Annotated in this window: 184 protein-coding genes, 5 tRNA genes and 3 pseudogenes (1 of these 192 cut by a window edge); 109 read left to right on the top strand and 83 right to left on the bottom strand. The window is 71.3% G+C overall.

Features of this window, described 5'->3' with window-relative positions:
* The first annotated feature begins 52 nt into the window (after positions 1-52).
* The 4 genes from OHS59_RS29650 (at position 53) to OHS59_RS29665 (ending at position 1,091) form a co-directional block, all read left to right on the top strand.
* Positions 53-125 (top strand) — tRNA-Ala (locus OHS59_RS29650).
* 267 nt (positions 126-392) lie between these two features.
* Positions 393-566: a hypothetical protein gene (locus tag OHS59_RS29655; protein WP_328496403.1), complete on the top strand. Its 174-nt coding sequence runs from the start codon at positions 393-395 to the stop codon at positions 564-566.
* A 3-nt stretch (positions 567-569) separates the two neighbouring features.
* Positions 570-803 carry a hypothetical protein gene (locus OHS59_RS29660; RefSeq protein WP_010986886.1) on the top strand — a complete coding sequence of 78 codons (234 nt, stop codon included), beginning with the start codon at positions 570-572 and terminating at the stop codon, positions 801-803.
* Positions 804-1,018: 215 nt separating this feature from the next.
* Positions 1,019-1,091 (top strand) — tRNA-Ala (locus tag OHS59_RS29665).
* Positions 1,092-1,227: 136 nt separating this feature from the next.
* Here OHS59_RS29665 and OHS59_RS29670 read toward each other — a convergent pair.
* Complete coding sequence (locus OHS59_RS29670; protein ID WP_328496404.1) at positions 1,228-2,850, bottom strand: NADH-ubiquinone oxidoreductase-F iron-sulfur binding region domain-containing protein; 1,623 nt, start codon at positions 2,848-2,850, stop codon at positions 1,228-1,230.
* Positions 2,850-4,139 (bottom strand): cytochrome b/b6 domain-containing protein, encoded by a 1,290-nt coding sequence (locus OHS59_RS29675; RefSeq protein ID WP_328496405.1) that lies wholly within the window; start codon positions 4,137-4,139, stop codon positions 2,850-2,852. Before OHS59_RS29675 ends, OHS59_RS29670 begins: the two co-directional genes overlap by 1 nt.
* 416 nt (positions 4,140-4,555) lie before the next feature.
* Between OHS59_RS29675 and leuS the strand changes: the two genes are divergently transcribed.
* From leuS to holA, 9 genes are all read left to right on the top strand, one after another.
* Positions 4,556-7,438: a leucine--tRNA ligase gene (gene leuS, locus OHS59_RS29680; protein WP_328496406.1), complete on the top strand. Its 2,883-nt coding sequence runs from the start codon at positions 4,556-4,558 to the stop codon at positions 7,436-7,438.
* Positions 7,439-7,760: 322 nt separating this feature from the next.
* Positions 7,761-8,573, top strand: a complete 813-nt coding sequence (locus OHS59_RS29685; RefSeq protein ID WP_328496407.1) for a hypothetical protein — start codon at positions 7,761-7,763, stop codon at positions 8,571-8,573.
* Positions 8,574-8,645: 72 nt separating this feature from the next.
* Complete coding sequence (locus tag OHS59_RS29690; RefSeq protein ID WP_328496408.1) at positions 8,646-9,491, top strand: DegV family protein; 846 nt, start codon at positions 8,646-8,648, stop codon at positions 9,489-9,491.
* A gap of 131 nt (positions 9,492-9,622) precedes the next feature.
* Positions 9,623-10,897: a ComEA family DNA-binding protein gene (locus OHS59_RS29695; RefSeq protein WP_328496409.1), complete on the top strand. Its 1,275-nt coding sequence runs from the start codon at positions 9,623-9,625 to the stop codon at positions 10,895-10,897.
* Between the two features lie 110 nt (positions 10,898-11,007).
* Positions 11,008-13,797, top strand: coding sequence for a ComEC/Rec2 family competence protein (locus tag OHS59_RS29700; RefSeq protein WP_443061523.1), 2,790 nt, complete (start codon positions 11,008-11,010; stop codon positions 13,795-13,797).
* Positions 13,798-13,801: 4 nt separating this feature from the next.
* A complete protein-coding gene (locus tag OHS59_RS29705) occupies positions 13,802-14,629 on the top strand; it encodes an arylamine N-acetyltransferase family protein (protein WP_328496410.1) in 828 nt (275 codons plus the stop codon).
* Positions 14,630-14,801: 172 nt separating this feature from the next.
* The gene (locus OHS59_RS29710; protein WP_328496411.1) at positions 14,802-15,683 is read left to right on the top strand and encodes a YceI family protein; all 882 of its coding nucleotides are present in this window, start codon (positions 14,802-14,804) and stop codon (positions 15,681-15,683) included.
* 65 nt (positions 15,684-15,748) lie between these two features.
* The gene (locus OHS59_RS29715; RefSeq protein ID WP_328496412.1) at positions 15,749-15,994 is read left to right on the top strand and encodes a hypothetical protein; all 246 of its coding nucleotides are present in this window, start codon (positions 15,749-15,751) and stop codon (positions 15,992-15,994) included.
* Between the two features lie 88 nt (positions 15,995-16,082).
* Positions 16,083-17,069: a DNA polymerase III subunit delta gene (holA, locus tag OHS59_RS29720; RefSeq protein WP_328496413.1), complete on the top strand. Its 987-nt coding sequence runs from the start codon at positions 16,083-16,085 to the stop codon at positions 17,067-17,069.
* Between the two features lie 528 nt (positions 17,070-17,597).
* On the opposite strand, the gene rpsT is transcribed toward holA, so the two are convergent.
* Positions 17,598-17,864 (bottom strand): 30S ribosomal protein S20, encoded by a 267-nt coding sequence (rpsT, locus tag OHS59_RS29725; protein WP_328496414.1) that lies wholly within the window; start codon positions 17,862-17,864, stop codon positions 17,598-17,600.
* Positions 17,865-18,119: 255 nt separating this feature from the next.
* Between rpsT and lepA the strand changes: the two genes are divergently transcribed.
* Positions 18,120-19,988: a translation elongation factor 4 gene (gene lepA / locus OHS59_RS29730; RefSeq protein ID WP_328496415.1), complete on the top strand. Its 1,869-nt coding sequence runs from the start codon at positions 18,120-18,122 to the stop codon at positions 19,986-19,988.
* 252 nt (positions 19,989-20,240) lie between these two features.
* Positions 20,241-22,124 (top strand): AMP-dependent synthetase/ligase, encoded by a 1,884-nt coding sequence (locus OHS59_RS29735; RefSeq protein ID WP_328496416.1) that lies wholly within the window; start codon positions 20,241-20,243, stop codon positions 22,122-22,124.
* 54 nt (positions 22,125-22,178) lie between these two features.
* Here OHS59_RS29735 and OHS59_RS29740 read toward each other — a convergent pair whose 3' ends face one another.
* Positions 22,179-22,763 (bottom strand): response regulator, encoded by a 585-nt coding sequence (locus OHS59_RS29740; RefSeq protein WP_328496417.1) that lies wholly within the window; start codon positions 22,761-22,763, stop codon positions 22,179-22,181.
* 18 nt (positions 22,764-22,781) lie between these two features.
* Positions 22,782-26,948 (bottom strand): HAMP domain-containing protein, encoded by a 4,167-nt coding sequence (locus OHS59_RS29745; protein ID WP_328496418.1) that lies wholly within the window; start codon positions 26,946-26,948, stop codon positions 22,782-22,784.
* Positions 26,949-27,051: 103 nt separating this feature from the next.
* Here OHS59_RS29745 and OHS59_RS29750 point away from each other — a divergent pair, with 103 nt between their 5' ends.
* Positions 27,052-29,049 carry an ATP-binding SpoIIE family protein phosphatase gene (locus OHS59_RS29750; RefSeq protein WP_328496419.1) on the top strand — a complete coding sequence of 666 codons (1,998 nt, stop codon included), beginning with the start codon at positions 27,052-27,054 and terminating at the stop codon, positions 29,047-29,049.
* A gap of 55 nt (positions 29,050-29,104) precedes the next feature.
* Positions 29,105-30,337, top strand: a complete 1,233-nt coding sequence (gene hemW, locus OHS59_RS29755; RefSeq protein ID WP_328496420.1) for a radical SAM family heme chaperone HemW — start codon at positions 29,105-29,107, stop codon at positions 30,335-30,337.
* 252 nt (positions 30,338-30,589) lie between these two features.
* On the opposite strand, the gene OHS59_RS29760 is transcribed toward hemW, so the two are convergent.
* Positions 30,590-31,393, bottom strand: coding sequence for a DUF3097 domain-containing protein (locus tag OHS59_RS29760; protein ID WP_328496421.1), 804 nt, complete (start codon positions 31,391-31,393; stop codon positions 30,590-30,592).
* Positions 31,394-31,452: 59 nt separating this feature from the next.
* The gene (locus OHS59_RS29765; RefSeq protein WP_328496422.1) at positions 31,453-32,223 is read right to left on the bottom strand and encodes an MBL fold metallo-hydrolase; all 771 of its coding nucleotides are present in this window, start codon (positions 32,221-32,223) and stop codon (positions 31,453-31,455) included.
* A gap of 247 nt (positions 32,224-32,470) precedes the next feature.
* Here OHS59_RS29765 and hrcA point away from each other — a divergent pair, with 247 nt between their 5' ends.
* The 9 genes from hrcA (at position 32,471) to OHS59_RS29810 (ending at position 43,213) form a co-directional block, all read left to right on the top strand.
* Entirely contained in the window at positions 32,471-33,487 is a 1,017-nt protein-coding gene (gene hrcA / locus OHS59_RS29770) for a heat-inducible transcriptional repressor HrcA (protein ID WP_210882709.1), read from the top strand.
* Positions 33,488-34,627, top strand: coding sequence for a molecular chaperone DnaJ (gene dnaJ, locus OHS59_RS29775; RefSeq protein WP_107016318.1), 1,140 nt, complete (start codon positions 33,488-33,490; stop codon positions 34,625-34,627).
* A 109-nt stretch (positions 34,628-34,736) separates the two neighbouring features.
* Complete coding sequence (locus tag OHS59_RS29780; protein WP_328496423.1) at positions 34,737-35,822, top strand: nitronate monooxygenase; 1,086 nt, start codon at positions 34,737-34,739, stop codon at positions 35,820-35,822.
* Positions 35,819-36,562 carry a 16S rRNA (uracil(1498)-N(3))-methyltransferase gene (locus OHS59_RS29785; protein WP_328496424.1) on the top strand — a complete coding sequence of 248 codons (744 nt, stop codon included), beginning with the start codon at positions 35,819-35,821 and terminating at the stop codon, positions 36,560-36,562. Before OHS59_RS29780 ends, OHS59_RS29785 begins: the two co-directional genes overlap by 4 nt.
* A 291-nt stretch (positions 36,563-36,853) precedes the next feature.
* A complete protein-coding gene (locus OHS59_RS29790) occupies positions 36,854-37,381 on the top strand; it encodes a hypothetical protein (RefSeq protein WP_328496425.1) in 528 nt (175 codons plus the stop codon).
* A gap of 79 nt (positions 37,382-37,460) precedes the next feature.
* Complete coding sequence (locus tag OHS59_RS29795; RefSeq protein WP_328496426.1) at positions 37,461-40,706, top strand: S41 family peptidase; 3,246 nt, start codon at positions 37,461-37,463, stop codon at positions 40,704-40,706.
* Positions 40,707-40,907: 201 nt separating this feature from the next.
* A complete protein-coding gene (locus OHS59_RS29800; RefSeq protein ID WP_328496427.1) occupies positions 40,908-41,261 on the top strand; it encodes a histidine triad nucleotide-binding protein in 354 nt (117 codons plus the stop codon).
* Positions 41,262-41,282: 21 nt separating this feature from the next.
* Positions 41,283-42,188, top strand: coding sequence for a ribonuclease Z (locus OHS59_RS29805; protein WP_328496428.1), 906 nt, complete (start codon positions 41,283-41,285; stop codon positions 42,186-42,188).
* A 20-nt stretch (positions 42,189-42,208) separates the two neighbouring features.
* On the top strand, positions 42,209-43,213 hold the full coding sequence (locus OHS59_RS29810) for an adenosine deaminase (protein ID WP_328496429.1): 1,005 nt from the start codon (positions 42,209-42,211) through the stop codon (positions 43,211-43,213).
* A gap of 10 nt (positions 43,214-43,223) precedes the next feature.
* Here OHS59_RS29810 and OHS59_RS29815 read toward each other — a convergent pair whose 3' ends face one another.
* The gene (locus tag OHS59_RS29815; RefSeq protein WP_328496430.1) at positions 43,224-44,558 is read right to left on the bottom strand and encodes an MFS transporter; all 1,335 of its coding nucleotides are present in this window, start codon (positions 44,556-44,558) and stop codon (positions 43,224-43,226) included.
* Between the two features lie 317 nt (positions 44,559-44,875).
* Between OHS59_RS29815 and OHS59_RS29820 the strand changes: the two genes are divergently transcribed.
* From OHS59_RS29820 to OHS59_RS29860, 9 genes and pseudogenes are all read left to right on the top strand, one after another.
* The gene (locus OHS59_RS29820) at positions 44,876-45,985 is read left to right on the top strand and encodes a carbohydrate kinase family protein (protein ID WP_328496431.1); all 1,110 of its coding nucleotides are present in this window, start codon (positions 44,876-44,878) and stop codon (positions 45,983-45,985) included.
* Positions 45,986-46,112: 127 nt separating this feature from the next.
* Positions 46,113-47,171 carry a PhoH family protein gene (locus OHS59_RS29825; RefSeq protein ID WP_328496432.1) on the top strand — a complete coding sequence of 353 codons (1,059 nt, stop codon included), beginning with the start codon at positions 46,113-46,115 and terminating at the stop codon, positions 47,169-47,171.
* A 12-nt stretch (positions 47,172-47,183) separates the two neighbouring features.
* Positions 47,184-47,681, top strand: coding sequence for an rRNA maturation RNase YbeY (gene ybeY / locus OHS59_RS29830; protein ID WP_328496433.1), 498 nt, complete (start codon positions 47,184-47,186; stop codon positions 47,679-47,681).
* Positions 47,678-48,985, top strand: coding sequence for a hemolysin family protein (locus OHS59_RS29835; protein ID WP_328496434.1), 1,308 nt, complete (start codon positions 47,678-47,680; stop codon positions 48,983-48,985). The genes ybeY and OHS59_RS29835 overlap by 4 nt, the downstream gene beginning before the upstream one ends.
* A complete protein-coding gene (locus tag OHS59_RS29840; RefSeq protein WP_328496435.1) occupies positions 48,982-49,359 on the top strand; it encodes an MmcQ/YjbR family DNA-binding protein in 378 nt (125 codons plus the stop codon). The genes OHS59_RS29835 and OHS59_RS29840 overlap by 4 nt, the downstream gene beginning before the upstream one ends.
* Positions 49,360-49,379: 20 nt before the next feature.
* Complete coding sequence (locus tag OHS59_RS29845; protein ID WP_328496436.1) at positions 49,380-49,733, top strand: cytidine deaminase; 354 nt, start codon at positions 49,380-49,382, stop codon at positions 49,731-49,733.
* 423 nt (positions 49,734-50,156) lie between these two features.
* Entirely contained in the window at positions 50,157-50,630 is a 474-nt protein-coding gene (locus OHS59_RS29850) for a hypothetical protein (protein ID WP_328496437.1), read from the top strand.
* Positions 50,631-50,875: 245 nt separating this feature from the next.
* Positions 50,876-52,201, top strand: a complete 1,326-nt coding sequence (locus OHS59_RS29855) for a beta-xylosidase (RefSeq protein WP_328496438.1) — start codon at positions 50,876-50,878, stop codon at positions 52,199-52,201.
* A 72-nt stretch (positions 52,202-52,273) separates the two neighbouring features.
* Positions 52,274-53,314, top strand: a pseudogene (locus OHS59_RS29860) (WxL protein peptidoglycan domain-containing protein); the annotation flags it as partial.
* On the opposite strand, the gene OHS59_RS29865 reads toward OHS59_RS29860, so the two are convergent.
* Entirely contained in the window at positions 53,211-53,549 is a 339-nt protein-coding gene (locus tag OHS59_RS29865; RefSeq protein WP_328496439.1) for a P-II family nitrogen regulator, read from the bottom strand. The pseudogene OHS59_RS29860 and the gene OHS59_RS29865 overlap by 104 nt on opposite strands.
* Positions 53,546-54,889: an ammonium transporter gene (locus OHS59_RS29870; protein WP_328496440.1), complete on the bottom strand. Its 1,344-nt coding sequence runs from the start codon at positions 54,887-54,889 to the stop codon at positions 53,546-53,548. Before OHS59_RS29870 ends, OHS59_RS29865 begins: the two co-directional genes overlap by 4 nt.
* A gap of 196 nt (positions 54,890-55,085) precedes the next feature.
* On the opposite strand from OHS59_RS29870, the gene era reads away from it, so the two are divergent.
* A complete protein-coding gene (gene era, locus OHS59_RS29875) occupies positions 55,086-56,054 on the top strand; it encodes a GTPase Era (protein WP_328496441.1) in 969 nt (322 codons plus the stop codon).
* A 219-nt stretch (positions 56,055-56,273) separates the two neighbouring features.
* Here era and OHS59_RS29880 read toward each other — a convergent pair whose 3' ends face one another.
* From OHS59_RS29880 to OHS59_RS29895, 4 genes are all read right to left on the bottom strand, one after another.
* On the bottom strand, positions 56,274-57,539 hold the full coding sequence (locus OHS59_RS29880) for an MFS transporter (RefSeq protein WP_328496442.1): 1,266 nt from the start codon (positions 57,537-57,539) through the stop codon (positions 56,274-56,276).
* Positions 57,536-58,909 (bottom strand): GH1 family beta-glucosidase, encoded by a 1,374-nt coding sequence (locus OHS59_RS29885; RefSeq protein WP_328496443.1) that lies wholly within the window; start codon positions 58,907-58,909, stop codon positions 57,536-57,538. Before OHS59_RS29885 ends, OHS59_RS29880 begins: the two co-directional genes overlap by 4 nt.
* Before the next feature lie 78 nt (positions 58,910-58,987).
* Positions 58,988-59,254 carry a protealysin inhibitor emfourin gene (locus OHS59_RS29890; protein ID WP_328496444.1) on the bottom strand — a complete coding sequence of 89 codons (267 nt, stop codon included), beginning with the start codon at positions 59,252-59,254 and terminating at the stop codon, positions 58,988-58,990.
* A 38-nt stretch (positions 59,255-59,292) separates the two neighbouring features.
* Complete coding sequence (locus OHS59_RS29895) at positions 59,293-60,363, bottom strand: M4 family metallopeptidase (RefSeq protein ID WP_328496445.1); 1,071 nt, start codon at positions 60,361-60,363, stop codon at positions 59,293-59,295.
* A gap of 788 nt (positions 60,364-61,151) precedes the next feature.
* On the opposite strand from OHS59_RS29895, the gene leuA reads away from it, so the two are divergent.
* From leuA to OHS59_RS29925, 6 genes are all read left to right on the top strand, one after another.
* Positions 61,152-62,873: a 2-isopropylmalate synthase gene (leuA, locus tag OHS59_RS29900; protein WP_328496446.1), complete on the top strand. Its 1,722-nt coding sequence runs from the start codon at positions 61,152-61,154 to the stop codon at positions 62,871-62,873.
* 173 nt (positions 62,874-63,046) lie between these two features.
* The gene (locus tag OHS59_RS29905; protein ID WP_328496447.1) at positions 63,047-63,757 is read left to right on the top strand and encodes a TerB family tellurite resistance protein; all 711 of its coding nucleotides are present in this window, start codon (positions 63,047-63,049) and stop codon (positions 63,755-63,757) included.
* A 405-nt stretch (positions 63,758-64,162) separates the two neighbouring features.
* Positions 64,163-66,292, top strand: coding sequence for an MMPL family transporter (locus OHS59_RS29910; RefSeq protein WP_328496448.1), 2,130 nt, complete (start codon positions 64,163-64,165; stop codon positions 66,290-66,292).
* A 204-nt stretch (positions 66,293-66,496) separates the two neighbouring features.
* Positions 66,497-67,741, top strand: a complete 1,245-nt coding sequence (locus OHS59_RS29915; protein ID WP_328499414.1) for a sensor histidine kinase — start codon at positions 66,497-66,499, stop codon at positions 67,739-67,741.
* The gene (locus OHS59_RS29920) at positions 67,738-68,406 is read left to right on the top strand and encodes a response regulator transcription factor (protein WP_328496449.1); all 669 of its coding nucleotides are present in this window, start codon (positions 67,738-67,740) and stop codon (positions 68,404-68,406) included. Before OHS59_RS29915 ends, OHS59_RS29920 begins: the two co-directional genes overlap by 4 nt.
* A gap of 287 nt (positions 68,407-68,693) precedes the next feature.
* A complete protein-coding gene (locus OHS59_RS29925; RefSeq protein ID WP_443061524.1) occupies positions 68,694-69,791 on the top strand; it encodes a sialidase family protein in 1,098 nt (365 codons plus the stop codon).
* Positions 69,792-69,830: 39 nt separating this feature from the next.
* On the opposite strand, the gene OHS59_RS29930 is transcribed toward OHS59_RS29925, so the two are convergent.
* From OHS59_RS29930 to OHS59_RS29955, 6 genes are all read right to left on the bottom strand, one after another.
* Entirely contained in the window at positions 69,831-70,829 is a 999-nt protein-coding gene (locus OHS59_RS29930; RefSeq protein ID WP_328496450.1) for an RNA polymerase subunit sigma-70, read from the bottom strand.
* A 109-nt stretch (positions 70,830-70,938) separates the two neighbouring features.
* On the bottom strand, positions 70,939-71,874 hold the full coding sequence (locus OHS59_RS29935) for a dihydrodipicolinate synthase family protein (RefSeq protein ID WP_328496451.1): 936 nt from the start codon (positions 71,872-71,874) through the stop codon (positions 70,939-70,941).
* A complete protein-coding gene (locus OHS59_RS29940) occupies positions 71,874-72,974 on the bottom strand; it encodes an ABC transporter ATP-binding protein (protein WP_328496452.1) in 1,101 nt (366 codons plus the stop codon). The genes OHS59_RS29935 and OHS59_RS29940 overlap by 1 nt, the downstream gene beginning before the upstream one ends.
* A 1-nt stretch (position 72,975) precedes the next feature.
* Complete coding sequence (locus OHS59_RS29945; RefSeq protein ID WP_328499415.1) at positions 72,976-74,994, bottom strand: dipeptide/oligopeptide/nickel ABC transporter permease/ATP-binding protein; 2,019 nt, start codon at positions 74,992-74,994, stop codon at positions 72,976-72,978.
* Positions 74,994-75,956, bottom strand: coding sequence for an ABC transporter permease (locus OHS59_RS29950; RefSeq protein WP_328496453.1), 963 nt, complete (start codon positions 75,954-75,956; stop codon positions 74,994-74,996). The genes OHS59_RS29945 and OHS59_RS29950 overlap by 1 nt, the downstream gene beginning before the upstream one ends.
* Positions 75,957-76,091: 135 nt before the next feature.
* Positions 76,092-77,729, bottom strand: coding sequence for an ABC transporter substrate-binding protein (locus OHS59_RS29955; RefSeq protein ID WP_328496454.1), 1,638 nt, complete (start codon positions 77,727-77,729; stop codon positions 76,092-76,094).
* A gap of 221 nt (positions 77,730-77,950) precedes the next feature.
* On the opposite strand from OHS59_RS29955, the gene OHS59_RS29960 reads away from it, so the two are divergent.
* Complete coding sequence (locus OHS59_RS29960; RefSeq protein ID WP_328499416.1) at positions 77,951-78,682, top strand: FadR/GntR family transcriptional regulator; 732 nt, start codon at positions 77,951-77,953, stop codon at positions 78,680-78,682.
* A gap of 27 nt (positions 78,683-78,709) precedes the next feature.
* Complete coding sequence (locus OHS59_RS29965; RefSeq protein ID WP_328496455.1) at positions 78,710-79,162, top strand: protein-tyrosine phosphatase family protein; 453 nt, start codon at positions 78,710-78,712, stop codon at positions 79,160-79,162.
* A 121-nt stretch (positions 79,163-79,283) separates the two neighbouring features.
* On the opposite strand, the gene OHS59_RS29970 is transcribed toward OHS59_RS29965, so the two are convergent.
* Positions 79,284-80,933, bottom strand: a complete 1,650-nt coding sequence (locus tag OHS59_RS29970; protein WP_328496456.1) for a subtype B tannase — start codon at positions 80,931-80,933, stop codon at positions 79,284-79,286.
* Between the two features lie 251 nt (positions 80,934-81,184).
* Between OHS59_RS29970 and OHS59_RS29975 the strand changes: the two genes are divergently transcribed.
* Complete coding sequence (locus OHS59_RS29975) at positions 81,185-82,354, top strand: abortive phage infection protein (protein ID WP_328496457.1); 1,170 nt, start codon at positions 81,185-81,187, stop codon at positions 82,352-82,354.
* A 437-nt stretch (positions 82,355-82,791) separates the two neighbouring features.
* Positions 82,792-83,628 carry a DUF2637 domain-containing protein gene (locus OHS59_RS29980; RefSeq protein WP_328496458.1) on the top strand — a complete coding sequence of 279 codons (837 nt, stop codon included), beginning with the start codon at positions 82,792-82,794 and terminating at the stop codon, positions 83,626-83,628.
* A gap of 15 nt (positions 83,629-83,643) precedes the next feature.
* Here OHS59_RS29980 and OHS59_RS29985 read toward each other — a convergent pair whose 3' ends face one another.
* Both OHS59_RS29985 and OHS59_RS29990 read right to left on the bottom strand, forming a co-directional pair.
* A complete protein-coding gene (locus OHS59_RS29985) occupies positions 83,644-83,919 on the bottom strand; it encodes a DUF397 domain-containing protein (RefSeq protein WP_328496459.1) in 276 nt (91 codons plus the stop codon).
* The gene (locus OHS59_RS29990; RefSeq protein ID WP_328499417.1) at positions 83,901-84,734 is read right to left on the bottom strand and encodes a helix-turn-helix domain-containing protein; all 834 of its coding nucleotides are present in this window, start codon (positions 84,732-84,734) and stop codon (positions 83,901-83,903) included. Before OHS59_RS29990 ends, OHS59_RS29985 begins: the two co-directional genes overlap by 19 nt.
* Positions 84,735-84,853: 119 nt before the next feature.
* Between OHS59_RS29990 and OHS59_RS29995 the strand changes: the two genes are divergently transcribed.
* From OHS59_RS29995 to OHS59_RS30010, 4 genes are read left to right on the top strand one after another with little or no spacing between them, the layout of a single operon-like run.
* Positions 84,854-85,081, top strand: a complete 228-nt coding sequence (locus tag OHS59_RS29995) for a hypothetical protein (RefSeq protein ID WP_328496460.1) — start codon at positions 84,854-84,856, stop codon at positions 85,079-85,081.
* Positions 85,078-85,293 carry a hypothetical protein gene (locus OHS59_RS30000; RefSeq protein ID WP_328496461.1) on the top strand — a complete coding sequence of 72 codons (216 nt, stop codon included), beginning with the start codon at positions 85,078-85,080 and terminating at the stop codon, positions 85,291-85,293. The genes OHS59_RS29995 and OHS59_RS30000 overlap by 4 nt, the downstream gene beginning before the upstream one ends.
* Before the next feature lie 46 nt (positions 85,294-85,339).
* Positions 85,340-86,092 (top strand): DNA repair protein RecO, encoded by a 753-nt coding sequence (gene recO / locus OHS59_RS30005; protein WP_328496462.1) that lies wholly within the window; start codon positions 85,340-85,342, stop codon positions 86,090-86,092.
* A gap of 51 nt (positions 86,093-86,143) precedes the next feature.
* Positions 86,144-86,995 (top strand): isoprenyl transferase, encoded by an 852-nt coding sequence (locus OHS59_RS30010; protein ID WP_189775883.1) that lies wholly within the window; start codon positions 86,144-86,146, stop codon positions 86,993-86,995.
* A 104-nt stretch (positions 86,996-87,099) separates the two neighbouring features.
* On the opposite strand, the gene OHS59_RS30015 is transcribed toward OHS59_RS30010, so the two are convergent.
* Genes OHS59_RS30015 through OHS59_RS30030 form a run of 4 tightly spaced genes read right to left on the bottom strand, consistent with a single transcriptional unit; the run spans position 87,100 to position 90,321 of the window.
* Entirely contained in the window at positions 87,100-87,519 is a 420-nt protein-coding gene (locus tag OHS59_RS30015; protein WP_328496463.1) for a Fur family transcriptional regulator, read from the bottom strand.
* Positions 87,520-87,578: 59 nt separating this feature from the next.
* Positions 87,579-88,493 (bottom strand): metal ABC transporter permease, encoded by a 915-nt coding sequence (locus OHS59_RS30020; protein WP_328496464.1) that lies wholly within the window; start codon positions 88,491-88,493, stop codon positions 87,579-87,581.
* 5 nt (positions 88,494-88,498) lie between these two features.
* Positions 88,499-89,299, bottom strand: a complete 801-nt coding sequence (locus OHS59_RS30025; protein ID WP_328496465.1) for a metal ABC transporter ATP-binding protein — start codon at positions 89,297-89,299, stop codon at positions 88,499-88,501.
* Between the two features lie 53 nt (positions 89,300-89,352).
* Positions 89,353-90,321, bottom strand: a complete 969-nt coding sequence (locus tag OHS59_RS30030) for a metal ABC transporter solute-binding protein, Zn/Mn family (protein WP_328496466.1) — start codon at positions 90,319-90,321, stop codon at positions 89,353-89,355.
* A gap of 231 nt (positions 90,322-90,552) precedes the next feature.
* On the opposite strand from OHS59_RS30030, the gene OHS59_RS30035 reads away from it, so the two are divergent.
* Entirely contained in the window at positions 90,553-91,935 is a 1,383-nt protein-coding gene (locus tag OHS59_RS30035; protein WP_189775878.1) for a glycine--tRNA ligase, read from the top strand.
* 94 nt (positions 91,936-92,029) lie between these two features.
* Here OHS59_RS30035 and OHS59_RS30040 read toward each other — a convergent pair whose 3' ends face one another.
* Positions 92,030-92,230, bottom strand: coding sequence for a hypothetical protein (locus tag OHS59_RS30040; RefSeq protein WP_328496467.1), 201 nt, complete (start codon positions 92,228-92,230; stop codon positions 92,030-92,032).
* A 380-nt stretch (positions 92,231-92,610) separates the two neighbouring features.
* Between OHS59_RS30040 and OHS59_RS30045 the strand changes: the two genes are divergently transcribed.
* Positions 92,611-93,381, top strand: coding sequence for an SDR family NAD(P)-dependent oxidoreductase (locus tag OHS59_RS30045; RefSeq protein ID WP_328496468.1), 771 nt, complete (start codon positions 92,611-92,613; stop codon positions 93,379-93,381).
* 21 nt (positions 93,382-93,402) lie between these two features.
* Here the strand turns inward: OHS59_RS30045 and OHS59_RS30050 are convergent, their stop codons facing one another.
* Positions 93,403-94,833 carry an MFS transporter gene (locus OHS59_RS30050; protein ID WP_328496469.1) on the bottom strand — a complete coding sequence of 477 codons (1,431 nt, stop codon included), beginning with the start codon at positions 94,831-94,833 and terminating at the stop codon, positions 93,403-93,405.
* 113 nt (positions 94,834-94,946) lie between these two features.
* On the opposite strand from OHS59_RS30050, the gene OHS59_RS30055 reads away from it, so the two are divergent.
* Complete coding sequence (locus OHS59_RS30055; protein WP_328496470.1) at positions 94,947-95,903, top strand: helix-turn-helix transcriptional regulator; 957 nt, start codon at positions 94,947-94,949, stop codon at positions 95,901-95,903.
* A gap of 346 nt (positions 95,904-96,249) precedes the next feature.
* Here the strand turns inward: OHS59_RS30055 and OHS59_RS30060 are convergent, their stop codons facing one another.
* The gene (locus OHS59_RS30060) at positions 96,250-97,692 is read right to left on the bottom strand and encodes an MFS transporter (RefSeq protein ID WP_328496471.1); all 1,443 of its coding nucleotides are present in this window, start codon (positions 97,690-97,692) and stop codon (positions 96,250-96,252) included.
* Positions 97,693-97,772: 80 nt separating this feature from the next.
* Here OHS59_RS30060 and dusB point away from each other — a divergent pair, with 80 nt between their 5' ends.
* The 9 genes from dusB (at position 97,773) to OHS59_RS30105 (ending at position 107,406) form a co-directional block, all read left to right on the top strand.
* A complete protein-coding gene (dusB, locus tag OHS59_RS30065) occupies positions 97,773-98,927 on the top strand; it encodes a tRNA dihydrouridine synthase DusB (RefSeq protein WP_328496472.1) in 1,155 nt (384 codons plus the stop codon).
* Between the two features lie 319 nt (positions 98,928-99,246).
* Positions 99,247-99,435: a ferredoxin gene (locus OHS59_RS30070; protein WP_328496473.1), complete on the top strand. Its 189-nt coding sequence runs from the start codon at positions 99,247-99,249 to the stop codon at positions 99,433-99,435.
* 66 nt (positions 99,436-99,501) lie between these two features.
* The gene (locus OHS59_RS30075; RefSeq protein ID WP_443061655.1) at positions 99,502-100,752 is read left to right on the top strand and encodes an NAD(P)/FAD-dependent oxidoreductase; all 1,251 of its coding nucleotides are present in this window, start codon (positions 99,502-99,504) and stop codon (positions 100,750-100,752) included.
* Positions 100,749-101,555 (top strand): acetoacetate decarboxylase family protein, encoded by an 807-nt coding sequence (locus tag OHS59_RS30080; protein ID WP_328496475.1) that lies wholly within the window; start codon positions 100,749-100,751, stop codon positions 101,553-101,555. Before OHS59_RS30075 ends, OHS59_RS30080 begins: the two co-directional genes overlap by 4 nt.
* Before the next feature lie 110 nt (positions 101,556-101,665).
* Positions 101,666-103,198 (top strand): aldehyde dehydrogenase, encoded by a 1,533-nt coding sequence (locus OHS59_RS30085; protein WP_328496476.1) that lies wholly within the window; start codon positions 101,666-101,668, stop codon positions 103,196-103,198.
* A complete protein-coding gene (locus OHS59_RS30090) occupies positions 103,191-104,129 on the top strand; it encodes a 3,4-dihydroxyphenylacetate 2,3-dioxygenase (protein WP_328496477.1) in 939 nt (312 codons plus the stop codon). The genes OHS59_RS30085 and OHS59_RS30090 overlap by 8 nt, the downstream gene beginning before the upstream one ends.
* 76 nt (positions 104,130-104,205) lie before the next feature.
* Positions 104,206-105,051, top strand: a complete 846-nt coding sequence (locus OHS59_RS30095) for a fumarylacetoacetate hydrolase family protein (RefSeq protein ID WP_328496478.1) — start codon at positions 104,206-104,208, stop codon at positions 105,049-105,051.
* A 121-nt stretch (positions 105,052-105,172) separates the two neighbouring features.
* The gene (locus OHS59_RS30100) at positions 105,173-106,684 is read left to right on the top strand and encodes an aldehyde dehydrogenase (protein WP_328496479.1); all 1,512 of its coding nucleotides are present in this window, start codon (positions 105,173-105,175) and stop codon (positions 106,682-106,684) included.
* Complete coding sequence (locus tag OHS59_RS30105) at positions 106,681-107,406, top strand: gamma-glutamyl-gamma-aminobutyrate hydrolase family protein (protein WP_328496480.1); 726 nt, start codon at positions 106,681-106,683, stop codon at positions 107,404-107,406. The genes OHS59_RS30100 and OHS59_RS30105 overlap by 4 nt, the downstream gene beginning before the upstream one ends.
* A 26-nt stretch (positions 107,407-107,432) precedes the next feature.
* Here the strand turns inward: OHS59_RS30105 and OHS59_RS30110 are convergent, their stop codons facing one another.
* The 3 genes from OHS59_RS30110 to OHS59_RS30120 form a co-directional block, all read right to left on the bottom strand.
* On the bottom strand, positions 107,433-108,005 hold the full coding sequence (locus tag OHS59_RS30110) for a MarR family winged helix-turn-helix transcriptional regulator (protein WP_328496481.1): 573 nt from the start codon (positions 108,003-108,005) through the stop codon (positions 107,433-107,435).
* A gap of 103 nt (positions 108,006-108,108) precedes the next feature.
* Positions 108,109-109,383: a cytochrome P450 gene (locus tag OHS59_RS30115; protein ID WP_328496482.1), complete on the bottom strand. Its 1,275-nt coding sequence runs from the start codon at positions 109,381-109,383 to the stop codon at positions 108,109-108,111.
* Between the two features lie 43 nt (positions 109,384-109,426).
* A complete protein-coding gene (locus OHS59_RS30120; protein ID WP_328496483.1) occupies positions 109,427-110,800 on the bottom strand; it encodes a glutamine synthetase family protein in 1,374 nt (457 codons plus the stop codon).
* Between the two features lie 589 nt (positions 110,801-111,389).
* On the opposite strand from OHS59_RS30120, the gene OHS59_RS30125 reads away from it, so the two are divergent.
* From OHS59_RS30125 to OHS59_RS30165, 9 genes are all read left to right on the top strand, one after another.
* Complete coding sequence (locus tag OHS59_RS30125) at positions 111,390-112,931, top strand: APC family permease (protein WP_328496484.1); 1,542 nt, start codon at positions 111,390-111,392, stop codon at positions 112,929-112,931.
* A gap of 40 nt (positions 112,932-112,971) precedes the next feature.
* Positions 112,972-113,709 (top strand): gamma-glutamyl-gamma-aminobutyrate hydrolase family protein, encoded by a 738-nt coding sequence (locus OHS59_RS30130; protein WP_328496485.1) that lies wholly within the window; start codon positions 112,972-112,974, stop codon positions 113,707-113,709.
* Positions 113,710-113,782: 73 nt separating this feature from the next.
* A complete protein-coding gene (locus tag OHS59_RS30135; protein ID WP_328496486.1) occupies positions 113,783-114,403 on the top strand; it encodes a cysteine hydrolase family protein in 621 nt (206 codons plus the stop codon).
* A gap of 568 nt (positions 114,404-114,971) precedes the next feature.
* A complete protein-coding gene (locus tag OHS59_RS30140) occupies positions 114,972-116,420 on the top strand; it encodes a pyridoxal phosphate-dependent decarboxylase family protein (protein WP_328496487.1) in 1,449 nt (482 codons plus the stop codon).
* Positions 116,417-117,967 (top strand): hypothetical protein, encoded by a 1,551-nt coding sequence (locus OHS59_RS30145; RefSeq protein ID WP_328496488.1) that lies wholly within the window; start codon positions 116,417-116,419, stop codon positions 117,965-117,967. The genes OHS59_RS30140 and OHS59_RS30145 overlap by 4 nt, the downstream gene beginning before the upstream one ends.
* 93 nt (positions 117,968-118,060) lie before the next feature.
* Positions 118,061-118,495, top strand: a complete 435-nt coding sequence (locus tag OHS59_RS30150; protein WP_328496489.1) for a hypothetical protein — start codon at positions 118,061-118,063, stop codon at positions 118,493-118,495.
* A 55-nt stretch (positions 118,496-118,550) separates the two neighbouring features.
* A complete protein-coding gene (locus OHS59_RS30155) occupies positions 118,551-119,402 on the top strand; it encodes a hypothetical protein (protein ID WP_328496490.1) in 852 nt (283 codons plus the stop codon).
* Positions 119,403-119,828: a hypothetical protein gene (locus OHS59_RS30160; protein WP_328496491.1), complete on the top strand. Its 426-nt coding sequence runs from the start codon at positions 119,403-119,405 to the stop codon at positions 119,826-119,828. It begins immediately after the preceding gene.
* Between the two features lie 14 nt (positions 119,829-119,842).
* Positions 119,843-120,418 (top strand): hypothetical protein, encoded by a 576-nt coding sequence (locus tag OHS59_RS30165; RefSeq protein ID WP_328496492.1) that lies wholly within the window; start codon positions 119,843-119,845, stop codon positions 120,416-120,418.
* 185 nt (positions 120,419-120,603) lie between these two features.
* Here OHS59_RS30165 and OHS59_RS30170 read toward each other — a convergent pair whose 3' ends face one another.
* Both OHS59_RS30170 and OHS59_RS30175 read right to left on the bottom strand, forming a co-directional pair.
* Positions 120,604-122,550, bottom strand: coding sequence for an amylo-alpha-1,6-glucosidase (locus OHS59_RS30170; protein ID WP_328496493.1), 1,947 nt, complete (start codon positions 122,548-122,550; stop codon positions 120,604-120,606).
* Complete coding sequence (locus OHS59_RS30175; RefSeq protein ID WP_328496494.1) at positions 122,547-124,112, bottom strand: amylo-alpha-1,6-glucosidase; 1,566 nt, start codon at positions 124,110-124,112, stop codon at positions 122,547-122,549. The genes OHS59_RS30170 and OHS59_RS30175 overlap by 4 nt, the downstream gene beginning before the upstream one ends.
* Positions 124,113-124,257: 145 nt before the next feature.
* Here OHS59_RS30175 and OHS59_RS30180 point away from each other — a divergent pair, with 145 nt between their 5' ends.
* Entirely contained in the window at positions 124,258-125,475 is a 1,218-nt protein-coding gene (locus OHS59_RS30180) for an ROK family protein (RefSeq protein ID WP_328496495.1), read from the top strand.
* A 436-nt stretch (positions 125,476-125,911) separates the two neighbouring features.
* Positions 125,912-128,662, top strand: coding sequence for a pyruvate, phosphate dikinase (gene ppdK, locus OHS59_RS30185; RefSeq protein WP_328496496.1), 2,751 nt, complete (start codon positions 125,912-125,914; stop codon positions 128,660-128,662).
* Positions 128,663-128,818: 156 nt separating this feature from the next.
* On the opposite strand, the gene OHS59_RS30190 is transcribed toward ppdK, so the two are convergent.
* Positions 128,819-129,577 (bottom strand): SDR family oxidoreductase, encoded by a 759-nt coding sequence (locus OHS59_RS30190; protein WP_328496497.1) that lies wholly within the window; start codon positions 129,575-129,577, stop codon positions 128,819-128,821.
* Between the two features lie 151 nt (positions 129,578-129,728).
* On the opposite strand from OHS59_RS30190, the gene OHS59_RS30195 reads away from it, so the two are divergent.
* Positions 129,729-130,637: a LysR family transcriptional regulator gene (locus tag OHS59_RS30195; RefSeq protein ID WP_328496498.1), complete on the top strand. Its 909-nt coding sequence runs from the start codon at positions 129,729-129,731 to the stop codon at positions 130,635-130,637.
* Here the strand turns inward: OHS59_RS30195 and OHS59_RS30200 are convergent.
* The 4 genes from OHS59_RS30200 to OHS59_RS30215 all read right to left on the bottom strand — a co-directional run bounded on the left by OHS59_RS30200 (position 130,606) and on the right by OHS59_RS30215 (position 135,076).
* Positions 130,606-131,034, bottom strand: coding sequence for an LAETG motif-containing sortase-dependent surface protein (locus tag OHS59_RS30200; RefSeq protein ID WP_328496499.1), 429 nt, complete (start codon positions 131,032-131,034; stop codon positions 130,606-130,608). The two genes, OHS59_RS30195 and OHS59_RS30200, sit on opposite strands and share 32 nt — an antisense overlap.
* Before the next feature lie 192 nt (positions 131,035-131,226).
* Complete coding sequence (locus tag OHS59_RS30205; RefSeq protein WP_328496500.1) at positions 131,227-132,393, bottom strand: alkaline phosphatase PhoX; 1,167 nt, start codon at positions 132,391-132,393, stop codon at positions 131,227-131,229.
* Between the two features lie 326 nt (positions 132,394-132,719).
* Entirely contained in the window at positions 132,720-134,474 is a 1,755-nt protein-coding gene (locus OHS59_RS30210) for a SulP family inorganic anion transporter (RefSeq protein WP_328496501.1), read from the bottom strand.
* Positions 134,471-135,076 carry a carbonic anhydrase gene (locus OHS59_RS30215; RefSeq protein ID WP_328496502.1) on the bottom strand — a complete coding sequence of 202 codons (606 nt, stop codon included), beginning with the start codon at positions 135,074-135,076 and terminating at the stop codon, positions 134,471-134,473. Before OHS59_RS30215 ends, OHS59_RS30210 begins: the two co-directional genes overlap by 4 nt.
* Before the next feature lie 262 nt (positions 135,077-135,338).
* On the opposite strand from OHS59_RS30215, the gene OHS59_RS30220 reads away from it, so the two are divergent.
* Both OHS59_RS30220 and OHS59_RS30225 read left to right on the top strand, forming a co-directional pair.
* The gene (locus OHS59_RS30220; RefSeq protein WP_328496503.1) at positions 135,339-136,367 is read left to right on the top strand and encodes a response regulator transcription factor; all 1,029 of its coding nucleotides are present in this window, start codon (positions 135,339-135,341) and stop codon (positions 136,365-136,367) included.
* Complete coding sequence (locus tag OHS59_RS30225; RefSeq protein ID WP_328496504.1) at positions 136,364-137,842, top strand: HAMP domain-containing sensor histidine kinase; 1,479 nt, start codon at positions 136,364-136,366, stop codon at positions 137,840-137,842. The genes OHS59_RS30220 and OHS59_RS30225 overlap by 4 nt, the downstream gene beginning before the upstream one ends.
* Before the next feature lie 147 nt (positions 137,843-137,989).
* Here OHS59_RS30225 and nirD read toward each other — a convergent pair whose 3' ends face one another.
* The 3 genes from nirD to OHS59_RS30240 are packed head-to-tail and all read right to left on the bottom strand — an operon-like array spanning position 137,990 to position 142,250.
* Positions 137,990-138,349, bottom strand: a complete 360-nt coding sequence (nirD, locus tag OHS59_RS30230) for a nitrite reductase small subunit NirD (protein ID WP_328496505.1) — start codon at positions 138,347-138,349, stop codon at positions 137,990-137,992.
* Positions 138,346-141,009 (bottom strand): nitrite reductase large subunit NirB, encoded by a 2,664-nt coding sequence (nirB, locus tag OHS59_RS30235; RefSeq protein WP_328496506.1) that lies wholly within the window; start codon positions 141,007-141,009, stop codon positions 138,346-138,348. Before nirB ends, nirD begins: the two co-directional genes overlap by 4 nt.
* Positions 141,009-142,250 (bottom strand): NAD(P)/FAD-dependent oxidoreductase, encoded by a 1,242-nt coding sequence (locus tag OHS59_RS30240; RefSeq protein ID WP_328496507.1) that lies wholly within the window; start codon positions 142,248-142,250, stop codon positions 141,009-141,011. Before OHS59_RS30240 ends, nirB begins: the two co-directional genes overlap by 1 nt.
* A 270-nt stretch (positions 142,251-142,520) precedes the next feature.
* On the opposite strand from OHS59_RS30240, the gene OHS59_RS30245 reads away from it, so the two are divergent.
* The 4 genes from OHS59_RS30245 (at position 142,521) to OHS59_RS30260 (ending at position 146,065) form a co-directional block, all read left to right on the top strand.
* A complete protein-coding gene (locus OHS59_RS30245; RefSeq protein WP_328496508.1) occupies positions 142,521-143,042 on the top strand; it encodes a hypothetical protein in 522 nt (173 codons plus the stop codon).
* 9 nt (positions 143,043-143,051) lie between these two features.
* Positions 143,052-144,431 (top strand): sensor histidine kinase, encoded by a 1,380-nt coding sequence (locus tag OHS59_RS30250; RefSeq protein ID WP_328496509.1) that lies wholly within the window; start codon positions 143,052-143,054, stop codon positions 144,429-144,431.
* A 44-nt stretch (positions 144,432-144,475) separates the two neighbouring features.
* Complete coding sequence (locus OHS59_RS30255; RefSeq protein WP_328496510.1) at positions 144,476-145,126, top strand: response regulator transcription factor; 651 nt, start codon at positions 144,476-144,478, stop codon at positions 145,124-145,126.
* Between the two features lie 156 nt (positions 145,127-145,282).
* Positions 145,283-146,065: a sulfite exporter TauE/SafE family protein gene (locus OHS59_RS30260; RefSeq protein ID WP_328496511.1), complete on the top strand. Its 783-nt coding sequence runs from the start codon at positions 145,283-145,285 to the stop codon at positions 146,063-146,065.
* A 67-nt stretch (positions 146,066-146,132) separates the two neighbouring features.
* Here the strand turns inward: OHS59_RS30260 and OHS59_RS30265 are convergent, their stop codons facing one another.
* Positions 146,133-146,780, bottom strand: a complete 648-nt coding sequence (locus tag OHS59_RS30265) for a class F sortase (RefSeq protein ID WP_328496512.1) — start codon at positions 146,778-146,780, stop codon at positions 146,133-146,135.
* A 182-nt stretch (positions 146,781-146,962) separates the two neighbouring features.
* Positions 146,963-147,493, bottom strand: coding sequence for a hypothetical protein (locus OHS59_RS30270; protein ID WP_328496513.1), 531 nt, complete (start codon positions 147,491-147,493; stop codon positions 146,963-146,965).
* Positions 147,494-147,844: 351 nt separating this feature from the next.
* Here OHS59_RS30270 and OHS59_RS30275 point away from each other — a divergent pair, with 351 nt between their 5' ends.
* Positions 147,845-148,468 (top strand): NADPH-dependent FMN reductase, encoded by a 624-nt coding sequence (locus tag OHS59_RS30275; RefSeq protein ID WP_328496514.1) that lies wholly within the window; start codon positions 147,845-147,847, stop codon positions 148,466-148,468.
* A 13-nt stretch (positions 148,469-148,481) separates the two neighbouring features.
* Here OHS59_RS30275 and OHS59_RS30280 read toward each other — a convergent pair whose 3' ends face one another.
* Positions 148,482-149,387, bottom strand: coding sequence for an aminoglycoside phosphotransferase family protein (locus tag OHS59_RS30280; protein WP_328496515.1), 906 nt, complete (start codon positions 149,385-149,387; stop codon positions 148,482-148,484).
* A gap of 111 nt (positions 149,388-149,498) precedes the next feature.
* Positions 149,499-151,151: a M4 family metallopeptidase gene (locus OHS59_RS30285; protein ID WP_328496516.1), complete on the bottom strand. Its 1,653-nt coding sequence runs from the start codon at positions 151,149-151,151 to the stop codon at positions 149,499-149,501.
* Between the two features lie 163 nt (positions 151,152-151,314).
* Between OHS59_RS30285 and OHS59_RS30290 the strand changes: the two genes are divergently transcribed.
* On the top strand, positions 151,315-151,734 hold the full coding sequence (locus OHS59_RS30290; RefSeq protein WP_328496517.1) for a gamma-glutamylcyclotransferase family protein: 420 nt from the start codon (positions 151,315-151,317) through the stop codon (positions 151,732-151,734).
* A 136-nt stretch (positions 151,735-151,870) separates the two neighbouring features.
* Here OHS59_RS30290 and OHS59_RS30295 read toward each other — a convergent pair whose 3' ends face one another.
* From OHS59_RS30295 to OHS59_RS30305, 3 genes are all read right to left on the bottom strand, one after another.
* The gene (locus OHS59_RS30295; RefSeq protein ID WP_328496518.1) at positions 151,871-154,003 is read right to left on the bottom strand and encodes a molybdopterin oxidoreductase family protein; all 2,133 of its coding nucleotides are present in this window, start codon (positions 154,001-154,003) and stop codon (positions 151,871-151,873) included.
* Positions 154,004-154,259: 256 nt separating this feature from the next.
* Positions 154,260-154,562: a hypothetical protein gene (locus OHS59_RS30300; RefSeq protein ID WP_328496519.1), complete on the bottom strand. Its 303-nt coding sequence runs from the start codon at positions 154,560-154,562 to the stop codon at positions 154,260-154,262.
* 153 nt (positions 154,563-154,715) lie between these two features.
* On the bottom strand, positions 154,716-155,432 hold the full coding sequence (locus tag OHS59_RS30305; RefSeq protein ID WP_328496520.1) for a SanA/YdcF family protein: 717 nt from the start codon (positions 155,430-155,432) through the stop codon (positions 154,716-154,718).
* A gap of 190 nt (positions 155,433-155,622) precedes the next feature.
* Between OHS59_RS30305 and OHS59_RS30310 the strand changes: the two genes are divergently transcribed.
* From OHS59_RS30310 to OHS59_RS30330, 5 genes are all read left to right on the top strand, one after another.
* On the top strand, positions 155,623-156,414 hold the full coding sequence (locus OHS59_RS30310; protein WP_328496521.1) for a sirohydrochlorin chelatase: 792 nt from the start codon (positions 155,623-155,625) through the stop codon (positions 156,412-156,414).
* Positions 156,415-156,642: 228 nt separating this feature from the next.
* A complete protein-coding gene (locus OHS59_RS30315) occupies positions 156,643-158,031 on the top strand; it encodes a deoxyguanosinetriphosphate triphosphohydrolase (RefSeq protein WP_328496522.1) in 1,389 nt (462 codons plus the stop codon).
* A gap of 115 nt (positions 158,032-158,146) precedes the next feature.
* On the top strand, positions 158,147-159,412 hold the full coding sequence (locus tag OHS59_RS30320) for an NAD(P)/FAD-dependent oxidoreductase (protein ID WP_328496523.1): 1,266 nt from the start codon (positions 158,147-158,149) through the stop codon (positions 159,410-159,412).
* Positions 159,413-159,468: 56 nt separating this feature from the next.
* The gene (dnaG, locus tag OHS59_RS30325; protein WP_328496524.1) at positions 159,469-161,376 is read left to right on the top strand and encodes a DNA primase; all 1,908 of its coding nucleotides are present in this window, start codon (positions 159,469-159,471) and stop codon (positions 161,374-161,376) included.
* Between the two features lie 178 nt (positions 161,377-161,554).
* Entirely contained in the window at positions 161,555-162,850 is a 1,296-nt protein-coding gene (locus tag OHS59_RS30330) for an RNA polymerase sigma factor (RefSeq protein ID WP_328496525.1), read from the top strand.
* A 180-nt stretch (positions 162,851-163,030) separates the two neighbouring features.
* On the opposite strand, the gene OHS59_RS30335 is transcribed toward OHS59_RS30330, so the two are convergent.
* From OHS59_RS30335 to OHS59_RS30350, 4 genes are all read right to left on the bottom strand, one after another.
* Positions 163,031-164,959, bottom strand: a complete 1,929-nt coding sequence (locus OHS59_RS30335; RefSeq protein WP_328496526.1) for an ABC transporter ATP-binding protein — start codon at positions 164,957-164,959, stop codon at positions 163,031-163,033.
* Positions 164,959-166,692, bottom strand: a complete 1,734-nt coding sequence (locus OHS59_RS30340) for an ABC transporter ATP-binding protein (protein ID WP_328496527.1) — start codon at positions 166,690-166,692, stop codon at positions 164,959-164,961. Before OHS59_RS30340 ends, OHS59_RS30335 begins: the two co-directional genes overlap by 1 nt.
* Positions 166,693-166,845: 153 nt before the next feature.
* On the bottom strand, positions 166,846-168,300 hold the full coding sequence (locus OHS59_RS30345; RefSeq protein ID WP_328496528.1) for an FGGY family carbohydrate kinase: 1,455 nt from the start codon (positions 168,298-168,300) through the stop codon (positions 166,846-166,848).
* A gap of 174 nt (positions 168,301-168,474) precedes the next feature.
* A complete protein-coding gene (locus OHS59_RS30350) occupies positions 168,475-168,783 on the bottom strand; it encodes a YtxH domain-containing protein (protein ID WP_328496529.1) in 309 nt (102 codons plus the stop codon).
* A 165-nt stretch (positions 168,784-168,948) separates the two neighbouring features.
* On the opposite strand from OHS59_RS30350, the gene OHS59_RS30355 reads away from it, so the two are divergent.
* The 3 genes from OHS59_RS30355 (at position 168,949) to OHS59_RS30365 (ending at position 169,354) form a co-directional block, all read left to right on the top strand.
* Positions 168,949-169,021, top strand: a tRNA-Asn gene (locus OHS59_RS30355).
* Between the two features lie 6 nt (positions 169,022-169,027).
* Positions 169,028-169,100, top strand: a tRNA-Asn gene (locus OHS59_RS30360).
* 177 nt (positions 169,101-169,277) lie between these two features.
* Positions 169,278-169,354: transfer RNA gene (locus OHS59_RS30365), tRNA-Ile, on the top strand.
* Positions 169,355-169,743: 389 nt separating this feature from the next.
* Here the strand turns inward: OHS59_RS30365 and OHS59_RS30370 are convergent.
* The 6 genes from OHS59_RS30370 to OHS59_RS30395 form a co-directional block, all read right to left on the bottom strand.
* Complete coding sequence (locus OHS59_RS30370) at positions 169,744-171,441, bottom strand: GAF domain-containing sensor histidine kinase (protein ID WP_328496530.1); 1,698 nt, start codon at positions 171,439-171,441, stop codon at positions 169,744-169,746.
* 49 nt (positions 171,442-171,490) lie between these two features.
* Positions 171,491-172,528, bottom strand: a complete 1,038-nt coding sequence (locus OHS59_RS30375) for a rod shape-determining protein (RefSeq protein ID WP_328496531.1) — start codon at positions 172,526-172,528, stop codon at positions 171,491-171,493.
* Between the two features lie 210 nt (positions 172,529-172,738).
* Positions 172,739-177,625: an SAV_2336 N-terminal domain-related protein gene (locus OHS59_RS30380; RefSeq protein WP_328496532.1), complete on the bottom strand. Its 4,887-nt coding sequence runs from the start codon at positions 177,623-177,625 to the stop codon at positions 172,739-172,741.
* Positions 177,615-178,655, bottom strand: coding sequence for an AAA family ATPase (locus OHS59_RS30385; protein ID WP_328496533.1), 1,041 nt, complete (start codon positions 178,653-178,655; stop codon positions 177,615-177,617). The genes OHS59_RS30380 and OHS59_RS30385 overlap by 11 nt, the downstream gene beginning before the upstream one ends.
* Before the next feature lie 57 nt (positions 178,656-178,712).
* A complete protein-coding gene (locus tag OHS59_RS30390; RefSeq protein ID WP_328496534.1) occupies positions 178,713-180,470 on the bottom strand; it encodes a VMAP-C domain-containing protein in 1,758 nt (585 codons plus the stop codon).
* On the bottom strand, positions 180,467-180,859 hold the full coding sequence (locus OHS59_RS30395) for a CU044_2847 family protein (RefSeq protein ID WP_328496535.1): 393 nt from the start codon (positions 180,857-180,859) through the stop codon (positions 180,467-180,469). The genes OHS59_RS30390 and OHS59_RS30395 overlap by 4 nt, the downstream gene beginning before the upstream one ends.
* A 289-nt stretch (positions 180,860-181,148) precedes the next feature.
* On the opposite strand from OHS59_RS30395, the gene OHS59_RS30400 reads away from it, so the two are divergent.
* The gene (locus OHS59_RS30400) at positions 181,149-184,901 is read left to right on the top strand and encodes a S8 family serine peptidase (protein WP_328496536.1); all 3,753 of its coding nucleotides are present in this window, start codon (positions 181,149-181,151) and stop codon (positions 184,899-184,901) included.
* Between the two features lie 8 nt (positions 184,902-184,909).
* Here the strand turns inward: OHS59_RS30400 and OHS59_RS30405 are convergent, their stop codons facing one another.
* The 3 genes from OHS59_RS30405 to OHS59_RS30415 form a co-directional block, all read right to left on the bottom strand.
* Positions 184,910-186,343: a carboxyl transferase domain-containing protein gene (locus tag OHS59_RS30405; RefSeq protein ID WP_328496537.1), complete on the bottom strand. Its 1,434-nt coding sequence runs from the start codon at positions 186,341-186,343 to the stop codon at positions 184,910-184,912.
* Complete coding sequence (locus OHS59_RS30410; protein WP_328496538.1) at positions 186,336-187,838, bottom strand: acyl-CoA synthetase; 1,503 nt, start codon at positions 187,836-187,838, stop codon at positions 186,336-186,338. The genes OHS59_RS30405 and OHS59_RS30410 overlap by 8 nt, the downstream gene beginning before the upstream one ends.
* A gap of 66 nt (positions 187,839-187,904) precedes the next feature.
* Complete coding sequence (locus tag OHS59_RS30415) at positions 187,905-189,203, bottom strand: SLC13 family permease (RefSeq protein ID WP_328496539.1); 1,299 nt, start codon at positions 189,201-189,203, stop codon at positions 187,905-187,907.
* A 188-nt stretch (positions 189,204-189,391) separates the two neighbouring features.
* Here OHS59_RS30415 and OHS59_RS30420 point away from each other — a divergent pair, with 188 nt between their 5' ends.
* On the top strand, positions 189,392-190,114 hold the full coding sequence (locus OHS59_RS30420; protein WP_328496540.1) for a FadR/GntR family transcriptional regulator: 723 nt from the start codon (positions 189,392-189,394) through the stop codon (positions 190,112-190,114).
* A pseudogene (locus OHS59_RS30425) lies at positions 190,108-190,668 on the top strand (Type 1 glutamine amidotransferase-like domain-containing protein); the annotation flags it as partial. The gene OHS59_RS30420 and the pseudogene OHS59_RS30425, both read left to right, overlap by 7 nt.
* A gap of 181 nt (positions 190,669-190,849) precedes the next feature.
* On the opposite strand, the gene OHS59_RS30430 reads toward OHS59_RS30425, so the two are convergent.
* The 3 genes from OHS59_RS30430 to OHS59_RS30440 form a co-directional block, all read right to left on the bottom strand.
* A complete protein-coding gene (locus tag OHS59_RS30430) occupies positions 190,850-191,143 on the bottom strand; it encodes a hypothetical protein (protein ID WP_328496541.1) in 294 nt (97 codons plus the stop codon).
* Between the two features lie 323 nt (positions 191,144-191,466).
* Positions 191,467-192,405 carry a bacteriocin fulvocin C-related protein gene (locus OHS59_RS30435; protein ID WP_328496542.1) on the bottom strand — a complete coding sequence of 313 codons (939 nt, stop codon included), beginning with the start codon at positions 192,403-192,405 and terminating at the stop codon, positions 191,467-191,469.
* A 216-nt stretch (positions 192,406-192,621) separates the two neighbouring features.
* On the bottom strand, positions 192,622-193,752 hold the full coding sequence (locus OHS59_RS30440; RefSeq protein WP_328496543.1) for a MerR family transcriptional regulator: 1,131 nt from the start codon (positions 193,750-193,752) through the stop codon (positions 192,622-192,624).
* A gap of 146 nt (positions 193,753-193,898) precedes the next feature.
* Between OHS59_RS30440 and OHS59_RS30445 the strand changes: the two genes are divergently transcribed.
* Complete coding sequence (locus OHS59_RS30445; protein ID WP_328496544.1) at positions 193,899-194,783, top strand: ATP-grasp domain-containing protein; 885 nt, start codon at positions 193,899-193,901, stop codon at positions 194,781-194,783.
* A 9-nt stretch (positions 194,784-194,792) separates the two neighbouring features.
* On the opposite strand, the gene OHS59_RS30450 is transcribed toward OHS59_RS30445, so the two are convergent.
* From OHS59_RS30450 to OHS59_RS30495, 10 genes are all read right to left on the bottom strand, one after another.
* The gene (locus OHS59_RS30450; protein WP_328496545.1) at positions 194,793-195,452 is read right to left on the bottom strand and encodes a hypothetical protein; all 660 of its coding nucleotides are present in this window, start codon (positions 195,450-195,452) and stop codon (positions 194,793-194,795) included.
* Positions 195,430-196,278 (bottom strand): FkbM family methyltransferase, encoded by an 849-nt coding sequence (locus OHS59_RS30455; RefSeq protein ID WP_328496546.1) that lies wholly within the window; start codon positions 196,276-196,278, stop codon positions 195,430-195,432. The genes OHS59_RS30450 and OHS59_RS30455 overlap by 23 nt, the downstream gene beginning before the upstream one ends.
* Positions 196,275-196,580 (bottom strand): Trm112 family protein, encoded by a 306-nt coding sequence (locus OHS59_RS30460; RefSeq protein WP_328496547.1) that lies wholly within the window; start codon positions 196,578-196,580, stop codon positions 196,275-196,277. Before OHS59_RS30460 ends, OHS59_RS30455 begins: the two co-directional genes overlap by 4 nt.
* Complete coding sequence (locus tag OHS59_RS30465; protein ID WP_328496548.1) at positions 196,471-197,499, bottom strand: hypothetical protein; 1,029 nt, start codon at positions 197,497-197,499, stop codon at positions 196,471-196,473. Before OHS59_RS30465 ends, OHS59_RS30460 begins: the two co-directional genes overlap by 110 nt.
* Before the next feature lie 3 nt (positions 197,500-197,502).
* On the bottom strand, positions 197,503-198,243 hold the full coding sequence (locus OHS59_RS30470; RefSeq protein WP_328496549.1) for a class I SAM-dependent methyltransferase: 741 nt from the start codon (positions 198,241-198,243) through the stop codon (positions 197,503-197,505).
* Entirely contained in the window at positions 198,240-199,592 is a 1,353-nt protein-coding gene (locus OHS59_RS30475) for a condensation protein (RefSeq protein ID WP_328496550.1), read from the bottom strand. Before OHS59_RS30475 ends, OHS59_RS30470 begins: the two co-directional genes overlap by 4 nt.
* Positions 199,589-204,082, bottom strand: coding sequence for an alpha-(1->3)-arabinofuranosyltransferase (locus OHS59_RS30480; RefSeq protein ID WP_328499418.1), 4,494 nt, complete (start codon positions 204,080-204,082; stop codon positions 199,589-199,591). The genes OHS59_RS30475 and OHS59_RS30480 overlap by 4 nt, the downstream gene beginning before the upstream one ends.
* Positions 204,079-204,876 carry a class I SAM-dependent methyltransferase gene (locus tag OHS59_RS30485; RefSeq protein WP_443061525.1) on the bottom strand — a complete coding sequence of 266 codons (798 nt, stop codon included), beginning with the start codon at positions 204,874-204,876 and terminating at the stop codon, positions 204,079-204,081. Before OHS59_RS30485 ends, OHS59_RS30480 begins: the two co-directional genes overlap by 4 nt.
* Positions 204,873-206,024, bottom strand: a complete 1,152-nt coding sequence (locus OHS59_RS30490; RefSeq protein WP_328496551.1) for a glycosyltransferase family 4 protein — start codon at positions 206,022-206,024, stop codon at positions 204,873-204,875. Before OHS59_RS30490 ends, OHS59_RS30485 begins: the two co-directional genes overlap by 4 nt.
* Positions 206,025-206,390: 366 nt before the next feature.
* On the bottom strand, positions 206,391-207,368 hold the full coding sequence (locus OHS59_RS30495) for a DUF3068 domain-containing protein (protein ID WP_328496552.1): 978 nt from the start codon (positions 207,366-207,368) through the stop codon (positions 206,391-206,393).
* Positions 207,369-207,687: 319 nt separating this feature from the next.
* Between OHS59_RS30495 and OHS59_RS30500 the strand changes: the two genes are divergently transcribed.
* The 4 genes from OHS59_RS30500 (at position 207,688) to OHS59_RS30515 (ending at position 210,951) form a co-directional block, all read left to right on the top strand.
* Positions 207,688-207,840: a hypothetical protein gene (locus OHS59_RS30500; protein WP_328496553.1), complete on the top strand. Its 153-nt coding sequence runs from the start codon at positions 207,688-207,690 to the stop codon at positions 207,838-207,840.
* Between the two features lie 2 nt (positions 207,841-207,842).
* Positions 207,843-209,084, top strand: a complete 1,242-nt coding sequence (locus OHS59_RS30505; protein ID WP_328496554.1) for a PucR family transcriptional regulator — start codon at positions 207,843-207,845, stop codon at positions 209,082-209,084.
* Positions 209,085-209,263: 179 nt separating this feature from the next.
* The gene (locus OHS59_RS30510) at positions 209,264-210,037 is read left to right on the top strand and encodes an IclR family transcriptional regulator (protein WP_189777139.1); all 774 of its coding nucleotides are present in this window, start codon (positions 209,264-209,266) and stop codon (positions 210,035-210,037) included.
* Positions 210,034-210,951 carry an SMP-30/gluconolactonase/LRE family protein gene (locus OHS59_RS30515; RefSeq protein ID WP_328496555.1) on the top strand — a complete coding sequence of 306 codons (918 nt, stop codon included), beginning with the start codon at positions 210,034-210,036 and terminating at the stop codon, positions 210,949-210,951. The genes OHS59_RS30510 and OHS59_RS30515 overlap by 4 nt, the downstream gene beginning before the upstream one ends.
* Before the next feature lie 184 nt (positions 210,952-211,135).
* On the opposite strand, the gene OHS59_RS30520 is transcribed toward OHS59_RS30515, so the two are convergent.
* Positions 211,136-211,828, bottom strand: a complete 693-nt coding sequence (locus OHS59_RS30520; protein WP_328496556.1) for a GntR family transcriptional regulator — start codon at positions 211,826-211,828, stop codon at positions 211,136-211,138.
* Positions 211,829-211,936: 108 nt separating this feature from the next.
* On the opposite strand from OHS59_RS30520, the gene OHS59_RS30525 reads away from it, so the two are divergent.
* The 8 genes from OHS59_RS30525 (at position 211,937) to OHS59_RS30560 (ending at position 220,604) form a co-directional block, all read left to right on the top strand.
* A complete protein-coding gene (locus tag OHS59_RS30525) occupies positions 211,937-212,530 on the top strand; it encodes a YbhB/YbcL family Raf kinase inhibitor-like protein (RefSeq protein ID WP_328496557.1) in 594 nt (197 codons plus the stop codon).
* 33 nt (positions 212,531-212,563) lie between these two features.
* Positions 212,564-213,466 carry an SCO6745 family protein gene (locus tag OHS59_RS30530; protein WP_328499420.1) on the top strand — a complete coding sequence of 301 codons (903 nt, stop codon included), beginning with the start codon at positions 212,564-212,566 and terminating at the stop codon, positions 213,464-213,466.
* 129 nt (positions 213,467-213,595) lie between these two features.
* The gene (locus OHS59_RS30535) at positions 213,596-214,954 is read left to right on the top strand and encodes an extracellular solute-binding protein (protein ID WP_328496558.1); all 1,359 of its coding nucleotides are present in this window, start codon (positions 213,596-213,598) and stop codon (positions 214,952-214,954) included.
* Entirely contained in the window at positions 214,951-215,892 is a 942-nt protein-coding gene (locus OHS59_RS30540; protein WP_328496559.1) for a carbohydrate ABC transporter permease, read from the top strand. Before OHS59_RS30535 ends, OHS59_RS30540 begins: the two co-directional genes overlap by 4 nt.
* Complete coding sequence (locus tag OHS59_RS30545; RefSeq protein ID WP_328496560.1) at positions 215,889-216,809, top strand: carbohydrate ABC transporter permease; 921 nt, start codon at positions 215,889-215,891, stop codon at positions 216,807-216,809. Before OHS59_RS30540 ends, OHS59_RS30545 begins: the two co-directional genes overlap by 4 nt.
* Positions 216,810-216,855: 46 nt before the next feature.
* On the top strand, positions 216,856-217,821 hold the full coding sequence (locus OHS59_RS30550; protein ID WP_328496561.1) for an arabinan endo-1,5-alpha-L-arabinosidase: 966 nt from the start codon (positions 216,856-216,858) through the stop codon (positions 217,819-217,821).
* 125 nt (positions 217,822-217,946) lie between these two features.
* Positions 217,947-219,461 (top strand): arabinosylfuranosidase ArfA, encoded by a 1,515-nt coding sequence (arfA, locus tag OHS59_RS30555; protein ID WP_328496562.1) that lies wholly within the window; start codon positions 217,947-217,949, stop codon positions 219,459-219,461.
* Positions 219,462-219,698: 237 nt separating this feature from the next.
* Complete coding sequence (locus OHS59_RS30560; RefSeq protein ID WP_328496563.1) at positions 219,699-220,604, top strand: sulfite exporter TauE/SafE family protein; 906 nt, start codon at positions 219,699-219,701, stop codon at positions 220,602-220,604.
* A gap of 165 nt (positions 220,605-220,769) precedes the next feature.
* Here the strand turns inward: OHS59_RS30560 and OHS59_RS30565 are convergent, their stop codons facing one another.
* Both OHS59_RS30565 and OHS59_RS30570 read right to left on the bottom strand, forming a co-directional pair.
* Positions 220,770-222,314 carry a helix-turn-helix domain-containing protein gene (locus tag OHS59_RS30565; protein ID WP_328496564.1) on the bottom strand — a complete coding sequence of 515 codons (1,545 nt, stop codon included), beginning with the start codon at positions 222,312-222,314 and terminating at the stop codon, positions 220,770-220,772.
* A gap of 66 nt (positions 222,315-222,380) precedes the next feature.
* Positions 222,381-223,286 (bottom strand): LysR family transcriptional regulator, encoded by a 906-nt coding sequence (locus OHS59_RS30570; RefSeq protein ID WP_328496565.1) that lies wholly within the window; start codon positions 223,284-223,286, stop codon positions 222,381-222,383.
* 157 nt (positions 223,287-223,443) lie between these two features.
* Here OHS59_RS30570 and OHS59_RS30575 point away from each other — a divergent pair, with 157 nt between their 5' ends.
* Positions 223,444-223,656 carry a hypothetical protein gene (locus tag OHS59_RS30575; protein WP_328496566.1) on the top strand — a complete coding sequence of 71 codons (213 nt, stop codon included), beginning with the start codon at positions 223,444-223,446 and terminating at the stop codon, positions 223,654-223,656.
* 142 nt (positions 223,657-223,798) lie between these two features.
* On the opposite strand, the gene OHS59_RS30580 is transcribed toward OHS59_RS30575, so the two are convergent.
* Complete coding sequence (locus OHS59_RS30580; protein WP_328496567.1) at positions 223,799-224,560, bottom strand: intradiol ring-cleavage dioxygenase; 762 nt, start codon at positions 224,558-224,560, stop codon at positions 223,799-223,801.
* A gap of 293 nt (positions 224,561-224,853) precedes the next feature.
* Here OHS59_RS30580 and OHS59_RS30585 point away from each other — a divergent pair, with 293 nt between their 5' ends.
* Positions 224,854-225,858, top strand: coding sequence for an arabinan endo-1,5-alpha-L-arabinosidase (locus OHS59_RS30585; RefSeq protein ID WP_328496568.1), 1,005 nt, complete (start codon positions 224,854-224,856; stop codon positions 225,856-225,858).
* Complete coding sequence (locus OHS59_RS30590; protein ID WP_328496569.1) at positions 225,840-227,273, top strand: family 43 glycosylhydrolase; 1,434 nt, start codon at positions 225,840-225,842, stop codon at positions 227,271-227,273. Before OHS59_RS30585 ends, OHS59_RS30590 begins: the two co-directional genes overlap by 19 nt.
* Before the next feature lie 341 nt (positions 227,274-227,614).
* On the opposite strand, the gene OHS59_RS30595 is transcribed toward OHS59_RS30590, so the two are convergent.
* The 3 genes and pseudogenes from OHS59_RS30595 to mmsB form a co-directional block, all read right to left on the bottom strand.
* Positions 227,615-229,195 (bottom strand): pyridoxal phosphate-dependent aminotransferase, encoded by a 1,581-nt coding sequence (locus tag OHS59_RS30595; RefSeq protein ID WP_328496570.1) that lies wholly within the window; start codon positions 229,193-229,195, stop codon positions 227,615-227,617.
* 152 nt (positions 229,196-229,347) lie between these two features.
* Positions 229,348-230,458 (bottom strand): annotated as a pseudogene (locus tag OHS59_RS30600) (aldose epimerase family protein).
* Positions 230,459-230,520: 62 nt separating this feature from the next.
* Positions 230,521-230,686, bottom strand: partial view of a multiple monosaccharide ABC transporter permease gene (gene mmsB, locus OHS59_RS30605; protein WP_328496571.1) — the end only. It continues 1,082 nt past the right edge of the window; 166 of the gene's 1,248 nt are visible here — the last part of the coding sequence; the start codon falls outside the window, past its right edge; the stop codon is at positions 230,521-230,523.

A 230,686-nucleotide genomic window follows, 5' to 3' on the forward strand; every position in this document is an offset into this window, starting at 1 on the left:
AGGCTAAAGTTCTTCTTGTTCCGCCGCCGGGAAAGCGGGTGGGACAGCACAAGGGGCTATAGCTCAGTTGGTAGAGCGCCTGCATGGCATGCAGGAGGTCAGGAGTTCAATTCTCCTTAGCTCCACAGTTCAGCTCCACACGTCGAAGATCCCGTCCCCGTCAGGGGGCGGGATCTTTCGTTGTCCTCTCTTCGCGGCATGTTGAGTCACTTGGGCCTCTTCAGGCGTATACCTCTTCGGACGCACTGCTGGTCTGCACGTTTGCGCCGGCCGCGACCACCTCGGCAAGTGCTGTGTCCGGACTGGTACGAAGGCGTCGCTGACCGTATTGCTCCGGCCGTGGCAGAATCAAACGGCCGGAAGGGGGCGCGGCCCGACGGGAGGGAGTGGCGATGCCTGCGAGCATCCTCGGGGAGGTCGACGACCTTCCCGGATCCGAGGTGACACGCGACAGGATCACGCGCCTCGACTGCCCTCCCCGCGGTTCGGCCCACGTCGCTCAGGTCCCCGGCGACAACGGAGGAGTTTCCTACGTGTGCACGGCCTGCGGCCGCAGCTGGAGCTGATCGATGGGTGCACACAGGCGAAAGTGCGATTGGTGCGGCAGTGGTACGCCGATCGTCCGCGACATGGAACCCGTCAACCACGACTATCAGTACTGGTGCGAGGAATGCGCACGGGCGCTGATCATAAAAGGCGACCCCATCGAGACGTACCGCGAGCTGGAGGGGGAGCCGATCTACGGCCGGCTCCTCGATGAGCACTGCACGCTCAAGCGTTTTTATTCGTTCGCCACGGCCTGACCCGGCCGGGGTTCCGCCCCCAGGGCATCCCCGGCTGCGGCTGCGACCGCAGAGGCGACTCCTTTGCGCAGGGCCCCGGTTGAGGGCGTGCACCGCCTGCCCCGGCCGTCACTTCTGCCGAGGTTGTCCATGGGCACCGGAAACGATTTGGTGGTGCGCCGGGAGGACCGGTAATGTTGGCGTCGCCGCCGGGGAAACCCGGTGGAACACCGCAAGGGGCTATAGCTCAGTTGGTAGAGCGCCTGCATGGCATGCAGGAGGTCAGGAGTTCAATTCTCCTTAGCTCCACAGCAGATGAAAGCGGGCCATCCGATCAGGATGGCCCGCTTTTTCGTGTGGCGACGTCCTGGAGCCGCGGTGTCTCGCAGCACCGGCGTACCGGGGCGTGCGGTTCGGCGGCCCGGACCGCCGGGCCGCCGGTGGGTCAGCGGCCTCGGCCCAGCGCGCGACGGCCGCCTCCGCCGCCCTCGCGCACGGCGGGCAGGTTCTGCCGGGGGGCCGCTCCGCGGGTGTCCTCCTCCAGGCGCAGGGCGAGCGCCGGGCAGCGTCGTACGGCCCGCAGCGCCTTCGCCTCCGCGTACCGGGGGACCTGCGCCTGGGCGACCGTCGGGAAGCCGTCGGCGCCCAGCTGGAAGACCTCCGGGAGGATGTCCGCGCACAGACCGTGCCCGCGGCAGAGCGTCCAGTCGACGTAGATCTTCTGGCGGCTGGGACCCTGCTCCTCCTCGGGCTGGCCGCCCGGGATGCCGGTGGGCTGCTGACCGCCCTCGAAGAGCGGCAGAACGCCCTCCACGGGCCGTCCGCAGCCGTTGCCGAGGACATGGGCGGCCAGGTCGTCCGTGAAGGCCTTGATGGTCGACTCCAGGAACATCGCGGAGCCGTCCGGGTGCGAGCACGCGCCGCGCCGCTTCACGGCGTTGGCGACCTGCTTGAGCGCCTCAAGGGCGGCCGGACCGCCGCCGTTGAGGATGTCCTCCATGCCGCGGGCCGCGGCCGGAAGGCCGAGGTAGCAGGGGCCGCACTGGCCGGCGCTCTCCTCGGCCAGCCACTGGGCCACGCGCAGCGACTCGCCGAGCGGGCAGGTGTTCATGCTGATCGGGAGGATCGCGCCGGCGCCGAGGGCGCCGCCCACCGCGTCCAGGGAGTTGCGCGAGACGATCGCCTCGTTGACCGTCGCGGAGTCCAGCCACTTGCCGTGGTACCCGCCGGTCAGCACGCCCTGCGGCACCGGCGGAGCACCGGCCAGCTGCAGGATGTAGCGCAGCGGGACGCCGGTCGGGGCCTCGATCACCATCGGCCGGGCGACCGCCCCGGAGACGGTGAGCATGACGGTGCCGGGCTCGTCGTACAGGCCGGTGTTCCCGTAGCGCTCGGCGCCTATGCGGGCGCCGATCGCCAGCTGGGCGAACGTCTCGGCGTTCGACAGCAGCGTGGGTGCGCCGCCGACGCCGTTCTGCGAGGCGCTGGTCTTGCGGCCCGGCGGGATCGCGGGGCCGCCGTCGATGGAGCGGACCAGCGAGGCCGCCGCCCCGGTCACCATCCGCACCGGGTTGCGCTGCACCCGGGCGCGGATGGTCGCACCGCGCCGGTTGGTCAGCCCGCGCTCGGAGAGCGCCGCCTCCATCGACCGCTGGGTGGACTCACGGGTCACGCCGATGACCAGGGTGCGGGCACCCAGGGCCTCCGCGACCAGCAGGGCGCCGTCCAGGATCAGATGCGGGGCACGGTTGATCATCACCGTGTCCTTGCGGCAGGCGGGCTCGTCCTCGCTTCCGTTGACGACGACCACGGGCCGTACGCCCCGGCGGATCGCCGCCTCGGCGACCGACCGGAGCTTCTTGTGGAACGGAAAGCCCGCGCCGCCGCGGCCCTTCAGGTTGATCCGTTCGGAGAGCTGCGCGAGCTGCTCCCCGCCCATGGGCTCGAGCGGCCCGTGCACCTTCAGGTGCATGGGCAGGTCGAGTCTCTCGACGAGATCGAAACCGGAGGTGAGCTGGGGAAGGCCCACCACTCGGACTTCGGGGACGTCGGGAAGGGCCTCGTTCACTAATAGCCTCCGGAAGGCGCGTTCCAGGGTTCGCCGTTGCTTGGTGCCTCGAAGGAACCGGGCAGCGTCTCAGTGGCGGGACCGCTGTTGTACGTGTCGTTCGGGTTGTACGTACCGAGGGGGTCGTTCGTCTCACCGGTGTTGTACAAGTCACTCCCGCCGTACGAGGCGCCCGGCGGAGGAGTGTCATAGGAAACGGCACTGAATGCGCCCGTGTCGTAGTTCGGCCCGTCGGTGCGCGGCGGGGCCTCGTACAGCGGCGGCGACGGGGCCGGCCAGCGGGTGCCGGTGTTGCCGTCGGTGCGCGGCATCGCCTCGGTGGGCTGCATGTCGATCGGCATCTGCATGGGCCGGGTCGCCTCGGGGATCATCGGCTCCTGGCCGCGCGGCGTGCTGGAGACGGCCCGGTAGGCGGCCGCGAAGCCGCCGGTGTCGGTGAGCGAGCCGGTGTCCGTGAACGACCCGGCGGCCGGGAAGGCCCCGGTGTCCCGTGCGCCGGAACGCTGCTGGGGGATCGGCTGGTCGGGGAAGCCGGGCCGGCCGCCCTTCGGGGCCTCGGCGGCACGGCGTGCCGGGGGCTCCTCGCGGAAGGACCTGTTGTTGCCGTTGTCGAGCAGGGCCAGGACGCGCTTGGCGACCTTCCGCTTGAACGGCAGGGGGGCCGCACGCAGGGCGAGTGCTCCCATGACGGCGGCCAGGGCGAGGCTGTAGAGGATCACGAAGACCGGCTTCGCCTCGCGTCCGGCGAAGAGGCCGTGGACCAGGGCAGCGCACCAGGCGGGGTAGGCCAGCATGTGCACCGCGCGCCAGCGGGCGGCGACCTCCGCGGGGGACGCAAACCTGCTGCGCAGTGCGCCGGTGAGAGCGGTGAGGATCATCAGGAGGCCGGCCAGGGTGCCGAATCCGATGAGCTGGCCCGTGCCGGTGACACCCAGGCCGAAGGGGACGAAGACCGCGATCGCGGAGACGTGGTCGAGGAAGAGCTTGACCGTGACGTGCAGCACCAGGAAGCCGACCGAGCTCACCGCGGTCGTGCGGTGCACGGCCTGGGCTATCAGGCGCTGGCGGGTGTTGAGGAAGACCCGGTCGGTGGCGACCAGTCCCCAGAGGACCGAGCAGGTCAGGGCGACGAGGGACAGCACGCCCGCGCCGAAGTTGATGAAGTCACGGAATGCGTCACCTCCGACGATGACGCTGACGGGTATGAGCAGCAGAACGGCAGCCATCACTCCGCCCTGGACCGAGCGACTCGGCCGGGAGAGCGTGCTGTTGTTGCGGCGAGAGTTCATGGGGCAACTCCGAACAGTTCGGGAAAGCGGTCCCGCTGCCGCACTCTAGGTCGAGCCATACCGAGGAGTACGAGGTTTGAGTTATATCGCTGTTATCAAAGGGCGGCGAGGGAGTTGTGATGTCCCTTAGCGGCCCTTACGCGAAGTAACCTTTGACCTTTGTCCAGCGTTTGCCGACGCGGCGCGGGGAGCGACACTCAGTGCCGGAGCGTAGCCGAAAGCGCGTCGCGGCCCGCTCGGCCGCTGCGGTACCCTGACGCCATGCGTGCCGTACGCCTTCTGCTTAGTGAGCCGCGCTGATCAATCCCGGTCGTCGGAGAACCGCGACCGGCATCGGCGCGGCGCCCCCTCCTGTGCGAGGGGTTTTTTCATTTCCTGAGCCGCTGGCAGAGACGATCGATGGAGCTTTGAGGATCATGAGCGAGACGAACACCGCTGCCTCCGAGGCGGCAGCGCCGCACCGCTACACGGCTGCCATGGCCGAGCAGATCGAGGCACGCTGGCAGGACGTATGGGACGCCGAGAACACCTACGCGGCACCCAACCCGAAGGGTGACCTGGCAGGTGACCCCGGGCTGGTCGCCAAGCCCAAGAAGTTCATCATGGACATGTTCCCGTACCCCTCCGGTACGGGCCTGCACGTCGGTCACCCGCTGGGCTACATCGCCACCGATGTGTACGCCCGGTACCAGCGCATGACCGGCCACAACGTCCTGCACACGCTGGGCTTCGACGCCTTCGGCCTGCCCGCCGAGCAGCACGCCGTGTCCACGGGCGAGCACCCCCGGATCACCACCGAGGCGGCCATCGGCAACATGAAGTCCCAGCTGCGCCGTCTGGGCCTGGGCCACGACAAGCGCCGGTCCTTCGCGACGATCGACCCGGACTACTACAAGTGGACCCAGTGGATCTTCCTGCAGATCTTCAACTCCTGGTACGACGCCGAGGCCGACAGGGCCCGCCCGATCGCCGAACTGGTCGCACAGTTCGAGAGCGGTGAACGCGCGCTGCCCGGCGGACGTATCTGGAGTGAGCTGACTCACGCCGAGCGCGCCGACGTCCTGTCCGACCACCGTCTGGCGTACGCCTCCGACGCGCCCGTCAACTGGTGTCCCGGCCTGGGCACCGTCCTGGCGAACGAGGAGGTCACCGCCGACGGCCGCTCCGAGCGCGGCAACTTCCCCGTCTTCAAGGCCAAGCTGCGCCAGTGGAACATGCGCATCACCGCCTACGCCGACCGACTGCTGAACGACCTGGACGCACTGGACTGGCCCGAGGCCATCAAGCTGCAGCAGCGCAACTGGATCGGCCGTTCCGAGGGCGCCCGCGTCGACTTCCCCATCGACAGCGACGCCATCCCGGTCTTCACCACGCGCCCGGACACGCTGTTCGGCGCGACCTACATGGTGCTGGCCCCCGAGCACCCGCTGGTCGAGAAGTTCACCCCGGCCGCCTGGCCCGAGGGCACCCACGACGTCTGGACGGGGGGCCACGCCACCCCGACCGAGGCCGTCGCCGCCTACCGCGCGCAGGCCGCCTCGAAGTCGGACGTCGAGCGGCAGGCCGAGGCCAAGGACAAGACGGGCGTCTTCATCGGCGCGTACGCGACCAACCCGGTCAACGGCGAGCAGGTCCCCGTCTTCATCGCCGACTACGTCCTGATGGGCTACGGCACCGGCGCGATCATGGCGGTTCCGGCGGGCGACCAGCGCGACTTCGAGTTCGCGCGGGCCTTCGAGCTGCCGATCCGCTGTGTGGTCGAGCCCACCGACGGCCGGGGCACCGACACGTCGACGTGGGAGGACGCCTTCGGATCGTACGACGCGAAGATCATCAACTCCTCGAACGGCGACGTCTCGCTGGACGGTCTGGGCGTCACCGAGGCCAAGGCGCGCATCACCGAATGGCTGGAGGGCAAGGACGTCGGCCGCGGCACCGTCAACTTCCGGCTGCGCGACTGGCTGTTCAGCCGGCAGCGCTACTGGGGCGAGCCCTTCCCGATCGTCTACGACGAGGACGGCATCGCCCACCCGCTGCCCGAGTCGATGCTGCCCCTGGAGCTGCCGGAGGTCGAGGACTACTCGCCGCGCACCTTCGACCCGGACGACGCGAACACGTCCCCGGAGACCCCGCTGTCCCGCAACGAGGACTGGGTCAACGTCGAGCTGGACCTGGGCGACGGCCGCGGCACGCGCGCGTACCGCCGCGAGACCAACACCATGCCCAACTGGGCCGGTTCCTGCTGGTACGAGCTGCGCTACCTGGATCCCCACAACTCAGAGAAGCTGGTCGACCCGGAGATCGAGCAGTACTGGATGGGCCCGCGCGAGGGTCAGCCGCACGGCGGTGTCGACCTGTACGTCGGCGGCGCCGAACACGCCGTGCTGCACCTGCTGTACGCGCGCTTCTGGTCCAAGGTGCTGTTCGACCTGGGGCACGTCTCCTCGGCGGAGCCGTTCCACAAGCTGTACAACCAGGGCATGATCCAGGCCTTCGTGTACCGCGACAGCCGTGGCATCGCCGTACCGGCCGCCGAGGTGGAGGAGCGCGACGGCGCCCACTACTACCAGGGCGAGAAGGTCTCCCGGCTGCTGGGCAAGATGGGCAAGTCCCTGAAGAACGCGGTCACTCCGGACGAGATCTGCGCCGAGTACGGGGCGGACACCCTGCGCCTGTACGAGATGGCGATGGGCCCCCTGGACGTGTCGCGGCCGTGGGACACGCGCGCGGTGGTGGGCCAGTACAGGCTGCTGCAGCGGCTGTGGCGCAACGTGATCGACGAGACCACGGGTGACGTCACCGTCGTCGAGACCGCGGACGCCGACATCGACCCCGACACACTGCGCGCCCTGCACAAGGCGATCGACGGCGTACGCCAGGACCTGGAGGGCCTGCGCTTCAACACCGCCATCGCCAAGGTCACCGAGCTGAACAACCACCTGACGAAGGCGGGCGGCGCCATCCCGCGCAGCGTGGCCGAGTCGCTGGTGCTGCTGGTCGCGCCGCTGGCCCCGCACATCGCGGAGGAGCTGTGGCGCAGGCTGGGCCACGCCGACTCCGTCGTCCACCGGGACTTCCCGGTCGCCGACCCGGCGTACGCCGTGGACGAGAGCGTGACCTGCGTCGTCCAGATCAAGGGCAAGGTCAAGGCGCGCCTGGAGGTCTCCCCGTCGATCTCGGACGAGGAGCTGGAGAAGGTGGCGCTGGCCGACGACAAGGTGATCGCGGCGCTGGACGGAGCGGGCATCCGCAAGGTGATCGTGCGGGCGCCGAAGCTGGTGAACATCGTTCCGGCGTAGGTGACGGAACGGCGGCGACAGCGTTCCGGCGCAGTCGGCAGGAGAGCGGCCACACCGTTCCGGCTCAGTTGACGGAACAGCGGCGTGGCCGCCGGCGCAGGTGACGGAACGCCGTTCCGGGGTATTCCGGGTAGGAGACGACCGGGCGGCGGCCGGTGCGGCGCGGCTCGGGGTCTTCCCCTACGGGCAGGTTGGGGGTTCTGCTGGAACCCTCGGCCTGCCTTTTCCGTTTACGGTGAAAGGGCCCACAAGTGCGTGAAAGAGCCCGCAAGCACTGGACGCAGCACCGGCAAGCACCGGACGCAGCACCGAGAGGACCGTCATGGAAGCCGTGGTCGCCATCATGGCGCTGATCTTCGTGCTGTTCGTGGCACTGGGCGTGTACGCCACGGTGAAGGCGGTCGGCGCCGCCAAGCGGGGCGTGGACCGCACCGTCGCGCAGGCCCGCCGCACCGTGGAGGACCACACCCTCCGAGCCAAAACCTTCGCCCAGCCGGGAGCCCAGGGCCAGCTCGCCCAACTGCGCCTCTCCCTGCGCACCTCGATGCGGGCGACCCAGGACGCGCTGCAGGCGGGCGTGAGCGAGGACGAGTCGCTGAAGGAGTCCCTGGCGCTCTTCAACCGGCTCAGCGCGCACGGCCACGAGCTGGACGGCGAGTTGAAGCGGCTGGAGCGCGAACCGGACAGGGCGCGCCTCGCCGAGCGGCTGCCCGCGCTGCGGGAGCGCACCGAGCAGATAACGAAATCGGCCGACGCACTGCGCTGGGCGGCGCGTGACCGTGCCCAGCGCTTCGGGACCGACGACCTGGACTCGCTGAGCACGCAGATCGGCATGGAGGCGGGGGCGCTGCGGCACTGGACGACGGAGCCGTCCTCCGCGCCGCCGACCGGTTCGGTTCCCGGACCGGCGACGGAGCCCCCGTCCGCCCCGTCCGCGGGGACGACAGAGTCGGCCGCCGCTCCGACCCCGCCGCCGTGGCCGGAGGCCCCGGCCGCCGCCGCGGACCAGCAGACCTGGCCGGAGAACCCCGAATCGCGCCGGGCCGAGGAGCCCACCCGGGCCGCGATCGACGCGCCCAGGCAGCGGCCCGCCTACCCTTGGGAGAAGAAGCCCCGCCCGGAGAGCACGACTTGATACCGCCGGTCCGGCAGCGGGCGGCAGAGCCCGGGCTGCCTTCCACGCCCACTGACAGGTAATCTCCAGCTCATGTCCCGCCATGTCGCGATCGTCACCGATTCAACGGCCTACCTGCCGCCGCGGACGATGGAGCGCCACGGCATCACCGCGGTGCCCCTGACCGTGGTCCTCGGCGACCAGGCTCTCGAAGAGGGCACCGAGATCTCGGCCCGCTCGCTGGCCCTGGCCCTGCAGAAGCGGCGGTCCGTCACGACCTCCCGGCCCAGCCCCGAGGTCTTCGCCGAGACCTACCGCCGCGTCGCCGGGTCCGGCGCCACCGGCATCGTCTCGCTGCACCTGTCCTCCGAGTTCTCGGGCACCTACGACGCTGCCGTCCTCGCCGCACGTGAGGCTCCCGTGCCCGTGCGCGTGGTGGACACAGGGATGGTCGCGATGGCCCTCGGCTTCTGCGCACTGGCGGCCGCCGAGTCCGCGGAGGCGGGCGGCACGGTCGACGACGCGGTCACGGCGGCGGAGAAACGGGCCGCGGGCACGTACGCGTACTTCTACGTCGACACCCTCGACTATCTGCGCAGGGGCGGCCGGATCGGGGCGGCACAGGCGTTGTTCGGGTCCGCGCTGGCCGTCAAGCCACTGCTGCAACTGGACGGCGGGCGCATCGAACTCATGGAGAAGGTGCGCACCGCCTCCAAGGCGATCGCCCGCCTCGAAGAGATCGTGGCCGACCGGGCCGGGAGCGCCCAGGTCGACATCGCCGTCCACCATCTCGCCGCGCCCGACCGCGCCTCGGCCCTCGCGGAGCGGCTGAGGGTACGGCTCCCGGGGCTGGCCGACCTGCATGTGAGCGAGGTCGGAGCGGTGATCGGGGCGCACACGGGGCCCGGTCTGCTGGGGGCGGTCGTCTCCCCTCGGTGAGAGGGCGGATCGACGGCCCGGAGTGGCCGCACCGACTCCGGCGGGTGACGGAGTTATCCACAACCGGGCGGTAATCCCCAGGAATCGACCAAGATCATCGAGGATCGTGCTTCGTGCCCGATTCTCGTCGCATGGGACTTCGATCACCTTCACGGACCACGACAGCCACCAGCGGACCGGGCCGCGGCCCGGTCTCGGACAGCCGGATGCGCTCCGACAGTCGTACGCGTCCCGGCAGCCGTAGCCGCTCCGACAGCCGTACGCGACATCGGCGTCGGCTGCATCGTGGAGCGGCCCGGCGCCGAGAGGCCTCGGCGGAGGCGCTGCGTCTGCGCGCGGAGAGGCTCTTCGCGCCGGAGCCTCAACGGACCAGGGTGCGCGGGCGGTTGCGGCACGGGCCGCCGGCGGAGTGGGGTGACGGGGGCGGTGACGGCGCCCTCCAGGGGCGCGAGGAACTGCGCGACCGGCCCTCACCGGCCCGCAGCCGACCACGCACCTCATCGGTTTCGGGATGGAGCCCCGGGGCGGGGGCTGGAGCCGGAGCGCTCGGGGATGCGGACGGGGCCGCGGACGAGGGTGCCGGCGAGGGCGCGGACCGGGGTGCGGAGGAGGTCGTGGTCGCGGAGGACGTCGAGGGCGCGGTCGGGGTCGTGGAGGAGGTCCGGCGCGCTTCCTCGTGGCGGGCGCGGGCCGGGCTCGCCGTCCGGGAGCGGATGCCCTTGTGGGTTCAGTCCAGGTGCGGGCTGGAGCGCAGGAGCGTGGCCGCACTGTCGGTGGTGCTGGTCGTCGCGGCGGTTCTGGCCGCGCAGCATTTCTGGTCGGGACGGACCCAGCCGGTGCGGGCTCCGGAGGTCGTGAGGGCCGCGGTTCCGTACGGGGAGGAGGGCCAGGGCGGGCAGAAGACCGCCGCCGGGACCACTGCCGTCGCACGGGCCCCGGTGGGAGCGGGGACCGGCCCGCCGATCGTGGTGGACATCAGCGGCAAGGTGCGCGAACCGGGTATCCATCGGCTGCCGGCCGGTTCCCGGGTCGCCGACGCGCTCAAGGCCGCGGGCGGGGTGCGTCCCGGCACGGACACCGAAGGCCTCAACCGCGCACGGTTCCTGGTGGACGGTGAGCAGGTGGTGGTCGGGGCGCCGCCGACGGCGGCCGGGCCCGGTGCGGCTGGGGTCGCGGGTGGTACGGGTCCCGGTGGGGCCGTCCCCGACGCGACCGCGCCGGTCGCCCTCAACACGGCCACCCTGGAACAGCTGGACACGCTGCCGGGCGTCGGCCCCGTACTGGCGCAGCACATCATCGACTACCGCACCCGGCAGGGAGGTTTCCGCTCGGTCGACGAGCTCCGAGAGGTCAACGGAATCGGGGACCGCCGCTTCGCCGACCTGCAGAATCGCGTACGGCCATGACGGGGCCGGGACCGGGACCAAGGCCGGGACCGGGACCAGGGCCGGGGCAGGGGCCGGAGACGGGGGCGGGACCGGAGCTGAGGCCGGGGCTGCGGAGCCGTCGGCCCGCTGTGCACGCGGGCTCCGGCAGCCCGCTCGGGGCCGCGCATCCTCGCCAAGAGGGTCCGGCGGATCTGCGGCTGGTCCCACCGGCACTGGCGGCATGGGCGACGGCGGCGGCGACGCTGGACGCACCGCCGGGGTGGGTCGTGGGGGTGGTGGGCGTCTGCCTGGCCGTGGCGGGATGGCTCTTGCTCGCGGGGCGGGGGCCTGTGCGGGGTGCGCTGCCCGCTCGGGGGTGGGCGGGGGCGCGGGGACGGGAGCCGGTGCGGGAGCCGCACCCGCAGTTGATGTCGACGCCGATGCGGATGCCGACGCCGACGCCGACGCCTGTGCCGGAGCAGGGGCCAGTGCTGCAGTCGAAGCCGGAGTGGGAGCCGCAGCGGCTGCGGCAGCGGCAACCGGAGCCGGAGCCCGAGCCGAGGTCGGATGCCCCGGATCTGTGGGTGCGCCGGAGCGAGGGCGGCGACCGGCGAGCCGGTTCGTGGCTGAGCGGATGGCGTTCCTGGTCGAAGGCATCCGTCGCGGCCGTGCTGCTCTGCGCCGCGGCTGCCGCCGCCTCCGGCGGGCTGCACGGTGCGGACCTGCGCAGGGGCCCGATCCCGGAGTCGGCGCGCCAGTACGCCCGGGTGACCGCCGAGGTGGAGGTCACCTCCGACCCACGGCTCACCCGTCCCCGGATCAAGGGCAACCACGCGGCCCCGACCGCGATCCTGCTCGACGCCGAGGTCCGGCGCGTCGAGAACGCGGACGGGACGGTGACGCGGACCCGTACGCCGGTGCTGTTGATCGTGGACGCGGGGCGGGGGAGAGAGCGAGGGGAGGGGGCGGAATCGGGTTCGGGGGTGGCCGGTGAGCGGCGGGCGGGCTCGCTCTGGCTCTCCCTCCTGCCCTCCACCCGGGTGCGGGTGACGGCACAGGTCGCGCCCGCGCTCGGGGGCGGGGACCGGATCGCGGCGGTGCTCCGCGTGCGGGGCGCCGGGCCACCGAGGGTGGTCGGGCAGCCGTCCGGCACGCAGCGGTTCGCCGGGAAGCTGCGGGACAGACTGCGAGCGGCGACCGACGGACTGGATCCGGACGCGCGGGCGCTGCTGCCGGGGCTGGTGGTCGGGGACACCTCACGGCTCACACCGGAGCTGGACGAGGCGTTCCGGGCGACCGATCTCACTCACCTCCTCGCCGTGAGCGGAGCCAACTTCACGATCGTGCTTGCCCTGCTCATCGGGCCGCCGGGCCGGGCCCAGCAGATCGAGCGCCGCGGACTCGCGCCCCGGCTCGGTCTCCCGCTGCGGGCGACCGCCCTGTGCGGAGGCGCCCTCACGCTCGGCTTCGTGATCGTGTGCCGGCCGGACCCGAGTGTGCTGAGGGCCGCGGCCTGCGGATCGATCGCCCTGCTGGCCATCGCCACCGGCCGCCGCAGATCACTGATCCCGGCGCTGGCCACGGCGGTGCTCGTGCTGGTCCTGTACGACCCGTGGCTGGCCCGGAGTTATGGCTTCCTGCTCTCGGTGTTCGCCACCGGTGCGCTGCTCACACTGGCCCCGCGGTGGAGTGCCGCACTCCGCAGGCGGGGGGTGCCACCGAGATGGGCCGAGGCGTTGGCGGCCGCGGGGGCCGCGCAGGCGGTGTGCGCGCCGGTCGTCGCCGTTCTCTCGGCGCGGGTCAGTCTGGTGGCGGTGCCGTGCAATCTGCTCGTGGAGTTCGCGGTCGCGCCGGCCACGGTGCTGGGCTTCGCGACACTGGCCACGGCTCCCTGGGCGATGCCGGTCGCGAAAGTGCTGGCCTGGTGCGCGGGTTGGCCCGCCGGATGGATCGCGGACATCGCCCGGGTGGGTGCGGCCCTGCCGGGCGGAGGCGTGGACTGGCCGGGAAACTGGACGGGGGCGCTGCTGCTCGCCGGTGCGATCGGCGCCGTCGTGCTCGTCGGGCGCAGGCTGCTGCGGCATCCCTGGCTGAGCGCCGCCTGCGGGGTGCTGCTTCTACTCGTGCTGGTGCAGCCGCCCCCTCTCACCCGGGTGATCACAGGCTGGCCTCCGCCGGATTGGCGGTTCGCGATGTGCGATGTCGGTCAGGGCGACGCGACGGTGCTCGCGGCGGGCGACGGCAGCGCCGTGGTGGTGGACGCGGGACCTGACCCGGTGCTCGTCGACCGGTGTCTGCGTGCGCTCGGCGTCACCCGGGTCCCGCTGGTCGTGCTGACGCACTTCCACGCGGACCATGTGGCGGGGCTGCCGGGTGTGCTGCGCGGGCGGTCGGTGGGCGCGATCGAGACGACGGGGTTCGAGGAGCCGCTGGAGCAGGCCGAGTTCGTCCACCGGCAGGCCGCGGTCCGGCGCATCCCGGTGACGCGGGCGGTGGCGGGGGAGCGGCGTCGTACGGGTGGGCTCGACTGGCAGGTGCTGTGGCCGCCACCGAGTCCGGCACCGGTGCCGGAGGGCCCGAACGACGCGAGCGTCACCCTGCTCGTCCGGTCGGCAGGGCTGACGATGCTGATGCTCGGAGACCTCGAACCCCCCGCGCAGCAGGCGTTGTTGCGATCACCGGCCGGGGTCGGCCTGACGGCCGTGGACGTCCTCAAAGTCGCCCATCACGGGTCGGCCCACCAGGACCCGGACCTCATGCGCAGGGCGGCGCCACGCCTCGCGCTCGTCTCCTGCGGCGCCGGCAATCCCTACGGGCACCCGGCTCCGAGCACGATGGCGGCACTGGAAGCAGGGGGCGCGCAGGTGCTGCGCACGGATGTGGACGGGGCGGTAACCGTGGGAGGAGGAGACGATCACCTGCTGATCACGCGAGACTGAGGGAATGAAACCCGCACAGGTCGATTCCTACCTCCGCCGGATCGGCGTCACCCACCCCGCCTGGCCCACCGCCGACGTACTCCGTGAACTGCAGCTGCGACACCTGCTGACCGTGCCCTTCGAGAACCTGTCGATCCACCTCGGCGAGAAGATCGTGCTGGCGGAGAAACCGCTCCTGGAGAAGGTGGTGGGCGCCCGCAGAGGCGGCTTCTGCTACGAACTGAACGGGGCGTTCGGCGGGCTGCTCAAGGCCCTGGGCTTCGACGTGACGCTGCTCGCGGGGCGGGTCTACGGGGAGGAGGATCGGCTCGGGATTCCGTACGACCATCTGGCACTGCGGGTCCGGACGGTGGACGGGGGCGACTGGCTGGCCGACGTCGGGTTCGGGGCGCACAGTCACTACCCGCTGGCCTTCGGGGAGCGGGGCGAGCAGACGGATCCGGCCGGCACGTTCCGGGTGATCGTGGCCGGGGCGGATCCGGCCGGGGTGCGCGGGAGCGCCGGGGAGTTCGGGGATCTGGAAGTGGTGCGGGACGGCAAGTCCCAGTACCGGCTGGAGACACGGCCGCGGGTGCTCGGGGACTTCGTGGCCGGGGCCTGGTGGCACAGCACCTCGCCGGCGTCGCATTTCACACAGTCGCTGGTCTGCTCGCGGGTCACCAAGGACGGCGGGCGGATCACGCTCAGCGGGCGCACCCTCACGGTCACGGACCCCGACGGCGGGAGGACGCCGGTGGACCTGGGCACGGACGAGGAGGTGCTGAAGGCGTATCGGGAGCGGTTCGGGATGGTGCTGGACCGCGTCCCGGTTGTCCGGAAGAGCGGAGACTGAGGGAAGAACATAAACGGAACGCTCAATTCGGGCTACTCGTGCGTAGTACCAGCACATGCGCTGGTTTCCTGCGATGTAGTCGCCTGTTGCCTCTAAAGTCGCATCGGTGGTCGAATACCTCCCCAACAGCGAGTGTTTTCACAGCGTGTGTTGACGCGAGGGTGGGTCGCAGATGGTCGGCAGCTGGCTGGGGAACCGTTCGAACCGGGGGCAGGCGGCGGGCAATCTCGCCGCGGTGCCGATGCCGGAGGGCGCCGGAGTGCTCGGCTGTCGGGTGCTGGATCCGGACGGCCGGCCGGTGCCGGAAGCGGAGTTCCTGGTCACGGACGCCGCGGGGCGCAGGGTGGTCGGCGGGGAGCTGGATCCGTTCGGGTCGTTCCTGGTGACGGTTCCCGCCGGTGAGTACCGCCTCGCGGTGTCGGCCGACGGGCACGCCCCGTACCGGGCGAACGTCACGGTGCCGGATAACGAGGTGGCCGCGCTCGGTGACGTCATCGTGAATCTCGCGCAACCGCCCGCGTTACCGGAGCCGGGGGACTGGGAGATAGAGCCGACCCACTCCTCGATCGGCTTCACGGCACGGCACATCGGGATGGCGCGGGTACGGGGGCGGTTCAACACCTTCGCGGGGATCGTGCGGGTGGCCGAGAACGTGGAGCAGTCGGCCATGCATGTGGTGATCGACGCGGCGTCGATCGACACCAACGTCAGGACGCGCGACGGGCATCTCAAGTCAGCGGACTTCCTGGACGTGGACCGGTTTCCGACGGTGGAGTTCTACAGCGACCGGTTCACGCACCGGGGCGGCAGCAGGTGGGGGATCGCCGGGGCGCTGTCCTTGCACGGGGTGACGCGGACCGTCACGCTCGACACGGAGTATCTGGGGGTCGGCAACGGCGCGGAGGGCGAGGTGCGGGCGGCCTGCCGGGCCACCACCGAGTTGCGCCGCGACGACTTCACGATGAGCTGGCAGTCGATGCTCGCGCGGGGCATCGCCATGGTGGGGACGAGCATCACGATCGACCTGGACATACAGATCGTCCCCAAGGGCTGACCCGGGCGTCCGGTCGCAGGGTGCCCCCGGTACGGCGCGTTGTCACGGTGCCGGAAAATGGCCGGGTGAGCGACGTGAGACATGTACTGGTGCTGCCCGACCGCGATGCCGCCGAGGAGGCGGCGGAGGCGCTCGGGGAGCGGTTCGCACTCGACGAGGAGCCCCAGCTGGTGCGGGACGCCCTGGCCGGCGAGGACGACGCCGAGGACGCGCAGTGGCTGCTCGTGCTGCACGACGAGAACGGGCGGCTCGACGCGCTGGAGCTGGACGAGTTCGTGCGGGAGTGGGACGGCTGGCGCGAGGAGCCGTAGCCGCGGGTTCGTGGCGGGTGGTGCGCGCAGGCCCGGAGGCAGGGTGCGTGCGGGCCCGTTGTCGGTGGTGCGTGGGATGCTTGGCGCGATGGCCAGGAACTCTGCACACGACAATCCGCTCGCTCCCGTCACGATCGCCGTGGGGCAGGAGGACCTCCTGCTCGACCGTGCCGTGCAGGAGGTGGTGGCCGCCGCGCGAGCCGCCGACGCGGACACGGACGTACGGGATCTCACGTCGGACCAGTTGCAGCCCGGCACGCTCGCCGAGCTGACGAGCCCGTCGCTCTTCGCCGAGCGCAAGGTCGTTGTGGTGCGCAACGCGCAGGACCTGTCGGCGGACACGATCAAGGACGTGAAGGCTTACCTCGGCGCCCCGGCCGAGGAGATCACGCTGGTGCTGCTGCACGCGGGGGGTGCCAAGGGCAAGGGGCTGCTCGACGCCGCGCGCAAGGTGGGGGCGCGGGAGATCGCCTGCCCCAAGATGACGAAGCCGGCGGACCGGCTGTCCTTCGTACGGAGCGAGTTCCGGACGCTGGGGCGGTCGGCGACGCCTGAGGCGTGCCAGGCGCTCGTCGACTCGATCGGGAGCGACCTGCGGGAGCTGGCCTCCGCGACGACCCAGCTGGCCGCGGACGTCGAGGGGACGATCGACGAGGCTGTCGTCGGGCGGTACTACACCGGCCGCGCGGAGGCCTCCAGCTTCACGGTGGCGGACCGGGCGGTCGAGGGGCGGGCGGCCGAGGCGCTGGAGGCGCTGCGGTGGTCCCTGTCGACCGGGGTCGCCCCCGTGCTGATCACCAGCGCGCTGGCGCAGGGGGTGCGGGCCATCGGGAAGCTCTCCTCGGCGCGGGGTGGCCGGCCGGCCGACCTGGCGCGGGAGCTGGGGATGCCGCCCTGGAAGATCGACCGGGTTCGGCAGCAGATGCGGGGGTGGACGCCGGACGGGGTCGCTGTCGCGTTGCGGGCGGTGGCGGACGCGGACGCGGGGGTGAAGGGGGGTGGGGATGATCCCGAGTACGCCTTGGAGAAGGCGGTTGTCACGGTCGCCCAGGCGGCTCGGATGCGGCGGGGGTAGTTCCCGTCCCTGTTCCGGGGGCTGCGCCCCCAGCCCCCCATCGGCCTGAAGGCCTCGTCCTCAAACGCCGGACGGGCTGAAAAGGCATGGTCGGCCCCGGCCCTTGGGTGAGCACGAGCGAAGGCCAAGGGCCCAGCCCCTGCCGCTCACGGGCCGAAAGCCAAAGGCCGGCCCCGGCCTCCACGAGTGAGCACGAGCCAAAGCCAAGAGGCCAGCCCTGCCACCCCCGGGCCGAAAGCCAAAGGCCGGCCCCGGCCTCCACGAGTGAGCACGAGCGAAAGCCAAGAGGCCAGCCCTGCCACCCACGGGCTGAAAGGCAAAGACGAACCCCGGTCCCCGCCCCTTGCGGGGCGAGGGCCGGGGCCCGGTTTGTGCTGGGGACTCGTACCCGCGTGGCGAACGCAGGTCGCGTACGAGTCGGGGTGCCGGTCGGGAGCGGATGAGAGAGGGCCCGCTCAGATCCTTCCGGCGTTCGAATCACTTCGAATCAAGTGAGTGCGGGGCCGTGGCCCAGTACTCGGCAGAGGTTCAGCCCTGGAGGGAGGCGACCTTGGAAGCAAGCGCCGACTTCTTGTTGGCGGCCTGGTTCTTGTGGATGACGCCCTTGGAGACGGCCTTGTCCAGCTTGCGCGAGGCTTCGCGCTGCGCGGCCGTGGCCTTCTCGACGTCACCCGCGGCAGCAGCCTCACGGGCCTTGCGGATCGCGGTCTTCAGCGAGGACTTGACGGCCTTGTTGCGCAGCCGAGCCTTCTCGTTGGTCTTGATCCGCTTGATCTGGGACTTGATGTTCGCCACGAATGAGCCTTCTCAGGTTCAGGAGCACGAGACGGTACGTCTCACGACGGGACGTCTCGGGCGCCGGTGATTTCTCTTCTTAGGTCCTGCGTTTCCTGCGTGTCGCCTGCAGAGAGGGCAGGAGACACAGCTGCCCAGATTAGCAGTCGCCCCGCTGACGGCCCAAACCGGTCGCACGTCGCCGCCCGTGGGACCATGGAGCCTACGTATCGATCCGACCCGAGGCGACAGGCGCCTCAAGAGACAGGACCCTGCGTGCCCGCGATCCCTAACAATGTGCCCGAGCCGAGCCGTACCGCCCCGGCTCAGATCCGCAACTTCTGCATCATCGCGCACATCGACCACGGCAAGTCCACGCTCGCCGACCGGATGCTCCAGCTGACCGGGGTGGTCGACCAGCGGCAGATGCGCGCCCAGTACCTCGACCGCATGGACATCGAGCGCGAGCGCGGCATCACCATCAAGTCCCAGGCGGTCCGGCTGCCCTGGGCCCCGACCGAGGATCCGGGCAACACCCACATCCTCAACATGATCGACACCCCCGGGCACGTCGACTTCACGTACGAGGTCTCGCGGTCGCTCGCCGCCTGCGAGGGCACCGTGCTTCTCGTTGACGCGGCCCAGGGCATCGAGGCCCAGACCCTCGCGAACCTCTACCTGGCGATGGAGAACGAGCTCACCATCGTCCCGGTGCTGAACAAGATCGACCTGCCCGCCGCCCAGCCCGAGAAGTTCTCCGAGGAACTGGCCAATCTCATCGGCTGCCAGCCGGAGGACGTGCTCAAGGTCTCGGCGAAGACCGGCGTCGGCGTGGACGCGCTGCTGGACCGGGTCGTCAGGGACGTTCCGGCTCCCGTCGGTGTCGCGGACGCTCCCGCCCGCGCGATGATCTTCGACTCCGTATATGACTCCTACCGTGGCGTGGTCACCTACGTCCGTGTCATCGACGGCCAGCTCAACAAGCGCGAGCGCATCAAGATGATGTCGACCGGTGCCACGCACGAGCTGCTGGAGATCGGTGTCTCGTCGCCCGAGATGACCCCGGCCGACGGCATCGGCGTCGGCGAGGTGGGCTACATCATCACCGGCGTGAAGGACGTCCGTCAGTCCAAAGTCGGTGACACGATCACCAGCAAGGACAAGGGTGCGACCGAAGCCCTCGGCGGGTACAAGGATCCGAAGCCGATGGTCTTCTCCGGGCTGTATCCGCTGGACGGTTCCGACTACCCGGACCTGCGCGAAGCGCTGGACAAGCTCCAGCTCAACGACGCGGCCCTGGTCTACGAGCCCGAGACCTCCGCGGCCCTCGGCTTCGGCTTCCGTGTGGGCTTCCTCGGGCTGCTGCACCTCGACGTCATCCGTGAGCGCCTGGAGCGCGAGTTCAACCTCGAACTCATCGCCACCGCGCCCAACGTGGTCTACCGCGTGATCATGGAGGACGGGAAGGAGCACACGGTCACCAACCCGAGCGAGTTCCCCGAGGGCAAGATCGACAAGGTCTTCGAGCCGGTCGTCCGGGCCACGATCCTCGCCCCCAGCGAGTTCATCGGTTCGATCATGGAGCTGTGCCAGACCCGTCGCGGCACCCTCCTCGGCATGGACTACCTCTCCGAGGACCGCGTCGAGATCCGCTACACGCTGCCCCTCGCGGAGATCGTCTTCGACTTCTTCGACAACCTGAAGTCCAAGACCCGCGGGTACGCCTCCCTGGACTACGAGCCCACCGGCGAGCAGGACGCCTCGCTGGTGAAGGTCGACATCCTGCTCCACGGCGACCGCGTCGACGCCTTCTCGGCCGTCACGCACAAGGACGCGGCGTACGCGTACGGGGTGCGGCTCGTCGCCAAGCTGCGCGAGCTGATCCCGCGCCAGGCCTTCGAGATCCCCATCCAGGCGGCCATCGGCTCCCGGGTCATCGCCCGCGAGACCATCCGCGCCATCCGCAAGGACGTCCTCGCCAAGTGCTACGGCGGTGACATCTCCCGTAAGCGGAAGCTCCTTGAGAAGCAGAAGGAGGGCAAGAAGCGGATGAAGATGGTGGGCTCTGTGGAGGTTCCGCAAGAGGCCTTCATCGCCGTGCTGTCCAGCGACGAGAACGCCGGCAGTGGCAAGGGGAAGAAGTAGCCCTCAGCAACCGTCGGGTCAGGCCCGAAAACGTGGGCCCGTCGTGCTTTCGCGCGGCGGGCCCGCGTCGTCCCCGGACCGCCCCGTTCCGCCCGCGCTCTGTAGGAAGTGACAGGCCGCCGCCTCTTACGCACCGGGCGGACGGGCTTTACTCTGATCACCACTCGACGTTACTCGCGAGTTAAACAACGACCGCTACTGAGCTAACCGCAACCAGCCAGTCACGCACTGTCGCGGGCCCCGGAGGATGTCGTGAGCGACACACAGACCCTGATCGAGAACCGTCCGCCGTCCGTGGCGGCCCTCTTCCTGGAGCGCGTGGCGGCCACGCCGGACGCCGAGGCGTACCGCTATCCGGTGCCCGCCGCGGGCGAGGGGCCGGACGAGTGGAGGTCGCTGAGCTGGGCACAGGCGGCCGACCGGGTCTACGCGATCGCGGCCGGCCTGATCGAACTGGGCGTGCGGCCGGAGCAGCGCGTCGCGCTCGCCTCCTCCACCCGCGTCGAGTGGATCCTCGTCGACCTCGGCATCATGTGTGCCGGCGCGGCGACGACGACCGTGTATCCGTCGACCAAGTCCGACGAGTCGGCCTTCATCCTCTCCGACTCGGAGAGCAAGGTGCTGGTCGCGGAGGACGCGGAGCAGCTCGCCAAGGCGCGCGAGAAGCGTGCCGAGCTGCCCGAGCTCACCCACGTCGTGGTGATCGACTCCGCCGGTGTCGAGTCCGCCGAGGACGAGGGCGACTGGGTGATCGGCCTCGCCGAGCTGGAGCAGCGGGGTGCCGCGTACCTGGAGAAGAACCCCGACCTGATCAAAGAGAAGGTCGCGGCGATCACCAAGGACCAGCTCGCCACCCTCATCTACACCTCCGGCACCACCGGCCGCCCCAAGGGTGTCCGGCTGCCGCACGACAACTGGTCGTACATGGCGAAGGCCATCGCCGCGACCGGCCTGGTCGGCAAGGACGACGTCCAGTACCTGTGGCTGCCGCTCGCCCACGTCTTCGGCAAGGTGCTCACGTCCGGTCAGATCGAGGTCGGGCACGTCACCGCCGTCGACGGCCGCGTGGACAAGATCATCGAGAATCTGCCGGTCGTGCAGCCGACGTACATGGCCGCCGTGCCGCGGATCTTCGAGAAGGTCTACAACGGGGTCGCGGCCAAGGCGCGGGCCGGCGGCGGCGCCAAGTACAAGATCTTCCAGTGGGCGGCCGAGGTCTCCCGCGAGTACGCGAAGGTCACCCAGGACAACTTCCGCCGCACCGGTGTCGCCTCCGCGCCCTTCGGCCTCTCCGCCAAGCACAAGGTCGCGGACACGCTCGTCTTCGCCAAGATCCGTGAGGCCTTCGGCGGCAACCTGCGCGCCTGCGTCTCCGGCAGCGCGGCCCTCGCGCCCGACATCGGCTACTTCTTCGCGGGTGCCGGCATCCACATCCTGGAGGGTTACGGACTCACGGAGTCGTCCGCGGCCTCCTTCGTGAACCCCGGCGAGGCGTACCGCACGGGCACGGTCGGCAAGCCGCTGCCCGGCACCGAGGTGCGGATCGCGGACGACGGCGAGATCCTGCTGCGCGGCCCCGGCATCATGGAGGGCTACCAGGGGCTGCCCGAGAAGACCGCCGAGGTCCTGGAGTCCGACGGCTGGTTCCACACCGGTGACATCGGCGAGCTGTCCCCGGACGGCTACCTGCGCATCACCGACCGCAAGAAGGACCTCATCAAGACGTCGGGCGGCAAGTACATCGCGCCCGCCGAGGTCGAGGGCCAGTTCAAGGCGGTCTGCCCGTACGTCTCCAACATCCTCGTGCACGGCGCCGACCGGAACTTCTGCACCGCGCTCATCGCCCTCGACGAGCCGTCCATCCTGACCTGGGCCGAGGACAACGGCCTGGGCGGCAAGTCGTACGCCGAGGTCGTCGCCGCGCCCGCGACGGTCAAGCTGATCGACGAGCACGTCAGGACGCTCAACGAGGGTCTTCAGCGCTGGCAGACCATCAAGAAGTTCAAGCTCCTGCCGCGCGACCTCGACATCGAGCACGGCGAACTGACCCCGAGCCTCAAGCTGAAGCGGCCGGTGGTGGAGCGTGAGTACAAGTACCTGATCGACGAGATGTACGCGGGGACGCGCGAGGCGTAGTCGTGGTGCGGGCCGCCGCGGTGCTGTTCCGCGGCGGCCGGACAGGGGGCGTGGTCACAGACCGCGCCCCCTGCGCATCTCACGCAGCAGGTCCTCCATGTGGCGTACCTGGTGGCGCAGTTCGGCCACGTCGGTGCTGTCACCGGCCGACATGGTGGTCTCGATGGCGTGCAGCCGCTCCGCGAGCTCGTCGAACTGGGCCTGCTCGCGGGCGAGCATCCGCTCCAGCTGCTGGTTCTTGCGGTGCAGGTCGAGGAAGACGGTGACCTTGGCGCGCAGCACCCAGGGGTCGAACGGCTTGGTGAGATAGTCGGCGGCTCCGGTGGCGTACCCGCGGAACGCGTAGCCCGCGTCGGAGTCCGTGCCGGTCAGGAAGATGATCGGGACGTCCTTGGTCTGGTCGAGCCGCTTGATGTTCGCGGCGGTCTCGAACCCGTCCATGCCCGGCATCCGGATGTCGAGCAGGACGACCGCGAACCGCTGCCGCAGCAGAGCCTTCATCGCCTCCTCGCCCGAACGGGCGCGTACGAGCGGCTCGTTGAGGGACCCCAGGACGGCCTCCAGCGCGATCAGGTTGTCCTCCATGTCGTCCACGAGGAGGATGCTGGCGCGCTCGTCGGTCGATGCCTCAGTGCTCATGGTGATTGATTGCCTGCCTCATTCGGTCGTCGGCGGGACGGCGGGTTCCTCCGATGTGCCGGCTCCGGTGGTGACGGTTCCGGCGGAGCCCTCCTGCTCGTCGGTGTCCTGCCCCTCGTTGTCCGCGCCCTCAGGGTCCAGGAGCGCGCAGACGACGGTCAGCAGTTGGTCGACGTCCACCGGCTTGGGTACGTAGTCGTTCGCACCGCGTGCGATGGACTTCTCGCGGTCGCTCGGCATCGCCTTGGCGGTGAGGGCGACGATGGGAAGTCCGGCCCAGCGCGGGGTGCGGCGGATGACGGAGATGGTCTCGTAACCGTCCATCTCCGGCATCATGATGTCCATCAGGACCAGCGCGACATCGGGGTTGCGGTCCAGGGCCTCGATGCCCTCGCGGCCGTTCTCCGCGTACAGGACGGGCATTCCGACCCTGCCCAGCACGTGGGTGAGCGCGAAGACGTTGCGGATGTCGTCGTCCACGATCAGCACCCGCCGCCCCGGCAGGACCTGGCCCGCGCGGCCCGTCTTCCACGCCTCCAGTTTGGTGGGCGCGGGCCAGCTGTCGTCCTGGTCGTGGACGGTGAAGGGCTCGGTGGACAACTGCTCGGGCAGGATCAGGGTCCGGTCCTCGGCGTCGGCCCCGGCCGGCGGGTGCCCGGGGCTGACGACCGGCACGTACAGGGTGAAGGTGGAACCCCTGCCGGGCGTGCTCTCGGCGATGATGCGGCCGCCCAGCAGGCCCGCGATCTCCCGGCTGATGGACAGCCCGAGGCCCGTGCCGCCGTACTTGCGGTTCGTCGTGCCGTCGGCCTGCTGGAACGCCTCGAAGATCACCGGGAGTTTCTCCGGGGCGATGCCGATGCCGGTGTCGGAGACCGCGAACGCGACGACGTTGTCGCTGCCCTCCCGGGTGAAGTGCGGCTCGGGATGCTCGACGCGGCTGACGCGCAGTTCGACCCGGCCCGACGCGGTGAACTTGATCGCGTTGGAGAGGAGGTTGCGCAGGATCTGCTGGAGCCGCTGCTCGTCCGAGAACATCTCGCGCGGCACGTCCTCGCCGACCTCGACCTCGAAGGTGAGGCCACGGTCGAGGGTGAGCGGGCGGAAGGTGGCGTGCACGTAGTCGAGGAGTTTGATCAGCGGCAGCTTCTTGGGGCGTACGTCCATCCGGCCGGCCTCGATCTTCGAGAGGTCGAGGATGTCGTTGATGAGCTGGAGGAGGTCCGAGCCCGAGCGGTGGATCGTCGCCGCGAACTGCACCTCCTGGTCGGAGAGATGACCGTCCGGGTTGTCGGAGAGCAGCCGGGCGAGGATCAGCAGTGAATTGAGCGGCGTGCGCAGCTCGTGCGACATGTTCGCCAGGAACTCCGACTTGTACTGCGACGAGGTCGCCAGCAGCGCCGCCTTCTCCTCCAGTTCGGCGTTGGAGCGGCGCAGCTCCGCCTGCTGCGACTGGAGTTCGTCGGAGCGGTCCTGCAGCTGGATCGCGAGGCGCTGGGACTCGCCGAGCAGGGACTCCGTACGGGAGTTGGCGATGATGGTGTTGATCGCTACGCCGATGGTGTTCACGAACTGGTCGAAGAACGCCAGGTGGACGTCGGAGAAGCGGGAGAACGAGGCCAGCTCGATGACACCGAGCAGCTTGTCCTCGAAGAGGATCGGGATGATGACGACGCTCGCGGGCGCCGCCTCGCCGAGACCGCTGTTGATCTTGATGTAGTCCGCCGGGGCCTCCTCCATCAGGATCCGCTTCTTCTCGCGCGCGGCCTGCCGCACGAGCCCGTGCACCGGCATGCTGACCGTGTCGACCGTCGCGCTCTGCGCCGAACCGTACCCGGCGATGAAGGCGAGCCCCTTGATGGGCAGGGCCGTCTGCAGGGTCGCCTTGTCCTCCTCCGGGTCGGCCAGGAAGAAGGCGCCGAACTGCGCGTTCACCAGCGGCGTCAGCTCGCGCAGGATCAGGTCCGCGACCTCCATCAGGTCCCGGTGGCCCTGCATGAGGGCGGCGAGGCGGGCCAGGTTCGACTCCAGCCAGTCCTTGGCGCGGGTCGTCTCGCGGAGGTTGGCCACCATCAGGTTGATGTTGTCCTTGAGCTCGTCGACCTCGCCCTGGGTCTCCACCGTGATGGAGCGGGACATGTCGCCCTGGGCCACCGCGGACGCCACCTCGGCGATCGCGCGGACCTGGGTGGTGAGGTTGGACGCCAGCTCGTTCACGTTCGTCGTCAGACGCTTCCAGGTGCCGTACACGCCCTCCACCCGGGCCTGACCGCCGAGCTGCCCCTCCGAACCCACCTCGCGGGCCACCCGGGTGACCTCGGAGGAGAACGACGACAGCGTGTCCACCATCGTGTTGATGGTGGACTTCAGTTCCAGGATCTCGCCGCGCGCGTCGACGTCGATCTTCTTCGACAGGTCGCCCTGGGCCACCGCGGTGGCGACCTGCGCGATGTTGCGGACCTGCGAGGTCAGGTTGTCCGCCATGTAGTTGACGTTGTCGGTGAGGTCCCGCCACACCCCGGAGACGCCCAGTACCTGCGCCCGGCCGCCGAGGCGGCCGTCGGTGCCGACCTCGCGGGCCACCCTCGTCACCTCGTCGGCGAAGGCGCGCAACTGCTCCACCATCGTGTTGACGGTGTCCTTCAGCTCCAGGATCTCGCCGCGCGCGTCGACGGTGATCTTCTTGGAGAGGTCGCCGTTGGCCACCGCCGTGGTCACCTGGGCGATGTTGCGGACCTGCGAGGTGAGGTTCAGGGCCATGAAGTTGACGTTGTCGGTGAGGTCCTTCCAGACGCCGGAGACGCCGCGCACCTGGGCCTGGCCGCCGAGGTTTCCCTCGGTGCCGACCTCGCGGGCGACGCGGGTGACCTCGTCGGCGAAGGCGGAGAGCTGGTCGACCATGGTGTTGATCGTCGATTTCAGCTCCAGGATCTCGCCCTTCGCCTCGACGGTGATCTTCTTGCCGAGGTCGCCCTGGGCCACCGCCGTGGACACCAGCGCGATGTTGCGGACCTGCGAAGTGAGGTTGTCCGCCATGAAGTTGACGTTGTCGGTGAGGTCCTTCCAGACGCCGGAGACGCCGCGCACCTGGGCCCGGCCGCCGAGGTTTCCCTCGGTGCCGACCTCGCGGGCGACGCGGGTGACCTCGTCGGCGAAGGCGGAGAGCTGGTCGACCATGGTGTTGATCGTCGACTTCAGCTCCAGGATCTCGCCCTGGGCGCCGACGGTGATCTTCTGGCTCAGGTCGCCGTTGGCCACCGCCGTGGTCACCTGGGCGATGTTGCGGACCTGTGAGGTCAGGTTCGAGGCCATGAAGTTGACGTTGTCGGTGAGGTCCTTCCAGACGCCGGAGACGCCGCGCACCTGGGCCCGGCCGCCCAGCTCGCCCATCGTGCCGACCTCGCGGGCCACCCTCGTCACCTCGTCGGCGAAGGCGGACAGCTGGTCGACCATCGTGTTCACGGTCAGCTTCAGTTCGAGCAGCTCACCGGTCGCCTCGACCGTCACCGTGCGGGTCAGGTCGCCCCGCGCCACCGCCGTGGTCACCAGGGCGATGTCCCGGACCTGGGCGGTCAGCCGGGACGCCATCGTGTTGACCGCCTCGGTCACGTCCCGCCAACTGCCCGACAGGCCGGTCACCTTGGCGCGTCCGCCGAGGCGGCCCTCGGTGCCGACCTCGCGCGCCACCTGGGTGACCTCTCCCGTGAAGAGGGACAGCTGATCGACCATCTTGTTGACGGCCCGCCCCAGCCGCCGCAGATCGCCCCGCAGCTGCCGGTTGCCGTCGTGCAGATCGACGCGCTGCGTCAGATCGCCGCCCGCCACCGCGTCCAGGACGCGCGTCGCGTTGGCGGCCGGCGCCACCAGGGCGTCGAGCAGCTGGTTCACGTCGTTGATCCGGGTCGTCCAGTGGCCCTGACCGGGGCTCGCCGCGAGCCGTTCGTCCAGCCGGCCGTGGCGCACGATCTCACGGCGGACCCGCTGGGCCTCCGTGTTGAAATGCACGCTCCGGTCCACGATCTGGTTGAACACCATCCCCAGCTCGGCCGCGATGCCGTGGCCCGTCTCCGGCACCTTGCTGAAGTCGCCGTCCCGCGCGGAGGTCATGGCGGCCAGGAGGGGACGCAGGTCCGATGCCCGGATCTGACCGTCTCCGAGCAGGTGCATAGCACTGTTCTCACTCATGGTGGCCCACTTCGGTAACTCGGTGCTTATGGGCGTAGCCAGTCTGTCACTCTGTCTGCATTGCTTGGGGTGTATTCGTCCGAACTGCTCAGGGAGCCGCACAGTGGGGGCCATTCCGACGCAACGGGAGTCCGCGTCCCGTGCTGCTGGGGCCTCGGCGCGCCCGCACACAGTGGCCCGCACGTCCCTGCCGGGCAACTCGCTCGCGCCGGGCGCGGCCCGCAGATTCGTTCGTACGACGCTCGCCGAGTGGTCCGAACTCGCCCTGCCGGGAACGGAGTTGGTCACCGACCGGCTCGTGGGCGACGCGATGGTGGTCGTCAGTGAACTGGTGACGAACGCCGTGGTGCACGCGGGCACCGACGTGGAACTGCTGTGCCGGCTCGACAACTGCACGGAGGACTGCTCCGTGGCGGTCCCGGGCAGCACGGACACCGCGCAGGGGACCGCCGGGAAGGCCGCCGAGGGGGCCCGGAAAGCGGCCCCGGAAGCGCCCGGCGGGAGCGCCTTCGTCATAGAGGTCTCCGACCACCATCCCGAGCGGGTCGTCCGCGACGACGGCGCCGCGCGGCCGTACGACGCCGTCGAGTACGGCCGCGGTCTGCGGCTCGTCTCCGCGCTCTCCGAAGCCTGGGGCATCACCTACCGCACCGGCGTCAAGACCGTGTGGGCGCGGCTGCCCGCCGAGGCGATCCCGACCGCCGAGGCCGCGGAGGCCTACGAGGGCGAACACGCCCTGCGACGCGGCCGGCGGGCCGCCGAGATCCTCGCCCCCGCGCCCCGGCACACCGTGCAGGACCAGGACTGGCTCAACCGCGGCGCCCTCTCCTTCCTCGCCGAGGCCTCCGACCTGCTCGGCGGACAGCTCGACGAGGACCTGGTCGCCGCGCTCACCGGCCAGCTGCTCGTGCCGCGGCTCGCCGACTGGTGCGCGGTGTGGCTGGAGGACGAGGCGCCGGGCCGCTCCGACGGCGGCCTCGTCGGCGGACCGCGGCTCGCCCGCGTCTGGCACGGCAGCGAGAACCGGATGGAGGAGCTGCGCCGTTTCCTGGAGAAGGACCCGCCCGAGCTGCCCGAGTCCGCGCGCTCCGGGCCCGTACCGATGCCCTGGCCGGCCGAGGCGCTGGGGGCGAAGGCGGAGCGCGGATCGGCCCTCGCGTTCCGGCTGATCGCCGGCGGCAGACCGCTCGGCGCCCTCGTCATCGGACGGGCCGGACAGGACCACTTCCCCGACGAGATCACCGGGCTCGTCGAGGACCTCAGCCGCCGGGTCGCCCTCGCGATCGGAGCGGCCCGGCAGTACGCGCGCCAGGCCACCATCAGCCGCGTACTGCAGCGCGGCCTGCTGCCCGGGGCCGTCGCCGAGATCCCCGGGGTGCGCAGCGCGCTCGTCTACGAGCCGTGCGACAAGGGCGGACCGAGCGGCGACTTCTACGACCTCTTCCCCGCCGGGGACGGACGCTGGTGCTTCGCCCTCGGCGACGTCCAGGGCAAGGGGCCCGAGGCGGCCGTCGTCATCGGCCTCGCCCGGCCCTGGCTGCGACTGCTGGCCCGCGAGGGCTACGCGGTGCCCGACGTCCTCGACCGGCTCAACCAGCTGCTCCTCGACGACGCCACCGAGACCGCGGACGCGGCGGCCCGCGCCCTGGTCGCGGACGGCGGCCGGGTACTCGCCGACGAGGGCCCGCAGAACCGGTTTCTCTCCCTCCTCTACGGCGAGCTGGTGCCCGTCGAGGGCGGGGTGCGCTGCACCGTGGCCTCCGCCGGACACCCGCTGCCGCTGCTCCTGAAGCCCTCGGGGGAGGTCCGCGAGGTGGCCCAGCCGCAGACCCTCCTCGGCGTCTTCGAGGACGCCGGCTACCACTGCGGGACCTTCGAGCTGCGGCCCGGCGACAGCGTCCTGTGCGTCACGGACGGCGTGACGGAGCGGCGCAACGGACACCGGCAGTTCGACGACGAGGACGGCCTCGCCGCCGCACTCACCGGCTGCGCGGGGCTGGACGCCGAGCTGATCGCCGAGCGGATCCGGCACCTTGTGCACCAGTTCGGCGGAAAACCGCCGGAGGACGACCTGGCGCTGCTGGTGCTGCAGGCGGAGTGAGGGTCCCCCCCCGGGGCGGAGTGGGGACTTCCGTGCGTACGGGACAATGGAAGACATGCCTTCCGCACTTCCCGACGGCGAGCCCGTCCCCGACGACGGGGCGCTGCCCGCGCACGCCCTGGCCGGCGCGGCCGACCGCCCGCTCGGGTTCTACCTCCACGTCCCGTACTGCGCGACCCGCTGCGGCTACTGCGACTTCAACACGTACACGGCGACGGAGCTGCGCGGCTCGGGGGGCGTGCTGGCCTCCCGCGACAACTACGCCGAGACCCTCGTCGACGAGGTCCGCCTCGCCCGCAAGGTCCTCGGCGACGATCCGCGGCCCGTCCGCACGGTCTTCGTCGGCGGCGGTACGCCCACCCTGCTGGCCGCCGACGATCTCGTACGGATGCTGGCGGCCGTCCGGGACGAGTTCGGGCTCGCGGACGACGCGGAGATCACCACGGAGGCGAACCCGGAGTCCGTGGACCCCGCCTACCTGGCCACGCTCAGGGCCGGCGGCTTCAACCGGATCTCCTTCGGGATGCAGAGCGCCCGCAAGCACGTGCTGCGGATCCTCGACCGCACCCACACCCCCGGCCGGCCCGAGGCGTGCGTCGCCGAGGCCCGCGCGGCCGGCTTCGACCATGTGAACCTCGACCTCATCTACGGCACGCCGGGGGAGAGCGACGACGACTGGCGGGCCTCGCTCGACGCGGCGATCGGCGCCGGTCCCGACCATGTGTCCGCGTACGCGCTGATCGTCGAGGAGGGGACCCAGCTCGCGCGGCGCATCCGGCGCGGGGAGGTCCCGATGACCGACGACGACGTCCACGCGGACCGCTATCTGATGGCCGAGGATCGCCTGTCGCAGGCGGGCTTCTCCTGGTACGAGGTCTCCAACTGGGCCACCTCCGAGGCCGGCCGTTGCCTCCACAACGAGCTGTACTGGCGCGGGGCCGACTGGTGGGGTGCCGGGCCCGGCGCCCACAGCCATGTCGGCGGGGTGCGGTGGTGGAACGTCAAGCATCCCGGGGCGTACGCGGGGGCGCTGGCGGCGGGGCGGTCGCCCGGGGCGGGCCGTGAGCTGCTCTCGGACGAGGACCGGCGGGTGGAGCGGATCCTGTTGGAGCTGCGGCTCCTGGAGGGGTGTCCGTTGTCGCTGCTGCGGGCCGACGGGCTTGCGGCGGCTGCGCGGGGGGTGGCCGATGGACTGCTTCAGGCCGGGCCGTACGAGGAGGGGCGGGCTGTGCTCACCCTGCGGGGGCGGTTGCTGGCGGACGGGGTTGTGCGGGACCTGGTGGACTGACCTTTTTTCGCCCCCGCCGCCCCTACCCGTTCCCGTCACGCATGGGGGCTGCGCCCCCTCGCCCCCGGTATCGCGCTGACGCGCTCGTCCTCAAACGCCGGACGGGCTAAAAGATTCGCGGACGGACTGAGGGATGTCCGCCGGTCCGGCGACATCCTTCAGCCCGTCCGGCGTTTGAGGACCGGGGGTTCGGGGGGCGGCGCCCCCGAGTACGTGACGTGACGGGTAGGGGCGGCGGGGGCGGAAAGAAGGTCATTCCGGGGTTGTGACGAAGTCGATCAGTTCTTCCACCCGGCCCAGGAGTTCCGGCTCCAGGTCCCGGTAGGAGCGGACCGAGTCGAGGATCCGCTGCCACGCCGCGCCCGTGTTTTCCGGCCAGCCGAGAGAACGGCAGACGCCCGTCTTCCAGTCCTGCCCCCGCGGCACCCGGGGCCAGGAAGGGATACCCACGGACGCCGGCTTCACGGCCTCCCAGACGTCGATGTACGGGTGGCCCACGACCAGCGCGTACTCACTCGTCACGGCCTCCGCGATACGCGACTCCTTCGTGCCGGGGACCAGGTGGTCCACGAGCACCCCCAGCCGCGCGTCCGGCCCCGGACCGAACTCGTCGACGATGGCGGGCAGGTCGTCGATGCCCTCCAGGTACTCGACGACGACCCCCTCGATGCGGAGGTCGTCGCCCCACACCCGTTCCACCAGTTCGGCGTCGTGGCGGCCCTCGACGTAGATGCGCCCGGCCCGGGCCACGCGGGCCCGCGCCCCGGGCACGGCGACCGACCCCGACGCCGTGCGCGTGGGGCGTACCGGAGCGGAAGACGGGCGTACGAGGGTCACCACGCGCCCCTCCAGCAGGAAGCCGCGCGGTTCCAGCGGGAACACCCGGTGCTTGCCGAAGCGGTCCTCCAGCGTGACCGTCCCCGCCTCGCAGCGGATCACGGCACCGCAGAACCCGGTGCCGGGCTCCTCGACCACGAGCCCCGGGTCCGCCGCGACCTCGGGCACGGGCTTGGGCTTCTTCCACGGAGGGGTGAGATCCGCTGAGTACTGGCGCATTCGGATGACGATAGGAGAAAGCGGTCCGGGTCAGGTACACCGACACCCCGGAGCGGCGGTCACGGTACGTCGAAACGCCGGGCCAACGCGTCCCGTTGGGCCCGCACGAACGCCGCGTCCACCACCGCCCCGTGCCCGGGCACGTACAGCGCGTCCTCGCCCCCGAGAGCCAGCAGACGGTCCAGCGCGGCGGGCCAATGGGAGGGCACGGCGTCGGGCCCGGCCTGGGGCTCGCCGGACTCCTCGACCAGGTCGCCGCAGAAGACGATCTCCGGGGAGCCGGAGCCGGAACCGCTGACCAGGACCGCGAGGTCGTGACCGGTGTGGCCGGGGCCCACGTTCGCCAGCAGGACCCGCCGGCCGCCGCCCAGGTCGAGCGTCCGCTCGCCGGTGACCAGGTGCCGGGGCCGGACCAGCAGGTCCGCCGCCTCGGCCGCCTCCTCCGGATCGGCGCCGTTGCGCACGGCGTCCGCGAACAGTTCCTCCCGTTCGTCGGCGAGCACCCGCTCGGCGCCCGCCGCGCCGAACACCTCGACCCCCGCGAACGCCGCCGCCCCGAAGACATGGTCGAAGTGCGGATGCGTGAGCGCGAGGTGGGTGACCCGCCCGCCGCCGAGCGACCGTCCGCCCCCGAGCGCCCGGCGCGCCCGCGTGCGCAGCCACGCGCCCTCCCGCACGCTCGATCCGGCGTCGATCATGAGCGCCGCGTCCTCGCCCGCCACCAGCCCGGCCGTGCAGTCCCAGACCGGAAGCCGGCACCGCCCCGCGTACGGGGACAGCTCCTCCCAGCCGGACTCGCCGAGCCCGGCCTCTTCCCAAGTCACCTTCATGAGCCGACGCTAGCGGCGTACGGCGGCTGCATGTTCCCGACAGAGCGGGACACCCTCGTACAGGTTGCCGTGTTCGATGTGCTCCGCGTCACGACATCGCAGGCCCGCCCTTGCCCGGCCCGTACCTACCGGCCGTACACTTGGCGCGGGGATGCTGGCACTCGCGCGCGCTGAGTGCCAGGCGAGGCCACCGAAGACGACTGATGACGACCGATGACCGCGCGGAAGACCACGGGAGGTGTGCGCGATGCTCAGTGAACGCAGGCTCGAAGTGCTGCGCGCCATCGTCCAGGACTACGTGGGCACGGAGGAGCCGGTCGGCTCGAAGGCGCTCACGGAGCGCCATCGGCTGGGTGTGTCACCGGCGACCGTCCGTAACGACATGGCGGTTCTCGAGGACGAGGGGTACATCGCGCAGCCGCACACCAGCGCCGGCCGCATCCCCACGGACAAGGGCTACCGCCTGTTCGTCGACAAGCTCGCGGGCGTCAAGCCGATGACCGCGCCCGAGCGGCGGGCCATCCACCACTTCCTGGACGGCGCCGTCGACCTCGACGACGTCGTGGGGCGGACCGTGCGGCTCCTCGCACAGCTCACCCGGCAGGTGGCAGTCGTCCAGTACCCGTCGCTGACCCGCTCGACCGTGCGTCATGTGGAGCTCCTGGCGCTGGCTCCGGCCCGCGTCATGCTCGTACTGATCACGGACACGGGACGCGTCGAACAGCGCATGGTGGACTGTCCGGCCCCCTTCGGGGAGGTCTCCGTGGCAGATCTACGCGCGCGGCTCAACAGCCGGATCACGGGGCGCCGTTTCGCGGATGTCCCGCAACTGGTGCAGGATCTCCCCGACGCCTTCGAGTCGGAGGACCGGGGGACGGTCGCGACCGTGCTCTCCACCCTCCTGGAGACTCTTGTCGAGGAGACCGAGGAGCGGCTGATGATCGGCGGCACCGCCAATCTGACGCGCTTCGGACATGATTTTCCCCTCACCATCCGTCCGGTGCTCGAAGCGTTGGAGGAGCAGGTCGTGCTCCTCAAACTCCTCGGTGAGGTCAACGATTCGGGCATGGCCGTACGGATCGGTCACGAGAACGCCCATGAGGGACTCAACTCCACTTCTGTGGTCTCGGTCGGCTACGGTTCGGGCGGCGAAGCAGTCGCCAAACTCGGCGTGGTCGGACCGACGCGCATGGATTACCCCGGAACGATGGGAGCGGTACGAGCGGTGGCACGGTACGTAGGACAGATCCTGGCGGAGTCGTAAGTGGCCACGGACTACTACGCCGTACTCGGCGTGCGCCGCGACGCGTCCCAGGACGAGATCAAGAAGGCATTCCGGAGGCTCGCCCGCGAGCTGCACCCGGACGTCAATCCCGATCCGAAGACGCAAGAGCGCTTCAAGGAGATCAACGCCGCGTACGAGGTGTTGTCGGACCCGCAGAAGAAGCAGGTCTACGACCTCGGCGGTGACCCGCTGTCGCAGGCGGGCGGCGGTGGCGCGGGCGGCTTCGGAGCCGGCGGCTTCGGGAACTTCTCGGACATCATGGACGCGTTCTTCGGGACGGCGTCGCAGCGTGGCCCGCGGTCGCGCACGCGGCGCGGCCAGGACGCGATGATCCGGCTGGAGATAGAGCTCGACGAGGCGGCCTTCGGCACCACGAAGGACATCCAGGTCGACACGGCCGTCGTCTGCACCACGTGCAGCGGTGAGGGCGCGGCGCCCGGCACCTCCGCGCAGACCTGTGACATGTGTCGCGGTCGCGGTGAGGTGTCGCAGGTCACGCGGTCCTTCCTGGGCCAGGTCATGACCTCCCGGCCGTGTCCGCAGTGCCAGGGCTTCGGGACGGTCGTCCCGACACCGTGCCCCGAGTGCGCGGGCGACGGACGGGTGCGCTCGCGCCGGACCCTGACGGTGAAGATCCCCGCCGGTGTCGACAACGGCACGCGGATCCAGCTCGCGGGCGAGGGCGAGGTCGGCCCCGGTGGCGGCCCCGCCGGTGACCTGTACGTGGAGATCCACGAGCTGCCGCACAACATGTTCCAGCGGCGCGGCGACGATCTGCACTGCACGGTCACCATCCCGATGACCGCGGCGGCACTGGGCACCAAGGTCCCGCTGGAGACGCTCGACGGGCTCGAAGAGGTCGACATCCGTCCGGGGACGCAGTCCGGGCAGTCGATTCCCAAGCACGGGCGCGGCATCACGCATCTGCGGGGCGGTGGACGCGGCGACCTCATCGTGCACGTCGAGGTCATGACGCCGACGAAACTCGACCCCGAGATGGAGCGGGTCCTGCGGGAGCTGGCCCAGATGCGGGGCGAGGAGCGGCCCACCGGGCAGTTCCAGCCCGGTCAGCAGGGATTGTTCTCCCGGCTGAAGGACGCGTTCAACGGCCGTACCTGAGCCGCGCGCGAGCGGTGACCGCCGGGCTCGGCGCAGGATGATTCCTGTGGCTTATGCCCGGCGGACGGCCGGATTCGGACTTGTACGGAGGACGTGACAACATGCCGTCATGTCCTCCGCGCTGACCGATCTTTTCCCCCTCCCGATCGTGCAGGCCCCGATGGCCGGCGGCGTCTCGGTGCCGCAGCTCGCCGCGGCCGTGTCCGAGGCCGGGGGGCTCGGCTTCCTCGCCGCCGGGTACAAGACAACAGACGGCATGTACCAGGACATCAAGCAGCTGCGCGGGGCCACCGGCAGGCCGTTCGGCGTGAACCTGTTCATGCCGCAGCCCGAGTACGCCGACCGGTCGGCCGTCGAGGTGTACGCCCACCAGCTCGCCGGTGAGTCCTCCTGGTACGAGACCGAGCTGGGCGACCCCGACAGCGGACGCGACGACAGCTACGAGAACAAACTCGCCGTCCTCCTCGACAACCCGGTGCCGGTCGTCTCCTTCCACTTCGGCTGCCCCTCGCGCGAGGTCCTCGACTCGCTGAGCCGGGCCGGCACGCTGACCCTGGTCACGGCGACCACCGCCGAGGAGGCGCAGGCCGTGCAGTGGGCGGGCGCCGACGCGGTGATCGTGCAGGGCGTCGAGGCCGGCGGCCACCAGGGCACCCACCGCGACAACCCGGAGACCGACGGCTCGGGCATCGGACTGCTCTCACTCATCGCGCAGGTCCGCGAGACCGTGCAGATCCCCATCGTCGCGGCCGGCGGCATCATGCGCGGGAGCCAGATCGCCGCCGCCCTCGCCGCCGGCGCGAGCGCCGCCCAGCTGGGCACGGCCTTCCTCGCCACCCCCGAGTCCGGCGCCAACGCCCTGCACAAGCAGGCACTGACCAACCCCCTCTTCGTCCGTACGCAGCTGACGCGGGCGTTCTCCGGGCGGCCCGCGCGAGGGCTGATGAACCGCTTCATGCGCGAACACGGCCCGTACGCGCCCGCCGCCTATCCCGAGGTCCACCACCTCACCTCCGGACTGCGCAAGGCCGCCGCCAAGGCGGGGGACGCGCAGGGCATGGCGCTGTGGGCGGGACAGGGCCACCGGCTCGCTCGCGAGCTGCCCGCGGGACAGCTCGTGGAGGTGCTGGCCGCCGAACTCGCCGCCGCCAGGACAGCGTTGTCTTCCCAGCAGGGCGGGGGCACCGGCCGATGACCGCTCCGGTGTTCGTGGTGGACGCGGTGCCCGGCGGGCCCGAGTTCGTGCTCGACGGACCCGAGGGGCGGCACGCGGTGTCCGTGAAGCGGCTGCGGTCCGGTGAGGACGTCGTCCTCACCGACGGGCTCGGGCGCTGGGCCGAGGGCGTCGTCAAGGCGGCCGAGGGCAAGGACCGGCTCGTCGTCACGGACCTCCAGGTCCACGAGGAGTCCGCGCCCCTGCCCCGTATCACCGTCGTACAGGCGCTGCCCAAGGGGGACCGGGGTGAACTCGCCGTCGAGACCATGTCGGAGACCGGTGTCGACGGGATCGTGCCCTGGGCGGCGTCCCGCTGCGTCACGCAGTGGAAGGGCGAGCGCGGTCTGAAGGCGCTCGGGAAATGGCGTTCCACCGCCCGTGAGGCCGGCAAGCAGTCGCGGCGCGTGCGGTTCGCGGAGGTCGCGGACGCGATGACGACCAAGCAGGTTGCCGCGTTTCTCGCCAAAGCGGAGTTCGCGGCGGTGCTGCATGAGGACCGGCTGTACCCGGGGTTGCCGCTCGCCACGGTCGAACTCCCTTCCGAGGGGGAGATCGTGCTGGTCGTCGGGCCCGAGGGCGGCGTCTCGCCCGAGGAGTTGTCGATGTTCACCGAGGCGGGGGCGAAGGTGTGCCGGCTGGGGCGGAGTGTGTTGCGTACGTCCACCGCGGGGACGGCGGCGGTTGCGCTGCTGCTGGGGCGGACGGGGCGCTGGTCCTAGCGTTTCTCGCCCCCGCCGCCCTTACCCTCCCCCAGTCTCGGCTTCGCTCGACCGGGGGGACCCCCATCGTCACTGCATGGGGGCTGCGCCCCCTCGCCCCCATATCGCGCTGCGCGCTCGTCCTCAAACGCCGGACGGGCTGAATACGTCGCGGACGGGCGGACATCTCTTAGCCCGTCCGGCGTTTGAGGACAAAGGGGGTTCGGGGGCGGAGCCCCCGGAGGGGGAGCGTGGCCGCATGGGGTCTACCGCGCGCGGGCGACCGGTGGCACGCTGCCGTGCATGGGGGCAATGAGGCGTATTCGACACCGAGGCCCGGCGATCGGCCTGACCGCCGTCGCGGCCGTGTTCGCGTTGGTCGCGTGTGAGCCGGGCGACGGCCTGAACACCGCCGCCGTGGCGATCACCACCGACCAGAAGGGCACGAGCGAGCTGGAGAAGCGGGGCGTCGACGTGCAGTGGCTCACCTGCACCGCCTCGTACGGCGACAACGGCACACCCTCCGGCACCTCGCCGAGCGTGCACAGCGTGGCGTCCGTCGACTGCACGGGCGAGACCAAGGACGGGCAGGACATCAGCATCAAGGGCAAGGTGACGCAGGAGGTGGACGGCACCTGCGTGCGGGGCGACCTCACCGCCACCGTCGGCGGCAGGGAAGTGTTCCGCCTGAACGTCCTCGGCAACTGCCAGGCCGCCGGTACGCCACCCGTCAACAACCCGACGACTCAGCCGCCCGGTCAGCCCGGGGCGACCGTCACCGTCACCCGGACGCAGACCGTGTATCCGAATCCGAGTTGCTCCTGCATCTCGGGAAAGTGATCAATGCGACGAAGCGGCCCGCCCTGTGAAGTGATCGAAAGCTCTGGTCGCGGATGGGACGGCTGCATAGGGTGATCGGGTGACACAGCCTGCATCCGCCGCATCCGCATCCGCCGCGACTTCCGCGTATCTCCGGTATCCGCACCTGCACGGCGAGTTGATCGCCTTCACCGCCGAGGACGACGTCTGGGTCGCGCCGCTCGACGGCGGCCGCGCCTGGCGGGTCAGCGCCGACAACGTCCCGGTGAACCATCCACGGATCTCCCCGGACGGCACGACCGTCGCCTGGACCTCGACCCGCGACGGCGCCCCCGAGGTGCACATCGCCCCCGTCGACGGAGGCCCCGCCAAACGCCTGACGTACTGGGGCAGTTGGAAGACCCAGGTACGCGGCTGGACCCCGGAGGGGGAGGTGCTCGCGCTCAGCACGCAGGGGCAGGCGAGCCTGCGCCGCAGCTGGGCAAGGGCCGTCCCGCTCGACGGCGGACCCGCGACCACCCTTCCGTACGGACCGGTCGGCGATGTCGCGTACGGGCCCGGCACCGTCCTGCTGTCCGCGCCCATGGGCCGTGAGGCCGCCTGGTGGAAGCGCTACCGGGGCGGCACCGCGGGCAAGTTGTGGATCGACCGCGAGGGGGAGGCCGGGGAGTTCGTGCGGCTCCATGCCGACCTGGACGGGAACCTGGAGTACCCGTCGTGGGTGAGGGAGCGGGTCGTCTTTCTCTCCGACCACGAGGACGTGGGAGCCGTGTACTCCTCCCTCGCCGACGGATCGGACCTGCGGCGGCACACCGGGATCGAGGGCTTCTACGCCCGGCACGCCTCCACCGACGGCACCCGCGTCGTGTACGCGTCCGCCGGTGAGCTGTGGATCCTCGACGACCTCGACGGGGCCGAGCCGCGCCGGCTCGACATCCGGCTCGGCGGACAGCGCGTCGACCTGCAGCCGCATCCGGTGAACGCGTCCCGCTGGTTCGGCGCCGCCGCCCCCGACCACACCGGACGCGGCAGCGCGGTCGCCGTGCGCGGAGCCGTCCACTGGGTCACCCACCGCTCCGGGCCCGCCCGCGCGCTCGCCGCCGAACAGGGCGTACGGGCCAGGCTGCCCCGCACCTTCCGCGCCGACGGCGAGGAGCACGTGGTGTGGGCGACCGACGCGGAGGGCGACGACGCGCTGGAGTTCGCCCCGGCGACCGGCGTGGCACCCGGCGCCACCCCGCGCAGGCTCGCCGCCGGACAGCTCGGCCGCGTCCTCGGACTCGCGATGGCCCCCGACGGCAGCCGGGCCGCCGTCGCCTCGCACGACGGACGCGTGCTGCTCGTCGAGCGCGAGACCGGCGAGGTCCGCGAGGTCGACCGCAGCGAGGACGGCGAGGTCACCGGGCTCGTCTTCTCACCCGACTCGGCCTGGCTGGCCTGGTCGCATCCCGGCCCGCGCCCGCTGCGCCAGCTCAAGCTGGCCAACACCGCCGACCTGTCGGTGACCGAGGCGACACCCCTGCGATTCCGCGACTACGCGCCCGCGTTCACCCTCGACGGGAAACACCTGGCCTTCCTGTCCGCGCGCTCCTTCGACCCCGTCTACGACGAGCACGTCTTCGACCTCGCCTTCGTCGGCGGTTCGCGGCCGCATCTCATCACCCTCGCCGCCACCACCCCCTCGCCCTTCGGGCCGCAGCGGCACGGGCGGCCCTTCGAGGCGCCCGACAAGGACGAGACCCCCGACAGCGAGGGCTCCCCGGCGACCCGCATCGACCTCGACGGGCTGGGCGACCGCATCGTCCCGTTCCCCGTGGAGGCCGCCCGCTACACCGGGCTGCGGGCCGCCAAGGACGGGCTGCTGTGGCTGCGGCACCCGGTACGGGGTGTGCTCGGCGCCTCCCGCGCCACCCCGGACGACCCGGACCCCAAGACCGACCTGGAGCGCTACGACCTCGCCCAGCAGCGCATCGAACACCTCGCCTCGGACGCCGACAGCTTCATGGTCACCGGCGACGGCAAGCGGATCCTGCTGTGGACCGACGGCAAACTGAAGGTCGTACCGAGCGACCGGCGCGCCTCGAACGACGACGAGAGCGACACCAACATCACCGTCGACCTGTCGCGCATCCGCCAGAGCGTCGACCCGGCCGCCGAGTGGCGCCAGATGTACGACGAGACCGGCCGCCTCATGCGGGACAACTTCTGGCGGCCCGACCTGGGCGGCGTCGACTGGGACGGCGTACTGGACCGGTACCGGCCCGTCCTCGGACGGGTCTGCACCCACGACGACCTGGTCGACCTCCTCTGGGAGGTGCAGGGCGAACTCGGCACCTCGCACGCGTACGTCATGCCGCGCGGCGGGTACGGGCACGGGGAGCGGCAGGGGCTGCTCGGCGCCGACGTCTCCCGCCACGAGGACGGTCCGCAGGGGGCGCCGCTGTGGCGTATCGACCGCATCCTGCCGTCCGAGACCTCCGACCCCGACGCGCAGTCGCCGCTCGCCGCACCCGGTGTCGCGGTGCGCGCCGGGGACGCGATCGTGGCCGTCTCCGGGCGGCCCGTCGACCCGGTGGCCGGACCCGGACCGCTGCTCGTCGGCACGGCGGGCAAGCCGGTGGAACTGACCGTCTCACCGGCGGGCGGCGGCGATCCGCGGCACGCGGTGGTCGTGCCGATGTCCGACGAGGAGCCGCTGCGGTATCACGCGTGGGTCGCCGACCGGCGTGCCTATGTGCACGAGAAGTCCGGCGGACGGCTCGGGTATCTGCACGTGCCCGACATGCAGGCGCCCGGCTGGGCGCAGATCCACCGCGATCTGCGGATCGAGGTGGCGCGGGAGGGCCTCGTCGTGGACGTCCGTGAGAACCGTGGCGGGCACACCTCGCAGCTGGTCATCGAGAAGCTCGCCCGGCGGATCGTCGGGTGGGACCTCGCGCGGGGGATGCGGCCGACGAGTTATCCGGAGGACGCGCCTCGTGGGCCTGTTGTGGCCGTCGCCAACGAGTTCTCGGGGTCCGACGGGGACATCGTGAACGCGGCGATCAAGGCGCTTGGGATCGGGCCTGTCGTCGGTACACGTACGTGGGGCGGCGTTGTCGGGATCGACAGCCGGTATCGGCTGGTCGACGGGACGCTCGTGACTCAGCCCAAGTACGCGTTCTGGCTTGAGGGGTACGAGTGGGGGGTGGAGAACCACGGCGTCGACCCTGACGTCGAGGTTGTCCAGACGCCTCACGATTACGCCGCCGGGCGGGACGTGCAGCTCGACGAGGCTGTTCGTATTGCGCTGGAGGCGCTTGAGGAGGGTCCGGCGAAGGCTGCGCCTGTCTTGCCGGGGGCGTAGGGGGCGTTCTTCGGGTGCGGGTGCGGGGAGCTGTTCGCGCCGTTCCCCGCGCCCCTGAAAGGCAAAGGATTGCGCCGTTCCCCGCGCCCCTGAAAGGCAAAAGACTGCGCCGTTCCCCGCGCCCCTTGCGGGGCAGGTGACCCTCTTGGGGGTCTCGGTACCATTCCGGGGCATCGATCAATCAGTGCGAGGAGGCCGCGCATGGCAGGGGAACCGCAGGACGACTGTCTGTTCTGCAAGATCGTCGCGGGAAAGATTCCGGCGACCGTCGTCCGTGAGACCGACACGACTCTCGCCTTCCGGGACATCAACCCGCAGGCACCCACCCATGTCCTGGTGATCCCCAAGGTCCACCACCCGGACGCCGCCTCCCTCGCCGCCGCCGAACCGGCGATCCTCGCCGATGTCGTGCGCGAGGCCGGCGAGGTCGCCGCCGAGGAGAAGCTCGACAGCTACCGCACCGTCTTCAACACCGGGAGCGGAGCGGGGCAGACCGTCTTCCACGCGCACGCCCATGTGCTGGGCGGCCGCGGTCTGCAGTGGCCGCCCGGATAGGAAGAGACCGGATAACCCGACGTGTCCGTACGTGAATTGGTGGTCCTCGGTACCGCCAGCCAGGTCCCCACCCGGCACCGCAACCACAACGGCTACCTGCTGCGCTGGGACGGCGAGGGCATCCTCTTCGATCCCGGCGAGGGCACGCAGCGGCAGATGCTGCGTGCCGGGGTGGCCGCGCACGACCTGAACCGCATCTGTGTCACGCACTTCCACGGCGACCACTCGCTGGGCCTGGCCGGGGTGATCCAGCGGATCAACCTCGACCGGGTGCCGCACGGGATCAGCGCGCACTACCCGCGCTCCGGGCAGAAGTTCTTCGACCGGCTGCGGTACGCGACCGCCTACCGCGAGACGGTCGCGCTCACCGAGGCCCCGGTGGACTCCGACGGGGTGCTCGCCACCTCGGCGGCGTACACGCTGGAGGCGCGGAAGCTCTCCCATCCCGTCGAGTCGTACGGCTACCGGATCGTCGAGCCCGACGGGCGGCGGATGCTGAGCGACCGGCTCGCCGCGCACGGGATCAAGGGCGCGGACGTGGGGCGGATCCAGCGGGAGGGGGTCCTCGGGGACGTCCTGCTCGACGACGTCAGCGAGGTGCGGCGCGGGCAGCGGTTCGCGTTCGTCATGGACACCCGGCTGTGCGACGGGGTGTACGCGCTCGCCGAGGGCTGCGACATGCTCGTCATCGAGTCGACGTTCCTGGACGAGGACGTGCGGCTCGCCGTGGATCACGGGCACCTCACCGCGGGGCAGGCGGCGGCCGTGGCGCGGGACGCGGGCGTACGGCATCTGGTGCTCACGCACTTCAGCCAGCGGTACTCCGAGCCCGAGGAGTTCGAGCGGCAGGCCCGGGCCGCCGGGTTCGAGGGGGAGCTGACCGTGGCGCACGATCTGCTGAGGGTGCCGGTTCCGAAGCGTCGGTGAAACACCCGTACCATGCTTCGATGCCCCTCCCCAAAGCTGAACTGCACCTGCATATCGAAGGCACGCTGGAGCCCGAGCTGGCTTTCGCCCTGGCCGCCCGCAACGGGGTCGCGCTGCCGTACGCGGATACGGAGGAGCTTCGCAAGGCCTACGAGTTCGCCGACCTGCAGTCGTTCCTGAACCTGTACTACGGGCTCATGGCCGTGCTGCGGACCGAGGACGACTTCGCGGATCTCGCCGACGCGTACCTCGCGCGCGCCGCCGCCCAGGGCGTGCGGCACGCGGAGATCTTCTTCGACCCGCAGGCGCACATCGCACGAGGCGTCGGGATCGGCACCGTGGTGGAGGGGCTCGGGCGGGCGCTCGACCGGAGCGAGGCCGTGCATGGCATCTCCACCCAGCTGATCATGTGTTTTCTGCGGGACGAGTCCGCCGGGTCCGCGATGGAGACCCTGGAGGCCGCGAAGCCGTACCTGGCACCGCGCGGCCCGATCGTCGGCGTCGGGCTCGACTCCGCCGAGGTCGGCCACCCGCCGGCCAAGTTCCGCGAGGTGTACGAGGCCGCCGCCGCGCTCGGCCTGCGACGGGTCGCGCACGCGGGCGAGGAGGGGCCGCCCGCGTACATCACCGAGGCCCTCGACGTGCTCGGGGCCGAGCGGATCGACCACGGGCTGCGCTGCATGGAGGACCCGGAGCTGGTGGCCCGGCTGGTGCGGGACCGGGTGCCGCTGACGCTGTGCCCGCTGTCCAACGTGCGGCTGAGGGCCGTCGACGTGCTGGCGGAGCACCCGTTGCCCGCGATGCTCGACGCGGGACTGCTGTGCACGGTCAACTCCGACGACCCCGCCTACTTCGGCGGGTACGCCGGGGACAACTTCCGGGCGGTGCGGGAGGCCCTGGGGCTCTCCCCGGAGCGGCTGCGCGAACTGGCCCGGAACTCGTTCACCGCGTCGTTCCTCGAACACGACGAGGAGCGGCGGGCCCGGTACATCGCCGAGGTGGAGGCGTACGAGTTCGGGGCCTGAGGGCCGCCGTTCAGGGCGCGGGAGCCGCCGGCGACGTGCCCGAGTGCGGAGGGCCCGCCGTGTCGAAGTCCCCCTGCGCGGGCCGGGACCGGTCCACGGCGATCTCCACCACCGGCTGTTCCGCGGGCTGCTCCACGGGGCCGCCGCGCAGGACCGGTTCCGGGCCCCGGACGACGGGACCGCCCGTGGTGCGCAGGGCCACGGCGGCCAGCGGCACGGCCAGCAGGACCAGGGCCGTCGCGAGGACCCAGCCCATCGCGGGATAGCCCGCCGCGGCCGAGAGCAGGCTGCCCGCCAGGGGGCCGCACGCCGTGCCGAGGGAGGACGCCGAGCCCGCCAGGACGGCCCAGCGGCCGTGCGGGTCGAGCGACGCGGCCAGGCTGATCAGGTACGACAGGACCACGGGGTAGAGGGCGTTCCAGGCGATCTCGCCCACCGCGAAGCTCGTCAGGCCGTCCGCGTTCGCGCTGACCACGATGCAGACCGCGATGAGGGCGGTACCCGCTCCGACGGGCAGCGCCCGGCCGATACGGGGTCCGAGCGCACCCGCGCCCAGCACGCCGAGCAGGCCCGCGCCGAGCGCCGCCGCGAAGACCACCCCGACCGTCGCCTCGCCCAGCCCCGCCTGCCGGGTCCCGATGTGGCTGCTGACGCCCCACAGGGAGTTCTGGGCCAGGGACCAGCAGAGCATGGCCGCGGCGAGCACCAGGCCCGGGCGGCGGTGCGGGAGCGGGGGTGTCGGGCCCGGCGCCGGCCGGTGCGCGGCGACGGACGGGGGAGCGGGGCGGCGGCCGGTCGCGGGTCCCTGGCCGGCGGGCAGACGGGCGGTGGCCGGCCAGACGAGTGCCGCGGTGAGCGCGACCGCCGCCAGGGGGAGGCCGTGGCCCGGACCCAGGTGGGGGACCGTCAGATAGACGGCCGCCGCGAGGGCGGAGACGCTCAGCAGGCCGAGCGTCGTGGTGCGGTGGGGGTCCGGCCGGGCGGCCGTTCCGGCCGCGGCGACGGTGGTGGCCGCACCGGAGCCGAGACCGCCGACGAGAGCGCCGGCGATGACGGTGGGCACGCTGGTCGACAGGGCGGCCGTGCCGTAGCCGGCCACGGCGAGGAGCAGACCCACGCGGGCCAGGCGCCGGGCGCCCAGCCGGTGGATGCGGGAAGCGAGGGCGAAACCCGCCGCGGCCGAGCTGAGGAGCAGCAGGCTGCCGACGGCACCGGCCTGCGTGGCGGAGAGGGGGAGGGCCGCGTCGAGCCTGCCGACGGTGGTGGGCAGCAGGTACGGGGCCAGGTAGCCCGCCGTGAAAAGGGCGACGAGGGGCCAGGACGGAGCGGTGGTGCGGGCGGACACGGGCGTTCCCAGGGCATGCGGACGGAAAGGGGGGCCAAGCGAAGGGGAGTTGGTGCGGCCGTCGACGGACAGGAACGCGCGGGCAATTTGTATCAAGCGGAAGGGTGCATTCGACAAGGCGGGGGGTGTGATCTGGAGCACTTGTTGTTTGGGAGATGAAGACCCGGGTAGAAGAGCGCGATTTCGGCCCGTCCGCAGCCCGTCCGCAGCTTGAAGGCCAGCGGCCGACGGGAAGCGGGGGCCCGGCGTGACCCTCCCCGCCCTGAAGAGCGTTTGGTGCACACTGGCCTAAATCCGCACCACTCAGGGAGCGCACCGTGATCGCGTCCACCGGGAAGGGACCGTACCGACAGGCCCAGTTCGATCCACTCGCCGAACTGCGCCGCTCCGACGACCCGCCCTGGGACGTCTATCTCACCGGCACCGTCTTTCTCGACATCATCTTCACCGGCCTCGACTCCGCCCCGGTCCGCGGCACCGAGTCCTGGGCCCGCGGCATGGGCTCGAGCCCCGGCGGCGTCGCGAACATGGCGACCGCGCTGGCCAGGCTGGGCCTGAAGACCTCCCTCGCGGCGGCCTTCGGGGACGACCACTACGGGGAGTACTGCTGGGACGCCCTGGAGCAGGGCGAGCACATCGACCTCTCCGCGTCCCGCACCGCGCCCGGCTGGCACTCCCCGGTGACCGTCTCGATGGCCTACGAGGGCGAGCGGACCATGGTCAGCCACGGCCACGAGCCGCCTCCGGAGGAGCCCGCCCCCGACTGCTCGCCCCGCGCGCGGGCGGCCGTCGCCTCGCTGACACCCGGCACGCGCGCGCACTGGATCGCCGGGGCCGCGGAGCGGGGCACCCGGATCTTCGCCGACGTCGGCTGGGACGACACGGGACGCTGGGACCTCGCCGGACTCCCCGACCTGCGGCACTGCGAGGCGTTCCTGCCGAACGCCGAGGAGGCCATGCGGTACACGGGCGCCTCGTGTCCCCGCGCCGCCGCGCACGCCCTCACCGAACACGTACCGCTCGCCGTCGTCACCCTGGGCGCCGAGGGCGCGTACGCCGTGGACCGCCGGACCGGCGAGACCGCGGAGGTTCCGGCCATCGAGGTCGAGGCGATGGATCCGACCGGCGCGGGGGACGTCTTCGTCGCCGGGTTCGTGACGGGCACGCTGGCCGGCTGGCCGCTCGCCGACCGCCTCGCCTTCGCGGGCCTCACCGCGGCGCTGTCGGTCCAGGAGTTCGGGGGATCGCTGTCCGCCCCCGGCTGGTCGGAGATCGCCGCCTGGTGGCGCCGCGTGCAGTCCTACGACCACCAGGATCCCGCGGCGCTCGGCCGGTACGCCTTCCTGGAACCGCTGCTTCCGGAGAGCACCCGGGCGTGGCCCCTGAGACGGGCCGTACCGACGATCGGATTCCGCAGATCCGCCTGAGGCCACAGGTGCGGCGGAAAAGTCCTACGGCGTTGTCGGTGCCCCGACGTACTCTTGGAGACACCAGGCTGCCGTACCGGCAAGCGTGTCTCACCGAGGAGGATGAGCAGGCCTACAGAGCCGGCCCATGACTCAGACACCCACAGCTCACACCCCTGCGCAGGGGCAGTCCCGAGCACAGTTCACCGTTCCCGCCACGCACCCCATGGTGACCGTGCTGGGATCGGGCGACGCCCTCCTGCGCGTGATCGAGAAGGCCTTCCCGGCGGCCGACATCCACGTCCGGGGCAATGAGATCAGCGCCGTCGGCGACGCCCGTGAAGTGGCCCTCGTCCAGCGGCTGTTCGACGAGATGATGCTGGTGCTCCGCACCGGACAGCCGATGACGGAGGACGCGGTGGAACGCTCGATCGCCATGCTGCGGGCGAGTGAGAACGGGGAGGGTGACGGCCCGGAGACCCCGGCCGAGGTCCTCACACAGAACATCCTGTCCTCGCGCGGCCGCACCATCCGCCCCAAGACGCTCAACCAGAAGCGGTACGTCGACGCCATCGACAAGCACACCATCGTCTTCGGCATCGGCCCGGCCGGTACGGGCAAGACCTACCTCGCCATGGCCAAGGCCGTGCAGGCGCTCCAGTCCAAGCAGGTCAGCCGCATCATCCTGACCCGCCCGGCGGTGGAGGCGGGCGAGCGGCTGGGATTCCTCCCGGGCACGCTCTACGACAAGATCGACCCGTACCTGCGCCCGCTGTACGACGCGCTGCACGACATGCTCGACCCGGACTCGATCCCGCGCCTGATGGCGGCGGGCACGATCGAGGTCGCTCCGCTGGCTTATATGCGGGGCAGAACCCTGAATGACGCCTTCATCATTCTGGACGAGGCGCAGAACACCAGCGCCGAACAGATGAAGATGTTCCTCACCCGGCTCGGTTTCGACTCGAAGATCGTGGTCACCGGTGATGTGACCCAGGTCGACCTGCCGAGCGGCACGAAGTCCGGTCTGCGTCAGGTCCAGGACATCCTGGAGGGCCTCGACGACGTCCACTTCTCGCGGCTCACGTCCCAGGACGTCGTCCGGCACAAGCTCGTCGGCCGTATCGTCGACGCGTACGAGCAGTACGACAGCCAGAACGGCACGGAGAACGGCACCCACAAGGGCGCCCGTACCAAACGGAAGTAGACCAGCGCGACCATGTCGATCGACGTCAACAACGAGTCCGGAACCGAGGTCGACGAGCAGGCGATCCTCGACATCGCCCGCTACGCCCTCGCGCGGATGCGCATCCACCCGCTCTCCGAGCTCTCGGTGATCGTCGTGGACACCGACGCCATGGAGCAGCTGCACATCCAGTGGATGGACCTGCCGGGCCCCACCGATGTCATGTCGTTCCCGATGGACGAGCTGCGGCCGCCCACGAAGGACGACGAGGAGCCGCCGCAGGGGCTGCTCGGTGACATCGTGCTGTGCCCGGAGGTCGCCGAGCAGCAGGGCAAGGACGCCGAGACGCAGCACTCCATGGACGAGGAGCTCCAGCTCCTGACCGTCCACGGAGTGCTGCACCTGCTCGGGTACGACCACGAGGAGCCCGACGAGAAGGCCGAGATGTTCGGTCTGCAGGCCGCCATCGTGGACGGCTGGCGTGCGGAGAAGGGCCTGACCGGTCCGTCCCCGGCTCCGACCGTCTCATGAGCCCGCAACTGGTCCTCGGCGCCATCGCCCTCGTCGTGGTCGCCTGGCTCGCCGCCTGCGCGGAGGCCGGCCTCGCCCGCGTCTCCAGCTTCCGCGCCGAGGAGGCGGTCCGGTCCGGGCGCCGCGGCAGCGCCAAGCTCGCCCAGGTCGCCGCCGACCCGACCCGCTATCTGAACGTGGCGCTGCTGGTGCGCGTGGCCTGCGAGATGGCCGCCGCCGCCCTGGTCACGTACGCCTGCCTGAAGGAGTTCGACGAGACCTGGGAGTCACTGGCCGTCGCCATCGGCGTCATGGTCCTCGTCTCGTACGTCGCCGTCGGTGTCTCGCCGCGCACCATCGGCCGCCAGCACCCCCTGAACACGGCGACGGCGTCCGCGTACGTGCTGGTGCCGCTGGCCAGGATCATGGGGCCGATCCCGCCCCTGCTCATCCTCATCGGCAACGCGCTCACGCCCGGCAAGGGCTTCCGGCGCGGCCCCTTCGCCTCCGAGGCCGAGCTGCGCGCGATGGTCGACCTCGCCGAGAAGGAGTCGCTCATCGAGGACGAGGAGCGCCGGATGGTGCACTCCGTCTTCGAGCTGGGCGACACGCTGGTCCGGGAGGTCATGGTCCCGCGCACCGACCTGGTGGTCATCGAGCGGTACAAGACCATCCGGCAGGCGCTGACCCTCGCCCTGCGGTCCGGCTTCTCGCGCGTCCCCGTCACCGGGGAGAGCGAGGACGACATCGTCGGGATCGTGTACCTGAAGGACCTGGCCCGCAAGACGCACATCAGCCGGGACGCGGAGAGCGAGCTGGTCTCCACGGCCATGCGGCCCGCGGCCTTCGTCCCGGACACGAAGAACGCCGGTGACCTGCTGCGCGAGATGCAGCAGGACCGCAACCACGTCGCCGTCGTCATCGACGAGTACGGCGGCACGGCCGGCATCGTCACCATCGAGGACATCCTTGAGGAGATCGTCGGCGAGATCACCGACGAGTACGACCGTGAGCTGCCGCCCGTGGAGGACCTCGGCGAGGACCGCTACCGGGTGACCGCACGGCTCGACATCGGCGACCTCGGCGAGCTGTACGGCTTCGAGGCGTACGACGACGAGGACGTCGAGACGGTCGGCGGACTTCTCGCGAAGGCCCTCGGCCGCGTGCCCATCGCCGGCGCCTCCTCGGTGGTCGAACTGCCCGACGGCCGGGAACTGCGGTTGACGGCCGAGTCCTCGGCGGGGCGCCGGAACAAGATCGTCACGGTGCTGGTCGAGCCCATCGGGCCGGTCGACGCCGACGCCCCGGAGGAGAAGCCTGAGTGACCCCGCAGGAGCTGCGCACGCTCTGCCTGTCCTTCAACGCCGTGGTCGAGGACTTCCCCTTCAACCCGGAGACCTCGGTCTTCAAGGTGCTGGGGAAGATGTTCGCGCTCAGCGCCCTGGGGGCCAGTCCCCTCACGGTCAACCTGAAGTGCGACCCCGAGGACGCGGTGCGCCTGCGCGGCGAGCACGAGGGGCTGATCATCCCCGGCTGGCACATGAACAAACGCCACTGGAACACGGTGACGGTCGTCGGGGCCGCCGGAGTCGCGGGCGGACTCCCGGACCGGCTGGTGCGGGAGCTCGTCGAGGACTCGTACGACCTGGTGGTGGCCGGTCTGCCGCGGGCCGAGCGGCTGCGGCTCGACCGGGCCTGAGCCGTACGTATGCTCATGCCATGACCGACAGCACCGCGCTCGATCCCGAGGACCGCAAGATCGTCACCCTGGCCCGTGCGGCCCGGGCCCGCAACGGCGTGCCCGAGGGGGCGGCCGTACGCGACGACAACGGCCGTACGTATGTGGCGGGCACCGTCGCCCTGCCCTCGCTGCGGCTCAGCGCGCTGCGGACCGCGGTGGCCATGGCCGTGGCCTCCGGGGCGAAGTCGCTGGAGGCGGCGGCGGTGGTGGGCGAGTCGTTGTCCTTGGCGGATGGCGATCTTGCCGCGGTACGGGATCTTGGTGGCGTGGGGACGCCGGTGTTCCTCGCGGGGGTGGACGGGGAGGTGCGGTCCGTGGTGACCGCGGGCTGACGCCGGCGCCGGCGTCAGCGGGGTTCGCCCGGGGGTGCGGGCCCGGTCGGTGCCGGCCGCGCAGTTCCCCGCGCCCCTGAAAAGCGGGGCTGCGCCCCAGCTTTCACCCGCTGGCGCGCGTGGAACGGCGCGGTCTTTCAGGGGCGCGGGGAACTGCGCAACGGGGGTGTGGGGGCGGAGCCCCCGCGTCGGTTGCCGGTGGGCGAGAACGCGCCTACCGGAAGAATCACCACCGCTTCTCTTGCAATCGCAAGCCACTCGCGTCTCAATGGACGACAGCTCTTCCGACGGACCGTCAGATCCATCTGCCGCACAGCGTGCCGCACCCCGCTCGCGACAGGTCGGTGACCCCCGCATGGCGCGCCGACAGGCGTCCGTCGACCGTCCCCACATGGCAATTCCCGTACAAGGGAAGGGAATCCAATGATCTGTACGCGACTCGGAATCGGTGCGGCGTTAGCCGCCGGCACCCTCGCCGCCGGCCTCGCGCTCGCCCCGGGCGCCGCGGCCGTCGTCCCCCAGACCGCCACGATCGTCGCCGACTGCGGCCTCTACGGCGGTGGCGAGGCCACCCTCACGGCCACCCAGAGCGGCACCGCCGCCACCGTCACCGTCAGCTCCTCCGAGATCACCGCCCCGCTCGCCCTCGCCGAGGACTCGATCACCTCGACCCTCACCCTGGTGAAGGCCGGCGGCGGCACGACCGCCTTCACGGGCACCGAGAACCCCGCGATGGCCGCGGGCGACGGCGTCACGGTCGGCCCGCTGACCGGCACCGTCGCGGCCGGCGACAGCCTGGAGGCCTTCGGCGGCTCCCTGCAGATGGTGCTCTTCGGCATCACCGTGACGTGCACCGCGGACGGGCCGCAGTCGCCGGGTCCGTTCGTGTTCGAGTGATCACCGGAACCTAGTCCCACCACGGGCACGGACAGTGCCCGGTACGGGCCGGTGCCGCCCGCGCGCAGCGGCACCGGCCCGTCAGCTGTCGAGGCAACTCCCTTGTTCCTGAGGCAAGTTGACAGGAACTGATGGGCCATCAGTTGATGCTTCGAGGTTCCATTGACTTTTCACACAACCCGCACATCAATGACCTCCTGTCGGCGCGGAAGAGCCGCTGCGCCACATCCTCAGGAGGGGCACCCATGGGTTCAGGAACCCGAAGACGCCGCCGCTGGGCGGCATTTCTCGGAACGGCCGCACTCGCGGTCACCGCGGGAGGCGCGTTCGCCTGCCCCGCGAACGCGGAGCCGCAGCAGGTCGACTTCGCCACGCACTGCGTCCCGCCGCCCATCGCGGGCATTCCGCCGATCGACGGCACCACCACCGCCAGGATCACCGTCGACAACGCCGCACCCGAGGTGGGCGACACGGTCACCGTCACGTACACGGTGGTCAAACCCGCCGCGAGCAACCCCGTCGACATCGCCCTGCCCGCCGACATCATGACGCCCACCGGCAAGGTGACCCTGGGCGGCGCGCAGACCGGTGACCTCACGGTCGCGGGCCCGAAGAAGAACGACCCGGTCCCGGGCAAGGGCGCCTTCCCGTCGTTCTCGATGACCGGCACCTTCACGGTCACCGCGCCCGGGTCGATCACCCTGTCGCCCGGCGACTACAACATCCACACCAGCTACCTCCTGGAGCTGGACACCCCGTGCACGGTCATCACCCCGCCCGCCCCCGTCTCCGAGACGATCACCGCGACCGGTGGCGGACAGACCAACAACCGTGCCATCAGCCTCGGTACGGCCTCAGGAAAGCCCGGTGACAGCGTGACCGTCACGGGCTCGAACTTCGCGCCGGGCGCGGCGGTCACCCTCGCCGGGCGGGCCGGCGCAGCGGAGACCGCGGACAAGGCGACCGTCACCGCGAACGCGCAGGGCTCGTTCAGCGGCAGCCTCGCCGTCAGCGACAAGGCGACCACCGGGGTCGTGGCGTACGAGGGAAGTGCCTGGAGCGACGACAAGGGCGCGGGTCCCGCCGCCTACGTCGTCATCGACGACACGCCCCTTCCCGCGGGCAGCCAGAAGGTCAACTCCTCCGTCAAGGCCGGGACGTTGTCCATGACCCAGGCCGGGGACACCGTCGAACTCGCGGCGGTCGACTACGGCAAGGGCGGCTTCTCCCGCGGCTCCCTGCGGACGGTGACCGTCAAGGACTTCCGCGGTGGGCCCGCGGGCTGGTCCCTGACCGGCAAGGTCACCGACTTCACCGGACCCGGCGGGGCGAAGATCGACGCCGCCAAGCTGGGCTGGACCCCGGTCTGCCTCACCAAGGCCGGCAGTCCGAGCACCTGCCAGGCTGGTTCGCCCGGCTCGGTCGGCAGTGCGGGGGCGACCCTGGCGTCCACCCCCAACGGCACGCTCACCGGCGGCGAGTTCACCGCCGACGCCCGGCTGTCGCTGAACGTTCCGGCGTTCACCCCGCCCGGCTCGTACTCCGGCGTGCTGACGCTCACGCTCACCTGAGCCCTCTCGTGGGCCGGGCGCGCACCCGCCCGGCCTCCTCCTCCGTCCCACCCGCCCCGGGGGTCCGCACCCATGCGCAAGTCGTTCCGCTCGACGCTGTTGCTGTTCCTCGCCATGGCCGTGACCGGGGCCATGGCGGTGACCGGGACTCCCGCGCACGCCGCCGACAACGGCAGCTGGTCCGTCTTCCCCGTCGCGTCGGAACTCGCCTCGCGGCCGTACTTCCACCTCTCCGCCGACCCGGGCACGACCATCGAGGACGAGGTCGCCGTCACCAACAAGACCGGGCAGCCACTGACGTTCCGGCTCTACGCGGCCGACGCGTACAACACCGCGCGGGACGGCGGTTTCGCCGTGCGCACCTGGAAGGAGAAGCAGCGGGGTGTGGGCGCCTGGGCGAAGCCCGCCAGGGACCGGGTGACCGTGCCCGCGCACGGCAGGGTCACCGTGCCGTTCACGCTGCGGGTGCCCGGGACGGCCGAACCCGGCGACCACCCGGGTGCGCTGGTCGCCCTGGACGAGCGGATCGACGCGGGACAGGGCGCGGTCGAGGTCGGGGTGCAGAGGGCCGTCGGCGCCCGGATCTACCTGCGGGTGGGCGGGCCGACCGTACCGGCCGTCGCCGTGGAGAAGGTCCGCATCAGCCACCACCAGCCTCTGGTCCCGGGCGCCGGCGACAGCACGGCCACCGTCTCGTACACCCTCCACAACACCGGCAACGTCACCCTGGACCCCAAGGTGCGGCTGACCGCGGAAGGACTCTTCGGCCGTACGCTGCTCTCCCGCGACCTGACAGGGATCCCCTCCGAGCTGCTGCCCGGCCAACGCGTGCGGCTCAGCGAGCCCTGGCGCGGCGCGCCTCAGCTCGACTGGGGCGACGTGACGTTGACGGCCAGCGCGCACGACACCCGCGAGTCGGCGAGCACGTCGTTCTTCGCCCTGCCGTGGCTGGTGGCGGTCGTGCTGGGAGCGGGACTCGTGGCGGCGGCGGTGGTGATCAGGGTCAGGGTCAGAGGGCGTCGGGGCCGCGCTCACCCGTCCGTACCCGAACCACCGTCTCCACCGGTACCGCCCACACCTTTCCGTCGCCGATCTTCCCCGTCCGCGAGGCCGACACGATCGCCTCGATGACGGGCTCGGCGTCCGCGTCCCCGACGACGACCTCGATACGGACCTTCGGTACGAGGTCGACGCGGTACTCGGCGCCCCGGTACACCTCGGTGTGGCCGCGCTGGCGCCCGTACCCGCTGGCCTCCGTGACGGTCAGCCCGTGCACACCGATCTCCTGCAGGGCGGTCTTGACCTCGTCGAGGCGGTGCGGCTTGATGATCGCGGTGATGAGCTTCATGCCTGGGGCCTGGCCTTCTGCACGGTGGGGAGGACGGAGGAGGAGACCGGGGCGCCATGGCCCAGGACCCCGTGATCGTAAGCGGTCTCGGCGTGCACCGTAAGGTCCAGACCCTCCTGCTCGTGCTCCTCGTCCGCCCGCAGTCCGACGACCCTGTCGATCAGCCTGGCGACGGCGTACGTGACGGTGAAGGCGTACGCGCCGACGGTCACGATCGCGACCAGCTGCCTGCCGAGCTGCCCGAACCCGCCGCCGTACAGCAGGCCCTCGGGTCCGCCGGTCATGGTCTGGGTGGCGAAGACCCCGATGAGCAGGGTGCCGATGACACCGCCGACCAGGTGCACGCCGACGACGTCCAGCGAGTCGTCGTAGTCGAACCGGAACTTCCACCCCACGGCGTACGAGCAGACGACACCGGCGGCGAGACCGACGACCAGCGCGCCGAGCAGCGAGACCGAACCGCAGGACGGGGTGATGGCGACCAGGCCCGCGACCGCGCCGGACGCCGAGCCCAGGGTGGTGGGGTGGCCGTCGCGCCGCTGCTCCACGAAGAGCCAGCCGAGCAGACCGGTGCAGCCGGCGGCCAGGGTGTTGAGGAAGGCGGCGGCCGCGAGACCGTTCGCGCCGAGCGCCGAACCCGCGTTGAAGCCGAACCAGCCGAACCACAGCAGGCCCGCGCCCAGCATCACCATCGGCAGGTTGTGCGGGCGCATCGCGTCCTTCTTGAAACCGAGCCGCGGGCCCAGGACCAGGCACAACGCCAGTCCGGACGCACCCGAGACGATCTCGACCGGCAGCCCGCCCGCGAAGTCCAGGGCGCCCAGGTCCTCCAGGATCCAGCCGCCGGGACCCCACACCCAGTGGGCGACAGGAACGTATACGAGCAGCGCCCACAGCGGGACGAAGACCAGCCACGCCCCGAACTTCGCACGGTCCGCGACCGCGCCGCTGATCAGCGCCGCCGTGATGATCGCGAAGGTGAGCTGGAAGGTGGCGAAGAGGAGGGTCGGGACCGTGCCCTGGACGCTGTCCGGGCCGAGGCCCGCCATCCCCGCGTGCTCCAGGTCGCCGATGAGTCCGCCCAGGCCGGAGCCGGCGTTGTCGTCGCCGAACACGAGCGAGTAGCCGACGGCCAGCCACACCACCGTGACCAGCGCGATCGACACGAAGCTCATCATCAGCATGTTCAGGACGCTCTTCGTGCGGACCATGCCGCCGTAGAACAGGGCCAGGCCCGGAGTCATGAGCAGGACGAGCGCGGTGGCGGCGAGCAGCCAGGCGGTGTCACCGGTGTCGATGGACGCGGCGGCTGACGCGGCGTGCGGGGCGGCCAGAGTCACGGGGTCTCCAACAGGTGGGGCTGGTGGGGGCTCGTCAGAGGGTCACCGCTGTGCGTTTCCGGTCGCGTACAGGTGTGTTTCGGTGACGTTTCGTGTTGCGTGGGGGTTTCCGGAACCTCACCGGGGAGGGGTCCGGCCGCCGATCGGCGCCGAGGGCCGGAATCCTGGTACGGCGGGGCCCCGACGATCAGGGACAATGGGCGCCATGAGCGTTCGTACCCAGTCATCCGAGCCGCCGGAATCCTCGGGGGCACCCCACCGCGCCGGCTTCGCCTGCTTCGTGGGCCGCCCCAACGCGGGCAAGTCCACCCTCACGAATGCTCTGGTCGGCCAGAAGGTGGCGATCACCGCGAACCAGCCGCAGACCACGCGGCACACGGTACGCGGCATCGTGCACCGGGCCGACGCCCAGTTGATCCTGGTGGACACTCCGGGGCTGCACAAACCGCGCACCCTGCTGGGCGAGCGGCTCAACGACATCGTGCGCACGACGTGGGCCGAGGTCGACGTGATCGGCTTCTGCCTGCCCGCGAACGAGAAGCTCGGTCCCGGTGACCGCTTCATCGCGAAGGAACTGGCGTTCATCAAGAAGACGCCGAAGATCGCGATCGTCACGAAGACCGACCTCGTGGACAGCAAGACGCTCGCCGAGCAGCTCATCGCCATCGACCAGCTCGGCAAGGAGCTCGGCTTCGAGTGGGCCGAGATCGTGCCCGTGTCGGCGGTCGCCGACGAGCAGGTGGACCTCCTGGCGGACCTGCTCGTACCGCTGCTGCCCGAAGGCCCGGCCCTGTACCCCGAGGGCGACCTCACGGACGAGCCCGAGCAGGTCATGGTGGCCGAGCTGATCCGCGAGGCCGCCCTGGAAGGCGTACGGGACGAGCTGCCGCACTCCATCGCCGTCGTCGTCGAGGAGATGCTCCCGCGCGAGGACCGGCCCGCGGACAAGCCGCTCCTCGACATCCACGCGTTCGTCTACATCGAGCGGCCCAGCCAGAAGGGCATCATCATCGGGCCCAAGGGCAAGCGGCTGAAGGAAGTCGGGATCAAGTCGCGCAAGCAGATCGAGGCGTTGCTGGGTACGCCGGTGTTCCTGGACCTTCATGTGAAGGTGGCGAAGGACTGGCAGCGGGACCCTCGCCAGCTCCGCAAGCTCGGTTTCTGAGGGCGCCCCTGGGGGCTGCGCCCCCAGACCCCCCTGTCGCGCTTGCGCGCTCGTCCTCAAACGCCGGACGGGCTGAAGGTGTCGCCGGACGGGCTGAAGATTTCGCGGCTCGGCCGCGGATCTTTCAGCCCGTCCGGCGTTTGAGGACCGGGGGTTCGGGGGCGGAGCCCCGAGTACGTGACGGGAACGGGTAGGGGCGGCGGGGGGCGAGAAAGGCCCTCAGTCCACCCCCCTGATCCGGTTCACGAGGACCGCCCCCGCGAGCCCGATCACCGCCGCCACCGCGTACAGCACCCGGTAGCCGCCCAGATAGGTCACGATCGGCGCGGCCAGCGCAGGCGCGGCGACCTGCGGAACGGCGTTGGCCGCGTTGATCACGCCGAGGTCCTTGCCGCGGTCCAGCGCTTTCGGGAGGACGTCGGTCATCAGGGCGAAGTCCACCGACGCGAAGACGCCGAAGCCCAGGCCCAGGAGTACGGACGCGACGACCGTGCCGGTCCACGTCGGCCACGCCGCGATCACCCCGGCCGCGACCGCCATGACCAGGCCCGAGCAGGTCACGAACGGTTTGCGGCGCCCCACCCGGTCCGACCAGATGCCCGCGACGACGACCGTGGCGAGCAGCATCGACGCGTTCAGCGCCGTCAGGATCAGTACGCCCTGTTCGGGATCGGGGTGGTCCAGGCGGTCCCGCAGGAAGTAGAGCAGGTACATGACGCCGAGACTGTTGCTCAGGTTCACGAGGAACCGTGTCAGCCAGGCCCAGCCGAAGTCCGGGTAGCGGCGCGGGCTCAGCCAGAAGGAGCCCAGGAAGCCGCGCCAGGACCAGGGCGGCCGGGCCGCGCGGGGCAGCCGCAGGTCCCGGTGGCGCAGCACGTACGGCAGGACGCCCAGCAGGGTGAAGGCGGCGCAGGCCGCGTAGCCCGCCGTGACGCCCCCGGCCAGCGTCGCCAGGCCCGTCCCGCCGACCACGCCCAGGATCTGCGCGGCGCCCAGCCAGCCGCCCACCGAACCCCGCTGGCGGCGCGGCACCCGGTCCGGCACCGCGGCCGTCACGGCGGCCCAGGCCGCGTTCAGGGTCAGCTGTGCCAGACACCAGCCGAGCACCATGGCCCACGGTCCGCCCGCCGCCCCGAGGAGCAGCAGCGACAGCGCGCCCCCGGCCGTGCCCGCCACGATCCACGGCGTACGGCGGCCCCAGCGGGACGTCGTACGGTCCGACAGGGCGCCGAAGACCGGGTTCGCGAGCAGCGACACCGCCGCGCCGGCGCCGGTCACCCAGGCCAGGAGGGCCTCCTTCGACATGCCGGTGCCGGGTGCGAAGTCCTCCGCCTGGGAGGCGAGGAGGATCTGCAGCGGGCCGAACCAGCCCACCCAGATCGCCCCGTTGGCGAGCGAGAGCGATGCCGTCCAGCCCCGGCCCACCCGCTCGACGGGCTCGGCGAGCGCCAGGTCGGGGACCGGCCCGTGCGCGGACGCCGTCACCTCTCGGCCGGCGTCTTCGCCGTCGTCCGCTGGGCGCGCAGCACGTTCCGCAGCCAGCCGTACGAGGCTTTCGGGGTCCGTTCCAGGGTCTCGAAGTCGACGTGCACCAGGCCGAAGCGGCGTGCGTACCCCTCGGCCCACTCGAAGTTGTCGAGGAGCGACCACACGAAGTACCCGCGGACGTCCACGCCCTGCTCGGACGCCCGGTGCAGGGCCCGCAGATGACCGTCCAGGTAGCTGATCCGCGCCTGGTCGTCGAGTCCCTCGTACGAGCAGCCGTTCTCCGTGATGACGACGGGCGGGAGCCGGTCGCCGTACCGGCCGCGGAAGTCCACCAGCAGCTCCGTGAGCGCCTCCGGCACCACCGGCCAGCCGAAGTCCGTGACCGGGTAGCCCTCGATCTCCCTCACCGAGAAGGGGAGTTCGGCGGGCATGGTCAGTCCGCCGAACTCGATCTCCGAGCCCTGGGGCGCGCCCACCCGCGTCGGCGCGTAGAAGTTGATCCCGTACCAGTCGAGCGGCTGTCCGATGATCTTCAGGTCCGCCGCGAGGTCCTCGGCGTCGCCGGGCATCAGCTCGCCGATGCCCTCCGGGTACTGCCCGAGCAGCACCGGGTCGGCGAACAGCCGGTTGAGGAGCAGGTCGTAGAAACCGGCCGCCTCCAGGTCCGCGGGCTCCTGGGAGGCGGGCCAGGTCGGGCCGTGCGAGTTGGCGATGCCGATGTCCGTGACGCCGGCCGCCCGCAGGGCCTGTACGGCGAGACCGTGGGCCAGCAACTGGTGATGGGCGGCGGGCAGCGCGTCGAAGAGGAGCCGCTCGCCCGGCGCGTGCGCACCCAGGGCGTGGCCCAGCAGGGTGTGCTCGGCGGGCTCGTTGAGAGTGATCCACTTGCTGATCCGGTCGCCGAGGCGGGCGGCCACCAGCGCCGCGTACTCGGCGAACCGCGCGGCCGTGTCCCGCTCCAGCCAGCCACCCGCCTCCGCCTCCGACACGGGCAGATCCCAGTGGAAGAGGGTCGGGACCGGACGTACGCCCGCCTCGCACAACTCGTCGACCAGCCGGTCGTAGAAGTCCAGACCGCCGGGGGAGTTCACCCGCGGCCAGGAGACGGAGAAGCGGTAGGCGTCCACGCCGAGGCCGCGCAGGAGCGCCACGTCCTCGGGATAGCGGTGGTAGTGGTCGCAGGCCACCGCGGCCGTCGAACCGTCCTTCACCTGGCCCGGCCGGGCCGTGAAGGCGTCCCACACGGAAGGGGCGCGGAGGTCCGCCGCGCCCTCGATCTGATGGGCCGAGGTGGAGACCCCCCAGAGGAATCCGGCCGGGAACTGGGGTATCGGGTTCGTCGCCGCGTCAGTCATGCGCGCGATCATCCGCAGCGGCGGTGAGCGAAGTCAACGGCGTTGCGTGAACTGGCCGTTACTGGTCCCGTACCGGCCCCACCGGGGTGCCTACGCGCCCTCCTTCAGGACCCTTGAGATCAGTTTTCGCTGCTCGTCCGTCAGACGCGGGTCCGAACAGTAGACCGTCTTCCCGTCCACCGTGATCTGGTAGTTGAAGCCGTCCGGGACGCCTATGGGCGGCGTGCCCCGGCCGGCGGCGACCGCCTCCTCGGCCAGGGCGTGCCACTCCTGGGCATCGGCGCGCCCCGAGGTGTCCACCTCGGCGTGCCGCTCGATGCCCGCGAATCCTCCTGTGCGCCTCACCTGAATACGCATGGGTCCTGTCTAGTACGAAACGCGGGCCCCGGCCACGCTCACTGGGCCGGTACGCCGACCTGTTCCCACGCCTTCGTGACGGCCTGCAGTTCCTCGCCCTCGCCGTACGAGGCGCGTGCCGTCGCCAGGGTCAGCTTCGCGAAGTCCGTGAAGCTCGCCTTGGAGTCCAGCTCGCCGCCGGTCAGCACGTCGTACCAGATCCGTCCGGCGCGTTCCCAGGCGTTCCCGCCGAGGGCCGTCGCGGCCAGGTAGAAGGCGTGGTTGGGGATGCCGGAGTTGATGTGCACCCCGCCGTTGTCGCGGCCGGTGCGGACGAAGTCGTCCATCGTCGCGGGCTGCGGGTCCTTGCCGAGCACGTCGTCGTCGTACGCCGTGCCCGGGGCCTTCATCGAACGCAGGGCCGTGCCCGTGACCCGCGGGGCGAGCAGGCCCGCGCCGATCAGCCAGTCGGCCTCGGCGGCGCTCTGGCCGAGCGTGTACTGCTTGATGAGCGAGCCGAAGACGTCCGAGAAGCTCTCGTTGAGCGCGCCCGGCTGGCCGAAGTACGTGAGGTTCGCCGTGTACTGGGTGACGCCGTGCGCGAGCTCGTGGCCGATGACGTCGACCGGGATGGTGAAGTCGAGGAAGATCTCGCCGTCGCCGTCGCCGAACACCATCTGCTCGCCGTTCCAGAAGGCGTTGTTGTACTCCTCGTCGAAGTGCACGGTCGCGTTCAGCGGCAGGCCCTCGGCGTTGATCGAGTTCCGCCCGTACGCCTTCAGGAAGAGTTCGAAGGTGGCGCCCAGACCGGCGTAGGCGCGGTTGACGGTGGCGTCCTTGCCGGGCTTGTCGCCCTCGCCGCGCACCTTCTTGCCGGGCAGGTCCTGCTTGTGTTTCGCGTCGTGGATCGTACGGTTCGGCTTGTCCTCGGCGGCGCCGCTCGGCGGGGCGAGGGCGGGCGCGCCGAGCACGGTGGTCAGTCGGCGGTGGGTGCGCTCGAAGGCGTCCCGCTCCAGGGTTCGGCGGGCCTTGCCGGCGAGCGTGCGGTCCTCTGCCTGGGACAGGGTGTCGAGGACGTGGGGCGGGATGATGGTGCAGAAGACGGGCTCGAAGCCCCCGTTTGTCGTCATGTCCGGCACCATTGCACTGTGTGACTTGACTGTCACTAGGGGCAACCATGATTGGTGAAATGGGGGGATAAGGGGGGCGACGGGGTCCGGTTTCCTGTACGGACCGGGCCCCACGGCGACCGATCACGCCGCTCCCCACGCCCCCGAAAACCAGCCCCGCGCCGGGTCCTCCCCCCCGAAGACCAACAGACTGCGCCGTTCCCCGCGCCCCCAAAATCAAAAGACTGCGCCGTTCCCCGCGCCCCCAGGAACCCAAGCCTGCGCCGCTCGCCCGCTCGCCCGCTCGCCTCAAGACAAAAGATTGCGCCGTTCCCCGCGCCCCTGGTGGGGGTGCCGCTCGTCGGCCGGCTGGGGCACGTCTTCAGGGGCGCGGGGAACGGCGCAATCTTTGAGGCGCGGGGACGGCGGGCGGCCCGTTCCGATCAGGGGCGCGGGGAACTGCGCGATCTTTGAGTTGTGGGGGCGGCGGGCGGCGGGCGGCGGGCGGCGCGTTCCGGTCGGGGGCGCGGGGAACGGCGCAGTCTTTGAGGTGTGGGGGCGGCGGGCGGCGCGATGTGGTGTCCCGCATGGTGATACGCCGCCTCACCCCGCGTGGGACTCCGATAGCATGCGGAGCATCATGCGTATCGGGCTGCTTCTTCTTAGCTGCCGCGGCGAGGGCCTGTAGTCGAGGCCGACTCCCTCCCCGCGGAGTTCTGGCGTTGCGCCGTCGGCCGTCCCTCGTATCGATCCCGATCGAATCCCGATCGACTTCGAGGATCAAGCGGACCAAGAGGAGCCCTCGCATCATGGCGAACCGCCAGCAGCCCACTTCCATGCCGATCCACAAGTACCGCCCGTACGACCAGGTCGACATCCCCGACCGTACGTGGCCGGACAACCGGATCACCACCGCTCCCCGCTGGCTCTCCACCGACCTGCGTGACGGCAACCAGGCCCTGATCGACCCCATGTCGCCCGCGCGCAAGCGTGAGATGTTCGACCTGCTGGTGTCGATGGGCTACAAGGAGATCGAGGTCGGTTTCCCGGCCTCCGGTCAGACCGACTTCGACTTCGTGCGCTCGATCATCGAGGAAGAGGGCGCGATCCCCGACGACGTCACGATCTCCGTACTGACCCAGGCCCGCGAGGACCTGATCGAGCGGACCGTGGAGTCGCTGAAGGGCGCCAGGCGCGCCAACGTCCACCTCTACAACGCCACCGCGCCGGTCTTCCGCCGGGTCGTCTTCCGCGGCTCCAAGGACGACATCAAGCAGATCGCCGTCGACGGCACCCGTCTGGTGGTCGAGTACGCGGAGAAGCTGCTGGGCCCCGAGACGACCTTCGGGTACCAGTACAGCCCCGAGATCTTCACCGACACCGAGCTGGACTTCGCCCTGGAGGTCTGCGAGGCCGTCATGGACGTCTGGCAGCCGGGACCGGACCGCGAGATCATTCTCAACCTGCCCGCCACCGTGGAGCGTTCGACCCCCTCCACGCACGCGGACCGCTTCGAGTGGATGTCGCGCAACCTGTCCCGCCGCGAGTACGTCTGCCTGTCGGTCCACCCGCACAACGACCGCGGCACGGCGGTCGCGGCCGCCGAGCTGGCGCTGATGGCCGGTGCCGACCGCATCGAGGGCTGCCTGTTCGGCCAGGGCGAGCGCACCGGCAACGTCGACCTGGTCACCCTGGGCATGAACCTGTTCGGACAGGGCGTCGACCCGCAGATCGACTTCTCGAACATCGACGAGGTCCGGCGCACCGCCGAGTACTGCAACCAGATGGAGGTCCACGCCCGCCACCCGTACGTCGGCGACCTCGTCTACACCTCCTTCTCCGGCTCCCACCAGGACGCCATCAAGAAGGGCTTCGACGCGATGGAGGCCGACGCCGCCGCCAAGGGCGTCACGGTCGACGACATCGAGTGGGCCGTCCCGTACCTGCCGATCGACCCCAAGGACGTCGGCCGCTCGTACGAGGCCGTCATCCGGGTCAACTCGCAGTCCGGCAAGGGCGGTATCGCGTACGTCCTGAAGAACGACCACAAGCTGGACCTGCCGCGCCGGATGCAGATCGAGTTCTCGAAGATCATCCAGGCGAAGACGGACGCCGAGGGCGGCGAGGTCACCCCGAAGGACATCTGGGCGGCCTTCCGGGACGAGTACCTGCCGAACCCCGACAACCCGTGGGGCCGCGTCCAGGTCAGCAACGGCCAGTCCACGACGGACAAGGACGGTGTGGACACGCTCACCGTCGAGGCCGAGGTGGACGGCACCGAGACCACCCTGGTCGGTACCGGCAACGGCCCGATCTCCGCGTTCTTCCACGCGCTGCAGGGCATCGGGGTCGACGCCCGGCTGCTGGACTACCAGGAGCACACGATGAGCGAGGGCGCCTCCGCGGTGGCCGCCTCGTACATCGAGGTCGCGATCGGCGACAAGGTCCTGTGGGGGATCGGCATCGACGCGAATACGACACGCGCCTCACTGAAGGCTGTCGTCTCCGCAGTCAACCGCGCCACACGATAGGGCCGTTCACCTGCGTTTCTGTGGTCCCGTCCGCCTCACAGGCGGGCGGGACCGCTGCGTTTATCCGGCCATGTCGATGAGTGGCCTCTCCCGGGGTACTGACTCCGCATCAACAATGTGGCTAACATCACGCCAACGCGGCGATGTTGCCGTGGGGTTACGGAGGTGCGAACGTGCTGCCAGGATGGGGACGAAACGGCCGGTTTGTCCGCGCCGGCACCATGGGCGTTTCTCGCATCCTCGGAACCAGGACGGCGTGGACCACGGTCGGCGACGGCGAGTTCTTCTGCCCGGGCTGCGGAGGTGACCGCAACTACCAGCGGCTCACCGGCCGCCGCCGTTTCACGTGCCTCGGCGTCCCGGTCATGCCGCGCGGTGAGACGGGGCCCGTGGTGGAGTGCGCGGCCTGTGGACATCACTACAGCGCGGACGTCCTCGACCATCCGACCACGACCCGCTTCTCGGCGATGCTCCGGGACGCCGTCCACACGGTCGCTCTCGCCGTGCTCGCCGCCGGGGGGACGTGTGCGCGTACGGCGCTGGAGACCGCCGCGGGTGCCGTTCGCTCCGCCGGGTTCGACGACTGCACCGAGGAGCAGCTCGCCGCGCTCGTGGAGGCGCTCGCGGCCGACACCGGACGGATCTTCGGCGAGCCGTGCGGGCCGGGGCTGTCGATAGAGCTTCATGAGGCGCTGGATCCGCTGGCGCCGCATCTCGCGCCCGCCGGGCGGGAGGCGATCCTTCTCCAGGGTGCGCGGATCGCCCTCGCGGACGGGCCGTACACGCCTGCGGAGCGGGAGGCGCTCACGACCGTGGGTGCGGCGCTGACGATCTGCGCGGACGATGTGACGCGGCTGCTCACGGCGGCCCGCACGCCGTCCTGACCTCGCGGCTCCGTCGTGGCCGACCGCAAAGGATTGCGCCGTTCCCCGCGCCCCCAAGGGCAGAAGCCACAGCTGATCGAGCGCCTGCACCCGCGGGAGCGTCGGGGCCGGCCTCGCAGTTCCCCGCGCCCCTGAAGGCGAAAGACAAAAGATTGCGCCGTTCCCCGCGCCCCCAAGGGCAAAGGCTGGGGCGCAGCCCCGCCTTTGAGGGGCGCGGGGAACGGCGCGGGCAACCTCCACCGGGCCGCACCCGGTCACGAACCCGCCCCCTACTCCCGCGGGAGTAATCCGGGCCTCCCGCCGCCCCCGGCAGTAGCCGCCCGCTCAGTCTCCCGTCCGACGCGACCCGCTTCCCCTGCCGCAAGGCTGAGGAGGAAGCGGAAGTCGTCGGAAGGGAGAGCGTTCATGGGGGTCGGGAAGGCAAGCAGGACGGGCGCCGCGCGCAGGCGAGCCGTCCCCTGGGCGGTGCTCGGCCTGTGGGTGGCCGTGCTCGCCCTGGTGGGACCGTTCGCGGCGAAGCTCGCCGACGTGCAGCACGACCGGGTCACCGACTACCTGCCGGCGAGCGCCGACTCGACCCAGGTGGCGAAGATCCAGGAGCGGCTGCCCGGCGGCGAGAGCACCGAGCTGGTGCTCGTCTACCACCGGGACGGCGGGCTCGGCGCCGCCGACCGGGAGACCGCGGCCCGGCAGGTCGAGGAGATCGCCGGGAAGCACGAACTGAGCGGCGGGGACCGCGTACCCGAGGGGATCCCGTCCGACGACGGGACGACCCTCATGTACCCGGTCGTCAGCAACGAACCCGGCACCGACGAGAAGCTGCGGGACGCCCTCGTCGAGGACGTCCGGAACACCGTCCGCGGCCAGGACGGCCTGAACGTGGAGGTCGGCGGCACCGGCGCCCTGGCCACCGACGCCGGAAAGGTCTACGACTCGCTCGACGGCCCTCTCCTCTACACCACCGTCGCCGTCGTCGCCCTGCTGCTGATCCTCATCTACCGCAGCCCGGTGCTGTGGCTCGTACCGCTCGCCGTCGCCGGGATCGCCGACTATCTGTCGATGGGCGTCGCGTACGGGCTCAACCAGGCCTTCGGGACCACCGTCTCGGGCCAGAGCTCGGGCGTGATGACGATCCTCGTGTTCGGCGCGGGCACCGACTACGCGCTGCTGCTCGTCTCGCGCTACCGGGAGGAACTGCGGCGCATCGAGCGCCCGTACGAGGCCATGGCCGCCGCCCTGCGCGGCTGCGGGCCCGCCGTGATCGCCTCCTCCGGCACCGTCGCCGTCGGTCTGCTGTGCCTGCTCGCCGCCGACCTCAACAGCAGCCGGGGCATGGGCCCGCTCGGCACGGTCGGGGTGCTCTGCGCGCTCATCGCGATGCTGACCCTGCTCCCCGCGATCCTCGTACTGCTGGGACGGCGCGTGTTCTGGCCGCTCGTGCCCGCCTTCGGCAGCGAACCCGAACAGCGGCGGAGCCTCTTCGCCGCGATGGGCAGCTCCGCCGGACGCAGGCCGCTGACCGTGCTCGCCACCGGAGCCGTCCTGCTCGGCGCGCTCGCCCTCGGCACGCTCAACCTCCCCGGGCCGGTCAAGCAGGAGGACTCCTTCGTCGACAAGCCGGAGGCCGTCTCCGCCATGGAGACACTCGCCAGGGCCTACCCGAAGCGCGGCACCCAGCCCATCGACGTGATCGCTCCGCAGGACCGTGCCGACCGGGCGCTAGCCGCGATCCGGGACGCGCGGGGCGTCGAGAGCGCCGAGAAGGGCCGTAGCGGGGACGGCTGGACCGAGATCACCGTCATCGCGAAGGACCCGCCCCAGTCGGCGGGGGAGACCGCCACCATCAAAGCCCTGCGCGGCGGACCGGACGGCGAACTGAAGGACTCGTACGTCGGCGGGGCCAGCGCCCAGCAGATCGACCTGGAGGACACCAGCAGCCGGGACACGAAGATCGTCGTACCGCTCGTCCTCGTCTCCGTGCTGCTCATCCTGATGGGACTGCTGCGCAGCCTCGTCGCGCCGCTGCTCCTGGTGGCCGCCGTGGTCGCGGTCTGGGGCGCGGCCCTCGGTATCGGCGGGCTGGTCTTCGGGCCGGTCCTCGGTTTCGAGGGGACCGATCCGGGGCTCGGGCTGCTGTCCTTCGTGTTCCTCGTCGCCCTCGGTGTCGACTACGGCATCTTCCTCATGCACCGGATGCGGGAGGAGTCCCTGGCCGGCGCCGAACCGGTGACCGCCGCGCTCACCGCCCTGCGGACCACCGGCGGTGTCATCGCCTCGGCCGGCCTGGTCCTCGCCGCGACCTTCGCCGTGCTGACGAACATGGGGCTCGTACAGCTCGTCGAACTCGGCTTCGTGATCGCCGTCGGCGTGCTCCTCGACACCTTCCTCGTACGGACGTACCTGGTGACCAGCGCCAGTGTCGCCCTGCGGCGGAAGGTGTGGTGGCCGGGCGCGCTCTCCCGCGAACCCGGACCGGCCGGGCCCGGCCAACCGACCGATCCGCCGCGGCAGCCGGAACGGGTCGGCGCGCGCTGAGCGGCCCGACCCTGATCGCCGGATCGTCGTGCTCGACCGGGCGCCTCTCCCGCTTCCTGCCGGAGGGGCGCCCCCGTACCGGAAGATGGAGCCGTGCAGGAACGGGGAGCGACCACAGCCGTACCAGGTGAACCCGTGCGCGGTGAAGCCGTGCGCGGTGAAGCCGTGCGCGGTGACGCGCGGCCCCGCCGTGTCGACCGGGTCATGGCGGTCGTCAACCGCGACCCGCTCACCGCACCCCACCGCACCCGCAACGACGCGTGCATCGCCGCCGGTGTCGCCGCGGTCGCCGTCGTCCTCGCGCTGTTCGTCGTCGACGGACGCCCGCTCGACCCGCTCGGCTGGGCTTTGATGCTCGGCGCCCATGTGCCGCTCGTGTGGCGGCGCGGCCGTCCGATGCTCGTGCTGCTCGCGGTGGCGGCCTGCGCGAGCCCGTACCACGCCCTCGACTACAACCACACCGTGCCGATCCCCGCGACCCTGGTGGCGCTCTACACGGTCGCGGCGACCGGCACGGTACGCCGCACGCTGCTCACCGCCGTCGCCGTCCTCGGCCCCACCCTGCTCATCAACAGCTTCACCAACCCGGAAGGGGCCCTGGAGTTCCTGCGGATCTCCGGCTGGATCATCGCGGTCCTGTTCTTCGGCGTCGACGCCCGCTTCTACCGCCAGTACGTCGCCTCCATCGTCGAGCGGGCCGAACGCGCCGAGCGGACCCGCGAGGAGGAGGCCCGGCGCCGCGTCGCCGAGGAGCGGCTGCGGATCGCACGTGACCTGCACGACCTGCTCGCGCACAGCATCACCCTGATCGGCGTGCAGACCTCCGTCGCGGCCCACGTCCTCACCGTCGACCCCGAGCGGCTCGACCGCGAGGCCGTCGCCCAGGCACTGGACGGCATCGCGGAGACCTGCCGGACGGCCAGGGGAGAGCTGCGTACGACGCTGGAGGTGCTGCGGGAGAACGAGACGAGCGTGAGTGTCGGCGGCGGGGAGCCGGTGGCCGGGACCGGCTCCGGATTCGGTCCCGCGGACGGACGCGGGCCGCTGCCCGGGGTCGACGGGCTGGCCGCGCTCGCGGAGGCGGCCAGGACGGCCGGGGCCGAGGTCGAACTCGACGTCCACGCGGACGGCGTACCGCCCTCCGTGGGCGCCGCCGCCTACCGGATCGTGCAGGAGGCCCTCACCAACGCCGTACGCCACGGCGGACGTGACGACGTCACCGTCCGGGTGGGCCTGCGGACGGCGGAGGGGGCCCTGCGGGTGACCGTCACGGACGACGGGGCGGGCTGCGCGCCGGGGGCGGCCGACGGCACGCCGGGGTTCGGGCTCGTCGGAATGCGCGAACGGGCCCGTAGCGTGGGCGGCACACTGGACGCCGGACCGGGCCCCTCGGTGGGCTTCGAGGTGACCGCCGCGCTGCCGCTGCCCCGGGAGGACGAGGCTCGATGACGATCCGCGTACTGCTCGCAGACGACCAGAATCTCGTACGGGCCTCGTTCGCGATGCTCGTCTCGTCGGCCGGGGACATGGAGGTCGTCGCCGAGGCGGGCACCGGGCGGGAGGCCGTGGAGCTGGCCCGTTCCGCGCGCGCCGACCTCGTCGTGATGGACATCCGCATGCCCGACCTGGACGGCATCGAGGCGACCCGGCTCATCGCCGCCGACGAGGATCTCGCGGGGGTGAAGGTGCTCGTCCTGACGACGTACGACACCGACGAGCACATCGTCGACGCGCTGCGGGCCGGGGCGTCCGGCTTCCTCGTGAAGGACATCCGCCCGGCCGAACTCCTCGACGCCATCCGGATCGTGGCCGCAGGGGAGTCCCTGCTCTCCCCGGGCCCCACCGCACGGCTCATCGCCCGTTTCCTGCGGGCACCCGACGCGGTGACGTCCGCGGTGGGCGGTCCCGACGGGCTGTCCGAGCGGGAGCGGCAGGTGCTCGCCCTGGTCGCGCGCGGGCTCAACAACACCGAGATCGCCGAGACGCTCGGGCTCAGCCCGCTGACGGCGAAGACCCATGTCAGCCGGATCATGGGCAAGTTGGGGGTGCGCGACCGCGCGCAGCTGGTGATCGTGGCGTACGAGTCGGGGCTCGTGATACCCGGGGCGGTCTGAGGCCGTCCACCGGCCACCGGTGGTCGCGGGGGCATTGCCCTGTCCATCGGTGCGCAGTAGTTTCACCGCCGACATCCCACGTCCTATGTCTGCCGGTCCCTGTGCTGTCAGGAGAAGACATGAGCCTCGCGAGTCGCCCACGTCCACGCTCACATTCACGCTCACATTCACATTCACGTGCACGTTCGTTTCGGCCGGTCGCCCTCGCGTCCGTCGTCGCCGGGCTCACCGCCGCCCTCGCGTCCACCGGGAGCGCGAGCGCCGCGGAGCGTCCGGCCAGGGGGTGCGTGTCCTCCGTGCCCTTCGCGGCCGGGGAGAGCGGCTACGACACGTACCGCATCCCCGCCACCGTCACGACCAGGACCGGCGCGCTGCTCGCCTTCGCGGAGGGCAGACACAACGGCGCCGGGGACACCGGCGACATCGACGTCGTCCTCAGACGGTCCGGCGACGGCGGCTGCACATGGGGGCCGCTCTCCGTCGTCGCGGCCGGTGACGGTGACACCCGGGGCAACCCCGCGCCCGTCGTGGACCCCCGGACCGGGAAGGTCGTCCTCCTCACGTCCTACAACAGCGGTGCTGTGACCGAGGCGCAGATAATGCGGGGCGAGGTGACGGCCGCGCAGAGCCGGCGGGTCTTCGTGCAGACGAGCCGGGACGACGGGCGCCGCTTCGGGGCGCCCCGGGAGATCACCGCCGCCGTGAAGCTGCCGGGATGGCGGTGGTACGCCACCGGGCCCGGGCACGCGGTGGCGCTGACCCGGGGTCCGCACGCCGGGCGGCTCGTCGTGGCCGCCAACCACTCGGCCGCGCCACCGGACGGCTCCGCCGACACCGGGCAGGAGGCCAGGTACTACGGGGCGCACGCCGTCTACAGCGACGACGGCGGGACGACGTGGCGGATCGGGTTCGTGGACGACTCCTACGACGGGGTCGACAACGCGAACGAGAGTGCCGTGGCACAATTGCCCGACGGGCGGCTGTACTTCAGCTCGCGGGACCAGAACGGGAGCAGTCCGGGGAACCGGCTCGACAGCTATTCCGGTGACGGGGGTGTCACCCTCGACCGGCCCTTCCGGGTTCAGCCGACGCTCTCCGACGTGCCCGTCGTGCAGGGGAGTGTGCTGCAGGTCCAGGGGCCTGCCGATGCCCCGTTGCTGTTCTCCGGGCCGTCCGTGCCGACGGTTCGGCAGGCGATGGCCGTGTGGCGCAGTGGGGACGGCGGGGGGAGCTTCACGAAGGCTCTGACGCTGTCCGGGCGGCGGGCGGCGTATTCGGACCTTGTGCAGCTCGGTGCGGGGAGAGTGGGGGTGCTGTACGAGACGGGTGCGGCGGGGCCGTACGAGACGATCGAGTTCCGGCGGGTGGGGTTGGGGGAGTTGTAGGCGTTTCCTCGCCCCCGCCATCGCGCTTCGCGCTCGTCCTCAAGCGCCGGACGGGCTGATCAGGCGCTCCGGCAGTCCGAGTTGCGGGAAGCGGTCGTCGTGGAACGTGATGATCTCGGTGATGGCGCCGCCGGTGACACGCAGGACGTCGATCGTCAGCGGCAGGTACGCGGCCTCCTGCTCCCGCCAGTGGTAGAAGGCGACGGCGGGCTGCCGGTTCACGGAGGTGAGGACGGCGCGCAGGCCCGTCATGCCCTCGAAGCCGTTCTCGACCCAGTCGTTCACCACCGCGTCGCGCCCGACGTACAGGCCCGGCGTGGGCGGCATCGAGCAGCGGACGTCGTCCCGCAGCAGCGCGGTGAGGCCGTCGATGTCCGTGGCCACGCTGGCGTCGGTGTAGCGGCGCACCAGCTCGCGCGTCCTGGCGTCCTGTTCGCCGCCGGTCCAGTCCTGCCGCTCGGCGGGCAGGTGCTCCCGCAGGCCGGCGCGGGCCCGCTGCAGCGCGCTGTTCACGGAGTTGACGGAGTCTCCGAGGAGCTCCGCGACCTCCTTCGCCGGCCGGCCGAGGACATCCCGCAGGATCAGCACGGCCCGCGGGCGCGGCGCGAGGTGCTGGACCGCGACCAGATACGCCAGCTCGATCGTCTCCCGGGCGACGGCGACGGCCTCCGGCTCGTCCGCGCCACCCCCGGGCAGCTCGTCGAGCAGCCGGTCCGGATAGGGCTGCAGCCACAGCACCTCGCCGCCGGTCGCGGGCTCAGGGCGGCTCTTGGCGAGCAGGTCCAGGCAGGCGTTGGTGGCGATCCGGTACAGCCAGGCCCGGAACGTCGACCGGCCCTCGAAGGTCTCCCGCCGCCGCCAGGCACGGAGGAACGTCTCCTGCACGGTGTCCTCGGCGTCCTCGAACGACCCGAGCATCCGGTAGCAGTGCACGTGCAGCTCCCGCCGGTGCCGCTCCGCCAGCCCCGAGAACGCCGGCTCGTCGACCTCGCCCAGACCGCTCACACCCAGCTCCTCCACCCACGTGTCCGCACTCATCACGTCACCCTTCCGCATCGTCGTGCTTCTGTCGTACGTGTGACGGGTGCGGGTGCGAAAACTCATCACTCGGGTCGGCCGGCCCGGCCGGCCCGGCCGAGGAAGGGCCCTACAGCAGCCCCGCCCCCGCCAGGAACTTCCCCACCCCCGCGATCTCCTCCGCCGACAGCGGCACCTGCGGCTCCGCCGTCGCCGGGCACGCGATGACGCCCCGCAGGTGCAGCGCCGCCTTGAACGCCCCGAGCGCCGACGAAGAACCCCCCATCCGCCCCCCGTCTCCCACCCGCACCATCCCGAACAACGAGCACAACCGCTCCTGCTCGGCCCGCGCCAACGACCACTCCCCCTCACGGCACAGCCGGTACAGCCGCACGTACCCGGCGGGGTCGACGTTCGCCAGCCCCGGCACCGCCCCGTCCGCCCCCATCGCCAGCGCCGAGTCGACGACCAGCTCGGAGCCGGTCAGCACGCTGAAACCGGAGACGCCGGGGTGCGCCCGGGCCCCGGTCACGACCGCCCGGAAGCCGCCCTCGTCGCCGCTGGAGTCCTTGAGCCCGGCCAGCGTCCCCTCGGCGGCCAGCTCCAGCACCAGCTCGGCGCCCAGCTTGGAGTGGACGGCGACCGGCAGGTCGTACGCGAGGACCGGCACCGGTGAGCGGGCGGCGACGAGGCGGTAGTGGCGGGCGATCTCCGCCGGATGCGTGCGCGTGTAGAAGGGAGCGGTCACGACCACGGCGTCGGCGCCCGCCTCCGTGACGTACCGGACGTGGTCGAGGACGCGCGGGGTGGTCATGTCGATGGCGCCGGCGAGGACGGGCACCGCGCCCGCCACGTGGCCGACCACCGTCTCGACGACCAGCCGCCGTTGCCGGTCCGTCAGGAAGGCGGCCTCGGAGGACGTTCCGAGGACGAACAGGCCGTCCACCCCGCCCTCCAGCAGGTGGTCGACCAGTCCGGTCAACGAGGGGACGTCCACCTCGCGGTCCGGTGTCAGGGGCGTGCAGACGGGCGGTACGACACCGGTCAGCGGGGCGGGAAGGGTCATCAAGGCTCCTTCGGGATGTCGGCTGTGACGTCGGCCGGGGTACGGCCCGGGACGTCGGCCAGGGCGGTGGCCTCCGGTACGGCGGTGACGGCCTGTGCGACCAGGTCGCGGGTCGACAGGCCGTCCTCGACAGGATGGTGGCAGCGGAAGCGGTGCCCGGGGGCCGACGCGGCCGCGAAGCCGGGCATCGTCTCGGCGCACGCCCCGTCCGCCCGCCAGCAGCGCGTCCGGAAGGGGCAGCCGCTCGGCGGACGGGTGGCCGACGGGACGGGGCCGACGAGCGGGATCGGGTCGATGGGGTCGAGCAGGCCGGGCGTCGCCGAGAAGAGGGCGCGGGTGTACGGGTGCCGGGACCGGTCGGTCACCTCGTCGGCCGGGGACTCCTCGACGATCCGGCCGAGGTACATCGTGACGACGCGGTCGCTCATCCTCCGTACGGTCTGGATGTCGTGCGAGACGAAGACCAGGGCCAGGCCGAGCCGTTCCTTCAGGTCGAGGAGGAGGTTGAGGATCTGGGCGCGGACCGAGACGTCCAGCGCGCTCGTCGGTTCGTCGGCGACAACGAGGTCCGGGTCGAGTGCCAGCGCCCGCGCGATGGCGACCCGCTGCCGCTGTCCGCCCGACAGCTGGCCGGGGAGGCCGTCCGCCAGCGCCCTGGGGAGTCCGACCAGGGACATCAACTCGCGTACCCGGTCGTCGCGTTGCGCGGCCGTACCCCGCCGGTGCACGTCCAGGGGGTCGCGCAGGATCTGCCGTACCGTCAGCCGGCGGTTCAGGGCCGTCGACGGGTCCTGGAAGATCATGCCGGTACCGGCGCCCACCGTCGTCCGGCGCTCGGCCGGAGCCATCGTCCACAGGTCGCCGCCGCGCAGGGACACCGTCCCGGAGGTCGGCCGCTGCACCCCCACCAGGACCTTGGCGAGCGTCGACTTGCCGCAGCCGGACTCGCCGACGACGCCAACCGTCTCGCCGGGCGCGATGGTGAGATCGGCGCCGGTCAGGGCGTACACGCGGTCGCGGGAGAACACGCCGCCGGTGCGCGCCTTGTGCACGACGTGCACGTCGTCCAGCTCCACGAGGGGGCCGCCCGATCCGGTCATGTCACGGCCTCGCTTCCGTCGGTCCGGTCGGTGTCGTAGTCGTGGGCATGGCCGTCGCCAAGGGGATCGCCGGATGGTGGCAGGCGACCTCGTGGCGGCCGGGCGGGCCCGCCAGCCGGGGTGCGTCCGTCCGGCACACCTCCGTCGCCATCGGGCAGCGGTCGGCGAAGCGGCAGCCCGCCGGGAAGTCGGCCGGGGAGGGCACGACCCCCTTGATCTGTGTCATCCGTTCTGCCGCCGACTCCAGCGACAGGACACTGCCGAGGAGGCCGCGCGTGTAGTGGTGCGACGGCGACTCCACCAGGTCCGCCGTCACGCCCGACTCCACGATCTGGCCGCCGTACATCACGACCACCCGGTCGGTGACGTCCGCGACGAGCGCCAGGTCGTGCGAGACGAGGACGAGCGCGAAGTCCAGCTCGGTACGCAGCCTCAGCAGCAGCTCCATGATCTGCGCCTGCACGGTGACGTCCAGGGCGGTCGTCGGCTCGTCGGCGACGATCAGCCCGGGGTCGCGGGAGAGCGCCATCGCGATCAGTACGCGCTGGCGCTGGCCGCCGGACAGCTCGTGCGGGTAGCTGCGCAGGGTGCGCTCCGGGTCCAGGCCGACCAGTTCGAGGAGTTCGGTGCCCGTGCGGGTGCCGCCCCTTCTGACCACCTGCCCCAGCTGGGCGCGGACCGTCATCGCCGGGTTCAGCGACGACAGGGCGTCCTGGTAGATCATCGCCATCTCGTGGCCGAGGAGCTTGCGCCGTACGCTCATCGGCTCGCCGACCAACTGCCGCTGGTTGAACCGCACCTGGCCGCGGACCCGCGCGCCCTTCGGTTCCAGGCCCATCACCGCGAGGGCCGTCAGGGACTTGCCGCAGCCGGACTCGCCCACCAGGCCCAGGACTTCACCGGGCTGTACGTCGAAACTGATGCCGTCGACGATGTCCACACCGCCGTGGCGGTTGTCGAAACCGATGGCCAGGTTCTCGACGCTCAGCACCGGTCGCTGTCCCTGGGGCAGGGGGCGGGCCCGGCCGCGCAGCCGCAGGGCCGCCTCGGTCAGGCCCGGCAGCTCCAGGACCTTCCCGCTGCCGGGTTCGGGCGTCTCCAGCCGGTCCTCGGCCTCCCGGGTGGGCACGTCGCGGGCCGCGGGCGCCGCCCACGCGTCCGAGACGCCCTCGGAGAGGATGTTCAGGGACAGCACGGTGACCAGCATCAGCAGTCCGGGGAACACGGTCGCCCACCAGCCGCCGGTCAGCACCATGTTCTTGCCGTCCGCGATGACACTGCCCCAGGACGGGTCCGGCGGCCGGACGCCCGCGCCGATGAAGGACAGCGACGCCTCGAAGACGATCGCCTCGGCGACCTGCACCGTGCAGAAGACCAGGACCGGGGCGGCGCAGTTGATGGCCACGTGCCGCCACACGATGTGCGGGGTGCGCGCTCCGATGACCCGCTCGGCGGTCACGTAGTCCTCGCCGTACTGGTCCATGACGTTGGCCCGTACGACCCGTGCCATCGGCGGCATGTAGAGGAACGCGATCGCGCCGATGAGGATCGGGATGCCGCCGCCGAACACCGCGACGAAGACGGCCGCGAGCGCGATGCCCGGGAAGGCCATGACGATGTCCAGGCAGCGCATCAGCGTCTCGTCGACCGCCTTGCGGGAGGTCGCCGCGATCGCGCCGATGAGCGCGCCCACGACCAGCGCGAGCGAGGTCGCGCCGAGGCCGATGGCGAGGGACCAGCGGGCCCCGTACATCAGCCGGCTGAGGATGTCCCGGCCCAGGCTGTCCTGTCCCATCCAGTGCTCGCCTGAGGGGGCGCCCTCGCCGTTCCCGTGATCGACCAGCGGGAACTGTTCGAGCGGGTCGTGCGGGGCGATGAGCGGGGCCAGCAGGGCCGTGAGGACGACGACCGCGATGACGACGACGGCGATCCGGGAGATCAGGGGCAGCCGGGTGAACCCCTTGAGGCGGACACCGGGCAGGGAAAGGGCGTCGGTGAGCCGTTTCCGGTACATCAGCATCATGCCTCGGCACTCCTCAGACGCGGGTTGACCAGCAGATAGAGGATGTCGATGACCAGGTTCACGATGACGAAGCCGAAGGCGATCGTGAGGACGCCGCCCTGCACGACGGCCGGATCACCGTTCTTCACGGCGTCGATCATGAGCTTCCCCATACCCGGCAGATTGAAGATCGTCTCGATGACGACCGCCCCGCCGAGCAGGTAGCCGACGCGCAGACCGAGCACGGTCAGCGGGTTCATCAGGGCGTTGCGCAGCACGTTCCGCCCGACCACGACCACCGGCGGCAGGCCGCTGCCGATCGCGGTCCGTACGTAGTCCCGGTCCAGCTCCTCCACCACGGCCGTGCGGACGATCCGGGTGAGCTGGGCGGCGACCGGCAGCGACAGGGCCAGCGCGGGCAGCGTCATGGTCTTCAGCCAGCCGGTGAACGAGTCGGCCGGGTTCACGTATCCGCTGGTCGGGAACCAGCCCAGGTCCACGGCGAGGTACTGGATCATCAGCAGCGCCAGCCAGAAGCCGGGCGCCGCGACACCGGTGAGCGAGACGACCCGGATCAGCTGGTCGGGGAAGCGGTCGCGGTAGATCGCGGCGGTGACCCCGCCGAGCAGCGACAGCACCACCGCGATGCCCAGGCCCAGGAAGGTCAGCTGCATGGTGAGCGGCAGCGCGGTGGTGACCTGGTCGACGACCGGCGCCCGCGTCAGCGCGCTCACGCCCATGTCGCCCCGGACCAGGTCCCCGACGAAGTCGAAGTACCGCACGGGGAACGGGTCCAGCAGTCCGTTGCGCTCCCTGAAGTCGTGCAGCTGCTGCTCGGTCGGGTTCGCGCCCTGGAAGTACGCGGACGCCGGATCACTGTCCGAGAACCGCATCACGACGAACACGAACAAGATGATCCCGAGCATCAGCGGAACGAGCAGAACGATCCGCCGGACCAGAATTCTGACGACCGCGACCACGAGTAAGCCTCTCCTCGCTCATACCGCCTGACCCTCTGAATCCGGCTGAGACACAAGCGGGCCTGCTTTTCGGTTTTCAGGGGCGCGGGGAACCGCGCGGCCGGCCACAGCGAGCCCGCACCCTCCCCGCAACCCTCAGGCCCACTTGGCCTGGAGAACGTTTATCCCCGGATAAGGCTGCGCCCGGATCCCCGAAAGCTCCCTGGAATCCCACGCGGTGATCAGTTCGTTGTGCACCACCGGATAGATCACCGCATTCTCGGCGACGACATCGATGTACTCCTGAGTCATCGTTTTCTTCCGCTCGGGATCCGGCTCCCGAGTAGCCGCATCCATCCGCTTGAAGAGATCCTTCGCCACGGAATTCCCCTCCCACCGCGCATACCGCATCCAGGTGTTCCCGGGCCCGTAGTTGTAGTGCATGATCAGATCGGCATCGAGCCCGAACTGATTCGGATTGGACGCGGCGGCGACGACCTGGAAGTCCTTCTTCTGGTCGAGCTTCGTGAAGAGCGCGGCGGTCTCCTGCGGTTCAAGCGTCGTCTCCACCCCGATCGCGTCCCAGGACGCCTTGATCGTCGGCAGGCAGTCCACGATCCAGCTCACGTTGACCGCCATCAGCGTGACCTTCAGCCCGCTGACCCCGGCGGCCTTCAGAAGCGCCTTGGCCTCGGCCGGGTCGTGGTCGTAGACGGGTTTCGCCCTGCGGTACGTCGGATTGCCCTCGTTGAGGAAAGACGAAGCGGCCTTTCCGTGCCCGCGCAGCGCGGCCTGGATCATCTTCTCCTTGTCGATCGCGTAGTGCAGCGCCTGCCGCACCCGTACGTCGTCGAACGGTTTGTGGGCGGTGTTGAAGAGGAGGAACAGATGGTTCATTCCCGCCCCGCCCTCGACCTTCAGTCCGCCCTTCTCCAGCTGGGAGATATTGGCGTACGGGATGTTGTCGGAGATCTGCGCGCCCGCGCTCGAACCGGAGATCTTCGCGACGCGCGGTGCGGCGTCCACTATCGTCAGCCAGTTCATCTTCTTGAACGCGGCCTTTCGCGGCCCGTTGTAGTCGGCGAACGCGGCGAAGGTGGTGTTGGACTTCGGATGGTGGGCGGTCTGCCGGTACGGGCCCGAGCCGACCGCCTTTCCCGTCGTCGCCTCGTCCAGCGCACCCGCCTTTCCGAACACGTGCTTCGGCATGATCTTCGCGAGCGTGAGCCGCTGGACCCCCTCGGGGAACGGGAACTTGAGAATCAGCTCCACCGTCCTGTCGTCGGCCTTCTTCACCTCCTTCAGCCAGGACGCGAAGAAGTTCCTGGCGAGGGTCGTCGTCTTCGAGTCCAATACGCGTCCATAGGTGAAGACCACGTCGTCGGCGGTGACGGGCTGCCCGTCGTGCCACTTCGCGCCCTCCCGCAGCGTGAACCTCCAGGTGGTCGCCCGCAGATCCGCCGGAACCTCGGTCCCCAGGGCCGCGTACGGCTCACGGCTGATCGGGTCGGTGTCGAGCAGCCCCTCGTAGATGTGGTGGTTGCCCGCCATCGCGAAGGCCGACGCCGTCATCAGCGGGTCCCAGCTCTGGTCGTTGCCGTAGCCGATCACCGCGGTGAGCGTCCGGTCGGCGCCCTCGCCCCCCTCGCCCCCGTCGCCCGTCTCGTTCGTGGACTCCGGCCCCGAGGAGCAGGCGGAGAGTGTGGAGGTGATCGTGGCAGCGGCACCGAGCGCGCCGGAGTACTTCAGGAACGACCGACGGTGCAGCGCCGGTGCGGGGGTCGCGTCGCGCACGGTTCCTCCAGCAAGGAGTGGGAGATACGACGTCCTACGTCATAGGTGCAGCGTGACGATAAGAGGGGGCGCGGGGGCGGTCAAGGGAACACGCACGAATGCCGCTTCCGCCAGAGGTGCGACCAATGACGCCCGCGGCAAGGACAGTTGACGCGTGGTCAACCCGAAGCTGACGCGGATCCTGTCCGGAGGTGGGACGTGGGATGTCCCTGCCGCGTACGATGCGGCGCATGTCCGATCGGCGCGTGAGTACCCGGATCCAGCGCGAGGTCACCCGGCTGATCCTCGACCGCCGGCTCCGGGCCGGTGCGCCCCTGCCCACCGAGACCGAGCTGATGGAGTCCCTCGGCGTCAGCCGCAACTCCGTGCGCGAGGCCCTGAAAGCGCTCCAGGCCCTCGACATCGTGGAGATCAGGCACGGCTACGGCACCTATGTCGGCCAGGCCTCACTGACCCCGTTCGTCGACGGCCTCACCTTCCGCGCGCTGGCCAGGCAGGGAGACGGCGCGAACGGCACGGGCGGCACGGGCGCGTTGGCCGAGATGCTCCAGGTCCGGGAGGTCTTGGAGGAGGGGCTCATGCGGCGGGTCGCGGGGGCCCTGTCGGACGGGGACCTCGCCCGTCTTGAGGACGTGGTGGACCGGATGGAGGAGGCGGGCCTGGCGGGGCGGCCGTTTCCCGAACTCGACCGCCGGTTCCACGAGTTGCTGTACGCGCCCCTCGGGAACGCCCTGGTGCCGCAACTGCTGGGCGCCTTCTGGACGGTGTTCCGGCGGGTCTCCGGCGTGCGGGGCTGGACGGACGACCCGGCGCCCGAGGTCACGGTCCGCCGCCACCGTGACATAGTCGTCGCCCTGCGGGCGCACGACGCGGAGGGGGCGCGGAAGGCGATGGCGGATCATTTCCGGGGCATCGAGGCGAGAGCCGCCCAGGAGTCACGGGGGGTCGGATGACCGTGGGACGCGTGAAACGGACGTGAAATGGACGTGACTTGGAGTGAGGGGACGGCCGGGTTGCTCCGGCTGCCGTCCGGGCGGCTGGTGCGGGGGCGAGGGCTGCGCAACGACCTCGATCCCGCGGTGGTCCATCCGACGTACGGCGTCTACCTCCTCGGCAAGGAGCCACCCCTGCTTTCCGAACTCCCTTGGGAAACAAGGTGGTTGAGGTGGCCGGACTTCCGGCTGCCCGCGGACCGGGCGCAGGCCCACCAGGTCCTGACGGACGTCTGGGAGCGGGCAGCGGATCCCGCCGAACGCGTCGAGGTCGCCTGCGGGGGCGGCCGTGGTCGGACGGGCACGGCTCTGGCCTGCCTCGCCGTCCTGGACGGCGTGCCGCCCGAGGAGGCCGTGGAGTTCGTGCGGCGGAACTACGACCGCCATGCCGTGGAGACACCGTGGCAGCGAAGGTACGTACGCGCCTTCGGGGGAGCGTGAGCCGGGGTGTGAACACCGCGACGCCGAGCCCGCTGCCCAGGGGATGAGCTCAGGTGTCGGCGTCGCGGTGGGCGGTGTCGTCTCATGACGGGAACGAACACCGCGTCCGTGGGGGCGGCGGCTACTTCGTGCCGCGTACCTTGTAGCCCGTCACCTCGGCGATCCAGGTCATGAATTCGGCCGGGTCCTCGTTGGGGCCGTGTCCGGCGTCCCAGTACATGAACGCGTCGACGTCGTCCCCGAGGTTCTCCAGGCTCAGGGCGAGGTTGCCGACGACGGTCAGCGAGGTGTCGCTGTCCTTGGTGCCGACCCGGATCCACCAGTGCTTCGACCGGCCCGGGTTGCGCTTCTCGATGAAGTGCATCGGGTTCATCAGGTCGATCTTCGCGGGCACGTCGCTGTCCAGCCGCGCGCCGGTGCCGCCCTCGTGCCGCAGGCTGTACGGGGTGAAGTGCCGGGCCTTGGTGGTCCCCTTGCCGAACAGGTTGTTCTCGCCGGAGGACAGGTCGAAGGCGTCGAAGGCGGGCGCGTCCTTCTTCCGGGCGCCCACGTGGGTGAGGAAGTCGGCCCAGGAGAAGGTCGCCCTGCCGCCGGACCCTCCGCCGGACCAGGTGATGAACGTGTTCGCGGCGAGGTAGGTCGCGCGGGCGGAGTCGGAGAGGGCGGCGAGGTACTTGGTCGCGGACGGCTCCAGGTACGTACGCACGAGGTACTCGTCGAGATTGCGGGCGGTGACCGTGCCGAAGCCCTTGGCGCGCAGTTTCAGCGAGGCCTGGTAGTCGGCGAACGCGGTGGTCAGCTCCTTGGAGACCGTCCGGTCGACGAGCGAGCCGGAACCGAGCTTGTTGGCGCCCCAGTTCCACTCGTACGCCATGTCGGCGTGCTCCAGGTCGGTGATGGGGCACCAGTCGCCGCTCGCGAAGACGGCGTCGCTCGCGTCGGCGGCGCCGATCTCCTTGAGGTACGCGTCGTAGAGCGGGCTGTCGCCCGAGGCGCCGAGGAGGGCGGACAGGGCGCCGCCCGCGCTGGTCCCGGAGGAGACGATCCGGTCGGTGTTCCCCGGGACGCGGCCCTTGTTGGCGCGCAGGTACCGCACGGCGGCCTTCAGGTCCACGATGGCGGCCGGTGCCGTGCCGTAGTAGGTGCCGGAGGAGTCGACGAGGGTGCGGCCCCGGGCGCCCGGCTCCACGACGACGTACCCGGTGGCCAGGGCCAGCTTGCCGAGGTTGACCATCTCGCCCCGGCCGTCGAGCATCGCGTTGCCGCCGGACTGCACCCCGCCGGAGGCGGACGCGGACGCCGAGGCGCTGGGCGCGGCAGAGGCACCGGCGCTCGCGCCGCCGGGGGCGCCGGTCATGCCGGCCCCGCCCACACCGGTGGCGTCGGCGACGGACGACGGCATGTAACCGCCGACCGCGTTGGCGAGGAGGATGGGCGCGCCGGTGGCGTCCACCGCCGTGCCGTCGATCTCGACCGGAACGCTGACGTTCAGGCTCTGGTACCTCTCGTCCACCGGCTCGGTGACGTAGGTGATGGCCTTGTAGAAGTGGTACTTCACCTCGTGGTCGTCACCGGCGGCGTCCGTGATGGTCGTCGTCAGTTCCGTGTAGGCGTCCTTGTCGAAGACCAGGCCACCGGACGCGCTCGACGCTTTCGTGCCGGACTCGCCCGACGCCTGCGCGCTCAGGGCGAAACCGCCGGCCGCCGCGACTCCCGCGGTCGCGCCGATCCCGATGACGACACTCCTGCGCTTCACTGCCCGGTGCTTCACGATGATTTCTCTCCCAGGTTCACAGTCGGCGGTCACGGACGCCTGTCTCTGGCCGCTGATCTCTTCTGCGAACGTAATTCGCCTCCGGGAAAAGTGTCAACAATTCTGTTGAAGTCATTGTCGGCACCTGGTCCGTTCATATCCGGCGCACAGCTTTCGGCGACTTCCGGCGGCCGGGCTCATCCCTTGGTCCGGGAGCCGTAGACCATCGGCCGACAGCGGGGGAGGCCCCGGCTCAACAGACTGACGGCATGGCTGACAACGCGGGGAACACGGCGAACGCGAGGATGAGCAGGGCACGGTTCATGGCCGGGGCGGCGGCCGCGGGGGTCGGTGCGGCGGTGGGCCTGCCGGTCCCGGCGGTGGCCGCCGGCGAGGCGGGCGCCCGCCGGGAGCGCGAGGGGCGCGGGCTCACCCACCGCGGTGTCGTCTACACCGTCGGGGCGGGGGAGACCCCGGGAACGGCGTGGAGCGAGCGCCGGATGCGCGGCGACATCCGAGCCATCGCGCACGACCTGCACGCCGACACGGTCGAAGTGACAGGCGACGGCGTCGAGCGGCTCACCGCCACGGCGGACGAGGTCGCCGGGCGCGGGCTCCACGTCTGGCTCCAGCCGACGCTGGGCGACGTGCCGGAGAAGGAGATCCTCGAACACCTCGCGGAGGCGGGCCGGCACGGGGAGCGGCTGCGGCGGCAGGGGGCGCGGGTCACGCTCGCCGTGGGGTGCGAGTTCTGGCTGTTCGTGCCGGGGATCGTGCCGGGTGCCGACGTCTTCGAGCGGATCGGGAACCTGCGGAAGGAGGACTTCGACGTGGCGGGGATGCAGCGGCGGCTGGCCGCGTTCACCGCGAAGGCGGCGGGGGTCGGGCGGTCGGTCTTCCGCGGAAAGCTCAGTTACGCCGCCGCGCAGGACTCCACGTTCGAGAACGTCGACTGGAACCTCTTCGACATCGTGGGAATCGACTACTACTCGTACTTCCCGCAACGGGCGCGGTACGTGCGTGAGTTGCGGAAGTTCCGGCGCCGGGGCAAGCCGCTGGCCATCACCGAGTTCGGCACCTGCACGTTCGTCGGTGCGCCGGAGCAGGGCGGGATGGGCTGGGACGCCGTCGACCACACCAGGACACCGCCGGAGATCAAAGGGAACCTGGTGCGCAGCGAGCGCGTGCAGGCCGCGTATCTCACCGGGCTGCTCGACGTCTTCGAATCGATGAACCTGTACGCGGCGATGGCGTTCGAGTTCGTGACGGCCGACGCCCCGCACCGCCCCGACAACCCGCGCTACGACCTGGACATGGCGTCCTACGCGGTCGTCAAGCCCCTCAAGAACCACCCCGACGACCCGAACTCCGACTGGCACTGGGAACCGAAGCAGGCATTCCACGCGCTGGCGCGGCAGTACGGGCGGCGCCGTGTATAAAAGTCCCCGGTAGCAAAACCTTTTCGTCGGGCAGCGCCGAGTCTGACTTATGAATGCTGTGTCTATGCTTTTGGTGGCTTTATGCTCACTCATTCGCCGCGCACCCGAGTAATGGTTGCCGCGTTAGCGACGTATGAAAAAACCAGAGCCCGTCCACACACCCCCGCACGTCCACACGGTGCCGAAAAGCACCACCGGAACCCCTGCGGTGGTGATGGGGCGGTACATCTTCACGCCTGCCGTGGCCTATTCGGCGCCGGGTTCCCGTGGCACTCTGCACGGGGACGGAAAACCGGTCGAGCTGTATGTTACCGAGCCACTACTGGGTGAATTGCTGGAATGCCTGGGTACGGCGCAGAAGGATCTGAACCGGCGATGGGGTACCCAGGCGCAGTCCGGCGGGAATGTGACCTGTGTCTGAGGGGGGCAGGCATTCCATGGACGACTACGCCGACCTCTTCGTTCCGGGTGACTATCCCGGTGCCAGGCAGGCCGGGGCCGGCGGCGGGCGGCACCGCGGCCGGGTCGACACGCGGCACGCGGGATCCTCCGCGGATCCTCTCGACTCGGCCTGGGACCCGGTCGAGGAGATGACCTACCTCCTGCAGGACGTGGTGTCGCCGGACCCGTCCTTCACCGTGCCAAGGCCCCGCAACGAGGGGCCGGCCCGTGTCGACCTCACCGGCGACCCGATGGACAACCTGGCCACCATCACCGCCGAACTGGCGCCCATCAGGCCCCATCCTTCGGGGCATCGGAAAGTGCGTGTCCGCAAGGTGCGGTTCACCTGGTTACAGACCGTCAGCTTCTTGATCGCCGCGTTGGCGGCGGCCGTCGTGTCCATGGTGAGCGTCTTCGGCGGGATCGTGTCCTACATCCCCCTGCGCCACGTCGCGTTCCTCACGCAGAGCGGCACGGCCGTCTGGTGGCCCCTGCTGGTCTACGGCCCGTGGATCGTGGCCTCGCTCTCCATTCTGCGGGCCGCGCTGCACCAGCGCCGGGCCGCGCATTCCTGGGTGGTCGTCCTGCTGTTCTCCTCCGTCGCGATGGCGCTCTGCGCGGCACAGGCCGACCGGACCTTCACCGGCATCGCCGCGGCGGTGCTGCCCGCCATGGCGGCCCTCTCCTGTTTCCAGCAACTCGTCCGCCAGATCACGATGACCCGGCCGGCCCGCCAGAGCCTGCCGCGGCACCGGCTGTTCACGAGCACCGCGCCGCGGACCGTTCTGCCCGAGGTCGGTCCGTCGGCGCCGGACGTCACCGGCGCGCGGTGAAAGGGGGCCGGAGCGTTACGTCGCCACGGTGCCGATGAACTCCGCCCAGGCGCGGGGCCCGATGAGGAGGACGGGTCCCGCGACGACCTTGCTGTCCCGCACGGGGATGATGCCGGGGACTCCGTCGGCTACCTCGACGCAGTCCTCGCCGCCGTCGCCGCCGCTGTGGGTGCTCTTGCGCCAGCGGGCGTCGCCTACGAAGTCGTATGCGACCTCGACGCAGTCGCCGCCGTTGTCGTCGCTGTAGCTGCTCTTGCGCCAGTGAGCGTGGGTCAGGTCGAACTCGCGCATCGTCTGTAGTCCTCAGCCACCGATGTGATGAAGGCCAGGGACGCCTCCGGCGGCAGCGCGGCGGCCCTGAGCAGATCGTATGTCCCTTGTACGCGCTTCACCAGGGCCGGGTCGTCCAGCAGGCTGCCCGAATACACGGCCTCTGTATAGGCGGTTGGCGGTGCGTCCTCGAACTCGAAGAGCCGGACCATCCGGCCCATCAACGGGTATGCCCCGACTGCGGTGGGCAGCACCTGCATCAGCACCTTGCGTTGTTCCGCGAGCCCCGAGATGTGTTCCAACTGGGCGGCCATCTCGGCGCTGCCGCCGACCGGGATGCGCAGCACGTGCTCGTGCAGAATCACCCAATACTCGGGCTGTGGAGTCGCGGCCAGAATCTGCGCGCGCTCGACGCGGGCGGCGACCTTGTCGTCGATGTGGGCGTCGGTGGCGAACGGATTACCGGCCAGTGTCACCGCGCGCGTGTACGCGGCCGTCTGGAGCAACCCCGGCACTAGCGTCGGCGCGAACTCGCAGATCTTCGTCGCCGTGCGCTCCAGCTCGACCACGTCGGCGAAATAGTCGGCGTACCGCCGGTCATCGATCAGCTTTCGCCATGTTCGCTCGAAAAAGCCGGCGGTTTGTAGGACCTCGTCGATTCGGGACGCCACATCCAACTGTGGCTTCCGAATTGCCTGTTCGAATTGCCCAATGTAGCCGCCCGACACAAAAACGCGATAACCCAGCTCCGCCTGGGTTAAGCCCGCATCCTCCCGGCGTCTCTTCAGCTCTGTTCCGAAGAACTCCCAAGCCGCCTGCCGCGAACCGTTGGCCATGGCCAAACCCCCCCTGTAGTGCACCGACGTTGCTGAGCCTAGAGGTCTTCCAAAGTCTAAGCGGCAAGCGTCACCGTGGAGATGGAAAGAGTAGAACCCGAAAGGGAAGGGGAACACCCGTGAGGTCTGCCCGCCACGGACACGACGCACGGCACTCGACTGCCTGCGTCGAACAAGCGGAGGAAACGGTGAAAGAATTGCGCGAAGCACTCGCAGCCGCAGGAATTAAGCTGCCGACACTCCGGATCGACCCGGCAACTTTGGCGCGAGAGGCACCATGTCCGCTCGTGGAACTCGGCCGGTGTTCCGTCGAGACGGCGGCCCGGCTCGCGGCGGTGCTCCGATGAAGCCGAACGTCGGGACGTACGTCGTCGACACGAGGACCGGGCGGGTGGGCATGGTGATGGGCCACGAGGGTCCGTACGTACAGCTCAGGCCGTACGGCGGCGGCAAGGAGTGGGACTGCGCACCGGACACCGTCCGGGGAGCCACCGTGTCGGAGCGGCTGAGCGCGGCGACCGCGTACGCCAACGCACGAAGCCGCGGCGAGGTCCCTTGACCGGACCCCGGCCACAGCCGCCGGCCCCGTACGCGAGAATGGAGCCATGAGCCTGTTCCGCGACGACGGCATCGTGCTGCGCACCCAGAAGCTGGGTGAGGCGGACCGGATCATCACGTTGCTCACTCGCGGTCACGGGCGCGTACGGGCCGTGGCCCGGGGGGTGCGCCGGACCAAGTCCAAGTTCGGGGCGCGGCTCGAACCGTTCTCGCACGTCGACGTGCAGTTCTTCGCACGGGGCAGCGAGCTGATCGGGCGCGGGCTGCCCCTGTGCACGCAGAGCGAGACGATCTCCCCGTACGGCGGCGGGATCGTCACCGACTACGCCCGCTACACCGCCGGGACGGCCATGCTGGAGACGGCCGAGCGGTTCACGGATCACGAGGGCGAGCCCGCCGTCCAGCAGTACCTGCTGCTCGTGGGCGGGCTGCGCACCCTCGCCCAGGGCGAGCACGAGCCGCACCTCATCCTCGACGCCTTCCTGCTGCGCTCACTCGCCGTGAACGGGTACGCGCCCAGCTTCGACGACTGCGCGAAATGCGGGATGCCCGGACCGAATCGCTTCTTCTCGGTCGCCGCGGGAGGTTCCGTCTGCGTCGACTGCCGGGTGCCCGGCAGCGTCGTACCCTCGGCGGGGGCCCTCGAACTGCTCAGCGCGCTGCTGACGGGGGACTGGGCGCTCGCGGACGCGTGCGAGCCGCGGTACGTCAGGGAGGGCAGCGGCCTGGTGTCGGCCTACCTGCACTGGCACCTGGAGCGCGGCCTGCGCTCCCTGCGGTACGTCGAGAAAAGCACCTGAGCCGACAACCTGCCCTACTTGCTGTACGAGACCTGAGGAGACGAGAAGCAGATGGTGGTACGCGGGATCCTGGGGCGCCAGCGCCGCGAGTACAAGACGCCGGAACCGCACCCGTCCGGTGCCCGCGCGCCCAAGCTCCCCGGCGAGCTGATCCCGAACCACGTGGCGTGCGTGATGGACGGGAACGGGCGCTGGGCCAAGGAGCGCGGGCTGCCGCGCACCGAGGGGCACCGGGTCGGTGAGGGCGTCGTCATGGACGTCCTGAAGGGCTGCCTGGAGCTGGGCGTCAAGAACCTCTCCCTGTACGCCTTCTCCACGGAGAACTGGAAGCGGTCGCCCGAGGAGGTCCGCTTCCTGATGAACTTCAACAAGGACGTCATCCGGCGCCGGCGCGACGAGATGAACGACCTCGGCATCCGGATCCGGTGGGTCGGGCGGATGCCCAAGCTGTGGAAGTCCGTCGTGCAGGAGCTCCAGGTCGCGCAGGAGCAGACGCAGGACAACGACGCGATGACCTTGTACTTCTGCGTGAATTACGGCGGGCGGGCGGAGCTCGCCGACGCGGCGAAAGCGCTGGCCGCTGATGTTGCCGCCGGGAAGCTTGACCCCGACAAGGTCAATGAGAAGACGATCCAGAAGTACTTGTACTACCCGGACATGCCTGATGTGGACCTGTTCCTTCGCCCCAGCGGCGAGCAGCGGACGTCCAATTACCTGATCTGGCAGTCCAGTTACGCGGAGATGGTCTTCCAGGATGTCCTGTGGCCGGACTTCGATCGGCGTGATCTTTGGCGGGCATGTGTGGAGTACGCGTCGCGGGACCGTCGCTTCGGCGGCGCGGTCCCCAACGAGGACCTCCTCGCCATGGAAGCGGACATGAGGGGCCGCCCGGACCCCAGCTGACGCCCAGCCTGCGCCGTTCCCCGCGCCCCTTTTCAGGGGCGCGGGGAACGGCGCAATCTTTTGGGCGCGCCACCACTGGGCCGCAGGTGGTGGGCCGGTGCTTTCTACGGCTGGTTGTGGGACGCGCAGTCCGCGCAGGTGCCGAAGATCTCCACCGTGTGGGCGACGTTCACGTAGCCGTGCTCCGCGGCGATGGCCTCGGCCCACTTCTCCACGGCCGGTCCCTCCACCTCCACGGCCTTGCCGCACACCCGGCACACCAGGTGATGGTGATGGTCCCCGCTCGCACAGCGGCGGTACACCGACTCACCGTCGGACGTGCGCAGCACATCCACCTCACCCGCGTCCGCGAGCGACTGCAGCGTGCGGTACACCGTGGTGAGCCCGACGGAATCGCCCTTGTGCTTGAGCATGTCGTGCAGGTCCTGCGCACTACGGAACTCGTCCACCTCGTCGAGCGCCGCCGCCACGGCGGCACGCTGCCGGGTGGAACGGCCCCGAACGGGCGGTCCAGCGGTCGTCACCGTTGCCTCCAAACGTCTGCGGCTTGCCGGGCCATTGTGCCAGCCCGAGCTGGGCGCGGTCAGACGCCGACCTTGCCGGTCGGTGTGCGCGTGCCGGGAATGGCACACTCCGCCGGGTCCCCGGCCTCCCGCGCCGCGACCAGCGCGGCGGCCCGCGCCCTGCGCCTGGCCAGCGGTGTCGCCGCCACCGTGAGCAGCATGAACGCGCCGATCGTGAGCAGCACGATCGTCGCGCCGGGCGGTACGTCCTGGTAGTACGAGGTCACCGTGCCGCCGATCGTCACGCTGACGCCGATCGCCACCGAGATCGCGAACGTGGCGGCGAAACTGCGGCTGAGCTGCTGCGCGGCGGCCACCGGGACGACCATCAGGGCGGAGACCAGCAGCAGGCCGACGACCCGCATGGCGACCGTGACGGTGACGGCGGCCGTGATCGCCGTGAGCAGGTTGAGGGCGCGTACGGGCAGCCCCGTCACCCGCGCGAACTCCTCGTCCTGGCTGACCGCGAACAACTGCCTGCGCAGCCCGACCGTCACCAGGACGACGAAGGCCGCCAGGAGACAGATCGCCGTCACGTCCGACTCGGAGACCGTGGAGAGCGAGCCGAAGAGGTACGAGGTCAGGTTGGCGTTGGAGCCGCCGGGCGCGAGGTTGATGAACATCACACCGCCCGCCATGCCCCCGTAGAAGAGCATCGCGAGCGCGATGTCGCCGCGCGTCCTCCCGTACCAGCGGATCAGTTCCATCAGGACCGCGCCGACCACGGAGACGGCCGTCGCCATCCACACCGGAGACCAGGAGAGGAGAAAACCGAGGCCGACGCCCGTCATCGCCACGTGGCCGATGCCGTCGCCCAGCAGGGCCTGGCGGCGCTGGACGAGGTAGATGCCGACGGCGGGCGCGGTGATGCCGACGAGGACGGCCGCGAGCAGGGCCCGCTGCATGAAGGCGTAATCGAGGATTTCGAGGTTCATGGCGATCAGCTCAGCAGTCCCGTCCGGATCGGTTCGGCGTCGTGAGCCGCGTGGGGGTGTACGTGGTCGTGGCCGGGCAGCGCGTGCTGGCCGAGCGCGCGCGGGGGCGGGCCGTCGTGCAGGACGCAGCCGTCGCGCAGCACGACCGCGCGGTCGATCAAAGGCTCCAGCGGGCCCAGCTCGTGCAGGACGAGAAGGACGGAGGTGCCCGCCGCGACCTGCTCCCGCAAGGTCGCCGCGAGCACTTCCTGGCTCGCCAGGTCCACGCCCGCCATCGGCTCGTCCATGATCAGCAGTTCGGGTACGGAGGCCAGCGCGCGGGCGATGAGGACGCGCTGGTGCTGGCCGCCGGAGAGGGCGTCCACGGAGTCCCTGGCGCGGTCGGCGAGGCCCACCAGCTCCAGGGCGTGCCGTACGGCCTCGCGGTCGGACTTGCGCAGGACGCCGAAACGGGCGCGGGACAGCCGCCCGGAGGACACCACCTCGGTCACCGTGGCGGGTACGCCGCCGGCCGCGGTCGTGCGCTGCGGTACGTAGCCCACGCGCGCCCAGTCGCGGAAGCGGCGCCGGGGCGTGCCGAACAGCTCGATCTCGCCGGCCGTGACCGGGACCTGGCCGATGATCGTGCGGATGGCGGTCGACTTGCCGGAGCCGTTGGCGCCGAGCAGCGCGACGACCTCACCGCGGTGCACGGTGAGGTCGATGCCGCGCAGGACGGGGCGCGAGCCGAGTTCGGCCGTCACACCGCGCAGGGAGATGACAGGCGGGCGCGGGGTGGCGGTCGGTGTGTCGGGCTCGTTCGTCATGCCGACGTCCTCCGAAGGCTGATCGTGCTGCTCATGATGCTGTCATTTCACGGTCACTTGGCGCCCAGGGCCGTCTGCAGCGCCTTGAGGTTGGCGTCCATGACCTGGATGTAGTCGTCGCCCCTGGACTTCTTCGTGATGCCCTCGATCGGGTCGAGCACATCAGTCTTCAGGTTCGCGTCCGCGGCGATGGTCTTGGCGGTCTTGTCGCTGACGAGCGTCTCGTAGAAGACGGTGGAGACGCCGTCGGCCTTCGCCATCTTCTCAAGGTCCTTGACGCGGTTGGCGCTGGGCTCGCTCTCCGGGTCCAGGCCGTTGATGGCCTCCTCGGTGAGGCCGTAGCGCTCGGCGAGGTAGCCGAAGGCGGCGTGCGTGGTGATGAAGACCTTGGTCCTCGTGTCCTTGAGGCCGTCCTCGAAGCGGGTGTCGAGCCCGTCCAGCTTCTTCACCAGGGCCGCGGTGTTCTTCTTGTACGTCGCCGCGTTGTCCGGGTCGGCCTTCTCGAAGGCCTTGCCCACACCCTCGGCGACCTCCGCGTACTTCACGGGGTCGAGCCAGATGTGCGGGTCGAGGCCGGAACCTTCCTCGTCCTCGTGGCCGTGCTCGTCGTCGTGCTCGGCCGCGTGGCCGCCGACCTCGTTGCCGTGCTTCTCCAGGTCGGTGAGCGTGGCCGCGTCGATCTTCGTCCTCACCTCGGACTGGCCTATCGCCTCGTCGACGGAGGGCTGGAGGTCCTTCAGGTAGAGAGCCACGTCCGACTCCTGGAGCTGCGCGGTCTGCTTGGCGCTGATCTCCAGGTCGTGCGGCTCCTGACCGGGCTCGGTCAGGGTGCTCACGCTGACGTGGCTCCCGCCTATCTCCTCGGCGAGGAACTGCAGGGGGTAGAACGACGCCACGACGTCGAGCTTCCCGCTGCTGTCGGCCGCGCTGGAGTCGGACGAGCAGGCGGAGAGGGAGCCGAGCGTGAGGGCGGTGGCCGCCGCGATCACGGTGGCGGATATGTGGCGTCGTCGTACGTTCATGACACTCATTTTCAGCTGGCATGGAAACGATTGTCAATAAGCTGTCCTGTGATCTGGACTTCATCCCGGTATGCGAGGGCTGTGACGGTGAGCGGACGGCCGGTGTCCGGCCGGGACCCCAACCGATTTGATCCGAGGGGCGGGGCCGCCGGTAATCTGAAGCATTCGCTCTGAAGCAATCGCTGTGAAGCAATCCGCTTCAACGCCCGTCGTCGTAATGAAGAGAGCACCGTGGCCGCCGACAAGATCGACACCATCGTCAGCCTGAGCAAGCGCCGTGGCTTCGTCTATCCGTGCAGTGAGATCTACGGCGGCCAGCGAGCCGCCTGGGACTACGGGCCGCTGGGTGTCGAGCTCAAGGAGAACATCAAGCGTCAGTGGTGGCGCTACATGGTGACGTCGCGCGAGGACGTCGTCGGTATCGACTCGTCCGTGATCCTGGCGACCGAGGTCTGGGTGGCCTCCGGTCACGTCGCCACGTTCTCCGACCCGCTCACCGAGTGCACCTCGTGTCACAAGCGGTACCGCGCCGACCACTTGGAAGAGGCCTACGAGGCCAAGCACAACCGCCTTCCGGAGAACGGCCTCGCCGACCTCAATTGCCCCAACTGCGGCAACAAGGGCACGTTCACCGAGCCCAAGCAGTTCTCCGGCCTGCTCTCCACGCACCTCGGCCCCACGCAGGACAGCGGCTCCGTCGCCTACCTGCGCCCCGAGACCGCGCAGGGCATCTTCACCAACTTCGCCCAGGTCCAGCAGACTTCGCGCAAGAAGCCGCCGTTCGGCATCGCGCAGATGGGCAAGTCCTTCCGCAACGAGATCACGCCCGGCAACTTCATCTTCCGGACCCGCGAGTTCGAGCAGATGGAGATGGAGTTCTTCGTCAAGCCGGGCGAGGACGAGAAGTGGCAGGAGTTCTGGATGCAGGAGCGCTGGAACTGGTACACCGGCCTGGGCCTCCGTGAGGAGAACATGCGCTGGTACGACCACCCGGCCGAGAAGCTCTCGCACTACTCCAAGCGCACCGCCGACATCGAGTACCGCTTCCAGTTCGGCGGCAACGAGTGGGGTGAGCTGGAGGGCGTCGCCAACCGCACGGACTACGACCTGTCCGCGCACTCCAAGGCCTCCGGCCAGGACCTGTCCTACTTCGACCAGGAGGCCGGCGAGCGCTGGACCCCGTACGTCATCGAGCCCGCGGCCGGTGTCGGCCGCGCGATGCTGGCGTTCCTCCTGGACGCCTACGTCGAGGACGAGGCACCCAACGCCAAGGGCAAGATGGAGAAGCGGACGGTTCTGCGGCTCGACCCGCGGCTCGCGCCGGTGAAGGTCGCGGTGCTGCCGCTGTCCCGCAACCCCGAGCTGTCCCCGAAGGCGAAGGGTCTCGCGACCGCTCTGCGGCAGAACTGGAACATCGACTTCGATGACGCCGGTGCGATCGGCCGTCGTTACCGCCGCCAGGACGAGATCGGTACGCCGTTCTGTGTGACCGTCGACTTCGACACGCTCGACGACAACGCGGTCACCGTTCGTGAGCGGGACACGATGAAGCAGGAGCGGGTGTCCCTCGACCAGATCGAGGGCTACCTGGCCAGCAGGCTCATCGGCTGCTAGTCGCGCAGTTCCCCGCGCCCCTTAAAGGCAAAAGATTGCGCCGTTCCCCGCGCCCCCGATCAGGGGCGCGGGGAACGGCGCAATCTTTTTGGGGTCAGCTGGGGTTCACTGTTGCCTGGTGGGCCTCCGTGAGGTGCTCCTCGGCCTTCAGCCAGGGCAGGAACTGGGCCGGCTTCCGCCAGCCGCACGTGTCGCATCTGATCGTCCGCTGCATGCCCGTGCGCTGTACTCGTACGACGTGCTCGCGGCCGTGTTGGTCCCAGCGGCTCACTTTGCTGGTGTTGATCTGCAGCATGACGCCTCCTGGTGGTCGCGCTCAGCTTGCGCGCGCTTAGGAGTGTGCAACAAGAACAACATCAACGGGGGGCCGTGCGCGGTGAGTTCTGTGCGCATTCTGCGCATTGTGGGGCTCTTGGTGAAGGATCTGCCGCGGTACTAGCGTGTGGGCATGGCAGGGAAGTGTCAGATCTGCGGGCGCCCGAGCGAGGAAGGGCGGATCGCCCGGATCACCGCCTTCGAACCCCATCTCTTCGAGGCGTTCGGACTGCCCGTGACCCTCTGAGAGCCGCACGGGCCGCACGGGTGACGGTGGGAGCGATGAGTTTCTGCGGCGGGCACGTCATAAGGGGGACGGGCGCACATCGCGCCCCACACCACACCGAGGAGTCACCGGTCATGCTGCTGAAGAACAAGGTCGCGGTCGTCTACGGCGGAGCCGGTTCCCTCGGCGCGGGAGTCGCGAAGGCGTACACGGAGGCGGGCGCGAGGGTGTTCCTCGTCGGCCGGACCGAGAAGACGCTGCGGGAGGCCGCCGCGGAGACCGGTGCCGAGTACGACGTGCTCGACGCCGGTGACGAGGAGGCCGTCGAGGCGCACGCCGCCTCGGTGGCCGAGCGGGCCGGACGGATCGACGTCTCGCTCAACCTGGTGCCGCGCGGGGACTTCCAGGGCGTACCCCTGACCGAGATGTCGGTGGAGGACTACACCCGGCCGATCACCCGGGGCATCACCTGCCAGTTCATCACCGTGCGGGCCGCCGCGCGCCGGATGACCGCCCAGGGGTCGGGGGTGATCCTCGCCCTCAACAGCGGGTCCCACAACGGCAGTCCGATGCTGGGCGGTACCGGCGCGGCCGACGGCGCGATCGACGCGCTGATCCGGCAGGTCGCCCAGGAGGCCGGTCCGGCGGGCGTCCGTGCCGTCGGCATCTGGACCGCGGGCGTGGTCGACACCCTCACTCCCGAGAAGCTCACCGCGGCCGGTGCGCCCGTCCCGGACGAGGCCGCCGTGCAGGGCATCCGCGCGCACCTCGACAGCATGCGGATGACGAAGCGCTCGCCCCGCATCGCGGACATCGCGGCCCTGGCGACCTTCCTCGCCTCCGACGCGGCGGCCGGCCTCACCGGAACCTGGGTCAACGCGACCGCCGGGATGTTCCCCAGCTGACCAGCCGCCCTCAGGGGTGGTTCAGGCGATCTCGCGGGGCAGCCGCAGGCTCAGTCCCGTCGTCAGGACGACGGCGGCCAGCTGGACCAGCAGGGTCGTGGCCAGGGCGTCGCCCATGCCCTGGCCCGGGACCAGGGTGAGGAACAGGGTGCCGAGGGTGGCCACGCCCAGGGCCAGGGCGGACTGCTGGGCGGTGATCATGACTCCGCCGCCCACCCCGGCGCGGGCGGCGGGGACCTCGGAGAGGATGACGCGGAAGAGGACGGGCAGCTGGAGGGCCTGCCCGGCGCCCGCGACGATCAGGCCCGGCCAGAGCCGCGCACCGCCGCCGAGGTGGGGCCAGGAGCCCCACACCGTGAGCGCGAGGACGCTCACGCCGACCGCCTGCAGCAGGCCGCCCGCGGTCACCACACGCGTACCCCAGCGGGCCACCAGCCGGGCGCCCAGGAGCGAGGCCACGAAGAAGGACAACGCCATCGGTACGAGGGTGAGGCCCGCGCGGACCGGGCTCAGGCCGACCCCCTCCTGGAGCGCCACCGCGATGACGAACATGAAGCCGCTGAAGCCGATGGAGAAGGGGACGATCATGATCAGGCCGCGGCGCAGGGGCACGTTGGTGAAGAGGCTCGGCGGGACCAGCGGGGTGCGGCCCCGGCGTTCCATCCGGCGTTCGACCCGGTAGAAGGCCGTCGCGGCGACCGGGAACAGGGCCAGGGACAGCCACGTCCACAGGGGCCAGCCCGCCGCCCGGCCCTCGGTCAGCGGGGCGAGCAGGGACACCAGGGCCACGGCCAGCAGTACCGTGCCGGGGACGTCCACCGGCTGCGGGTGCTGCGAGCGCGTCTCGGGGACGGCTCTGGCGGCCAGGACCAGGCCCAGCAGCACGACCGGTACGTTCACCAGGAAGACCGCGCGCCAGCCGGTGCCCGCGATGTCGGCCGCGACCAGGACGCCGCCGAGTATCTGCCCGGCCACCATGGAGAGCCCGGCCGTGGCGCCGTACAGGCCCATCGCCTTGGCGCGGCGCGGGCCCTGGGTCGCCGACTGGATGGTGGCGAGGACCTGCGGGAGCATCGCCGCGGACGCCGCGCCCTGGGCGACGCGCGCCGCGACGAGGGTCCACGCCGTCGGTGCCAGACCGCAGGCCAGCGAGGTCAGCCCGAAGGCCGCCATCCCGCCGAGGAAGAGCCGGCGCCGGCCGAACATGTCGCCGAGCCGTCCGCCGAGGACGAGGAGCACGGCGTACGCGACCCCGTATCCGGCGACGACGAGTTCCAGGACGGCGTCGCCCGCGGCCAGGTCGTGGCCGATCGTGGGCAGGGCGACGTTCACGATGAAGAAGTCGATGAGGGGCAGGGCGGCGCCGAGCAGCACGGTGAACAGCCCGAGAGTGCCGAGCACGGGTGGAGCGGCCACGGAACGGGCGGTGCGAGGGGCGAGGATTTCGGTCACGCGGTCGATCCTGCGCCTGCTCGCAGACTGGTACCAGAGTCTCCTTATCCTGGTAGAAGGAGTACCCGGCAACAGGGTCCGTGACAGGGGCCGCGGGGCGGCAGGCTGGAGACATGACGACCATGGCCGAGAAGACGATGCCGGTGCCGGGCGGGGGCACGGGGGTGACGGCGGGCGCGGCCACCGGGGTGACGGGCGGGCCGGGGGAGCCGGAGATCCGGCGGCACGAGCTCGCCGCCTTCCTGCGGCATCGGCGTGAGCACATCACGCCCGAGCAGGTGGGGCTGCCCCGGGGCAGCCGCCGCCGCACCCCCGGTCTGCGCCGGGAGGAGGTCGCGCAGCTCTCCGCGGTCGGCGTCACCTGGTACACGTGGCTCGAACAGGCCCGGGACATCCAGGTCTCCGTGCAGGTCCTCGACGCGCTCGCCCGCACCCTGATGCTCGACTCGAACGAGCGGGCCCATCTCTTCCAGCTGGCCGGAGCCGTCGATCCCACCCCGGCCTCGCGCTGCCCGACGATCACTCCGGCGCTGCTGCAGACGCTGGAGCAGCTGGAACCGCTGCCGGCCTGCATCCAGAACAGCCGGTACGACGTCCTCGCGTACAACCGCACGTACGGTCTGCTGCTGTGCGACCTCGACGACGTGCCGCCGGAGGACCGCAACTGCATGCTCCTCATCACCACGAACGAGCAGTGGCGGTCCTCGATCGTGCTGCTCGAAGAGACGGTGCGGCTGATGGCGGCGAAGTTCCGGGCCTCGATGGCCGGGCATCTCGCCGATCCGGCCTGGAAGATGCTGCTCAAGCGGCTGTGCGCGGAGTCGGAGGAGTTCCGTGCGGTGTGGGAGCGGCACGAGGTGGTCCGGTCGCGCAGCAAGACGAAGTTCTTCGACAACCGGTATGTGGGGCGGATGACGCTGGTGCATACCGATCTTTGGCTGGGGCCGGGGGAGGGGCCGCGGATGGTCACGTACGCGCCGGCGGACGAGGAGTCGCGGGGGCGCTTGGAGCAGCTCCACGCGCTGGCGGTTGCGCGGTTCCCCGCGGGGCTGACGGCGGGGGGTGGCTGAGGTCTGCGGGTGGGGTGACGGGCGTCCGTGCCTGCGTGCGCCGTTCCCCGCGCCCCTGAAAGGCGGGCTGCGCCCTGGCTTGTTGTCGGGTGCGGGTCGGCGGGGGCTGATCGCGCCGTTCCCCGCGCCCCTAAGGGCAAAAGATTGCGCCGTTCCCCGCGCCCCTGGGGGGTTGGGGTTTGTGGGGGCGTGACGGTTGGCTGTGGCTGATCGCGCCGTTCCCCGCGCCCCTCAAAGGCGGGGCTGCGCCCCGGCCTTTGCCCCCTCAGGGGCGCGGGGAACGGCGCAGTCTCTTGTCTTTTGGGGCGCGGGGAACTGCGCGGGCAACCCCTACCGGGCCGCACGGTCATACGACGCCCGCCGACTCCTTCACCTCTGGTGCGGACAGGCGGTCCGCCGTGCGCTGTGCCGTCCCGCGGGCCCAGCGCCCGCTGGACACGGCGCCCACGACCAGGACGGCCAGTCCGCACGCCGCGATGATCCACCAAGCGGGGCGCGCCGCCGAGACGAACGCGTCCCGGTAGGACGACGTGCCGACGCCGGAGGCGAGGACCGCGCCGATCACCGCGACGCCCAGCGTCTGCCCGATCTGCCGGCTCGTGGACGCCACCGCCGCGGCCACCCCGGCCTGCGCACGAGGCATCCCGGAGACCGCCGTGTTCGTGATGGGCGCGTTCACGAAACCGAAGCCGAGTCCGAAGAGCACGTACCCGATGACGAGCGTCACGTTCGCCGTCTCGGCCTCGAACGCCGCGAACAGCACCCCGCTCACCGTCATCGCCGTACCGGCGACGAGGAGGGAGAGACGGGGGCCGCGGCTGCCCACCAGCCGTCCGGACAGCGGTGCGCAGACGAACGTCATCGCCGCCATGGGGAGCATCCACAGGCCCGCGTCGAGGGCGCTCAGGCCCCGGACGTTCTGCAGGTAGAGCGTGGACAGGAAGAGGAACCCGCCCAGCGCCGCGAACGCGCTGACCGCCACCACCGTGGCCCCGCTGAACGGCGCCGACCGGAAGAAGCGCAGGTCGATGAGGGGTTTGTCGCGGCGGGGCTCGTACCAGAGGAGGGTGACGAGCGCGGCGAGCGCGATCCCGCCGAAGACGACGATCTTGGCGGCGCCGGAACTGGGCGCCTCGATGATCGCGTACGTGAGCGAGCCGAGCAGGGCGATCACCAGGAGCTGGCCGACCGGGTCGGGGCGGCGGGCCTTCGGGGCGCGGGACTCGGGCACGTACCGCAGGGTGAGCAGGAGCGCGGCCAGGCCCACCGGCAGGTTGACCCAGAAGATCGAGCGCCAGCCGACGGAGTCCACCAGGAGGCCGCCGACCAGCGGGCCCGCGGCCATGGATATGCCGACCACAGCGCCCCAGACACCGATCGCACGGGCGCGCTCGCGGGGGTCCGTGAAGGTGTTGGTGATGATCGACATGGCGACCGGGTTGAGCATCGAGCCGCCGACCGCCTGGATCATGCGGAAGGCCACGAGCGATTCGAGATTGGGCGCGAGCGAGCACAGGACCGAGCCGATGGTGAAGACGACGAGTCCCGCCATGAAGACCTTGCGGCGGCCGATGCGGTCGGCGGTCGAGCCCGCGAGCATCAGCAGCGAGGCGAGGACCAGCGTGTACGCGTCGATCGTCCACTGCATGCCCGCCAGGCTCGCGTGCAGATCCTTCTGCATGGAGGGGAGCGCGACGTTGAGAACGGTGTTGTCGAGGCTCACGATCAGCAGACTCATGCAGCAGATCGCGAGCACCAGCTGACGCCGGCGGGGGCTGAGCTCAGGCATGCGTACCAGGTTACGCTCATGTCGGTAGTGTGCCTAACTAACGACTACCGTCATGGGTCGGCGTACGTGACAATGGGGGCATGCCCACGCTCACGTCCGCGGTGAACACCGCTCTGCAGATCGGCCCCTACACGGTTCAGCCGCCCGTCGTGCTGGCCCCCATGGCGGGCATCACGAACGCGCCGTTCCGCACGCTGTGCAGGGAGTTCAGCGGGGGCAAGGGGCTGTTCGTCAGCGAGATGATCACCACGCGGGCGCTGGTCGAACGCAACGAGAAGACCATGCAGCTGATCCGCTTCGACGCGTCGGAGACCCCGCGCTCGATCCAGCTGTACGGCGTCGACCCCGCGACCGTCGGCAAGGCCGTCCGCATGATCGCGGAAGAGGGCCTCGCCGACCACATCGACCTGAACTTCGGCTGCCCGGTGCCCAAGGTGACCCGCAAGGGCGGCGGCTCGGCCCTTCCGTACAAGCGGCATCTGCTGCGGGCGATCCTGCGCGAGGCGGTGGCCGGGGCGGGGGACCTGCCGGTCACCATGAAGATGCGCAAGGGCATCGACGACGACCACATCACCTTCCTCGATGCGGGCCGTATCGCGGTCGAGGAGGGCGTGACGTCGATCGCGCTGCACGGGCGCACCGCCGCGCAGCACTACGGCGGGACGGCCGACTGGGATGCCATCGCCCGGCTGAAGGAGCATGTGCCGGAGATTCCCGTGCTCGGCAACGGGGACATCTGGTCGGCGGACGACGCGCTGCGGATGGTGCGGGAGACCGGGTGCGACGGGGTCGTCGTGGGGCGGGGGTGCCTCGGGCGGCCGTGGCTGTTCGGTGACCTCGTGGCCGCGTTCGAGGGGCGGGGCGGTGAGTACGCTCAGCCGACCCTCCGTGAGGTGGCGGCCGTCATGGTCCGGCACGCGACCCTGCTCGGGGAGTGGATCGGGGACGAGGCGCGCGGAGTCATCGACTTCCGCAAGCATGTGGCCTGGTATCTGAAGGGGTTCTCGGTCGGCTCGGAGATGCGTAAGCGTCTCGCGGTCACGTCTTCGCTGGCCGCGCTGGCGGAGGGGTTGGCGGAGCTGGATCTTGATCAGGCCTGGCCTGTGGGGGCGGATGGGCCGCGGGGGCGGACGTCCGGGAACAACAGGGTTGTTCTGCCGGACGGGTGGCTCAAGGATCCCTATGACTGCTCCGGCATCAGCGAGGACGCGGAGCTGGACACGTCCGGGGGCTGAGCGGGTCCTGCCGCGCGGTTCCCCGCGTCCCTGAAGACAAAAGACTGCGCCGTTCCCCGCGCCCCTGAGGGGCGCGGGGAACCGCGCGACCAGCTCTCGCGTACCCGCACCCGTCCACGCACCCCCTCGCTCACCGGACCTCCGCCGGGATGCGGCCCCGCACCCCCTTGACCCGGATGCCGTTGCTTTCTATTTTGTTTGGGGTCAAATGAAATGGGGGGAGGGGGCGGTCCCGACCGGACTCATCGGCCGGGCCCGCCCTCAGGGCCCGAGTCCCCGTCCGCTCCCCTCCGACGCCTCGTCCTCTGGAGGACCGGCCATGAAGGTCGTCGTCGACATGAACAAATGCCAGGACCACGGCCAGTGCGTCTTCGCCGCTCCGGACGTCTTCCGCTTCGACGACGACGGACACCTGGCCCACCTCCCCGACGCCGACGACGCACAGCGCGAGGAGGTCGAGGAGGCCGCCGACGTCTGTCCGCTCCAGGCCATCCGGATCGGGGACTGAGACGTGAGCGAACCCGCCGTCACGTCCGCCTCCGCCTCCGCCCCCGTCGTCGTGGCCGGTGCCTCCATGGCCGGACTGCGCGCCGCCGAGCAACTGCGCGCCGCCGGCTGGCGCGGCCCGGTCGTGCTCGTCGGCGACGAACCCCACATGCCCTACAACCGGCCGCCGCTCTCCAAGGAGGCACTGGCGGGCGACGCCTCCTTCGCCTCGCTCGCCCTCCGGCCGCGGGCCAGCGTCTCGGACGTGCGGTGGCGGCTGGGCACCCGGGTGGTAGGGGCCGATCTCGACCGGCGGACCGTCGAACTCGGCAACGGTGAAACGTTGTCGTACGGGGGGCTGGTGGTGGCCACCGGGATGCGTTCCCGGCGGCTGCCCTGGCCGGGGCCGGTCCACGGACGGCACACCGTCCGTACGCTGGCCGACGCCCGGGGGCTGCGCGCGGCGCTGAACCGGCCGGGCGGGCGCGTGGTCGTCATCGGCGCCGGATTCATCGGCTGCGAGGTGGCCGCGACCGCCCTGGCCCTCGGAGCCGCCGAGGTCACGGCCGTCGACCCGCTGCCGCTGCCCATGGTCGGACCGCTCGGCGAGCTGCTCGCGAAGGTGCTGCTCGACCGGCACGAACGGCGGGGCGTCCGGTTCGCCCTCGGCACGCAGGTGACCGGGTTCGAGGGCGACGACCGGGTCACCGGGGTGGTCCTCGCCGACGGCACGGTCATCGAAGCCGACGTCGTGGTGGAGTCGGTGGGCTCCGTCGCCAACACCGAGTGGCTCGACGGCAACGGCCTCGACCTCACCGACGGCGTACTGACGGACGAGCACCTGCGGGTCGGCGGACGCCCGGACGTGGTCGCCGTCGGTGACATCGCCCGCTTTCCCAACGCCCGTTACGACGAGGTCGCGCGCCGCGTGGAGCACTGGTCCATCCCCACGGACACCGCCAAGCACGCGGCCAGGGTGCTCGCCGCCCACCTCACCGGCACCGGATCCGGCATCGGGACCGGATCCGGGACCGGGACCGGATCCGGAACCGGTACGGACATCGCGTTCGCGCCGTTCGCACCTCTGCCGACCTTCTGGAGCGACCAGCACGACTTCCGTCTGCAGTCGTTCGGCGCCCCGGTCCTGGGCAAGGACGACGTGCGCGTCCTGGACGGCGACCCCGACGGCGACTTCCTGGCCGGCTTCCACCGGGGCGGCACGCTCGTCGGAGTCGTCTCCATCGGCGGCCGGTCCACGTCGGCCGCCACCGCCCGCCACCGCGCCGAACTGCTCGCACAGCCCGCCCGTGCCGCCGGACCAGCTGGGGAACAGCAGTGACGAGTCTGCGTGGATACTTCCATCCGAAGACGGCGACGGGTGCCGCGTCGCTCGTCCCCGCGCCGCCGTGGCGTTACTCCGGCGACCTGCTCACCGTCGAATACCGCACCGACCCCGACCGCGTACGCGAGTTGCTGCCCGAGCCGCTGGAACTCGCCGACGAGGACCCCGGCGCCGTCGCGCTGATCTGGGCCGACTGGCAGTCCTGCGCCGCCTCGGGCCGGGAACTGCTCGACCCGGTGCTGGCCCAGTACGGGGAGGCGTTCGCGGTGGTCCGCTGCAGGTACCGGGGACGGACGTACACCCGCTGCGTGTTCATCTGGGTCGACAAGGACTTCGCCGTCGCCCGTGGGCTGCACCAGGGTTACCCGAAGAAGCTCGGCTCCGTCCACCAGACCCGCCCGCACCCCTACGGGCCCGCCCCGCGCATCGAGCCCGGCGCCCGTTTCGGAGCCACCCTCGCCGCCGCCGACCGGCGCCTGGCCCAGGTCGTCGTCACCCTGCGCGAGCCGTCCGAGACCAACGGGTTCGTCAACGCCCACCCCATGGCCCACCACCGCTGGCTGCCCTCCGTCGAGAAGGGCAAGGGGCTGGCGCTCGACGAGCTGATCGAGTCCGGGGCCGCCTCCTTCGAGGGCGGTCAACCCTGGACGGGAGAAGCGGAGTTGGAGTTGTTCGAGGCGCCCACCGAGGAACTGGCCCGGCTGGAGATCCGGGAGCCGATCGCCGCGTACTACCGGCAGGTCGGCGTGGTCTGGGACGGGGGCCGACTGCTGGAGTCGGGCACGTCCGGCGCCGAATGAACCCCTGGGCGTGAGCCCTCGGCGCACCGACCCGTAGCCCACCGCGCACCGACCCGGAGCCGACAGCGCACCGACACCCGGAGCCCCATGACATGAGGGAGCCCCATGACATGAGTGAACACCCCACCGCCGCCGTCACCAGCGTCGCCCAAGTCGCCGTCGACACCCGGCACTTCATCGGTGGCGAACGGGTCGCCTCCGCCGAGACCTTCACCGACGTCTCACCCATCGACGGCCGGCCTCTCGGCGAGATCGCCCGCGGCACCGCGACGGAGGCCGCCGCGGCCGTCGCCGCCGCCACCAGCGCCTTCCCGATCTGGGCCGCCACCCCGCCCGCCGAACGCGCCCGACTCCTCGGGGCCGTCGCCGACGGTGTGGAGAAACGACTTGAGGAACTCGCCGCCGTCGAGACACGCGACAACGGCGCCCTCCTGCGTTCCCACCGCCGCGGTGTGATGCCGCGCGTCGCGCACAACTTCCGCTTCTTCGCCGACCGGCTGCTCAAGCTGGCGCACGAGGACTTCGAGACCCGCGGTCACAGCCAGCACGTCAGCTGGGACCCGGCGGGACCGTGCGTACTGATCACCCCGTGGAACGCCCCGCTGCTGCTGGCCACCTGGAAGGCCGCCCCGGCCCTCGCCGCGGGCAACACGGTGATCCTCAAGCCCTCCGAGTGGTCCCCGCTGACCGCCTCCCTGCTCGCCGACATCGCCACCGCGGCCGGACTGCCGCCCGGGGTCCTCAACGTCGTGCAGGGTTACGGTCCCGAGGTCGGCGAAGCTCTCGTCGCGCACCCGGACGTGCGCCGCGTCAGCTTCACCGGTTCCGTACCGACGGCGCGGCGCATCGCCACGGCCGCCGCCGCCCACCTCACCCCGCTCAGTCTCGAACTCGGCGGCAAGTCACCGCTGTTGGTGTTCGCCGACGCCGACCTGGACCAGGCCGTCGACCTCGCGGTGGAGCAGTACGACAACGCCGGACAGATCTGCCTCGCGGCCACCCGCCTCCTGGTCGAGGAGTCGGTGGCCGAGGAGTTCACCCGCCGCTTCACCGAACGGGCGGCCCGGCTCCGGCAGGGCGACCCCAGGGACGAGGCCACCGACATCGGCCCGCTCATCCATCCCCGCCAACTGGAGAAGGTCGACGGATTCGTGCGGCGGGCGCTGGCGGCGGGGGCTCGGGTGGTCCTCGGCGGTCACCGGAGCGAGGGTCCCGGCGACCGGTGGCAGGACGGCCTGTACTACGCGCCCACCCTCCTCACCGATGTCGCCCAGGACTCCGAGATCGTCCAGGAGGAGGTCTTCGGGCCCGTGCTGACCCTGCAGACCTTCACCACCGAGGACGAGGCCGTACGCCTGGCCGACGACACCCGCTTCGGTCTCGCGGCCACCGTCGCCACCGGCGACCAGGAGCGTGCGCGGCGTGTCACCGCACGGCTCGTGGCGGGCACCGTCTGGGTCAACTGCTTCTACGTCCGGGATCTCCGGGCACCCTTCGGCGGCTCCCGCCTCTCGGGCGTCGGCCGCGAGGGCGGCGACTGGAGCTTCGACTTCTACTGCGACCTGAAGACCACGGTCACCGCACCGAACGGATGGACGGACGGACGGATCATGGGTGAGAACGGACGGGCGGACCATGGGTGAGATCGTCGGGGCGGGACTGCTCGCCCATGTCCCCACCATCGTGCTGCCCGAGGCCGACCGGCTGGAACTCAACGAGGGCAAGGAGAGCACCCTGGTCACCGGCCTGCGGCGGCTCCGTGACGACGTCTTCGAGTCCGAGGACTACGACACCGTCGTCGTCCTCGACTCCCACTGGGCGACCACCGTCGAGTTCGTCGTCACCGCCCAGGAGCGGCGCGCGGGTCTCTACACCTCCGAGGAACTGCCGCGCGGTATGTGCCGGATGCCCTACGACTTTCCCGGCGACCCCGAACTCGCCCACCGCGTCGCCTCGTTCGCCGACCGCCACGGCACCTGGATCACCGCGATCGACGACGCGTACCTGCCGATCTACTACGCCACGACCAACCTCTGGAAGTTCCTCGGCGAAGGGCTGCCGGACAAGCGGTGGGTCTCCGTCGGCGTCTGCCAGACCGGCGACATGGAGGACCATCTGCGCCTCGGCCGTGCGCTTGCCGACGGCATCGCCGCCACCCCCGGCCGCCGGGTGCTCGTGATCGCGTCCGGGGCCCTGTCGCACACCTTCTGGCCGCTGCGCGAACTGCGCGCCCACGAGGCGGCAGACCCGGTCCACCTCTTCACCCCCGGGGCGCGGGCCGCCGATCAGGAGCGCATCGCCTGGTTCAAGGAGGGCCGGCACGACCATGTCCTCGACCACATGGACGACTTCTGGCCGTACCGGCCCGAGGCGAAGTTCTTCCACTACCTGATGCTGGCCGGCGCGCTCGGCGAGCGGGCGTGCACCGCGACGGCCCGTCAGTACGGCGAGTACGAGAACTCCATCGGCACCGGCCAGGCGCACCTCTGGTTCGACCGCCCGGCGGACGGCTGGACGGGCGCGGGCCCGCCGCCCCCGCCGACCACCGCCCGCACACCCCACAGCCGCGTCTAGCCGGACACGGCCCGGCCCCCGGAGAGACTCCCGCCACGCCCGAGCACCATCGCGACCAGACCAGAGAGGTCCCGCCATGCCCGAGTACCGCCGTGTCCTGCTCGACGGCGCCGCCGTGAAGACCGTCCGTGAGGGCGACGAGCTGGTCGCCGGGGACGGGCGCCGCGTCAAGGCCGGGGACGCGACGCACCTGCCGCCGGTCGTCCCGTCCAAGGTGATCGCGGTCCACCTCAACCACCGCAGCCGGGTCGACGAGTTCGGGGTCGCGCTGCCGGCCGCCCCCACCTACTTCCACAAGCCGACCTCGGCCCTGAACTCCCACATGGGCGCGGTCGTCCGGCCCGAGGGCTGCAAGTGGCTCAACTACGAGGGCGAGGTCGCCATCGTCATCGGCAGGACCGCGCGCAACATCTCCCGGGCCGAGGCGGGCCGGTACATCGCCGGCTACACCGTCGCCAACGACTACGGCCTGCACGACTTCCGCGACACCGACGCGGGCTCCATGCTCCGTGTGAAGGGCTCCGACACCCTCTGCCCGCTCGGGCCCGGTCTGGTCACCGACTGGGACTTCCACGGCAAACGGCTGCGGACCTACGTCAACGGCACGGTCGTCCAGGACGGTTCCACCGACGAGATGACGTGGGACATGCACTACCTCGTCGCCGACATCGCCCGCACCATCACCCTGTACGCCGGAGACGTGCTGCTGTCCGGCACCCCGGCCAACTCCCGGCCCGTCGAACCCGGTGACGTGGTCGAGGTCGAGGCCGAGGGCCTCGGGCGGCTCACCAACCACATCGTCTCCGGCCCCACCGCCGTCCCCGCGGACCTCGGCGCGCAGCCGACCGAGTCCGAGGAAGTGCTGTCCACCGCGCTCGGCGGCGACTGGGAGTTCCGCGGCATCAGGCCACCGAAACGCTGACCCGATCGCCGCCCGGCAGCCGACCCGATCGCCGACCGAACACGCCCGCGCACAGGGTGACCCGCCCAGTCCCTGCCCCGCCCGCTCCGATCCGCTCCACCGAGGTGCCCCGGAGGACCGTATGACCGTCGCCGCCCCTGCCGTCACCCAGGTCACCCATGAGGAATGGGTCCGCCGTGCCAAGGCGCTCGAACCGGTCGGCGCGCATCTGATCGACGGTGTCGACGAACCCGGTGGCGGCGGCACCTTCGCGGCGGTCTCACCCCGCGACGGCCAGGTGCTGGCCGAGGTCGCCGACGGAGGAGCGGCCGAGATCGACGCGGCCGTCGCCGCCGCGCGCCGCGCCTTCGACCACGGCCCCTGGCCACGGCTGGCCCCCGCCGAACGCGGCCGGATCCTGATCCGCCTCGCCGGCCTCCTGGAGGAGCGCCGGGCGGAGCTGGCCCTCACCGTCAGCCTGGAGATGGGCAAGCCCGTCACCGAGGCCCACGACATCGAACTCCGGGCCGTCACCGAGACGTTCCGCTGGTACGGCCAGCTCACCGGGAAGCTCACCGACGAGGTCCCGCACACCGCACCGGACACCCTCGCGCTCGTCACCCGCGAGCCCGCCGGTGTCGTCGGCGCGGTCGTCCCCTGGAACTTCCCGCTGACCCTGGCCGGCTGGAAGATCGCCCCCGCGCTGGCAGCCGGATGCACGGTCGTCCTCAAACCCTCCGAACACTCACCGCTGTCGGCCGCCCTGCTGGGACGCGTCGCCCTGTCGGCCGGGCTGCCGCCTGGCGTCCTCAACGTCGTCAACGGCGAAGGTCCGGTGGCCGGCCGGGCCCTCGGCCTGCACCCCGACGTCGACGTCCTGGCCTTCACCGGGTCCACGGCCGTCGGCCGCCACTTCCTGCACCACTCGGCGGACTCCAACCTCAAGCGCGTCTGGCTCGAACTGGGCGGCAAGTCGCCCAACATCGTCCTGCCCGACGCCCCCGACCTGGCGAAGGCCGCGGCCACCGCCGCCTGGGGCATCTTCTTCAACCAGGGCGAGATGTGCACGGCGCCCTCCCGGCTGCTGGTCCACGCCTCCGTCGCCGAGCAGGTCACCGACGCCGTCGTGGCGCACGCCCGCGCCCTGCGGGTGGGCGACCCCCTCGACCCGGCCACCGGGATGGGCGCCCTCGCCGGTGAGGGCCACCTCGACCGCGTACTGGGTCATGTGCGGGCGGCGGCCGACAGCGGGGCCCGGCTGCGTACCGGCGGTGCGCGCACCCTGACCGGGACGGGGGGCAGCTATCTCGAACCGACCGTCTTCGACCGGGTCGCGCCGGACAGCCCGCCGGCGCGCGAGGAGATCTTCGGACCGGTCCTGTCCGTCCTCACCTTCGAGGACACCGACGAGGCGGTCGCTCTCGCCAACGCCACCGAGTACGGGCTGGCGGCCGGGCTGTGGACGTCCGACCTGTCCACCGCCCACCGGGTCTCCCGCGCTCTCAAGGCCGGCACGGTGTGGGTCAACTGCTACGAGGAGGGCGACCTGACCGTGCCCTTCGGCGGCGTGAAGCGGTCCGGCAACGGGCGCGACAAGTCCGTACACGCTCTGGAGAAGTACACCGAACTGAAGACCACCTGGATCCAGTTGTGACCCTTCGCCCGCTGATAGCGATCCCCGCCCGCTTCTCCGCGACCTCCTCGGCCCTGGACCGGGCGGCGGAGGTCAACGCCCGCGCGCTGATCGAGGCGGTCCGGCGGGCCGGCGGCGAGCCGTGCGGCATCCATCCGCACGCGCCCGGCGGCACGGCCGACGCCGCCGAGGTGCTCGACCGGCTCGCCCGCTTCGACGGCCTCCTGCTGCCCGGCGGCGGCGACGTCGCCCCGTACCGCTACGGGGCGGTGCGGGCACACCGGGCCGTGTACGACGTGGACGACGAACAGGACGGCTTCGACCTGGAGCTCGCCCGGCAGGCCCTCGCGCACCGGCTTCCGCTGCTGGCGGTCTGCCGCGGCCTCCAGGTGGTCAACACGGCCCTAGGTGGCACCCTGCACCAGGACACCGACGGTTCCGGGCACACCCACCGCCATGTGCGGCAGCCCGTCTACCTCACCCCCTGGTCGGCCGTGGCCCGCATCACCGGCACCGACAAGGCGGAGGCGTCCTGCTACCACCATCAGCACGTGGACCGGCTGGGAAAGGGCCTCAAGGCCACCGCGCACGCCGCCGACGGCACCGTCGAGGCGGTCGAACTCGCGGACGGCGACGACCGGTTCGTGGCCGTGCAATGGCATCCGGAGGACACCGCGCACACGGACCCGGCCCAGCAACGCCTCTTCGACGCCCTCGTGCGAGCGGCCCGCCGCACCGCCTGAGAGGGGGTACGGGGGCGCGGGGCGGGTCAGTCGCGGGCGCGGCGACCGCTGCGGCGGGGCGTGGCCGCCTCGCCGTTCAGCAGCTCCCGGCGCCGGTCCTCGCCGTGCTCCTCGACCTGGAGCACCACGCTCCGCAGCCCGTCGGCGAGCGTGCGGCACTCGGCGTCGCTCAGCCGCGAGGTGACGAAGGCCTCCTCCTCGTTGAACGCCGGGAACACCTCGTGCATGAAGCTCTCGCCGGCCTCGGTGAGCGCGAGCAGGACGAGCCGCCCGTCGGTGGGATGGCCGGTGCGGCGCAGCAGACCGCGTGACTCCAGGGTGCGCGCCACACCGGTCAGGGTGCCCTTCGAGATACCGGCCTCCTCGGCGACGCGCCGGGTCTCGGACTCGCCCCAGACCCACACCACCCACAGCACGACGAAGCCGGTCCAGGTCAGGTCCGAGCGCCGCAGCACGGAGTTCTCCAGGTGCTGGCGCACGGCGGACGCGGCCCGGTAGATGTTGGCCACCGCGGCCATCTGATCTCGCCGCACGGGAATGCCGCCGAGTTTCTCCTCCGCGAGTCTCTCCGCCGCGCTGATGGACCGCTGGCTTGGCACGGGCGCTCCCTCGCATCGTCACCGGACCGCGGTCGCTGCAGACGCACGGTCCCACGGCACCGAATCCTACGGGCCGGTAGGCGGGCCTGTCGGCCCGCGGCGGTCAGGTGAGCGTGACCGTCACGGGCAGTTCCTTGATGCCGTTGACGAAGTTGGAGCGGACCCGGCGGACCGGACCGCTGAGCCGGATGTCCGCGAGGCGCGGGATCAGTTCCTCGAACATGACCCGGATCTCGGTACGGGCGAGCAGGTTGCCCAGACACAGGTGCGGGCTCGTCTTCCCGAAGGTGACATGGTCGTTGGGGGTGCGGGTCACGTCGAAGGCGTAGGGGTCGGGGAAGACGGTCTCGTCACGGTTGCCCGAGGCGTACCACATGACGACCTTGTCGCCCTCCTTGACGCGGGTGCCGCCCAGCTCGGTGTCGCGGGTCGCCGTACGCCGGAAGTGGTAGACGGGGGAGGCCCAGCGCAGGAACTCCTCGACGGCGACGGGGATCAGAGAGGGGTCCCGGCGGAGCAGGTCCAGCTGGTCGGGGTGCTGGGTGAGGGCCAGCATGGTGTGGCTGATGGCGTGCCGGGTCGTCTCGTTGCCCGCGACGACCAGCAGCAGGAAGTAGTTGTCGAAGTCCTGCCCGGTGAGCGGCACACCGTCGCGCGGTGTCTCGTTCACGAGCCGCGAGACCAGGTCGTCGCCGGGCTTGCCCTGCCGCTGCCGCGCCAGTTCACGTCCGTACGCGAAGACCTCGGTGGCGGCGGGGGAGCGGAACGGCAGATCGCGGTAGCGCTCGCTCTCCGGGCTGCCGAGCAGGACGTCCGCGTAGTCCGGGTCGGTGTTGCCGATGATGCGGTTGCCCCAGTCGATGAGCCGCCGGTTGTCCTCGGGCGGCACGTCCAGGAGGCGGGCCAGGACGTTGATCGGGAAGTCGGCGGCGACGTGGGTGACGAAGTCGAACGTGCCCAGCGGCAGCGCCGCGTCCAGGGTGCGGGCGGTCAGGCCGCGCAGGAAGTCGGTGTACCGGCTGATGACGGTGTGCCCGAACTGCCGTTGCAGCAGCCCGCGCAGGGCGCGGTGCCGGGTGCCGTCCAGTTCCAGGATCGAGGCGCGCTTGGCGATCTGGTCGTCGTCGAGCTCTTCGAGGTTGACGAACTTCGTCGAGGTGAAGGTGTCCGCGTCCCGGTCGACGGCGACGATGTCCCGGTGCCGGGTCAGCGCCCAGAAGCCCGAGTTGGGCGCGGCCTCGGGCTGCCAGTGGACCGGGTCCTGGTGCCGCAGCGTGTGGAACATGCGCCAGGGCCGCAGGTCGTCGGTGAAGCGGTCGAGGTCGGTGAGGTCGACCTCGTCGAGGGGCAGGGGTTCGACCGGGACGGGTGCGGCCATCAAGGTCTCCTTGGGGTCGGGCATGAGGTCGGGCTCGGGGGAATCACAGGTGGTCGGCGTACTCGGCCAGCTCCCAGTCGGTGACGTGCTGCTGGAAGCGGCCGACTTCGTCGCGCTTGTAGGTCACGTACGCGGAGACGAACTCCTTGCCGAGGAGATCGGTGAGGTCGGTGTCCGCCTCCAGGGCGTCGAGCGCGGCGGGCAGGCTCGCGGGCAGCAGGGGCGCCGCGGCGGTGTCGTAGCCGTACCCCTTGAGCGGGGCGGCGGGCTCCTCGGCGTCCTTGACACCGAGCAGGACGGCCGCGCTGGCGGCGGCGACCAGCAGATACGGGTTGGCGGCGGCGTCACCGAGCCGCAGTTCGAGCCGCGCGCCGTCGCCGCGCTCCGGCGGTACGCGGACCATGGCGCTGCGGTTGTCGAGGCCCCAGTCGATCAGCCACGGGGCGAGCGTGTCGGGGCCGAAGCGCTTGTACGAGTTGACCGTGGGATTCAGCAGCGCGGCGAGCGCCGGGGCGTGCGCGAGCAGACCGGCCACGCCGTGCAGAGCGGTGACGGAGAGGCCGTACGGGCCCTCGGGGTCGTCGAAGGTGTTGGCGCCGTCGCCGTCGACGCACGACAGGTGGACATGGAAGCCGGAGCCGCCGGTGTCGTTGAAGGGCTTGGCCATGAAGGTGGCGATCCGCCCCTCCGCGCGGGCGAGTTCCTTGACGGCCGACTTGAGGCGGAAGGCCCGGTCGGCGGCGTCCAGGGCCTCCGAGTGACTCAGGTTGATCTCGAACTGCGAACCGTCGAACTCGTGGTTGCCGGCCGTCACTCCGATACCCAGGTCGCGCAGCGAACGCAGGGTGCGTAACAGGTGGTTGGCCGGGTCGGCGCGCAGACCCGCCGTGTACACGGTGCCGGCGGCCGTGCTGTAGCGGCGCTTGCCGCCGGGCGCGCCCGGGTCGGACTCGCAGAGGAAGTACTCCAGTTCGGGCCCGGCCACCGGGTTCAGCCCGTGCTCCGCGCACCGGGCGAGCACGGTGCGCAGCAGGTCGCGGGGGGACTCGGGGGTGGGTGCTCCGGTGCGGGCGTCGGTGACGTCGCCCAGGCAGGAGGCGACCCCCGGCTCCCAGGGCAGCGGGGCCAGCGTGCTGAGGTCGGGCCGGACCAGCATGTCGGGCAGCCCCGCGTCCAGGCCGCCGGTCACCGGCACCACGTCGCCCCTCGGGGTGGTGTGGTAGACGGCCCGGCAGAAGGCGAGCCCGTGTGCGCAGGCCGTGGGCAGATGGTCGAGCAGCACGTCACGGGCCCGGTCGGTGCCGAGCAGGTCGGGGTAGACCACCCGGACCACGTCGATGCCCGCCTCGGCGAGCCGTGCGGCGTGCTCTCGGGGCTGCGACTGGGTCTGGATCTCGGAGGGGTCGTGTGCGCTCACCGCTGCCTCCTCGGGCAGATGGGAACGGGGCCCTGACGCGGCCCGGGCACTGCTGCCGCCCACCGCTTGTTTGATGTCAAACGGTATGACGACCGTAAGGACGCCGGTCGTCCTCCCGCAAGGGCGGCGGCCCAACTCGGCCCCCGGGGGTGGGGATTGACCGGGCCAGGACGTGCGCTTATGTTGTTTGGTGCCAAACGAATTACGGCGCGAACCAGGACGCCCCGCCCGCCCCTCCTCGCACTGAGGCTTCGTACCTCGGGAGGACCGTTCCATGAAGGCCGTTGCCGACAGGACCATCTGCCACGACCGCGGACCGCGCGTGTGGTGGCCGGGCATGTCACTGTGACCGGCGCCCCGGTGACCGGGCGCGGCCCCGCCGCGGGCGACTGCGGCCCATGAGACTCCGCTGCCGGGCCGGTGGGGCGCCGCACCTTCCCACCGGTCGGGTCACCTCCGTGGCCGACGGGCACCCCGGCCGGCGCCGGGCCGGCGGGCCGGTGTCCGCGTGCCGCCACCCCGGTGCGCGGCCCACCGGTTCCGGGAGAGCCGCGGCGCCCGGCCGCCCACCGACCACCGAGGAGTCGGGATGCCCGCCAACGCACCCCACCGCCCCGCCACCGACCGGCTGAAGCCCGACGCCCTGGGAGTCGTCGGCATCCTCTTTCTCGTCCTGTCCGCGCAGGCCCCGCTGACCGGGATCGCCGGCGCCGTACCGCTGTCCGTCGCGCTCGGCAACGGATCCGGCGTCCCCGCCGCGTACGTCGCCGCGGGCGCGGTCGTCCTGCTGTTCTCCGTGGGCTTCGTCGCGATGAGCCGGCACGTCGTCGACCCCGGCGCGTTCTACACGTACATCGGCAAGGGCCTCGGCCGGACCGCCGGCACGGGCTCCGCCGCCGTCGCCCTCTTCGCGTACTGCACCATCCAGGCCGCGATGTACGGCCTCTACGGAGCGACGGTCGCGCAGCTGATGGACGTGCACACGGGCATCGACCTGGCGTGGTGGGTGTGGGCGCTGCTCACCATGGCGCTGGTGCAGCTCCTCGGGGTGGCGGGCATCGACACGGGCGCCCGGGTGCTGGCCGTCTTCGTGATCGCCGAGACCGGCATCCTGCTGGCGTTCGCGCTGGTCACGCTGGTGCGCGGCGGGGGCCCCGAAGGGCTCGGCGTCGCGGCGGGTTTCGCCCCGCACAGCGCGCTCGACGGCGCTCCCGGGGTGGCCGTGATGTTCGCCGTGGCGTCCATGTTCGGCTTCGAGGCCACCGCCGTCTACGGCGAGGAGGCCCGTGCACCGGCGCGGACCGTGCCCCGGGCCACCTATCTCTCCATCACGCTGATCACCGCGTTCTTCGCTCTCACGTCCTGGATGGTGATCTCCGCCCACGGGGCCTCGCACGCCACCGAAGACGCCGGCCGGGCCCTCCAGGACGGGGATTCGTCGGCGTTCGTCTTCCAGCCGATCGCCGACCGGTTCGGCGCCTGGACCGGTGACCTGCTGCCCGTCCTGCTCGCCACCTCGCTCTTCGCGGGCATCCTGGCCTTCCACAACTCCGCCAACCGCTACCTGTTCTCCCTGGGCCGCGAGCGGCGCCTGCCGCACGCCCTGTGCGCCCTGAACCGGCGCGGCGCCCCCAGGGCGGCCGGGGTCGTCCAGACGGCGATCGCGGTGCTGCTGGTCGTGCCCTTCGCGCTGGCCGGCCGGGACCCGGTCGTGACGCTCTTCTCCTGGTTCAGCGGCGTCGCGGTCCTGGCGATCATGCTGCTGTACTTCCTGACGTCCGTGTCCGTGGTCGTCTTCTTCCGCCGGAGCCGCCTGGACAGGCGGCTCTGGAACACCGCCGTCGCGCCCGCCCTGGGCGCCCTGGGCATCGCCGGGGCCATCTGGCTGGTGCTGGCCAACCTGACCACTCTCATCGGCGGCGACCGGACCACCGCCACCTGGCTGGCGCTGACGATCCCCGTCGTCTGGCTCCTGGGTGCCGCCGCACATCTGACCCGACCGGCAGGTCCGAAGCCCGTGCCCCCGGCTGCCGTGACCTCCGAGGCCCCGGGGACCGCCGCTGCCACAGCGGCCTCCCGGACCTCCACGACCTCCCTGACCCCGGAGACCCCCGAAAAGGATCCGCCGTGACCTGAACCGCCGTACACCGAATGCCCCCAGAGGAATACCCGTGACCCGTCCCTGTCCCGCACGCCCCCTCATCGCCATTCCCGCACGCTTCTCCGTCTCGACCTCGGCCCTGCGGCACTCCGCCGAAATCGTCGCCCGCGCCCTGGTCGAAGCCGTCTGGCGGGCGGGCGGCGAACCCGTCGCCCTGCACCCCCACGCTCCCGACGGCAGCTCCGACCCCGCGCTCGTCGCGGAGCGGCTGACCCGCTTCGACGGCGTCCTGCTGCCCGGCGGCGACGAACTGCCGCCCGGCCGCTACGGGAACACGCCGACCCACGGCAGCACGTACGACGCCGACGCCGAACAGGACGGCTTCGACCTGGCGGTGGCGCACCACGTGCTGCGTACCGAACTGCCGCTGCTGGCGATCTGCCGGGGTCTCCAGGCGGTCAACGTGGCCCTCGGCGGCACGTTGCAGGAGCAGTTGACGGGCTGGCGGCGCAAACACCACAACCTCGTGCACCAGGTGGCCGTGCAGCCCGCCACCCTGCTCGAACTGAGCATGGGCGCCCAGGTGGTGACGGCGTCCTGCTTCCACCACAGCCACGTGGACCGGGTGGGAGCGGGGCTCAAGGTCACCGCGCGGGCCGACGACGGCACCCGCGAGGCGCTGGAACTCCCGCACCGGCGTGCGTGGTTCGCCGGTGTGCAGTGGCACCCCGAGCACACCGCCCGGCACGACCCCGCCCAACAGGCACTCTTCGAGGCTTTCGTCCGGGCCACGGGAGCAGGCCGGTGAGGCCCGCCCGCAGTCCGTGCTCCGGACGCCCCGCACCGTTCACCCGCAGTCCCGCTGGAGGGAAGACCCCGTCATGAAACGTGCCCTCGTCGTCATAGACGTCCAGAACGAGTACGTCACGGGCGGCCTGCCGATCGGCTATCCGGCCCCGTCCCTCAGCCTGGCGAACATCGCCGCGGCTGTCGACACCGCCGCACAGGAAGGCATCCCGGTCGTGCTCGTCCAGCACGCCGCCCCCGCCGGCTCACCCCTCTTCGCGCGGGGCACGCACGGCTTCGCCCTGCACGACGTGGTGGCCTCCCGCCCCCGCGACCATCTCGTGGAGAAGACACTGCCCTCGTCCTTCATCGGCACCGACCTCGACGACTGGCTGCGCCGGGCGGGCGTCGACACGCTCACCCTCGTCGGCTACATGACGCAGACCTGCGACGAGTCGACCGCCCGCCACGCCGTGCAACTCGGCTACCAGGTCGAGTTGCTCTCCGACGCGACCGGTGCGCTGCCCCTGTCCAACCGGGCGGGCACGCTGTCCGCCGCCGAGATCCACCACGCGGTGCTCGTGGTCCTGCAGTCGTTCTTCGCCTGCACGGCCACCACCGCCGAGTGGATCGGCGCCGTCCGCACCAAGTCACCGCTCGGCCGCCCCGACTTCGCGGCCGCGACCGACGCCGGACACACGGAGAGCGGCGGCTGAACCGGCGGCCGGTCCCGCCGTCCGTCAGGGCCCCGGCGTGTCCGTCGGGGCCCTTTCTCCGCGCGGGGCACGGGCGATACCGCACGTGAGCAGGATTTTTCGAATCAGTATACGAAATATAAGTGTTTTTGGCTTGAAGGATGCCTTGAAAGAAACGTTCCTCCCTGTGCTTGGCGCGGCCGGCGCCGAAGAGAAGCGATCTTCGCCGCCGGCGTGAAACCGTCCTCCCCCGGAGTGTGGTACGGGACGGCGGTGCGGCGATCGCCTGCGGCATTCATCGCCGGGCGCACCGGAACGGGGAATTCACCGCGGCCCGAACACGGCGTGCGGCACCTGTCGTTCCGCTTGTTCTTCGGCACGCGTGTGACGGCCGTTCCGGCGGTCCGTCAGGAAAGCTAACCGAATCCGGACAGTCGAAGGGGAATTGTATATTCACATGCCACGAGGCTCTACGATGGGTCCGCTCTGCCGCTCGCTGCTCGTTCAAGTTCCGTTGTGCTTCAACCACCAAGTAGCCATGGAATGTACGAGGGAGGCCCGCGTGACAGAATTACCTCAGAGCGGATCATTGATCGAAGCATTCGATGTGCAACTCTTCCGGGAAAATACCGAATCCGTGTTGGCCAGGCTGGAGAAGCATCTGGCCGATCAGTCGATCCGGGGCCTGGAGCTCGCCGACCCGTCCCAGTTGACCGGGATGGCCAGGGCGTTGATGACCACCGAACACGAGAAACCCGCCGCGTTCGACGAGGCGAAGCTTTCGGCGATCGTCGACCTTTACATCAGAACCGGTATCCAGGTCCACTCGCCCGGCTATATGGGCCGGCAGTTCTCGGGCGTGGTCCCGCTCTCCGGAGTCATCGACTTCGTCAGCTCCGTCGTCAACCAGCCCTCGTCGTTCTACGAGGCGGGCCAACTGCCCAACGTCGTCGAGCGGATCATGGCCGACGAGCTGAACAGGTTCATCGGCTTCCGGCCCGGCACCTTCGACATGGTGACCACCTCCGGTGGGTCGCTGGCCAACCTGACCGCCCTGCTCACCGCCCGGAACAGGGCTTTTCCAGGTGTCTGGGCCCGCGGCGGCTCGGAACTGGGCGGCGCGGCCAGGCCAGCCGTCGCGGTCGGCGCCGATGTCCACTACAGCGTCGCGCGCGCCGCCGGCATCCTCGGCATCGGCGAGGACCGCATCGTCCGTCTCCCGCTCGACGCCGCACGGCGCATCGACGTCTCCCGGGTCGGGCCCGCCCTCGACGCGGCCGAGCGGCAGGGCCTCGACGTCTTCTGCCTGGTCGCGTCGGCGGGTACGACCTCGGTCGGCGCCTTCGACCCCCTCGGCGAACTGGCCGCCATCACCCGTGAACGCGGCCTGTGGCTGCACGTGGACGGCGCCCACGGCGCGAGCCTGCTGGTCTCCGACGAACTGCGTCACAAGCTGCGCGGGATCGACCAGGTGGACTCGCTGGCCTGGGACGCGCACAAGATGATGTTCGTGCCGGCCCCGTGCACACTGCTCTTCTACCGGGACCGGGAGCACAGCCGGGAAGCGTTCCGGCAGACCGCCAGCTATGTGTTCGACGCACAGCCGGGCGTGTATACGGCACTCGACAGCGGCGACAAGAACTTCGAATGCACGAAACGCCCCATGATTATGACCCTCTGGGTGCTGTGGGCGATGTACGGAAGGGCGCTCTTCGCCGAGAAAATCGAATACCTGTGCCGGTTGGCGCGGGACGCCCATGACATCCTCGAAAAACAGACCGATTTCGAGACGCTGCACCATCCGGAGGCCAACATCATCTGTTTTCGATATCGGCCCGAATGGATCGCGGATGACGATGTGGCCCAATTCCAGGTGGACATCAGGAACCGGATCAAGCAAGAGGGACAGTTCTTCATATCCAAGGTCGACGTGGACGGAGTGGCCGCCCTCCGGGTGGTCATGATGAACCACCAGATCACCACTGAGCACTTTCACATGCTCCTCGGCGAGATAAGGAAAGCGGGGCGGAAGAAGTGACGGACACACAGGTGGCCACGGCGCCCCCCACCGACCTCGAAGGCTTGGTCGACTGGCTCATCCCGGACTGGGAACTGACCCCGCCGACGCCCGACGCGGTGGCGCAACTGCCGTCGTTCATCAGCAAGATGCGTGAATGCGAGCGCGTCTGCCAACAGCCCTACAGCGAGATCTCCCACGAGATCCAGGACGCCCTGGTGCTGCGCCGGCTCCAGCAGATGATCCACACCGTCCGGCTGAATCCGCTCTGGCGCGAGCGCCTGGAGAACGCCGGGGCGATCCGGCCTCCCGACAGCTACGAGGCGTGGCAGCGCATACCGCTGTCCGACAAGGAGACCCAGCGCGACTTCTACATGGGCTCCCGCGAGGGCATGGTCGTCCCGCACGACCGCGGTGGTTTCGAGGTCGTCGCCAGCGGGGGAACCAGCAGCGGCAGCCCTCTGGAAACCGTGTACTCACTGAGAGAACTGGGCGACACCTACGCGGTGGCCGGCCACTTCCTCGGCACGTACCAGCTCGCCGGCCACCTCGCGGGCGCGGATCCCAAGTGGCTGCTCACCACCCTCGCCGACTACCAGATGTGGAGCAGCGGCACGATGGTCGGCGGAGTGCTGCAGAGCGTGCCCGGCGTCAACTACATCGGGGCGGGGCCCGTCACCGCGCCCGTCCTGGAGCATGTCTTCTCCTACCGGGGGCCCAAGGCGCTGATGGGCATCTCGGCGGGCATCGCCATCCTCGCCGAACTCGGCGCGGGCATGAGCCAGAAGGCCAAGGAGAGCTTCCGCGTCGCGCTCTACGGCAGCGGTGTGCTGTCCCGGCGCAACCGGGACGAACTCAAGGCGCTCTACCCGAACCTGGCGATCCTCAGCTACTTCGCGGCCACCCAGGCGGAGACCATCGGGCTGCAACTGGCCGAGTCCAGCCCCGTCCTCACCGCGGTACCGGGCCTGCACCTCATCGAGATCGTCGACGAGAACGGCCGCTGGGTCCCCGAGGGCGAGGAGGGCGAACTCGTCGTCACCCGGCTGCACGCCCATGAGGCTCCCCTGTTGAGGCTGAAGCTGGGCGACCGCATGATCCGCAGGCCGCGCCTCGACGGCCCCGGCCTCAAGGCCCAGCAGTTCGAGTTCGCCGGCCGCACCGGCGACATCCTGCACCTCAACGACAGCCAGTACTCGGCGGTGCGCGCCTACGACGCGGTGCGCGACGAGCTGAGGACGGCCGGCGTGGTGGACCTCGACAAGGTGGCCCACGAGATCCAGTTCGTCAACCGGCGCGAGGAACGGGTCATCACCCTGTACGCCGCCGTGGACGACGTGCTCACCCTGACGTACCGCGTCGACTCCATGCTCGGGTCGCCCGGGCTCCAACGGGTGCTCGTCAACGCCCTGCCGAGGTCCCTGTCCCTGTTCAACGACGGCGAGGCCAACCCCGCCTCGGTCGCCAAGACGGGCTACCGCCTGGAGGTCCGGTTCGTGCCGCGTCACTCGCCGGAGATCGAGCGCACGACGGTCGGCAAGGTGCCGCTGGTCCGCGACCAGGGCTGAGCCACCCACCGGCCGGGCCCACCGGCCAGAAACGCAAAGCAGCAGACACCCTCACCCCGTGCGTCATCCCAGAACACAACGCAGGAGGAACGAGTGGCCTACAAACCGCAGATCAACATCATCGCCGTGGTCGACGTCATCGGCGCCCTCTCCGGAGGCACGCTGCACAACGGCAATCTCTCCATGGTCGACAACAGCGGTGAGGAGAGCACCGGGCAGGGAACGGCGCACCTGCGCACCGCCGTCCGTCCGGGCCAGGTCGTCCAGTGGTCCGCCCTCGCCGTCGACCTCCAGACCCCCGTCGAGATCCGGAGCATCACGTTCCTCGGCGAGGACGGTTCGGCGACGCCCGCACCCCGCACCTCGGCCGAGGGCGACGGCGACAAACTCGACCTGGCGCACTGGGCCGGAGTGGTCCCCCCGTCCCTGCCCTCCGGAAAGCCCTTCAAGTACCGCCTGGAACTCCAGATGTACGAGGGCCAGTACAGCGTGCTGCACGTGGACTCGCCGGCGCTGATCGGCGTCTGACCGGAAGACCGGGTCCGGACGATCAGGAGACAACCCACAACGACGAGGTGGAAGCATGGCTCAACAGCTGGCGATCATCGTGCTCGTGGACATCGGCAACGCTCTGGAAGCCAACTCTCTGCGGGACAACGTCTATCTGTTCGACAACATGAAGCTGCACGGATCCGAGGGCCAGGGCACCGGCGACCTGGTGACCGCCATTCACGGCGCGTACTGGCGCGACGGATCGCAGGCCACGGAGCAGGTGCTCAACTGGCTGCCCTACAGCCTGGGTTCCATACCCCCGACCGTGCCCCGCGGCTACGAGAGCGAACGGGCCCGGCAGAGCGACGTCAAGGCGCTGGAGGAGCTGGACGCCTTCTCGTCCAAGCCCGACGCCTCCGACCCCGCGGCCGATCTCAAGGAGATCCGCAGGGCGGTCGGCACCCGGGTGAAGACCACCCGGCGCACCAAGGGCCGTCTGTCGGGACAGAAGGTCATCGACGTCACCGGCGAGATCATCACCGACGCCTCCGCGGGGACCTACAGCTACCCCGCCCCGGTGATCACGGACATCTACGGCCAGGCCGTCGACGAGAAGATCATGTACCCGGCGGAGTACGGTTCGCCCGACCTGGTCACCGACGGCTGGTACTGGTCCGCCACCGTCGACTCCTCCCGGCCCGGCACCTACTCCTACTCGATGCGCATCCAGCTCCACCGGCTGGTGCAGCGGGGCAGTGAGGCGCTCTGGGAGCCGGTGAACATGACCTGCGAGTCGGCGCTCAAGGTGACCTCCGAGCCCAAGTACAACGGTTTCACCGGCACGGGCATGGGCGTGCTGCCCATCGAGTCGTCCTCTCAGGGCGCCGAGTACTTCCAGCAGTCCGGGTCGCAGGAGCCCGGCCTCGTAGCGGAGGAGCGGTAGATGACCAGCGACACGGACAACGGCGTCGCCAGGCGCCCGATCTCGATCACGGCCGTGGTGGACTGCGTGGGGGCCCTCGCCACCGGCACCGTGCACGGCAACCTGTACTTCTACGACACCAACAAGGCCGGCGGGTCCCTGGGGTTCGGCACCGAGCAGCTGCGCACCCGCGTCCGCAGCGGCGACCAGATCCTGTGGTCCGTCCTCGCCCTGGAGTGCGAGGCGTACACGGCGATCGACAGCATCGTCATCGACCACGAGCTGTGCGAGCCGGAGCGCAGGGTCTACCCCGGAACCGATGTCGCGTACTGGATCGGGACGGTGAAGAAGGACGTCCCGGGCGACACCTACTACCAGGTGAGGTTCAGGCTCGGCTCGCGGGACGAGCCGATCGTCACCACGCTGTCCCCGAGTCTCGTCGGCTGATTCCAGGAGGAGCGATGACCACCAGCACGGTCGGCGAAACCGTCGGACAGGAAAGTGTCGGACAACAGAAGCAGAACCCGGGTCAGTTGAACTCGGTCCAGCTCAACATCGTCACGCTGATCGACATGGAGCGGGCGACCCGATCCGGTTCGCTCAGCGAGTCGATGTTCATGATGGACAACAGCATCGGCGGCGACGGGCAGGGGACCAACCACCTCCAGACGTTCTGCAAACAGGGGCAGGTCCTGAACTGGATCGTGCGGCCCATCGACATGGACAAGCGGCTCGACAACACCTGGCCGCCCATGCCGAAGATCAACAGCATCGTCTTCCTCGACACGGAGTCCGGTGACGAGGAGGACGTGGCGGAACGCAAGATCTTCACGGAGCTGAAGATCTACGGGGCGCCGGACCGGATGCGGGACAAGTTCACCCCGGTCTACTACTACTGGGCCGGCACCGTCCTGAGCACCGCCCGGCCGGGCCTGTACCGCTACCGCCTGGTCCTGGAACTGGAGCAGGAGGGCACGAAGGAGAAGCTGTACCTGAACACCGAGGAACACCCCTCGATCCGAGTACTGGGCGTCTGACCCCAGGCGGCCCCCACCCCGGCCCACCCGACACCGGGTGCGGTCCCGGTGGGGGCCGCCCGCGCCGTTCCCCGCGCCCTTGAAGGGGCGCGGGGAACTGCGCAGTCTTTTGTCTTCAAGGGCGCGGGGAACTGCGCGGCCAGCCCCCACTCACCCGCACCCGACAGCGCACCCCCAGTGGAACGTCACGCGCCTCCGACGGCGGTCAGCAACGCCAATGGCGCGGCCGCAGACCGAGACTCCCGCACGCACGCGTGCGGATACGGCACCGGCTCCCCGTGCGTCCCACGCCCGTACCCCGCAAGTACCTCCGGCAGCCGATACCCCGCGACGGTCGCCGCGTCGACCAGCCCGTGCGCGACCGCCCGAGCCTCGTCGTGGAGCCCGTACCGCGCCAGCCCCAACGTGATCAGCGCGTTGTCGTGGGGCCACACGGACCCCCGGTGATACGACAGCGGGTGGTACGCGGGCTGCCCCGAGGCGACCGTCCGCACACCCCACCCGGAGAAGAAGTCCGGCTCCAGCAACCGCCGCCCCACCAGCTCCCCGTACTCCTTGTCGAGGAGCCCGGACCACAGCAGATGCCCCGCGTCGGACGCGAGCGCGTCGACGTGGTTCCCGTCGCCGTCGAGGGCGAGCGCGGGAAAGGCGCGGTCCGCCATCCAGAAGTCCCGCTGGAACCGGTCCCGGAGATCCCCGGCGGCCTGTTCGAGGAGCGCCGCGTACACCTCGTCGTCCCACACCGTCCGGGCCAGCTGCGCGGTACGGCGCAGCGCGTCGTACGCGTAACCCTGCGCGCCCGCGGCCATCACGGGCCCGGTCGGCCGGCTGCCGTCGCCGGAGCAGATGGCGCCGGGGGAGTCCTTCCAGTTCTGGTTGGCGAGGCCGCCCTCGTCCGCGCGGTAGACGAGATAGCCGCGCGAGGTCAGCCCGCCGTGGTCCAGCATCCAGCCGATCGCCGCGCGGGCGTTGGGCTCCAGACGCCGGGCCAGCGCCACGTCACCGGTCTGCTCGACGTACGCGCCGAGGAGCACGAGGAACAGCGGGGTCGCGTCGACCGAGCCGTAGTACCGCCCGTACGGCACCTGGCCGAAGTGGGCCAGCTCCCCGTGCCGCACCTCGTGCACGATCTTGCCCGGCTGGGCCACCGTGCCCGCGCCGACCTCGGTGGCCTGGGCCGCGGCGAGCGCGGGCAGGGTGGCGGCGGCCAGTTGCGGCCGGTAGGGGAGGGCGAACAGCGACGTCAGCAGCGCGTCGCGGCCGAGCAGGGTGAGGAACCACGGCACGCCCGCGGCCGGGACACGAAGCTCCTCGCCGTCCGGACCGGTCGCCGGTACCTGGAGCACGGCCAGGTCGGACAGGCCCCGCGCGCACGCGGCGGCCAGCTCGGGCCAGCCGCTCGGGAAGGGCACGCCCTCCGCGAACTCCCCCTCCAGCACGCGGAGTCGGGCGTTCGCGGCGGCCGGGGTGAGGGGCACCTCCGGGGACGGCATACCGTGCGGGCGCGCCGCCACCCGGAGGGCCAGCTCGGCCGAGCCGTGCGGTTCGAGGTCGAGGGTCCACACCAGGCGCCGCGCACCGGTGCCGGTCTCCTCGACGCCGTCCGGCGCGGGCTCGGAGGTGACGGTCGTACAGGACCGCCACTCGCCGCGCTGATAGCTGAACTCCACGCCGTCGTCGAGGACTTCGCGGGAGCGGACCGCGCCGGTCTTCGCGTACGTACGGTGGTCGGAGCGCAGCTCGAACTGGTCCGTGAAGTCGGCGTCGGCGGTGACCGCGATCCGGACCGTCGTCGGCACCGGGCGGTTGCTGGTGATCCGCAGCGACTCGACGAACGAGCCGTCCGCGACGGCCTGTTCGCGGAAGACCGTGTGGGCGGGCGGCTCCTGCCGGCCGCCGCGCGGCACGAGGACGCAGCGGGCCGTGTCGCCGTCCGCCACCGGCGACAGCGCCTCGGGCACCGCCCCGTCGACGGTCAGCTGCCAGCGGCTCAGGTGCCGGGCGTCGCGCACGAACAGTCCGTCGGGGGCGGTGTGTGAACCGCCGCCGCCGCGTACTCCGCTGATGTCCCCGCCGTCGCCCACCGCGGCGAACGTCCCGCCGTGTACGAGCAGATGCTGCCGGTCCGTCATCGCAGGTCCCCTCCCAAGGCACCCTCGCCGAACTTCTCCGTCGTGCCCAACTCCTCGATCGCGCCGAACCCTTCGGCCGCGCCGAACTCCTCGGCCGTGCCGTGCGCCGCGCCGGCCGTGCCGTGCCCCGCGTCAGGCGTGTCGTGCAGCAGGTCCAGCGTCAGCGCCGCGCTCCAGCTGAAGCCGAGCGCCCCGCAGGCCTCCCCGGTGTACGGGTCGACGTACTCGGCGAACCCGGACGTGTCCGCCGTCTCCAGCAGCGCGCCGCGCAGGGTCCGCGCGCGGGCGTGCTCCCCGTGCAGCCTCAGCCCCCGCTCCACCAGCCAGTTGGTGTTGAACCAGGCAGGTCCCCGCCAGTACCGGTGCGGGTCGAAGGCGTGCCCGGTCAGGTCGTAGCTCGGTACGAGCCGTGTGGTGTCCCCGAGCCCGAAGTGCGGGCCGCGCAGGGTCCGTACGAGTGCCGCGGCCGTCTCGCGGGGCAGGGTCGGCAGGATCAGCGGGACGAGACCGGAGACCCCGCGCTCGGGGATCGGCTCGTCCGTGCGCACGTCCCGGCAGAAGAACATGCCCTCCGCCGGGTCCCACAGCCGGTCGACCAGCGCCGCCGTCAGCCGCTCGGCGCGCGCGTGGCGGGCGGTGCCCGTCGCGCCCAGCTCCCGGGCGATCCGCGCCAGCGCGTGCTCGGAGGCGATCAGCAGGGCGTTGAACGCCGGGTCCTCCACGGCGAATCCGCCGACCCCGTCCGCGTAACCGCTGTCCCGGTAGCCCGTCGCCAGGCGCACGTACCGGCCGTAGTCCAGGTCGGTGGGCCGGTCCTCGGCGGCGCCGTGGTCCAGGTCGGCGCGGCGGAAGGAGCGGGCCGGCGCCGGCCGGACGCGGGCGAGCGGCGCGTCCCAGCTCGGGGCGTTGTCCATGCCCTGCTCCCAGGGGTGGACCACCGAGGCGAGACCCCCGCCGCCCAGGTCCCGGCGGTGCAGCAGATAGCGGTGCCAGGCCGCGAGGCGCGGGTACATCCGGGACAGGAAGGACCTCGACCGGGAAAGACCCGGGTCGGCGGAGTGCACGAGCCACACGGCGAGCGCGTGCACCGGTGGCTGCACGATGCCCGAGGTCTGTACGGTGCGCGGGGCGCCCGCGGCGCGCCCCGCGGTCGAGGAGCGCCAGAAGTCCGGGCTCGGGAAGTACGCGTCGAGGGGGACGGAGGGGTTGAACACGATGTGCGGGATCCGGCCGTCGCCCCACTGCGCGTCGAGCAGCGTCTCCAGCTCCGTCTGGGCCCGCAGCGGCGACAGGTGCCGCAGCCCGATCGCGATGAACGCCGAGTCCCAGGACCACTGGTGCGGATACAGGCTGCGCGAGGGCACCGTGGACGTGCCCGTCCAGTTGCTCTGCAGCACCCGGGCCGCCCTGAGGTGCAGCGGCTCCGCCGGGCGGACCGGATCGTATACGGCCGCCTGGGCCCGGCCGGTCTCACCCTGGCCGGTGAAAGGCGGTGAGGCCGAGGTGCGTACGGGATCGAAGTGCACAGTGCGGCGGGCGGTGAGCTGGGTTGTGCGGTCCACTCAGGTCTCCCCGAAGACATGGCGCCGACCAGTTCGGCAGTAGCTACCGTAGGGTTACGTCTATTTAACACGCAAAACTCAATATGTAATGCAGAGTTGGTGAACGCAAGGGGTGCGTATGACCGGAACCACAGGGAGGAGCGAAATGGCCAACAGGACCGGGAAGGCCGGGAGCCAGGCGAGCTCCGGCGACCTGCTGGAGCTGGTGCGCAGCGGGCGCGCCACCACCCGCGGGGCGTTGCAGCAGGTCACCGGGTTGTCCCGGGCCACGGTCGGGCAGCGCCTCGACCGGCTCTTCCGGGCCGGCTGGCTGCGCGAGGGCGCCGCGGGCCCGGTGGACTCGCCGCTCGGCGGACGTCCCTCGGTCCGCCTGGAGTTCGACGACTCCCACGCCGTCGTCCTCGCCGCCGACCTCGACACCCGGCACGCGCGCGCCGCCGTGCTGTCCCTGACCGGTGAGCTGCTGGCCGAACACGCGGGGCCGCTGCTCGTCGAGGACGGCCCGGACGCGGTGCTCGGCGAACTGGGCCGCTGGTTCGCCGAACTGCTGGAGAAGGCCGGGCACCGGGCGCACGAGGTGTGCGGGATCGGGCTGGCCGTACCGGGCCCGGTGGACACCGACACGGGCCGGGTCGTCCAGCCGCCGATCATGCCCGGCTGGGACGGCTACGACATCAGGGGCCGCCTCACCCGAGCCTTCACCGAGCACACGGGCGCCGGACCGGTCCCGGTCCTCGTCGACAACGACGCCAACCTCATGGCGTACGGGGAGCAGCGCACCGCCCACCCCGACTGCTCGGCCTTCGTCCTGGTGAAGGTCTCCACCGGTATCGGCGCGGGCGTGGTCGTCGGCGGCGCGATCTACCGGGGCATCGACGGGGGAGCCGGGGACATCGGGCACATCCGGGTCCCGGAGGGCGCCGACGCGCTGTGCAGGTGCGGGTCGTTCGGCTGTCTCGCCGCCGTGGCCAGTGGCGGCGCCGTGGCGCGCAGGCTGGCGGAGTCGGGGGTTCCGGCGGCGTCGGGCTCGGACGTGCGCGACCTGCTCACCTCGGGGCACCCCGGCGCGGCGGCGTTCGCGCGGGAGGCGGGGCGGCACGTCGGTGACGTCCTGGCGACGGTGGTGACGCTGCTCAATCCGGGCGTCCTCATGATCGCCGGGGATCTGGCCGGAACGGCCTTCCTCACCGGCGTGCGCGAACTGCTCTACCAGCGGGCCCTGCCCCGCTCCACCGCCCACCTGGACGTGGTCACGTCCCGGCTCGGCGACCGGGCGGGCCTGGTCGGAGCGGGTGCGCTGGTCGTGGAACACCTGTACGCGCCCGAAAGGGTCGAGGCGCGGCTGCTCGCCATGGGCGTGTGAGGCCGCGCGAGGCCGTGCGCGGCGTTGTGACGGGAGTGTTTCCGGTCGGGGAACGCGTCCGCATGGTGAAATCCGGGCGCCGCCGACGGCGTGATTCTCGCCACGCATGATCGATGTTTCGCTCAGATGAGCGGATCTTGAGTGGCTGCACTTCTCCAAAGGGTGGCACTCAGTGCCACCCTTTGATCATTGACGACGTGAACTCAGACGTGCCGATAGCTGCTCACCTGAGCGCATTGCCGGATCTGTGAGCGTCGATGCCTTCAAGAAGTGAACGCTGTACGCGCCAACGGCTTACCATCCCTTGACTTTCGATCTGCTGGCGGACGAGTGGTTACAGCCGTATGACGCGCAAGTGGACGTACCCAGACGCCTTCGATCTGGGTATGTTCCCCGTCGTCAGGGCAGCCACCGCGTCGTCGAGGAGTCGAGACCCGTGTCGGAAAACAAAGATCCCCACGTAGCCGCGAGCGGCGACAGCGGCGTCGAGAGCGTGAAGTTCGTTTATGACTTCACCGAGGGCAACAAGGAACTCAAGGATCTCCTCGGCGGCAAGGGTGCCAACCTCGCCGAGATGACCAACCTGGGCCTTCCCGTCCCTCCCGGCTTCACCATCACCACCGAAGCCTGCAAGACGTACCTCGACAGCGGCGACGAGCCCGCGGCACTGCGTGACGAGGTGAGTGCGCACCTCGACGCCCTCGAAGCGAAGATGGGCAAGAAGCTCGGACAGGCCGACGACCCCCTCCTCGTCTCGGTCCGCTCCGGCGCCAAGTTCTCCATGCCCGGCATGATGGACACCGTCCTGAACATCGGCCTCTCCGACAAATCCGTGCAGGGCCTGGCCAAGCAGTCCGGGGACGACCGCTTCGCGTGGGACTCGTACCGCCGGCTCATCCAGATGTTCGGCAAGACCGTCCTCGGCGTCGAGGGCGAGCTCTTCGAGGACGCGCTGGAGGCCGCCAAGCACACCAAGAAGGTCGCGGTCGACACCGATCTCGAAGCGGCCGACCTGAAGAAGCTCGTCACCGAGTTCAAGAAGATCGTCAAGACCGAGGCCGGCCGGGACTTCCCGCAGGACCCGCGCGAGCAGATGGACCTCGCCATCCACGCGGTCTTCGACTCCTGGAACACCGAGCGGGCCAAGCTCTACCGCCGCCAGGAACGCATCCCGCACGACCTGGGCACCGCCGTCAACGTCTGTTCCATGGTCTTCGGCAACCTCGGCCCCGACTCGGGCACCGGCGTCGCCTTCACCCGCGACCCGGCCTCCGGACACCAGGGCGTGTACGGCGACTACCTGCAGAACGCGCAGGGCGAGGACGTCGTCGCGGGCATCCGCAACACCGTCGCGCTCGCCGACCTCGAACAGATCGACAAGACGTCGTACGACCAGCTCATGCAGATCATGAAGACCCTGGAGAACCACTACCGGGATCTGTGCGACATCGAGTTCACCATCGAGCGCGGGCAGCTGTGGATGCTCCAGACCCGCGTCGGCAAGCGGACGGCCGGCGCCGCCTTCCGTATCGCCACGCAGCTCGTCGACCAGGGCCTCATCGACGAGGCCGAGGCGTTGCAGCGCGTCAACGGCGCCCAGCTCGCGCAGCTGATGTTCCCGCGCTTCGACGACACGGCGAAGGTGTCGCAGATCGGCCGGGGCATCGCCGCCTCGCCGGGCGCCGCGGTCGGCAAGGCGGTCTTCGACTCGTACACGGCCGTGAAGTGGTCGCGCTCCGGCGAGCAGGTCATCCTGGTCCGCCGGGAGACGAACCCCGACGACCTCGACGGCATGATCGCGGCCGAGGGCATCCTCACCTCGCGCGGCGGCAAGACCTCCCACGCGGCCGTGGTGGCGCGCGGCATGGGCAAGACCTGTGTGTGCGGCGCGGAGGAGCTGGAGGTCGACACCAAGCGGCGCCGGATGACCGTCCCCGGCGGGCACGTGGTGGAGGAGGGCGACGTCATCTCCATCGACGGCTCGTCCGGCAAGGTCTACCTGGGCGAGGTCCCGGTCGTCCCCTCCCCGGTCGTGGAGTACTTCGAGGGCCGGATGCACGCGGGCGCCGACGACGCCGACGAACTGGTCGAGGCCGTCCACCGGATCATGGCCTTCGCCGACCGCAAGCGCCGCCTGCGGGTACGCGCCAACGCGGACAACGCCGAGGACGCGCTGCGCGCCCGCCGCTTCGGCGCCCAGGGCATCGGCCTGTGCCGCACCGAGCACATGTTCCTCGGCGACCGGCGCGAGCTGGTGGAGCGGCTGATCCTCGCGGACACGGACGCCGAGCGCGAGGAGTCGCTGAAGGAGCTTCTGCCGCTCCAGAAGCAGGACTTCGTGCAGCTCTTCGAGGCGATGGACGGCCTGCCGGTCACGGTCCGCCTCCTGGACCCGCCGCTGCACGAGTTCCTGCCCGACATCACCGAGCTGTCGGTGCGCGTGGCCCTCGCCGAGGCCCGCCAGGACCCGCACGAGAACGAGCTGCGACTCCTCCAGGCCGTCCACCGGCTGCACGAGCAGAACCCGATGCTCGGCCTGCGCGGCGTACGCCTCGGGCTCGTCATCCCGGGCCTGTTCACCATGCAGGTACGGGCGATCGCCGAGGCCGCCGCCGAGCGCAAGAACGCCAAGGGCGACCCGCGCGCCGAGATCATGATCCCGCTCGTCGGCACGGTCCAGGAGCTGGAGATCGTCCGCGAGGAGGCCGAGCAGGTCATCGCCGAGGTGCAGGAGCACACCGGTGTGGACCTCAAGCTGTCCCTCGGCACGATGATCGAACTGCCGCGCGCCGCCCTGACCGCCGGCCAGATCGCGGAGGCCGCGGAGTTCTTCTCCTTCGGCACGAACGACCTCACACAGACCGTCTGGGGCTTCAGCCGGGACGACGTGGAGGCCAGCTTCTTCACGGCCTACCTGGAGAAGGGCATCTTCGGGGTCTCCCCGTTCGAGACGATCGACCGGGACGGCGTCGGCAAGCTCGTACGCGACGCGGTGAAGGCCGGCCGTGAGACACGGCCCGACCTCAAGCTCGGCGTCTGCGGCGAGCACGGCGGCGACCCGGAGTCGGTCCACTTCTTCCACGAGGTGGGACTCGACTACGTCTCCTGCTCCCCGTTCCGCATCCCGGTGGCCCGCCTGGAAGCGGGCCGCGCGGCCTCGTCCTCGACGGGCAGCGACCACCGCTAGCCCACTCCCGCGGAACTCCGGGGCCCCGTCCGCCATCCCACCCTCACCGACGGGCCGGGGCCCCGGCGCACGAAAGAACGAAGGGGCGGCGCCTTGTGCGGAGGCGCCGCCCCTTCGTGTGTGGGCCGGGCTTTCGCCCGGAGCCCCGAAGCCCCCCTAGAGCTGCGAGGCCCCTCCGTCGACGGCGAACTCCGTTCCCGTCGAGAAGGTCGCGTCGAACGCCAAGTACGCCACCGCCGCGGCCACTTCCCCGGACGTCCCCAGCCGCCGCATCGGGTTGGTGCTCCGGTAGGTCTCCTTCGCCGTCTCGGCGACGTCGGCGGGCAGGGAGCGGTCCAGGATGCCCGTGTCGATCGGGCCGGGGCTCACGGCGTTGACACGCACCTTGCGCGGCAGCAGCTCGCGGGCCAGGGTGCGCGTCATCGACCGCAGGGCCGCCTTGCTCGCCGAGTAGACACTGAGCGCGTCGAGGCCCAGGACGTTCACCACCGACGTGGTGAGGACCACGCCGCTCCCCTCGCGCAACAGCGGCGCCAGCGCCTGCACCGTGAAGTAAGGGCCCTTGGTGTTGATGCCGAACAACGCGTCGTACATCTCCTCCGTCGTCGAGTCGAACGGCGCGGACGCGGTGACGCCGGCGTTGACGAACAGCGCGTCCACCGCGCCGAACCGCTCCCGAACCGTGCCGGCCAGCGCCGTGATGTCCTCCAGGGACGCGGCGTCGCTGCGGACGCCGATCGCGCGGTCCCCCAGCTGTTCCAGCGCGGCGTCCAGGGTGGACCGGGTGCGGCCGGTGATCAGTACCCGCGCCCCACCGTCCGCGAACAACCGGGCCGCGGTCAGGCCGATACCGCTGCTTCCGCCGGTGATCACGATCTTCTTGCCGTCATAGTTCCTGCCGTCACGAGTGCTCATGCCCGCAAGCCAAATGCCGGCCCGCACATCCTGTCCAAGACCTGTTCCGTATGCCGCCATGCCCCAGCCGTATGTCGGCAGGTGCATGACGGCAGGTGCATGACGGCAGGTGTGCGACGGCGTGCGACCGCGTGCGACGTAGCCTGGGCGGATGGACATCGATCTGCGGCTCGTGCGCTATTTCACGGTCGTGGCGGAGTACGGCAACTTCGGCCGGGCCGCCACCAGGCTGCACCTGGCGCAGCCGTCGCTGAGCCGCCAGATCCAGCGACTGGAGGCCGAGCTGGGTGTCCGGCTCTTCGACCGCTCGCCGCAGGGCAGCAGCCTCACCGACGCCGGTCGGGCGTTCCTCCCCAGGGCCCGGACACTGCTCCAGGAGGCCGAGCAGGCCGCTCGCACGGCCAGGGCCGCCGTCCAGCCCCGTACCGTCACCGTCGGCTGCGCCGAAGGGCTCGTCATCACCGCCTGTGCGCAGGAACTGCGCCGCCGGCACCCCGACGGCCGCGTCCGCACCCGGCACATCGACTGGCGGGACACGCGCGCCCTCGCCGAGCGGCGGATCGACGCCCTCGTCGCGTACAGGCCTCTGCCCTTCCCCGCGGACGGCCTGCGGGTGACCGGGCTCCATGAGGAGTCGCGGGTGCTCGTCATGTCGGCGAGCCATCACCTTGCGCACGAGAAGACCGTCAGCCTGCGGGCCCTGGCGGACGAGGAACTGGTGGCCTGCGTCAGCAGTCCGGTCGTCTGGAGCACGCCCAGGCCGGTGGGCGACCGCCCGGCACCGCCGCCGCCCGCGATCGACGACAGCTACGAGGACAAGCTGGAACTCGTCGCCACCGGCCACTGCGTCGCGATCTTCCCCGCCGGCGACCGACGGGCCGCCGTGCGCGAGGACATCGCCGTGGTGCCCCTCGTCGGCATCGACCCCTGCGAGGTCGTGCTCGTCACGCGCGCCGACGACACCGACCCGCTGCTCGGATCACTGGAGGACGTCGCACGTACGGTGCTCGGCGCGGCCTCCCGAGGGGTCAGCGGGCGTCGCGCCGCCTGCGCAGTGTGAACAGGACGCCGCCCCCGGCCAGCAGGACGGCCGCGCCGCCGCCCGCGATGTACGGGGTCGCGCCGCTGCCACCCGTCTCCGCCAGGTCGGGGTTCTGCCGGGCGCTGTCCTGCTTCCCGGTGTCCGCGGCGGTGTCCTTGCCCTCGTCCGCCGTGTCGCGGTCGTCCGCGGGGACGAAGTCCGCGGGCGGCTGGTCGCAGCCGATGCCGTCCTTGTCGCGGTCCAGGTGCTCGCCGTAGTGGTCGTCGCCCTTGACGATGTTGGAGTACCCGTTCTCGTACGCCTCGGTGCAGTTCTTGAACGGGTGCAGGCCGTCATGGGCCTCGGCGGTGGCGGACAGGGCGGTCAGGGCCAGCGCGGCGACGGCCACGGAGGCGGACTTGCGGAACAGGTTCACGGTGAGCCCCCAGATATCTGTCGATATCCGTATGCATGATCACGAGAGTGATCAGTCGGATTTGAGGTGACGAAAGTATGAGAGGGGCTGTTGCTGCTGTGGCGGAACGACGGACCCGTGATGCGAACGTGACGTGACCGGACGGTAGCTCTCCGCTCACGGATCCGTCATCTGTACACCTGGCGCCGGGGGTTACGCGCGGAACGGACCCGTCACCTCGTACGTGATGCCGCCGGACGAACTGCCGCTGGTGCCACGCTGACTGGAGAAGTAGAGGCGGCGGCCGTCGGGGGAGAAGGCGGGGCCGGTGATCTCCGATCCTGACTGGCCGTCGACGCGCAGGAACGGGGCGATCACGTCGGCGGGCGTGATCACGCAGATCTCCATGTTGCCGCCGTCCTCCGCGACGAACAGGTCGCCCGAGGCGGTGCCGGTGATGTTGTCGACGCCGGTCAGCGGGGCCGTGCCCGAGGTGACGAGCGAGTCGTCGTACGCCAACTCGTAGGTGCTGGAGGTGAGGTTGAGCTGCCAGACGCGGTTGTCGCCCTTGCTGGTGAACCACACCGTGTCGTCGGCGTAGTGGCAGCCCTCGCCACCGTTGAACTTCTTCGAACCGGAGACCTGGGTACGGGTCGTGGTGGGGGAGCCGTCCGGGTCGGGCACGTTCGCCCAGGTGAAGGAGCCGGAGGTGGCGGTTCCGGCGACCATGACCTGGAGGGTGCCGGCGGAGAGGCCGCCGCTGCCCCAGGTCGTCGGTACGAAGCGGTAGAGGCAGCCGTTCGTCTCGTCCTCGGTCAGGTACACCACCTTGCGCACCGGGTCGGCCGCCGCGGCCTCGTGCTTGAAGCGGCCCATGGCGTCCCGGCGCACGGCGGCGTTCACGCCCCACGGGTCGGTCTCGTAGACGTATCCGAGGGACACCTCCTCGCAGGACAGCCAGGTGTTCCACGGCGTCCTGCCGCCCGCGCAGTTCTGCCGGGTACCGGACAGGATGCGGTACGCGCCGGTGATCGCGCCCGCCGCCGAGAACCTCACCGCGCTCGCGCCGCCGGACGGGTTGATCTCCGAGTTGGAGACGTAGATCCAGCCGGTGCCGTCGGCGTAACAGGCTCCACCGTCGGGGGCGTTGTGCCAGGTGTACGAGGTGCCGGACACCGTCTGGCCGGACCTGGCGATCACCCGGCTGGTGAAGCCGCTCGGCAGCCTGACGCCGTTCGCGTCCGCGGAGCCGAGTGCCCCGTACGGGCCCGAGCCGGGCTGGGCGGGCGCGGCGTACGCGGCGCCGCGCCACAGGGTGCCGCCGAGGACGGCCGATGAACCGCCGAGTACGGCCGCGCGCAGGAGAGTACGACGTTCCACTGTCGCTCCAAGGGGTGCCGAGGCTGCCCCGTCCGCCGGTCGGCGACGGGGTCGCGCAACGCCGGATCCTAGGAGTGCGGGGTGGACGGGCCGTGGCCGCGTGGTGACGTGTGCGCGTCACGCCTCGCGCTGTACGTGGCCCCTGTCGGCGGGGTTCTTCAACCGCGGGCCCGGTGGGGGTTGGTCGCGCGGTTCCTCGCGCCCCTTGCGGGGGGCCAGGGGTGGGTTTCCAGCTCAGGCGGGGGCGAGCCCTTGGCTTTCAGGGGCGCGGGGAACCGCGCGACCAGCCCTCACGGCCCGCAGCCGACGAGCGACCCGGGCGGGGCTCAGCGTGAGGCGTACTCCGAGGGCATCGGGCGGGTGTCCAGGTAGAACCACTCCGCGGAGGACCCCGGACCCTGGTCCGGCGCAGGCGCAGGCGGCGCGACCGGTCGCCTGGGAAGCGCGGCCCCGCTCGGCAGGGCCTGCCCGACGGAGGCCGGTTCGGCCGCAACCGACGGCATCAGCAACTCGACCCGCACCCCCAACCCCCGCTGCTGGGCGACGAACTCCTCGACCTGACTCCGGCACGCATGATCCAGATGGGTCACCCCCGTCAGATCGAGCCGAATCCGCGGCCGGCCCGCCTCGTCCGCGGCCTCCAGCGCCTCGATCACCTGCGGCAACCGCAGAAACGTGGCATTGCCCGCCATGACGACCTTCGCCGTGTCCTCCTCCAGATGCTGCTTGATGACGGTCCGCGACATCCGCAGCGCCACCAGCACGATCCCCGCGGCCAGGCCGAACAGGACCCCTTCGAGCAGCGCGGTCGCCACGATGACCAGCGTGGTGAGCGTCATCACCGCGAACTCGCCCCGGTCCTGCCGCCACATCTTCGGGAACTCCGCGGGCGCGAACAGCTTCCACCCGCTGTGGACGAGGACGCCCGCGAGCACCGAGATCGGGATCAGGGCCAGCACCTGGGGCAGCAGCAGCGCGAAGGCGAGCAGCCACAGGCCGTGCAGCGTACGGGAGAGACGGGTCTTGGCCCCCGCCTGGACGTTCGCCGAACTGCGGGCCACGACCGCCGTGATGGGCAGCGCGCCGAGGAGGCCCGCCACCGTGTTCCCCGCTCCCTGGGCGATGAGTTCGGGGTTGTAGCGGGTGCGCGGCCCGCTGTGCATCCGGTCCACGGCCGCGGCCGTGAAGAGGCTCTCCGCCGAGGCGATCACCGTGAAGGTGAGGATCGCCGTGATGATCCCGACGTCGGCCAGTCCCGCGAACTCCCTCCCGCCCGGCACGTCGACGGACGCGAGCAGGTTGCCCACCTGGAGCGTCTTCACGTCCACGCCCGGCAGGGAGGCGACCGCGATACCGATCCCCACGGCCACGAGCGCTGCGGGCACCTTCTTCACCGGCCCCGGCACGTTCTTCCACAGGAAGCTCAGCGCGACGGTGGCCGCGCCGAGTCCGGCGGCGACGAGAGCGTCGGGGTTCGCCAGGGTGTCGGCGATCAGGCCGGGGAGGCCGGCCATGTTCTCGACCGGGGTGCCGGGTGCCTTGGAGTCGGACATCGGATAGAGCTGGCTGAACATCAGCGGCAGCCCGATGCCCGCGAGCATGCCCTGGACGACCGCCAGGGAGATCGCCTGGAAGATCCGGCCGAGGCGGACCAGGCCGAGGACGATCTGCAGGATGCCCGAGCCGAGGACGATCACACCGAGCATGGCCACGCCGTATTCGAGGACGGTCTCCGCGACGAGGGCCGCAAGACCGGCCGCCGGCCCGCTGACCTGGAGCGTGCTTCCGCGTGCCGCGCCGACGACCAGACCGCCGATGACACCGGAGATGATGCCCAGCTCGGCGGGGACCCCGGAGGCCACGGCGACGCCGATGCACAGGGGGAGCGCCACGAGGAAGACGACGAGCGAGGCGGTGATCTCGGTGGCCAGGTCGGCCTTTTCCCGCCTGCCCTGCGGCTGGGGCGGCCCAGGTGACCTGGTTGACCGGGGCGGCTGGGGCGGCTGGGGCGGCTGGGGCGGGTCCGCGGGCGCGGTCCGCGCATGAGCCGGTACGCGCCCGCGTGCGTGCAGCCCGCTCATGAGGCGTGCACCCGGAAACGACCGTCCTCCTCCAGTTCGTGCACCTGCCCGGTGTCGACCTCGTAGTACCAGCCGTGCAGCCGCAGCCGCCCCGATTCGATCCGCGGCCGGGCGACCGGGTAACTCCGCACGGTGGCCAGCTGGTTGACGACGTTGAGCTGCGCCACGGCCGGCATCGAGGGGTCCTCGAAGGCCCCGTCGAGCAGTGGCGCCAGCTCCGGGCGGGCCAGGTCCAGCCAGGCGTCCACACCGGGCAGCGCCGACAGGTCGTCGCCGGACTTCAGCGCGCCCATCGCCCCGCAGTGGGAATGGCCGCACACGACGATGTCCTGAACGCCGAGCACCTCCAGTGCGTACTCGATGGTGGCGGCCTCACCCGAGGCGCCCGGCCGCCCGTGCGGTGGCACGATATTCCCCGCGTTGCGCAGCTCGAATATCTCTCCGGGGCGCGCTCCCGTGATCAGTGCGGGTATGACCCGGGAGTCCGAGCAGGTAATGAACAAGGCCTCCGGATATTGCCCCTCGGCCAGCTTCCGGTATTCGATGCTCTCGAAATCAACTCGCCGCCTGAACGAGCGGGCGCGGTCCAGCAAAGCCTTCACGGTACCTCCCGGCATGGTGTCCGACCAGGTGTTTCTCGTCGTGAGTCCACGGTAGAGAGGCAATTGCCAGGCGAAGGTTAAGGGAACACTAGAGCCGGGCCAGGAATGGCACATTTTTCGTCCCCGCGACCCGCCTTTGAGCGACCCGTCACATTACCCGGGGTTTAAGTGCCGAGTAGTCGAAGGCTCTTGTAGCGTGACCCCTCCACGGCACGGAATTCGTGCTGTCCGGATTTATGGGGAGACAGGGGAGACAGCGCGTATGGGCGTACGAGTGCTGCTCATCGAGGACGATGAGACGATCGCCGAACCTCTCGCCGAGGGTCTGGGTCACTTCGGGCTGACGGTCGACCACGTCTCCAACGGCGCCGACGGGCTGAGAGGACCGTACGGCGACGTCGTCCTGCTCGACCTGGGTCTGCCCGACATGGACGGCATCGACGTCTGCCGCGGCATCCGGCAGGTCTCCGACGTGCCCATCATCATCCTCAGCGCGCGCGGCGAGGAGGCGGACCGCGTACTGGGCCTGGAACTCGGCGCCGACGACTATCTGGCGAAACCTTTCAGCCTGCGTGAACTCGTGGCCCGCGTACGGGCGGTCACCCGGCGTACGCAACTGGGCCGCGGCGGCACCGGATCGTTCACCACGAGCCCGTCCGACCCGTCCGGCCCGTCCGGCCCGAGGCCAGATACCGGGGAGCCGTACGTGTCCCGGCCCCCGTCGGAACCGTTCGCGTCCCGGGCTCCGTCGGAGTCGTACGGGTCGCGGGCTCCGGCGGAGCCGTTCCGTGGCGAGTCGTTCACGGGTGCGTCCTTCACCGGTGAGTCGTTCTCGTCCGGCCGGAACACCGTGCCGCACTTCGAACCTGTACCCCTCCTCGACCCGGACGAGGACCCGGACGCCGCCACGGACTCGACCGGGGCCGGGGCCGCCGGGGGGCCACCCCCCGGCCCCCTCGTGGTCGACCGCCGGACCCGCCAGGTCTGGGTCGGTGAGTCCTCCGTCTCGCTGACGCCCAAGGAGTTCGAACTGCTCGCGCTGCTCACCGAGGACCCCGGCGCGGTCTACTCGCGGCAGCAGATCCTCGACCGGGTCTGGGATCCGCACTACCAGGGCCCGACGAAGACGCTCGACGTCCATGTCGCCACACTGCGGCGGAAGTTGGGCGACTCGGCCTGGATTCAGACCCTGCGCGGGGTCGGCTTCCGGCTGGCCGTCCGGACACAGCCGCCCGCCGCGTACTCGGCGCCCTCGTACCCGGCCCCCGGGCGGCCGGCGGCGTATCGATGACCCGCCGGCTGCTCCTCAGCTATCTCGCCCTCACCGCCCTGGTACTGCTCTGCCTGGAGATCCCCCTGGGATTCGTGTACTCACGGGGCGAGTTGGAGCGCGTCATCAACGCCGCGCAGGACGAGGCGGAGTCGGTCTCGGCGTTCGCCTCGCTGTCCATCGACGCCGGGCGCGCGGCGCAGGACCTGCCGGACCGGGCGGCCCACTGCGCCGAGCGCATCGGCGGCAGGGTGCTGATCGTGGACCAGTCAGGGGACCTGCTGGCCACCTCGCACGAACTGTCCGCCGAGCTGTCGGGTGCGGAGTCCGGCAACCCGGCCTCCTGGCCCGGCATCGAGGCCGCGCTCCGGGGCACCGCCACGGCGGACGTCCGCACCTCCACCATCGGCGGCGTCGAGTACATCGCGGTCGCCGCCCCCGTGACGCACGGTGCCGAGAGGCTGGGCGCGGTACGGATCACGGTGCCCAGCCGGATGGTGACGGAGCGCGTGCAGCACGTATGGCTGCTGCTCATCCTCGGCGGCCTCGCGGTCCTCGCGGCCGTCGCCGTCATCGGCTTCGCCATCGCGCGCTGGACCGGTCGTCCGATTCGTGAACTGGAGCGGGCGACACAGGAGTTGGCGGACGGTGGCCCCGCCACGACGGTGGCGATCACCAACGGGCCGCCCGAGGTGCGCAGTCTCGCCGCCACCTTCAACCGCACCGCCGCCCGCCTCGAACACCTCCTGGCCTCCCAGCGCGCCTTCGCGGGTGAGGCCTCGCACCAGCTCAAGACGCCCCTCGCCGCGCTGCGGCTGCGCCTGGAGAACCTGGAGTCGGACATCGCGCTGCACGCCCGGGGCAACCTCGACGCGGCGGTGACCGAGACCGACCGGCTCGCCAGGATGGTCGAGGGGCTGCTGGCCATGGCCCGGCTCGACGAGAGCGCCGTCGTGCGTGAGCCGGTGGACCTGGACCTGGTCTGCGCCGAACGCCATCGGGCCTGGGCGCCGATGTTCGAGCAGCGCGGGGTGCGGCTCGTGCTGCTCGGCGACTACAGCGGGCCCGTGCTCGCGGTGCCCGGCGCGGTGGAGCAGATTCTGGACAACCTGCTCTCCAACGCCCTGAGGGTGTCGCCCCCTCACTCCACCGTCTCCATGGACCTGCGTCGGCCGACTGCCCACGAACGCCGGTTCCCGCACCGGCCGTTGGGGGCGGCGCGCGTCGAGCTGCATGTCACGGACGAGGGGCCCGGTATGACCGAGGAGCAGCGGCGTCGGGCGTTCGACCGCTTCTGGCGGGCTCCTGGCGCGCCCAAGGGGGGTACGGGGTTGGGGCTGGCCCTGGTCCAGCGCCTCACCCACGCGAGCGGTGGGGACATCGCGTTGCGTCCTGCCGCGGCCGGGGGTGGGCTGGACGCGATGGTCCGGCTGGCCCCGGCGGGCGCCACCACCGTCCCGCCGGCCAGACGGCTGGAGACCACTGCCGCGCCATAAGGCGCCGGTCCAGCCCGGGCCCGCGGTCCGTCCGCAGGCGGCCCATGGCTGCCCGCACAGTTCCCCGCGCCCCTGAGGGGCCGGTTTTCAGGGGCACGGGGAACTGCGCGGCCAACGCCTCCCGGGGCGCCCCCGGGGGGAGGGACCTCAGCGGGTGCGTACCTCGTACGTCGTCACCGTCACCGACTCGTCGTCCAGGCACAGGCCCGACGCCAGGTCGAACCGCTGCTTCAGGAGCGGCGAGGCCACGAACGGCCGCCCCTGGTGGGACCCGGTCAGCCCGCGCGACAGCACGGCCGCACCGGAGAACGGATCGCGGTTGTCGATCGCGTACATCCGCCCCGTACGGTCCATGAAGAGCGCCACCTGCCGCCCGTCCGGCAGCAGCGCGGCCACCCCCCGGCCGGGAATCAGCAGGCCCAGGTCGCACACGGCGAACCAGTCGTCGTCGGGTCCGGCCAGCCGGAGTTCGACCGTGAGCGTCGTGGTCTCGGGTGCGAGGGTCATCGCTGGGCGCTTCCTTCCAGGGGGCGGGTGCCGATGGTCAGCAGCGGCAGGTCGGGCTTGATCTGGTCGCGTTCGGCGACGAAGCCGACGACCGGGTCGGGGGTGTCCGGCGCGTTCACGAAGGAGACGAAGCGGGACAGCTTCTCCGGGTCGTTGATGGTCTCGGCCCACTCGTCGCGGTAGGCGGCGACGTGCGCCGTCATCAGCGACTCCAGCTCCTCGCAGATGCCCAGCGAGTCGTCCACGACGACGTCACGGACGTGGTCCAGGCCGCCGGGGATCCGCTCCAGCCAGGTGGAGGTGCGCTCCAGACGGTCGGCCGTACGGATGTAGAACATCAGGAACCGGTCGATCAGGCGGATCAGTTCGGCGTCCGAGAGATCCTGGGCCAGCAGGTCCGCGTGGCGCGGGGTGGCGCCGCCGTTGCCGCCGACGTACAGGTTCCAGCCGGCCGCGGTGGCGATGATGCCGAAGTCCTTCGACTGGGCCTCGGCGCACTCGCGCGCGCAGCCGGAGACCGCCGACTTGAGCTTGTGCGGGGAGCGCAGACCCCGGTAGCGCAGCTCCAGGTCGATGGCCATGCGCACCGAGTCCTGGACGCCGTAGCGGCACCAGGTCTGCCCCACGCACGACTTGACGGTCCGCAGCGACTTTCCGTACGCGTGCCCGGACTCGAAACCGGCGTCCACCAACCGGGCCCAGATGAGCGGGAGCTGTTCGACGCGCGCGCCGAACATGTCGATCCGCTGGCCGCCCGTGATCTTCGTGTAGAGGCCGAAGTCCCGCGCCACTTCCCCGATCACGATGAGCTTCTCGGGGGTGATCTCGCCGCCTGGGATGCGCGGCACGATCGAGTACGAGCCGTTCTTCTGCAGGTTCGCGAGGAAGTGGTCGTTGGTGTCCTGGAGGGCGGCCTGCTCGCCGCCGAGGACGTACCCCTCGGCGCCGATCGTGGGCGCGAGCGAGGCGATGATCGAGCCGACCGTGGGCTTGCAGACCTCGCAGCCGTCGCCGCCGCGCGCGTTCTCACGGCCGTAGCGGTCCAGGAGCTGCTGGTACGAGGAGATGCGCAGCGCGAGGACGATCTCGTACAGCTCCTCGCGGGTCTGGGAGAAGCAGCCGCACAGGCCCTTGTCGACCTCGACGCCGCTCGCCTCCAGCTCGGAGGTGACGAGCTGGCCGAGCACCTTGACACAACTCCCGCAGCCGGTACCGGCCTTGGTGCACTTCTTGACCTCGGGAACCGTCGTGCAGGAGTGCTCGGTGACCGCGCCGCGGATCGCGCCCTTGGTGACGTTGTGGCAGGAGCAGATGATCGCCTCGTCCGGCAGGGACGACGGGCCGAGCTGCGCGGGGGCGCCCGCGCAGCTCGGCAGGACGAGCTGCTCCGGAGCGATCGGCGGCACCGAACCGGTGAAGGCGCGCAGGGTCCCGTACGCGTCCGCGTCGCCGACCAGGATGCCGCCCAGCAGCTCCCCGCCAGGCCCGATGACCAGCTTCTTGTACGTGCCGGAGCGGGAGTCCGCGTAGACGACGTCGAGGCAGTCGGCGGCGGCGCCGTGCGCGTCACCGAAGGAGGCGACGTCGACACCGAGGAGCTTCAGCTTGGTGGAGAGGTCGGCGCCGGTGAAGGAGGCCGCGTCGGCGGTGCCGGCGAGGGCCGTCCCGTCGGCGCCACCTGCGACGGCGGCCTCGTCGGCGGCGATCGTGGCGGCGGCCGTCTCGGCCATCTCGTAGCCGGGCGCGACCAGCCCGTACACCCGGCCGTCCGAGGCCAGCGCGCACTCGCCGATCGCGAAGACCCGCTGGTCGGAGACGGTCCGGCACTGGTCGTCGACGCTGATGCCGCCGCGCTCGCCCACGGTCAGGCCGCAGTCGCGGGCGAGCTGGTCACGGGGGCGTACCCCGGCCGAGAACACCACCAGGTCGGTGGCGACCGTCGAGCCGTCGGAGAGCTTCATGCCGGTCACGGCGCCGTCGTCGCCGGTGACGACCTCCTGCGTACCCGTGCCGGTGTGGACGGTGAGGCCCATGTTCTCGATGGTGCGCAGGAGGGCCGCGCCGCCGCCCTCGTCGACCTGGACGGGCATCAGGCGCGGCGCGAACTCCACGATGTGCGTGGCGAGTCCGAGTCCCTTCAGCGCGCCGGCGGCCTCAAGTCCGAGCAGTCCGCCGCCGACCACCGCGCCGGTCGTCGCCCGCGCCTTCGCGTACTCCTCGATGGCGAGCAGGTCCTCGATCGTGCGGTAGACGAAGCAGCCCTCGGCGTCCTTGCCCGGCACGGGCGGCACGAAGGGGAACGAGCCGGTGGCGAGGACCAGCGTGTCGTAGCCGACGACGAGACCCGAGCGGGCGGTGACCTTCCGGGCGGCCCGGTCGACGGTCTCGGCCGGGTCCCCGAGGTGCAGCTCGATCCCGTGTTCCGCGATGAACTCCATGTCCGTCACGGACAGTTCCTCGGGCGTGCGGCCCGAGAAGTACGAGGTGAGCTGTACGCGGTCGTACGCGGGCCGCGGCTCCTCGCACAGCACGACCACGCGGTGCGTGGCGGTCAGGCCGCGCTCGGCGAGCGCTTCGAGGAAGCGCTGGCCGACCATTCCGTGACCGACGAGCACGATCGTGGGGCGGGGTCCGGTTCCCACAAGTGCGGTCGTGGACATCAGGAGCCTCCATCGTTGGTGAGCAGGTGGAGCAGCGGTGCGCCGTCCGTGGGGAGCGGCTCTGCTCCCTCCCAGGCGCGGGCGAGCGCGCCGACGGTGCCGAGCTCGCCGACGAGGACCCCGCCGACCAGGCGGTCGTCGCGGACGACGACCTTTCGGTAGGTGCCGCGGGTCGCGTCGGTGAGCTGGATGACGTCGTCCCCGGGGAGCGGGGTGTGCTCCCCGAAGGCGGCGAGGTCGAGCGGGTTGCCGGAGGCGAGGGTCAGCCGGGTGAGGGCGCGCGTGCCGCTGTAGCCGGCGGCGCCTCCCGCGGATGCGGTCCCCGCCGATGACCGGGCCAGCAACTCGGCCAGGACTTCGGCCTGTTCGAGCGCGGGCGCCGCCAGCCCGTAGACCTGGCCGTCGTGCTGTGAGCAGTCGCCGATGGCCCGGATGTGCGGGTCGGAGGTGCGCAGTTCGTCGTCGACGATGACGCCCTTGTGCACGGCGAGACCGGCGTCCTGGGCGAGGCCCACCCGCGGATGCACTCCGCAGGCCAGCACCACCAGGTCGGCGCCGAGGGCGTATCCGTCGGCCATCTCGACCGAGCGGACGGCACCCTCGATGCAGCGCACGCCGCGTACCCGGGTCTCGGTGTGCACCTCGACGCCGAGGTTCTTGAGGTGCCGGAGCACCAACTTGGATGCCGACGGGTCGAGTTGACGTTCCATCAGGCGCTCGCCCTGCTGGGCCAGCACCACCTGCGCGCCGCGTTCGGCGAGCGCGCGGGCGGCCGAGACGCCGAGCAGACCGCCGCCGATGACGACGGCCCGGGTGTCCTGCCGTACGGCCGCCGACAGGCCCAGGCAGTCGTCCATCGTGCGGAACGCGTGGACTCCTTCCGGCAGTTCGTGCCGGTCGGGGGCGAACAGGCCGCGCAGGGGCGGCAGCACCGGGTTCGAGCCGGTGGCCAGGACCAGCGTGTCGTATGCGATCACCGTGCTGTCCGCGAGGTGCACCTGCCGTGCCGCGCGGTCGATGTGCACCACCCGGCCACGGGTCAGCCGCTCGGGCGTGGGGAGCGCGATGACCTCGGGGGCGTAACGCCCCGCCAGGACCTCCGCGAGCAGAACCCGGTTGTACGGGGTGTGCTCCTCCTCGCCGACGAGTACGGCGGACACGCCGAGCTCTCCGAGCCTGCGGGCGAGACGTACGCCCGCGAGGCCGGCGCCGATCACCACCACACGCGTATTCGAGGTCATGTACCGCAGCCTGCGGTGCCGGTGTTACCCGGCCGCATCACGACTGTTTCCCGCGGGGAACGCTGCCCTCAGCGGGACCGGGACGCGGTTGTGAGGGCGCGAGGCCCCCGGGCGGGGCGGGATGGGGTGGGGTTAACCGAACCTCCGGGTTCCGTGCGAGCACCATCGATCGCGGCGCCCGGACAAGGAAACCTTCCGTAGAGGCCATGCCTCAGAACTCATGCCGCATGCCTGATGCCTCACGCCTGACGCCGACACGGAGGAGCGAACATGGACACCGTTCGGGAACCGCCCGTCCGGAAGCCGTACGTCCGGGACGACCTCGCCGTACGGGCCTGGCAGCTCGTGCGCGAGCCGTTCACCGCGGGAACCTGGCGGCGGGTCGCGTACGCGCTGCTGGCCGTGCCGGTCGCACTGGCCGCCGTGCCGGTCGCACTGCTCGGCGGCCGTGCGGCGGCGGGCCGTTGGCAGCGCGGCCTCGTCCGGCGCCTCCTCGGCACGCGGCTGCCCGGCTCCTCACCGGGTGTGCGGCACGCGCTGCTCGCCCTGCCGCTGAACCTCGCGGTGGCGGCCGTCACCCTCTACGGCTGGATGGTCGTCCCCATGAACATCGGCTGGCCCCTGCGCGGCGGCGACCCGGCCACCTCCTGGGGCGGGCCGACCTTCGCCGGGGCATGGGCGTTCCACGCGGTCCTCGGCGGGATCGGCTTCCTGCTGCTCATGCCGTGGGTCGGCCGTGCCCTGGCCGCGCTCCAGCTGCGACTGGCGACGGCACTCCTCGCGCGGCCGTAGGTTGACGAGATGCCTGATCCCAGGTCCACGCGCCGCCCGGCTGTCCGCCGCCCGGTCGTCCGGCGGCGGGTCACGCGCGGCCCGCTCGCCGCCTTCGCGGTCACGGCCGCCCGGCGCCCGCTCGCCGCCTTCCGGCCGCGCGCCCTCGCCACCCTCCTCTACGCGCTGATCGCGCTCCCGCTCGCCCTCGTCGGCTGCCTGCTGACCCTCGCGGGGCTGCTCGTCGGCGGGGTCCTGTCCGTGACCACGCTCGGGCTGTGGGTCCTCGCGCTGACCGTGCGGGGCGCGCTCGCGCTCGGCGCGCTCCAACGGGCCCTCGCGCGCCGCCTGCTGCACCTGGCGATCGAGGAACCGCCCGCGCCCGGAGCGCACGGGGCAGACGGCGCGCACGGTGTACTCGGCCGGCGCCGGGCCCTGCTCCTCGGCCGGGCCGGCTGGCGTGCGGTCGGCTGCGCGCTCGGCGCGCCCGTCACGGCGGTGCTCGCGTACGCGGCGGCCCTCGGCGCGTACGGCTACGGAACCCAGTCGGCCCTCCACCCCCTCCTCAAGAGGTGGAACCACCACACGGTGCGCGACGGGGACTCCGTACGGCACGTGTCGCTCGAAGTCCTCGGCTTCCAGCTGGACTCCTGGCCCCGCTGGCTGATCCCGGTGGCCGTGGGTCTCCTGCTCCTGTCGGCCGCGCCCTGGCTGATGCGCCATGCCCTCGCCCCGCACCGCCTGCTGCTCGCCGCCACGCTCGGCCCGAGTGCGGCGGACCGCCGTATCCGCACCCTGGAGGAGACGCGCGCCCAGGCAGTGGACGACGCGGCGGCCACCCTCCGCCGGATCGAGCGCGACCTGCACGACGGGACACAGGCCCGGCTCGTAGGGCTCGCGATGCATCTGACGATGATCCGGGAACTGATCGGCGCGGACGCGGACCGCGACCGGCTCCTCACCGTGGTGGACACCGCCCAGGGCAACGCCAAGCAGGCCATCGCCGACCTGCGCCATCTCGTCAAGGGCATCCATCCGCCCGTACTGGACCAGGGCCTCGACACGGCCCTCGCCACCCTCGCGGCGGACGTGGCGCTGCCCGTCGAGGTCGTCACGGACATCGGGGACCGCCCCGCGCCCGCCGTCGAGTCGATCGCCTACTTCTGTGTCGCCGAACTCCTCGCCAACGCGGCCAAGCACAGCGGGGCGCCGCACGCCACGGTGAAGGTGACCGCACGCGCCGGGCTGCTCGGACTCACCGTCCGGGACGAGGGCCGCGGGGGAGCGGCGATCGGCGCGGGCTCGGGGCTCACCGGCCTGCTGACCCGGGTACGGACCGTGGACGGCACGCTCACCTGCGACAGCCCGCCGGGAGGGCCTACCGTGGTCACGGTCGAGCTGCCGTACTGAACCCGCCTGCCGTACCGGGCCCGTCCACTGTCGAAGAGGGGCACATGCGCGTTGTCATCGCCGAGGACTCCGCCCTCCTGCGCGACGGCCTGGCGCAGCTCCTGCAGCTGCGGGGCGTGGAGGTCGCCGCGGCCGTCGGGGACGCCGACGCGCTGCTGACCGCCGTGGCCGAGCACCGCCCGGACGCCGCCGTCGTCGACATCCGGATGCCTCCGACCCAGACGGACGAGGGGATCAGGGCGGCGGTACGGCTGCGCGCGGACCACCCCACCACGGGGGTGCTGATCTTCTCCCAGTACGTCGAGACGAAGTACGCGGCCCAGCTCCTGGGCACCAGCCCGGGCGGTGTCGGCTACCTCCTCAAGGAGCGTGTCGTCGACATCGCCGAGTTCGTGGACGCGCTGGAGCGGATCGCCGCCGGCGGGACCGCCCTCGACCCCGAGGTGGTCGCCCAGCTCTTCGGCGCGAGCCGCCGCGCCACCGCCCTGGACGCCCTCACGCCCCGCGAACGCGAAGTGCTCGCGTCGATGGCCGAGGGGCGTACGAACCACGCGATCGCCGCGTCCTTCACCGTCTCGGAACGGGCCGTGGAGAAACACATCGCCAACATCTTCACCAAGCTCGGCCTGCCGCCCTCCGACACCCAGAACCGGCGGGTGCTCGCGGTCCTGCGCTACCTGGAGACGACGGGCTGATCTGCGGCCTGCGGCCTGTCGTCCGCCGCCTGTCGTCTGCCGTCTGCCGTTTGCCGTCTGCCGTCCGCGGGGCCGGGGGCCCGGGAAGCTCAGAAGACCCTCAAGATTCACAGAATTCATGGACGGCACATCTATCTCGTCCATAAGGTCGCGATCATGCCCGACATATCGCTGACCATGGTCGTCGTCCTGTGCCTCGCCGCTCTCGCGGCGGGCTGGATCGACGCGGTCGTGGGCGGCGGCGGACTGCTCCTCCTCCCCGCGCTGCTGCTCGGACTGCCGAACTCGGGCTCGGCGGCCCAGTACGCGCTCGGCACCAACAAGGCCGTGGCGATCGTCGGGACGACGGGCGCGGCGGTGACGTACGCCCGCAAGGCGCCCGTGGACGTCCGCACGGCGGTGCGCATCGGTCTCGCGGCGCTGGCCGGATCCACCGGCGGGGCGTTCGTGGCCGCCGGGATGAGCACCGAGATCCTTAAGCCGGTCGTGATGGTCGTCCTGCTCGGCGTCGGCACCTTCGTGATCATGAAGCCCGCCTTCGGTACGGCGCCCTCGACCGAACCGGTCACGCCGCGCCGCGTCCTCGCCGCGATCGGGCTCGCGGGCCTGGGCATCGGCTTCTACGACGGGCTGGTCGGCCCCGGCACGGGTACGTTCCTGGTGCTCGCCCTGACCGCGCTGCTGCACCTCGACCTCGTGACGGCCTCCGCCACCGCGAAGATCGTCAACTGCTGCACGAACGCGGGCGCGCTGGCCACCTTCGCCTGGAAGGGCACGGTCTTCTGGCAGCTGGCCGCCCTGATGGCGGTGTTCAACCTCGTCGGCGGGATGTTCGGCGCGCACACCGCGCTCAAGAAGGGCAGCGGGTTCGTGCGGGGCGTGCTGCTGACGGTGGTGTTCGCGCTGGTGGCGAAACTGGCGTACGACTTCTGGCTCTGAGCCGCGCCCGCTTCTGGCCCTGAGCCACGCCTGCTCACGGCTCTGGGCCCCGCCGGCCCGCTGACGATCAGGGGCGGCGGTTGCCCTTGTCGCCCGGTCGGCTGCCCGTGAGGTGGGCGAAGACGACCACGTTGCCCTGGTAGCCGGTGACCGCCGAGTAGCCGCCCCCACAGGTGATCACGCGCAGCTCCGGGCGCCCGGCGGCCCCGTACACCTTCTCGTCCGGGAAGTCGCGGGCGTCGTACACCTCGACCGCGTCGACGGAGAACAGGGCGACACCGCCGTCCCGGCGCCCGACCTCGATCGTGCTGCCCTTCTTGAGGGCGCCGAGCCGGTAGAAGACGGCGGGGCCCTCGGCGTTGTCGACATGGCCGGCGACGATCGCGGTGCCCTTCTCGCCGGGCGCGGTACCGGCCTCGTACCAGCCGGCGAGGTTCTTCCTGGCGGCCGGCGGCACGTCGAGGCTGCCCTGCGGGGAGAGGCCGAGGCCCATCAGCGGGGCGTCCACCCGGATCGAGGGGATCCGGACGCGGTCGGGCGGCGAGTGCGGCAGCGCGTCGGCCGCGGGCCGGTCCACATGGCCGCCCGCACGGGCCTGCGCGGCCGACGGCTGCGGCGGCGCGTGCGTCTTCGTGCCACTGTGCAGCAGCCAGGCCCCGCACAGCAGCGCGACGAGGGTGGCGGCGGCTATCGAGACATTGCTGAACGGACGCACCTGAGCCCCCTCTCCCGGAACTCCCGGACGGTTCGGTACTTCTGAAGCGCTTCAGTACTTCTGGAACGGTCCGGTACTCCTGTGACGGTCGTACGGGTCCCGCGTCCCCCTCCGGGCCGCGAGGGGCGTCGGGCCAGGAGGGGGAGGGGACGGCGGTACCGGTGGACAGCGGAGGGTGTCCGTCAGATCCCGTCGCCTCTCGCCCGGCGATGCAGGAGCCAGGTACCGCCCGCGGCGGCGACGGCCAGGGCGGCCACTCCCGCCGCGGTCTGCACGGGGTCGGGTCCGAGTGCGCCGCCGACCCCCGTCTTCACACTTCCTCGCGGGTGGACCTGCGTCTGCGGCCTGCTCTCCTGGGTGGAGGTGAGCGTGACCACCAGGTCACCCGTCATCCGCGTGCCGCTCGAACAGCGCACGACGATCTCGTACGTGCCGGGCTGCGCGGACGGCGGCACCTCGAACCGTCCGACCGCGTCACCCTCGTGCGCGCTGGGGATCAGCGCGAAGCCGCCCGCGCCGACGGCCCCGGCGTCACCGGTCACCGCGTCGTCGGCCTCGCACGACGCCGTGTTCACCGTGACCTCGGCGCCGGGCGCGACGGCGCCCGGATACAGCTCGATGGACCCCGTGCCCGCCCCGTACGCGGGTGCCGCGCAGAGGGCCGCCGAGGCGACGGCGAGCGCGGTACCGGTCAGCAGGCGGGCTGTGCGCATCGTGCTTGCTCCTCCGAGAGGGCGCGGCCCGCGACACCGCCATGTGTCGCTGCGTCGGTCACGCCCCTGCCCTACCGAGGTAAGTGGCAGTCGAGGGCCCACGCCTCCTGATGGCACGTCAGAAATGATGTGAACGGGTGTCAGGTGGGGGATCCACTGTGCCGTTCCGGCGACGTTTCAGCAGGTCACCGGCGTGTCGGCGGCGCCTCGGCAAAAAGAACCCGAAGGCGGCGGGCGGCACGTGTGAACGGGTGACCGGCTCCTTTCGGCACCGGCGTCCGGCACCGGCGTCCGGTGTCGGAGTGACGTCGGCTTGACCTCAAGTTTGCTTGAGGTGTGAGGCTCGGTCCCATGAACCCCACAGCGAACCCCACGGTGGACGCCTCCGCCTCCCTCCCCGCGCCCGTCAAGGTCGCCGTCATCGTCGGCAGCAACAGGGAGGGCCGCTTCGGTCCGGTCGTCGCGGAATGGCTCCTCGGCCGGCTCCGCGAACGCGACGACCTCACGGCCGAGGTGGTCGACACGGCCGATACGAGGCTGCCGACGGCCCTCTCCTACTCCCCGTCCCCCGAGGTGACAGCGGAACTGGCGAAGATCACGCCCAAGCTGGCCGCCGCCGACGCCTTCGTGGTCCTGACCCCCGAGTACAACCACTCCTTCCCCGCCTCGCTCAAGGCCCTCATCGACTGGCACTACGAGGAGTGGCGCGCCAAGCCCGTCGGCTTCGTCTCGTACGGCGGGGTCTCGGGCGGTCTGCGCGCCGTCGAACAGCTCCGCCAGGTCTTCGCGGAGCTGCACGCCGTCACCGTCCGCGACACGGTGTCCTTCCACAACGCGGGCGCGTCCTTCGACGACGAGGGCCGGCACCGGGATCCCTCGGCCCCGGACGCGGCGGCGAAGGTGATGCTGGACCAGCTGGCATGGTGGGCGTCGGCGCTACAAGAGGCCAAGGCAGTCCGCCCGTACGGCAGTTGAGACCTCCGGCCTGTCACGCGGTGTCCGTGAGAGCCTCCGTCACCGCCCGGTGGCCCACGGCGGCGAGCACGGGATTGGTGACCCGGTAGTGGTGCTCGGCGGTCAGCCCGAAGTACAGGGCCCAGCCGCGTCCGCGGGCCCAGGTCGCGTCGTCGACGTCGGCGGCCTCGCGGAACAGGGGCCGGGTCCCGGCGTCGAACACGGCCCAGGCGGCGAGTACGTCGGCCGCCGGGTCGCCGGTGCCGAGGCCGCCGAAGTCGATGACCGCGCTGAGCCGGCCGTCCCGGGCCAGCAGATTGCCGGGCAGCAGGTCGCCGTGCAGCCAGACGGGGTCGCCGTCCCACCGGGGCACCCGCAGGGCGCCCTCCCAGGCGGCGGTCACGGCGCTCCCGTCCAGCGTGCCGTCCGCACCCAGCTCACGAATCGCTGCCCGGACGTGCTCGTCGTCGGTGAGAGGCCCGCCCCGCCAGGACGGCGGCCCACCGACAGTGTCTACTCTCCGCAACGCCGCGACGAACCGCCCCAACTCAACCGCGGCATGCGCGAGTTCGGCGCCCTCGCCGAGGGGCTCGTCGTAGACGTTGTGGCCGTCCAGCCAGCGGAACACGCCCCACGGCAGGGCGTACCCCTGCCCGGGCGCGCCCTCGGCGAGCGGCACGGGGACGGCCAGCGGCAGCCGCGGCGCGAGCCTCGGCAGCCACTGCTGCTCCTTCGCCACCTGCCCCGCCCCACCGGGCAACCGCGGCAGCCGTACGACCATGTCCTCGCCGAGCCGGTACATGGCGTTGTCGGTCCCGGCGGACACGACCTGCTTGAGGGCCAGCCCGGCCCAGTCGGGAAACTGCTCCGCGACCAGCCGCCCGACGAGCGCCGCGTCGATGTCGAGTTCGTCGGGGTGCATCTTGGGGGCGGGCGGCATGGGTCTCCGTACTTTTCATCGGGCGGGAGGACAAGGGACAAGGGTGCCCCACGCACGTCGAGTGGCCACCCCGGCCGTGAACCGGGGCGGCCACCAAGACCTCGCGTCGGCTCAGCTCACGGACACCGCGGACCAGGCCGCTCCCACCGCCGTGTACTCCGCGCTCCCGGCCCCGTACAGGTCCTTCGCCGCGTTCAGGGTGGCCGTGCGGGCGCCCGCGTACTTCGTCGACGAGGTCATGTAGACGGTCAGCGCCCGGTACCAGATCGCGCCCAGCTTGGCCTTGCCGATGCCCGTCACCTTCGTGCCGTCGCAGGTCGTGCCGTTGTGGGCGACGCCGCCGATGGTCCTCGGGCCGCTGCCCTCGGCGAGGAGGTACGCGAAGTGGTTGGCGACGCCCGAGGAGTAGTGGACGTCGAGATCGCCGACCGAGGAGGTCCAGCAGTCGGCGGAGTCGCCGTCCTTGGAGGGCTGGTCCATGTAGCGGAGCGCGGAGCGGCCGAAGCCGGACTTCACGATCTTCTCGCCGATCAGCCAGTCCCCGGGGTCCGAGGGGTTGTCGGCGTAGAACTCCACCAGGGTGCCGAAGACGTCGGAGGTCGCCTCGTTGAGGCCGCCGGGCTCGCCCGAGTACGTCAGCGCCGCCGTCTTCGAGGTCACGCCGTGGGACATCTCGTGGCCGCTCACGTCCAGGGACACCAGCGGCCCGAAGGTCGTCCCGTCACCGTCGCCGTACGTCATGCAGAAGCAACCGTCGTCCCAGAAGGCGTTGTTGTAGGCGCTCCCGTAGTGCACACGGTTGTACGAGCCCTTGCCGTCGCCCGCTATCCCGCTGCGGCCGTGGGTGTTCTCGTAGTAGTCCCAGGTGGTGTCGGTGCCGTACTGCGCGTCGACCGCCGCCGAGGCGCGGTCCGAACCGGCCCCGTTTCCCCAGTGGTTGTCGGCGTCGGTGACGACCGGCGCGGCGGCACGCTTGTAGCAGAGGACGAGGATGCAGGAGTCGGTCTTGTTCCGCGTGTCACCCGTGTACGTGTTTCCCCTGGTGGGATCGGTCAGTTGGTAGGCCGAACCGGATTTCGTGGTCTCCAGCGGGACCGTCCCGGCGTAGAGGGAACGGCCGTCGCCGGCCGCCGTCTCGATGCTGTCCCAGGCGTCGACCTGCCTGCCGGTGACGGCGTCGGTGAGGACGACACGGGCCATCGGGTTGCCGAGCGAGTCCTGACCGGCGGCCTCGGTGCGCCAGGCCAGCCGGGGTTTCCCGTGCAGGGCGTCCACGACCAGCCGGGGCTCGGCGGCCACCTTGTGGAGCGTTTCGCCGACGTTCGCGAGGCGCAGTGCGGCGGTGGCGGTTTCGGCCGCCTTCGGGGCCGGGACCGACGGCTCGACGCTCGTGAGGGAGAGCGGACGTGTGGTGGCCCGCTGGGAGCCCCGGTAGTTCCCGTCCGCCGTCAGATGGACCACGAAGTCGCCACCCAGCACCGGCAGCTGACGGTACGTCCGGTCGTAGCGGACGTGCTGGGTGCCGTCCGCGTCGACGATCACGTCACGGGCCTTCGTGCCCTGTTCGGAGGTGAGGCCCAGCCGCGCGGCCTCGTCGGCGATCACCGCCGCGGCGTTGCCGAGCACGGTGTCGCGGCTCGGCCCGTCGGCCGCTCCCGCGCCGGGGGACAGGGCGGCCGCCAGCAGGGTGGTGACCGCCGCGGATATGCCGACCGTGGCGAGGCGCGAGCCCCGGATGTGCCGTGTCCGACTCGTCGAACGCATCGAACTCCTCAAGAAGGCACGCGAAACGCGTGGTGGGGGGAGTGGAGGGTGGGGGGATGCGCATGCCCGCTCAGTTCTAGGTGGCCGGACAGTGTCATGTCCATAGCTGATCAACGGGGGACGTGTGAGGGGTAAGAATCGTTTCTGCAAAGGCCCGGGCACGGTGAGCCGGCTGCCGTTCTTCGTCTACGGGACTCTGCTCCGAGGGGAGGTGAACCACGACGCCTTCCTTCGCGGCCGCACACTCTCGCAGACCCCGGCGACCCTCACGGGCGCGCTGCTGTACGACGGCCCCGGCTACCCGTACGCCGTCGAGACACCCGGGGGCGGGGGAGTGGTGCACGGCGAACTCGTCACCGCCACCCCCACCGCGTACGCCCAACTCCTGCCCGCACTCGACCGGTTGGAGGAGTACACCCCGGGCGACCCGACGAACCTCTACGAACGCGTGGCAAGAGACGTGACACGGACGACGGACGGCGCACACGTACGGGCCTGGGTGTACGTCGCCGCCCCAGCGACAGCGACGCGACTAAGGGCGAACGGCAACCCCATCAGAACCGGCAACTGGCGCCCCACCTAGGGGCGCGGGGAACGGCGCAGTCTTTTGTTTTTGGGGGCGCGGGGAACGGCGCAATCTTTCGCCTTCAGGGGCGCGGGGAACGGCGCGACCGGCCACACCCGACCCGCAGCACCCCACCCACCTCAGCCCACCCCGCCTACACTCCCACCCGCTCCAAACGAACGGCGCAAGCCTTGAACTCCGGCATCCGGGACACCGGATCAAGCGCCGGATTGGTCAACGTGTTGGCCCGCCCCTCCCCCGGCCAGTGAAACGGCATGAACACCGTGTCGTCCCGAATCGCGGTGGTGATCCGCGCGGGCGCAACCGCCCGCCCCCGCCGCGACACCACGGCAAGAGGCTCCCCCTCCACCGCCCCCAGCCGCTCGGCCAGCCGGGGATGCAGCTCCACGAACGGACCGGGCGCGGCGGCGTTCAGTTCGTCGACCCGCCGGGTCTGCGCACCCGACTGGTACTGCGAGACGACCCGCCCCGTGGTGAGCAGTACCGGATACTCGTCGTCCGGCTCCTCCGCCAGCGGCCGATGGCTCACGGCGACGAACCGGGCGCGCCCGTCGGGGGTGGCGAACCGGTCGAGGAACAGCCGGGGCGTACCGGGATGCACCCCGCCCGCACCGGCGCCGGCGGCGAGCCCCGTCGGGCCACCGGCCTCCTCAGCGGGGCACGGCCAGAACACCCCGTTCTCCTCCGCCAGCCGCCGGTACGTGATCCCCGAGTAGTCGGCGGGCCCACCCGCGCTCGCCCGGCGCAGCTCCTCGAAGACCTCCTCCGGGTCCGTGGGGAAGCCCTTCTCCACGCCCAGCCGGGCGGCCAGTTCACGCATGACGTACAGATCGCTGCGGATGCCGTCCGGCGGCGTGATCGCCTGCTTGCGCAGCAGCACGCGGCCCTCCAGGTTGGTCGTCGTGCCCGTCTCCTCGGCCCACTGGGTGACGGGGAGCACGACATCGGCCAGCTCCGCGGTCTCCGACAGCACCACGTCGGCGACGGCCAGGAAGTCCAGCGACCGCAGCCGTTCCTCGACGTGGGCGGCCCGGGGTGCGGACACCACCGGGTTCGAGGCCATCACGAGCAGCGAGCGGATGTCCGTACCCATGGCGTCGAGCAACTCGTACGCGCTGCGGCCGGGCCCCGGCAGCGAGTCGGGGTCGACGCCCCAGACCTCGGCGACGTGCCGCCGCGCCGCCGGGTCGTCGAGCTTGCGGTAGCCGGGCAACTGGTCGGCCTTCTGTCCGTGTTCGCGCCCGCCCTGCCCGTTGCCCTGCCCGGTGAGACACCCGTACCCGGAGAAGGGCCGGCCCGCACGCCCGGTCGCCAGGCAGAGGTTGATCCACGCGCCGACCGTGTCCGTGCCCTTGGACTGCTGCTCGGGCCCTCGCGCGGTGAGCACCATCGCGGACTCCGGCTCGCAGAACATCCGCACGGTCTCACGGAGTTGGGGAACGGACACCCCCGTGATCCGCTCCACGTACTCGGGCCAGTGCGCCATCGCCGCGGCCCGCGCCTCCTCCCAGCCGCTCGTGCGCTCATGGATGTACGCCTCGTCCGTACGGCCTTCCGCCACCACCAGGTGCAACAGGCCGAGCGCCAGGGCGAGATCGGTACCCGGGCGGGGCGCCAGATGCAGATCGGCCTGTTCGGCGGTACGGGTGCGGCGCGGATCGATGACGATCAACGTGCCGCCGTTCTCCTTCAGTTCCGTGAGATAGCGCAGCGCGGGCGGCATGGTCTCGGCGAGATTCGAGCCTACGAGGATCACACACCCCGTCCTCGGGATGTCCTCCAGCGGGAAGGGCAGCCCCCGGTCCAGGCCGAAGGCCCTGATGCCGCCGGCCGCCGCGGACGACATGCAGAAGCGTCCGTTGTAGTCGATCTGCGAGGTGCCGAGCGCGACCCGGGCGAACTTGCCGAGCGTGTACGCCTTCTCGTTGGTCAGCCCGCCCCCGCCGAAGACCCCGCACGCGTCCGGGCCATGCTCCGTACGCGTGCGGGACAGCCCCTCGGCGATCCGGTCGAGCGCCTCGTCCCAGCCGGCCGGCCGCAGCTCGCCGTCCGTGCGGACCAGCGGGGAGGTCAGCCGCACCCGGGACGAGAGCAGCGCGGGCGCGGTACGGCCCTTGCCGCACAGGGCGCCCCGGTTCACCGGGAAGTCGGTGCGTTCCGTCACCTCGACCACGCTGCCGCCGTCGCCGTCCGGCACGGGCGTCAGGTTCATGCCGCACTGCAGCGCGCAGTACGGGCAGTGGGTGGGCGTCACGGGGGTCTGCATACCGTTCAGCGTGCGTCGGGCGTGTTACGCGGCACGACGCACCCCGTTACGCGACAGGCAACGGGACCTCCCCGCCGGAACCGGCCGACCGTGAGGGCGCCCGCATGAGGAGGGACGGCGGGCCGGGAGCACCCGCCAGTGCTCCCGCCCCGCAGCCCGCCCGGAGACCGCGCTCACCCGGTCGCGCTCACCCGGTCGGGCACGCGCGGCCACGCGCACCCGGCCCGGCACGCCCGATCCGCTCGCGCGGCCCCGCTCAGCACTCGTACGCGTAGTACGGCTCGTCGCCCGCCTCCAGGCCGATGCGGGCGACCGCGCCGGGTCCGATCTGGATACAGCTGGGGTCCCACCCGTCGACTTCGACAGTGGCGGAGATCGTGTGGCCGCACGCGTTGTGGATGTCGGCGTATCCCCAGCCGGAGCCGACGAGCTTGGCGCACCCCGGCTCCTTCAGCGACGCGCCGTCGTCGCCCGCCGAGGCGGTCGTCACGGCACCCGTCACCGACAGCAGAGCGGCGGCCGTGGCGGCGACGAAGGCGGTACGAAGTCCAGTCATCATGTGTCCTTTCGACAGGCCCGGTTGAGGTCCGGGCCGCTGAAAAAGACACTATCCGTAGTCAGTTGACTACAGAACGCTGCGAAGCCGCTTTCACGCGGCAGGGTGAGAGGTCCCCGTCAAACCCGTCGCCCCGCGTGATGTCCGTCTCGTCGACTATCGGCCACCGGCTGCCAACGCCCTTTGCACGCCCGGCTCTTGGGGCCCCAGGAACATGGGATCCGGCTCGAACACCGCGTCCAGGAGCGCCTTGCCCGCCGCGACCACCTCGCGGGCTCCGCCGTAGTACCAGGTGGTGTCGTGCACGGCGTCCACCCCGACCCCGTACGACTCGACGCCCGCCTCCTGGCACAGCGCGACCGCCCGCCGGATGTGGAAGCCCTGGCTGATCAGCACCGCCTCGTCCACCCCGAAGATCTTCTTGGCCCGGACGCAGGAGTCCCAGGTGTCGAAGCCGGCGTAGTCGCTGACGATCCGCCCGTCGGGCACGCCCCGCTTCGTGAGGTAGGCGCGCATGGCGTCCGGCTCGTCGTAGTCCTCGCGGCTGTTGTCGCCGGTGACCAGGACGACCTGGATACGGCCGGACCGGTAGAGACCGGCCGCCGCGTCCAGCCGGTGCGCGAGGTACGGCGACGGCTCGCCCCGCCACAGTCCGGCCCCGAAGACGACCGCGACCTCGGTGCGCGGCACGTCCGCCGCCGTGCGCAGCCGGTCGTCCGCGACCGTGAACATCCAGGTGGCCGGAAGCAGTGCGAGCACGCACCCGGCCATCACGGCCTGTACGGCACGGCGCTGCCCGGTACGGGTGCGCGGCAGCCGCGGTCTCAAGAACTCCGGCAGTCGCGGCGGTCGCGGACGTCTCGGACGACGCATGGGACGGTCCCTCCCCGGGGTGGCCTCTCTCCGGGAGACGCGGCACACGGCCGTCCGGTTCACTGCGTGTCATTCCGTGCCACCTTCTTCACGGCACCTCACACCGCCCCGCACCCGACCGTGAAGCCCTGGAAAAGACCCGTCACCGCCGCGCAACGGGGTGGCAACCTCGTACCCGCACCCTTGACGCATGACGGCGCACCTCATGAACCGGAACAGAAGTCGGCTCGGCACCCGGCGTCCCGCCCCGCCCGCGCTCGTCCTGGTGGGCCACGGCAGCCGCGACCCGCGTGCCCTGAGCACGGTACGGACCCTGATGGAGCGGATCCGCGAGCTGCGCCCCGGCCTGCCCGTGCGCCTCGGGCACATCGAGCTGAACGAACCCCTGCTGCCCGACACCCTCGCCTCCCTCGGCACCGGCGACGCGGTTCTCGTACCGCTGCTGCTGAGCCGCGGCCACCACGTCAAGCGGGACATCCCCGAGGCGGCCGCCGCCTCGCGGGCGCGTACCCGGGTCGCCGCGCCGCTCGGCCCGCACCCGCTGCTCGTCGAGACGCTGCACACGCGGCTGGTCGAGGCGGGCTGGCGCGCGCCGGACGCCGCCGGGCGCCGGACGAGCGGGGTCGTGCTCGCCGCTGCCGGCTCGCGCGACCCCGACGCCGCCGTCGACACCCGCCGCACCGCGGAGCTGCTCGCCGAGCGCCTGGGCGTGCCCGTCGTACCCGCCTACGCCTCCGCCGCGGCGCCCACGGTCGCGGACGCCGTGCGCGCGTTCGCAGAGAGAGGCCGCCACCACATCGCCGTGGCCTCGTACTTCACGGCCCCCGGCCGCTTCTCGACGGAGTGCGCGGCGGCGGCCCCGGGCCCGGCGGCGTCCCCCCTGGGCGCCCACCCGTCCATGGCCCGCCTGACCCTCCACCGCTACGACCAGGCAATGGCCACCCCGACCCCCACCCACCACCCTCTGGCCGCCACCGCCTAGAAACACGCACCCGGAGGCCGCGTGCAGCCCAGGGGCGCACGCTCAGGGGCGCGGGGAACGGCGCAATCTTTTGTCTTGAGGGGCGCGGGGAACGGCGCAGTCTTTCAGGGGCGCGGGGAACGGCGCGACAAGCCAAGACGAACCCGCACCCGCCCGCCGCCCGCCGGCAGACGCGCAGACGCAAACCCCCACGCCCCAATTGTCAGCGCCGCCGCTTACTGTCAAGACATGGAAGGCACCAGCACCGACCCCACCAGCACCCAACAGCCGTACGAGCCCCAGACCCCACCCCCCTCCTACGACCCCACGTCAGTGGCCCGCTGGGCCACCGAGCCGGACAAACGCCCAGGCCGCACCGCCTTCCAGCGAGACCGCGCCCGCGTACTGCACAGCTCCGCCCTGCGCCGCCTCGCAGGCAAGACCCAGGTCGTCACCCCCGGCACCCGCAGCCACATCTGGGACGCCAGCCCCCGCACCCGCCTGACCCACTCCCTGGAGTGCGCCCAGGTCGGCCGCGAGCTGGGCGCCGCCCTCGGCTGCGACCCCGACCTCGTCGAGGCGGCCTGCCTCTCCCACGACCTGGGCCACCCCCCGTTCGGGCACAACGGGGAACAGGCGCTGAACGAGTTCGCCGAGGACTGCGGCGGCTTCGAGGGCAACGCCCAGTCGCTCAGACTCCTCACCCGCATCGAGCCCAAGCGCTTCGTGCGCAGCGAGACGATGCCCCCGTCCACCACCGCGAACGGCGGCGGAGCAGGAATCCGGGTCGGCGCAGGCGACGGCCTGATCAGCGTCGGCCTCAACCTCACCCGCGCCGCCCTGGACGCCGCCACGAAGTACCCCTGGCCGCGCGGCGGGCACCCCACCGACCCGGGCTCCCCGAAGTTCGGGGTCTACGACGACGACCGTCCCGTCTTCGACTGGGTCCGCGAGGGCGCCCCCGGCACCCGCACCACCTTCGAGGCGCAGGTCATGGACTGGGCCGACGACGTGGCGTACTCGGTGCACGACGTCGAGGACGGCCTGCACGCGGGCCACATCGACCCCGAGTGCCTGCACGCGGAGTCCGAGCGGCAGGAGATCTTCAAGGTCGCCGTCGGGCGGTACGTCGAGGCGGACACCGACCCCGCCGAGCTGGCGGAGGCCCTCGACCGGCTCCTGGCGCAGGAGTGGTGGCCGCACCGCTACGACGGCTCGGCCGTCGCGCAGGCCCGGCTGAAGGACGCGACCAGCCAGCTCATCGGCCGGTTCTGCCTCGCCGCCGAGGGCGCCACCCGCGCGACGTACGGAGCGGGACGGCTCACGCGCTACGCCGCCGAGCTGGTCGTCCCGCGCGCGGCCCGCCTGGAGTGCGCGGTGCTCAAGGCGGTCGCCGACCGGTACGTCATGCAGCGGGCCGAGCAGGAGCTGCTCCGCGCCGACCAGCGGATCGTCGTCGCAGAGCTGGCCGAGGCGCTCACCGCGCGGGCGCCGGAGGGCCTCGACCCGCAGTTTCGGGCCTTGTTCGACGAGGCGTCCGACGACCGTGCCCGCAAGCGGGTGATCGTCGACCAGATCGCGTCGCTCACGGACGCCGCCGCGCGATCACTGCATGCGAGGCTCAGGGTGCAGGTGTGACGTCCTGAAGGGGCGGACGTGACACTGCGTGGCCTGATCGGGTCACTCCCTCTTCCCCCATCACGCTGCGTGCGGGACGCTCGCAGGTGGCGACACCGTAACGAGGAGGCATCAAGTGGTCGACGCAGATCAGACATTCGTCATCGTCGGAGGAGGCCTGGCCGGCGCCAAGGCGGCCGAGACTCTCCGGGCGGAGGGCTTCAGCGGCCGGGTGATACTGATCTGCGACGAGCGGGACCACCCGTACGAACGCCCGCCGCTGTCCAAGGGATATCTGCTCGGCAAGGAGGAGCGCGAGAGCGTCTTCGTCCACGAGCCCGCCTGGTACGCGCAGAACGACGTAGAGCTGCACCTGGGCCAGACCGTCGACGCGATCGACCGGACCGCGAAGACCGTCCGCTTCGGTGACGACGGCACGCTCGTCCACTACGACAAGCTGCTGCTCGTGACCGGCGCCGAACCGCGCCGGCTGGACATCCCCGGCACGGACCTCGTCGGGGTCCACCACCTGCGGCGCCTCGCGCACTCGGAGCGGCTCAAGCAGGTACTGGCCGCCCTCGGCCGCGACAACGGCCATCTGGTCATCGCCGGCGCCGGCTGGATCGGCCTGGAGATCGCCGCGGCGGCCCGTGAGTACGGGGCCGAGGTCACCGTCGTCGAGCCCGAGCAGACCGCGCTGCACGGGGTCCTCGGCCCCGAGCTGGGCGAGCTCTTCGCCGAGCTGCACCGCGAGCACGGTGTCCGCTTCCACTTCGGGGCCCGGCTCACCGAGATCGCCGGCCAGGACGGCATGGTCCTGGCGGCCCGCACCGACGACGGCGAGGAGCACCCCGCGCACGACGTCCTGGCCGCGATCGGGGCCGCCCCGCGCACCGGACTCGCCGAGGCGGCGGGGCTGGAACTGGCCGACCGGGCCCACGGCGGCGGCATCGCGGTCGACGAACTGCTGCGCACCTCCGACCCCGACATCTACGCGGCCGGTGACGTGGCCGCCTTCCCCCACCCCCTGTTCGGCACGCGCCTGCGCGTCGAGCACTGGGCGAACGCGCTGAACGGCGGCCCGGCGGCGGCCCGCGCGATGCTGGGCCGCGAGACGGCGTACGACAGGGTGCCCTATTTCTTCTCCGACCAGTACGACGTGGGGCTTGAGTACTCGGGCTGGGCGCCCCCGGGGACGTACGACCAAGTGGTGATCCGGGGAGACGCGAGCAAGCGCGAGTTCATCGCCTTCTGGGTGAAGGAGGGGCGCGTGCTGGCCGGGATGAACGTGAATGTGTGGGACGTCACAGAACCGATCCAGCAGCTGATTCGCACGGGGGTGAGGGTGGACACCGAGGCGCTCGCGGACCCGCACGTTCCGCTGGACAGCCTGGTCCCATGACCGACGGAGGTACTCGGGGGGACTCCGCTGTCACACCGTCCCCGTAGACTCGGCGCGTGGCCGGCAGGATCAACGACGAGGACGTGAAGGCGGTTCGGGACGCGGTCCCGATCGACGCCGTGGTCTCCGAGTACCTCCAACTGCGCAACGCGGGCGGCGGGAACCTCAAAGGTCTCTGCCCCTTCCACGACGAGAAGTCGCCCTCCTTCCAGGTCAGCCCGAGCAAGGGGCTCTTCCACTGCTTCGGCTGCCAGGAGGGCGGCGACACCATCACTTTCGTGATGAAGGTCGACCACCTCTCCTTCTCGGAGTCGGTCGAGCGCCTCGCCGGACAGGCGGGCATCACCCTTCGTTACGAGGAGGGCGGCTACAACCCCTCCCACCAGCGCGGCGAGCGGATCCGCCTGGTCGAGGCCCACCAGGCCGCCGCCAAGTTCTACATCGAGCAGCTCGACACCAGCTCCGAGGCCGACACCGGCCGCAAGTTCCTCGCCGAGCGCGGCTTCGACCAGTCGGCCGCCACGCACTTCGGCGTCGGCTACAGCCCCCAGGGCTGGGACCACCTCGTCCGCTTCCTGCGCGGCAAGGGCTTCACCGACAAGGAGCTGGTGCTCTCCGGGCTCGCCCAGGAGGGCCGCCGCGGCCCCATCGACCGCTTCCGGGGCCGCCTGATGTGGCCGATCCGCGACATCGGCGGCGAGGTCGTCGGCTTCGGCGCCCGCAAGCTGTACGAGTCGGACAACGGGCCCAAGTACCTGAACACGCCCGACACGCCGATCTACCGCAAGTCCCAGGTCCTGTACGGCATCGACCTGGCCAAGAAGGACATCGCCAAGAGCAGCCGGGCCGTCGTCGTCGAGGGCTACACCGACGTCATGGCCTGCCACCTCGCCGGCATCACCACCGCCATCGCGACCTGCGGCACGGCCTTCGGCAACGACCACATCAAGATCCTCCGCCGGCTCCTGATGGACAACGGCTCGGCGCGGGTGATCTTCACCTTCGACGGTGACGCGGCCGGCCAGAAAGCCGCCCTGCGGGCCTTCGAGGACGACCAGAAGTTCGCCGCCGAGACGTACATCGCGATCGCCCCGGACGGCATGGACCCCTGCGAGCTGCGCCTCGCCAAGGGCGACGCGGCCGTCGCCGACCTGGTCGAACCGCGCACCCCGCTCTTCGAGTTCGCCCTGCGCCAGATCGTCGCCCGCTACGACCTGGAGACCCCCGCGGGCCGCGCCGCCGCGCTCGACGAGTCCGCGCCCGTCGTGGCCCGCATCAAGAACACCGGCGCCCAGCACGAGGTCGCCGTGCAGCTCGCCGGGATGCTCGGCATCCTCGACACCCAGTTCGTCGTCAAGCGGGTCGCCCAGCTGGGCCGCTGGGCCCGCGACCGAGGCGGCAAGGGCCCCGCGCCCGCGAACAACGGCCGCGCCCCGCAGCAGTACGACAACAGCGGCCCGCGGCCCCCCTCCGGCCCGGCCCTGACCCTGCGCAACCCGGTCTTCGCCACCGAGCGCGAACTCCTCAAGCTCGCCCTCCAGCGCCCCGATCTGGTCTCCCCGGCCTTCGACGCGTACGGGGTGGACGAGTTCACCGCCCCGCCGTACGCGGCCGTCCGCGAGACGATCATGGAGGCGGGCGGCGCGGAGTACGGCGTCCAGGACGCGCAGGAGTACCTCGTCCGGGTCCGCGAGGCCGCCTCGGACGACACGGTTCGCGCCATGGTCACGGAGCTCGCCGTCGAGGCCATCATGCGCAAGACCGTCGACGAGGCCTACGCGGGCGAACAGCTCGTGACCGTCCGCCGGCGCGCCGTCGAGCGCCGGGTGCGCGATGTGCAGGGCGCTCTGGCGCGTGCCAGCGCCCAGGGCGACCCGGTCCAGCTGGCCGCCGTGCAGAACGAGCTGTGGGTCCTCCAGCAGTACGACCAGGCCCTGCGGGAAAAGGGCCCCTCCGCGCTCTGACCGGTCCGACGGCCGGGTTCCGTATCGGAGAACCGGACACGCGGGGAACGTGCCAGATCAGGGCACGGACGAGCACATGAATTTTCCGCGAGGGTAACCACGCAGTCACGGACAGGACTCAAAAAGTCACCGCACGCCCCTCGTGGCGAGGATGTGTCGTACTCCACACTGGGTTCCGGTGCCTGAGTCCTCGGAGCGCGGCCGACCCGAACGCGACGGGTCCGAAGTCCCCGCGGTTCCGCGCAATGACTTCGGGATGGACAGCGGCAAGGCCGTCGACCCCATCCCCGACGTACCGCTGCCGCACGCCTCAGCAGCGACATTCCTGGAGGTCGCCCCCGTGCAGACCCAGACCCTGACCGACAACAGCACACACACCACGGACACGGACACGGACGCCGATGCCCTCGCGGCCGTACCGCCGCAGAACCGTGCCGCCCACCACCCCGAGACCGTCGCGGAACCGGACAGTACGCCGGAGCCGCCCGCCGCGGTCCTCGTGGAGAGCGAGACCGAGACACCGGAGCCGGTGGAGCTGCCGCGCGGGCGTGCGGACACCGGCGGGCCCTCGTCCGACCTGTTCCGCCAGTACCTGCGGGAGATCGGCCGGATCCCGCTCCTCACCGCGGCGGAGGAGGTCGAGCTCGCCCGCCGGGTCGAGGCGGGCCTCTTCGCCGAGGAGAAGCTCCGGATGGCCTCCGACCTCGACAGCCAGCTCGCCCTCGACCTCGACAAACTGGTCGTCATGGGCCGGATGGCCAAACGCCGCCTCATCGAGGCCAACCTGCGCCTCGTCGTCTCCGTCGCCAAGCGGTACGTGGGGCGCGGGCTGACCATGCTCGACCTGGTCCAGGAAGGCAACCTGGGGCTGATCAGGGCGGTCGAGAAGTTCGACTACGCCCGCGGGTACAAGTTCTCGACGTACGCGACCTGGTGGATCCGCCAGGCCATGTCCCGGGCCCTCGCCGACCAGGCCCGCACGATCCGGGTCCCCGTCCACGTGGTCGAACTCATCAACCGCGTCGTGCGTGTGCAGCGCCGGATGCTCCAGGAGCGGGGGTACGAGCCGACGCCCGAGGAGGTCGCCGCGCATCTCGACCTGCCCAGCGAGCGGGTCAGCGAGGTGCTGCGGCTGGCGCAGGAGCCGGTGTCCCTCCATGCGCCGGTGGGGGAGGAGGACGACGTCGCCCTCGGTGACCTCATCGAGGACGGGGACGCGACGAGTCCTGTGGAGTCGGCTGCCTTCCTGCTGCTGCGGGAGCATCTGGAGGCGGTTCTCTCCACGCTGGGTGAGCGTGAACGGAAGGTCGTCCAGCTCCGGTACGGGCTTGCGGACGGCCGGCCGCGCACGCTGGAGGAGATAGGGCGGATCTTCGGCGTCACGCGCGAGCGCATCCGCCAGATCGAGTCCAAGACCCTCAACAAACTCCGCGACCACGCGTTCGCGGACCAGCTCCGCGGCTACCTGGACTGAGGGCTTTTCCTCGCCCCCGCCGCCCTTACCCTTCCCGTCACTGCATGGGGGCTGCGCCCCCTCGCCCCCCGATTTGGCGCTGACGCGCTCGTCCTCAAACGCCGGACGGGCTAGTGGTTAGCCCGTCCGGCGTTTGAGGACCGGGGGTTCGGGGGCCGGCCCCCGAGTCAGTGACGGAGGTCAGTCCACCTCCACCACCGCCTGGGCGAACTGTGCCTGGTAGAGGCGCGCGTACGCCCCACCCGCCGCCAGCAGCTCCGCGTGCGCCCCCTGCTCCACGATCGCCCCGTCCTCCATGACGAGAATCGTGTCGGCATCGCGAATCGTCGACAGACGGTGAGCGATCACGAACGACGTACGACCGTGCGCGAGCTTCGCCATCGCCTTCTGGATGAGCACCTCGGTGCGCGTGTCCACGGAACTCGTCGCCTCGTCGAGGACGAGGATCACCGGATCGGACAGGAACGCCCGCGCGATCGTGATCAGCTGCTTCTCACCCGCGCTGACCCCGGACCCCTCGTCGTCGATGACGGTGTCGTACCCGTCGGGCAGCGTCCGCACGAAGCGGTCCGCGTGGGCCGCCCGCGCGGCCTCCTCGATCTCCCCGCGCGTGACCTCGGACGAGGCCCCGTACGCGATGTTCTCCGCGATCGTCCCCCCGAACAGCCAGGTGTCCTGCAGCACCATGCCGATGGAGGAGCGCAGTTCGTCGCGGGACATCGTGGCGACGTCGACCCCGTCGAGGGTGATCCGCCCGCCCGTGGTCTCGTAGAACCGCATCAGCAGGTTCACCAGGGTCGTCTTGCCGGCGCCCGTCGGGCCCACGATCGCGACCGTGTGGCCCGGCTCCACCGACAGCGAGAGGTCCTCGATGAGCGGCTTCTCCGGGTCGTACCGGAAGGAGACGCCCTCCAGGGCGACCCGGCCCCGCAGCTCCTTCGGACGCGCCCCCGTCACCGGGTCGGCCTCCTGCTCCTCGGCGTCCAGCAGCTCGAAGATTCGCTCGGCCGAGGCGACTCCGGACTGGACGAGGTTCGCCATGGAGGCGACCTGGGTGAGCGGCATGGAGAACTGCCGGGAGTACTGGATGAAGGCCTGCACGTCACCGATCGACAGGGAGCCGGAGGCGACCCGCAGCCCGCCGACCACCGCCACCAGCACGTAGTTCAGGTTCGACACGAACATCATCAGCGGCTGCATGACACCGCTGTTGAACTGCGCCCGGAACCCGGCCTCGTACAGCTTGTCGTTCTCCTCGGCGAACTGCGCGGCCGACTCGTCCTGCCGTCCGAAGACCTTCACCAGGTTGTGCCCGGTGTACATCTCCTCGATGTGCGCGTTGAGCTTGCCGGTGGTCCGCCACTGCTGCACGAAGTGCGGCTGCGACCGCTTGCCCACCCGGGTCGCGACGACGAACGACAGCGGCACGGTGACCAGCGCGACGAGCGCGAGCAGCCAGGACACGTAGAACATCATGATCAGCACGCCGACGATGGTCAGCAGCGAGTTCACCAGCTGGCCCATCGACTGCTGGAGGGTCTGCCCGATGTTGTCGATGTCGTTCGTGGCGCGGCTGAGGACCTCACCGCGCTGACGCTTGTCGAAGTACGACAGCGGCAGCCGCGACAGCTTGGTCTGCACGTCCTCGCGCATCTTGTACATGGTCAGGTTGACGGCCCGGTTCACCAGCCGGGTCGCCGTCGCCATCAGCAGACCGGCCAGCAGGAACGCCACCAGCGCGATCCCCAGCACCTCACCGACCGCGTCGAAGTCGATGCCCTGCCCCGGCGTGAAGTCCGTGCCCGAGAGCATGTCGGCCATGCCGCCTTCGCCGCGCTCCCGCATCGCTGCGAGGGCCTCGGCCTTGGTCTGCCCGGCGGGCAGCTCACGCCCGACGACCCCGGCGAAGACCAGGTCGGTGGCCCGGCCGAGGATCTTCGGCCCCAGTACCGACAGCCCCACACTGCAGACCACGGCGGCGAGCATCACGTACAGCGTGGCGCGTTGTGGTTTGAACTGAGCCAGCAGCCGTTTGCCGGACCCCTTGAAATCCATCGAGTGCTGGTCGGGTCCCGACCCGGCCATCATGCGACCCATGGGCCCGGCCATCAGGCTGCCTCCGCTTCCGTCAGCTGCGAGAGCACGATCTCCCGGTAGGTCTCGTTGTCCGCCATCAGCTCGTGGTGGCGGCCCGTCCCGACGACCCGGCCCTCGTCGAGGACCACGATCCGGTCGGCGTCGCGGATGGTCGACACCCGCTGGGCGACGATCACCACGGTCGCCTCGGCGGTCTCCCGCGCGAGCGCTGCACGCAGCGCCGCGTCCGTCGCGTAGTCGAGCGCGGAGAACGAGTCGTCGAAGAGATAGATCTCCGGACGCTGTACGAGGGTCCGGGCGATGGCGAGCCGCTGCCGCTGACCGCCGGACACGTTCGTACCGCCCTGCGCGATCGTCGCGTCGAGCCCGTTCTCCAGCCCTTCCACGAAGCCCTTGGCCTGCGCCACCTCCAGCGCGTGCCACAGCTCCTCGTCCGTCGCGTCCGGATTCCCGTACCGGAGATTGGTGGCCACGGTGCCCGCGAACAGATACGGCTTCTGCGGTACGAGACTCACCGTGCGCGCCAGCAGCCGGGGCTCGATCGTGCGTACGTCGACCCCGTCCACCAGCGCCGCGCCGTCGGTGGCGTCGAACAGCCGGGGGACCAGGCCGAGCAGGGTCGACTTGCCGCTGCCGGTCGAACCGATCACGGCCGTCGTCTCGCCGGGCAGCGCCACCAGGTCGACCGCCTTCAGCACCGGCTCCTCGGCGCCCGGGTAGCGGAAGCCCGCCCCGCGCAGCTCCAGATGACCGTGCCGCCGCAGCTCCAGGACGGGAGCCTTCGGCGGGACCACGCTGCTGGAGGTCTCCAGGACCTCCTGGATGCGCTCGGCGCAGACCTCCGCGCGCGGCACCATCATGAACATGAAGGTGGCCATCATCACGGACATCACGATCTGCATCAGATAGGCGAGGAACGCGGTCAGCGCGCCGATCTGCATCCCGCCGCTGTCGATCCGGTGGGCACCGAACCACACCACCGCGATCGACGAGACGTTCACCACCGTCATGACGATGGGGAACATCAGCGCCAGCATCCGCCCGGTCCCCAGCGACACCTCGGTGAGGTCGGTGTTGGCCTTCCGGAAGCGCTCCTCCTCGTACGAGTCGCGCACGAAGGCACGGATGACGCGGTTGCCGGTGATCTGCTCGCGCAGCACCCGGTTCACCGTGTCGAGGCGCACCTGCATCGTCCGGAACAGCGGCCTCAGCCGGCGCACGATGAGACCGACCGAGATCCCGAGCACCGGTACGACGGCCAGCAGCACCCCGGACAGCGGCACGTCCAGGCCGAGCGCCAGCACGATGCCGCCCACACACATGATCGGCGCCGACACCAGCAGCGTGAACGTCATCAGGGCGAGCATCTGCACCTGCTGCACGTCGTTCGTCGTGCGGGTGATCAGGGAGGGCGCCCCGAAGTGGCCCAGCTCACGCGCGGAGAACGACTGCACCCGGTCGAAGACGGCGGCCCGGAGGTCGCGGCCGACCGCGGACGCCGTACGGGCGCCGTAGTAGACGGCGCCGATGTTGCAGACGACCTGCACCAGCGAGATGCCGATCATCAGGGCGCCGAAGGACAGGATGTATCCCGTGTCGCCCTTCACGACACCGTTGTCGATGATGTCGGCGTTCAGGGTCGGCAGGAAGAGCGTGGCGCAGGTCTGCAGGAACTGCAGCAGGACGAGCAGGCCGATGGGTTTCTTGTAGGGCGTGAGATAGGTACGCAGAAGTCTTATGAGCACGCTGGGTCTCTCGGGGTCGGCGGCGGGGCGGTTGGTTGCCCTTGGCCCCCATCGTCGAACACTCCCCCGGTGTTACCTCAACTGATTAACCCAAGAGAGGTCCAAGAGCGGACCAGGTTTCGGTCCGAAGTCGTAGGCCGCCCCCGGACGCCCTCAGGACCGGAAGGCTCCCGGGTGCGTCTGGTTGCGCACCGACACGTACTGCTGCCGCACCGCCTGCCCCACCGCCAGCTCCTCGCCCGGCTCCAGGACCTGCGCCGCCGCGCCCTGCCAGACGGGCGGCAGGCCCGGCTGGATCGTGCCCTGCTGGACACCGAGCGCCCAGGCGGCCTGCCGGGCCGCGCCGATCGCCGCGTAGTCCGCGGGCTGCGGCACCACGATCTGCGTACCGAGCAGCGCGGGCGCGCACGCCTGCACCGCGCTCAGCTCCGCGGCCTGGCCGAGCAGGAAGATCCGCCGCACCTCCACGCCCCGCTTGCGCAGCACGTCCAGGGCGTCGGCGAGACCGCACAGCATGCCCTCGAAGGCGGCCCGCGCCAGGTGCTCGGGCTTCATCGACTCCCGCCGCAGCCCGGCCAGCGTGCCGGCCGTGTGCGGCAGATTCGGCGTCCGCTCACCCTCCAGGTACGGCAGCATGACGAGCCCGTGGGAGCCCGGGGTCGACTTCATCGCCAGGTCGGAGAGGGCCTCCAGATCGGGTACGCCCAACAGCTCGGCGGCCCCGCGCAGGGCCCGTACGGCATTGAGCGTGGTGACGACCGGCAGGTGCATGCCGGTCGCGTCCGCGAGCGAGGTGATCATTCCGGAGGAGTCGACCAGGGCCTCGTGGTGGACGGCCATCACGGAACCGGAGGCGCCGAGCGACACCACCGCGTCCCCGAGGCCGATACCGAGCCCGAAGGCCGCCGCCATCGTCTCGCCCGTACCCGCCGAGATCAGCAGCCCCTCGGGCGTCGTGCCCGCGGCCTCCCACGGTCCGAGCACATCGGGGAGCAACGCCTGATGGCCGAGCGCCAGCTCCACCAGATCCGGCCGGTACGCGCCGGTCGCCGCCGACCAGTAGCCGGTGCTGGAGGCGCCGCCCCGGTCGGTGGTCCGCCGTGCGGGCCTGCCGAGCAGCTGCCACACCAGCCAGTCGTGCGCCTGGAGCAGTGACGCGGTGCGCGCCGCCGCCTCGGGTTCGGTCCTCGCGAGCCAGCGCAGCTTCGTCACGGGCTGCGCGGCCTGCGGCACCGATCCCACGGCCTGCGCCCAGGCCTCCCGCCCGCCGAGCGCGTCCACGAGATCGGCGGCGGCGACCTGGGCACGCTTGTCCCCGCCGACCATCGCCGGGCGGATGGTGTTCCCCTGGCTGTCTACGGGGACGAGCCCGTTCTGCTGTGCGGACACGCCGATGGCCTGAACGCCCTCCAGGAGCCCGCCGCCCGCGGCCTCGCCCAGGGAGAGCAGCCAGGCCTGCGGGTCGACGTCCGAGGGCCGGGAGCCCTCTGCAGGGCCGTCCATCGGATGCGGGGCATACCCCTGCCGGAGTACGGCTCCGCTGTCCGCGTCGCAGACGACGATGCGTGTGAAATCGGGCGAACTGTCCAGCCCGGCGACTATCCCCATGGCGGAAATTCTGCCGTATCGCCGCGCCGGCTCGGGCCGTGGGCGTCGTCGGGGTGCCTGTCGTCCTTCGTCTGCGGCTCCGTCGTGGCTGGTCGCGCCCGCGCGGCGGAGCCGCAAATGTCACAGCCCCGCGCCCTTCGGGTGGGGGGACCGATCCCGGGCCGGAGAGGGCGGCTAGGTGTTGCTCGTGCCCCAGTCGTCCTCGGTGCGGGTGCCGTTCGCGTTGCGCTCACGCAGGGAGCGCACCCGCTCGGAGACCGAGTCGGGAACCCGGTCACCGACCTTCTCGCTCACCACGTGGTACGCCTTGCCCGCGAACTGCCGGCCCTGCTGGGCCGCCGACTCGGCGGTGTTGCGCACCGCCGGGTTCTGCGAGACCTGCCGGGCGGTCTTCCTGAGCTGTTCGTAGCGCTCGCGCCCGGCCCGTGTGCCGAGCACGTATCCCAGAGCCAGTCCGACGACGAACGTGAGCCGGTAGCGCATTGGGGCCACCCTTCCTCTTGTGAGTCGGTTGTTTGCGGCGGCGTCGGTTGCAGGCGGGTTACCGATTGGCGGAGCACCCCCCTGCTTGCGCTAATGTATGTGTCGCAGCGAGCGCACGCCCTCTGGCGAATACCCAGGGAGCTACGTTCGATGCAAACGAGGCAATCCCCTGTAGCTCAATTGGCAGAGCAGCCGGCTGTTAACCGGCAGGTTACTGGTTCGAGTCCAGTCGGGGGAGCTTCGATCTTCCGTAGCTCAATTGGCAGAGCAGCCGGCTGTTAACCGGCAGGTTACTGGTTCGAGTCCAGTCGGGAGAGCACTGAGAATCAGGACCCCATGGACCCCATCGGGGTCCTTTTTCATGCCCGCGGGAACCGCTGCGTCCCAGGTGGGGTCCTTGAGGGCAGGCGAAGTCGACCATCCGAAGCAGGAGATCGTATGAGCGGCTATGCTGCGGCAGACGGCGCGCACACATGTGCGCGACGCGCCGTAATGGGGCGGTAGCTCAGCCGGTTAGAGCAGCGGACTCATAATCCGCCGGCCGTGGGTTCGAGTCCCACCCGCCCCACCAGCGCTACGCGTGGAGAAACGATCTGACCAGCAACTTCGCTGGAGGATCGGGCGAGTTGAGGGCTCCTGGAGGCCCTCCTCGATCACGGTTTCATGATTGACGGGACCACTCTGCGGCGACGCCTTCGGGCACATCGGGCATGAGTCGTGCGGGGCTGAGCCCCTCGGACCGGCCCTCCGCGCGCGGCCCTCGCGTCGCCCGGATCCGTGGGCCGGGTCGGCGGCGAGGCGCCGAACTCCACGCCGTTCGGCGCACGCGCGTCCACTGCGGGAAGGCACGGCTGATCGGTGCCCCCAGGACGGCCTTGCTCCGTTCGGGGGCACATTCGCGCGAACGACGAGCCCATGACCCGGTGGCCGGCGCTCACGCGCAGTCGACGTGACCGACGGTCAAAGGGGGGCCTGCCAGGTCGTCGTGGCCTCCCGCCGGCCGGAGCCGTCCGCCGTGCCCTCTGCCGTGTCGCCCGCGGGGCCGTCCGTCCCGTCGTCGGCGGACACCTTGAGGCGTACCCCCGGGCGGCCGTCCGGCAGCCGCACCGTCGCGTCGACCGTGACCCCGACCCTGGTCGTCCCGGAGCGGCGTGACGCGGTGGCGAGGGCGCCTCTGAGGGCGCTGAGGAGGTGTCCTGCCACCGCGTCCGGGATACGGGTGTCGACGGGTCCGGTGAACTGGACCGACGGCTGGACGCCGAGGACCGCCGCCGCGCCCGCCGTCTCGCGGAGCACCTTGCCCCGGAAGCTCGTCGGGGCGTCCGCGGGCGGCTGCTGCAGGGCGAAGATCGCCGTACGGACCTCCTGGACGGTCGACCTGAGTTCGTCGACGGCCCGGCCGAGCGTCGCGTGGACCTCCGCGTCCCGCTCCTCCGCGGCCGTACGGCGCTGTGTGGACTCCAGCATCATGCCGGTGGCGAAGAGCCGCTGGACGACCAGGTCGTGCAGGTCACGGGCGATCCGGTCGCGGTCCTCGAAGACGGCGAGGCGCTCCCGGCGCTGCTGCGCGTCGGCCAGCACCAGCGCCAGAGCGGCCTGCGAGGCGAACTGCGTGGCCAGCAGCTTCTCGGCGGGGCTGTACGGGGGATCGCCGCGCCGGCGCGGGAGGGCGAGGGTGCCGATGAGCCGGCCCCCGGCCTGCAGCGGCAGCATCATGCTCGGCCCGAACCGGTGCCGTACCGGGGTCGTCATACGCGCGTCGGTCGCCGAGTCGTCGAGGAACACCGGCTCGCCGCCGAGCAGTTGTTCAAGGACCGCGCTGCCCGGCGCGATCGTCGTACCGACCAGGCCGCCCCGGCCGTCCGGCGCCGACGCCGTGACGATCTCCATGCCGCCCTCGTCCGTCGGCTGGAGGATCACCCCCGCCGACGCGTCGGCGAGGACGCGGGCGCGCTCGGCGACCGTCATCAGCGCGTCGGCCGCCGCCTCGCCGGCGAGCAGCGCCGTCGTCACGGCCGCCGCGCCCTCGATCCAGCGCTCCCGCCGGCGGGCCGTCTCGTACAGGCGGGCGTTCTCGATCGCGATGCCCGCCTGCGCGGCCAGCAGACGTGTCACCTGCTCGTCCTCGGCGGTGAAGGGGCCACCGCGCTTCTCGGTGAGGTAGAGGTTGCCGTACACCTCGTCCTGTACGAGCAGGGGGACGCCGAGGAAGCTGTGCATCTCCGGATGGCCGGGCGGGACGCCGCACGAGCGCGGGTCGGCGGTCAGGTCGGTGAGCCTGAGCGGCGCGGACTCGTGGACGACCGCGCCGAGCAGGCCCCGGCGCCCGCTGGGCGGACGCTCGATACGTGCCCGCTCGGACTCCGTCAGCCCGGCCGTGCAGAACTCCGCCAGGCCGCTGTCGCCCGGGGCGAGCACGCTCAGCGCCGCGTACCGGGCACCGGTCAGCGCGGCCGCGTTCTCCACGATGCGCTGCAGCGTGCCGCGCAGTTCGAGATCGCTGCCGACACCGAGGACGGCTTCGAGCAGGCGGGGGAGTGGGAGGGAGAGGCCGTGGGAGTCCTGGGGCTCTGACGGCCCCGACGGTCCCGGGGACTCCGAGTGGTCCTCGGAAGCCGTGGGGCCCGTGGGGTTCGGGGGGTCCGTGGGTTCTGGCATGGGTGGTGGCGGGGCTCTGGGGTTCGTGCCTGCCGTTCCGTGCGGGCGGTCAGCCGGCTGTCGAGTCGAGGACCAGCGGCTCGATCCTGCCCTCCAGCATCGCGCCGAGGCCGAGGACCGCGCACACGTCGGGCCGTTCGGCGATGTGCACCGGCATCCCCGTCGCCTGCCGCAGCATCTGGTCGAGGCCCGGCAGCAGCGCGCTCCCGCCGACCATCATGATCCCGCGGTCCACCAGGTCGGCCACCAGGTCCGGCGGGCAGGCGCGCAGCACCTTGCCGATGCCGTCGAGCACGGCGGTCAGCGGGGTCTGGATGGCGTCGCGCACGGCGGCGGTGTCGACCTGTACGGAACGGGCGAGGCCGGTGGCCACGTCCCGGCCGTGGATCTCGGTGGACGTCGGCCCCTGCGAGGTGAGGCCGTTGCCGGAGAGGGCGAGCTGCAGGGGGCGTACGGACTGCGAGGGGAGCATCAACTCGTGGTGGTGGCGCAGGTGCTGGACGATCGCGTGGTCGATGGCCTCGCCGCCCACGGGGATGCGTTCGGCGGTGACGATCGAGCCGAGCGACAGCACGGCGACCTGGGTGGCGGCGGCCCCGCACACCATGATCATGGTGGCCTCGGGGCGTTCCACGGGCAGTCCGCAGCCGACTCCGGCGGCGATGAGCGTGTCGACCAGCTCGACGCGCCGGGCGCCGAGGCCGACGAGCGTCTCGATCGTGGCGCGCTGGGCCAGCGGGTCGGAGTCGTGCGGGGTGCAGGCGGCGGCCCGGAGCAGGGGCTTGCGGCGCAGGGCGCGGCGGACCTTGTCGCCGAGGAGCTGGCGCAGCATGCGCTGGGCCATCTCGATGTCGACGACCGTGCCGCCGGAGACGGGGCGTACGACACGGATGTAGTGGGGGGTGCGGCCCGTCATCTTCTCGGCGAACTCACCGACCGCGATCAGGGCGCCGGTCCTCGTGTTCACCGCGGCGACGCTGGGCTGGTCGACGACCAGCCCGGCCCCCTTCACGAAGACACGGGTCCTGGCCGCTCCCAGGTCGACGGCGAAATGGCAGCGGCGCAACTGCTCCAGACTGGCGGTCATGGCGGGTCCTCCCGAGAGCGCAGACCTGGGACTCCACCGGGTGGCGGTCCTCCCTACGCATCGTGCGGGAACTGACGGGGTGTCGCCTTTCGGGGTGGGCCGGGCGGGGTGCCGCTGGACGGGTGGTCTTCGGACAGGTGGCAGACGGCCGGATGCCGGTCGGCGGCGGACAGGCCATCGGGCGGGCGGCGCTCAGGCGGCGGGAGCGGCTCAGGTGTTGGGGAGGGACCGGAGGAGAGGGGCCCACGAGGCCGTGGTCAGCTCGCAGCCCGCGCGGACGAGGCGCTGCCGGTGTCCTTCGGAGCGGGTGTAGCCGAGGAAGCGCAGACCGGCCGCCTTCGCCGCGGTCAGTTCGGCGACCGACGAGCCGACCAGTACGGCGTCCTTCGGTGTGGCGCCGAGGTGCTCCAGGGCTCGCAGGAGGCAGTCGGGATCCGGCATCAGCAGGGTCAGGTCGTCCGCGCGGCCGTGCACTCCGCCGGTCACCAGGCCGGTCAGCCGGCCGTGGGACTGCAGATACCTCCACACGGCGCTCGGCGCGTTGTCCGCGACGACGGCAATGCGCCGCCCGAGCGAGCTGAGCGTGGTGATCATGGAGTCGGAGAAGGGGGTGGACGCCGCGGTCGACGCGGCCCGCTCCTCGATCCGGTTGAGCCGCCGGCGCAGGTCCGCTCCCAGCGGATGGCCGGCGAAGGCGCGCAGCAGGTCGAGGGGGGTCGAGCGCCCCTCCAGCGGATTGACGGGGCCGCCCCCGGGGAGGAGCGGATCGCCCCTCAGAGCGGCCTCGGGGTCGCGCAGCTCGGTGAGGAGCGCGGTGAGTTCCCGGAGGGCCTGCTTCTCGGCGTCGCTCGTGTGGAGGCGGGCGAGGGGGCCGTCGAAGCCGATGAGCACGCAGGGGCTGTCCAGCAGGGCCGTGGCCGGGTCGTCGACCGGGCGCCGGGCGGCCGGTCCGGTCGACCGGGGGACGGGCTGCCGGGCGGACTCGGACGGTCGGGCGGACTCTGGCCGCCGGGCGGGTTCGAACCGGCGGGGGGATCGCGGGGCGGGCTGCGGGGCGGGTTCAGGAGGGCTGTCGGGCGTCAGCCGCACCGAGCACGCCACGGAGAGCCCGGGCACCGGCCACGTGCGCAGCCCGCTGTGCACCGCGTGCTGCGCCGCCCCCGCACGCTGGAGCGGGTGGCGGCGGGTGACGCGGCCCGCTTCCCTGAGCAGATGGTCGAGGAGGCGCTCGGAGACGTTGGCGGTCTCGCCGTGCACGAAGGCCACCGGGTCGTCCACGTGCCAGGACAGCTCGACGGACGCGGCGAAGGCGCCACCGCGGGAGCTGGGCAGGGACAGCTCGTGGGCGGCCCGGTGGGTGGTGAGGTCGACCTCGTAGTACGTGAGGCGGGGCCCCGAGGCGGGCGTACCGGTGAACCCGTCGGGGTCGAAGAGGGCCGGTGAGCCGTCGGGGGGCTGGAGGACCACGGCGGTGCGACCGGGTTCGGGCAGGGGGATCGACACCCGGCGGCGGGTGCTGAACGGGCCGCGTACCAGGTCGCGCCGTCCGGGCGGGAGGTCCGGTACACGGTCCGGGATCTCCAGCCGGCAGTACCAGGCGAGGGGCGGTCCGTCGCCCGACGGCGGGCGCAGCGGCCGGAAGTGGACCGGGCCGACCGGGACATCACCGCTCGTGAGCTCCTCGTAGAGGACGGGGGAGAGGACGACGGCGATGTCCGACTGCTCCAGAGCGGACGGGAGAGCGGTACGGGGAGGCCGCGCGGTGTGCCAGAACGTCAGCCGGATCCTGGGCGGGTCCGGCACCTCCAGGAGTATGTCCGGCAGATCGCGCAGCGTCGCGTTCAGCACGTTGAGTACGGACGTGCCGGGTGCGGTGGACACGAGGTAGCCGTTGTCGACGGCCTGCATGTCGTACTGGTCGGAGGTCAGGCCGCTCAGCGAGAGCAGCCAGGACATGGTGTGCGAGAGCGTGCTGTGGGCCCCCCGGTGGTCGCCGGGGTCCGGGCACTCCATGGTGACGGTCGGCCGGCTGTCGTCGGGGGCGGCACGCAGTTCGCGGTACAGCTCCAGCAGGGTGGGGTTCGGCTCGCTGAACTGCCGGTCCTGCAACTCCTCGTACACCTCGTACGACTCGATGGCCTCGGCGATGCGGCCCTGGCCCTTGAGAGCGAGGATGTGCAGGCGGCGGAAGTCCTCGCGCTCGGGGTGGAAGCGGAGCAGTTCGCCGAGGTCGGTGGCCGCGCGCTCGAACAGGCCAAGTTCCAGGTCGAGTTCGGCGCGGGTGACGCACAGGGTGAGCCGGAGGGCGCGCAGCCGGGTGCGGGTCGTCTCCGCGGCGGGCCCGGGAACCTCGTCGACGGGATGGCCGCCCCACAGGTCGAGCGCGTGCTGGACGGCCTCGCGGGCCCCGGCCGGGTCTCCGGCGTCCCGGGAGGACTTCGCTCGCGCGATCAGTTCCTGGCAGCGGTTCACGTCGATGGTGTGCGGGGCCGCGTACACGGCGTAGCCGTCGGCGGTGGTGGCCACGACCCCGGGTCCGAGGGTGTCGCGCAGTCCGTCCGCACAGGTGGCCAGGAGGCGTGCGGCGCGCTGTGGCGGGCGCTGTCCCCACAGGCCGGCCGTCAGTTCGTCGTGCGTCACCGTCCGGCCGTGCCGGAGGAGCAGCATGCTGAGCAGGGCCTGCTCACGCGGGGAGCTGACGGGCAGGGTCCGGCGCCCCTGACTGATCCGTACGGGACCCAGCAGCCGATAGTGGTACCGGTGCGCGGTGACGGCGTCCAGCAGCCGGGAGAAGGACGGGGTCAGGAACAGGTCCCTGCCGCGGCGCTGGGTCGCCAGGTCCGCGGCGACGAGAGGCCGGACGGCGTCGTCGAACCGCGACCGGAACTCACCCGGAACACCGCCGAGTTCACCGGGCGGCTCTCCCTCGGCCAGCTCGCGCAGCAGGTGTCCGAGGTCCTCCAGATCCTTCGACTCGCCCCGCACGTCGTCCGCTCCCGGCGCGAAGGACGTGATCTGCACGGCGCCGTCCGGACGCAGCAGCAGACTGTGGGGGGTGAGTCCGCCGTGTACGACACCGTGTCCGTGCATCGCCTTGAGACCTTGCACGACCTGGTGTGCCAGGGGTGCGAGCAGGGTGAAGGGGAGCTGGAAGCCGCCCTCGGCGGTGAGTTCCGCGACGGTGACTCCGTCCACGAAATCCGTGACCAGGTACGCGGTGCCGTCCTCGACGCCGTAGTCGTGCACGGCGAGCACATTCGGGTGCTTCACGCCCGCGAGGGTCCGCGCGGCCGTCAGGAACCGCCGCTGCCGCTCCGGCGCGACGGTGTACCGGTGCACGGCGACCTTCCGGTCGAGCCGGGTGTCGTGGGCCTCCAGCACGCGCCTGCCCGGCCCCGGACGGCGTAGCAGCCGGTATCTGCCGAGCACGAGTCCCGCGGTGGTCTTCGAGGGCGGCCCGCCCATCCGCCGTACGGACTCCTCCCGCACGACCGCGAACGGCTCGCCCACGGCCTCCTCACCGGCGCCGCCGCCTCCCGCGCCCTTGCCGCCCGGAGCGAGCACGCGGAACTCACCGGCCGCCAGACCGGCCCGCTCGTCGAGCAACGCGCCCACCCGGGAAAGGAGTTCGGAGGTCCTGCTGTACGCGGACCGTGGCAGGGTGCGCCGCAGCAGCTCCCGTACGCCCGGCCGGAAGACGTACGAACCGGCGGCCCCCGGGACCGCGACCAGCGCGCCGCTGAGAATCACCTCGGCCAGGTGCTGCGGCCGGGGGTTCTTCTCGATCGCCGCCTGGACGAGACGCATCACCGGCAACTCCGGTGGCCCCACCGCCAGATGCCCGGCCAGCCGGAAGGCCTCCGGAGAGGCGAGGGAGCGGAACCGCAGCAGCAGCTCCTCGGGGGACAGCCTCTCGACATCGCTGCGGCCCTTCTCGTCGACCGGCGCGGCGGGCGGGCCGGAGCCCAACAGGCCCACCGAGCCCGGCAGTCGGCCGCCGCCCGCCACCAGCGACGACCAGTTCGCCAGCCAGGGAGCCGAGGCTTCGAGCACGGGGAGGGGGAGCACACCGTGCGGCACGCCCTCCAGCGCGTACGAGTCCACGTCGTACGCCGAGTTGGGCGCCGCCGGGCCCGGCGCGGTGATCCGCGCGGTCGTGGCCGGCAGCGCGGTGGTGCGCCACAGGCGTTCCGGCAGCGGCTGGACCAGGGCCACCGGCATCCGGGCCGACCAGCGGCGCAGCGTGGTGTACCAGCGGGCGCCCGCCGGGCCGTCCCGCCACTGCGGCCCCATGCAGTCACTGATCAGGAGCGTGACCGTGCGGCCGTCGGCGAACGACTCCTGCGAGCCGGGCCGGCGTACCGCGCCGTCGGCCTCCAGCCGGTGCAGTTCCACCGTGCGGAAGACGCCCGACTGCGCGAGCGCCGCGTGCAGTTCGCGCACGAGCGGTCGCCAGACGGGCATCGTCGGACCGGTGTCGTGCACGAGATGCAGCGTCAGCCAGCGCTCGGTCATGGGGCGCAGCACGGGCAGCCACCACTGGGGTGCGGCGCCGAGCCGGGCGATGCGGTGGGCGGTCGCCGCCTCGTCCAGCTCCTGCCCGACCGGGGCGGGGACGCTTCGCTTGAGGGGGCGGAGGGCGCGCTGGAGCTTCAGGGGGTGGGGGAGCATCGGTGGGGCGGGGGCCAGGAGCGATGTGTAGGGGCCGCCGGGGGTGGTGTTCGGCGGGCCGCCGTCCGGGCCTGGCCCCTCCGGGGTGGGCCGGCCGGGGAGGCGCAGGGGGATGCGGCCGTCGGGGTGGCTGGGGCGGGGTGGTGTCTCGGGCGCGGGGCGGTGAGGGCTTGTCGCGCCGTTCCCCGCGTCCTTCGGGTGGGTGGGGGTGAGCGGGGCGGCAGGGTGCGGGCGGTCCGTGTCGGGGAACGGCGTGGGGCGGGTGTGTGTCGGGGGCTCGGGGGGTGGCATGTGCTGGGCCAGCCACAGCAGTTCGGCCAGTTCGACGGAGGTCGGTTCCGGTCCGCCGGATGCCTGTGCGAGTACGCCGGCGAGGAGCGCGGCACCCGCACCGGTCCGTCCGTCCGCGCCGGCGTCAGAACGCATCCGGTTCCTCTCCCGTGCGGCTCAGATACGGCATCAGCTGCTCGGCCAGCTCGTCGCGCGACGACGCGTCGAGCCCCGCCACCCCCGTGAGGTAGATCGCGTTGAGCAGCTGGTCCGTGGCCAGCTCCCCCTCCGTCCCGCGGTCCAGGAAGCGTTCGATCAGGTCGCGGGCGTACGCGTCGGGCTCGCCCAGGTGGGCGCGGACGATGTGCTCCAGGTGGGCGGCGCGGGGCTGGTGGAGTTCGAGGCGGACACAGCGGCGCAGGAAGGCGGGCGGGAACTCGCGTTCGCCGTTGCTGGTGAGGACCACGAAGGGGAAGGCCCGGCAGCGGACCCGGCCGCGCGTGACCTCGACCCGCTCGTCCGTGCCGTCGATCATGACCTCGGCCGCAGGGGTGTGCCGGGCGGAGCGGACCAGCTCGGGGATCTCGTACTGGCCCTCCTCCAGGATGTTGAGGAGGTCGTTCGGCAGGTCCAGGTCGCTCTTGTCGATCTCGTCGATCAGCAGGGTGCGCGGCCGGCCGTACGGGAGGAGCGCCGTGCCGAGCGGGCCGAGCCGCAGATGGTCCTGGAGCTCGCTGTCCGTCGGGAGCACCGGGCCGGACGGGGCCTCGCCGCCGGGCCGGACGTCGCGTGCGGCCGCGTACAGGCGGGACAGCGGGTCGTACTGGTAGAGCCCGTCGTGCAGTGTGGTGCGACTGGTGACGTTCCAGCGCAGGACGGGACCGAGCCGCAACTCCCGTGCCACCGCGTACGCCAGGCTCGACTTGCCGCTGCCCGGCGGGCCCGTCACCAGGAGGGGCCGGCGCAGATAGAGGGCCGCGTTGACGAGCTGGACGGCACGGTCCGTGGCGCGGTAGGTGCGGGCGCGGTGCCGCCGGTCCGGGGACGTGGCCGACGCGTCGTCGTCCTCGGCGGGCGTCGTCAGCTCCGGACCGCCGTCGAAGTCGCGCCAGGGCGGCGGCGCGGGCAGCTCGGCGATGCCGTCGTGCGGCTCGCTCGCACCCGTGTAGACGGGCCACAGGGACATGGTCTCTCCGAACGTGTTCCGGTGCTTCGGTGATCTGTTCAGTGGTCGGCTCAGTGGTCAGCCGACCGGGCTGTGCAGGTAGCCGACGGGATCAGGCAGGCATTCGGGGTCCTCCCACAGCAGGGCCAGGTCGTACGCCCAATGCGGCTCCGGCGCGTCGGAGGCGTACGCGGTCTCGCGCAACTCATGCACATGACGCGGCAGTTCACGGATCGGCAGGTTCGCCAGGTGTTCGGCGAGGCGGTCCAGGAACGCCGACCCCCGGCAGTCGGCCGACTCCCCGCACCGGTGCTCGCCCCGGCAGCCGGTGCGCGGCCACAGCATCACCGGCACCGCCGCGTTCAGGCTCGCCTGGAACAGCCGCCGCACCCGGTCCGCGCGCGGCGGCGTGGCGAAGCCCACCATGTCGGCGTCGCGGCGCAGTCCGATGGTCAGTTTCACCTGGTCCTGGCCGACCGACCAGCAGTCGATACGGTGCAGCCGTGCCGTCGGCCGCGCGTCCAGGTGCTGCCACTTCTGCCGGAGTTTGTGCTGCAGACCCCCGCTGCGCCGCCGTTCCAGGTCCATCACGACGAGCGGTGCGAAGGAGCCGAGCGGACTGTCGTCGTCCGCGCTGCGCTTCCAGTGCGCCACGTCCGCGTTGAGCCAGCGGCGCGGCAGCACGAAGGCGATCAGCTCTTGTGCTCCCGGCTCCAGTTCGTGGTAGGCCTCGTCGATCCGCTCCAGTGTGTAGGGGCGGACCCGCTCCACGGGAAGTCGGCGCGAGCCCACCACTCTGCGGTGTCCGCCGTTGTACGCGGACACCTCCACCAGGAACCGGCCGTCGCCGGAGCCGCTGGGGGCGATCTCCACGAGGATCGGCGACCAGGTGTGCGGGTCGGCTCCGCCGGTTTCGGGGCGGGGCTTCGGCGTCGGGTCGGGGCGGTGGGCCCGGGGGGCCGCGGGCCAGGCGCGCAGGGCGGTGCGGGTGGGGGTGTCGTCCACGAAGTCGGCGAGGCGGGTGGTGAAGCGGGTGACCGCTGCCGGGTCCTGTACCTCTGAGAGGAGGTACCAGGCCGCGTCCCACAGGGAGGTGAAGCGGTGGGGCGGGAGCGGGGGGCCCAGGGGGCCGACGGCGTCCTGGTACAGCCGTTCGGGGCTGTGTTCCGGGACGGGGAACTGCAGACGTGCCAGCAGGAGTCTGAGGTGTCCCTTTTCCCCTTGGCCGTACTCCGGGGTCGGGATGAGGTCCGCCAGGCGGGGCCAGTAGCGGGCCATGACCTGGGAAGGGAGCATCCGGCCGTTACGGATCTCGGGGCTGCGGGCGGCGGCCGAGACCATGCCCACGACCCGGCCGGTGTCCGCGAGGGTCACCGCCGCGCCGCTGAACCCCGGTGCGAGCGACTGGCCGTGCGCGGCCCATGACTCCAGCTGGACCCACTCCCCGGCGATCAACTGCTCGGCGGTGGCCCGGTATTCGGCGAAAGTGCCCTCGTCGTACCGCTTCGGGAAGCCGTAGGCGAGGAGCCTGCGCGGCGGTTCACCGTAGGCGTCGGTGGGTGTCGCGAACTCCGCTGGCTTCATCGGCACCGGCCGGTCCAGCTCCAGTACGGCCAGATCGCCCGGGTCGGTCTCGCGGCCGTCCCAGCCGCCGTGCGCGACCACCCGGGCGGGGACCTCCTCGTAGCCGCCGTGCGCGAAGGACACCGCGACCGCTTCGGTGTCACTGCGCGCCACGACATGGGCGCAGGTCAGGACGTGCTGCTCGGTGACCAGGAAGCCGGCGCCGGTGTCCCGTCCGCAGCTGATTCTCGCGTGCCAGGAAGCGCTGCTCATGGGCGCGGGGTGGTCTCCGGGGATGCGGGGGCGGACGCGGGGGGAGCGTTGGCGGGCCGCGGGGCGCCGTCCGGCCGCTCGGGCGACCAGGAGAGCTTGACCAGCAGGTGGCCTTCGACGGCACTCTTGGCGATCAACGCGCCTGCCTCCGCCGTGAGTCTGACCCCGAACTCGATCTCCACGGAGTCGGGCCTCAGCGAACCGTCCCGGAAGACCCGGAGCGCGGACTCCGCGGCAGCCCTCGCTCCCTCCAGCGAGCCTTCGAACGTACGGGCCGCCTGGACCGTGCCGTCCCCGCGTGCCACCAGACGGGAGCCGGACTCGTCCTCGGCTCCCTCGACGACGATCACGGCCCCGTCGTCCGTCTTGAACTCCACTAATCCATCCATTGCGCGCCAGAACCCCCGTAGTCCGTCACCGGTGACCACTCTCATTGTCACGGACGGTACTTGGCGCTGTCGCGGTTTCCACCGGTCGTTCACCGTTCCTGTGGCGGAAAACCGCCAGGGCAGCTTCCCGCCAGGTTCCGTCGGCGCCACCGCAACACCGGCCACCCGACACTCTTCGCAGCACCCCCGCACCACCCGGACGACACCCCGGCCCGAGAAGCACCGGACCGTCCGAGGCGGTCCGAGGCGGTCCGAGGCGGTCCGGGACGATCAGAGACGAGGGGCACGGATGATCACCAGAGGATCCGCGGGACGCGGGGCGGCGCTCGCGTCGGCCGGGCTCGTGCTCGCCCTGCTTCCCGCGGGCGGGGCCGGCGCACAGGACACCGGCACCCGGCCCGGCACCCGCGCCGCGTCCGCCGCCCACACCGTCACCCTCGTCACCGGCGACCGGGTGACCGTCACCGAACTCGGCGGCGGCAGACGGACGGTGACCGTCGAACGGGCGAAGGGGGCGACCGGAGCGGTCCGCACCCGGACGGCGAACGGCGCCCTGACCGTCGTACCCGACGAGGCGCTGCCGTATCTGCGGGCGGGCACCCTCGACCGGCGGCTGTTCGACGTGAGCGGGCTGATACGCCAGGGGCTCACCGACCGGCGGGCGGACGGACCGCCGCTGATCGTCACGTACGAGAAGGGCGCGCGGGTGGCGACTCCGCGTGGCGCCGAGCGGACGCGCGCGCTGCCGAGCATCCGCGGGGCCGCCGTCGAGGCCGACAAGGGCCGGGCGTTCTGGCGGGCCCTCACCCGGCAGGACGGGCTCGGTGAAGACCGGCTCGGCAGGGACGGGACCGACGGGGCCGGGATCGACAAGGTCTGGCTCGACGGGCGGGTCCGCGCGGAGATGGCCGAAAGCAACGCCCAGATCGGTACGCCCGAGGCCTGGGAGGCGGGGCTGACCGGCAAGGGCGTCACCGTCGCGGTACTGGACACGGGGGTGGATGCAGGCCATCCCGATCTCGCCGGGCGGGTCTCCGTGACGAGGAGTTTCATCGAGGGTGAAGAGGTTGCCGACCGCAACGGCCATGGCACACACGTCACTTCGACCGTCGGCGGCAGCGGCGCCGCGTCCGGCGGCCGGGAGAAGGGGGTCGCACCCGGCGCCACCCTCGCCGTCGGAAAGGTGCTCGGCGACCAGGGCTCGGGCAGCGAGTCGCAGATCATCGCGGGCATGGAATGGGCCGCGCGGGACGTCGGCGCCACGGTCGTCTCCATGAGCCTCGGTTCGACGGAGCCCAGCGACGGCACCGACCCCATGGCCCAGGCCGTCGAGACGCTCACGAAGGAGACCGGCGCGCTCTTCGTCGTCGCCGCGGGCAACACCGGCGCCCCCTCGTCCATCGGCTCGCCCGGCGCCGCCGACTCCGCGCTGACCGTCGGCGCGGTCGACTCCGCGGACCAGGCCGCGTACTTCACCAGCGCGGGCCCGCGCCACGGCGACCACGCCCTCAAGCCCGACCTGTCCGCACCGGGCGTCGACATCCTCGCCGCCCGCTCCCGGCTCTCCGCCGGCAGCGGCGACTACACCGCCATGAGCGGTACGTCGATGGCGACACCCCATGTCGCGGGCGTGGCCGCGCTCCTCGCCGAACGGCACCCCGACTGGACCGGCGCGCGGCTCAAGGACGCGCTGATGTCGACGTCGAAGCAACTGGACGCGTCCGCCTACGTGCTGGGCGCCGGACGGGTCAGCGTGCCCGGGGCGCTGAAGGCCGGGGTCACGGCCACCGGAAGCGCCGATCTGGGCTACCACCGCTGGCCCTACGAGTCGAACGAGCCTGTCACCAGGACCGTCACCTACACCAACTCGGGCGACACGCCGGCCGAGTTGGACCTGACCGTGCGGGGCGCGCCCGACGGGGTCGCGACACTCGCCGACTCCGCACTGACCGTGCCCGCGCACGGCACCGCCTCCACGACCGTCACCGGGGACGGCGACAAGGCCCCGGTCGGCAACACCACTGGGCGGATCGTGGCCTCGACGGCGGACGGCACGCCCGTCGCGCACACCGCGTTCGGCCTGGTCAAGGAGGAGGAGCGGTACACACTCACCGTCCACGTCAAGGACCGGGACGGAGCCGCCACCGCCGCCGACCTCGTGGTGCAGCGACTGGCCGAGGGTATCGACCCGTTCCCGGAGCACGTCGGTGACACGGGCACGGTCGAGCTGCGGCTCCCGCCGGGCACGTACAGCCTGAACACCTTCCTCGACGTACGCGGCAGCCATGGCGCCGACTCGCTGGGGCTCGGCTTCCTCGCGGCGCCCGAGATCGACCTCGACCGGGACCGCGAAGTCACCCTGGACGGAAGCCGGTTGCGGGAGATCGCGGCCCGCGTCGACCGGCGTACGCAGACCCGGCAGCTGCTCATGGAGTACGACCGGGCGGCGAACGGCTCGGACCTGTTCGGCGCGGTCCAGGTGCCGGTCAAGTACGACAGCGTCTTCGCGGCGCCCACGGCGAAGGTGACCAAGGGCAGCTTCGAGTACCGGACCGTGTGGCGGCTCGGGAAGCCGGTGCTGGAGGTCAAGGGCATCGGCGAGGCCGTGGCGCAGCCCGGAGGCACGCTCGCCGAGGGCCGCCGCAAGCTGCCGCTCGTCGATGTCGGAACAGGGGAGTACGGCGGCAAGGACGTGCGGGGCAAGGCCGTGCTCGTCCGGATGAAGGAGGGCGCGGTGCCCTCGGACATCGCGCAGGCCGCCCAGGACGCGGGCGCCGAGGCGCTGTTCGTGACGGACGGCGTACCGGGCCGGCTCAACGCCTGGTTCGGCACCGACGACAACGCGGACCGGCCGATCCAGATCGCCACCGTCAACGCGGCGGACGCGGCGCGGCTCCGGTCGGCGGGGAAGGCCGAGACCAACGGCACGCGCAACACGCCCTACACGTACGACCTTTCGGAGGGGCACAAGGGGAGCATCCCGGCGCGGGACCTCACCTATGAGCCCTCGCGCCGCCAACTCGCCGTGCTGGACACGAAGTTCCATGCGGTGAAGCCCGTCTCCGGCAGTGAGTTCCGGTACTCGCTCACCGACGACTCGTTCCCCGTCGGGATCGGCTTCCAGGAGCGGGCCGACTTCCCGGCCGAGCGCACCGACTACGTGTCCACCGGTCCCGGCCAGCTGTGGCACGAGTCCGTCAACGCGGGCGCCGGGGATCTGGAGGAGCGCAGCGGGCTCGTCCGCTACCGCGGGGGCGCGCACCAGGACCTCGACTGGTTCCGGCCGGTATGGCACCCGTGGCTCGGCTCCGGCCTCGGCTGGGGGCAGCAGCGCTCGGGCGCGACACTGCAGTTCAACGTCCCCGGCTGGGGCGACTCCGGGCCCGACCACACCGGCTTCGGCAACGTGTGGGACGAGAGCACCGGCATGACGCAGTCCACCGAGGTGTACCTCGACGGGGAACTCGTCGACCGGCGGACCGGCTCCGGCGCGTACGTCTGGGACGCGCCCGCCGACGAGCACACGTACAAGGTCGTCACGGACACGGCCCTGGACGCGGACCGCTGGAAGCTCGCCGTGAAGGGCCGCTCCGAGTGGACCTTCAGGTCGGCGGCCACCCCGGCCGACCGCTGGACGACCCTCCCGCTGCTCAACCTGGGCTTCGACATCGACACGGACCTGGCGGGCGAGGTACGGGGCGGCAGCCGCCTGCCCATCGGCATCAGCGCCTCGTACGTGGCGGGCGCGGGGGAGCGCAGCGACCCAGGGGCGCGGGGAACCGCGCGCCCAGCCACGGTCGACCCGCAGCCGACACCCGACAACCGGTCCCCCGGAACCCTCGGCCGGACAAGCCTCGAAGTCTCCTACGACGACGGCAGGTCCTGGCGGACGGTCCGGCTCTCCAGCGCCGGCGAGGCCGCCTGGCAGGGAACGCTGAGCCCGCCCCGAGACGCACGACACGTGTCGCTGCGGGCCTCGGCGGCCGACGACCGCGGCGGCTCGGTGACCCAGGAGATCATCCGGGCGGTGGGCGTGCGGTAGACCGCGGTTCACCGCCCCCGCTCCACGATGCCGCGCACGACACCCAGTTCGACCAGGTCCTGCGGCCGGATGCGGAGTTGGTCGGCGGTGGCCCGTACCTCTTCGGCCGGACGCTTGAGGATGGAGGCCGCCGACTCGGGGGCGATGACCGAGAAGTAACTGTCCGGCGTGACCCATGTGTTGGCCGGGGCCGCGAGAGCCAGCGCGCCGCCCGAGCCGCCCTCCCCGATCACCAGCGTGGTGACAGGGGTCTCCGCCGCGGCCACCGCCCCGAACAGGTCCGCGATCGCCGCCCCCGCGCCCTGCCGCTCCGCCGCCGCGTCGTTGGCGGCACCCGGGGTGTCCACCAGGGTCAGCACGGGGATACGGAGCCGGTCGGCGAGCCGGACCAGCCGGGCGGCGGTGCGATAGCCGGCGGGGCGCGTGGCGGTGCCGGTCTGGGCCGCGTACGCGACCGTACGGCCGTCCTCCGCCCGGACGCCGAAACCGCAGAGCATGCCCTCGTCGGTACCGCCGCAACGGTCACCGCTGATCGCCGCACGGTGGGCGAAGAAGGCGTCCAAGTAGACCTGGGCGCGGGGGCGGTGCGGGGACCGGGCGTTGCGCACGGCCTCCCGGCCGGTGGCCGGGAGGCCGGCGTCGCCCAGTGCCCGGGGCGGTGGCACGGGGTCCGCCGACGGGTCGCTCAGGAGCCGCAGCCAGAGCGCCAACGCGTCCGGCAGTTCCCGCTCGGGCACCACCGCGTCGACCGCCCCCGCCGCCGACTGCGCCTCGGCCGTGTACGCGGCCGGGTCCGCGTCGGGCGGCCGGACCCGTGAGCCCGCGAAGCCCACCTGCGCACCCGGCAGGGCGAGGATCACATCGGCGCCCGCGCCCAGGGTGGCCCAGCCGCCACCCGTCGTCGGGTCGCGCAGCACGGCGATCTGGGGGAGACCGGCCGCACGCGTGAGCGTCGACTGCCGCGCCACGCGCTGGAGTTGGACCAGTGCGCGCATGCCCTCCTGCATCCGGCTGCCGCCCGTCGCGACGAGGGAGACGACCGGCAGACGGTGTGCGCGGGCGTAGGTGTGCGCGGCCTCAAGACGGTCGCCCGTGCGTTCGCCCAGCGAGCCGCCGAGGAACCCGAACTCGAAGGAGATCAGCACGGCCGGGGTCGTGCCGCCGTCGTTGCCGCTGACGGTGGCGGTGCCGCAGACGACGGACTCCTCCTCGCCGGTGCGGTCCGCGGCCCGGGCGCGCGAGGCGTCGTACCCCTGCCAGGACAGGGGGCCGTCCGGCCCGTACGGGCCCGGCGGAGAGGGGGCCGGGGCGGGCAGTTCCGTGAAGCCGGTGGAGACGAGGCCGATCGCCTCGCGGGCCGTGAACCGCCGGGAGCCGACCTGAGCCGCCCCGGCCGCCCCAGGTGCCTCAGCCGTCCCGGGTGGCCCGGGTGCCTCAGTCATGGGCCAGCGCGCGCTTCATGATCTTGCCCATGTCGTTGCGGGGCAGCGCGCCGAGGTAGTGGACGACACGAGGCCGCTTGTGGGGCGCGAGACGGCCGGCCACGTGGTCCGCCAACTCGTCGGCGGACGGCGGCAACTGGGGGTCGGCGGGCACGATCCACGCCACGATCCGCTCACCGAGATCGGCGTCCGGCTCGCCCGTGACCGCGGCCTCCCGTACGCCCGGGTGCTCCAGGAGGGCGTTCTCGATCTCACCCGCCCCGATCTTGTAGCCGCCGCTCTTGATGAGGTCGGTGGCCTTGCGGCCGACGATGCGCACGTACCCGTCGGGGTCGCGCACCGCCATGTCACCGGTGCGGAACCAGCCGTCCTCGGTGAAGGCCGCCGCCGTCGCGTCGGGCCGGTTCAGGTACTCGGTGAAGAGGTTCGGCCCGCGGACCTGGATCTCGCCCACGGTCTCCCCGTCGTACGCCTCCAGGGCCGTCGTGCCGTCCTCCTCCGTCAGCCGCAGCTCGACGCCCGGCAACGGCACGCCGACCGTGCCCGCGCGGGGCTCGCCGTCCGCGCGGACGCTGGTGTTCATGAGCGTCTCGGTCATCCCGTACCGCTCGACGACCCGCCGGCCCGTCGCCTCCGCGATCCGCTCGTGGTCGTGCACCGGCAGAGCCGCGGAGCCCGACACCAGCAGCCGGGCCCGCGCCAGCGCCTTCGCGAGCGCCGGGTCGTCGGGCAGGGCCTCCGCGATCCGGTGGTACATCGTCGGCACCCCGAACAGCATCGTGGCGCCGCCGCTCAACTCCCGTGTCACACCGGCCGTCTCGAAGCGGCCGAGGTGCCGTACGGATCCGCCGCGGCGCAGCGGGCCGAGGATGCCCAGGATCAGACCGTGCACATGGAAGAGGGGCAGGCCGTGCACGAGGACGTCGTCGCCGGTCCACTGCCAGGCGTCCGCGAGGGCGTCCAGGGTGGTGGCGACGGCCCGGCGGGGGATGACGGCGCCCTTCGGCGGGCCGGTGGTGCCGGAGGTGTAGACGACGAGGGCGGGAGCCTCCGGGGCGAGGTCCGGCTCGCGGGGAGCGGTGGGCGCCGCCGGTCGCGGGGCGCTTGCGCCGGTCTCCGTGCCGACCTCGATGTCGACGCGCTCCAACTCCGCCAGCGCGGGCGGGAGTTGGGCACCCGGGGCCGCGAGCACCAGGGCAGGCGCGCTGTCCGCCACGATGTGCCCCAGCTCGCTCCCGCCCGACTTCGGGTTGAGCGGCACGGCGGGTACACCTGCCAGCAGGGCGGCGACCACGGCGACGGCGGTCTCCAGGGTGGGCGTGGCCCACACCGCGATCCGGCCCGCCTCGCCGACGCGGGCCGCCAGCGGGGCGGCGGTCGCCGCGAGTTCGCCGTAGGTCAGGGAACGGTCGCCGAAACGCAGGGCCGACCGGTGCGCGGCGGTGCCGTCCGGGTCCGCCAGTGCCTCGGTCAGGGCCGGGAAGAGAGGGGACACGCGTGCCTACTCCTTGATCGTCGGTCGTTCGTACGAGGGTGCCGGACCCGACGGGGCGTGCCGGTGTCACCCCCAGTCGGGTACCACCAGCGCGAGCCACACCACGGCGGGGACCACGGCCACCACGATCCCTCCGTACATCATCAGCTGCCGGAAGAAACGCTCGCGGTCGACACCGGGTGCCGCGGCGAGGACCAGGGCCCCGTTCGTCGAGAACGGGCTGACGTCCACCACGGTCGCCGAGACGGCGAGGGCCGCGACCATGCCGATCGCCCCGATCTCGCCCTGCGCCAGGAAGGGCACCGCCAGCGGGATCAGTGCCCCCATGATGCCGACCGAGGAGGCGAACGCGGAGACCAGCGCGCCGATGTAGCAGAGCAGCACGGCGGAGAGCAGCGGGACGCCGATGTCGCTGACGCCCTCGCCGGCCCAGTCGATGGTGCCCATCTCGTCGAGGACCCCGACGTACGTCAGCACACCGCAGATCAGCAGGACCGTCGGCCAGGCGATCTGGCTGACGGCGTTGCGGCTGTCCTCGGCCCAGAAGGTGCTGAGCAGCACGGCGAGGGTGATGGAGGTGAGTCCCGCGTCGAGGTCGAAGGCGAGCACGGCGACGACGAGGGCGACGAGAGCGGCGAGGGTGGCGATACGGGCGGGGTTGAGACGGGAGGCGTCGTCGGTGTCCTCGGCGGCCTCGGTGCTCTCGCGGGCCCCGTCGTCCGCCCCGGTGCCGGTGCCGTCCCCGGTGTCCTGCTCGGCGCGGCTCAGCTTCAGCCCTCCGAACAGCACGAACACGATGGCGGCGATCACGAGGTTGACGATGAGCGACGCGAGGAAGAGGGCGATCTCGTTGCCGGGGAGGCCCTCGCGCTCGACGATCCCGTTGACGATCGACCCGTAGATGCTGATGGGGGAGAAGCCGCCGCCCTGGGCGCCGTGCACGACCATCGCGCCCATCAGCAGCGGGCTGATGGAGTACCTGGCGGCGAAACTCAGGGCGATCGGCGCCACGATGGCGACCGCGGCCGGGCTGACCGCGCCGATCGCGGTGAGCACGCCGGTCAGCACGAACATCACCCACGGGATCAGCACGACCCGCCCGCGCACGAGCCGGATCGAGGCGTGCACCAGCCAGTCGGTCGTGCCGTTGGCGCGGGCGATGGCGAACAGGTACGTCACACCGACGAGTACGACGAAGAGGTCACCGGGGAAGCCGGCGAAGATCTTGTCGGCGTCGAGGTCCGCGACGAGTTCGCCGACTCCGAAGGCGGCGGCGAAGGCGAGGGCGCCCATGTTGATGGAGCGGGTGGTGGCGATGACGAACACCACGACGAGCACGAGGATCGATATCAGTTCGGCGGACATACGGGCTCCCGTCTTTGGGTCCCTTGTCGAGTGGGGGAGACAGGCCGAGCGGCACGACCGGTCAAGTGGCTGAGTGGCCAAGTGGCTGAACCACATTGGGTGGCCGTGGTGGAGAGCGTCAAGAGAGATGACGTAAATTGGCTCAGCCACTCATCCACCAGATCGAGAGGTAAGGGGGAAGACCGGACATGACCGACGCACTGCGACCCATGGGGTCCAAACCGCGCCTGTACGAGCAGGTCCTCGACCGGCTGCGCAGTTACGCCGCCGAGGGCGGCCTCGGTGCCGGCGACCGGCTGCCGCCCGAACGCGACCTCGCGGCCAGGCTCGGCGTCAGCCGCGCCTCCGTGAAGCAGGCCATAGTCGTCCTGGAGGTCCAGGGACTGGTGGAGGTCCGCCACGGCGGCGGCACCTATCTGGTCGGCGACACCCTCGACGCCGAACCGGTGGAGCGACTCGTCGACCGCAGGCGCCGGTTGCCCGACGTGCTGGACGCCCGCGAGGCCCTGGAGACCAAACTCGCCGAACTGGCCGCCGAGCGCCGCACCGACGAGGACGTGGCCGCCATGGACTCGGCCCTCGCGCACATGCGGGCCGAGATCACGGCGGGGGAACACGGGGTGGAGGGCGACCGGCTCTTCCACGCGGCGGTCACGGCCGCCGGACACAGCGGCATCCTCGCCGAGTTCATGCGCTCCATCGCCGACCAGATCACCGAGAGCCGCCACGAGTCGCTGCGCCAGCCGGGCCGCCCCACCCGTTCCCTCACCCAGCACCGCGCGATCTTCGACGCGATCGTGGCCCAGCAGCCGGGGCGGGCCGCCGCCGCGATGCGCAGGCACGTCCAGACGGTGGCGCGGGTACGGCTGCTGGACTGGGACCCCGAGGAGGGCGAGCAGCCGGGGCCCTGACGACCGAGGCCGCCCGCGTGGCGGGGTTCGACCTCGTTCCTCTCCACCTCTTCCCGAGGCCCAACCTCGACGACATCGAAGGCACCGTCCTGGAGCAGGACGTGGTGTGGGTGATGGGCGGTTCGGTGGCCAATCTCCTCGCGGTCTGGCGGGTGCACGGCCTCGACGGCATCCTCCGGCAGGCCTGGCGCGCGGGTGTCGTCCTCAGCGGGGTCAGCGCGGGGTCGATCTGCTGGTTCGAGGGCGGTACGACGGACTCCTTCGGCCCCGAACTGCAGCCCGTGACCAACGCGCTGGGCTTCCTGCCCTACGGGAACGGCGTCCACTACGACTCCGATCCGGGCCGCCGCCCGCTGGTGCACGACCTCGTGGCGAACGGCACCCTGCCCACCACCCACTGCACCGACGACGGGGTGGGTCTGGTCTACCGGGGTACGGAACTGGTCGAGGCGGTGACCGAGATCGGTGGCAAGGGGGCCTACATCGTGACGCGGGACGGCGACACGGCCCGGGAGGAGCGGCTTGAGCCGCGACGCCTGCCGGGGGTCTCCTGAGGGCCCGCGCGGAACCGGCTTCGCGGGCCGACATCGTGACGTGATGTGACGTGATGTGCCCCGACGGGTTGGAGCCGGGGCATCCCTGCGGCCCGTAGGAGACGCAAGGATGCCCCGAACCGCCTCCGAAAGCGGATCAGACGCGGATCAGACGCGGATCAGAAGGGCTTCCGGAGCGTGCTCAGCCCTTCTGGAGCCACAGCTTGTAGGTGCTTCCGCTCCAGCGGCAGTCCCAGCTGTAGACGTTCGAGTAGTTGTCCCAGTACCACGAACCACGTGTGTCGCAGGGGGCGAGCCGGTTGAAGGTCTCGCCCGTGTTGACCCAGTAGAGCGGGACCGCGCTGGGCTCCGCCGCCGTGGACGCGGCGGCCGGCGGCACCGCTGCCGGCGCGGCGGCAGCGGCGGGGAACGCGGTTGTCCCGAGTATGAGCGCGGCTCCGATTCCGACGCCTCCGAGGAGATTGCGGATATGCATGGCTGACTCCTTGGTCCGTTGATTCTCATGACCTGATCGGTCCAGACGATCCGGTCGAGAGTTTTGCGCGCGTCTGCCGGCACGGCGAAAACGTGGAACGGCGAACGCAATGTCCCTCGACCGGCTGGGCCAACGGAAGCCTCACCGGTGAGCGTCGGGCGGAGCAACAGTGAATTCCTGTCCCGGACAGCAGAATTCCTGTCCGGCATGGTCGGATACCTTGTCCGGGCTCTGTCCGGGACAGCGCCGGAGAGGGGGCGGGCCGCTCATACGAGACGCGTACGAGACGCGAGGGCAGAGCGGGACCCCCCGCGCGGGTGGCCTCAGGGGGCGCAGACCCCGCTGCACGGTCCCAGCCACAGGGGACCGCAGCCGAAATCGGTCCAGTTGCACCAGTACGGATGGGAGTAGCACTTCATGTTGCAGCTCCCGGTCCCCCCGCACTGGGAATTGCAGTCCATGACCTGGATGCCCTGACCGCCGCGAGGCGCCGCGCCCTGGGTGTCGGCGGGGCCCAGCGTCATGAGGATCGCCCGCGCCCCGCTCTCACCGAACGCCTCCACGGCCGCCGTCCGCAGCTCTTCGGCGGCCGCTGCCTGGCGTCGCCCCGCGATGATCTGCGGTGCCAGCCGTGTCGCGTCGTCCAGGACGGCGGACTGCTCGGCCGACAGACCGGGGTGTGTCTTCCGGTGGTTCGCGAAGTGCGCCACCCACAGATCGCTCCGGGCCGGGGCGGACAGCGCGCCGTAGACGGCGCGCCGGTAGTCCGCGGGGTAGGAGGCGAACTCGGCGTAGCCGGAGGGCAGCCGGTCGCGGTTGGCCCTCACCCATCGGGACGCCTTGCTGCCCCTGGCGCGGGTCACGGCCTGCGCGGGCGAGGTCGCCAGGCCGCCGGTGACCAGGAACGTTCCCAGGGCCAGCCCCGGCACGGCCTTGAGGATGCCCCGACGGCTCGGGGGCCGCAGCGCGTCGAGGTCCCGCAGCGCACGCACCACCCGCAGCGAGTCCGACGGCCCCAGCAGCCGCGCCAGGCGGAGGGACAGCGCGGTTCCGGTCCAGGCCCGTACCCGGTCGCCGTCGACCGCCAGCAGGGTCGGGGCCCATACGGCCCCTTCCCCGAGGGCGCGCGTGCGCAGGTCACGAATACGGGGTTCGGTGAGACCCGCGGTGGTCAATGTGCCGTCGGCGGACCCACGAACCCGAGCCACCACTTCTTCGCAGAATCGGCAGTCGGCGTCGAATGCCAGTATCCAATCGGTCACGAGATTCTCCCCCGTTTCTGTGTGACAACCCGTCCGGCCATGCCCGTTCGGTAATGCCAGTTCGGTAATGCCCGTTCGGCAATGCCCGTTCGGTAAATGTTTCCACGCCTGTCCGTGGAAACATTTACCGAGGCGTCCGGCAGCGTCAATCATTTCAATAATGTTCGAAACGTTTGACGCTCATTCACAGGCCGTGTGTGCGGGGAAAGCGCGGGGCTACGCCGCCTCCACCACGTCCGCCACCACGCAACTCACGTTGTCCGGGGCGCCGGAGGCGTGCGTCGTGGCGATCAGGGTCCGTGCCGCGTCGGCCGGGGTGGAGGACGCCGTGAGCGTCTCCTTGATGGTGTCCTCCGGCACGACCGTGGGCAGGCCGTCCGAGCACAACAGGTAGCGGTCGCCGGCGCGGGCGTCGTGCAGGCGCACATCCGGAGCCGGGGCGGGGGCGGAGGCCGGGCCGCCGCCCGTCAGCGCCTTCAGGAGCAGGGTGCGCTGCGGGTGGACCGCGGCCTCCTCCGGGGTCAGGCGGCCCTCGTCGAGCATCGACTGGACCACCGTGTGGTCGTGGGTGATCCGGAACAGTTCGCCGTCGCGGAGGAGATAGGCGCGGGAGTCGCCGATGTGGACCAGGGCCAGTCGGGAGCCCGTCCACACCATCGCGGTGAGGGTCGTGCCGGACTCCGGGTCCGTCGGGCCCGCCACCTCCCGGACCGCCTCCGTGGCGCCCTGGACCGCGTCCTCCAGGAGGTTGAGGACACCGCCGGCGGGGAGCGGCTCGTCGTCGAGGAACTTCAGGGCCTCGACGGCGGCGCCGCTCGCGGGCGCGCCCCCGGATCCGAAGCCGTCCGCGACGGCCAGGACGCGCGTGCCCGCGTACGCCGTGTCCTGGTTGGCGGGGCGGACCCGGCCGGTGTCGGAGAGAGCGGAGTAGCGCAGTTCCAGCATGGTCATGGTGGTCTCCTTGCCCGGGGACATGCCCGCGGGGGATTCGGCGAGAGGCCCCGTGAGGGGTCTCGTGAGGTGGTCCACGAGGAAGGACGCCAGGTCGCGACGGGCCGCCGTCTCCGCCTCGACACGCGACCAGAACGCGCGGATCTCCCGCGCGGCAGCCGTCGGTTCGAGGGCCCCGACCCTGCGGATCCCGGCCAGCGGCATGCCCAGCCGGCGCAGCCACACCACCAGGCGCGCCTGCTCCAACTGCTCGGGCGCGTAGTAGCGGTAGCCCGTCTCCGGGTCCACCCGCGCGGGGCGCAGCAACTCCAGCTCGTCGTACAGCCGAAGTGCCTTCGGTGACAGCCGGCATGCCTTCGAGAAGGCCCCGATCGTCATCATCGTCGTCATCGACATGGCGATCCTCCTGTTCCACCACCGATGCTGTGGTCTCACCGAAGGTGAAGGTCAAGGGCCCCGATTCGGTTCCTCGGCCGGTTCCCGGGCGGTTGTTAACCTGCGACCGGTATGACCGGAGCCGACCACCCCTTGAGGAGCCCGACGTGGCACGCACCACTCCCCGTATCGCACTGGTCACCTGCCAGGAGGTCCGGGAGACCGGGTACGACCGTGACCTGCCCGTCCTCGCGGACGCGGTGCGGCGGGCGGGGGCGGACACCGCCGTCGTGTGCTGGGACGACCCGGACGTCGACTGGGGCGGCTTCGACCTCGTCCTGATCCGCTCCACCTGGGACTACAGCTGGCGGGCCGCCGAGTTCCTGGCGTGGGCCGACCGGTGCGGGGCCGTGACGAGGCTGGCCAACCCGCCGGAGGTCGTGCGGTGGAACGCCGACAAGCGGTACCTGGGCGACCTGGCCGCCGCCGCGGTGCCCGTCGTCGACACCCGCTACCTCGCTCCGGGCGACCCGGCCGACCTGCCCGGGGACCGCGAGTACGTCGTCAAGCCGACCTCGGGGGCCGGCGCCCGGTACGCGGCCCGCTACACGCCCGAGGACCACGACACCGCCGTACGGCAGCTGGAGCGCATGCACGCCGAGGGGCTGACCGCGATCGTGCAGCCGTACGTGCGGAGCATCGACACCGCGGGGGAAAGGGCGCTCCAGTTCTTCGGCGGGCGTTTCCTGCACGCCATCCGCAAGGGTGCCGTCCTCGAACCCGGCACCGCGTTCGACGAGAAGAAGGTCCCGCACCCGAACCTGCGCACCTGGGAGCCGGGCCCCGCCGAACTAGCCGTCGCCGAGCGGGCGCTGGCCGCCGTGCCCGGCGCGCCGGAGCTGCTCTACGCCCGCGTGGACCTGGTGGACGGTGACGACGGGGCGCCCCGTGTCATGGAGCTGGAACTCGTCGAGCCCAATCTCTTCCTCTTCCTGCACGAGGACTCGGTGCCGGTCGTCGCCGAGGCGATCGTCAGGGCCGCCGCAGGCTGACGGGACGGGTCAGGGGCGCCGCTCGCCGACCGCCACGCGCTGAAGCAGCCCCCAGGTGAACTCCGCCACGCAGTCCCGCCGTACCCCGTCCGGGCCGTCCGGACCGTTCGCGTCACCCGAGCCGTCCGGGCCGTTCGCGTCGCCCGACCCCTCCGGCGCCGTGAACGCCAGCCCCCAGCGCGTCGGCGCCGACCCCTCCAGCGGCCGGGCCGGCGCGAAGGCGCGGGCGGCCTCGTCGACCGTGCAGGACCAGGGCGTCAGGTCGTCCAGCGACCGCAACTCCGGGGCGGGGGCGCCCGGTGCGCGGACCAGCCACTCGTTCCAGGCCACGCCGCCCGGCGCCACCAGCACCTCGAAACGCAGGTCCGGCCAGAGGGGGACCGGCCACAGGAACGCCTCGCAGGACAGGTCGCCGATCCGCCGGGGCGTCACCGACTCCGCGTCGCCGAGGATCGAGCGGTAGCGCGAGACCGCGCCCCGGCTGCGCGGCGCGTGCCGCATCGCCTGCCAGCGCCGGTTGGCCTCGCGCATCTCGGCGACCGAGGCGCCCAGCGTGTGGCGGGCGTCCTCCACCAGGTCCGGGTTGTGGTCGGCCATGCGGCGCAGCAGGACGAGCTGGAAGTCGAGCGGGGTGAACGGGGCGGCGCTAGCCGGCTTGGCGGGAGGCATGCCTCCCATCGTCCCGTACGGGGTCCGCCTGCCGTGCGTTCCGCGCGTGCCGCCCGCCCGGGCACCGGCCGTCCGGGAGGAAGAGCACCGAGTTCACGTACCGGACGTATCCCGGGCCCCGGAAGGGCAGCACGCGGCGCAGCAGGCCCTGGGAGACCACGTGCGAGGCGCGCTCCTGGTGGGCCTCCAGGTCGAAGGAGGACAGCGGAAGCCAGGTGTCGCCGGGCAGTACCCAGCCTTCGTACCCCCGCTCGGCGAGGTGGGAGACGACCGTGCCGATGGGCTGGATGCGGGCCTCCAGCTCGATGAACAGGGCCGGGCGGTCACGGGTGAGGAGGGTGCCCGCCCCGCGCAGCACCGCCAGTTCGCTGCCGTCCACGTCGATCTTGATGAAGCCGACGTCGCGGAGGTTCAGGCTGTCCAGGGTGAGGCAGGGGACGTCGAGGGCGCGGGCGTGGATGTCACGCCTGACGAGGGACGAGACGCCCCGGTCGCCCTGGTCGCCGGGCGGCAGCCACAGCCGGGCCGTGCCGGAGCGGTCGCTCGCGGCGGCGCGGACCACCTGTACGTTCCCGGGGGTCGCGGCGGTGATCAGCCGGGCCAGGTGCGGGACCGGTTCTACCGTCACCACGCGGCGGGCCCGGCCCGACAGGCGGCGGGTCCAGGGGCCGTACCAGCCGCCCACGTCCACGGCGGTTCCGCAGCCGGGCGGGCAGAGGTCGCCGAGCCGGGCCAGCTCGGGTTCGAAGCGGGGGTAGACGAACCGGGCGGCGGCGGCGACCAGCCGCACCGGCACGAAGGGGGCGAGCCGGGCTGCCAGGGTCATGGCGTCATCGACCCCGGCTTCCGGGGCTCGCCGCCCCCGGTGATCCGCAGCAGCAGATCCTCGTGCTCGTCGTCCGTCACCTGTTCGCCGGAGGACGGAAGAAGCTGCGGGATGCCGTCCACGATCGGATAGCGGCGCCGCAGCCGGGGGTTGTAGAGAGCGTCGTCAGCGCTCCCGGTGCTCTCGGCGCCGTCAGTGCCCTTCCTGTCCTCCGTCCGCTCCGGCTCCTTTCCGAGGAGATGCAGCGGCCCCTTGTCCAGCGGGCACGCCAGGATCTTCAGCAGCGGGTCGTCCGGGTTCATGACTGGTCAACTCCCTTGTGGGGGATAAGGGTCGAGGTGCCGGCGGCGGATCGTGCTTGGGCATCGCGAGGAGTACGGAGACCGCCAGCGCCGTGCCGCCGATCCGCAGCGCCAGCCGCAGCGGGTCCTCGGGCAGCGCCTCCCCGAACGCGACCGTGCCGAGGATCGCCGTGAACAGGCAGGTCACCGTCGTGCAGACCGGCACGATCAGCGAGGCCCGGCAGCGCTGCAGCGCCGCCTGCGACATGACCAGGCCGAACACCCCGGTGAAGAGCAGGAGATACGGGTACGGCGAGCGCAGCAGACCGAGCACCGCGCTTCCGAAGCCGCTCCCGGTGAGATGACTGGAGACGCCCTTGATGGCCAGCGAACTGACCCCGTACAGCAGGCCCACCGCCACCCCGTACTCGACGCCCGTCGTCGGCATGCGGTGCCGGTGGCGGGCGCGGCGCTCGGCGGACCCGTACAGCCAGACGCCCAGCGCGAGCGACGGGACGCAGAGCAGCAGGATCAGCGGGGCGGGGGCGCTGCGGCTGACCGTGTCGGAGCCCTCCTTCAGAGACAGCACCACCATGAGGAGGGCGAGCAGGATCGCTCCGAGCGCGTACCGCTCGCGGCCCGAGGTCTCCTCGCCGAGCAGGACCGAGGAGAGCAGGACGAGGATGACGAGACCGGAGACGAAGATGCCCTGCGCTGCGGCGATCGGCAGGGTGTTGTAGACGACGAGCTGCGCGCCGAAGCCCGACGCCAGGGCGAGGGACCCGCCGATCCACAGCCAGCTGCCGAGGACCAGCCGCAGAAGGCGGGCGGGCCGGCGGACACTCACCTCGGGCAGTGCCGCGAGCGCCCGTTTCTCCAGGACGAATCCGGCGCTGTACAGCACGTTCGCCAGCAGGGCCGCGGCCACTCCCCACCACATGGTCTACGTCCTTCGCGCGTGCAGGAGAAGGATCGAGGCCATCGACGGGACACGGCACGCGAGGCGGTCCAGCGGGCGCAGCGGCCGTGGCACGCCGTGGAAGGGCGCACCCCGCAGCCGTACGACCTCGAAGCCCGACGCGGTCACGAACTCCCGCAGCGCGCGGGCCGTGCAGAGCCGCAGATGGCCCACCACCTCCCTGCCGGGGCGGCCGTGGATCGCGCGCAGGCTCACCTCGGAGAAGACGGGCTGGACACCGGCGAGGAGCAGGGCGCGGTTGTACCAGGCGGCCAGGTTGGGGGTGGAGAGCATGAGATGACCTCCGGGGCGGAGGATCCGGTGGATCTCGTCGAGCGCCGAGTCCGGGTCGACGAGGTGTTCCACGACCTCGCTGAACAGGACGGCGTCGACACAGGCGGACCTGAACGGCAGCCCGCCGTCGGTGAGTTCACCGCGTACCGCGTACGGGAGCCGGGCGTGGGCGCGTCTGAGGGCGTCCTGGGACCAGTCGACGCCGACGATGCGGTGACCGGCGAGGAGCGGTGCGGCCGTCGCGGCCGCGGTGCCGTCGCCGCAGCCGATGTCCAGGACCGTGCGCGGGCCGGAGGTGGCCGGGCCCAGCGCGGCGGCGAGCATCCGGGCCTGGCGCAGACTGCGGGGCGCCCCGGAGGCGACCGGGACGGCCGGGTCCTCGTAGAAGTCCCGCAGTCCGTGCGGCGGCCTGCGGGGCGGGGCCATGGTCATGGGGTGCTCCCCGTGCGTGGTGGTGCGGCGTGTTCCGTCGCGTGCAGGTAGTGCTCGAAGAGGTCACGGAGGTGGCTGCCGTCGCCGTGGCTCAGCAGGGAGCGGGACCAGCGGAGCGCCACGTGCATGCGGCCCGCCGTGGAGGCCGTCGTCACCGTCAGCCCGCGCGGCATACGGGCCGGCGCCGAGAACCACACGGCGTGCGCGCGCCCCGCCTCCTCGCCGAAGTCGAGGGCGTACGGAACGCGGCCGATGTTGCTCAGCAGGGTGGTCGACGTCCAGGGCCCGGCGACCCTCCGCAACCCCCTGGTGAACGCGGCCCGCCAGGCGACGGGCATCACCGGAGCCGTCAACAGGGATGCTCCGTGGCCCAGTTGGGGACGCGGCTGAGCCTTGAGCGCTCGGGTGCGGTCCGCCGTGCGGCGCAGCAGCGCGGCCATGTCGGAGGCGTCCAGCTCCTCGGGCGCGAAGGGCACCTCGACCAGCCGGGTGCCGTTGCCGATCGGCATGTCCGTGCCGCGCGGGCGGTCGTCCACCGGCATCGTGATGCGCAGCGGGCGCGGCCGGGCCCCGTGCTCCCGGTTCCAGTGGGCGATCATCAGGGCGGTGGCGGCCATCAGCTGGTCGTTCACGGTGTACGGGGAGCCCTTGGGCCGGTGGGGGACGCTCAGTTCGGCGACGAGCATGCCGTTTCCGTGGTGCTGGGGAGGTTCCGGCGTGCCGTGCGCGACCCGGGCGGGCGGCGCCCAGGTGGAGGGGGTGTCGGGAGCGCGGGGCGCCTCGGCGGTCGTGCCGCGGGTCGGGGGCGCCGCCGGGGAGTTGTCCCGGCCGCCGTACAGCTCCGCCGCGGTCGCCAGGACCCGCAGACAGGCCGGACCGTCGAGGGCGGTGTGGTTGATGGTCAGGAACAGGACCGTACTGTCGGCGGAGCCGGCCTCCTGACCCCGGACCACCTCCAGCCGGATCGGCGGCGAGGCCGAGAGCGGCGGGGCGTCGCGCAGCGCCCTGGCCCGGGCGTGTTTCAGCGCGTCCCGGTCCGGCGCCGGGAACAGGACGGCCTCCACATCGGCGTCGGGGGTGAGCTCCCACTCGTACCGCCGTCCGTACCAGGGGCGGGCCGCCTCGCGCATCAGGATCCGGGGATGGCGGTGCAGGGCCCCGGCGAACGCCCTGCGCAGGCGGTCCGGGTCGAGGCGGCCCGGCAGATGGACCTCGATGTGGACGGTCTCCGGCTCCTCCTCCTGGAGGCAGTGCCGGGCGACCTCGTCCACCACGGGGAACGGGATGCGGGCGGTCGGCCCCGCGGGGCCGTTCGTGCCGTCGCGAGCGGAGTGGTCCAGCGCGGTCATGTGGGTTCGCCCTCCCCCTTCTTCCGGCGGTCCTCGGGCAGGGCCGCCCCCGGCCCCTCGGGCTCAGATGGCCGCGGGTACCCCGGCCCGCGGGCCGACACGGTCGGCCCGGACTCGGGCCGCGGCGGGCCCGACGGCGTGAAGGGCGGCGGCAGCGCTCCCGGAGTCCCTGGAGTTCCCGGAGCCTCCGGAGCCCCCCGTGTCCCCGGTGGGGCGGAGGTCGCGGCGGTGGCTCCCGGGCCCGCGTTCTCCCCCCGCTGCCGCTGCGGAAGGGGCGCGGTCGGAGCCTCGGACCCCGGGAGCGGCGGAGGCAGCGCACTCACGCCCGGACCGCCGGGGCCGGCACCCCGGCCACCACCGCCCCGCGTGGCGTACGAGGTCTCGCCGACCGACACCAGGCCAGCGAACAGGCTTACCAGCGCCAGCAGTTGGGCGGTGCGGCCGAACGCCCCGGAGCCCTCGGCGACCGGCTCCCCGGCCCCGGTCGCGGCGGCGATCCCGGCCCCCGCGAGCGCGAGGAAGGCGAGGGGTACGAGCAGCGCGTGCCGTCGCCGGGCGAGCAGCGCCAGCAGGGGCACCAGCAGTGCGAGGAACCCGGCGATCACGATCCCCACCAGGGTGAGCGCGACCGTGCCCAGGATCAGGCCGGGCGGGGGCGGCACCGGCGAGGGCGCGTCGGGGTTGGGCGAGCGGCGCCGGAACAGCACGAGCCCGGCGAGCACCAGGACTCCGATGCCACCGCCGATCAGTCCGGCCTCGTACACCGTGGACGGCTCGTACGAGAGCTTCACCGTGCCGCCCTCGCCCGCCGGGATCCGCCAGCCCTGCTGCCAGCCGTCGAGGCGTACCGGGTCGAGTTCTCGGCCGTTCAGGGTGGCCTTCCAGCCGTCGTTGAAGTTCTCGTACGTCGTCAGGTACGAGGCCGCGCCCGAGCCGACGGTGACCTCGCGGCGGTCGCCGAGCCAGTCCCGTATGCCCAGTTCACGGCTGAGCGCGGTGGGCGCGGTGACCGTGCCGCGGGTCAGCGTCACATCGGTGACGGCCAGCGGTCCGGCGTCGCCCGCCTCGACCCGGTGGGAGCCGGATCCGAGCGACAGGTCGGCGTCCGCGCGGCCCTCCTGGCAGAGCGTCAGCTCGACCGGCCGCCGCTCCACGAGGTCGCCGACCGTCCCCTTGGCGCTCGTCTCGTACAGCTCGTCGTCCACGGCGAGCGTCGGGCCCTTCCCGCAGGGCAGTTCGAAGGCGCGCGAGGAGAGGGCCTTCGGGGTGCGGTACCGGTCGTCCAGGGCGGGGATGTACGCCTCGGTCAGACCGACCGGAAGCTGCATGTCCTCGTCGGCGAGGGGGTTGTGGACGGTCAGCGGGGCCGTCTCGGTGATGGTGATGTCGAGCCGGTCCGTGGTGATCGGGTCGAAGCGGACGACGCCGTTCTCGTCGACACCGGCGACGACCGCGCCGTCCGGGGAGCTGATGTTCACCTCGGTGGGCCGGGTGGACAGACCGCCGGCCGGAGCGAGGACGATCTCGCCCACCGGCTGTTTGCCCGACCAGCTCAGCCGGACGGTCGGGTCGTCGCCGGCGATCCACGCGGTGGTCAGATCGCCGTCGGTGAGGTTGCGCGGCGAGAGACCGGTGCCGAGGCGGGCCGTCGAGCCGGCCGTCGCGGTGATCCGGTCGTTCTGCTCGGGCGCCACGTCGTACAGCAGCGCGTCGAGCGCGTCACCGGGTACGGGGATCGCACCGGCCTTCACCTCGTACGTACCGGCCGCGTCCGAGGTCCAGCGGCGGTGCAGCCCGACCTCCGTGCCCGTCGGGGAGAAGCTGCCGGGGTCGGTGGCCCGGTGCAGGGAGACCGTCTCGGCGGCCGCGTCGGTGCTCTCGGCATCCCCCGGGAGTCGCAGCATGCGGGTCACCTGGACGTCCGGGACGCTGATCTCGGAGAAGCCCGCGCCGGACAGCCCGGAGTGCCGGGCGGTCGACTCGACGACGGTGATCTTCAGCCAACTCGACGGGCCCTCGGGGGACTTGATGCGCTGACGCGAACCGTCGGCCCGCAGCGTGCTCGTCTCCGAGCCCCGTTCCGTCTCCACGCGCACCCGCGTCGGCGCCGAGCGCACGCTCTCCTGCGGCAGCGGGGTGACCCGGATCGACGCCGGGACCTCCGTCTCGTCGGTGAAGCCGATCCGCAGCCACTGCCCGTCCGCCGAGCCCACCGCGCCCTCGGCCCACGCCGTGTCCGGGTTGCCGTCGAAGGCGTTCACCGGGTCGTACTGCGGCAGGTAGTACAGCCAGTTGCCGCTCGACGACGCGGTCACAGAGCGCGCCCCGCGCAGCTCGGCCACCGTCTGGTGCCGGATCCCGTCGGTCGGCAGGATCTGGTGCGGCTCCTCCCCGGCGTCCTGGTAGCTGCCGGAGTGATTGCGTTCGTCGCGGGTGTACGTGTACGAGGTGTTGGCGCCGACCAGGCCGAACCGGGTGTCGGCGCGCCGCAGCCCGTCGCCCACCACCTGGAGGTCGGGGGCGCCGAGCCCGGGATGGTTGTCGCCGGTCAGCACGCTCGCCCGGTCCCGCATCGCCGGGTCCGCGGACAGCGGCAGCAGCGCCTCGGGCCCGCCGGACACGACGGCCGTGTCGGCGACGGACTTCAGCCCGGCCTGACCCGGCCGGGGCACGTCGGCGGCCGGCTCGTAGATCTCGACGGCCCGCTGCCGCGGATACAGCCCCTCGATCTGGATGGGGGTGTTCTCCGCGATGCGCCCGCCCGTCATCAGCGGGCCGAAGCCGGTCAGGCGCCGGTAGCCCGACTGCTCCAGCGTCCGCTTCACGGTCGTGGTCGGCACGTAACCGAGCTGGTCCGGATCGAGATCGTTGCGTACGACGACGTAGTGGACGCCCGCGCGGCCCAAGTAGTCGGCCAGGCCCGGCACTTGCCCGCCCGTCTGCAGGGACTGCTCGACCGCGTCCATCGCGCGCCGGTTGCCCGCGGTGCCGAACGGCACGTAGTCCCGCTGCGCCCAGCGGGACTCGGCGAGCACGTCGAGGGGCTGGTCGATGGTGGAGCCCCAGGTGAAGATGCCGTGCGCGGTGGCGGGTACGACGAGGGCGCGGGAGTCCGGCGAGAACTTCTCCAGCCAGGTGGCCGTGGACTTCCAGTACTTGGGCAGCTCCTGGAACGAACCGGGCTGCAGGATCGACCCGTTGAGATAGGGCCAGGCGAGACCGGGGAGGACGAGGACCGCCGCGACCAGTGGCGCGTACCGCCGGCCGCGGACGGGACGGGCGCCCCGGCTCCGGGAGGCGACCCCGACCAGGTGGGCCAGTCCGAGGACCAGCGCGAGGGCGAGTCCCGTCTGGAACTTGTAGATGTTGCGGAAGGGGGCCAGCCCGCCGTCCAGCCAGTCCTGCACCACCCCGTGGAAGGGCGCCCCGAACGAACCGCCGTAGCCGGCCAGGGTGATGAGCGCGGCCGACATCACCGTCAGCACCAGCCAGCGCCGCTCGGGTATGTCACGCCGGGCGAGTCCGGCGAGGCCCAGTCCGGCCGCCAGCGCCGAGGAGACGACGGCGACCGCCGAGGCCGTCACGGTCCAGCCCGCGGGTAGCCAGGCCTCGTTGAAGTGTAGATAGGCGACCCAGTTGCCGGCGCCCCGCAGGGACTCCGTCGCCGACATGGTGTCCGTCGTGGTCTGCGAACTCTCCACGTACGGAAGGAAGTTCTCCCCGTAGACGCCCAGCAGCAGGAGCGGGACGACCCACCAGGCCGTCGCCAGGAGCACCCCCGGCACCCACCAGGTGATCAGCTTGCGCTGCCGTGGACCGCGCGGGCGGGACAGGAGATACAGACCCACCGGCAGCAGGGAGGCCAGGGTCGAGGCCGCGTTGACACCGCCCATGAAGGGGATGAACAGCGCCGAGCGCAGGGCGGCCACCCGGGCGCTGTGACGGTCGTTCGTGAGCGGCAGCAGCACCCACGGCAGGAAGGCCCCGGGCAGGGCCGCGGCCGAGGTCGAGCCGACGACGATCGTGAACACCGGCCACAGCGCGTACACCACCGCGCCCAGCAGCCGGGAGGCGGAACTGCCGATGCCCAGCCGCTCCGCGAGGCGCAGCGCGCCCCAGAAGGCGACCGCGACGACGAGCGACATCCACAGCCGCTCGGCCAGCCACACCGGCAGGCCGATCACGTCGGTCAGCCAGTAGTAGGGCAGCATCGGGAAGGCGTAGCCGACGTACTGGTCCGCAATACCGCCGAAACCGCCCTGGTCGTGCCACAACTGGCCCAGGTCCGACAGGAACCGCCCCGGGTCGAGCGCGACACCGAGCTTCGTGTCGAAGGTCTGCCGGCCCGGGTGCACGGCCAGGAACAGCACGAGGACCACGGCCCAGAACCCCAGCAGCCACCGCCTCGACCGGGGCCCCTGCGCGGGGTCCGGGTCCGGGGCGAGCGGGCGGGTCGTCGCCGGGGGAGGGGCCTGGACCGTGCTGGTCATGGACACCGCCGGAGGATGAGGAGGAGGTTCCAGGTGGCGAATTCGCGCAGTCCCGGCGCCCTGGCGACGGCCTGGGCGAGGAACGGCCAGTAGCGGGAGCGCGCCGAGACGACCGTGACGTCGTCGCGGGCGCGCACCTGCCGCAGGGTGGGTCCGATGTGCACGGCGAAGAGGTTCTCGCCGAGGGTGTGCTTGGCGGGCCGGCCCGTACGGCGCCGGTAGCGGGCGCGGGCCCGGTCGGCGCCCAGGTAGTGCCAGGGCGCCCACTCGTGACCGCCCCAGGGGGACAGCCAGTTGGTGAACGACACGTAGATCAGCCCGCCGGGCCGGGTGACGCGGACCATCTCGCTGAGGAAGGTCTGCGGGTCGGCGACGTGCTCAAGGACGTTGGAGGAGAAGCAGACGTCGGCGACGCCGTCCGCGAGCGGCAGCAGATACCCGTCTGCGACGACCGACCCCTCGGGCGGCTTCGGGCCCAGCTCGCGCATGTCCGGCTCGAAGAGATAGCCGTGCGCGCCCCGCTTGCGGAACTCCTCGGTGAAATAGCCGCCCCCGCCGCCCACGTCCACGACGGTCCGGCCCTTCACCGGACCGTCGTACGCCTCCACCTGGTCGGCGGCGTCCCGGGCGAGCAGCGAGTAGCAGCCCTCGGGGTCGTCCTGCTCGTGGCGGAAGGCGCGGAAGAGGGCGAGGGAGCGGCGCAGCGAGGGGTCCCGCAGGCCCGTGCCGGGCCCCGGGCCCGCGCTCCTGTGCCGCGCGGGCCGCTGTCGGGGTGTCCTCCGCCGGGGGATCATGGCGTCCAGCCCCTCACCGCCTCCGTCGCCACGGCTCTGAACTGGCGTACGGTCCGGTGCCAGCGGTACTGGGCGGCGCGATCACCGGCCGCCTTGCCCATGAGGGTGCGACGGTGGGTGGACAGGGCGAGGGTGCACCAGGCCGCGGCGAACGAGGACTCCCCGCGGGCCAGCAGCCCCGTCTCGCCGTCCACGATCGAGTCGCGCAGGCCGGGCACGTCGAAGGCGATCGCGGGTGTCTCGCGGGCCGCCGCCTCGGTCACCACCAGACCCCAGCCCTCCACGGCGGAGGGATGCACCAGGAGCCAGGCGGCACAGAGCAGCCGGTGTTTCTCCGCCTCGGAGACATGACCGGTGAACTCGACCCCGGGACCGGCGAGTTGCTGGAGCCGCTCCCGCTCGGGTCCGTCGCCGACGATCACCAGCCGGCCGCCGGTGACCGGGCGGACCCGTTCCCACAGGCGCAGCAGCAGATCGATCCGCTTGTACTCGACGAGCCGTCCCACGGCCAGGAACAGCGGTTCCGGTGAGCGTTCGGCCGGTGCGCCCGGCTCCTCCACACCGTTGTGCACGACCCGGATACGGTCGCGCTCGACCCCGATCGCACGCAGCGCGTGTGCCGTCGACGGGGAGACGGCGACCAGCAGACCGCCCCGCTGTCCGCCCGCCAGTGCCCAGTGTTCGAGTCTTCGTCCGAGCCGGGCGGCGGGCGCCAGCGGTCCGCCGAACCGCATCCGCCACAGGTCGGTGTGCACGTGGTTGACCAGACACAGGGTCGGTCCGCGGTGCCACAGCGGTGCCAGGTACGGCATGCCGTTGCAGACCTCGACGAGCAGGTCGCAGTCGCCGACCTGGCGCTGGAACGCCGATCTGGCGCGCAGATAGTGGCCGAGGTCGCCGCCCGCCGACACGACACGGTAGTCGCGGTACGCGGCGGGGCCGCCGCACAGCAGGGTGACCTGGTGGCCGAGGTGGGTCAGGCCCTCGGCGAGTCTGTCGACGAGGAGTTCGGAGCCGCCCGCTGCGTCGTTGCCGTAGTCACGGCGGGCGAGGAAAACGATTCGGCGCGGCTGTGGGGGGAGCGCCGGGTGTCGCTGCGCGGAGCGGGGGAAGGCGGCGCGCAACGACGAAGGCACGTGCTGGGGCATGGGTGCTCCAACTCGTCTCGGGGTGCGGAACCAGCGTGGGGCGTGGGGGGTCGGTACTGCTCGGTGTTCCGGTGCGTTCCGGTGTTCCTGCGTGGGCCGGTGCGTTCGGTGCGGGAACCCTGAATTTCCCGCGGTGTGGATCCGTACGGATGGGTGGAACCGATCGGTGGAACCGTTCTGCCGGGACTTCTGTGGGGGCTTCTGCGGGGACTTCCGTGGGGCGTGTTCCGTGGGGGTGGACGGGGCCTGCTGTGATGGGGGTGTGGGTGGGCTGTGTTCGGGTGGGGTGGACAGTTTTCGCCCGCAGGACCGATGCGGCTACTCACCGAAGTGACAATTTCGGGGCTTTGTGGAGCTGACGTCTCATCACATCGTGAGCGATTGCTGGGAGCTCTCGGACGTATCGGGATGCGGACGCCCTCGTGCCACCAAAACGGCACCCACCACGGCCAGGACGAAGCCGACAATTCCCGTCCCCAGTGGCACCGTGCGTCCCACCGCGCGCAGCAGACCACTGTCCGTGTCGGCGAGGTCCACCTGCTGCTTCTGGGTCTCGGGGGTGAACGCGATCCGCTTGCTGTCGAGCAGTACGACGGCGTCCTTCTCGCTCCCGGGCGCCCTGAGCGTCTTGCGGGGCCCGATCGCCGCGTAGATGATCCGGCCCGTGCGCTGGTCGGCGACCAGCTCGACGCCGTGGTTGGAGTACCACTCCTCGGCCAGCACCTGACCGGCGTCCTCCACGCCCACGAGGGTGCCCGGCACGAGCCGGGTGCCGGTCTTGGTGGCGGGCACGGTGCCGGTGAACCGAAGTCCCTCGTACCCCTGGATCCGCTTCGTACCCCGGTACTTCAGCGTGACGGTCGAGCCGAGGGTGTTGTCCCACCAGATGTACGAGCGTTTCTGCACGTCGAAGGGGAACTTGAGGTACGCCTCGCCCTCGAAGTACGGCTTCTCCTCGCAGCAGTGGACCGGCTTGTTCGTCTTGCGGTCGGTCACCCAGCGCTCCATGGTCCACTGGAGCGAGTCGTGCGGGTCGGCCGCGGGCAGCGACTTGTTCGTGTCGACGGACGTGGACACGTCCCAGACCGCCCGCCCGCTCTTCTCGCTCTCGGCGACGTCCCCGCGGACCTGCCGGGTGATGGTGATCTTCTTGTCGCGGACGGTCTCGATCTCGTCGGTGTCGAAATAACTGCCCGTACCGGTGAAGACGGTCGTCTGGTCGGTGTCGATGGGAGTGCGCTGGGCTCGTGGTTCGACGTACCAGGCGAGCAGCGGGGCCAGGACGAGCAGGAACACGCCCAGACCCAGTATGACCAGCGAGAAGGGTGTGGCAGTACGGCGCATCCGGGCACTCCAAGGGCTCTTGGTGACACGGCACGAACGGGTGCCGGCACGGTGGGGGAGGGTGCAGGTGCGGTATGGGCCGGGAACCGTAGGCGCACCCTTGACGAAGTGTCAATGCGTTGCAGACACTGAGGACTTGCCGGCACCGGGGACTCGTCGGCCGGGACGAGGTGGGCCCGGTGGCGAAGGGAATGTGCCGTGCCCCGAAGGGGGCGCGGGGAACTGCGCGATCAGCCACCGTCGGCCCGCAGATTCCGGACGGCGCTCCCAGCGGAGCGCTTCGGTGGGAGTGACCTTTCGACAGAGAGGCTGACCCGCGATGCCCAGACTGCCCGCCGCCCTGCTGACCGTGACGGTCGCCGCCCTGCTCGCCGTGGGCGCCGCCCTCGGCGCTGTCGCACTGCTCGACGCGACCCCGGAACAGCCCAACACGCCGCTCATCACCTATGAGACGGCCGGCCGGGAGCGCTGACCATGGCCCTCCGCCCGGCACCCGTCACCGTGCGCTCGGCCTGGCACGACGTACCGCGCCTCCAGGTGCGGCAGTTCGCCGCGCTCGCGATGGCCGAGGCGCCGGCACTCGCCGAGCAGATCCTCCAGGAGATACAGCACGAGTATCCGCATCTGCCCGTGGTGCTCGACGACTCCGGCGAACCGATGGCGCTGGTCGGGATCCGCCGGGCCATCGAGGTGTTCGTCCAGCATCTGGAGACCGCCGAGGGACGGCCGCGCGTCCACCCCGAGGTCTTCCAGGAGTTCGGCCGCGGCGAGGGCCTCAACGGACGCAGCCTCGACTCGCTCCAGGCGATCTACCGCCTCGGCGTACGGCTCGCCTGGCGCCGTTTCGCCGAGATCGGGCAGCGCGTGGAGATCCCGCCGCCCGCGATGTACGAGCTGGTCGACGCCGGATACGAGTATCTGGACGGGCTGGTCGACCAGTCCGTACGCGGTTACGCCGAGGCCGCCGCCCGGCAGGCCGGGGAACGGCTGCGGCTGCAGCGCCGGCTGATGGAACTGCTGCTCGCCGAGCACCACCGGGGCGACCCGGCCGAGGCGCTCTCCGAGCGGGCCGCGCGGATCGGCTGGCCGCTGCCCGGCAAGGTCGCGGTAGGCGTACTGCTGAGGCCCGCCCGGGAGGCCGTCGCACCCGCCGTGAGCCAGGGCGTCCTGCTGGACATGGAGTACGAACAGCCCCGCATGGTCGTGCCCGAGCCCGACGCCGCCGGGCGCCCCGAACTGCTGCACCGGGCGCTGACCGGCTGGGCCGGCGCGATCGGCCCGCCCGTGCCGCTGGCCGACGCGGCGAAGTCGCTGCGCTGGGCGGAGGCGGCGGTACGGCTCATGGAGCGGGGCCTGCTGCCGCCGGGCGAGGTGCTGTACTGCACCGAGCACACCGAGGCCCTGGTTCTCCTCCAGCCCGAGGAGTTGATCGACGACCTGGCCCTGCGGTGTCTGGAGCCGCTCGCCCACTGCGGTCCCACGCACGGGCGGCGGCTCGCCGAGACGATGCTGGCCTGGCTGGAGACGCGGGGCGGGGCCCCCGAGGTGGCGGCGCGGCTGGGGGTCCATCCGCAGACCGTGCGGTATCGCCTTCGGCAGATCAGGGAGCTGTGGGGGGACGAGGTCGATGACCCGGACCGGCGCTTCGAGCTGGAGCTGGTGCTGCGGGCTCAGCGGTTACGGGGTGAACTGGGCGACCCCCGCGCCCGGCGCTGAAACACCTTTCCCGCCCACCCACCCGTTACTGCCGTTTACCGCGTACCCGCGTGCCCACCGGGCAGCGTCCCGCCTCGCCGGTCGCGCGCGCTTATTGCCCGGCGGAACCCGTGTGAGTAGCCTGTGTTCGCTATGCCGATCGGCTGTTGAAATTTCGAACATAAGGGAGGGGGCCAGTTGTGGGACGCCTCGTACCTGCCGTAACCAGGGCTCTCGACATACTTGAGCTCTTCCTCGACGGGGACGGCACACTCTCCGCCCCCGACATCGTGCGCCGGCTGCAGTTGCCGCGCACCACAGTGCACGAACTGGTGACGACACTCGCCGCCCGTTCGTACATCACGCCCGTACCGGGTCAGCCGGGACGCTACCGGCTCGGCGTGCGGCCGTATCAGCTCGGCAGCCGCTACTCCGAGCAGCTGGACCTCGCCGCCGAGGGCCAGCAGGTCGCCCGGTCCGTCGCGGAGACCTGCGACGAGACCGTGCACGTGGCGATCCTGGAGGGCACCGACGTCATCTACATCGCCAAGGTCGACTCCACGCACGCCGTGCGCATGGTGTCCGCCGCCGGCCGCCGGCTCCCCGCCCACTGCACCTCCGTGGGAAAGATGCTGCTCGCCTCGCTGTCCGAGCCCGAGCTGACCTCGCGGATCCCCGACGACGCCGACCTGATCCGGATGACGCCGAACAGCATCACCGACCCGGCCGCCCTGCGCGAGGCCCTCGTCGAGATCCGCGCCCGCGGCATCGCGGTGGAGAGCCGGGAGTCGAACCCCGACGTCAGCTGCATCGCGGCGCCGGTGCGCGACCGCACGGGCCAGGTCGTGGCGGCGCTCTCCATCTCCGTGCCGATGATCCGCTGGAGCGAGGACCGCAAGGTCGAACTGGAAGGGCTCGCCGCCAAGGGCGCGGCCGAGCTGTCGGAGCGACTCGGACACCGGAGCGTGGGATGACGGGTCGGGCGAAGGGCCGGACGGCGCGGACGCACGCGTACGAAGTGGCCGTCCGGGCGGAGGCGGCCCTCGGTGAAGGCCCCACCTGGGACGCCGACGCCGGGCGGCTGATCTGGATCGACATCCTCGGGTCCCGGGTGTTCACGTACGACCCGGTCTCCGGCCGGCGCACGGTCATGGTCACCGAGCAGCACGTGGGCGCCGCCAAGCCGCGGGCGGGCGGCGGCCTGGTCGTCAACCTCCGCGACGGCATCGGCCTGTACGGCCCGGACTCCGTCGCGGGGTCCGGCGGCAGCCCCGCGGGCGACGCCCAGGAATTCCGGTGGCTGCACCACGAGGTCGTCCCGGGCCGCCGTGCCAACGACGCGGCGGTCGCGCCCGACGGCTCTCTGTGGGCGGGCACCATGCGCTACGACGAGGCACCGGGCGGCGGCACGCTCTCGCGGTTCGGCCCGGACGGCACGGTCTCGACCGTCCTCGACGACGTGGCGGTGAGCAACGGCACGGGCTGGAGCCCCGACGGCCGCCTCATGTACTACATCGACTCGCCCACACGACGGATCGACGTCTTCGACTTCGACGGCCGGCAGGTCAGCGGAAGGCGTGAGCTGGCGGTCATCGAGGAAGGTGAGGGTTTCCCCGACGGGCTCACCGTCGACGCCGACGGCTGCGTCTGGGTCGCCCTGTGGGACGGCGGTGCGATCCGCCGCTACACCCCCTCCGGCACGCTCGACCGCGTCGTGGAACTGCCCGTGCCGCGCCCCACGGCCTGCGCGTTCGGCGGCGCCGGCCTGACCGACCTGTACATCACGACAGCCCGTACGGGTCTTGAGGCGCCGCACCCGCTCGCGGGCTCGGTGCTCGTCGTCCCCGGGGCGGGCAAGGGCCTGCCCCAGCCGGCCTTCGCCGGCTGACGCCCGGCCCGGCCCGGTCCCGCCCCCCGGACTCCGGGCGGGGCTCGGACGGCTGCCCCGAGCCCTCCGCCGGACCTGATCTGAGCCTTCGGTCGAACCTGCCCCGAGCCCCCCGTCGGACCTGATCTGAGCCTTCGGCCGAACCTGACCCGAGCCCTCCGTCGAACCTGACCCGCGCCTTCGGTCAGACCTGACCTGAGTCCTCGGTCAGAGCGGCGGCGGTCATGGTGAGGTGCTCGACCAGGACCGCCGCCGCGGTGTCGGCGTCGCGGGCCAGCGCCGCCTCCTCCAGCCTGCGGTGCTCCTTCGCGCCGTCCCGGTCGGGGGTGCGGTGCGCCGACCAGCGGCGGGCCAGCTCGCTCGCCGTCCACAGCCGGTCGAAGGTCTCCAGCAGGGTGGGGTTGCCGCACCCCTCAAGCAGCGTGCGATGGAAGGCCCGGTGGGCCTCGGCCCAGGCCGCGGTGTAGTACTCGCCCTCCTCCGGCGCGTACGCCGGCGTGCGCACCAGGCGATGGTGGGCCGCCCGGACACGGGCCTCCCAGTCGACGTCGCCGCGCTCGACGGACATGCGCAGTACGACCGGTTCGATGGTCCTGCGGGCCTCCGCGATCTCCTGCCAGCGGTGGTCGGAGAAGGACGGGACCGTGAATCCGCGATTGGGCAGCCGGTCGGCGAGCCCCTCACCGACCAGCCGCACGAGCGCCTCCCTCGTGACGGCCAGACTCACGCCCTCTTCCCTGGCGAGGTCCTGCGGTTTGAGAGCGTCACCGGGAGCGTGGTCCCCCCGCATGATCGCGTCCCGCAGGTGTGCGTAGACCTGTTCGGAAAGCATCTGCTTCCCAACGGGAGCCGGGGGGCGGGACGGCGTGTCAGTCATGAACTCAGCATAGACGATTTCCTAGATAATCGATTATTGGTGTTACTGTCGATTCTATGCCCGGTCGCACCACCGCTTCCCGGCACGCACTCCCGAAAGGAACACCGCATGTACGCCAACGACCCCTTCGCCCGCCTCCCCGAGGCGGCTTCCTTCACCGTCACCAGCGCCACCGTCGCCGACGGAGCCGCCTGGCCGCCCGAGCAGCACGCCTCCGGTCTGCCCGGCGGCCGGGACATCTCCCCGCAGCTGTCCTGGAGCGGCGCCCCGGCCGGCACCAGGAGCTACGCCGTCACCGTCTACGACCCCGACGCCCCCACCGGGTCCGGGTTCTGGCACTGGGCGGTCGCCGACATCCCCGCCACCGTCACCGCACTGCCCGCGGGCGCCGGTGACGACACGGGATCGGGCCTGCCCGAAGGCGCCTACCAGCTCCCCAACGACGCCCGCGCGGCCCGCTACATCGGCGCCGCCCCGCCCGCCGGGCACGGACCGCACCGTTACTTCGTCGTGGTGCACGCCCTCGGCACCGCCTCCATCGGCGTCCCGGCCGACGCCACCCCGGCGGTCCTCGGCTTCACCATGGCCGGTCACATCCTCGGCCGCGCGGTGCTGACCGCGACCGCCGAGACCCCTGCCGAGACCCCTGCCGAAATCCCTGCCGAAATCCCTGCCGAGACCTCCGCCGAGACCTCCGTCTGAGGCACCGCCCAACTCCCGGAAGGGGCAACCGTGATGGACCTCAGTGCCGTCCGCGAAGTCAGCCGTGCCGTCAGCGCGGCCCACCTGTTCACCTACCTCGTCCCCGAGGGCGCCCAGGAGGCGGCCGGATTCGGCGTGACCGACCGCGGACCGGCGTACCTGGCCTTCCGGTCGGCCGCGATGGGCGCGGTTCCGTGGCAGGTCACGCACGCGGCCTTCTACAACTTCAGCCCCCGGGCGGTCCGCGCCATGGCGGGCGTGTGGGACGCCGCGCCGCCCGAGCGGTGGCAGGCCGCCCGCTTCCTGGCCGCCGGGCGGGCGATGCGGCGCGTCGGGGTGCGGCTGACGGACGGCCGACTTGCCGAGGCGCGGGCGCTGATCGACCCGGTCGTCACCGGCGCCGACTGCGCGGGCAAGGTGCTGGCCGCCGCGAACGCCTCGGTCGCGCCGCCCTCCGACCCGCTAGTCGCTCTGTGGCAGCAGATCACGGTGGCGCGTGAGTGGCGCGGCGACGCGCATCTCGTCGTCCTCGCGGACAACGATGTCGGGCCGTGCGACTGTCTCGTCCTGCACACCGCGGCGGGCGGTCTCCCGACAGCTCTCGCGCGGGCGACCCGACAGTGGGACGACGGGGAGTGGGCCGCGGCGACGGCACGTCTCACCGCGCGCGGCTGGCTCGCCCCTGCCCCCGCCCCCGCATCCGCCCCTGACCCCGACACCCCGCTCACCGACGCCGAACCCACCGCCCCCACGCTCACCGACGCCGGCAGGGTGGCGCGCGAGCGGATCGAGGCGGAGACGGACGAACACTGCGCCGCGCTGTGGGCCCCGATCGGCGACACGGGCGCCCGCCGTTTCGCCTCGCTCATCGCGCCGATCACCGACGCGTTCACCGCGGCGGGAACGTTCCAGGGCCTCCGTCCGGCCTCCGCCTGAGCCAACATCCACAGGGAAATTCCTGCGCGAACCATTGACGAGTAAGCGCTTCCTATCTACGGTCCGTTCGAAGTTACGAGCACTAATCGAAATCTCGAACAGAGACATCTCGAACAGATGGGGCAGGGCATGGGACGACCTGGCCTGAATCGCAGGCAGCTCCTGGCGGGACTCAGCGGTGTGACGGTCGCGGGCAGCCTCGGATTCGCCGCGCTCGGCACCGGAGCGGACGCGCTCGCGTCCGGCGCGGACACCCGCGTCCGCTACTGGAACCTCTTCAGCGGCGGCGACGGCTACAACATGATCGCGATGCTGGACGCCTTCCGGAGGGCGAACCCCGGCATCGACGTGAAGGACTCCACCCTCCAGTGGGGCAGCCCCTTCTACACCAAACTGGCCATGGCGGCGGCGGGCAACCGCGCACCCGACCTGGGTGTCATGCACCTGGGCCGGGTCACCGGCTTCTCACCGGGCCGGCTCCTGGACCCCTGGGACGTCGACCTGCTCGCCAAGTACGGCGTGCGGGAAGCGGACTTCAACCCCGAGCTGTGGAAGCGCGCCGTCATCGGCGGCAAGCTCTACGCGCTCCCGCTCGACATCCACGTCCAGCTCTGCTTCTACCGCAAGGACGTGCTGAAGAAGGCGGGCCTGCTCGGCGACGACGGCCACATCGTGCCGGTCACCTCCGTCGACGAGTGGTTCGACGTCCTGAAGGAGGCGAAGAAGGCCACCAAGAAGGGCCTGCAGACCATCGGCATGTGGTCCGCCGACCAGAACTTCCAGTGGTGGTTCTTCGTCGCCTTCTACACCCAGCTCGGCGGCACCTGGTTCGACGACGCCAACACCGAGGTGACCTTCGACACCGAAAAGGCCACGCGGGTACTGGAGTTCCTGCGCCGGCACATCACCGACGGGTACGTGAACCCGGGCTTCGCGGGCGGCGCGGGCGCCGAACAGTTCGTCAACGGCGGCCCGTTCGTCTGGGAGGGCAACTGGTCGGTGCCCGTCTTCGACGGCGCGAAGATCCAGTACGGCGCCACCCCGCTGCCGCCCGTCTTCGGCGAGCAGGCCACCCACGCCGAGTCGCACTCCTTCGTCCTGCCGCACCAGGCCGACCGGGGCGGCGCCGCCAACGAGGGCGCGCACCAGCTCGCCGCCTACATCGTCCAGCACGCCCAACAGTGGGCGGCCGGCGGTCACATCCCCGCCTACACGCCGACCCTGTCCACGGCCGCGTACAAGAAGATGAACCCGCAGAGCGAGTACGTCTCGGCGATGGACCACCAGGCCACCGAGCCGAAGGTGTGGTTCGCCGGGTCCACCGGCATCCTCGCCCAGCGCGTCGGCCCGGTCGTCGTCTCCTCGACGATGGGCTCCGCCAAGCCGGACGCCGCCGCCCGCACCATGAAGAGCACGCTCACCGAACTCCTCGCCATGAAGAACCCCATGGACGGCCGGACGGCCGCGCAGGGAGGTGCGGTCGCATGACGACGACCAGTGCGGAGACCGTCATCGCTCCGGCGCGTACGCGGGCCGCCGCGGCGAGCGCCACCGTCCGCCGCAAGCAGGGCTTCCAGCACGGGGCGTGGTTCGTCGCCCCGTTCCTCGTACTGTTCGCGCTGTTCGTGATCTGGCCGCTGCTGCGCGGCCTCTACCTCAGTTTCACGGACGCCAACATCTCCGGCGACGCCACCAACTTCATCGGCCTCGACAACTACCGCGAGGCCCTGGACGACCCGCTGGTGTGGGAATCGCTCGGCCACAGCGTGTACTTCACGCTTTTGGTCGTGCCCTGCATCACCGTCCTGGCCTTCCTCCTCGCGATGCTCGCCCACCACATCGAGCGCGGCAAGTGGCTGTGGCGGCTGTGCTTCTTCGCCCCGTTCCTGCTGCCGTCCACCGTCGCGGCCAACCTGTGGCAGTGGCTGTTCAACCCCGGCACCGGAATGGTCAACCACGTCTTCGGCATCGAGACGGCATGGCTGACCGACAAGTCGTACGCCATGCTCGCCGTCGTCGTCTGCACCCTGTGGTGGACGGTCGGCTTCAGCTTCCTGCTCTACCTCGCCGCCCTCCAGGGCATCCCCGCGCATCTCTACGAGGCCGCCAAGCTGGACGGCGCGAACGCGTGGCACCGCATGATCCACATCACCCTGCCGATGATGCGGAGCATCACCGGACTCGTGATCGCCCTGCAGATCCTCGCCTCGCTGCAGGTCTTCGACCAGGCCGTGGTGATGATGGACTTCCTGCCGGGACCGGAGGGCTCCACCCGCACCTTCGTGCAGTACACCCTCGAAGAGGGCTTCACCAGCTACCGCGTCGGCTACGCCTCCGCGATCTCCATCATCTTCTTCGTGATCATCGCGGCCGTCGCCCTCGCGCGGATGTGGCTGCTGCGCAACCGTGAGGAGGGCGGCCGATGAGCACCGCCGCAGCAGAGATCCGCGACGAGGCCCCGACAGGCGACGGGACACGGACGAGCGGCACGGCACGGGTACGCCGCACCAGGACCCGTAAGCCCTGGACGGCCGGCCAGATCCTGCTCACCCTCCTCGCCACCGCCGTCGCCACGGTGTTCCTCGCGCCGCTCGTCTGGGCCCTGTTCACCTCCCTGAAGTCGGAGACCGAGGCCGTCGAGGTGCCGACGCACTGGCTGCCGAAGGAGTGGACGACCCAGGCCTGGTCGGCGATCTTCGAGACCGGCAACATCACCAACTGGTTCGTGAACTCGTTCGTGGTCTCGGTGTGTGTGACCTTCGTGGTGCTGAGTGTGAGCGCGCTCGCCGGATACGGCTTCGCCCGCACGGAGTTCCGCGGCAAGAAGGCCCTCCTCGGCCTGGTCATGACCGGCCTGATGGTCTCGCCGGCCGTCCTCGGTGTGCCCCTGTTCACCACGGTCCAGCAGATGGGGATGGTCGACACCTACTGGGGCATGATCCTGCCGCAGTGCGCGCCCGCCGCGATGGTCTACATCCTCTACAAGTTCTTCCAGGGCATCCCGCGCGAGCTGGAGGAGGCGGCCTTCATCGACGGGGCGGGCCGCTGGCGGGTCTTCTTCACCATCGTGCTCCCGCTCTCCCGCCCTTCCCTCGCGGCGGTCGGCATCTTCACCTTCATCGCGTCCTGGAACAACTTCCTGTGGCCGTACATGGTGACCAACAACCCCGACCTGATGACCATGCCGAACGGCATCGCGACCGTCATGAACTCCTACGGCATCCAGTGGGCCCAGCTCATGGCGGGCGGCCTGATGGCGGGCCTGCCGCTGATCATCGTCTTCGTCTTCTTCCAGCGCCAGATCGTGGCGGGCGTCGCCCACACGGGCCTCGCTGGCCAGTAGCTCCGCGATTCCCGCGACCCCGTAACTCCCGAACAGGAGCTACCAGTTGAAGCGCCTCAGATTCGCCGCGGTACTCGCCGCGGCCCTCCTGGCCCTGCTTCCGGCGACGGCACAGGCGGCCGAGTACCCGGACCCCCTGCCGCTCACCGGCCGGCAGATCATCCACGACCCGACCGTCATCCGCCTCAAGTCCGGTGAGTACGCGGCCTATTCGACCGGCGGGATCATCGGCGCCCGCCTGTCCGAGGACCTCAGGCACTGGGACGACGCGGGCAACGCCTTCGCCGAACCCCCGTCCTGGTGGTACGAGTACAACGACACCGGCGACCCGTGGGCCCCCGACATCTCCTACCGCGCGGGCCGCTACTGGCTCTACTACGCGGTCTCCTCCTGGGGCACCAACCACTCCGCGATCGGCGTGGCCACGTCCAGGTCCGGCAAGCCCGGTACTTGGACGGACCGGGGCAAGGTCTTCACCTCCGAGACAACCGACACCTGGAACGCCATCGACCCGGCGATCACCAGGGCCGACGGCAAGCTGTGGATGGCGTTCGGCTCGTACTGGACCGGCATCCGCATGGTCGAACTGGACCCGGCCACCGGCAAGGCCGTCCCCGGCACGACCGTCCACCACCTGGCGACCCGCCCCGACGCCCCGTACGCGGTCGAGGGCCCGTACATCGTCCAGCACGGCCGCTTCCACTACCTCTTCGCCTCGTACGACGCGTGCTGCGCGGGCGTGAACTCGACCTACAAGATCCGCGTGGGCAGATCGACCTCGGTCACCGGCCCGTACGTGGACAGCACCGGCACCCCGCTCCTCCAGGGCGGCGGCGACCTGCTCCTGGCGGGCCACGGCAGCTACATCGGCACAGGCGGCCAGTCGGTCTTCCAGGACAAGGGCAGGGACTGGCTGGCCTACCACTACTACGACGCGACCGACGAGGGCACCCCGAAGCTGGGCCTGAACAGGCTCAGCTGGTCAAAAGAGGGCTGGCCAAAGGTCTTTTAGCTGCCAAGGGCGCGGGGCTGTGACATGTGCGGCTCCGCCGCGTGGGCGCGACCAGCCACCACGCACCCGCATCCGCACCCGCCGACGAAACCCGAGCCACCCCTCCCGAAAGGCGAAAAGGCACCATGCAGGAAAAGGCACGCTTCACCCTCGACCCCGCTTTCACGGTCGGCGAGGTGAACCCCCGCCTCTTCGGCTCGTTCGTGGAACACCTGGGCCGCTGCGTCTACACCGGCATATACGAGCCCGAACACGACACCGCCGACGAGGCGGGCCTACGCCAGGACGTCCTCGACCTGGTGAAGGAACTCGGCGTCACGACGATCCGCTACCCCGGCGGCAACTTCGTCTCCGGCTACAAGTGGGAGGACTCGGTGGGCCCCGCCGAGGACCGACCCCGCCGCCTGGACCTCGCCTGGCGCTCGACGGAGACGAACCGCTTCGGCCTGTCCGAGTACATCGCGTTCCTGAAGAAGCTCGGCCCGCAGGCCGAACCGATGATGGCCGTCAACCTCGGCACCAGGGGCGTGGCCGAGGCCCTGGAACTCCAGGAGTACGCCAACCACCCCTCGGGCACGGCGCTCTCCGACCTCCGCGTCGCCCACGGCGACAAGGACCCCTTCGGCATCCGCGTGTGGTGCCTCGGCAACGAGATGGACGGCCCCTGGCAGACCGGGCACAAGACGGCGGAGGAGTACGGCCGCCTCGCCGCCGAGACGGCCCGCGCGATGCGGCAGATCGACCCGGGCGTCGAACTGGTCGCCTGCGGCTCCTCGGGCCAGTCGATGGAGACCTTCGCGGAATGGGAGGCGACGGTCCTGGCCGAGACGTACGACCTGGTCGACCACATCTCCCTGCACGCCTACTACGAGCCCCACGACGGCGACGTCGACTCCTTCCTGGCCTCCGCCGTGGACATGGAGTCCTTCATCGAGAACGTGGTCGCCACCTGCGACCACATCGGCGCGCGGCTGAAGTCGAAGAAGCGGATCAACCTCTCCTTCGACGAGTGGAACGTCTGGTACCTGTCGCGGACACAGGAGGAGGCCGAGCGCAACCCGCTGGACTGGCCGGAGGCACCGCGCCTCCTTGAGGACAACTACAACGTCACCGACGCCGTCGTCTTCGGCTCGCTGCTCATCGCGCTGCTGCGGCACGCGGACCGGGTGACCGTCGCGTGCCTCGCCCAGCTGGTCAACGTCATCGCACCGATCATGACCGAGCCGGGCGGCCCGGCCTGGCGCCAGACGACCTTCTTCCCGTTCGCGCAGGCCTCGCGGTACGGGCGGGGCCAGATCCTCGACGTACGGGTGGACTCACCGACGTACGAGACGGCGAAGTACGGCGAGACGGACCTGCTGCACGCCACCGCCGTGCGGGCCGAGGACGGCTCGGTCACCGTCTTCGCCGTCAACCGCGGCCGCACCGACGCGCTGCCGCTGGAGGTGTCACTCGGCTCGCTGGGCCTGACGACCGTGGTGGAGCACAGCGCCCTGGCCGACGCGGACCCGGACGCCCGCAACACCCTCGACGAGCCGGAACGGGTGGTCCCGCACGAGGTGACGGGCACCACGCTCCAGGACGGCAGGCTCGCCACGACCCTGGAGCCCCTCTCCTGGAACGTGATCCGCCTGACCTGAGCCACCGTTCCACCGCACGGAAGGCCACGGTGCCCCGGTCCTCCCCGACCGGGGCACCGTCCAGGGCCCGCACCGCCCGCCCCGGCCGTCCTGTCCGTCCTGTCCGTCTGTGCGGCGTCCTCATCGCACGCTCAGGCAATCCTCAGCTCGGGCACCTAGCGTCCCGTCCGTCCCTTCCGCGTCCCGGAGGCGCTTTCCGGAGGGGGCTCGCGACACGACGGGACGGACACGGACACGATGCGCACGCTGGTACTGCTGGCCCTGGCCGGACTCGGCGCGCAGCTGGTGGACGGCAGCCTCGGCATGGCCTACGGCGTGACCTCGACCACCCTGCTGCTCTCCATGGGCACCAACCCGGCCGCCGCCTCGGCCACGGTCCACCTCGCGGAGATCGGTACGACCCTGATGTCCGGCGCCTCGCACTGGCGCTTCGGCAATGTGGACTGGAAGGTCGTCGTCAGGATCGGGATACCCGGAGCCGTCGGGTCGTTCCTCGGCGCGACCGTCCTGTCGGGGCTGTCCACCGGGACCGCCGAGCCGGTGATGTCCCTGATCCTGCTGGGGCTCGGGCTGTACGTGATGTCCCGGTTCACTTTTCGCGGCCTGCCCAAGGGCAATCTCGGCAAGCCGCTGCGCAAACGGTTCCTGTCGCCGCTCGGCCTGGTCGCCGGTTTCCTGGACGCGACCGGCGGAGGCGGCTGGGGCCCGGTCGGCACCCCGGCACTGCTGGCCGGCGGCCGGCTGGAGCCTCGCAAGGTCATCGGGTCCATCGACACCAGCGAGTTCCTCGTCGCCGTCGCCGCCAGTCTCGGATTTCTCTTCTCCCTCGGCTCCCAGGGACTGAACCGGCGCTGGGTCGCCGCGTTCCTGATCGGCGGCCTGATCGCGGCGCCCGTCGCGGCCTGGCTGGTGCGCCTGCTGCCCCCGCGCGTCCTGGGCTCGGCGGTCGGCGGCGTCATCGTCGTCACCAACGTCCGTACGCTGCTGAGGAGCGACTGGGTGGCGGCGCCGGGCGCGGTGAGCGCGAGCGTGTACGTCCTCCTGTACGCCCTCTGGGCCGGGGCGCTGACCTACTCGATCCGAGCCCACCGCAAGGAGAGGGCAGGAGAGAGGGAGAAGCCCTTGGCGCCCCTGGGCGCCTAGGGGGACGCCCGAGGGGCGCGGGGAACTGCGCGCCCAGCCCCCACCGAACCCGCACCCGACAAGGACCCGCACCCGACAAGGACCCGCACACGCCAGTGCCCCGCGCGGGAGCGCAGCCGCGGCGAATGACCTCCCCCGTGGGCCATTCGCCGCGCACTGTGCACGTTATGAGGCGACGTCCGCCGACGGCCACCGTGCACGCCGGCCAGATTCGCCCGGTGGGTGTGCACGCTGTCCACCCGTCACGCGCAGGGCGTGCACGAGGTCGTGGACGCCCGAGCCGGTGGTCAGCAGATCGCGGTTGAGGAGGCGTTCGGCGGCGCGCAGATGGGCGCGGACCGTGTTGCGGCTCAGCCCCAGGTGCGAGGCGGTCCGCTGGGCGTCGGTGTTGGCGTCGACCCAGGCCTCCACGGTGAGGTACAGATCGCGGTGCCGGGTGTCGCGCAGTGGGTGCAGGAAGGGCTCCGCCCATGCCGTGGCGGGGGAGGTGCGGAGGAGCTCGTCGAGCGGCGGCGCGACCAGCTGGACGGCGTCGGGCTGGGCGGTGTCCGCGGGGTCGGACTGGAGCGCCGTGAGGGACAGGGCCAGATCGAGCGTGGCGCGGGTGCGGACCTCGCCGAGGTCGACGCCGAGGGCCACCTCCGCCCGGCGGCAGTGGGCCGTGACGGTGGTGCGGCTGAGGTGCAGCAGACGGGCCACGCCGGACCGGGAGAACGTCACGGCGAGGCGGATGACGTCCACGGTGGGCTTGGGGACGGCCTGCAGCGGCTCCAGGTGGGCGCGAGCCCAGGCGAGGGCCGCCCGGCGGGGCAGTACGTGCACCAGCGAGGGCCGTCCGGTGTAGGCGGCCAGCCGGCCGGGGGAGTTGCGGGCGACGGCGAGCGCGTGCACGGCCTCTCCGTAGGCCTCACCCGTGGCGGCGAGCGGATGCGGCCTGCTGACGCCCAGCGCGTACCCGGGGTTCTCCCCGACGAGCCGCCGCAGCACCTCACCCTGCCGGAACCCGCCGTCCGGCTCCGGGTCCTCGGCGACGGGGCAGATCAACTGCTCCTTGAACACCGGGCAGTTCACCATCAGCCCCGGCCCGTGATAGCCCGACGGGTCCAGGTAGGTACGGGTCAGCCGGTCGCGGTCGGCGGGCGGGCAGTGCAGGAGATGGACGCGCACGCGCTCCGCGTTCAGCAGCGGCGGTACGTCACCGGTGGTCATCCGGCGCGCCATGGTGACGTCCCCGGCCAGCAGCGCGGTCAATACCGCGAAGCGCAGTTGCGCCGCCTTCGCCTCGTACCCCCGCGTGCCGCCGTCGGCCTCCGACGCACGGCTCAGCAGGTCGACGACGCCGCCGGCCCGCGAGGCCAGCGCGGCCGATTCGCGCGACAGCGCCGAGGGGCTGACGGTCACCAGCACCGGGCGCGGCTCGCGTCCGCCGAAGGCCTCCAGGCGTACCTCCAGCTCACCGGCCCGTGTCGTGGCCGCGGCCAACTGCCCGCCCGCCAGGCGTTCCACCTGCTCCGTCAGCGTGCCCGCGAGCCGTCGTGGGAAGCCGGCCGTGGCCGCCTCGACCGTGCCCTCGCGGCCGATCCACGCGACGTGCGCCCCGGTCCGGCGCCCGAGCCAGTCGAGTACCTCCGCCGGGGTGCCCTGCCGCCGTACGAACCGCAGCAGTTCGTCGACGTCCTCCCCGAGTCCCGGCACCCCCACAGCTCTCACGCACCTTCCCTGCCCCGCGTCCACGGTCCGACAGGGGGGCCACCCTAGTGCGCCCCCCTGTGACGGTCACGCCACCGCTGTGGGTGCCAGTTCCCGGAGTTCGGCCAGGGCCGCCGCGACGGCCGGGCGCTCATGGCCCCCGGCGCGGGTGCAGGTGAGGAGTTTGCGGTGCGGGTCGCCCGTACAGCGGACGCGGGTGATCGGCAGATGGGGAGGCAGATGGGCGAGCCGGGGGACGAGGGCGACCCCGAGGCCGTGCGCGACGAGGTGGGCCATGACGTTCCAGTCCATGGCCAGGTGGACGACGTCGGGGGTGAAACCCGCGGCGCCGCATGCGGACAGCACGTGCGGTCGGCAGGGGCTGTCGGCGACCGGCGCGATCCAGTCCTCGCGCGCGGCCTCCGCGAGGTCGATCAGCTCGCGTCCCGCCAGCCGGTGCGTGTCGGGTACGACCAGGTCGAACGGATCGTCCAGCAGCGGCCGTTGGTCGAAGCGGGCGTCGCCGGGCGGTGGGTTGCGCGGGGTCACCTCGACGACCGCGAGGTCGGCCCTGCCCTCGAAGAGCAGGTCGAAGCCCTCCAGGACGGCCGCCTCCTGGATGCGTACGGAAAGCCGGGGATGGCGTGCGCGCAGCCGGGCCGCCATCGGGGCCAGCAGTACCGAGGCGGCCGTCGGGACACCGCTCACCCGCAGCAGTCCGGCCGGATCGTCGTGGTCGGCGCGCAGGTCCAGCTCGGCCTGGTCCCAGCGGGCCTGGATCGCGTCGGCGTGCGTGATCAGGCTGCGCGCGGCGGGGGTCAGCCGTACGCCGCGGCCCTGCGGTTCCAGCAGGTCGACCCCCAGCTCACGGGCGAGCTGGCGGACCTGCTGCGAGGCGGCGGAGGTCGTCAGATGCAGGGCGCGGGCGGCCGCGGTGACCGTGCCGTAGTGCTCGACGGCGCGCAGGACATGGAGTCGCCGCAGATCAATCATGAAGCCCAGGCTTAAGGGTTATGTCCGGAAAGTCAACGTGGACGCACACGGTCACTCGGTACACCCTGGGGTGTGCCGAGTCTTCCGCTTCTGGGGGCGCGGGGAGCGATCGGCCCTCACGCACCCGCTGCCGAACCACTACGTAAGGAGCCCCCACATGACCAGCGCAGCGACAGCGCACCGCACGCCCGCCGTCGAGGCCTGCCCGTACTGCGGGTGGCCGGACCGTGCGGAGCCGTTCCAGGTGGTGTCCCGGCACGGCACCGCCGGGGGTCACACGGTGTGGACCCGTTGCGGGTGCGGCTCGCTCCAGGTACGGGTCGTCGACGCGCGGGGCATGCGGGTGCTCAGCCGTAGTGGGCGGGGGTGAGTGTTCGGTGCGGGCCGGTGGGGGCTTGTCGCGCCGTTCCCCGCGCCCCTGAGGGCGAAAAGCTGGGGCGCAGCCCTGCTTTTCAGGGGCGCGGGGAACGGCGCGGGCGACCCCCACCGGCCCGCACTCGACGAGTGGCCGATCAGGAGGTCTCGACGCCCAGCGTCAAGGAACCCGCGTACCCCGCCGTCGTCGAACTGCCCAGCGCTGTCAAGGTCAGCAGCCCGGAGGCCGCACCACCGTCGTCATAGATCCCGTCCTGCGCGAGCGTGGTCCGCGGCACGGTGTTCGCCGCGTACACCGGCACCGCCGCCACCCTCGTGGTGATGGCCTCGTCGAAGAACAGCTGCCCGGTGTGCAGTTCCTGACCGCCCTCGAACGAGCCGTCGGAGGTCAGCGTGACGTCGGTGTGCACCTTGATGTGGATGTGGATGCAGCGCCCTCGGTACCAGCCCGGGTAGATGGTGGTGATCTTCGCGACGCCGTCGGCGCCCGTGAGCACCCCGCCCCGCAGGAAGGTGCCGTTGTCGGGCTCGTCGTGTCCGTTGCCGCCGACGAACCCGGAGTACTCGCCGAGTGCGTCGCAGTGCCAGATCTCCACCAGCGCGCTGTCGAGCGGGGCACAGGTGTCGTCGTCGACGACGGTGAGCGTGAGCTTCAGCGGAATGCCGGTCTTGTCCTCGTGGATGTCGGCGCGGACGAGTTGTCCGTCGAGGTAGTAGGGGCCTTCGGTCATCTCCTTCGTGAGGGTGCAGACGGCCGCGGCGGCGGCCGGCTGCTGGTCGGCAGCCGTAGTGGGGGCCGTGGTGGAGGCCTCGGGGAGCGTGGCACCGACGGCCAGTGTGGCCGCGGTGGCGCCCGTGGCGATGAGCACGGTTCGACGTCCGATCGATGTGTCTGTCATGAACACGGCACCGTAGAAACGGAATCTGTCGAATCGCTGTGGGTTGGGCAAAGTGACGATACGTCAAGTCTCTTGTGAGACAGCCGGGGCGCCGAAAAACTTTCGATGATTACCGGGGCGCGAGGGGCTGTGCGAACCGTTGACGCGCAAGGGGTTCGATTCTACGTTCCGGTTCATCCCGTTCGAAGTCATGACCAATGTCCGTGGTTTCGAACGGACCCCTCACTCGTCAACTCTCTCCACCCGTCAACTCTCTCCACCCGTCGACTCCCCCCACTCGTAGGAGGATCCGCGTGAGCCGCACCTCCAGCAGGACTTCTCACAGCAAGGGCCGCCGTACGGGCCGCAGGACCGCCCTCCTCGCCCTCCCCGCGGCGGTCCTGCTCGCCCTCGTCCCCACCACCGCCTCCGCGTACCCGAACCCGGGCACCGTCACCGGCTCGACAGTCGTCCACGACCCGACGATGATCCGCACCTCGTCCGGCCAGTACCTCCTGTACGCGACCGGCGGCGGCCTCGGTTACAGGACGTCGGCCAACCGGATCGCCTTCAGCGCGGGCTCCGACGCCTTCGGCACCAAGCCGGGCTGGTGGTCGTCGTACGCGACCGAGGCATGGGCGCCCGACATCTCGTACCAGGGCGGCAAGTACCTGATGTACTACGCCGTCTCGACCTTCGGCTCGAACAGGTCGGCCATCGGTCTCGCCGGTTCGACGACCGGGCTGCCGGGCTCCTGGAGCGACTACGGGACGGTCTACACGTCCACCACCTCCAGCGACTACAACGCCATCGACCCCAACCTCTTCGTCGACAGCGACGGCAAGTGGTGGCTGTCCTTCGGCAGTTGGTGGACCGGGCTGAAAATGATCCAGATCAACCCGTCGACCGGCAAACAGCTCTCGACCAACACCACGCGCTACTCGATCGCGTCCCGCCCGACCGGCACCAAGGCCGTCGAGGCGCCGTACATCGTCAAGCGGGGCGGCTACTACTACCTGTTCGCCTCGTACGACACCTGCTGCGCCGGCACCAGCTCCACGTACAAGGTCAAGGTCGGCCGGGCCACCAGCGTCACCGGGCCGTACTACGACAAGAACGGCGTCTCCCTGATGAACAACGGAGGCACGCCGGTGCTGGAGTCGCACGGCCGGTACATCGGCCCCGGCGGTCAGTCGATCATGGCGGACTCGGACGGCGACCTGATCGTCTACCACTACTACGACGGCCAGGACAACGGCACTCCCAAGCTCGGTATCAACCTCCTGAACTGGAGCACCGGATGGCCCGTCGCCTACTGACCCTGCTCGCCGCGCTGCTGATGGCCCTGTCGCTCGGGCAGTCGTCGGCGGGCGCGGCCACGTTCGCCAATCCGGTCAAGTCGGTGAAGGGCGCCGACCCCTGGATCTCGTACCACGACGGCAACTACTACCTGGTGACGACGAGTTGGACCGACGTCATCACCATGCGCAAGTCGCCGACCCTGGGCGGGCTGTCGACCGCGCCCAGCGTGCAGGTGTGGAAGGGCGACGCGGCCTCGCGCTGCTGCAACATCTGGGCGCCCGAGCTCTACTACTCCGGCGGCAAGTGGTACCTGTACTTCGTCGCCGGGCAGAACATCGCCGACTACAACCCGACCCAGCGCACCCACGTCCTGGAGAGCTCCGGGTCCGACCCGATGGGGCCGTACACGTACAAGAACCAGCTCAACAGCGCCTGGATGCTGGACCCGAGCGTCCTGAACCTGAACGGGCAGCTGTATCTGCTGGGCAGCGCGAGCGGCGGGACGCAGAACCTCGTCATCGCGCCGATGTCCAACCCGTACACGCTCAGCGGGTCCTTCTCGACGATCTCCACGCCGACGTACGACTGGGAGAAGTCGGGCGGGACGGTGAACGAAGGGCCCGAAGTGCTCCAGCGGAACGGGGTCACGCGGATCATCTACTCCGCGAGCGGCTGCTGGACCCCCGACTACAAGCTCGGGCAGCTGACCCTGACCGGCTCCAACCCGCTCTCCGCGTCCTCCTGGACGAAGAAGTCCACACCGGTCTTCCAGCGCAACGACAGCGCGGGGGTGTACGGGCCCGGGCACAACGGGTTCTTCAACTCGCCTGACGGCAGCGAGAGTTGGATCGTCTACCACGCCAACGACAGCGCGGGCGACGGCTGTGACAACGGGCGGACGACCCGGGCGCAGAAGTTCACGTGGAACTCCGACGGGTCGCCGAACCTCGGTGCGCCGGTCGCGCTCGGGGCGAGTCTGGCGGGGCCGTCGGGGGAGCCGTCGAGCACGTCCACGACGTACACGCTGACCAACCGGAACAGCGGCAAGTGCCTTGAGGTGGCCGGTGGTTCGACCGCCGACGGGGCCAATGTGCAGCAGTACGCGTGCAACGGCGGCAGCCATCAGAAGTGGCGGGTGGAGGACCGGGGCGACGACACGAGCCGGCTGGTGAACGTGGGGTCCGGGAAGGTGCTCGACACGGCGGACTGCTCCTCCGCCGACGGGGCGGATCTGCGGCAGTGGGCCTGGCTCGACAACACCTGTCAGCGGTTCCGGTTCCTCACCACCGGCGGGGGGTTCGTCCGGATCGTCAACCAGGCGACGGGGAAGGTGGCGGATGTCGCCGACTGCTCCTCCGCCGACGGGGCGGACGTCCGCCAGTGGACTTGGCTGAACAACAACTGCCAGCAGTGGCGCTTCACCGCGGGCTAGCGGTGGGGGTCGGTACGTCGGCTGCGGGCCGGTGGGGGTGCGCTACAGGATCGCGCCGTTCCCCGCGCCCCTAAAAGCCCCGCGCCGGTTCGTCACCTGCGGGCCGGCCGCGCAGTTCCCCGCGCCCCTGAAAGACTGCGCCGTTCCCCGCGCCCCTAAAAACCCCCGCGCCCCAGGCACCCAGGGGCGCTGGGAACGGCGCAGTCTTTGAGCGGCACGCACAGCGCCGCGGTGCTTTAAGGGGCGCGGGGAACGGCGCAGTCTTTGAGCGGTGCGCACAACGCCGCGGTACTCCAGGGGCGCGGGGAACGGCGCAATCCTTTACGGGAGCCCCACCGGCCTCAGCCGACCCGGTTCACCCCGCCGGCCGCAGGCCACCCCGCTCCGTTGGACGAGCCCGGCGTGTTGGGCCAGCCACCGGGCTGCTGCTGAGGCACCGGCTGCGGCTGCGGCATCGCCTGGGGCTGTGGGGGGAACCCCTGCTGCGGATACTGCGGCTGCCCCTGAGCCGCCACGGCGGTCAGCCCACCCGGCATCCCCGTGGTGCCCCGCGTCTGCGCCGCGGTCAACGGCTGCGGCTGCCCGACCATGCCGTTGGCCGCCGCCACGAGCGGCTGCGGCTGCTGAGGCAGTTGCTGCGGCACCTGCTGGGGCATCTGCTGAGGCTGGGGCTGGGGCACCATTCCGTTCGCCGCGCCCGCGAGCCCCGGATAGCCGTGCCCGTTGGTCGAACCGACGAGCCGGTCGACCGCCGCCGTACCCGAGCTGTAGCCGGTCCCCTGGCTCAGTTCGGGCACCGCGGCACCCCGCCGGGTGGTTCCGTAGAGCACCGACTCCAGGCCGACCACCAGGCGGCGCACGTCCTCCTGCGGGCGTACCACGAGCCGCACGAAGCGACTGGACGAGCCGATCTTGTTGCCGCACTCGCGGACCAGGATCCGGTGCTCGGTGAGCAGTCGGTCCCGGACCACGGTGCCCTCGGCGCCCACGGGGAGGCGCACGAAGAGGAAGTTGCCCTGCGAGGGGTAGACCGTGAGGCCGGGCAGCGTGGAGAGCTGGCGCGCCATGTCGAGCCGGTCGCGGCGCACCATGTGCAGGCTCTCCACGTACTCGGCCCCGTAGTCCTTGAGCATGAAGACCACGGTCTCCGCGAAGGCGTTCAGGTTCCACTTCGGCAGCATCGAGCGGATCTTGCCCGCCAGGCCCGGGTTGGCCACCATGTAGCCGAACCGCACGCCATGCAGACCGAAGTTCTTGCCGAGGCTGCGCAGCACGATGACGTTGGGGCGCATCACCGCCTCCTCGACGATGCTCGGCTCGTTCTCCGCGTCGGCGAACTCCAGGAACGACTCGTCGATGACGATCAGGTCGAGGTCGGCGAGCGCGTCGCAGAAGGCCAGGATCGTCTGCTTGGGGAGGAAGCCGCCGTCGGGGTTGTTCGGGTTGCAGATGACGGCCGCGCGGGTGCCCCTGGAGCGGATGAACTGGATGTACTGCGCCGGGTCGAGGGCGAAGCCGTTGCTCTCCTGGAGCGGGAACATGTCGACGCGCTTGCCGGTCTCCAGCGGCTGGTCGGTCCAGCGGCCGAAGGTGGGGACGGGGATGGCGAGCGACTCCCGGACCAGCAGATGGTCGATCCAGGTGATCAGTTCCGTCGAGCCGTTGCCCATCGCCACGCACTGCGGGGGAAGTTGCAGCAGGTTGCACAGCTCGGCGGTGATGGTGTCGGCGCTGCTCGGGTAGTACGTGATGATGTCGCGCAGCCGGCTGGTCAGCTCGTCCATCATCCTCGGCGAGGGAAAGTACGGATTGCACGGGATACAGAAGTCCACCGGACCCGCCTCCCCGCTCTCTCGTGCCAGCGCGGCCATCGAGGGGCTGTGCGCGCCGGTGCGGAACAGCGAGGTGACATTGTCGGCCATGGACCCTCCGTCCTTGAGGGGCGGCCCGAGCGGGTACGCGGGCGGCGGCCCGAGCGGGGATACCCGGGCCGCCTCTAAGTACGTGCGCCTGTGTGCCCCTGTTCAACGACTGTGAATCGATGTGGAAGTTGTGAACCACCTGTGAAGAGTGGTCACATGTTGAACGAATGGACCGTCGTCGACCGGTACGTCCCGCCGGGCCTGAGAACGGTCGAGGGGAACTCCGGGCGGTTCGGCGAGTCGGGGAAGTGCTGGGTCTCCAGGCACACCGCGTCGCCCTGCCGGTAGACCCGGCCGCCGGGTCCGACGAGGTCTCCGTCCAGGAAGTTTCCGGTGTAGAGCTGCATGCCCGGCTCGGTCGTCGCGATCTTCAGGGTGCGGCCGGAGACCGGCTCCCTGAGGTGCGCGATGTGCTCGGGGCGCGCCGTGAGTCCCTTGTCCAGGACCATGTTGTGGTCGATGCCCTTGGCGTACAGCAGTTGCGGATCGTCCCGCCGCAGGTCCGCCCCGAGCGTCTTCGGCGTACGGAAGTCGAAGGCGGTGCCCGCGACCTCGGCGAGCTCCCCGGTGGGGACGAGCCCGGCGTCGACCGGCGTGTAGCGGGACGCGGCGACCGTCAGCACATGGTCGTGGACGGAGCCGCTGCCCTCGCCGGCCAGGTTCCAGTACACGTGGTTGGTGAGGTTGACGACGGTGGCCCGGTCGGTGGTCGCCTCGTAGTCGACCCGCCAGTCGCCCTGCCCGGTGAGGGTGTAGGTGACCTTCGTGGTCAGCGTGCCGGGGTAGCCCATCTCGCCGTCGGGGCTGGTGCGGCGCAGGACCAGGCCCACGTCGGAGCCGGACTCGTAACCCTCCACGTCCCAGATGCGCCGGTCGAAGCCCTCGGGCCCGCCGTGCAGGTTGTGGCCGCCGTCGTTGACGGGCAGCCGGAAGTCCTCACCGTCGAGGGCGAACCGGCCCTTGGCGATGCGGTTGCCGTAGCGGCCGATGATCGCGCCGAAGTAGGGGCTGGACGTCTCGTACGCCTCGACGGTGTCGAAACCGAGCGAGACGTTGGTGTACCCGCCGTCGCGGTCGGGGAGTTCCAGGGACTGGACGATGCCGCCGTAACTGAGGACCTTCAGCCGCGTGCCGCCGTTCTCAAGCGACCAGCGGTGGACCTTCGTTCCGTCGGCGAGTTCGCCAAAGAGTTCTTTCACCGGTTCCTGATCTTCCCGAGACGTGGACTGTTCCTGCGACGTGTGCTTTTCCTGTCGCGCACAAAGAAAAGCACAAAGAAAAATGGGGCCCCGTGGACGGTACGTCCACGGGGCCCCACCTGCACGTTACGAGCCGACCTTGCGCTTGTTCCAGACGTCGAAGCCGACCGCCAGGAGCAGCACCAGGCCCTTGATGACCTGCTGCCAGTCGCTGCCGACGCCGACGAGGTTCATGCCGTTGTTGAGGACACCCAGCACGACACCACCGATGATCGCGCCGAGGACGGTGCCC

It is taken from the genome of Streptomyces sp. NBC_00414 (genome assembly GCF_036038375.1).
Classification (GTDB): domain Bacteria; phylum Actinomycetota; class Actinomycetes; order Streptomycetales; family Streptomycetaceae; genus Streptomyces.

Excerpts from the sequence above, each read along its gene's own strand:
- OHS59_RS29655 (WP_328496403.1), top strand. The coding sequence starts at position 393 with ATGCCTGCGAGCATCCTCGGGGAGGTCGACGACCTTCCCGGATCCGAG.
- OHS59_RS29660 (WP_010986886.1), top strand. The coding sequence starts at position 570 with ATGGGTGCACACAGGCGAAAGTGCGATTGGTGCGGCAGTGGTACGCCG.
- OHS59_RS29675 (WP_328496405.1), bottom strand. The coding sequence starts at position 4,139 with ATGAACTCTCGCCGCAACAACAGCACGCTCTCCCGGCCGAGTCGCTCG.
- leuS (WP_328496406.1), top strand. The coding sequence starts at position 4,556 with ATGAGCGAGACGAACACCGCTGCCTCCGAGGCGGCAGCGCCGCACCGC.
- OHS59_RS29685 (WP_328496407.1), top strand. The coding sequence starts at position 7,761 with ATGGAAGCCGTGGTCGCCATCATGGCGCTGATCTTCGTGCTGTTCGTG.
- OHS59_RS29690 (WP_328496408.1), top strand. The coding sequence starts at position 8,646 with ATGTCCCGCCATGTCGCGATCGTCACCGATTCAACGGCCTACCTGCCG.
- OHS59_RS29695 (WP_328496409.1), top strand. The coding sequence starts at position 9,623 with ATGGGACTTCGATCACCTTCACGGACCACGACAGCCACCAGCGGACCG.
- OHS59_RS29705 (WP_328496410.1), top strand. The coding sequence starts at position 13,802 with ATGAAACCCGCACAGGTCGATTCCTACCTCCGCCGGATCGGCGTCACC.
- OHS59_RS29710 (WP_328496411.1), top strand. The coding sequence starts at position 14,802 with ATGGTCGGCAGCTGGCTGGGGAACCGTTCGAACCGGGGGCAGGCGGCG.
- holA (WP_328496413.1), top strand. The coding sequence starts at position 16,083 with ATGGCCAGGAACTCTGCACACGACAATCCGCTCGCTCCCGTCACGATC.
- OHS59_RS29740 (WP_328496417.1), bottom strand. The coding sequence starts at position 22,763 with ATGAGCACTGAGGCATCGACCGACGAGCGCGCCAGCATCCTCCTCGTG.
- OHS59_RS29745 (WP_328496418.1), bottom strand. The coding sequence starts at position 26,948 with ATGAGTGAGAACAGTGCTATGCACCTGCTCGGAGACGGTCAGATCCGG.
- hemW (WP_328496420.1), top strand. The coding sequence starts at position 29,105 with ATGCCTTCCGCACTTCCCGACGGCGAGCCCGTCCCCGACGACGGGGCG.
- OHS59_RS29760 (WP_328496421.1), bottom strand. The coding sequence starts at position 31,393 with ATGCGCCAGTACTCAGCGGATCTCACCCCTCCGTGGAAGAAGCCCAAG.
- OHS59_RS29765 (WP_328496422.1), bottom strand. The coding sequence starts at position 32,223 with ATGAAGGTGACTTGGGAAGAGGCCGGGCTCGGCGAGTCCGGCTGGGAG.
- hrcA (WP_210882709.1), top strand. The coding sequence starts at position 32,471 with ATGCTCAGTGAACGCAGGCTCGAAGTGCTGCGCGCCATCGTCCAGGAC.
- OHS59_RS29780 (WP_328496423.1), top strand. The coding sequence starts at position 34,737 with ATGTCCTCCGCGCTGACCGATCTTTTCCCCCTCCCGATCGTGCAGGCC.
- OHS59_RS29785 (WP_328496424.1), top strand. The coding sequence starts at position 35,819 with ATGACCGCTCCGGTGTTCGTGGTGGACGCGGTGCCCGGCGGGCCCGAG.
- OHS59_RS29790 (WP_328496425.1), top strand. The coding sequence starts at position 36,854 with ATGAGGCGTATTCGACACCGAGGCCCGGCGATCGGCCTGACCGCCGTC.
- OHS59_RS29800 (WP_328496427.1), top strand. The coding sequence starts at position 40,908 with ATGGCAGGGGAACCGCAGGACGACTGTCTGTTCTGCAAGATCGTCGCG.
- OHS59_RS29810 (WP_328496429.1), top strand. The coding sequence starts at position 42,209 with ATGCCCCTCCCCAAAGCTGAACTGCACCTGCATATCGAAGGCACGCTG.
- OHS59_RS29825 (WP_328496432.1), top strand. The coding sequence starts at position 46,113 with ATGACTCAGACACCCACAGCTCACACCCCTGCGCAGGGGCAGTCCCGA.
- ybeY (WP_328496433.1), top strand. The coding sequence starts at position 47,184 with ATGTCGATCGACGTCAACAACGAGTCCGGAACCGAGGTCGACGAGCAG.
- OHS59_RS29835 (WP_328496434.1), top strand. The coding sequence starts at position 47,678 with ATGAGCCCGCAACTGGTCCTCGGCGCCATCGCCCTCGTCGTGGTCGCC.
- OHS59_RS29845 (WP_328496436.1), top strand. The coding sequence starts at position 49,380 with ATGACCGACAGCACCGCGCTCGATCCCGAGGACCGCAAGATCGTCACC.
- OHS59_RS29850 (WP_328496437.1), top strand. The coding sequence starts at position 50,157 with ATGATCTGTACGCGACTCGGAATCGGTGCGGCGTTAGCCGCCGGCACC.
- OHS59_RS29855 (WP_328496438.1), top strand. The coding sequence starts at position 50,876 with ATGGGTTCAGGAACCCGAAGACGCCGCCGCTGGGCGGCATTTCTCGGA.
- OHS59_RS29865 (WP_328496439.1), bottom strand. The coding sequence starts at position 53,549 with ATGAAGCTCATCACCGCGATCATCAAGCCGCACCGCCTCGACGAGGTC.
- era (WP_328496441.1), top strand. The coding sequence starts at position 55,086 with ATGGGCGCCATGAGCGTTCGTACCCAGTCATCCGAGCCGCCGGAATCC.
- OHS59_RS29885 (WP_328496443.1), bottom strand. The coding sequence starts at position 58,909 with ATGATCGCGCGCATGACTGACGCGGCGACGAACCCGATACCCCAGTTC.
- OHS59_RS29890 (WP_328496444.1), bottom strand. The coding sequence starts at position 59,254 with ATGCGTATTCAGGTGAGGCGCACAGGAGGATTCGCGGGCATCGAGCGG.
- OHS59_RS29895 (WP_328496445.1), bottom strand. The coding sequence starts at position 60,363 with ATGACGACAAACGGGGGCTTCGAGCCCGTCTTCTGCACCATCATCCCG.
- leuA (WP_328496446.1), top strand. The coding sequence starts at position 61,152 with ATGGCGAACCGCCAGCAGCCCACTTCCATGCCGATCCACAAGTACCGC.
- OHS59_RS29910 (WP_328496448.1), top strand. The coding sequence starts at position 64,163 with ATGGGGGTCGGGAAGGCAAGCAGGACGGGCGCCGCGCGCAGGCGAGCC.
- OHS59_RS29915 (WP_328499414.1), top strand. The coding sequence starts at position 66,497 with ATGGCGGTCGTCAACCGCGACCCGCTCACCGCACCCCACCGCACCCGC.
- OHS59_RS29920 (WP_328496449.1), top strand. The coding sequence starts at position 67,738 with ATGACGATCCGCGTACTGCTCGCAGACGACCAGAATCTCGTACGGGCC.
- OHS59_RS29930 (WP_328496450.1), bottom strand. The coding sequence starts at position 70,829 with ATGAGTGCGGACACGTGGGTGGAGGAGCTGGGTGTGAGCGGTCTGGGC.
- OHS59_RS29935 (WP_328496451.1), bottom strand. The coding sequence starts at position 71,874 with ATGACCCTTCCCGCCCCGCTGACCGGTGTCGTACCGCCCGTCTGCACG.
- OHS59_RS29940 (WP_328496452.1), bottom strand. The coding sequence starts at position 72,974 with ATGACCGGATCGGGCGGCCCCCTCGTGGAGCTGGACGACGTGCACGTC.
- OHS59_RS29945 (WP_328499415.1), bottom strand. The coding sequence starts at position 74,994 with ATGCTGATGTACCGGAAACGGCTCACCGACGCCCTTTCCCTGCCCGGT.
- OHS59_RS29960 (WP_328499416.1), top strand. The coding sequence starts at position 77,951 with ATGCGGCGCATGTCCGATCGGCGCGTGAGTACCCGGATCCAGCGCGAG.
- OHS59_RS29965 (WP_328496455.1), top strand. The coding sequence starts at position 78,710 with ATGGACGTGACTTGGAGTGAGGGGACGGCCGGGTTGCTCCGGCTGCCG.
- OHS59_RS29975 (WP_328496457.1), top strand. The coding sequence starts at position 81,185 with ATGGCTGACAACGCGGGGAACACGGCGAACGCGAGGATGAGCAGGGCA.
- OHS59_RS29980 (WP_328496458.1), top strand. The coding sequence starts at position 82,792 with ATGGACGACTACGCCGACCTCTTCGTTCCGGGTGACTATCCCGGTGCC.
- OHS59_RS29985 (WP_328496459.1), bottom strand. The coding sequence starts at position 83,919 with ATGCGCGAGTTCGACCTGACCCACGCTCACTGGCGCAAGAGCAGCTAC.
- OHS59_RS29990 (WP_328499417.1), bottom strand. The coding sequence starts at position 84,734 with ATGGCCAACGGTTCGCGGCAGGCGGCTTGGGAGTTCTTCGGAACAGAG.
- OHS59_RS30000 (WP_328496461.1), top strand. The coding sequence starts at position 85,078 with ATGAAGCCGAACGTCGGGACGTACGTCGTCGACACGAGGACCGGGCGG.
- recO (WP_328496462.1), top strand. The coding sequence starts at position 85,340 with ATGAGCCTGTTCCGCGACGACGGCATCGTGCTGCGCACCCAGAAGCTG.
- OHS59_RS30010 (WP_189775883.1), top strand. The coding sequence starts at position 86,144 with ATGGTGGTACGCGGGATCCTGGGGCGCCAGCGCCGCGAGTACAAGACG.
- OHS59_RS30020 (WP_328496464.1), bottom strand. The coding sequence starts at position 88,493 with ATGAACCTCGAAATCCTCGATTACGCCTTCATGCAGCGGGCCCTGCTC.
- OHS59_RS30025 (WP_328496465.1), bottom strand. The coding sequence starts at position 89,299 with ATGACGAACGAGCCCGACACACCGACCGCCACCCCGCGCCCGCCTGTC.
- OHS59_RS30030 (WP_328496466.1), bottom strand. The coding sequence starts at position 90,321 with ATGAACGTACGACGACGCCACATATCCGCCACCGTGATCGCGGCGGCC.
- OHS59_RS30040 (WP_328496467.1), bottom strand. The coding sequence starts at position 92,230 with ATGCTGCAGATCAACACCAGCAAAGTGAGCCGCTGGGACCAACACGGC.
- OHS59_RS30045 (WP_328496468.1), top strand. The coding sequence starts at position 92,611 with ATGCTGCTGAAGAACAAGGTCGCGGTCGTCTACGGCGGAGCCGGTTCC.
- OHS59_RS30055 (WP_328496470.1), top strand. The coding sequence starts at position 94,947 with ATGACGACCATGGCCGAGAAGACGATGCCGGTGCCGGGCGGGGGCACG.
- OHS59_RS30060 (WP_328496471.1), bottom strand. The coding sequence starts at position 97,692 with ATGCCTGAGCTCAGCCCCCGCCGGCGTCAGCTGGTGCTCGCGATCTGC.
- dusB (WP_328496472.1), top strand. The coding sequence starts at position 97,773 with ATGCCCACGCTCACGTCCGCGGTGAACACCGCTCTGCAGATCGGCCCC.
- OHS59_RS30070 (WP_328496473.1), top strand. The coding sequence starts at position 99,247 with ATGAAGGTCGTCGTCGACATGAACAAATGCCAGGACCACGGCCAGTGC.
- OHS59_RS30075 (WP_443061655.1), top strand. The coding sequence starts at position 99,502 with ATGGCCGGACTGCGCGCCGCCGAGCAACTGCGCGCCGCCGGCTGGCGC.
- OHS59_RS30085 (WP_328496476.1), top strand. The coding sequence starts at position 101,666 with ATGAGTGAACACCCCACCGCCGCCGTCACCAGCGTCGCCCAAGTCGCC.
- OHS59_RS30090 (WP_328496477.1), top strand. The coding sequence starts at position 103,191 with ATGGGTGAGATCGTCGGGGCGGGACTGCTCGCCCATGTCCCCACCATC.
- OHS59_RS30095 (WP_328496478.1), top strand. The coding sequence starts at position 104,206 with ATGCCCGAGTACCGCCGTGTCCTGCTCGACGGCGCCGCCGTGAAGACC.
- OHS59_RS30100 (WP_328496479.1), top strand. The coding sequence starts at position 105,173 with ATGACCGTCGCCGCCCCTGCCGTCACCCAGGTCACCCATGAGGAATGG.
- OHS59_RS30115 (WP_328496482.1), bottom strand. The coding sequence starts at position 109,383 with ATGGCCGCACCCGTCCCGGTCGAACCCCTGCCCCTCGACGAGGTCGAC.
- OHS59_RS30125 (WP_328496484.1), top strand. The coding sequence starts at position 111,390 with ATGCCCGCCAACGCACCCCACCGCCCCGCCACCGACCGGCTGAAGCCC.
- OHS59_RS30135 (WP_328496486.1), top strand. The coding sequence starts at position 113,783 with ATGAAACGTGCCCTCGTCGTCATAGACGTCCAGAACGAGTACGTCACG.
- OHS59_RS30155 (WP_328496490.1), top strand. The coding sequence starts at position 118,551 with ATGGCTCAACAGCTGGCGATCATCGTGCTCGTGGACATCGGCAACGCT.
- OHS59_RS30160 (WP_328496491.1), top strand. The coding sequence starts at position 119,403 with ATGACCAGCGACACGGACAACGGCGTCGCCAGGCGCCCGATCTCGATC.
- OHS59_RS30165 (WP_328496492.1), top strand. The coding sequence starts at position 119,843 with ATGACCACCAGCACGGTCGGCGAAACCGTCGGACAGGAAAGTGTCGGA.
- OHS59_RS30170 (WP_328496493.1), bottom strand. The coding sequence starts at position 122,550 with ATGACGGACCGGCAGCATCTGCTCGTACACGGCGGGACGTTCGCCGCG.
- OHS59_RS30180 (WP_328496495.1), top strand. The coding sequence starts at position 124,258 with ATGGCCAACAGGACCGGGAAGGCCGGGAGCCAGGCGAGCTCCGGCGAC.
- OHS59_RS30190 (WP_328496497.1), bottom strand. The coding sequence starts at position 129,577 with ATGAGCACTCGTGACGGCAGGAACTATGACGGCAAGAAGATCGTGATC.
- OHS59_RS30195 (WP_328496498.1), top strand. The coding sequence starts at position 129,729 with ATGGACATCGATCTGCGGCTCGTGCGCTATTTCACGGTCGTGGCGGAG.
- OHS59_RS30210 (WP_328496501.1), bottom strand. The coding sequence starts at position 134,474 with ATGAGCGGGCTGCACGCACGCGGGCGCGTACCGGCTCATGCGCGGACC.
- OHS59_RS30220 (WP_328496503.1), top strand. The coding sequence starts at position 135,339 with ATGGGCGTACGAGTGCTGCTCATCGAGGACGATGAGACGATCGCCGAA.
- OHS59_RS30225 (WP_328496504.1), top strand. The coding sequence starts at position 136,364 with ATGACCCGCCGGCTGCTCCTCAGCTATCTCGCCCTCACCGCCCTGGTA.
- nirD (WP_328496505.1), bottom strand. The coding sequence starts at position 138,349 with ATGACCCTCGCACCCGAGACCACGACGCTCACGGTCGAACTCCGGCTG.
- nirB (WP_328496506.1), bottom strand. The coding sequence starts at position 141,009 with ATGTCCACGACCGCACTTGTGGGAACCGGACCCCGCCCCACGATCGTG.
- OHS59_RS30240 (WP_328496507.1), bottom strand. The coding sequence starts at position 142,250 with ATGACCTCGAATACGCGTGTGGTGGTGATCGGCGCCGGCCTCGCGGGC.
- OHS59_RS30245 (WP_328496508.1), top strand. The coding sequence starts at position 142,521 with ATGGACACCGTTCGGGAACCGCCCGTCCGGAAGCCGTACGTCCGGGAC.
- OHS59_RS30250 (WP_328496509.1), top strand. The coding sequence starts at position 143,052 with ATGCCTGATCCCAGGTCCACGCGCCGCCCGGCTGTCCGCCGCCCGGTC.
- OHS59_RS30255 (WP_328496510.1), top strand. The coding sequence starts at position 144,476 with ATGCGCGTTGTCATCGCCGAGGACTCCGCCCTCCTGCGCGACGGCCTG.
- OHS59_RS30260 (WP_328496511.1), top strand. The coding sequence starts at position 145,283 with ATGCCCGACATATCGCTGACCATGGTCGTCGTCCTGTGCCTCGCCGCT.
- OHS59_RS30270 (WP_328496513.1), bottom strand. The coding sequence starts at position 147,493 with ATGCGCACAGCCCGCCTGCTGACCGGTACCGCGCTCGCCGTCGCCTCG.
- OHS59_RS30275 (WP_328496514.1), top strand. The coding sequence starts at position 147,845 with ATGAACCCCACAGCGAACCCCACGGTGGACGCCTCCGCCTCCCTCCCC.
- OHS59_RS30280 (WP_328496515.1), bottom strand. The coding sequence starts at position 149,387 with ATGCCGCCCGCCCCCAAGATGCACCCCGACGAACTCGACATCGACGCG.
- OHS59_RS30285 (WP_328496516.1), bottom strand. The coding sequence starts at position 151,151 with ATGCGTTCGACGAGTCGGACACGGCACATCCGGGGCTCGCGCCTCGCC.
- OHS59_RS30295 (WP_328496518.1), bottom strand. The coding sequence starts at position 154,003 with ATGCAGACCCCCGTGACGCCCACCCACTGCCCGTACTGCGCGCTGCAG.
- OHS59_RS30300 (WP_328496519.1), bottom strand. The coding sequence starts at position 154,562 with ATGATGACTGGACTTCGTACCGCCTTCGTCGCCGCCACGGCCGCCGCT.
- OHS59_RS30305 (WP_328496520.1), bottom strand. The coding sequence starts at position 155,432 with ATGCGTCGTCCGAGACGTCCGCGACCGCCGCGACTGCCGGAGTTCTTG.
- OHS59_RS30310 (WP_328496521.1), top strand. The coding sequence starts at position 155,623 with ATGACGGCGCACCTCATGAACCGGAACAGAAGTCGGCTCGGCACCCGG.
- OHS59_RS30315 (WP_328496522.1), top strand. The coding sequence starts at position 156,643 with ATGGAAGGCACCAGCACCGACCCCACCAGCACCCAACAGCCGTACGAG.
- OHS59_RS30335 (WP_328496526.1), bottom strand. The coding sequence starts at position 164,959 with ATGGCCGGGCCCATGGGTCGCATGATGGCCGGGTCGGGACCCGACCAG.
- OHS59_RS30345 (WP_328496528.1), bottom strand. The coding sequence starts at position 168,300 with ATGGGGATAGTCGCCGGGCTGGACAGTTCGCCCGATTTCACACGCATC.
- OHS59_RS30350 (WP_328496529.1), bottom strand. The coding sequence starts at position 168,783 with ATGCGCTACCGGCTCACGTTCGTCGTCGGACTGGCTCTGGGATACGTG.
- OHS59_RS30370 (WP_328496530.1), bottom strand. The coding sequence starts at position 171,441 with ATGCCAGAACCCACGGACCCCCCGAACCCCACGGGCCCCACGGCTTCC.
- OHS59_RS30375 (WP_328496531.1), bottom strand. The coding sequence starts at position 172,528 with ATGACCGCCAGTCTGGAGCAGTTGCGCCGCTGCCATTTCGCCGTCGAC.
- OHS59_RS30380 (WP_328496532.1), bottom strand. The coding sequence starts at position 177,625 with ATGCGTTCTGACGCCGGCGCGGACGGACGGACCGGTGCGGGTGCCGCG.
- OHS59_RS30385 (WP_328496533.1), bottom strand. The coding sequence starts at position 178,655 with ATGTCCCTGTGGCCCGTCTACACGGGTGCGAGCGAGCCGCACGACGGC.
- OHS59_RS30390 (WP_328496534.1), bottom strand. The coding sequence starts at position 180,470 with ATGAGCAGCGCTTCCTGGCACGCGAGAATCAGCTGCGGACGGGACACC.
- OHS59_RS30395 (WP_328496535.1), bottom strand. The coding sequence starts at position 180,859 with ATGGATGGATTAGTGGAGTTCAAGACGGACGACGGGGCCGTGATCGTC.
- OHS59_RS30400 (WP_328496536.1), top strand. The coding sequence starts at position 181,149 with ATGATCACCAGAGGATCCGCGGGACGCGGGGCGGCGCTCGCGTCGGCC.
- OHS59_RS30405 (WP_328496537.1), bottom strand. The coding sequence starts at position 186,343 with ATGACTGAGGCACCCGGGCCACCCGGGACGGCTGAGGCACCTGGGGCG.
- OHS59_RS30415 (WP_328496539.1), bottom strand. The coding sequence starts at position 189,203 with ATGTCCGCCGAACTGATATCGATCCTCGTGCTCGTCGTGGTGTTCGTC.
- OHS59_RS30420 (WP_328496540.1), top strand. The coding sequence starts at position 189,392 with ATGACCGACGCACTGCGACCCATGGGGTCCAAACCGCGCCTGTACGAG.
- OHS59_RS30430 (WP_328496541.1), bottom strand. The coding sequence starts at position 191,143 with ATGCATATCCGCAATCTCCTCGGAGGCGTCGGAATCGGAGCCGCGCTC.
- OHS59_RS30440 (WP_328496543.1), bottom strand. The coding sequence starts at position 193,752 with ATGTCGATGACGACGATGATGACGATCGGGGCCTTCTCGAAGGCATGC.
- OHS59_RS30450 (WP_328496545.1), bottom strand. The coding sequence starts at position 195,452 with ATGCCTCCCGCCAAGCCGGCTAGCGCCGCCCCGTTCACCCCGCTCGAC.
- OHS59_RS30455 (WP_328496546.1), bottom strand. The coding sequence starts at position 196,278 with ATGACCCTGGCAGCCCGGCTCGCCCCCTTCGTGCCGGTGCGGCTGGTC.
- OHS59_RS30460 (WP_328496547.1), bottom strand. The coding sequence starts at position 196,580 with ATGAACCCGGACGACCCGCTGCTGAAGATCCTGGCGTGCCCGCTGGAC.
- OHS59_RS30465 (WP_328496548.1), bottom strand. The coding sequence starts at position 197,499 with ATGTGGTGGGGAGTGGCCGCGGCCCTGCTGGCGAACGTGCTGTACAGC.
- OHS59_RS30470 (WP_328496549.1), bottom strand. The coding sequence starts at position 198,243 with ATGACCATGGCCCCGCCCCGCAGGCCGCCGCACGGACTGCGGGACTTC.
- OHS59_RS30475 (WP_328496550.1), bottom strand. The coding sequence starts at position 199,592 with ATGACCGCGCTGGACCACTCCGCTCGCGACGGCACGAACGGCCCCGCG.
- OHS59_RS30480 (WP_328499418.1), bottom strand. The coding sequence starts at position 204,082 with ATGACCAGCACGGTCCAGGCCCCTCCCCCGGCGACGACCCGCCCGCTC.
- OHS59_RS30485 (WP_443061525.1), bottom strand. The coding sequence starts at position 204,876 with ATGATCCCCCGGCGGAGGACACCCCGACAGCGGCCCGCGCGGCACAGG.
- OHS59_RS30490 (WP_328496551.1), bottom strand. The coding sequence starts at position 206,024 with ATGCCCCAGCACGTGCCTTCGTCGTTGCGCGCCGCCTTCCCCCGCTCC.
- OHS59_RS30495 (WP_328496552.1), bottom strand. The coding sequence starts at position 207,368 with ATGCGCCGTACTGCCACACCCTTCTCGCTGGTCATACTGGGTCTGGGC.
- OHS59_RS30500 (WP_328496553.1), top strand. The coding sequence starts at position 207,688 with ATGCCCAGACTGCCCGCCGCCCTGCTGACCGTGACGGTCGCCGCCCTG.
- OHS59_RS30505 (WP_328496554.1), top strand. The coding sequence starts at position 207,843 with ATGGCCCTCCGCCCGGCACCCGTCACCGTGCGCTCGGCCTGGCACGAC.
- OHS59_RS30515 (WP_328496555.1), top strand. The coding sequence starts at position 210,034 with ATGACGGGTCGGGCGAAGGGCCGGACGGCGCGGACGCACGCGTACGAA.
- OHS59_RS30520 (WP_328496556.1), bottom strand. The coding sequence starts at position 211,828 with ATGACTGACACGCCGTCCCGCCCCCCGGCTCCCGTTGGGAAGCAGATG.
- OHS59_RS30525 (WP_328496557.1), top strand. The coding sequence starts at position 211,937 with ATGTACGCCAACGACCCCTTCGCCCGCCTCCCCGAGGCGGCTTCCTTC.
- OHS59_RS30530 (WP_328499420.1), top strand. The coding sequence starts at position 212,564 with ATGGACCTCAGTGCCGTCCGCGAAGTCAGCCGTGCCGTCAGCGCGGCC.
- OHS59_RS30535 (WP_328496558.1), top strand. The coding sequence starts at position 213,596 with ATGGGACGACCTGGCCTGAATCGCAGGCAGCTCCTGGCGGGACTCAGC.
- OHS59_RS30540 (WP_328496559.1), top strand. The coding sequence starts at position 214,951 with ATGACGACGACCAGTGCGGAGACCGTCATCGCTCCGGCGCGTACGCGG.
- OHS59_RS30545 (WP_328496560.1), top strand. The coding sequence starts at position 215,889 with ATGAGCACCGCCGCAGCAGAGATCCGCGACGAGGCCCCGACAGGCGAC.
- arfA (WP_328496562.1), top strand. The coding sequence starts at position 217,947 with ATGCAGGAAAAGGCACGCTTCACCCTCGACCCCGCTTTCACGGTCGGC.
- OHS59_RS30560 (WP_328496563.1), top strand. The coding sequence starts at position 219,699 with ATGCGCACGCTGGTACTGCTGGCCCTGGCCGGACTCGGCGCGCAGCTG.
- OHS59_RS30570 (WP_328496565.1), bottom strand. The coding sequence starts at position 223,286 with ATGATTGATCTGCGGCGACTCCATGTCCTGCGCGCCGTCGAGCACTAC.
- OHS59_RS30575 (WP_328496566.1), top strand. The coding sequence starts at position 223,444 with ATGACCAGCGCAGCGACAGCGCACCGCACGCCCGCCGTCGAGGCCTGC.
- OHS59_RS30580 (WP_328496567.1), bottom strand. The coding sequence starts at position 224,560 with ATGACAGACACATCGATCGGACGTCGAACCGTGCTCATCGCCACGGGC.
- OHS59_RS30590 (WP_328496569.1), top strand. The coding sequence starts at position 225,840 with ATGGCCCGTCGCCTACTGACCCTGCTCGCCGCGCTGCTGATGGCCCTG.
- OHS59_RS30595 (WP_328496570.1), bottom strand. The coding sequence starts at position 229,195 with ATGGCCGACAATGTCACCTCGCTGTTCCGCACCGGCGCGCACAGCCCC.